Source organism: Myxococcales bacterium (genome assembly GCA_022184915.1).
Classification (GTDB): domain Bacteria; phylum Myxococcota_A; class Polyangia; order Fen-1088; family Fen-1088; genus JAGTJU01.
On sequence record JAGTJU010000002.1, the window covers coordinates 686,345 to 917,030 of the forward strand.

The 230,686-nt window shown below is 66.8% G+C and carries 178 protein-coding genes, 1 pseudogene and 1 riboswitch (2 of these 180 cut by a window edge); of the genes and pseudogenes, 81 read left to right on the top strand and 98 right to left on the bottom strand.

What is annotated here, in order from left to right:
- A protein-coding gene (locus KA712_10565) for an energy-coupling factor ABC transporter ATP-binding protein (GenBank protein ID MCG5053390.1) crosses the window boundary here: on the top strand, positions 1-397 show its final stretch. The gene continues 905 nt to the left of window position 1, outside the view; the window shows 397 of its 1,302 coding nt (coding positions 906-1,302); the start codon falls outside the window, past its left edge; its stop codon occupies positions 395-397.
- An 88-nt stretch (positions 398-485) separates the two neighbouring features.
- Positions 486-1,892 (top strand): cation diffusion facilitator family transporter, encoded by a 1,407-nt coding sequence (locus tag KA712_10570; GenBank protein ID MCG5053391.1) that lies wholly within the window; start codon positions 486-488, stop codon positions 1,890-1,892.
- Between the two features lies 1 nt (position 1,893).
- Here the strand turns inward: KA712_10570 and KA712_10575 are convergent, their stop codons facing one another.
- Complete coding sequence (locus KA712_10575; GenBank protein ID MCG5053392.1) at positions 1,894-2,349, bottom strand: transcriptional repressor; 456 nt, start codon at positions 2,347-2,349, stop codon at positions 1,894-1,896.
- Positions 2,350-2,614: 265 nt separating this feature from the next.
- On the opposite strand from KA712_10575, the gene KA712_10580 reads away from it, so the two are divergent.
- Positions 2,615-3,367 (top strand): metallophosphoesterase, encoded by a 753-nt coding sequence (locus KA712_10580; protein ID MCG5053393.1) that lies wholly within the window; start codon positions 2,615-2,617, stop codon positions 3,365-3,367.
- 18 nt (positions 3,368-3,385) lie between these two features.
- Here KA712_10580 and KA712_10585 read toward each other — a convergent pair whose 3' ends face one another.
- Entirely contained in the window at positions 3,386-4,090 is a 705-nt protein-coding gene (locus KA712_10585) for a peptidylprolyl isomerase (protein MCG5053394.1), read from the bottom strand.
- Positions 4,091-4,219: 129 nt separating this feature from the next.
- Between KA712_10585 and KA712_10590 the strand changes: the two genes are divergently transcribed.
- Positions 4,220-6,076 carry a hypothetical protein gene (locus KA712_10590; protein ID MCG5053395.1) on the top strand — a complete coding sequence of 619 codons (1,857 nt, stop codon included), beginning with the start codon at positions 4,220-4,222 and terminating at the stop codon, positions 6,074-6,076.
- A 6-nt stretch (positions 6,077-6,082) separates the two neighbouring features.
- Here the strand turns inward: KA712_10590 and KA712_10595 are convergent, their stop codons facing one another.
- Complete coding sequence (locus KA712_10595; protein ID MCG5053396.1) at positions 6,083-8,575, bottom strand: U32 family peptidase; 2,493 nt, start codon at positions 8,573-8,575, stop codon at positions 6,083-6,085.
- A 26-nt stretch (positions 8,576-8,601) separates the two neighbouring features.
- Positions 8,602-8,952, bottom strand: coding sequence for a hypothetical protein (locus KA712_10600; protein MCG5053397.1), 351 nt, complete (start codon positions 8,950-8,952; stop codon positions 8,602-8,604).
- Positions 8,953-9,168: 216 nt separating this feature from the next.
- Between KA712_10600 and KA712_10605 the strand changes: the two genes are divergently transcribed.
- Positions 9,169-10,131, top strand: coding sequence for a mechanosensitive ion channel family protein (locus tag KA712_10605; protein MCG5053398.1), 963 nt, complete (start codon positions 9,169-9,171; stop codon positions 10,129-10,131).
- Here the strand turns inward: KA712_10605 and KA712_10610 are convergent.
- From KA712_10610 to KA712_10650, 9 genes are read right to left on the bottom strand one after another with little or no spacing between them, the layout of a single operon-like run.
- Positions 10,118-10,681 (bottom strand): NAD(P)H-dependent oxidoreductase, encoded by a 564-nt coding sequence (locus KA712_10610; GenBank protein MCG5053399.1) that lies wholly within the window; start codon positions 10,679-10,681, stop codon positions 10,118-10,120. The genes KA712_10605 and KA712_10610 overlap by 14 nt on opposite strands.
- Positions 10,682-10,693: 12 nt before the next feature.
- Positions 10,694-12,025 (bottom strand): YihY family inner membrane protein, encoded by a 1,332-nt coding sequence (locus tag KA712_10615; GenBank protein MCG5053400.1) that lies wholly within the window; start codon positions 12,023-12,025, stop codon positions 10,694-10,696.
- 9 nt (positions 12,026-12,034) lie between these two features.
- Positions 12,035-16,702: a translocation/assembly module TamB domain-containing protein gene (locus tag KA712_10620; protein ID MCG5053401.1), complete on the bottom strand. Its 4,668-nt coding sequence runs from the start codon at positions 16,700-16,702 to the stop codon at positions 12,035-12,037.
- The gene (locus KA712_10625) at positions 16,699-18,774 is read right to left on the bottom strand and encodes a BamA/TamA family outer membrane protein (protein MCG5053402.1); all 2,076 of its coding nucleotides are present in this window, start codon (positions 18,772-18,774) and stop codon (positions 16,699-16,701) included. The genes KA712_10620 and KA712_10625 overlap by 4 nt, the downstream gene beginning before the upstream one ends.
- Complete coding sequence (locus KA712_10630) at positions 18,761-19,480, bottom strand: methyltransferase (protein MCG5053403.1); 720 nt, start codon at positions 19,478-19,480, stop codon at positions 18,761-18,763. The genes KA712_10625 and KA712_10630 overlap by 14 nt, the downstream gene beginning before the upstream one ends.
- Positions 19,477-20,601 carry a type III polyketide synthase gene (locus KA712_10635; protein ID MCG5053404.1) on the bottom strand — a complete coding sequence of 375 codons (1,125 nt, stop codon included), beginning with the start codon at positions 20,599-20,601 and terminating at the stop codon, positions 19,477-19,479. Before KA712_10635 ends, KA712_10630 begins: the two co-directional genes overlap by 4 nt.
- Positions 20,598-21,767 carry an NAD(P)/FAD-dependent oxidoreductase gene (locus KA712_10640; protein ID MCG5053405.1) on the bottom strand — a complete coding sequence of 390 codons (1,170 nt, stop codon included), beginning with the start codon at positions 21,765-21,767 and terminating at the stop codon, positions 20,598-20,600. The genes KA712_10635 and KA712_10640 overlap by 4 nt, the downstream gene beginning before the upstream one ends.
- The gene (locus KA712_10645; GenBank protein MCG5053406.1) at positions 21,764-22,048 is read right to left on the bottom strand and encodes an acyl carrier protein; all 285 of its coding nucleotides are present in this window, start codon (positions 22,046-22,048) and stop codon (positions 21,764-21,766) included. Before KA712_10645 ends, KA712_10640 begins: the two co-directional genes overlap by 4 nt.
- Positions 22,045-23,349 carry a beta-ketoacyl-[acyl-carrier-protein] synthase family protein gene (locus KA712_10650; protein ID MCG5053407.1) on the bottom strand — a complete coding sequence of 435 codons (1,305 nt, stop codon included), beginning with the start codon at positions 23,347-23,349 and terminating at the stop codon, positions 22,045-22,047. Before KA712_10650 ends, KA712_10645 begins: the two co-directional genes overlap by 4 nt.
- A 113-nt stretch (positions 23,350-23,462) precedes the next feature.
- Here KA712_10650 and KA712_10655 point away from each other — a divergent pair, with 113 nt between their 5' ends.
- From KA712_10655 to KA712_10670, 4 genes are all read left to right on the top strand, one after another.
- Positions 23,463-25,256 (top strand): glycoside hydrolase family 15 protein, encoded by a 1,794-nt coding sequence (locus KA712_10655; GenBank protein MCG5053408.1) that lies wholly within the window; start codon positions 23,463-23,465, stop codon positions 25,254-25,256.
- Positions 25,257-25,352: 96 nt separating this feature from the next.
- Complete coding sequence (locus tag KA712_10660) at positions 25,353-26,603, top strand: hypothetical protein (protein ID MCG5053409.1); 1,251 nt, start codon at positions 25,353-25,355, stop codon at positions 26,601-26,603.
- A 56-nt stretch (positions 26,604-26,659) separates the two neighbouring features.
- Complete coding sequence (locus KA712_10665; protein ID MCG5053410.1) at positions 26,660-27,451, top strand: methyltransferase domain-containing protein; 792 nt, start codon at positions 26,660-26,662, stop codon at positions 27,449-27,451.
- A 43-nt stretch (positions 27,452-27,494) separates the two neighbouring features.
- Entirely contained in the window at positions 27,495-28,598 is a 1,104-nt protein-coding gene (locus KA712_10670) for a quinone-dependent dihydroorotate dehydrogenase (protein ID MCG5053411.1), read from the top strand.
- Here KA712_10670 and KA712_10675 read toward each other — a convergent pair.
- Entirely contained in the window at positions 28,595-30,343 is a 1,749-nt protein-coding gene (locus KA712_10675) for a hypothetical protein (GenBank protein ID MCG5053412.1), read from the bottom strand. The genes KA712_10670 and KA712_10675 overlap by 4 nt on opposite strands.
- A 372-nt stretch (positions 30,344-30,715) precedes the next feature.
- Between KA712_10675 and KA712_10680 the strand changes: the two genes are divergently transcribed.
- The 3 genes from KA712_10680 (at position 30,716) to KA712_10690 (ending at position 34,704) form a co-directional block, all read left to right on the top strand.
- Complete coding sequence (locus KA712_10680) at positions 30,716-31,354, top strand: hypothetical protein (protein ID MCG5053413.1); 639 nt, start codon at positions 30,716-30,718, stop codon at positions 31,352-31,354.
- A 126-nt stretch (positions 31,355-31,480) separates the two neighbouring features.
- Positions 31,481-33,337 (top strand): DUF1588 domain-containing protein, encoded by a 1,857-nt coding sequence (locus KA712_10685; protein ID MCG5053414.1) that lies wholly within the window; start codon positions 31,481-31,483, stop codon positions 33,335-33,337.
- Positions 33,338-33,378: 41 nt separating this feature from the next.
- Positions 33,379-34,704 (top strand): DUF1552 domain-containing protein, encoded by a 1,326-nt coding sequence (locus KA712_10690; GenBank protein MCG5053415.1) that lies wholly within the window; start codon positions 33,379-33,381, stop codon positions 34,702-34,704.
- A 100-nt stretch (positions 34,705-34,804) separates the two neighbouring features.
- Here KA712_10690 and KA712_10695 read toward each other — a convergent pair whose 3' ends face one another.
- Together KA712_10695 and KA712_10700 are read right to left on the bottom strand one after the other, a co-directional pair.
- Entirely contained in the window at positions 34,805-35,305 is a 501-nt protein-coding gene (locus KA712_10695) for a YchJ family protein (GenBank protein MCG5053416.1), read from the bottom strand.
- 36 nt (positions 35,306-35,341) lie between these two features.
- Positions 35,342-36,814, bottom strand: a complete 1,473-nt coding sequence (locus KA712_10700; protein MCG5053417.1) for a hypothetical protein — start codon at positions 36,812-36,814, stop codon at positions 35,342-35,344.
- Between the two features lie 224 nt (positions 36,815-37,038).
- Between KA712_10700 and KA712_10705 the strand changes: the two genes are divergently transcribed.
- The 4 genes from KA712_10705 (at position 37,039) to KA712_10720 (ending at position 43,208) form a co-directional block, all read left to right on the top strand.
- Positions 37,039-38,619, top strand: a complete 1,581-nt coding sequence (locus KA712_10705) for a DJ-1/PfpI family protein (GenBank protein ID MCG5053418.1) — start codon at positions 37,039-37,041, stop codon at positions 38,617-38,619.
- 87 nt (positions 38,620-38,706) lie between these two features.
- On the top strand, positions 38,707-41,184 hold the full coding sequence (locus tag KA712_10710; GenBank protein ID MCG5053419.1) for a protein kinase: 2,478 nt from the start codon (positions 38,707-38,709) through the stop codon (positions 41,182-41,184).
- Between the two features lie 3 nt (positions 41,185-41,187).
- Complete coding sequence (locus KA712_10715; protein MCG5053420.1) at positions 41,188-41,889, top strand: hypothetical protein; 702 nt, start codon at positions 41,188-41,190, stop codon at positions 41,887-41,889.
- A complete protein-coding gene (locus tag KA712_10720) occupies positions 41,886-43,208 on the top strand; it encodes a right-handed parallel beta-helix repeat-containing protein (GenBank protein ID MCG5053421.1) in 1,323 nt (440 codons plus the stop codon). Before KA712_10715 ends, KA712_10720 begins: the two co-directional genes overlap by 4 nt.
- Positions 43,209-43,506: 298 nt before the next feature.
- Here the strand turns inward: KA712_10720 and KA712_10725 are convergent, their stop codons facing one another.
- Entirely contained in the window at positions 43,507-44,841 is a 1,335-nt protein-coding gene (locus KA712_10725) for an ATP-binding cassette domain-containing protein (GenBank protein MCG5053422.1), read from the bottom strand.
- A 19-nt stretch (positions 44,842-44,860) separates the two neighbouring features.
- Positions 44,861-46,345, bottom strand: a complete 1,485-nt coding sequence (gene ilvC, locus KA712_10730; GenBank protein ID MCG5053423.1) for a ketol-acid reductoisomerase — start codon at positions 46,343-46,345, stop codon at positions 44,861-44,863.
- A 153-nt stretch (positions 46,346-46,498) separates the two neighbouring features.
- On the opposite strand from ilvC, the gene ilvY reads away from it, so the two are divergent.
- Entirely contained in the window at positions 46,499-47,398 is a 900-nt protein-coding gene (gene ilvY / locus KA712_10735; GenBank protein MCG5053424.1) for an HTH-type transcriptional activator IlvY, read from the top strand.
- A gap of 67 nt (positions 47,399-47,465) precedes the next feature.
- Here ilvY and KA712_10740 read toward each other — a convergent pair whose 3' ends face one another.
- Positions 47,466-48,518 carry a LacI family transcriptional regulator gene (locus tag KA712_10740; GenBank protein MCG5053425.1) on the bottom strand — a complete coding sequence of 351 codons (1,053 nt, stop codon included), beginning with the start codon at positions 48,516-48,518 and terminating at the stop codon, positions 47,466-47,468.
- Between the two features lie 111 nt (positions 48,519-48,629).
- Between KA712_10740 and KA712_10745 the strand changes: the two genes are divergently transcribed.
- The 4 genes from KA712_10745 to KA712_10760 are packed head-to-tail and all read left to right on the top strand — an operon-like array spanning position 48,630 to position 54,453.
- Positions 48,630-50,315 carry a ribulokinase gene (locus tag KA712_10745; protein ID MCG5053426.1) on the top strand — a complete coding sequence of 562 codons (1,686 nt, stop codon included), beginning with the start codon at positions 48,630-48,632 and terminating at the stop codon, positions 50,313-50,315.
- A gap of 46 nt (positions 50,316-50,361) precedes the next feature.
- Positions 50,362-51,861 carry an L-arabinose isomerase gene (gene araA, locus KA712_10750; protein ID MCG5053427.1) on the top strand — a complete coding sequence of 500 codons (1,500 nt, stop codon included), beginning with the start codon at positions 50,362-50,364 and terminating at the stop codon, positions 51,859-51,861.
- A 39-nt stretch (positions 51,862-51,900) separates the two neighbouring features.
- On the top strand, positions 51,901-52,608 hold the full coding sequence (gene araD / locus KA712_10755) for an L-ribulose-5-phosphate 4-epimerase AraD (GenBank protein MCG5053428.1): 708 nt from the start codon (positions 51,901-51,903) through the stop codon (positions 52,606-52,608).
- A gap of 30 nt (positions 52,609-52,638) precedes the next feature.
- Positions 52,639-54,453 (top strand): sodium:solute symporter, encoded by a 1,815-nt coding sequence (locus tag KA712_10760; protein ID MCG5053429.1) that lies wholly within the window; start codon positions 52,639-52,641, stop codon positions 54,451-54,453.
- A gap of 30 nt (positions 54,454-54,483) precedes the next feature.
- On the opposite strand, the gene KA712_10765 is transcribed toward KA712_10760, so the two are convergent.
- The 4 genes from KA712_10765 to KA712_10780 all read right to left on the bottom strand — a co-directional run bounded on the left by KA712_10765 (position 54,484) and on the right by KA712_10780 (position 59,202).
- A complete protein-coding gene (locus KA712_10765; GenBank protein MCG5053430.1) occupies positions 54,484-56,535 on the bottom strand; it encodes an AMP-binding protein in 2,052 nt (683 codons plus the stop codon).
- A 61-nt stretch (positions 56,536-56,596) separates the two neighbouring features.
- Entirely contained in the window at positions 56,597-57,178 is a 582-nt protein-coding gene (locus tag KA712_10770) for a BON domain-containing protein (GenBank protein ID MCG5053431.1), read from the bottom strand.
- Between the two features lie 118 nt (positions 57,179-57,296).
- A complete protein-coding gene (locus KA712_10775) occupies positions 57,297-57,899 on the bottom strand; it encodes a histidine phosphatase family protein (GenBank protein MCG5053432.1) in 603 nt (200 codons plus the stop codon).
- A 34-nt stretch (positions 57,900-57,933) separates the two neighbouring features.
- A complete protein-coding gene (locus tag KA712_10780; GenBank protein ID MCG5053433.1) occupies positions 57,934-59,202 on the bottom strand; it encodes an MFS transporter in 1,269 nt (422 codons plus the stop codon).
- Between the two features lie 186 nt (positions 59,203-59,388).
- On the opposite strand from KA712_10780, the gene KA712_10785 reads away from it, so the two are divergent.
- The 4 genes from KA712_10785 to KA712_10800 all read left to right on the top strand — a co-directional run bounded on the left by KA712_10785 (position 59,389) and on the right by KA712_10800 (position 63,640).
- Positions 59,389-61,950 carry a hypothetical protein gene (locus KA712_10785; protein MCG5053434.1) on the top strand — a complete coding sequence of 854 codons (2,562 nt, stop codon included), beginning with the start codon at positions 59,389-59,391 and terminating at the stop codon, positions 61,948-61,950.
- Positions 61,951-62,029: 79 nt separating this feature from the next.
- A complete protein-coding gene (locus KA712_10790) occupies positions 62,030-62,284 on the top strand; it encodes a hypothetical protein (protein ID MCG5053435.1) in 255 nt (84 codons plus the stop codon).
- On the top strand, positions 62,281-62,547 hold the full coding sequence (locus KA712_10795; GenBank protein MCG5053436.1) for a hypothetical protein: 267 nt from the start codon (positions 62,281-62,283) through the stop codon (positions 62,545-62,547). Before KA712_10790 ends, KA712_10795 begins: the two co-directional genes overlap by 4 nt.
- 61 nt (positions 62,548-62,608) lie before the next feature.
- Positions 62,609-63,640, top strand: coding sequence for an aldo/keto reductase (locus KA712_10800; protein MCG5053437.1), 1,032 nt, complete (start codon positions 62,609-62,611; stop codon positions 63,638-63,640).
- A gap of 68 nt (positions 63,641-63,708) precedes the next feature.
- On the opposite strand, the gene KA712_10805 is transcribed toward KA712_10800, so the two are convergent.
- Together KA712_10805 and purU are read right to left on the bottom strand one after the other, a co-directional pair.
- On the bottom strand, positions 63,709-65,883 hold the full coding sequence (locus KA712_10805) for a M3 family metallopeptidase (protein ID MCG5053438.1): 2,175 nt from the start codon (positions 65,881-65,883) through the stop codon (positions 63,709-63,711).
- Positions 65,880-66,761 carry a formyltetrahydrofolate deformylase gene (purU, locus tag KA712_10810; GenBank protein ID MCG5053439.1) on the bottom strand — a complete coding sequence of 294 codons (882 nt, stop codon included), beginning with the start codon at positions 66,759-66,761 and terminating at the stop codon, positions 65,880-65,882. Before purU ends, KA712_10805 begins: the two co-directional genes overlap by 4 nt.
- A 140-nt stretch (positions 66,762-66,901) precedes the next feature.
- On the opposite strand from purU, the gene nhaA reads away from it, so the two are divergent.
- The 15 genes from nhaA to KA712_10885 all read left to right on the top strand — a co-directional run bounded on the left by nhaA (position 66,902) and on the right by KA712_10885 (position 84,128).
- Positions 66,902-68,278, top strand: a complete 1,377-nt coding sequence (nhaA, locus tag KA712_10815; protein MCG5053440.1) for a Na+/H+ antiporter NhaA — start codon at positions 66,902-66,904, stop codon at positions 68,276-68,278.
- Positions 68,279-68,554: 276 nt separating this feature from the next.
- Positions 68,555-69,823 (top strand): hypothetical protein, encoded by a 1,269-nt coding sequence (locus KA712_10820; protein ID MCG5053441.1) that lies wholly within the window; start codon positions 68,555-68,557, stop codon positions 69,821-69,823.
- A gap of 118 nt (positions 69,824-69,941) precedes the next feature.
- Positions 69,942-71,804 (top strand): hypothetical protein, encoded by a 1,863-nt coding sequence (locus tag KA712_10825; protein MCG5053442.1) that lies wholly within the window; start codon positions 69,942-69,944, stop codon positions 71,802-71,804.
- Positions 71,801-74,911 carry a tetratricopeptide repeat protein gene (locus tag KA712_10830; protein MCG5053443.1) on the top strand — a complete coding sequence of 1,037 codons (3,111 nt, stop codon included), beginning with the start codon at positions 71,801-71,803 and terminating at the stop codon, positions 74,909-74,911. The genes KA712_10825 and KA712_10830 overlap by 4 nt, the downstream gene beginning before the upstream one ends.
- Before the next feature lie 10 nt (positions 74,912-74,921).
- Complete coding sequence (locus KA712_10835) at positions 74,922-76,019, top strand: tetratricopeptide repeat protein (protein MCG5053444.1); 1,098 nt, start codon at positions 74,922-74,924, stop codon at positions 76,017-76,019.
- Positions 76,016-76,429: a hypothetical protein gene (locus KA712_10840; protein ID MCG5053445.1), complete on the top strand. Its 414-nt coding sequence runs from the start codon at positions 76,016-76,018 to the stop codon at positions 76,427-76,429. The genes KA712_10835 and KA712_10840 overlap by 4 nt, the downstream gene beginning before the upstream one ends.
- Positions 76,429-77,805 (top strand): AgmX/PglI C-terminal domain-containing protein, encoded by a 1,377-nt coding sequence (locus KA712_10845; GenBank protein MCG5053446.1) that lies wholly within the window; start codon positions 76,429-76,431, stop codon positions 77,803-77,805. The genes KA712_10840 and KA712_10845 overlap by 1 nt, the downstream gene beginning before the upstream one ends.
- Entirely contained in the window at positions 77,805-78,632 is an 828-nt protein-coding gene (locus tag KA712_10850) for a hypothetical protein (protein ID MCG5053447.1), read from the top strand. The genes KA712_10845 and KA712_10850 overlap by 1 nt, the downstream gene beginning before the upstream one ends.
- Positions 78,629-79,234: a hypothetical protein gene (locus KA712_10855; GenBank protein ID MCG5053448.1), complete on the top strand. Its 606-nt coding sequence runs from the start codon at positions 78,629-78,631 to the stop codon at positions 79,232-79,234. The genes KA712_10850 and KA712_10855 overlap by 4 nt, the downstream gene beginning before the upstream one ends.
- 31 nt (positions 79,235-79,265) lie before the next feature.
- Positions 79,266-80,279, top strand: a complete 1,014-nt coding sequence (locus tag KA712_10860; GenBank protein MCG5053449.1) for a GTP-binding protein — start codon at positions 79,266-79,268, stop codon at positions 80,277-80,279.
- Between the two features lie 8 nt (positions 80,280-80,287).
- A complete protein-coding gene (locus KA712_10865; GenBank protein ID MCG5053450.1) occupies positions 80,288-81,253 on the top strand; it encodes a rhomboid family intramembrane serine protease in 966 nt (321 codons plus the stop codon).
- Positions 81,254-81,384: 131 nt separating this feature from the next.
- The gene (locus KA712_10870; GenBank protein ID MCG5053451.1) at positions 81,385-81,840 is read left to right on the top strand and encodes a hypothetical protein; all 456 of its coding nucleotides are present in this window, start codon (positions 81,385-81,387) and stop codon (positions 81,838-81,840) included.
- On the top strand, positions 81,837-82,676 hold the full coding sequence (locus KA712_10875; protein ID MCG5053452.1) for an SH3 domain-containing protein: 840 nt from the start codon (positions 81,837-81,839) through the stop codon (positions 82,674-82,676). Before KA712_10870 ends, KA712_10875 begins: the two co-directional genes overlap by 4 nt.
- Positions 82,677-82,758: 82 nt before the next feature.
- Positions 82,759-82,914: a DUF4266 domain-containing protein gene (locus KA712_10880; protein MCG5053453.1), complete on the top strand. Its 156-nt coding sequence runs from the start codon at positions 82,759-82,761 to the stop codon at positions 82,912-82,914.
- Entirely contained in the window at positions 82,905-84,128 is a 1,224-nt protein-coding gene (locus KA712_10885) for a DUF3570 domain-containing protein (GenBank protein MCG5053454.1), read from the top strand. The genes KA712_10880 and KA712_10885 overlap by 10 nt, the downstream gene beginning before the upstream one ends.
- Positions 84,129-84,136: 8 nt before the next feature.
- On the opposite strand, the gene KA712_10890 is transcribed toward KA712_10885, so the two are convergent.
- The 6 genes from KA712_10890 to KA712_10915 form a co-directional block, all read right to left on the bottom strand.
- Positions 84,137-84,670: a hypothetical protein gene (locus KA712_10890; GenBank protein ID MCG5053455.1), complete on the bottom strand. Its 534-nt coding sequence runs from the start codon at positions 84,668-84,670 to the stop codon at positions 84,137-84,139.
- A 32-nt stretch (positions 84,671-84,702) separates the two neighbouring features.
- Positions 84,703-87,405 (bottom strand): excinuclease ABC subunit UvrC, encoded by a 2,703-nt coding sequence (uvrC, locus tag KA712_10895; protein MCG5053456.1) that lies wholly within the window; start codon positions 87,403-87,405, stop codon positions 84,703-84,705.
- Positions 87,406-87,571: 166 nt separating this feature from the next.
- Positions 87,572-88,147 carry a TlpA family protein disulfide reductase gene (locus KA712_10900; GenBank protein MCG5053457.1) on the bottom strand — a complete coding sequence of 192 codons (576 nt, stop codon included), beginning with the start codon at positions 88,145-88,147 and terminating at the stop codon, positions 87,572-87,574.
- Positions 88,148-88,166: 19 nt separating this feature from the next.
- A complete protein-coding gene (locus KA712_10905; protein ID MCG5053458.1) occupies positions 88,167-89,321 on the bottom strand; it encodes an aldo/keto reductase in 1,155 nt (384 codons plus the stop codon).
- Positions 89,322-89,323: 2 nt separating this feature from the next.
- Complete coding sequence (locus KA712_10910; GenBank protein ID MCG5053459.1) at positions 89,324-91,039, bottom strand: right-handed parallel beta-helix repeat-containing protein; 1,716 nt, start codon at positions 91,037-91,039, stop codon at positions 89,324-89,326.
- Between the two features lie 87 nt (positions 91,040-91,126).
- Entirely contained in the window at positions 91,127-92,602 is a 1,476-nt protein-coding gene (locus KA712_10915) for an alpha-amylase (protein ID MCG5053460.1), read from the bottom strand.
- 116 nt (positions 92,603-92,718) lie between these two features.
- On the opposite strand from KA712_10915, the gene zwf reads away from it, so the two are divergent.
- The 3 genes from zwf to KA712_10930 all read left to right on the top strand — a co-directional run bounded on the left by zwf (position 92,719) and on the right by KA712_10930 (position 95,665).
- Positions 92,719-94,254: a glucose-6-phosphate dehydrogenase gene (gene zwf / locus KA712_10920; protein MCG5053461.1), complete on the top strand. Its 1,536-nt coding sequence runs from the start codon at positions 92,719-92,721 to the stop codon at positions 94,252-94,254.
- 153 nt (positions 94,255-94,407) lie between these two features.
- Positions 94,408-94,650: a hypothetical protein gene (locus tag KA712_10925; GenBank protein MCG5053462.1), complete on the top strand. Its 243-nt coding sequence runs from the start codon at positions 94,408-94,410 to the stop codon at positions 94,648-94,650.
- A 133-nt stretch (positions 94,651-94,783) separates the two neighbouring features.
- Complete coding sequence (locus tag KA712_10930; protein MCG5053463.1) at positions 94,784-95,665, top strand: hypothetical protein; 882 nt, start codon at positions 94,784-94,786, stop codon at positions 95,663-95,665.
- Here the strand turns inward: KA712_10930 and KA712_10935 are convergent.
- The 6 genes from KA712_10935 to KA712_10960 form a co-directional block, all read right to left on the bottom strand.
- Complete coding sequence (locus KA712_10935; protein ID MCG5053464.1) at positions 95,650-96,444, bottom strand: DUF1275 domain-containing protein; 795 nt, start codon at positions 96,442-96,444, stop codon at positions 95,650-95,652. The genes KA712_10930 and KA712_10935 overlap by 16 nt on opposite strands.
- Before the next feature lie 81 nt (positions 96,445-96,525).
- Complete coding sequence (locus KA712_10940; GenBank protein ID MCG5053465.1) at positions 96,526-98,391, bottom strand: hypothetical protein; 1,866 nt, start codon at positions 98,389-98,391, stop codon at positions 96,526-96,528.
- Between the two features lie 133 nt (positions 98,392-98,524).
- A complete protein-coding gene (locus KA712_10945; GenBank protein ID MCG5053466.1) occupies positions 98,525-99,427 on the bottom strand; it encodes a DUF72 domain-containing protein in 903 nt (300 codons plus the stop codon).
- Between the two features lie 42 nt (positions 99,428-99,469).
- Positions 99,470-100,867, bottom strand: coding sequence for a hypothetical protein (locus KA712_10950; protein ID MCG5053467.1), 1,398 nt, complete (start codon positions 100,865-100,867; stop codon positions 99,470-99,472).
- Between the two features lie 73 nt (positions 100,868-100,940).
- The gene (locus KA712_10955) at positions 100,941-102,380 is read right to left on the bottom strand and encodes a DUF1552 domain-containing protein (protein ID MCG5053468.1); all 1,440 of its coding nucleotides are present in this window, start codon (positions 102,378-102,380) and stop codon (positions 100,941-100,943) included.
- 21 nt (positions 102,381-102,401) lie between these two features.
- Positions 102,402-104,051, bottom strand: a complete 1,650-nt coding sequence (locus KA712_10960) for a DUF1592 domain-containing protein (protein ID MCG5053469.1) — start codon at positions 104,049-104,051, stop codon at positions 102,402-102,404.
- A 378-nt stretch (positions 104,052-104,429) separates the two neighbouring features.
- Between KA712_10960 and KA712_10965 the strand changes: the two genes are divergently transcribed.
- Entirely contained in the window at positions 104,430-105,107 is a 678-nt protein-coding gene (locus KA712_10965; protein MCG5053470.1) for a DUF2490 domain-containing protein, read from the top strand.
- An 11-nt stretch (positions 105,108-105,118) separates the two neighbouring features.
- On the opposite strand, the gene xth is transcribed toward KA712_10965, so the two are convergent.
- The 3 genes from xth to KA712_10980 all read right to left on the bottom strand — a co-directional run bounded on the left by xth (position 105,119) and on the right by KA712_10980 (position 107,783).
- The gene (gene xth, locus KA712_10970) at positions 105,119-105,934 is read right to left on the bottom strand and encodes an exodeoxyribonuclease III (protein MCG5053471.1); all 816 of its coding nucleotides are present in this window, start codon (positions 105,932-105,934) and stop codon (positions 105,119-105,121) included.
- An 81-nt stretch (positions 105,935-106,015) separates the two neighbouring features.
- Positions 106,016-107,137, bottom strand: a complete 1,122-nt coding sequence (locus tag KA712_10975) for a LamG domain-containing protein (protein MCG5053472.1) — start codon at positions 107,135-107,137, stop codon at positions 106,016-106,018.
- A gap of 145 nt (positions 107,138-107,282) precedes the next feature.
- Positions 107,283-107,783, bottom strand: coding sequence for a hypothetical protein (locus KA712_10980; protein MCG5053473.1), 501 nt, complete (start codon positions 107,781-107,783; stop codon positions 107,283-107,285).
- Positions 107,784-107,861: 78 nt separating this feature from the next.
- On the opposite strand from KA712_10980, the gene rsgA reads away from it, so the two are divergent.
- Positions 107,862-108,911: a ribosome small subunit-dependent GTPase A gene (gene rsgA, locus KA712_10985; GenBank protein MCG5053474.1), complete on the top strand. Its 1,050-nt coding sequence runs from the start codon at positions 107,862-107,864 to the stop codon at positions 108,909-108,911.
- 12 nt (positions 108,912-108,923) lie between these two features.
- Here rsgA and KA712_10990 read toward each other — a convergent pair whose 3' ends face one another.
- The 4 genes from KA712_10990 to KA712_11005 all read right to left on the bottom strand — a co-directional run bounded on the left by KA712_10990 (position 108,924) and on the right by KA712_11005 (position 116,788).
- Entirely contained in the window at positions 108,924-110,621 is a 1,698-nt protein-coding gene (locus KA712_10990) for a CehA/McbA family metallohydrolase (GenBank protein ID MCG5053475.1), read from the bottom strand.
- A gap of 123 nt (positions 110,622-110,744) precedes the next feature.
- On the bottom strand, positions 110,745-113,705 hold the full coding sequence (locus tag KA712_10995) for a hypothetical protein (GenBank protein MCG5053476.1): 2,961 nt from the start codon (positions 113,703-113,705) through the stop codon (positions 110,745-110,747).
- A 59-nt stretch (positions 113,706-113,764) separates the two neighbouring features.
- Positions 113,765-114,631 (bottom strand): HEAT repeat domain-containing protein, encoded by an 867-nt coding sequence (locus KA712_11000; GenBank protein ID MCG5053477.1) that lies wholly within the window; start codon positions 114,629-114,631, stop codon positions 113,765-113,767.
- Positions 114,632-114,634: 3 nt separating this feature from the next.
- The gene (locus KA712_11005; protein ID MCG5053478.1) at positions 114,635-116,788 is read right to left on the bottom strand and encodes a hypothetical protein; all 2,154 of its coding nucleotides are present in this window, start codon (positions 116,786-116,788) and stop codon (positions 114,635-114,637) included.
- A gap of 289 nt (positions 116,789-117,077) precedes the next feature.
- Between KA712_11005 and KA712_11010 the strand changes: the two genes are divergently transcribed.
- Genes KA712_11010 through KA712_11020 form a run of 3 tightly spaced genes read left to right on the top strand, consistent with a single transcriptional unit; the run spans position 117,078 to position 121,630 of the window.
- Positions 117,078-118,520, top strand: coding sequence for a serine/threonine protein kinase (locus KA712_11010; protein MCG5053479.1), 1,443 nt, complete (start codon positions 117,078-117,080; stop codon positions 118,518-118,520).
- 48 nt (positions 118,521-118,568) lie between these two features.
- Positions 118,569-119,282, top strand: a complete 714-nt coding sequence (locus tag KA712_11015) for a hypothetical protein (GenBank protein MCG5053480.1) — start codon at positions 118,569-118,571, stop codon at positions 119,280-119,282.
- Positions 119,279-121,630: an RCC1 repeat-containing protein gene (locus KA712_11020; protein MCG5053481.1), complete on the top strand. Its 2,352-nt coding sequence runs from the start codon at positions 119,279-119,281 to the stop codon at positions 121,628-121,630. Before KA712_11015 ends, KA712_11020 begins: the two co-directional genes overlap by 4 nt.
- Positions 121,631-121,636: 6 nt before the next feature.
- On the opposite strand, the gene KA712_11025 is transcribed toward KA712_11020, so the two are convergent.
- A complete protein-coding gene (locus KA712_11025; protein ID MCG5053482.1) occupies positions 121,637-121,918 on the bottom strand; it encodes a hypothetical protein in 282 nt (93 codons plus the stop codon).
- 69 nt (positions 121,919-121,987) lie between these two features.
- Here KA712_11025 and KA712_11030 point away from each other — a divergent pair, with 69 nt between their 5' ends.
- The 8 genes from KA712_11030 to KA712_11065 all read left to right on the top strand — a co-directional run bounded on the left by KA712_11030 (position 121,988) and on the right by KA712_11065 (position 130,585).
- On the top strand, positions 121,988-123,391 hold the full coding sequence (locus KA712_11030; GenBank protein MCG5053483.1) for a sigma 54-interacting transcriptional regulator: 1,404 nt from the start codon (positions 121,988-121,990) through the stop codon (positions 123,389-123,391).
- Positions 123,392-123,402: 11 nt separating this feature from the next.
- Positions 123,403-124,608, top strand: a complete 1,206-nt coding sequence (locus KA712_11035) for a GGDEF domain-containing protein (GenBank protein MCG5053484.1) — start codon at positions 123,403-123,405, stop codon at positions 124,606-124,608.
- A 122-nt stretch (positions 124,609-124,730) separates the two neighbouring features.
- Positions 124,731-125,429 carry a hypothetical protein gene (locus KA712_11040; GenBank protein ID MCG5053485.1) on the top strand — a complete coding sequence of 233 codons (699 nt, stop codon included), beginning with the start codon at positions 124,731-124,733 and terminating at the stop codon, positions 125,427-125,429.
- 71 nt (positions 125,430-125,500) lie between these two features.
- Complete coding sequence (locus KA712_11045; GenBank protein ID MCG5053486.1) at positions 125,501-126,457, top strand: MBL fold metallo-hydrolase; 957 nt, start codon at positions 125,501-125,503, stop codon at positions 126,455-126,457.
- A 112-nt stretch (positions 126,458-126,569) separates the two neighbouring features.
- On the top strand, positions 126,570-129,020 hold the full coding sequence (locus KA712_11050; protein ID MCG5053487.1) for a glycosyltransferase family 39 protein: 2,451 nt from the start codon (positions 126,570-126,572) through the stop codon (positions 129,018-129,020).
- 25 nt (positions 129,021-129,045) lie between these two features.
- Positions 129,046-129,465, top strand: a complete 420-nt coding sequence (locus KA712_11055) for a TIGR02266 family protein (GenBank protein ID MCG5053488.1) — start codon at positions 129,046-129,048, stop codon at positions 129,463-129,465.
- A 66-nt stretch (positions 129,466-129,531) separates the two neighbouring features.
- A complete protein-coding gene (locus tag KA712_11060; protein MCG5053489.1) occupies positions 129,532-129,828 on the top strand; it encodes a hypothetical protein in 297 nt (98 codons plus the stop codon).
- Entirely contained in the window at positions 129,812-130,585 is a 774-nt protein-coding gene (locus tag KA712_11065; protein ID MCG5053490.1) for a CPBP family intramembrane metalloprotease, read from the top strand. The genes KA712_11060 and KA712_11065 overlap by 17 nt, the downstream gene beginning before the upstream one ends.
- 5 nt (positions 130,586-130,590) lie before the next feature.
- Here the strand turns inward: KA712_11065 and KA712_11070 are convergent, their stop codons facing one another.
- Both KA712_11070 and KA712_11075 read right to left on the bottom strand, forming a co-directional pair.
- Positions 130,591-131,568, bottom strand: coding sequence for a sigma 54-interacting transcriptional regulator (locus KA712_11070; GenBank protein MCG5053491.1), 978 nt, complete (start codon positions 131,566-131,568; stop codon positions 130,591-130,593).
- A 4-nt stretch (positions 131,569-131,572) separates the two neighbouring features.
- Positions 131,573-132,004 carry a (deoxy)nucleoside triphosphate pyrophosphohydrolase gene (locus KA712_11075; GenBank protein MCG5053492.1) on the bottom strand — a complete coding sequence of 144 codons (432 nt, stop codon included), beginning with the start codon at positions 132,002-132,004 and terminating at the stop codon, positions 131,573-131,575.
- 107 nt (positions 132,005-132,111) lie between these two features.
- Between KA712_11075 and KA712_11080 the strand changes: the two genes are divergently transcribed.
- Positions 132,112-132,546, top strand: coding sequence for a rhodanese-like domain-containing protein (locus KA712_11080; protein MCG5053493.1), 435 nt, complete (start codon positions 132,112-132,114; stop codon positions 132,544-132,546).
- A gap of 54 nt (positions 132,547-132,600) precedes the next feature.
- Here KA712_11080 and KA712_11085 read toward each other — a convergent pair whose 3' ends face one another.
- From KA712_11085 to KA712_11095, 3 genes are all read right to left on the bottom strand, one after another.
- On the bottom strand, positions 132,601-134,463 hold the full coding sequence (locus tag KA712_11085) for an FHA domain-containing protein (GenBank protein ID MCG5053494.1): 1,863 nt from the start codon (positions 134,461-134,463) through the stop codon (positions 132,601-132,603).
- A 186-nt stretch (positions 134,464-134,649) separates the two neighbouring features.
- A complete protein-coding gene (locus KA712_11090) occupies positions 134,650-135,591 on the bottom strand; it encodes a DUF1517 domain-containing protein (GenBank protein MCG5053495.1) in 942 nt (313 codons plus the stop codon).
- Between the two features lie 113 nt (positions 135,592-135,704).
- On the bottom strand, positions 135,705-137,012 hold the full coding sequence (locus KA712_11095; GenBank protein MCG5053496.1) for a cyclic nucleotide-binding domain-containing protein: 1,308 nt from the start codon (positions 137,010-137,012) through the stop codon (positions 135,705-135,707).
- Positions 137,013-137,145: 133 nt separating this feature from the next.
- Between KA712_11095 and KA712_11100 the strand changes: the two genes are divergently transcribed.
- Together KA712_11100 and KA712_11105 are read left to right on the top strand one after the other, a co-directional pair.
- Complete coding sequence (locus KA712_11100) at positions 137,146-137,745, top strand: hypothetical protein (GenBank protein MCG5053497.1); 600 nt, start codon at positions 137,146-137,148, stop codon at positions 137,743-137,745.
- Positions 137,746-137,851: 106 nt separating this feature from the next.
- Positions 137,852-138,898 carry an HD domain-containing protein gene (locus KA712_11105; protein MCG5053498.1) on the top strand — a complete coding sequence of 349 codons (1,047 nt, stop codon included), beginning with the start codon at positions 137,852-137,854 and terminating at the stop codon, positions 138,896-138,898.
- 37 nt (positions 138,899-138,935) lie between these two features.
- Here KA712_11105 and KA712_11110 read toward each other — a convergent pair whose 3' ends face one another.
- The 6 genes from KA712_11110 to KA712_11135 all read right to left on the bottom strand — a co-directional run bounded on the left by KA712_11110 (position 138,936) and on the right by KA712_11135 (position 143,790).
- Positions 138,936-139,091, bottom strand: coding sequence for a hypothetical protein (locus tag KA712_11110; protein MCG5053499.1), 156 nt, complete (start codon positions 139,089-139,091; stop codon positions 138,936-138,938).
- A gap of 48 nt (positions 139,092-139,139) precedes the next feature.
- The gene (locus tag KA712_11115) at positions 139,140-139,688 is read right to left on the bottom strand and encodes a hypothetical protein (protein MCG5053500.1); all 549 of its coding nucleotides are present in this window, start codon (positions 139,686-139,688) and stop codon (positions 139,140-139,142) included.
- Positions 139,685-140,500: an RNA methyltransferase gene (locus KA712_11120; protein ID MCG5053501.1), complete on the bottom strand. Its 816-nt coding sequence runs from the start codon at positions 140,498-140,500 to the stop codon at positions 139,685-139,687. The genes KA712_11115 and KA712_11120 overlap by 4 nt, the downstream gene beginning before the upstream one ends.
- Positions 140,501-140,513: 13 nt before the next feature.
- Complete coding sequence (locus KA712_11125) at positions 140,514-142,547, bottom strand: bifunctional 3-deoxy-7-phosphoheptulonate synthase/chorismate mutase (GenBank protein MCG5053502.1); 2,034 nt, start codon at positions 142,545-142,547, stop codon at positions 140,514-140,516.
- 22 nt (positions 142,548-142,569) lie between these two features.
- Positions 142,570-143,433 (bottom strand): prephenate dehydratase, encoded by an 864-nt coding sequence (pheA, locus tag KA712_11130; GenBank protein ID MCG5053503.1) that lies wholly within the window; start codon positions 143,431-143,433, stop codon positions 142,570-142,572.
- Positions 143,434-143,517: 84 nt separating this feature from the next.
- The gene (locus KA712_11135) at positions 143,518-143,790 is read right to left on the bottom strand and encodes a winged helix-turn-helix domain-containing protein (GenBank protein MCG5053504.1); all 273 of its coding nucleotides are present in this window, start codon (positions 143,788-143,790) and stop codon (positions 143,518-143,520) included.
- A gap of 661 nt (positions 143,791-144,451) precedes the next feature.
- Between KA712_11135 and gltB the strand changes: the two genes are divergently transcribed.
- The 4 genes from gltB to KA712_11155 all read left to right on the top strand — a co-directional run bounded on the left by gltB (position 144,452) and on the right by KA712_11155 (position 152,769).
- A complete protein-coding gene (gltB, locus tag KA712_11140) occupies positions 144,452-149,056 on the top strand; it encodes a glutamate synthase large subunit (GenBank protein MCG5053505.1) in 4,605 nt (1,534 codons plus the stop codon).
- Between the two features lie 71 nt (positions 149,057-149,127).
- A complete protein-coding gene (locus KA712_11145) occupies positions 149,128-150,609 on the top strand; it encodes a glutamate synthase subunit beta (GenBank protein ID MCG5053506.1) in 1,482 nt (493 codons plus the stop codon).
- 187 nt (positions 150,610-150,796) lie between these two features.
- Positions 150,797-151,528 (top strand): pyridoxine 5'-phosphate synthase, encoded by a 732-nt coding sequence (locus KA712_11150; GenBank protein ID MCG5053507.1) that lies wholly within the window; start codon positions 150,797-150,799, stop codon positions 151,526-151,528.
- Between the two features lie 62 nt (positions 151,529-151,590).
- Complete coding sequence (locus tag KA712_11155) at positions 151,591-152,769, top strand: LamG domain-containing protein (GenBank protein ID MCG5053508.1); 1,179 nt, start codon at positions 151,591-151,593, stop codon at positions 152,767-152,769.
- Positions 152,770-152,807: 38 nt separating this feature from the next.
- On the opposite strand, the gene thrC is transcribed toward KA712_11155, so the two are convergent.
- Entirely contained in the window at positions 152,808-154,142 is a 1,335-nt protein-coding gene (gene thrC / locus KA712_11160) for a threonine synthase (protein MCG5053509.1), read from the bottom strand.
- A 218-nt stretch (positions 154,143-154,360) separates the two neighbouring features.
- On the opposite strand from thrC, the gene KA712_11165 reads away from it, so the two are divergent.
- Positions 154,361-156,955: an aspartate kinase gene (locus KA712_11165; GenBank protein MCG5053510.1), complete on the top strand. Its 2,595-nt coding sequence runs from the start codon at positions 154,361-154,363 to the stop codon at positions 156,953-156,955.
- 79 nt (positions 156,956-157,034) lie between these two features.
- On the opposite strand, the gene KA712_11170 is transcribed toward KA712_11165, so the two are convergent.
- Positions 157,035-157,907: a cyclic nucleotide-binding domain-containing protein gene (locus KA712_11170; protein ID MCG5053511.1), complete on the bottom strand. Its 873-nt coding sequence runs from the start codon at positions 157,905-157,907 to the stop codon at positions 157,035-157,037.
- A gap of 349 nt (positions 157,908-158,256) precedes the next feature.
- Between KA712_11170 and KA712_11175 the strand changes: the two genes are divergently transcribed.
- From KA712_11175 to KA712_11185, 3 genes are all read left to right on the top strand, one after another.
- Positions 158,257-159,531 carry an FAD-dependent oxidoreductase gene (locus KA712_11175; GenBank protein ID MCG5053512.1) on the top strand — a complete coding sequence of 425 codons (1,275 nt, stop codon included), beginning with the start codon at positions 158,257-158,259 and terminating at the stop codon, positions 159,529-159,531.
- Positions 159,528-160,256, top strand: coding sequence for a glycosyltransferase family 2 protein (locus tag KA712_11180; protein ID MCG5053513.1), 729 nt, complete (start codon positions 159,528-159,530; stop codon positions 160,254-160,256). The genes KA712_11175 and KA712_11180 overlap by 4 nt, the downstream gene beginning before the upstream one ends.
- A gap of 185 nt (positions 160,257-160,441) precedes the next feature.
- On the top strand, positions 160,442-161,386 hold the full coding sequence (locus KA712_11185) for a hypothetical protein (GenBank protein ID MCG5053514.1): 945 nt from the start codon (positions 160,442-160,444) through the stop codon (positions 161,384-161,386).
- A 60-nt stretch (positions 161,387-161,446) separates the two neighbouring features.
- Here KA712_11185 and KA712_11190 read toward each other — a convergent pair whose 3' ends face one another.
- A complete protein-coding gene (locus KA712_11190) occupies positions 161,447-162,652 on the bottom strand; it encodes an alanine--glyoxylate aminotransferase family protein (GenBank protein MCG5053515.1) in 1,206 nt (401 codons plus the stop codon).
- A gap of 113 nt (positions 162,653-162,765) precedes the next feature.
- On the opposite strand from KA712_11190, the gene KA712_11195 reads away from it, so the two are divergent.
- Complete coding sequence (locus tag KA712_11195; protein MCG5053516.1) at positions 162,766-164,406, top strand: alkaline phosphatase family protein; 1,641 nt, start codon at positions 162,766-162,768, stop codon at positions 164,404-164,406.
- Here the strand turns inward: KA712_11195 and KA712_11200 are convergent, their stop codons facing one another.
- The 8 genes from KA712_11200 to KA712_11235 all read right to left on the bottom strand — a co-directional run bounded on the left by KA712_11200 (position 164,407) and on the right by KA712_11235 (position 170,992).
- Positions 164,407-165,531, bottom strand: a complete 1,125-nt coding sequence (locus KA712_11200; GenBank protein ID MCG5053517.1) for a serine/threonine protein kinase — start codon at positions 165,529-165,531, stop codon at positions 164,407-164,409.
- Between the two features lie 29 nt (positions 165,532-165,560).
- Positions 165,561-166,985 (bottom strand): replicative DNA helicase, encoded by a 1,425-nt coding sequence (gene dnaB / locus KA712_11205; protein MCG5053518.1) that lies wholly within the window; start codon positions 166,983-166,985, stop codon positions 165,561-165,563.
- A 228-nt stretch (positions 166,986-167,213) separates the two neighbouring features.
- Positions 167,214-167,663 carry a 50S ribosomal protein L9 gene (gene rplI / locus KA712_11210; GenBank protein ID MCG5053519.1) on the bottom strand — a complete coding sequence of 150 codons (450 nt, stop codon included), beginning with the start codon at positions 167,661-167,663 and terminating at the stop codon, positions 167,214-167,216.
- A 31-nt stretch (positions 167,664-167,694) separates the two neighbouring features.
- Positions 167,695-167,943, bottom strand: a complete 249-nt coding sequence (gene rpsR / locus KA712_11215) for a 30S ribosomal protein S18 (protein ID MCG5053520.1) — start codon at positions 167,941-167,943, stop codon at positions 167,695-167,697.
- Between the two features lie 8 nt (positions 167,944-167,951).
- On the bottom strand, positions 167,952-168,473 hold the full coding sequence (gene rpsF / locus KA712_11220) for a 30S ribosomal protein S6 (GenBank protein ID MCG5053521.1): 522 nt from the start codon (positions 168,471-168,473) through the stop codon (positions 167,952-167,954).
- 142 nt (positions 168,474-168,615) lie between these two features.
- Positions 168,616-169,197 (bottom strand): aminoacyl-tRNA hydrolase, encoded by a 582-nt coding sequence (gene pth / locus KA712_11225; GenBank protein MCG5053522.1) that lies wholly within the window; start codon positions 169,195-169,197, stop codon positions 168,616-168,618.
- Positions 169,198-169,305: 108 nt separating this feature from the next.
- Positions 169,306-169,965 (bottom strand): 50S ribosomal protein L25, encoded by a 660-nt coding sequence (locus KA712_11230; protein ID MCG5053523.1) that lies wholly within the window; start codon positions 169,963-169,965, stop codon positions 169,306-169,308.
- 88 nt (positions 169,966-170,053) lie between these two features.
- Positions 170,054-170,992 carry a ribose-phosphate pyrophosphokinase gene (locus KA712_11235; GenBank protein ID MCG5053524.1) on the bottom strand — a complete coding sequence of 313 codons (939 nt, stop codon included), beginning with the start codon at positions 170,990-170,992 and terminating at the stop codon, positions 170,054-170,056.
- Positions 170,993-171,220: 228 nt separating this feature from the next.
- Between KA712_11235 and KA712_11240 the strand changes: the two genes are divergently transcribed.
- Entirely contained in the window at positions 171,221-171,982 is a 762-nt protein-coding gene (locus KA712_11240) for a prolipoprotein diacylglyceryl transferase (GenBank protein MCG5053525.1), read from the top strand.
- Between the two features lie 17 nt (positions 171,983-171,999).
- On the opposite strand, the gene KA712_11245 is transcribed toward KA712_11240, so the two are convergent.
- The 5 genes and pseudogenes from KA712_11245 to KA712_11265 form a co-directional block, all read right to left on the bottom strand.
- The gene (locus tag KA712_11245) at positions 172,000-173,181 is read right to left on the bottom strand and encodes a homogentisate 1,2-dioxygenase (GenBank protein MCG5053526.1); all 1,182 of its coding nucleotides are present in this window, start codon (positions 173,179-173,181) and stop codon (positions 172,000-172,002) included.
- Positions 173,182-173,201: 20 nt separating this feature from the next.
- A pseudogene (locus KA712_11250) lies at positions 173,202-174,366 on the bottom strand (VOC family protein).
- 104 nt (positions 174,367-174,470) lie between these two features.
- Positions 174,471-175,262 carry an ABC transporter ATP-binding protein gene (locus KA712_11255; protein MCG5053527.1) on the bottom strand — a complete coding sequence of 264 codons (792 nt, stop codon included), beginning with the start codon at positions 175,260-175,262 and terminating at the stop codon, positions 174,471-174,473.
- A 3-nt stretch (positions 175,263-175,265) separates the two neighbouring features.
- Positions 175,266-175,901, bottom strand: a complete 636-nt coding sequence (locus KA712_11260; GenBank protein ID MCG5053528.1) for a hypothetical protein — start codon at positions 175,899-175,901, stop codon at positions 175,266-175,268.
- A gap of 648 nt (positions 175,902-176,549) precedes the next feature.
- Positions 176,550-177,215 carry a TonB-dependent receptor gene (locus KA712_11265; GenBank protein ID MCG5053529.1) on the bottom strand — a complete coding sequence of 222 codons (666 nt, stop codon included), beginning with the start codon at positions 177,213-177,215 and terminating at the stop codon, positions 176,550-176,552.
- A gap of 176 nt (positions 177,216-177,391) precedes the next feature.
- Between KA712_11265 and KA712_11270 the strand changes: the two genes are divergently transcribed.
- Positions 177,392-177,766, top strand: coding sequence for a hypothetical protein (locus tag KA712_11270; protein MCG5053530.1), 375 nt, complete (start codon positions 177,392-177,394; stop codon positions 177,764-177,766).
- 966 nt (positions 177,767-178,732) lie between these two features.
- Positions 178,733-178,973, bottom strand: a riboswitch (cobalamin riboswitch).
- Positions 178,974-179,040: 67 nt separating this feature from the next.
- On the opposite strand, the gene KA712_11275 is transcribed toward KA712_11270, so the two are convergent.
- The 4 genes from KA712_11275 to KA712_11290 are packed head-to-tail and all read right to left on the bottom strand — an operon-like array spanning position 179,041 to position 182,509.
- Entirely contained in the window at positions 179,041-180,072 is a 1,032-nt protein-coding gene (locus KA712_11275; protein ID MCG5053531.1) for an ABC transporter substrate-binding protein, read from the bottom strand.
- Positions 180,065-181,102, bottom strand: coding sequence for an iron ABC transporter permease (locus KA712_11280; protein MCG5053532.1), 1,038 nt, complete (start codon positions 181,100-181,102; stop codon positions 180,065-180,067). Before KA712_11280 ends, KA712_11275 begins: the two co-directional genes overlap by 8 nt.
- A 22-nt stretch (positions 181,103-181,124) precedes the next feature.
- Entirely contained in the window at positions 181,125-182,210 is a 1,086-nt protein-coding gene (locus tag KA712_11285) for a SprT-like domain-containing protein (GenBank protein MCG5053533.1), read from the bottom strand.
- A 2-nt stretch (positions 182,211-182,212) separates the two neighbouring features.
- Positions 182,213-182,509, bottom strand: coding sequence for a TMEM165/GDT1 family protein (locus KA712_11290; GenBank protein ID MCG5053534.1), 297 nt, complete (start codon positions 182,507-182,509; stop codon positions 182,213-182,215).
- Between the two features lie 325 nt (positions 182,510-182,834).
- Here KA712_11290 and KA712_11295 point away from each other — a divergent pair, with 325 nt between their 5' ends.
- Positions 182,835-184,562: a DUF1592 domain-containing protein gene (locus KA712_11295; protein ID MCG5053535.1), complete on the top strand. Its 1,728-nt coding sequence runs from the start codon at positions 182,835-182,837 to the stop codon at positions 184,560-184,562.
- Between the two features lie 52 nt (positions 184,563-184,614).
- Positions 184,615-185,913 (top strand): DUF1552 domain-containing protein, encoded by a 1,299-nt coding sequence (locus KA712_11300; protein ID MCG5053536.1) that lies wholly within the window; start codon positions 184,615-184,617, stop codon positions 185,911-185,913.
- A 14-nt stretch (positions 185,914-185,927) separates the two neighbouring features.
- Here KA712_11300 and KA712_11305 read toward each other — a convergent pair whose 3' ends face one another.
- The 3 genes from KA712_11305 to KA712_11315 form a co-directional block, all read right to left on the bottom strand.
- Positions 185,928-187,412: a tetratricopeptide repeat protein gene (locus KA712_11305; GenBank protein ID MCG5053537.1), complete on the bottom strand. Its 1,485-nt coding sequence runs from the start codon at positions 187,410-187,412 to the stop codon at positions 185,928-185,930.
- An 89-nt stretch (positions 187,413-187,501) separates the two neighbouring features.
- The gene (locus KA712_11310; GenBank protein ID MCG5053538.1) at positions 187,502-187,681 is read right to left on the bottom strand and encodes a DUF1328 domain-containing protein; all 180 of its coding nucleotides are present in this window, start codon (positions 187,679-187,681) and stop codon (positions 187,502-187,504) included.
- Between the two features lie 72 nt (positions 187,682-187,753).
- Positions 187,754-188,647 (bottom strand): hypothetical protein, encoded by an 894-nt coding sequence (locus KA712_11315; protein ID MCG5053539.1) that lies wholly within the window; start codon positions 188,645-188,647, stop codon positions 187,754-187,756.
- Between the two features lie 115 nt (positions 188,648-188,762).
- Here KA712_11315 and lon point away from each other — a divergent pair, with 115 nt between their 5' ends.
- Positions 188,763-191,243 carry an endopeptidase La gene (gene lon / locus KA712_11320; protein MCG5053540.1) on the top strand — a complete coding sequence of 827 codons (2,481 nt, stop codon included), beginning with the start codon at positions 188,763-188,765 and terminating at the stop codon, positions 191,241-191,243.
- A gap of 113 nt (positions 191,244-191,356) precedes the next feature.
- Here the strand turns inward: lon and ttcA are convergent, their stop codons facing one another.
- Positions 191,357-192,256, bottom strand: coding sequence for a tRNA 2-thiocytidine(32) synthetase TtcA (ttcA, locus tag KA712_11325; protein ID MCG5053541.1), 900 nt, complete (start codon positions 192,254-192,256; stop codon positions 191,357-191,359).
- A 117-nt stretch (positions 192,257-192,373) separates the two neighbouring features.
- Here ttcA and msrA point away from each other — a divergent pair, with 117 nt between their 5' ends.
- From msrA to KA712_11340, 3 genes are all read left to right on the top strand, one after another.
- Positions 192,374-193,012 carry a peptide-methionine (S)-S-oxide reductase MsrA gene (msrA, locus tag KA712_11330; GenBank protein ID MCG5053542.1) on the top strand — a complete coding sequence of 213 codons (639 nt, stop codon included), beginning with the start codon at positions 192,374-192,376 and terminating at the stop codon, positions 193,010-193,012.
- A 36-nt stretch (positions 193,013-193,048) separates the two neighbouring features.
- The gene (locus KA712_11335) at positions 193,049-194,287 is read left to right on the top strand and encodes a TonB family protein (protein MCG5053543.1); all 1,239 of its coding nucleotides are present in this window, start codon (positions 193,049-193,051) and stop codon (positions 194,285-194,287) included.
- A 165-nt stretch (positions 194,288-194,452) separates the two neighbouring features.
- Entirely contained in the window at positions 194,453-195,673 is a 1,221-nt protein-coding gene (locus tag KA712_11340) for a TonB family protein (protein MCG5053544.1), read from the top strand.
- Positions 195,674-195,730: 57 nt separating this feature from the next.
- Here KA712_11340 and KA712_11345 read toward each other — a convergent pair whose 3' ends face one another.
- Genes KA712_11345 through dacB form a run of 5 tightly spaced genes read right to left on the bottom strand, consistent with a single transcriptional unit; the run spans position 195,731 to position 203,405 of the window.
- Positions 195,731-197,041 carry a bifunctional ornithine acetyltransferase/N-acetylglutamate synthase gene (locus tag KA712_11345; GenBank protein ID MCG5053545.1) on the bottom strand — a complete coding sequence of 437 codons (1,311 nt, stop codon included), beginning with the start codon at positions 197,039-197,041 and terminating at the stop codon, positions 195,731-195,733.
- Positions 197,042-197,097: 56 nt separating this feature from the next.
- A complete protein-coding gene (gcvP, locus tag KA712_11350) occupies positions 197,098-200,004 on the bottom strand; it encodes an aminomethyl-transferring glycine dehydrogenase (GenBank protein MCG5053546.1) in 2,907 nt (968 codons plus the stop codon).
- Between the two features lie 40 nt (positions 200,005-200,044).
- The gene (gene gcvH, locus KA712_11355) at positions 200,045-200,440 is read right to left on the bottom strand and encodes a glycine cleavage system protein GcvH (protein ID MCG5053547.1); all 396 of its coding nucleotides are present in this window, start codon (positions 200,438-200,440) and stop codon (positions 200,045-200,047) included.
- A 56-nt stretch (positions 200,441-200,496) separates the two neighbouring features.
- Positions 200,497-201,642 carry a glycine cleavage system aminomethyltransferase GcvT gene (gene gcvT, locus KA712_11360; GenBank protein MCG5053548.1) on the bottom strand — a complete coding sequence of 382 codons (1,146 nt, stop codon included), beginning with the start codon at positions 201,640-201,642 and terminating at the stop codon, positions 200,497-200,499.
- 35 nt (positions 201,643-201,677) lie between these two features.
- Positions 201,678-203,405: a D-alanyl-D-alanine carboxypeptidase/D-alanyl-D-alanine-endopeptidase gene (gene dacB / locus KA712_11365; protein MCG5053549.1), complete on the bottom strand. Its 1,728-nt coding sequence runs from the start codon at positions 203,403-203,405 to the stop codon at positions 201,678-201,680.
- 184 nt (positions 203,406-203,589) lie between these two features.
- Between dacB and KA712_11370 the strand changes: the two genes are divergently transcribed.
- Positions 203,590-204,849, top strand: coding sequence for a replication-associated recombination protein A (locus KA712_11370; GenBank protein MCG5053550.1), 1,260 nt, complete (start codon positions 203,590-203,592; stop codon positions 204,847-204,849).
- Between the two features lie 120 nt (positions 204,850-204,969).
- Here the strand turns inward: KA712_11370 and KA712_11375 are convergent, their stop codons facing one another.
- The 9 genes from KA712_11375 to fni all read right to left on the bottom strand — a co-directional run bounded on the left by KA712_11375 (position 204,970) and on the right by fni (position 217,891).
- On the bottom strand, positions 204,970-207,834 hold the full coding sequence (locus KA712_11375) for a thrombospondin type 3 repeat-containing protein (GenBank protein MCG5053551.1): 2,865 nt from the start codon (positions 207,832-207,834) through the stop codon (positions 204,970-204,972).
- 5 nt (positions 207,835-207,839) lie between these two features.
- A complete protein-coding gene (locus tag KA712_11380; protein ID MCG5053552.1) occupies positions 207,840-209,960 on the bottom strand; it encodes a hypothetical protein in 2,121 nt (706 codons plus the stop codon).
- 234 nt (positions 209,961-210,194) lie between these two features.
- Entirely contained in the window at positions 210,195-211,235 is a 1,041-nt protein-coding gene (locus tag KA712_11385) for a LamG domain-containing protein (GenBank protein ID MCG5053553.1), read from the bottom strand.
- A 204-nt stretch (positions 211,236-211,439) separates the two neighbouring features.
- Entirely contained in the window at positions 211,440-212,453 is a 1,014-nt protein-coding gene (hpnC, locus tag KA712_11390) for a squalene synthase HpnC (protein MCG5053554.1), read from the bottom strand.
- Positions 212,450-213,700, bottom strand: a complete 1,251-nt coding sequence (locus KA712_11395) for a hydroxymethylglutaryl-CoA reductase, degradative (GenBank protein ID MCG5053555.1) — start codon at positions 213,698-213,700, stop codon at positions 212,450-212,452. The genes hpnC and KA712_11395 overlap by 4 nt, the downstream gene beginning before the upstream one ends.
- Before the next feature lie 3 nt (positions 213,701-213,703).
- Entirely contained in the window at positions 213,704-214,702 is a 999-nt protein-coding gene (locus KA712_11400; GenBank protein MCG5053556.1) for a hypothetical protein, read from the bottom strand.
- On the bottom strand, positions 214,699-215,751 hold the full coding sequence (gene mvaD, locus KA712_11405; protein ID MCG5053557.1) for a diphosphomevalonate decarboxylase: 1,053 nt from the start codon (positions 215,749-215,751) through the stop codon (positions 214,699-214,701). The genes KA712_11400 and mvaD overlap by 4 nt, the downstream gene beginning before the upstream one ends.
- A gap of 22 nt (positions 215,752-215,773) precedes the next feature.
- A complete protein-coding gene (gene mvk / locus KA712_11410; protein ID MCG5053558.1) occupies positions 215,774-216,703 on the bottom strand; it encodes a mevalonate kinase in 930 nt (309 codons plus the stop codon).
- Between the two features lie 57 nt (positions 216,704-216,760).
- The gene (fni, locus tag KA712_11415) at positions 216,761-217,891 is read right to left on the bottom strand and encodes a type 2 isopentenyl-diphosphate Delta-isomerase (protein MCG5053559.1); all 1,131 of its coding nucleotides are present in this window, start codon (positions 217,889-217,891) and stop codon (positions 216,761-216,763) included.
- Between the two features lie 82 nt (positions 217,892-217,973).
- On the opposite strand from fni, the gene rmuC reads away from it, so the two are divergent.
- Genes rmuC through KA712_11430 form a run of 3 tightly spaced genes read left to right on the top strand, consistent with a single transcriptional unit; the run spans position 217,974 to position 222,014 of the window.
- Positions 217,974-219,479, top strand: coding sequence for a DNA recombination protein RmuC (gene rmuC / locus KA712_11420; GenBank protein ID MCG5053560.1), 1,506 nt, complete (start codon positions 217,974-217,976; stop codon positions 219,477-219,479).
- 19 nt (positions 219,480-219,498) lie between these two features.
- Positions 219,499-220,227, top strand: a complete 729-nt coding sequence (locus tag KA712_11425; protein MCG5053561.1) for a phospholipase D family protein — start codon at positions 219,499-219,501, stop codon at positions 220,225-220,227.
- Positions 220,224-222,014: a serine/threonine protein kinase gene (locus KA712_11430; protein ID MCG5053562.1), complete on the top strand. Its 1,791-nt coding sequence runs from the start codon at positions 220,224-220,226 to the stop codon at positions 222,012-222,014. The genes KA712_11425 and KA712_11430 overlap by 4 nt, the downstream gene beginning before the upstream one ends.
- A 69-nt stretch (positions 222,015-222,083) precedes the next feature.
- Here the strand turns inward: KA712_11430 and KA712_11435 are convergent, their stop codons facing one another.
- Complete coding sequence (locus KA712_11435; GenBank protein ID MCG5053563.1) at positions 222,084-224,099, bottom strand: PEGA domain-containing protein; 2,016 nt, start codon at positions 224,097-224,099, stop codon at positions 222,084-222,086.
- 52 nt (positions 224,100-224,151) lie between these two features.
- Positions 224,152-225,303 carry a VWA domain-containing protein gene (locus KA712_11440; protein ID MCG5053564.1) on the bottom strand — a complete coding sequence of 384 codons (1,152 nt, stop codon included), beginning with the start codon at positions 225,301-225,303 and terminating at the stop codon, positions 224,152-224,154.
- Between the two features lie 320 nt (positions 225,304-225,623).
- Between KA712_11440 and KA712_11445 the strand changes: the two genes are divergently transcribed.
- Positions 225,624-228,977, top strand: a complete 3,354-nt coding sequence (locus tag KA712_11445) for a beta-propeller domain-containing protein (protein MCG5053565.1) — start codon at positions 225,624-225,626, stop codon at positions 228,975-228,977.
- Positions 228,978-229,036: 59 nt separating this feature from the next.
- Here the strand turns inward: KA712_11445 and KA712_11450 are convergent, their stop codons facing one another.
- Positions 229,037-229,951: a polysaccharide deacetylase family protein gene (locus KA712_11450; protein MCG5053566.1), complete on the bottom strand. Its 915-nt coding sequence runs from the start codon at positions 229,949-229,951 to the stop codon at positions 229,037-229,039.
- Between the two features lie 132 nt (positions 229,952-230,083).
- Positions 230,084-230,686, bottom strand: the 3' portion of a protein-coding gene (locus tag KA712_11455; protein ID MCG5053567.1) for a hypothetical protein. Its footprint extends 1,041 nt past the window's final position; the window shows 603 of its 1,644 coding nt (coding positions 1,042-1,644); the start codon falls outside the window, past its right edge — the gene reads right to left on this strand; its stop codon occupies positions 230,084-230,086.

Consider the following 230,686-nt stretch of genomic DNA (forward strand, 5'->3'; position numbering starts at 1 on the left):
ACGCGGCATCGAAGGCGAGCCGGCGTCCGCGCGGGTGCGACGGGCCCTGGACGAGGTGGGGCTCGCGACCTTCGCAACGCGGCCCATCGCGACGCTGAGCTTCGGCGAACGGAAGCGTCTGGCGTTGGCGGGGGCCCTGGTGACCGACCCGGACGTTTTGCTTTGCGACGAGCCCACGATGGGGCTCGACGCCGCCGCAAGCCGCCTCGTCATCGATGCCGTGATGAAGGCCGGCCGGCGGCGCGCGATGACGGTGCTCTGGGCCACGCATGACCTCGACGTTCTGCCTGCGCGCATCGGCGAAGCGATGCTGCTGCGGGCGGGTCAACTGGCGTTCGTGGGCGCCCGGGACGAGGCTCTGGACCCAAAGCGCCGCGCGGCAGCGGGCCTCGTATGACACAAGTTCATAGCGACTGCGAACCGTTGCGCGTGTCTCTTGCAATGAGATTGCTTGAAGTTTAGTCTCCCGCAGGCTTTCACAAACCATGTCGACCGCGTCTTTGCCTCCTCCGTCTGCCTCGCTATCCCCGGTGCGGGGCTGGCTCAAGCGTTGGTCGGGCGCCCTGGTGTCTGGCCTGTGCCTCGTTCATTGCCTGGGGATGGGGCTGCTGGCGCCGTTTTTGCCAGCCGCAGTATCGGCGCTGGCTTTGAGCCCCAAGATGGAAGGGGCCCTGTGGGCCGTGTCGATGGGGGTGGCGTTACTCATCCTGAGGTGGCCCCGTCCCCGGGCGCCGCTGCCGTTTTGGCTGGGATGGCTGGGTGTGGCAGCGCTGGGCCTCTGGGGCTTGTGGGCCGCGAGCGAGCGCCTCACCCAGGCAAGCCTCGCCAGCGTGGCGGCGCTTCAGATTTGGGTGACCTTACGCCGGCTGCGCACGGGCCATGGGCACAAAGCCACCTGCGCCCACGACCATGGCCCGCGCCACGCACACGGGCACGGCGAGGCGCATGGGCACGGACACGCGCACGCCGCAGGCGCTCACGCTCACGACCACGGGCTTCACGTGCACGGGCTCGATCCCCTCGAGGTGCGTGAGTCGCGCACGATGGCAGTGGTGTTGCTGGCCACGGTCACCATGCTGGGCGAATTGCTGGTGGGGGCGTGGACGGGTTCGTTGGCCCTGGTGGCGGACGGCTGGCACATGGCCACGCACGTGGGCGCGCTGACCTTGGCGTGGGCGGCCTACGGCGTCACGCGCAAGCTCGCCGGCTCTCGCCATTTTGCCTTCGGCGCCGACAAGATCCTGGCCCTCACGGGGTACACGAATGCGCTGGGGTTGGCGGTGGTGGCCGTCTTCATGTTGGGCGAAGCCTGGGATCGCTTCGTCAACCCCGTGCCCATTCGCTTCATGGAAGCCATGCCGGCGGCCGTCGTGGGGTTGGTGGTCAATCTGGCGAGTGCCCGCTTGCTTCACCCCGGCGAGCTCGACCACGGCCACGATCACAACCTTCGCGCGGCCTACATGCACGTGCTGGCCGATGCCCTCACGAGCGTGCTGGCCGTGGCGGCGTTGCTCGGGGGCCGGTACGCGGGACTCGTGTGGCTCGACCAGCTGAGCGCCGCCGTGGGGGCCGTGGTCATCTTGCTCTGGGCGTACGGGCTGGTGCGGGCGGCGGGGCGTGAACTCCTGGACGTTCATGCCGAGCCCGCGTTGAACGACGAGATCCGCGCGGCGCTCGAAGCGGTGCCCGGGGTGGCGGTCGAGGACCTGCGCGTCTGGCCCCTGGGCCGAGGACGCCGAGCCTGCAACGTGACGGTGATCGCCGCGGGGCAGGGCGATCCGTTGCCTTTGCGGGCGCGTGTCGAGGCCGTCTGCCCCTTCGACCACCTCGTGGTGGAGGTGCGCCCGCCCCGTGAGCGGCAGGAGGCGCGCGCGCCGGCCGTGGTGGCGTGAGCTAGCGTGCCCCGGCCTGGGGCCGACACGTGTCACACAGACCCTGCACCTGCACCACCACGGAATCGGAGGCCAGCGCCTTGGGCGTTCCCTTGACCCGCTTGAGCGCGATCGCACCCTCGGGCAGGCAGGACACGTGACCGCAGTCCGTGCAGAGGAAATGCGGGTGCTGTTCGCGGTGGCTCTGCTTGCCATCGCCCCTCAACTCGAAGCGCCACACGTGGTCCCCGAGGTCCGTGCGCACCACCAGGCCCGCCTGCGCCAGGTCGTTGAGGTTGCGGAAAATCGTGGCGTGGTCGAAGCCCGCGTCCTCGAGCTGCGCCGAGACCTCGGCATGGGTCAGCGGCCGTTCGGCGTCGGAGAGGGCGCGGTACACTGCGATGCGCGCCCCCGTGCTGCGCAGGCCGAGGGAGTGAAACAGCGACTTGAGGGATTGCGCGTCTGTGGTGGTGGCCATGAATCTCTTCAACGGTACTGGTTCGCGCTCTCAAATGCAAATGCAATGCGTTTCCTGTCCGCAGCCGCCGCTTGCCTCGTTCATTGGGCCGTCCGTGCCGCTCTGGCTCGGGACGTTGAGCATCAACTTCACCTAAGCTCTGCCGCTGAGGCGAACGCCAGCCTGCCGACGGCTTCGGGCAGCTCCCCAGCCACTGAGATCCGGGGGCATTCGGCCGCTCCAGAATTGCCGTTTCCCTCTGAGGGCGCGGGGTAATATGGGGCTCTTGCGCCTGCGCGTTTTCAGCGATCTGCACCTCGAGTTCGGCCCCTTCGTGCCGCCGGCCGTGGAGGCTGACGTGGTGGTTCTGGCAGGCGATACCCACCTTGGCACGAAGGGGGTGGCCTGGGCGCGGCAGGCGTTTGCCGACGTGCCGGTGATCTACGTGCTCGGCAATCACGAGTACTACGGACATGCCATCCCGCGGCTGGTGGATCAGCTGCGCCACGAGGCGGCCGGCTCGAACGTGCACGTGCTCGAACGGGATGTGCTTACGATCGAGGGCGTGCGCTTCGCCGGAGCCACGCTCTGGACGGACATGGCGCTCGGGGGCGATCTCCGCCTGGGCATGGACGCCGCCGGCGCCCACATGAGTGACTTTCGCATGATTCGGGTGTCACCGCGCTACCGGCGCCTCGAGCCCGCGGACGCGGTCGGTTTTCATCAACGTACGCGTGCCTGGCTCGAAGAGGTGCTCACCGAGCCGCCCCGCGTGCACGTGGTGGTCACGCACCACGCCCCCTTGCCGGCGTCGCTGGATCCGGCGCACGCGGGGGCGCCCGCGCGAGCGGCCTATGCCTCGAACCTGCGGGCGCTCATCGAGCGCACGCAGCCCTCGTTGTGGGTCCATGGGCACGTGCATCACGCGCGCGACCATCACGTGGGCGCGACGCGCATCCTGTGTAACCCCCGTGGCTATCCCCGGGAGCGTTACGAGGGGTTTCGGCCTGACCTCGTCGTGGAGGTGCCGTCTCTCTGAAAAGGCGCGCCGCGCTCGTCAGCGGGGTTTTTTGGGCTTGCGCTTGCCCTTGCGGTCGATGGTGATCTTGACCACGGCCACCGGCTCCGTGGGGCGATCGTTGGGGTCCCGCTTGACCCGTGCGATGGCGCGCACCACGGCCACGGGCTGGCAGGCGCCAAACACCGTGTAGCCGCCGTCGAGGTGGCTGGCTTCGGCTTCGGTGATGAAGAACTGCGCGCTGTTGGTGTTGGGGCCGCGGTTGGCCATGCCCATCATGCCACCCCGCTTGAACGAGAGCTTGGGCGAAGACTCGTTCGGAATGCGGTACCCGGCTTCGCCGGCGCCGTTGCCGGACGCGTCGCCCGTTTGCACCATGAACCCCGGGATGACGCGATGGAACGGCAGCCCGTCGTAGTAGGGTTTTTTCACCCAGGCGCGGCCGCGCGGATCGCGAAAGGCCCGCAGGCCACGGGCGAGACCCACGAAGTTCGCCACGGTGATCGGCGATTCGTCCTCGAAAAGCTGGCAGGTGAGCACGCCTTTGGTGGTCTCGATCGTGGCGGTCAGGGTGCCCTCGGCGGGCAGACCCTGTGTGGCCTCGGCCAGGCTAAACGCGCCGCCGTGGGGATCGCCCTCGGCGGCGGCGGGCGCGGTGACAAAAACGGTCCCAAGGGCGAACACACCCAGGAAGGGGCAGGACCGCAGGAGGGAGCCGCTGAGGAACGCACGTGCGCAGGACATGCGCGTCTTTTAACATTTTCGCCGCCGACGCGGTGAACGCCTGGGGCGCGGCCGGGGCCCCGGGGCCCCTCCACGCGAGAATTACGCAACTGTCACACTCCTGAAAAACGGTTTGAGTAGCGTCGCCTCATGCCCGCCCGCTTTGATGCCGACTTGGTCACCCGCCTTCACCGAGAGGTGGGGGACCTCAAGCGCGATGCCCTCAGCCTCGAGGCCGCGTCGGCCGCGACCCTGGATGTCATTCCCGCAGAGCACCGCGAAAGCGGCCGGAACCTGCTTCACTACCTGGCCCTTCGTCGCCACGACATCCGCCAGCTGCAGATCGAGCTCAGCCACCTTGGGCTGAGTTCCCTTGGGCGTCTCGAGGCTCACGTCATGGCCGGGCTTTCGTCGGTCTCGGCCACCCTGTCGCGGCTGGCCCCCTCGCGGCTGCCCACGAGCCCGCCCGCGGCTCCCGAAAACTTTCAAGACGGGGATGCCCGGCTTCGCAACAACGCGCTGGCCTTATTCGGTCCGCAGCAACGCGAGTACGCGGTGCGGGTCATGGTCACGTTGCCGAGCGCCGCCGGCACGGACTACGAGCTGGTGCGGGAACTCGTGCGGGCGGGGATGGACGTGGCGCGCATCAACACGGCCCACGACGACGAGGCCACCTGGGCGGCCATGGTGGTGAACATCCGCAAGGCCGCGCAGGACGTGGGGCGTAGCTGCCGCATCCTGGTCGACCTGGCGGGCCCCAAGCTGCGGACGGGCACTTTGGCCCCCGGCCCGCGCGTGCTGCGGGTGGCGGTGAGCCGTGACGAGCGCGGCCAGGTGACACGGCCCACCACGGTGGCTCTCGTCCCGAACCGCGCGCCGGCCCCCTCCGAGGGAGAGCCTACGCTTCCGGTGGCCTCGCTTTTGTTGTCCGAAGCGCAGCCGGGGGACTTCCTCACGTTCACCGATCTCGCGGGCCGCAGCCGGGAGCTGCGCCTCGTCGAGGTGTCGCTGCACGGGGCCCGCGCGGTGGCTTACCAGGGCTTTTATCTGGAGCCCGGCATGCCCCTCGAGCTCCAGCGCAACGGCAAGACGATCGCCATGGGCGTGGTGGGCGACATCCCCGCGCGCGTCGCCAGCATCTTGCTTCAGCAAGGGGAAATGCTGGTGCTGACGGGTCCGGATGTCCCCGGGGAAGGCGCGGTGCAGAACGAAGGCGTGCGCACCCCCGCCCACGTGCCCTGTTCGCTGCCCGAGGTGATGGCGGACGTCGTGCCAGGCGAACGCATCTTCTTCGACGACGGAAAGATCGCGGGGATCGTGCGGCAGGCCTCGGCCACGCAGCTCGGCATCGAGATCCTGCGCACCCGGCCCGGCGGAGGAAAGCTCGGCCCGGACAAGGGCATCAACTTGCCCGACACGCGCATCAACCTGCCGGCGCTCACGGAGGAAGACAAGAGCGCTCTTCCTTTCGTCATCCAGCACGCCGACATCGTGGGGATGTCTTTCGTGCGCGGCGCCGACGACATCCTTGCGCTGCACGAGGAGCTGGCACGCCGGCACGCAGGGCACCTGGGGATCGTGCTCAAGATCGAGACGAAGCAGGGCTTCGAGAACCTGCCGGAGATCTTGCTCACGGGGCTACGGCGGCCGCCGATCGGCGTGATGGTGGCCCGGGGCGACTTGGGGGTCGAGCTGGGCTTCGAGCGCATGGCCGAGGTCCAAGAGCAGATCCTGTGGCTGTGCGAGGCCGCCCACGTGCCCGTGGTGTGGGCCACGCAGGTGCTCGAGACCCTCAACAAAAAGGGCATGCCCACCCGGGGCGAGGTAACGGACGCCGCGATGAGCGCCCGGGCGGAGTGCGTGATGTTGAACAAGGGGCCGCACGTGGTGAAAACGGTGCAGTTCCTGGGAGACATCCTGCTGCGGATGCAGGATCACCATCACAAAAAAACGGCGATGCTGCGCAAACTGAAGGTATCGGAAGGGCGCTGGGCTCACGATGGGTGAGCGCGTTCAGAGCACCCGCAGCGAGCCGCTCACCACGCCATAGCCACCCGTGGCCTTCAGCGTCTGGCTCAAGGTCTTCCGGGCGGCGAGGGCCGTCAGGTCTCCGGCGCGCAACGCACGGTAGGTGCGCACGATCGCGGTGGTGTGCTCCGGGCTCTCGCGCACCAACTCGACCCGAAACCGCCGCACGCCCGCCTGCGCGAGCGCGGGAAGCCAGGCGGCCGCGCTCTGTGGGGCGGCGTGAAACACGGTGTTGCGACACCCAACGTCCGCTTCCACGGGATGCTCCATCCCGGCGCGATCCCGCAGCGTCAGCTGGTGGCGCTCGCAAGGCCGGCCACAGGTGCGGTGATCCCGTCCCTCGGAGAGCAGCGCCGCGAACACACAGTGTTCCATGTGGAAGAGCGGCATGGGGTGATGCACCACCACCTCCGCGTGAGCCGCGTACGTGCCCGTACACAATGCCTGCAGCTGACGCGCATCGAGATCGAAGGAAGGCGTGAAGGCCGAAAGCCCGGCGCGCAAGACCCGTGCGGCCGCCAGGCGGTTCGTGACGTTCAACGAAAAGTCGCCGACGTATGCGGGGGCCCCGTCGCTCGGCTCCAGCTCGGCGAGCGCGCCCCAGCCGCGTATGAGCACGCCATCGGGACGAAGCCCTCGCAGGTAGCGATCGATTTTCTCCTCCCCGGGTTTGCGGATGCGAGGAGGGGCCACGCCCACGAAGCGCGCCCCGTCGGCGCGCAGCTGGCGCAGCGCCTCGCCCGTGCCCGTGAGCTCGAGAAAGTCGAGGTACACCCCGTCGGCGCCTGCGGTCAGGGCGGCCTGCGCTTGGGGCAAGGTGCGGCACAGCACGAAGAGGCCCGATGCGGCGGCTGCAGGGGTGGGAGCCTCTTCGGTGGGCGCAGGCCGGGCCGAGGCGCTCGCCACGGGCCAGGTGCGATGTCTACGGGCCAGCAGGTTTTCGACGAGCGCGCGCCGGGCCCGGTTGAGTGACGAGAAGGGCAGCATCACGCCCGGCGGCCAGTCGACGGTGAGGCTGTCGAGCTGAAAGGGTGAATCGCCGAGACGCTCCAGCTGGGTTTTGATCGCGTCGAAGGACAGCGGGCGCTCGTGGGCGGGCACGAGGGGCGTATCGCCTTTGACGCTGGCCGAGAGTCCGGAGTCAGTGGTGGCCTCGAAGACCGGCAGTTGCCCCACGTGGCCGCGAAGCCGTAGGTGAAGGCCTGTCCGTGGCGCGGCTTTGACCTCCGCTTCGATATCCTTGTGCGTGCGGGGGGCATCGCTGCGAAACACCCTGCGGCCCGCCACGGAGGGCGCTCCGTCGAGGCGGACGTCGGGACCTAGCCAGACCAAGACGTCGGCCTCGGCGTGGGCGGACTCTACCTCGCGGCCCGCCACGAAAAGGCCCCAGATGCGGCCTCCGCGTTCGCCAGCGCCCGCGCGGCCCCCCTCGACGAGCAGACCATCGCCGCGCTGAAGGTCGCGATGGCTGCGCAGCGCGAGCAGCGTTTTTCCGTGCTGCCGGACAAGGCCGCTTGCGACCCCCACCGCCACGCCCCGGTGTTCACAGTGTCGCCCCTCGACCAGGCTCTGGTGATCGACGCCCGCGAGGAAGCCCGGGCCCGAGCCCCGCGAATAGGTGGAGGCGGCCAGATCCCGCAGACGCGTGAGGGCGGGACGAGGCACGGGGCGATCGACAGCCGCGTCGATCGCCGCCCGGTAAAGGCGGGTCGTGGCGGCCACATAGTCGGGACCCTTGAGGCGCCCTTCTATCTTGAAGCAGCTGATCCCGGCTTCGATGAGTGCGGGGACGAAGGCGCTGGCCTCGAGATCTTGGGGCGACAGCAGGTAGGCCTTGTCGCCGAGGGGCTGCAGCTTGCCGTCCACGAGCAGATCGTAGGGTAAGCGGCAGGCCTGGGCGCAGGCGCCGCGGTTGGCGCTGCGGCCTCCCAGGGCTTCGCTGGTAAGACACTGCCCGGAGTACGCCACACACAGAGCGCCGTGAACGAAGACCTCCAGCTCGACCTCGGTCTCTGCGCGGATGGCCGCAATGTCATCGAGCGAGAGCTCGCGCGCCAACACCACACGCCGCGCGCCCAAGGCCTGCGCCCACTTGACCGAGCCGGCGTCGGTGCAGGTCATTTGGGTCGAGGCGTGAAGGGGCAGCTGAGGGGCGATGGCCTGGCATAGCTCGGCAACGCCCATATCCTGCACGATGACGGCGTCCACGCCCGCCGCGGCGCAGGCGCTGATCACCCCTTCCATCTCTGCCAGCTCGTGGTCGAACACGAGGGTGTTCAACGTCACGTACCCCTTCGTGTCGTGCGCGTGCACGTGGCGCATCAGCGCGGGCAGCTCGCTCACGTCGAAGTTGTGGGCGCGTGCCCGGGCGTTGAACGCCTGCAGCCCGAAGTAGACGGCGTCGGCGCCTGCGCGCAGAGCCGCCTCGAGGCAGGCTCGATCTCCAGCGGGGGCCAACACGTCCGGGCGGCGTGGCACGGCCCCACTCTAGCAGGTTCGTCCGCCTAGAGACCTCGCCGGTGGGGGCTGCGCAGGCTGTCCTCCGAGGTCGAGAGGCTGGCCCAGACCACCACGTCGTCGCCGGGCTCGACGATGACGTTGAAGTAGAGGGTTTCCTCGGCCCTGAGGAGCTCGTACATGGGGTCGAAGTCAGTGGCGGGCATGGCCAGCGCCAGGGTGCCGGCTTCCCGGTTCAAAAAGCCCACCCGCTCGGAAGGGCGTGTGAAGAAGTCGATCACGACGTGCTTGATGTGGGGCAGATCGGGATCTTCGATCTCCAGATCCACCGTGCGCACGGCGCCTTCGCGGTGGCCCCGGCAGATCCCCACCTTGTAACTGAGAACGGAAGCAGACATCGTGAGTCTCCTGGTGTTGACGTCGTGGGCGCCCCGCGCCCCTGTCAGTTCAGGCTGCAAAGGCGAAGCCAGGAATCTGCGGGGATTTCCTGCTAGGACCGAGGTGAATCGGGAAAATTCTGCGCGCGAAGGCCCCGCGGCCTCGCAGAATTTTCAGCCAAAACACACGCGGGGTTCGGGTCACGGCGCCTGGGCCCGCAGGAGGGACGAGCTGAGATGAACGGACGATTCGACCTGGGCCTTTGGCTGGACCTGGCCTTTTGGAAGCGCATTCTGGAGACGACCGTGCAATGGGCGCTTTCGGTCCTGCCGTCGGTGCTCCTGGTTCTCGTGGGCGGCTTTGTGGCTCTGCGCGGGGTACGCTTCATCCTGGGTCGGGTCGAGGCGCAGATGCGTCGTCATGGCAGCGGGGCAGCGGACTCCGGGTTCACGCGGCGGGCCAACACCATCCTGGGCGTCCTGAACTCGGCGCTGAAAGTGACGGTGTGGGCGATGGTGCTGATGCTCATTCTGGTACAGGTGGGCATCAATGTGGCGCCGCTCATCGCCGGCGCCGGCGTGGTGGGCCTGGCTGTGGGGTTCGGGGCGCAGGAGCTGGTGAGAGACGTGATTTCCGGGTTTTTCATCCTGCTCGAGAATCACGTGCGCACGGGCGACGTGGCCATCATCAACGGCACGGGAGGCCTGGTGGAGACGATCGGTTTGCGTACGATGCAGCTGCGCGACCTGTCGGGCGTGGTGCACGTCTTCCAGAACGGCAAGATAGAGACCCTGGCCAACATGACCAAGGAATGGTCCGCCATGGTCTTCGACGTGGGCGTGGCCTACAAGGAGGACACGGATGAGGTGGTGGACACCATGAAAGAGGTCGCCGAGGCGTTGCGCGCGGACGAGGCGTACGCGGCCAAGATCCTGGAGCCGATCGAGATCTTCGGGGTGGATTCGTTTGCGGACAGCGCCGTGGTGATCAAGGCCCGGCTGAAGACGCAGCCCATCGAACAGTGGGCGGTGGGGCGAGAGTACCGCCGGCGGCTCAAGAAGGCGTTTGACGCCAAGGGCATCGAGATTCCTTTCCCGCAGCGCACGCTCCACATTCCCGCACCGGAGGCTCTCTTCGGCCCGGGCCTCGCGCGGGGCGGGGCCCCGGAGCCGGGGGCGCCGTCGGTCACGGGCGCTTGACGAGCTCGACAAAGCCGACGAAGCCGGAGACGAACTCGCGGACCCGGCTCTCGAGGGCGGCGTCGACCAGGTTCAGATCTTCGTCGAAGGCCTTGCCGGCACCCGACACGAAGAGCCGCGGGCCGTTCCACAGGTTGACCCCGAGCGCGCGCAACGTGGGCAGCAGGGCCGTTTGGGCCGAGATGGTGCCGCCGCCCCCCGGGGTCGCCCCCGTGAGCGCGAGCGGCTTGCCCCCGAAGACCCGACCCGCCGCACCCGCGGGGCGTGACAGCCAGTCCAAGGTGTTCTTGAGAAGAGGCGTGAAGCTGGCGTTGTATTCAGGGGTCACGAGCAAAAGACCGTCCGCGGCCACGATCCGCTCCTGGAGCGCCGTGACGGCCGGGGGCACGCCCGTGTCCGTCTCGGCGTCGCCGTGATAAAGGGGAATTTCACCCAGCGCCGCGTCTTCCATGCGAACGCCGTCGGGGGCCAGACGGGCGCATGCCTTGAGCAGGGCCTTGTTGTACGAGCGCGCGCGGGCGCTTCCCACGATGCCGATGAGGGTCGTCACGGGTCACGCAGCTTAGCAGGCGCCCGGGTCGGGGGGCGCGGCCGTCGCCTGGGCCACGCTGATGTCGAGCAGGCTGCGGCGGGCGTGCTCGGCCCGGGTGAGCCGCGCCTCCACGGGCGACCACAGCGGCGAGTCTGCCAATCGGGCCTCGCAGCGCCGCACCTTCGGGTCGAAGAGCAGGTCGTCGAGCGCGGCAAGGGAGAGATCGCCGAGGTGCTTCTTGAGAACGTATTCGGTCCCTTCCTTTTGCTCTTGCCCCGTGTCTTCGATGAGACCTCGGTCGGTCAAGATCTCGAGGGCGCCGCGACACAGGGGCATGGGCACCCCGGCTGCCGTCGCGATTGACTCGGTGGTGAGGACACGGCCATGCCGGAAGTGCTCCCAGATCGCCACGACCACCCGGGCGATGACCTTCAGGGTCGGAGGGCCGGGTTCGGGTTCGGGATCGAGGGACAGCCGCGTGACCTCCCCGCGGGCGCGGCCGTAGGCGGCCCCGAAGAGCACGATGTTCCAGCTCAGGTAGATCCAGATCATGAGGAGCGGCAAGGCGCTCATGGCGCCGTAGATGGCGCTGTAGTTGCTTGAGGCCCGCGTGGTCCAAAGAAAGCCGGCCTTGGCCACGTTCCAAACAACCGAGGTCACTACGGCCGAAACCGCGGCGTTTTTCCAGGGCACGTGCGTATCCGGCACCATCACGTAGACGGCGAAGAACATGAGCGAGATGGAGGCAGGACCCACCAAAGAGAGCAAGAGGCCGGCGATGGTGTGTCCCATCCACGCGCTCACGATGTCGTTGATGATGGTGGTCGAAAAGGTGATCGAGAGCGCCACGATCGGGGGACCCAGCGTCAGGATGCACCAGTAGATCGCCATGCGGACGTACAGGGGGCGTCGCAGCCGCACGTTCCACACGCGGTTGAGCGCCTGTTCGATGTTGGTGAGCAAGCCCCCTGCCGAATAGAACAGCACCAAGAGGCCCACACCCGCGATGGCGCCGCTGTTCACCTGGGTGACGAAGCCTTCGAGCCAATCGGCCACGCGATCGGCGTTGGGGATGGCCAACTGGTCGAAGATGAAGCCCTCGAGCGGCTCCTGGAGCGCTTGAAAGCCACCGAAGGCCTTGAAGAGGGCGAAGGCCACGGCGAGTAGGGGCACGAGCGACAGCAACGTGTGATAAGTGAGGGCGGCCGCGCGGCGGGAGATCTCGTCGTTTTGGATCGAGCGGGCGACCTGAAACACGATGAACACCTCGCGTTTGACGAAGGCCAAGCCGCGGTGGTTGGCGCTCACCTTGAGCCAGCGCATCAAGCGATCCAGGAGGCGATCTAAAATGTTGGTTGCCATGTCGTCTCGTCAGTAGCGCCGCTGCCAGATGAGGTCGGCCGAGCCAGAGCCTGCGTCTCCGTACTCACCCTCGAAGCTCCAGCGGTTTGTGATTTGGTATTCCAGGTGAACGGCGTTGACGTTCTCGTAGCGCCAGGGGTCTGCGGCCAGTCTGCGGACGTACCCCACGTAAAAATCATCCGTGATGTACGAGCCGGCTTCAATCGCGGTGGCGCTGATGGATAGCACGTCGATCGGCAGATTCTTGAGCGCCGTCTTCTGAAGCTGGGCCGCCAGCAGCCCTCCCACCACCGAGGCCGCCTGGGCGGCCCGGTCGGGCGACGCGGCGCCGCCCTGGGCGGGGTTGAGGCGGCCGGTGATGATGAGGGTCATGATCTCGGATTGCCCCAGCTCGGGTTCGGAACGAAACGCCAGCTCCAGGTCCTCCGGGGTGCCCTCGAGCGAGACGGAGATCCGATAGTCCTGGTTGGCCGTCTTGACGGCGTGCTCGAAGGTCACGTCGAGCCGAGGCTGATCCACGGGGCCCGTGAAGCGGATCGTGTTGTCACCCTCTTGGACATCGAAGCGCTTGCCGAACACGGACGCGTAGCCCCGGCGCAAGCGCACGGTGCCAAACACCTTCGTCTCACCATCGGCCACGATCTGGAAATCGTCGTCGAGTCCCAGCTCGATGTTACCTTCGGGGGCGTACACCCAGAGGTTGCGCGGCGCCTTGACGTGCACGATCACCGGCATGCGCGCGGGGCGGATGGGCTCCTCGGTGGGGCGCGCCTCGCGGTTTTCGTCGGCCGTGGGTGTGGGGGGCGGCTCCTGCCGGTTTTGGGCAGACAGCTTGCGCGCTTCCTCCTCGTCGAGGGGCTGCCCGTCACGCATGAGCACCACGTCGGCAGGGCGCTCGAGGGGCTGCAGGGGCTTGGGTGTTTTGCCTTCCAAATACGTCTTCGCCTCGGAGATGGTGAGCGGGTCGATGACGAACCCCGTGGCGTCCAGTTGTCCGCGGGCCTCGGCGCGCAAGGAGAGCTCTCCCAGCTTGCGTTGGGGGGTCTGCAGGGGAAACCGGTCCAGCGCCACGTTGCCCTCGACCGCCAGTCCGTCCCCACCGCGCCGGCGCGCCTCGAACGTCACCACCCCGTCCCCGGCGCCGCTGCGGAAGCGCAGGGGATCGAGCCGCAACATGTCCTCCGTGGCGTCGAGCTTCATACCGATACCGTCGAAGCGACCCACCTCGACCACGTCGACGGCGCCCTGGCTCAGCTCGAGCCGCCCCGCGAAGTCTGGGCGATCCAGCGTGCCCTCGAACGCAAGGCGGCCCTCGAGCGTGCCCTCGAGCCCGCGGATTGTCTGAGAGAGCCCGTCGAAGGCCGTCAACGAAAAGCGCCGCGCCTGCACCTCGAGGGCGAGGGGAATCTGCGCGGGGTCGAAGCCGGGCGCCGTCGCCTGGGGCCAGGTGAGCCTCTCGAGGGCGCGTGCCGACACCTCGAGAACGCCACCTGCCGCGGCGTCGATGACCAGTCTGAGGCGCGGGCGGGCCTCTTCGTAGGCAAGCACCAGGTCGGCGTTCCCCAAGCCGCCCGCGCCGGACCGCATGTCGCGCGCGAGGATCTCGAGCTCGGCCTTTGGGGCTTGCAGTGTGCCGTGCGCGTCGAGCCGGGCCCGTAGGCGTCCCGTGAGTGCAGGGGCGCCGGAGCGTGAGGGCACAAGGTGCTGCACGCGCAGGGGTCCGAGCTCGGCCTTCACGGAAAACGGGCTCCGCTGCCAGGCCTCGCTCGCCCACGGCTCTTGCAGCGGGGCGGACATCCACGCGTCGAGAGCGAGCAGCTTGCGCCGTTCGTTCCCCTCACCCTGCTGCGAGACCTCAGCCTTGGCCTCGAGGCGTTCGGGCGCGAGGGCCACGGCGAGCACCGCATCCGTGGAGGGCCATGCGCTCGTGTGCGCGCCGGCGATCGCGAGCTTGATGTCGCCCTGGGGGGCCCTCATCGGTCCCGCGACGTCGGCGTCGAGGTCCACGAGCCCCCCCAGGTCCAAAGGCCCGTTTTGTGGCGCGATCTGCCGCATCACCTCCGCCACCCGTGCGAGGTCCAGCTGGTGAATGGCCGCGATGAGGTGAAGCGGTCCCTGGGTGAGGTCTGCCTGCAGCCTCGACGCGTTTCCTCGCCCCAGATCGGTCACATGCGCGCGGGTCTCGAGGGCGAGGTGGACGCTGCGGGCGAGGGGCGTGTCCGAGAGGGAGACCGTGGCGTTGAGTGGTTTTTGGGGGCCGTCCCTGAGCCTGATGAGCAGGTCGCCGACTTTCATTTTTGCGAGCGCGAGGTTCTGCACATTCACATCGAGGCTGAGGGTGGGCGTGCCCGCGCGTCCGTGCAGATCCAGGTCCAGGTCCAGGCGTCCCTGGGGCGCGCCCGGCAGGCTCACGCCGACCTCAGCGAGGGCTGCAGACAAGGAGGGTACCTGGGCTTCGAGGCGGACGTCGGTCGAGGCCGCGAGGGGCCAAGGCCAGGAGGCGGGCACATCGAAGCTGCCCGCGAGGCGAGCGCCTGCCCCCTCGACCTCGAGCGCGCCGCGGGCGCGCCGCTGCGCATGGGTTACGCCGAGTGAGCCGGTCAACGGGCCGTAGACCCCGAAGCGTGCGCCCTGCATCTGCAGCACGAGGCGTCCGCGGGGGCGGGGCCAATGCCCTTGGGCCCGAAGCCCCAGCGACACCGTGCCCGAGGCCCCAACGTCGGGCCCGAGCCACGGTGCGAGCGCCGCGAGCTCAAACGCGTTGACGCTCACCTCGGCGTTCACGAACGGCCCCGCGAGGTGAAGCTCGTCCACGGCGATCCGCTGGGCGCCGGCAAGAAGCGCGAGGCCCTCGACGTGCAGGGCCTCGCCAAAGGCAATCACCGCGGGATGCGCGCTCGTCCAGGTGGTGCCTGGCAGGCGCAACATGAAAGTGTCGAGGCGAACGCTTTCGCCGGGCCTTTGCCACGTGAGGTCCAACGCGAGCTGCGCGTTCACGGGCGTTGCGACGCGGGCCTTCACGCTCAGCCCCTGCGCGTCCCGCGGCGCGAGGTCGAGACGGATGCCGGAAAACACGCGCCCGCCCACCGCGAGCCGCCGGGCCGAGGCGTGCAGCGCGGGCGTCCACAGCGAAAACGGCCCGGCATCGCCGCCGTCGAGGCGCAGATCCCGCACGTCGAGATCTTGGAATCTCAGCCGGGAAAAGCGCCCCTCGAGCTCTGTGCGCAGGCGCGCGGGGGTGCCAGATACCACGAGGCGCAGACGTCCCTGCCCCGCAAGAGGCGGGGCCCTCCGACCCGCGAGCGCCGCCAGACGCGCAACCTGCTCCAGACTGCGCAGCTCGAGCTCGAGCGCCAGCGCTCCCGAGGGTGCAGACGCGCCCACAGCTTCGACATGCCCGTGGGCGCGCAGGTCGAGCCCCGGCAACGTCGCGGTGAGCTCCTGCACTTCGATGCGGCCGTCCTCTGCCGTGGCGTTCAAACGCACCGGGCCCGTAGGCTGACCCGCCACGCGGCCCGGGGCGAGCGTCAGCGCAAGCTTCGCCTGCAGGTGAGCGAGATCCTTGCCGTGCCCCTCGGCCGCGACACGCCCTTCGAGCTGCGTCGGAACCGCCCCGCGCACGATCTGTGACAGGTCCAACGGCCCGGCCGTGACGGTGACACGGGCCCGCGGCCCCGCGGTCGAGCCCGTGCCCGTGAGCGCGACACGGCCGCCAGGCGTGTGCAGCTGCACGTCGGCGTCGACCTCGACGCCCCCCGCGGCGTGTTCCGTGGGCGCGGCCTCGACCGTGCCCGTGAGCGTCAGCGGTGTGAGGAGGGGGCTTTGAGGCACGAAGGCCCGCGCCACCGCGGACCCCCACGTCACGCGCGCGAGCTCTAGCCGTGCGCGAGGGCGCTCGAGGTCCGGGACGAACGTGCCCTTCACCGCGAGGCCGCTGTCTGCAAGCGTCACCTCCAGCGCCAGGTCGTGGGGGGCGTTCCGCAAGGACCCGTTCGTTTGCGCGCGGGCCGTCGACGCCTCGAGGGTCAACGGCGCCGCGAGGGGCTCCTTCACCTGGGCTGCGGCACGGAGCGCGAACGCGAGCGGGCCCCCGGGCCAGGTGAGGTCGGCGCGGCCGCGTACATCCAGGGCCGTCATACGCACCCGGGAAGGTGAGGCGTGGGGGTGCAAGGAGAGCAGGCGCCCGTCTTCGATCCGGAAGCTCTTCACCTGCACCCGCAGGGGGTCCTGCGCGGAGCCCTCAGGTGAAGCTTCCGAAGGCGTTTGTGGCTTCTGGGCCTTTGGGGCAAACACCTCGGCGAGGTTCGTGCCCTCTTCGTCGAAGCGCAACGTGAGGCGTGGCTTTTCGAGCGCGAGTTCCGCAAGGTGAACCTCTCCTGCCAAAAGAGGACCAAGCCGGGGGTGTACGATGACGCGTGCGATATGCGCGACCTCTTGCCCGTGGGCCTCGGTGAGGCGCACGTTCTCGAAGACGAAGCGCAGGCCTTCACGGTGGATGTGTCCGATGTCCACCGCACCGGCGATCGTTTCGTTGAAGCGGGACAAGACCCACGGGCGCAGACGGTTGAGGCCGAAGTCGGAGAGCGCCACCACGAGCCCTGCGCCGATCAGCAAGGCAAGACCCCCAAGGCCGATGAGCGGCACCTTCCACCAAAGCCCTCGAGAGCGGCCCTTCAAAACGCCTCCCCGATCGAAAGGTGAAACTGGCAGAGCCCATCCCGCAGCAAGACCTCACCCGGGCCGGCGCTGCCTCCCCCGAAGCCGAAGCAACTCGTGTTCTCGACGAAGCGGGGCACACCGCCGGGCAAAGTGGCCGCCAGGTCCACGTCCCGCTGGGCGCCGGGAAAGCGCCGCGCGAGATCCAGGCGAATCGCCCCCACCGGTGTCAAAAAGCGGACCCCGAAGCCCACGGCATGAAAGAGGCTGTCGAAGACGTTCGAGGCCCACGAGTCGCGCGTCACGGCCCCCACGTCGTAAAAGGCCGCGAGCAGGGTCGAGCTGCCCACGCCGAGCCGGCTCTCGAGGTTGCCCACCGCCAGGCCGTTGCCTCCCACCGAGAGCGTTTGCAGCGCCTGCGGGCTGCGCTCGGCGTTGGTCGGCAGCACGGCCGCAAGCGGCGAGAGACGCCGGTACCCAAAGCCACGCATCGACATGCCTCCGCCGGCGTAGAGGCGCTGCAGGATGGGCGTATCGTCCGCGTCACCGGACGCTGGCAGCAGTGAGCCTGCCTGCGCACGGGCCGCCAGCGTGAGCGGACCGAAGGACACGTAGCCGCGCACGTCAGCCAACACGCGCAGATACGTGTACGTGCCCGCCAGGGGGCCGCCGGCTTCTTGAAGTGCGAAGTCCAGATACACGCCTCGCCGGGGTGCAAGCGGGTCGTCACGGCGATCGAAGGTGAGCCGCTGGGTGAGATAAGAAAGCCACAACACGCAGCGGTCGCGTCCTTCCGGGCAGCCGAGGATTGTGCCTGCGAAGAGGGGCGGGATTTCGCTCAGCGTTTCGAGCTGCGTGACGTCCAGGGTGTACCCCAACGTCAGCCGCAGATCCGAGCGCAGCTGCCAAATGACCTCGGGACCGGCCCGCGTGGACAGCGCGGTGAACGCTTCCTGCATCTGCCGCTCGGCCTCGGCGCGCAGGGCCAGTTTCCAGGCGGGTGCCCCAAAAAGACGCGGCTGTTCGAAGTCTGCGTTCACGCGGGCGATGGGACCATTGCGCGCGGCGGGGTCTGCGGTGCCGCCCACGTTGGCAAAGATGTCGGGCAGGAACGCCCAGCCCACGAGGGCCCGCAAGCGCAGCAGTCTCAGGCCGCCGCGAAAGTTCGCATCGGACCAGGAGGCGAGCAGGCGCACTTCGTTGCGCACCTGATCGAAGCCCGCACCGCCGCCCAAACGCAGATGGTGAAACGGGGCCGTGGCGGTGCGGACCCTCAAGGGCAGGCGCCCCGTCTTGGGGTCAGGGGCTCCCGCCTCCACTTCGGCCCGCGAAAACACGCCCATCGCAAATACGCGTTTTTGCGCTTCGTCCAGCGCTTCCGGCGTGACGAGCGCGCCTTCAGGCGCGGCCAAACGCACCTGCTCGCGGATCCATGAGCCGGTGATCGGCCCCCGAAGCTGCTCGAGCTCGATGTCACCAAAGTGATAGACCGGTCCCGGGCGCAGCCACACGCGGGCGTCCACGTGGTTGCGGTCGAGGTGCACCAGGGCTAGCCCGTTCACCGAGGCCTGGGCGTGGCCCAACCGGCGCAGGCGCTCCTCGAGTTGCTCTTTCGTTTCCGCCCATCGCGCCTCGACGAAGGGTTTGCCTTCCGCGAGGGGCAGGCGTTTCACCAGCTTCTTGCGCGCCTCGATGTCCAGCGCGTCCGTGCCCTCGATGACCAGCGGCAGGGTGGTGGCGCGGGGCCCTTCGTCCACGTGTACCTTCAGCTCCACGGTGGCCGAGGCGTCCCGCGCCGTCTTGGGAGACACCTGCGTAGCTGTGACCTTGGCGTGATAAAAGCCGCGGCTCGCGTAGAGCCGCTCGATCCGTTTCCGATCCTTCTGCCAGGTTACAGGATCGAAATGCTTGGCCGTGGCAAAGGGCCACCAGCCGGTGGACTCGGTGACGATCTTCTCTTCGATGGTCCCGTCGGATATCGCGTCATTGCCCTCGATGGCCAGCGATGTGATGAGCGGGCCGCGTGCGGGCCGCTCGGCATGGCTGCAGCCCCAGGCCAAGAGCAGCAGCGCCGAGGCATTACGGAGCGCCACCCGGCGACACCAAAAAAACGCGGCCCGGAAAGAGCGTGCCCACCTGGGTCTGGGAGGGCAGTCCGGCGTGCGCAGCGATGGTGCGCAGCTCTTCGGGGAGGAACCCCTTGCGGATGGACAGGCGGCCGTCGTGGTAGGCGAAGCTCTTCCGAAACAGCGCCGCAGCCAGTACGGTGTACGAAGCATAGGCGAAGCGGGACCGGTGCAAGTCGTTGACCAAGAGGCGCCTGCGGCAGGCTTTCTGCATCGTCACGAGCACCTCGCCCACCTCGTTGGGGGCCACGTGATGGAGCACGTGATTGCAGAACACGTAGTCGGGCCGCAGCGATGCGAGCTCTGTGAGCGGCACGTCCGCCACCTGCACGCCGGGAGCCCGCTCGAGCCGCCCGCGCGCGGCGGCAAGCGCACGCGCATCGCTGTCGACCCCCGTGAGCGCGAGAGAAAGTCCGCGGCGCTGCGCCTCGGCGGCGAGCCACGCGAGCACGTCGCCGCCGCCACACCCCACCTCGACCACGTGCGCCGCGTGGCCCGGCGTCGCGACGTCATCGAGCACGTAGCGGACGAGCAGCGCTTTCATCCGTGACAGCGTGGCGTTGATGAACGCCAGATCCCGGTAGGTGCGGCTGAGCGTCTCCGCGTCGCAGTGCGGATCGTCCATCAGCTCGGGCACGAAGAGGCGCTCCGCAAAGTTTGGCCCGAAGATCACGAGATCGCTCCCGGGTGATGCAGCAGCGCTGACTCGAGCGTGAGACCCGGCCCAAAACCGCAGGCGTACACGAAGCCCGGTTCGCGCCGGCGGCGGATCTGGTCGAGCAGGAAAAAGATCGTGGAGGAGCTCATGTTGCCGTGACCCGCGAGAACATCGCGCGACACCTGCACGTGTCGTTCGTCGAGACCGAGGGCCTTGCACGCCTTTTCGAGGATCGCAGGCCCACCGGGATGAATGGCCCAGTGGGCGATTTCGTCCCGGGACACTTGCCGTTCATCGAGCAGGGCGGCGAACGCGCTTGGCAGATGCTTGTGCAACAAAAACGGCACCCGGGGAGACAGCGTCATGTCGAACCCGTGGTCACCAATGTGCCAGGTCATGTCCTCTTCGCCACCCGGCAGGAGGAAAGACGCTTCGCCACAGAGCGAAAGCGGCTGGCGACCAAGCGGCCCGTGCGCGTGGCCTCCGACCAGCGCCGCCGCCACGCCATCGGCGAACAAGCTGTTCGCCACAAGGGTGTCGGGGTCGGGACGAAAGTGCACGTGCAGCGTGCAAAGCTCCACGTGCACCACCAAAACGAGCGCGCTGGGATCGGCCTGGCAGAGTGCGCGCGCCAGCTTGAGTGTGGAAAAGCCCGCGTAGCATCCCATGAAGCCCACGTGGGTGCGCGCCACGCGCGGTGAAAGGCCCAACGCGCGGACCAGGTGAATGTCGAAACCTGGTGCCGAAAACCCCGTGCAGCTGGCAGTGACGAGGTGGGTGACCCGTGAACGCCAGGCGGTGTCCCCTTCGACCAACCGGGACGCCGCGGCCAGCGACAGTTCGTTCGCCGCCTCCACGAAAAGGCGGTTGCGCTGGCCCGTGCCCGGCTCGGGGCGGAAGTTGGTCGCGCGACCAAAAAAAGTACGGGCTTCGGCAGGGCAGCTGTAGTCCGCGAGCACCGTGTGACGTTGGGCGATGCCCGAGGCGTCGAGCAATCGCGCCAGGAAGGAAAGCGCCTCGGGCTCTTCCGCGAACACCTGCTGCGCCACCGTTTGGGCCTGCGCCCGTGTGCACACGTGCGGCGGAACGGCGGTGGCCACGTCCAGCAGGTGAACGGCAGGGCGAGACGACGTCATACCCACGCCTCCTGGCCTGTTGTCGCGACGGGCGCGGGCAGCCGGGTGGCGCGCGCGACCCAGACGGCGAGGCGAGGCGCGTGGGCAAGGGCGCGCAAAGCCACGGCGGCAAAGAGCGGCTTCTGGAAGGCGCTGTGCAGCAGCATGGCCCTTCGTTGCACCGCCCGCGCCAGCGGCCGGGCGAAAGCGGCATGGCGCGCGGCCGCAGCGGCCGGCTCTGGTGATTCGTAGAGGCAGCGCGCCGCGAGGGCCCCCGAGGCAAGAGCAAAGGAAATGCCCGTACCTGTAAACGAAGGCAACACCGCAAACTGATCTCCCACGGCGAGCAGGCCGGGGGCCAGAGGGCGGGCCGGCGCGCAGTGGCCGTAGGGTAGATTCGCCACGGTGGCCGGGCGGGCCCAGTCTGCCGTGGCTTCGTCGAGGAGGAGCGACAAGAGGGGCAGCTCGGGCGCCAGCGCTTGGAGCAAGCTCAGATCGCGCAGGCCGAAGCGGCGGCCCACGTGGGCTCTCACGAGCAGGCTCACCGTCGCGGCATCGTTCCCCGTCCGGGCGATGCCCCCGTAGCCACCCTCGAAAAAGAACAACCCCATGGTGTGGTCGAGCGTGGCACGCACACGTGGCGACAGGCGGGAAAAATCCATCTTGTAGCCGACCAACGTCTCGTCGCCGGTGCCGGCGCGCGGGTTGAATGCAGAGAGCGCGTGTTTGCCGGTCGCCAAAACAAGCCCCGTGGTGTGCAGGTCGCCTTGGTTCGTGCGTAGCTGAAACCCAGGGCGAGTGAGCGCGATGTCCCGCACGGTCACGCCGCGTTCGATGTGTGCGCCCGCGCGTCCTGCCTCCTCCAGAAGCCATCCATCGAGCTTCGCCCGCGCCACGCTGCGGGCCTCGAAAGGCAAGGCCACCTCCACCTGGCGCCCCGCTGCCATCAAAACCACCCGCGTCAGCGAGACTGCTTCGGCGCGGGCCCAGGGAAAGCCCACGCGATCCAGCCGCTGCACGGCTTCGGGAGAGAGAAACTCGCCGCACACCTTGACCCCCGCTTCGGTCGTGCGCTCGAGCAGCCGAATGCTTCGCCCTCGCCTCGCCAAAAGCAGGGCCGCGAGCGCCCCGGCAGGGCCCCCGCCCACCACCACGGTGGGCGTTACGCCCGGCACGTCGGGCGTCACGGTGCCGCAGACCCCGCCACCGGTCGGGCGGCACTGGCGTGCTGGGTGAGCACGAAATTCACCACGTCGCCCACGGTCTTGAAGCCAGCCGCAGCGTCTTGGGGGATGCTGACGTCCATGGCCTCCTCCAGCTCGAAGAGAAGTTCGAGCGCCGCGAATGAATCGAGCCCCAGCCCTTCCCGCAGCAAAGTGTCTTCGGAGACGACTTGGTCGGACGCGCTCTGTTCGGTCACCTTTTCGAGGGCGCGCTTCATTTCGTCGATGATGCGATCTTTGGTCATGTTTGTCCGCTCGCTTGCGAGGCATCGTTTCTGGACGCCCCAACCGGTACCTTCGTGTTTGATGCGTGGCCAAAGACAAGTGCCACGTTGATGTTGCCGAAACCAAAGGCGTTGGAGAGCGCATACTCGCCGTCGTTCCGCCGGCTTTCGCCGCGGACCACGTCGACCGGGCAATCGGCCGCAGGGGCTTCGCAGTTGGCGCTCGGCGGGATCCGCCCCTGCGCCAAGCTCAAGCTGGTCACGATGGCCTCGAACGCGCCTGCTGCGCCCAGTGCATGACCGGTCACGGGCTTCACCGAGGAGATGGGTACGGCGGCGCCCCGCGCGCCGAACACCAGGTGCATCGCGCGGCTCTCGGCTGCGTCGTTTTCGCGCGTGCCCGTACCGTGAGCATTGACGTAGCCGACGTGCTCGGGTGATACGCCCGCGTCGCGCAGCGCGCGTTTCATCGCCGAAGCCGCGTCTTGGCCGTCGGGCCGAACGGATACGGGGTGATGGGCCCCTAGCGATTGTCCGAAACCACACAGCCGTGCGTAGATGGGCGCGCCGCGGGCCCGCGCGTGACCTTCTTCTTCCAGAACCAAGGCGCCGGCGCCTTCGCCGAGCACGAAGCCATCCCGGCGCTCATCGAAAGGTTTCGCTGCCGTTTCAGGCGCACCTGCTCCTTTGGCAAGGACACCCAAGAGTGAAAAGGCCGTTACGGTGAACCGCGTGAGCGGGGCCTCTGCACCGCCCGCCAGCATCAGGTCCGCTTCGTCGTTTTCGATGGCCCGCATCGCAAGCCCCACAGCGTGAGCCCCCGAGGTGCAGGCGCTGCTCACGACGAAACCAGGGCCCGCGAACCCAAAAGGAAGCGCAACCTCGTTCACGAGGGCCGTGGCCGAGATACGCGGAACGCTGTGCGGGTGCAGGCGCGCGTCCATGTTGCGCATCAGCTTCCACATCTGTTCTTCCTGAAACATCAGCCCACCGAGCCCCGAGCCAAAGATCACGCCGGCACGCTCACGATCCAAGGCGGCGGACGCGCGGGCGAGTCCGGCGTCGTTCATGGCCTGGCGGGCTGCTACGGCCGCAAAGCGTGTGACCCGGTCTGTCTTTCGGACGCCCCACGTCTGGCAAGCCGCTTCCAGCGCGTCATCAGGAACGCGCGCCAGGAATGGAACGGGGCAGGGGGCCCCCTCGAGGTCGTCGAGACGCTCGATCGCCGGGCGCCCCGTTACGATGTTGTGCCAGAACGACGGTACGTCCTGCCCCGCCGCGCTCACGACGCCAAGCCCGGTGACGACAACGCGCCTTCCCATGAAGGGTGCTCTTAGCACGCAGCTGCCTTCACCGCCCCGTACCGATGTACGACGTCACGTCGATCGTCTGTCAGACTCTCAAGACGCCAACGCGTGGGCCTGGGGGGGAAGACATGGGATTGCGGATTGAAGACTACGCGCTCATCGGTGACTGTCAGAGCGCGGCTTTGGTGGGGATCGATGGTTCGATCGACTGGTTGTGCTTCCCGCGTTTTGATGCGGGGGCTTGCTTCGCGGCGCTCTTGGGCACGGCCGAGAACGGCCGCTGGCGGGTGGCACCTTCCGCACCCGTGAGGAAGGTTTCGCGCCGCTATCGCGACAGCAGCCTCGTGCTCGAGACCACGTTCGAAACGGACGAGGGCACCGTCACGGTGATCGATTTCATGCCTCCGCGGGATCGCGAGCCCAACCTCGTCAGGATGATCCGGGGCGACCGGGGCGCGGTCGACATGCACATGGAGCTGGTGATTCGCTTCGACTACGGTCAAGTCGTGCCGTGGGTCCGAAGGGTTGAGGGCGGCATCCGGGCGGTGGGGGGACCCGATACGCTGTACTGCCTCGGCGACGTGCCGATGGTGGGAGAAGATTTGCACACGGTCAGCACGTTTCGCGTGCAGGCGGGCGAGACGAAATGCCTGTCACTCGTTTATGCACCCACCCACGAACCCTGCGAGCCGCGGCCCGATCCGCACACGAGCCTCGACGAGGCCGAGAGCTTCTGGGCCGAGTGGACGGGCCGGTGCACGTACCAGGGGCCCTGGCGCGAAGCCGTGATCCGCTCGCTCATCACACTCAAGGCGATGACGTACGCCCCGAGCGGCGGGTTGGTCGCCTCCGTCACCAGCAGCTTGCCCGAGCAGATCGGTGGCTCGCGCAACTGGGACTATCGCTACTGCTGGCTTCGCGACGCCACGTTCACACTCTACGCGCTCATCAGTGGGGGCTATGTCGATGAAGCGGCCGCCTGGCGCAAGTGGCTGATCAATGCAGTCGCGGGCAGCCCGGACAAGATTCAGATCATGTACGGGGTGGCGGGCGAGCGGCGCCTGTCCGAGCACGAGCTGCCGTGGCTGGCGGGCTACCGGGGCTCGGTGCCGGTGCGGATGGGCAACGCGGCTCACGAGCAGCATCAGCTCGACGTCTACGGCGAGGTCATGGATGCGCTTCATCTCGCGCGTCGGGCTGGCATCAGTCCCGACGAGAACGCGTGGCGTGTGCAAAGGGGCCTCATCGACTTTCTCGAGCGTGATTGGCGAAAGCCCGACGAAGGCATTTGGGAGGTGCGGGGGCCGCGCCGGCAGTTCACACATTCGAAGGTCATGGCCTGGGTGGCCTTCGATCGGGCCATCAAGGCCGTGGAGCGTTCGGGCCAAAAGGGTCCCAGCGAGCGCTGGAAGGTGACGCGGGCCGAGATCCGTGCGCAGGTGCTCGAGGAAGGCTTCAACAGCACCCTTAACACCTTTACGCAGTTTTACGGTGGGCATGAGGCGGACGCGAGCTTGTTGATGATTCCCCTCGTGGGCTTTTTACCGGCCTCCGATCCGCGGATGGTGGGTACGGTGGCTTATATCCAGAAGCATCTCGACCGCAACGGCTTCGTGGCCAGGTACGACGCGGGGCCGGAGATCGACGGCATGCCCGCGGGTGAGGGCGCGTTTTTGCTTTGTTCTTTCTGGTTGGCAGACAACCTCGTGCTGCAAGGGCGGCACGACGAGGCGCAAGCCCTCTTCGAAAAGTTGTTGGCGTTGCGCAACGACGTGGGACTGCTTGCAGAGGAGTACGACGTTCACCAAGGCCACTTCCTTGGCAACTTCCCCCAGGCTTTTTCTCACGTGGGGCTCATCAACACGGCGCTCAACCTGGCCAACCATGGTCCGGCCCGGGAGCGGGCGGAAGCGTCCCCGTAAACGCGCGGGCCGCATGCCCCCACGTCCCCGACGCAGGTTGGCGGCAAATCACCGGAAGAGCAGCCCACGAGGGCACGGTCAGGCATACTGGCCTTCGTGGATCCTCAGTCTCCTTCGCCCTCGTCGTCCTCCGCACCCACGCCGCGCAAGCGTTTGGGGCTTGCTTCGCCCTTGTCGGCTCTGTTGGGCCTCATCCTGGGCGCCACGGGCGGCTTCGTGGTCTTCGCGGACCTTCGCGCGCTGGGTGTGCCTTCCGGGCAAGCGCTGGGCGCGGGGGGCGTTTCGTGGCTGGTGTTGCCGCTCGTATGGCACGTGTTCGCCGAACGCAAGCGCACCACCGACCTGAAGCTGCCGTGGCGGGCGCGCACGCGCCTCGTGCTCCGCTCTGTGGGCGTCAACGCCTTGGTGCTGCTCGTGGCTTTCGCGAGCCTTGGGCCCCAGGGCGTGTGGGCGAACGCCCGCGCGGCGTTTCCCCCCACGTTTGGCCCCGCCACGCCCCCGGGCACCGCGCCCGACGCACCGGTAGCCCCGCCGCCTGCGCCTGTCGCCGATGCGCCCGAAGCCCACGAACTCGAGACCTTCGTACCCTCCGACGCGACGTGGGTCGTGGGCATCGCCGGCTCGGCGGCCTTGCAGCAGCTCGTGTCGCCCACGGCAGGGGACACGGAAGAAAAGCTCGCGGCCATGCACAAGTGCCACATCCAACTCGAGCGCGCCCAGGTGTTGATCGCGGGCAGGGGGGCATCGCGCCTGGCGGTCGCGCGTGCCCCCGGGCTCTCCGATGAAGGCAATCTCTACTGCCTGGTGGGGGCTCTTGGCAGTGAGCATTTCCAGCTGAAATTCGAGCCCCAGGGCAGCGTGTCCCGCTTCACGGTCACGGGCCTCGTGCCGAGTGAGACGCTCACGTTCACAAACGTGGGGCAAGACACCGTTTTCATGGTGGCTGACGATTGGAGCGAGGCCGTCGAGCAGCGCAGGAGCAAACAGAGCGCGCGTGTGGACCAGGGCCCGCTCGGGCAGCCTTTGGCCCGGGTGGATCGCCACGCGGCGCTGTGGGCGGTCAGCGTGACGCGCACGCCACAAGGCCCCTGGGACTTGTCGGCGCAGGCGCGCTTCGAGGGCCCCCGCTTCAACCTGCAGGCCACCTCGGTCCCTCCCGCAGGGCCGGGCGAGATGGCTGAAGCTCGGCTCACCGTGCCGCTGGCATTCGCGCGCGCGCTTCCCGATGGCGCCCTCACGTCGGGGGCGGTGGGCTTGGTGCAGGCCGTGGCTGCCACGGGAGCGGCCCTGCCTGTGCCCCCGCAGGCGGCTCCTGCCCAGAACTCGGTGCGTCCCTCGCCCGAGTGAAAGCTCACGCGGGAGGCCCTTTTCCGTGGCCGCCCCTTTCGCTATCGTGCGCGGCGATGTCCCTCGCCTTCGCGTGTCGCTTGCCTGTCGTGCTCTGCTTAGCGGTGTTGTCGGCCTGCGCCGGCCCTCGCCGGAACCTCACGCAGCTTGCCGAGCCCGAGGGCCCGGCCCCCGACTATGCCGCTCTCGTGGCGGCCGCTGATCGCACGGAGGCCGATCGCAAGCTGGACGAAGAGCGTCGTCCCGTGGAGCTGCTTGCGTTCGTGGGTGTTCGCACCGGGTGGCGTGTGGCGGAGCTTGGGGCTGGATCGGGCTACACCACGGAGCTCCTGGCGCGCGCGGTGGGACCTACGGGGCGTGTTTATGCCCAAAACCCTGCCATCGTGGTCGACAAGTACGTGAAGGACCTGTGGCCCGAGCGGCTGGCCAGGCCCATCAACGCTGCCGTGGTGCGCGTGGATCAGGAATTTGATACGCCGCTTCCCGAAGAGGCGCGCAAGCTCGACGCCGTGGTGATGAATTTATTTTATCACGACCTTTACTGGTTCGGGACGGACCGCAAAGCCATGAACGAGGCCATCTTCAGCGCGCTCAAGCCCGGAGGTGTTTTCGTGATCATCGATCACAGCGCGGCCCGGGGCGCGGGCACCACCGAGGTCAAGCGCCTGCATCGCGTCGAGGAAGCGGTGGTCATCGAGGACGTGAAGGCGGCGGGCTTTACGCTGGTGGACGAGGGCCAGTTCCTCCGCAACCCGGACGACGCGCGGGACTGGATGGTCTTTACCGAGGGCAAGCGGGGCCATACCGACAGGTTCGTCTTGAAGTTCGCGCGGCCTCTGGTCCGCTGACGCGACCCTGGCCGGGGGCCAGCTGCTACTATGCGGGCGCTTCATGTACCGCCTCTTCTTCAATGTGGTCCTGCGTCGTTTGCCCACGGAGACCGTTCACCACTTGGCGTTCGGTGCCTTGCGGGTCTTGATGGGTTTTCCCGTGCTGGGTTGGCTGCTCCGCCGTGCCCTGATGCCCACCGATCCGGCGCTGCGTGTACGGACTTTGGGTCTCACGTTTCCGAGCCCCATCGGCCTGGCGGCCGGGTTCGATAAAGACGCTCTGGGGCCCGATGCCCTGGCGGCGCTGGGCTTCGGCTTCGTGGAGGTGGGCACGCTTACGGGGCAGGCACAATCCGGAAACCCCCAGCCCCGGCTCTTCCGGTTGCCGGCTGACCGTGCGCTCGTCAACCGCATGGGCTTCAACAACGGGGGGGCCCTCGCCGCGCGGGAGCGTTTGGTCCGTCCGCATCGGGGCATCGTGGGGGGCAACATCGGCAAAACGAAGGTGGTGCCCGAAGACGAGGCCGCGGGCGATTACGTCGTCAGCGCCAGCGCGTTGGCCGAGGTGGTCGACTATCTCGTGGTGAACGTGAGCTCACCGAACACGCCGGGGCTTCGCAACCTTCAGGCGGTGGAAAAGCTCGCGCCTCTTTTGCGCGCCGTTCGTGAGGGCCTGGACCGGGCCCATCCGCGCCGACGGGTGCCGTTGCTGGTGAAGATCGCCCCCGATCTCGCCGACACCGACGTGGATGCCGTGGCCGACATGGCGCTCGCACTGGGGCTCGACGGCATCATCGCCACCAACACCACCATCTCGCGCACGGGGCTCGCAACGCCGGCCTCCGACGTCGAGGCGATCGGGGCAGGGGGCCTTTCGGGTGCGCCCGTGAAGGCCCGCGCGCTCGAGGTGTTGCGTCGCCTTGCCGCCCGCGTGGGGGATCGCCTGGTGTTGGTGGCCGTAGGCGGTATCGAGTCCGTGGATGACGTATGGGCGCGCCTCGAGGCGGGGGCTCGCCTGGTGCAGCTTTACACGGGCTTCGTCTACGAGGGTCCCTTGCTGCCTGCGCGCCTCAACCGTCAGCTGGCCAAACGCTTGCGTGAGGCTGGGCTCGATTCGGTGGAGGCGCTGTCACGCCGCGGGGTGAACGCGGAGCTTCCAGGCTAGTTCGCGGGGATGACTGAGGAGAGTTCGATGTGGGCGACCTCGTTGGTCGGCAGGACGAATCGCAGCGTGGTGGAGCTTTCGCCGAAAAACACGTCGCCGGTTGCGCACACACTTGGGGGGCTGGTCTCGTTGGGGGGGCGGGTGCCGTTCACATCCTTTTCGCCATCGAGCTGTCTGTTCGTGCTGACACATTCGTACTCCCGAATCCCTCCGCCGCTCGTGAAGAAAAAGATCGCTCCCACCGATGGCTTGCCGAGCTCGGGGTTGTGCCAGTCACGCCACTCGAACAAAGCCACACGGTGAGACACGCCCTTCCCGCGACGGGTGATGAGGGGGGTGCCGCGACCACAAAGGCCGTAGCCAACATCTAATTGATTCACATAAAAGACCTTGCCCGTGGCCGATTCACGGCAAAAAGCCCAGGCGTCGTCTTTGTTCGCCAAGGTTTCCACGCCTTCAAGCAGCGGCACTTGGTGAAAGGCTTCGGGAGTCTCCCCCGGGCGTGGCTTCGGTAGCTGCACGGGCCCTGTGGGGTGGTCGATCCGCAAGCGGCGGATCTTCTTTTGGCCTTTTTCCGGCCAATAGACAAACGCATCGTCGTAGGCGATTTGGTCAGAGGTCAGTGGACCCAGCGACACGAAGCACTGGCCCGTGACGTCCATGGCTTGCGCGAACGTTGCGGGAGTGTTGTCGTGCCAAATGAGCGTTCTGCCGCCCACGAGGCCGAGAACGCTGGGGCCGAAATCGCCCTGCTTCAAGCGCGTGACGGTCCCCGTGTCGGAAACGCGCCAGATCCCGCCGCGATCGCCGCCATCCCTGTCTTTCCCGATGACGAAGACATTGCCATCGAGCACGTGGATCCCAGACAAGAAGACACCGCCTAGCGTGGCTACCGTTTCCAGCTGAGCGTTTCGCAAACGAAAGACGCTGTTGTCGCCGGAGATGTTGCTCGAGGCGATATATACGCGGTCGGAGTTGGCGCTCGCCTGCGGAACGAAGAGCTGGCCCCCGGCGGGAGCGTTTTGGGCTTCGCGTACCGCGGGCGCGCCGTTCAACGGCAGCCTGTAAAGATCACGTCGAGAAAGAACATAAGCGTCTTTCGCATTGGCGCCCAGACTCGCAACCGCTCCTGCCACGCGGAAGAGCTCTTTGGCTTCCCCTGCCGAGGAGATCAGGTAAACGACGTCGGAGTAAACGCTGGGTGCGAACGAAACGATGTTTCTCGTCGACACGACGACTCCGGCCTGGGTTGGCGATAGCTCGAAAATTCTCACACCGACGTGGTCTGGCAGAGGCGCAGCCTTCCAGATGACCTGGGGAGGTTGGCTTCCGTCTTTGGGCGCGGAGACGACCTCGGCCGCCGTGAAGTTCAGCCAGTACAGGCGATCACCGAACGCCGTGAGACGGGACGGAAGGTAGTCCAAGGTCAAGACATCCTCGGCTCCGCAGATGGTTTGGGAACAGGAAGTGCTTTCGTAGGCGTCCCACCAACATCCGGTGCGCGGTGACACCGCTGGTTCACCACCTGCCTGCCCAGCTTGGCCACTTGCTTGACTCCCGCCGCCTCCAGGCAGGCCCCCGGCGCCCCCCGCGGGCGAGGGCAGCGCGCCGGGGGCGCCCGCTCCCGCGTCCTCCGCCGATGGGGCATTCGGTGCCCTGGTGGGCGCGCCCTCGCTACAGCCCGTCGCCCACACGAGGAGCAAGCACGAAAAACCGTGCGTTTTCTGGATTTCAGAGTTGGTCATGTTCTTCCCCAGCCGGTGTTTCGTGCCGGGCCTACGCCAGCACGCATGACCTGTGGTGGCTTCGTTCGATACGGGTCAATCTTTCGAGATGCCCAAGGGCCGGCACGGCGGCCCCCAGCGCGCCGGGGCTCCTCCCTCGGGCGCCCGTCTCACTCCGGCGTGGACTGAACGCGCGGACCTCTCCTGCTGACTTCCCCCACCAGCGCGATGCACGGCTCACGACGGCGCTGAAAAGTCTTCATCCCATGTAATTCCTGCCGTTTATCCAGGATCTCCTGCCTGTGGTCCAGGATTCTCTTGGCGCAGGGCGCTCCTCGGCTGTCTCATGGAGGGCGGTCGCGGACTGCCGCGCCCAAAAAGGAGCTGTTCCTCATGTCACAGGCACTGCGTTACCTCTCGTTGTGTGTCGTTGGCCTTGCGCTCGCCCTCGTGAGCGGGCTTGTCCTCCCCGGCTGTGGGGGAACCACTTTCGTCGATGACGACGGCGCGCCCCGCGGGGGCCAGGGAGGAGGCGGTGGTACGGGCGGGGGTAGCGGGGGCGGGGGAGGCACCGGTGGTGGCGGCGGCACCGGCGGGGGAGGCACCGGTGGTGGCGGCGGCACCGGCGGAGGAGGCACAGGTGGCGGTGGCAGCGTCGACGTTCAGGCGCGAGAGGTCACTAACTGCGAGGCCTGGAAGACCGTGGGCGAGGTGGAGGAGAAGCTCTTCAAGAAGAAGTGCTCGAACGGTTGTCACGGGCGAAATTCACCCGATGGCGACTTCACCTTCATGCAAGGGCAGTCCTGGGGCCCTGGCTTCGTGGGCAAGGCCTCCACGAAAGGGTGCGCCGGTGAGGCGATCATCGACAAAGCATCTCCAGAACAAAGCTTGCTGTATCGCCTGGTCCTGGATTCGCCATCGTGTCTCGATGCGGCAGCCAAAAAGCCGAACCGCATGCCCCTCGGCACCCCCCTTCTCGAGGCCGAAAAGGGCTGTGTGCTTGGGTACATCAAGGCCGTGTCTGCTGATTAGGGCCGCCCTGAAACAATCCGGGCCCCAGCCGCCACTCAAGCTAGGTTCGACCTTTTCACGCGCGCCGCACGGCTCTCCCTGTGCGGGGCATTCATTGTGCCCTCCGCCACGGAGTTACCGTTTCCCATGCGCCATCTCGCCGTTCTCGTGGCCATCGCCTCGTCGCTCTCGCTGCCCTTGATGGGCTGTGCAGGCACCGTGTCCGACGACCCCGACCGCGATAACGAGACACCCCGCGGCGGGGGCCCCGGCGGCGGGGGAAGCGTTGGGGGCATGGGTGGCGGTATGGGGACCGCAGGGGCCGGTGGCAACGAGTTGGGAGAAGGCGGCGCTCAGGGCGGCGCCCCGAACGTGGGGGGGGCGACGGGACAACCCCAAGCCCCCCATGATGACCTGGCCGCAAAAACGGGCTTTGTCTGTGACCCGAAGAAGGCGCCCGCGGGTCGGCCCCGGCTGTGGCTGCTGTCGGACAAGCAGTACGCGAACACCTTGGCGACACTCTTCAAAAACCAGCGGCTGCAGCCGGGCAACGGCGGCCTTCCCACCGGTTTTTTGAACGGCGTGCCTCTGCCGTTCACGTTCAAGAACTCGGCAGATCGCTTCAGTACGCGGGCGCTTTCGTACACCCTGGCAGAGGATGAACTGCGGGATGCCATGCAGGCGGCGACAACGCTTGCCCCCCGCATCGTGGACGATTGGGCGAAGCGTACGTGCCTGAAGCAGGCGAATGCAGATGCGGCCATGTGCCTCGGCGAGAGGGTCAAGTTCGCGGCTCCGATTCTGTTCGGGCGTCCGCCGACCCTTGAGGAAGAGACTCACTTCGTCCAGCTGGGCGTATCGCTCTCCGCAGACCTGGGGCTCAAGGGAGCCGTCGCGACGGTCCTGCGTGCCATGTTGATGGCGCCTCAGTTTTTGTACCGAACGGAGCTTGGCGAGCCGACAGGTGACGGAGCCAGTCGACGCTTGACGAATTACGAAGTGGCATCGGCCGTCGCGTACGGGCTGACCGATGCTCCGCCCGACCGGGAGTTATGGGAAGCCGCTGCCGCGGGCGCACTCACGGACCCGGTGGTCATCAAGGGCCACGTGGCCAGATTGGCGGCCGGGCTTTCCAAGCGGGGCCCGGTGGCAGCCTTTTTCCGGCAGTACTACCAGTATCCCCAGACCTCCCGCATTCAGCGCCCCGACAAGGGATACAACGCGCTGATGATGATCTACGACACCGACGCCTTCATCGGTGCCATGCTGGACAGGCACGGAGAGAACGGCTTCCTTTCCGCGTTGTTGACATCGCCTCTGGTGTTCGCAACCAAGTGGACCGCCTCCCTTTACGGTTTGACGACGACCCCGGCGGAACGTATCGCCCTCGAAACGACGCCGTCACCTCGATTTGGCATCTTGACCCAGCCGAGCTGGCTCTCCTCGTTTGCGCAGGTCGAGCGGACCGACCCCATTCGACGTGGGCGCTTCATTCGCGAAAGCATGTTGTGCCAACACATCCCTGAAGTTCAGATCGAAGACCTACCCACCATCCCTGAAGATCCAGGTCGCACGCAGAGAGAAAAGCTGGAGATTCATCGCTCGGGCGTAGGCTGCGCTTCGTGCCACTCGCTGATGGACCCCATGGGCTTGGTCTTCGAGGGCTTCGGATACATCGGCGAAAATCGGGCGATGGAGGCGGGTCGCCCGGTCGACACCACGGGAGAGCTCGTGGGAAGCGCTGACCAGGACGGCCCCGTAAGCGGGCCTGCCGACCTCACCGCGCGCCTTGCCGCTTCGGTGACCGCGCGGGAGTGCTTCGTCAGCCACAACTTCGAGTACTGGATGGGGCGCCCCGCCTCTCCAGGAGACGAATGTACCTTGCAGGCAGCGGACACCGCGTTCGCTCAAGAGCAAAGCTACGTGAAACTCTTGCAGGCCCTGTTTTCGTCAGATTCGTTCCTGCTTCGGCGTCCCTGGGAAGAGTCAGGGGAAAGTCCCTGACCGCCTGCACGGCTCCTGGTCATGCCACGAGAGGATTTGTGATGAAGTTTTCGCGACGTAAATTGCTCAATCGTTTGGGGCTGACCGCCACGGCGCCGCTTTTGGCTGGTCTCGGGAACCGGATCATCGGCGAGGCCCTCGGGGCGCCCTCGAACGATCGCTGCGCCATCATCGTGGTTGTCGGCGAATGCTTCCCGCTGTCGCAACCCTACGGTCTCGTGCCTGCAGGCATCGAACCCGGTGGCAAAGATAAGTGGGACCCGAAAGACCAAGTCATCGACGCGCTGCCGAGTATGTTCGGAGGCCTTCAGCCGTTCGCGTCACGCACGGTCGTGGTGGATGGGTTGAGGATGAACGTCGGCACCGGCACGCTGCACGGCACCGGTTTCGGCTGCTTGACTGGGTTTCGTCCCGAGGGTCTCACGCCCGAAGGCGGTGGCACGCCGGTGAGCGTGAGCCTGGATCAGTTCGTGGCAGAGGAGATCGGCAAAGCGACCCCGCTCAAGTCGGTCCATTTTGGATTCGAGGGCGGGATGGCGGAGACCAGCGCTACGACGTTTTCGGCCGGATACCAACGTGCAATCCCCCACATCGGCTCGCCCCGGCTTCTGCACGGCAGGCTCTTCGCCGGAGCGGGGGGAGATGCTCAGACGCTCAAAGCTCAGGGGCCGCTGCTCGATTCCATGCGCACCCAGATCAAGTCGCTGCAAGCGGAGCTCGCCGGCTTCGAGAAACAGCGCCTCGACGTTTACCTGGCCGCGGTCGACGACTTCGATCGCCGGCAAGCGAGACTCCGTGAGCTGAGCTCACAATCCGGTTGTGAAGCTCCGTTGCCGGCCGAGGCTCTGGGCAACGCCGTCCAGCGGCTCGATGCCATGTTCGACATGGCGACGCTTGCCGTGAAGTGTGGGATCACGAATGTGGTTGGGGTGGCGGTGGGCTCCGGCTTTGGTCACGATGACCTGCAAGCCTTTGCCGGGGTCCTGGCCGATCCGACCTTTGGCGGGCATAGCAAGCCAGACGTGTATTTTCCCGGCATGAATGCCATCGTGTCTTACCTCAGCGGCAAGGTGGCCGGACTCATCCAGGGCGGCGGCCGGGCCGAGCGCACCACCGCGATGTTCGTGGCCGCAAGTGGATCGGCCGATGGGAATCACCATTCGAACGTCGAGCGGGTACCGGCGGTCGTATACGATGGCACGGGCACACTGAAGACGGGTTCGCGGTATCTCCGGTTCGCCAAGAACACCCGCTCCGTCGTCGATTTCTACAGCAGCGTGGCCCACGCGATGGGACGTCCCACAGCCGATTTCGGCAAGGGCAGCCTACACAAGGTCGAGGGGCCCATTGCGTCGCTGATGGCCTGACGGCCAGGGCGCGCGGGGTGGCCTTTGCTAGGGCCTTCGTGCATCAGCTTCACCCTCGTGTGACGGAGGCATCTGTGCGTAGGGAGCGAAGGCCTCTTGCTCACCCGCCGCAACAACGTTTGTACTTCTTGCCGCTGCCACAGGGACAAGGCGCGTTGCGCCCTGTGCGTGCAGTGAGGGACCCGGTCGCGGCTGTCTCCGGCTCTTCGTGGGTGTAGACCCAGCGCCCCTCGACACGGCGAAACAAAGATCGCTCACGCATCACCGATCGAGTGCCATCCAGATCGAAGGTGGCTCGAAAGACGACGACCCCTGTGTTGTCTTCGCGGCTCCCCCCTTCGGTGCTCAGCACCTCGAGCCCGTGCCAGCGGGTACGTGCCGCGAACTGGCTGATACCCCGGCGGTCGGGGTGCCGCCCGTCCGGCGGGTGATGGGTTGCCACGAGATAGTCCACGTTCTTTCGCGCGAAGGCGGTGTAGCGGGAGCGCATCAGCTCTTCGGCCGTGTCCGGGTGAGCTCCGCCGTCGACAAAGCGACCGCAACAGAGCTCGAACGATCGGCCGGTGCCGCAAGGGCAGCTGGGGGATTCTGCGAGGGTCAACGCTGTGTCTCGGGGAAACGCAGGGTACGCACGCCTTCAGCGCGTCTTCGGGGACGCTGCATGGGCGCGGTAGGCACCCAGGATGACCATCAGAACCAAGGCGAGGGCCATGGTGAACATCACAGGTCTCAGGGGATAACCAGACAGCCACTGGGACGGGTCTGACGACTCCCAGAACGCTCTCGGCAGCCACCTGTCGAGACCGCATTGCATGATGCCAATGCGCGCACCAACACTCGACACCGCAATCGAGGTGCCCAGGAGCAGGGTGCCGCATACCGAAAAGCTCACCCAGGTCCAGCGTGAGCCGTGCTGTAGGATCCTGAAAACCAGCCGTGACACGAAAGACAGCAGCAGCGGAAGCACCGGCAAGAGGTACCGTGGTCCGAATTGGCAATCGCCGATGGTGGAGATGTTCAAGAGGTAAAGCAGCTGGATCGCCACCATAGCGAAAAGCAAGCGAGCCGGCTTTCTGACGTCTGGCTCCGTGCGTGCGCGCACCAGCGCCTGCACGAGCGCGAAAACGCCGAGAAGAGTGACCGGCGCATAAAGCCACAAAGAGACTTGGCCCAGCCCCAAGTAGGACCAGAGGTTGGATGAAAAGCGATCAGAAAGAAGTGTGAAGGCTCCCTGGGCGGCGTTCCCGGCGCCGGTCTGGCTAAAGCCCCAGAAGGTGTCCTGATACCCTCCGGCGACGTTGGCCTGAAGAAACGGAGAGCCGAAGTAGTGCCAGTTGAAGACTGCCAAGGGGAGCCCTCCCAAGGCCGCCCCCCCCAAGACCGTTAACCAGTAGCGGTTATGAACCAGCGCAACGGCCAGGAGGGTGAGGGCCATCAAGCTCGGAAGCATCGAAAAAAACGGGATGGAGCCAATCGTGAGCCCAAATGCAAGCCACGTTCGTTTGTGTTGATCGCGACGCCCCACGAGATACTGGAAAAGCGCGAGTGTCAGCAGAGCCGTGGCGATCACGTCGTGGTGGGCAACGCCGGCATAAGCGAAAAGGTGTGTGCCAAATCCCAAGGAGATGGCGGCGAACAACGAAAACAGGGTTTTGAGCGCCACCTGGGACGAGTCACAAGGAAGCAAAAAGAGTTGGCTGATCAGAAAGACGAGGGCGACTGTGAGGGCTGCGAGGCTCGAACTCGAAAGCCAGGTCACCCACGCAGAGGTCACGACGTAGTCTCGCTCGTAATTCATGCCAAAAGCCCGGATCGCGAAGTAGGCGACGCCGCTCACCGTGAATTGTCCGGGCTGTTTTGCGGCGATAAGTCGTTCTCCCTTGCCGTCGCTGAGGGTAAACACGTCGCCTCGGGGCTGGAGCAACGGGTGACGGCTGTGTCCCAGCGTGTAGGTTCGGTGCTCGACCAGCGACTCGGCCCCCATCTGCTGCAGATTGAACGCTTCGAGATCTGCCGAGCGAATGAAGGCGCCATAGACCAACCACGAGGCCAAGAAGAGCAAGGTCGCAGGTTTTTTGTGCAGAGTCGTCAGGCCGCGTGGAAGACGCATGTGTCCCGGTCCTTCAATTTGCCTTTGCCGGAACCATGCTGCACTCCGGCTCGAGGGCAAGAGGCAGCAGTATACTGCGCGGCGCAAGAGGTCAAGGGGCTACGCGTCCGCACGCAGGACTCTGAAGCTGCCTCGATCCTCTCCTCCGGAAGTTGCATCGCATGCAATCATTCGTTTCAGACGTTTGCATGGCCGAGCCCATGGCCTTCGGGAAGAGTGGGGGCATGAGCAAGAATGCACCCAAAAAGAAGATCCTGATGATTGCCGCCAACCCGGCTGTGTCCCCTACCACGGGATGGCCCGTGGGCTTTTGGTGGGCTGAGCTGACGCACCCCTACTGGGCGTTCGTGGAAGCCGGCTGTGAGGTCGAGATCCGCAGCCCAAGCGGCGGCAGGCTCGAGGCCGATGGCTACTCCGACCCGGAGGATGAAAGCGGCTACTCGGCGCACGACGTGCTCTCGCTCGGCTTCAAGACGTCCAAGGTACATCGTGCGTTGCTTCACGAGACGAAGAGCATCAAGGACGTCGACGTGACGGGTTACGACGCCGTGCTGGTGACAGGCGGACAATCTCCCATGGTGACGTTCAGAGGCAATACCGAGCTTGCGCAGCTTGTCGCGCGATTCTACGAGGCGGGCAAGGTGACCGCGCTCGTCTGCCACGGCACATGCCTACTTCTCGAGACCAGGCTTTCCACTGGTGAACTTCTGGTGAAGGGAAAAACCTGGACGGGCTTCGCCAACAGCGAAGAGGCGTTTGCGGACGCCATCGTGGGACAGCGGATTCAACCGTTTTGGATCGAGGACGAGGCACGGGCGCTTCCGGGTACACGGTTCGAGGTGGCGCCGCCCTTCGCCCCCTTTGCGATTCGGGACGGACATCTCATCACCGATCAGCAACAGAACTCAGGGCGCGTGGTGGCCGAGCTCGTGCTGGAAGCGCTTGCCGGCGAGTCCGCGGGTGAGCGGCCGGTGACCAAGGGAAGCGGGATCCGCATCGCCCGCTACGTGCACCCCTACTTCAACGCCAACGCGTGGCTGGTGATGAACGATACCCACGCCGTGCTCATCGACACGGCAAGCAACGGCAACGACGACGGCGCGAAGCTGGCGTCGTTCGTGGCAAGCTTTGGGCGGCAGCTGCAGGCGGTGATGCTCTCGCACGGTCATCCCGATGTGTTTCTTGGCATCAAGGCGCTGCGTGAGCGCTTTCCTGAAGCCCCGCTCTTGGTGGCCAGGCCCGAGATCGTGGACGACATCGTGGGTATGGCCAAGACGATGGAGCAGTACGGATTGCTCACCTCGCCCGATCTCTCGGCTGACCGTTTCGACTATCGCGCGGCGGTCAAGGTCATGCCGGCGGACGGGCTCGTGCTTGCGGGCACGCCCTCGGTGAGCTTTCGGACGTGGGTGACCCCTGCGCCGTCGGAGTTCACCCGTCTCACCTGCGTGTGGATGCCGGAGCTCGATACGCTCTTCGCCTCGGACCTCGCCTACAACCACGTGCATGCGTGGGCGGGTATGGGCGTGGATCGCGCGGCTCTCGACGCGTGGCTCGGGTTCCTGGACGGTGTCATCACCGCGCATCCGGGCGCGGCCGTCCAGGTTTTGACCGGTCACGGGCCCACGGCCGATGGCAACGTGCTCTTGGCTCAGCGGGCGTACCTCGGCGATCTTGTGAAGGCGCTCGATGCGGGCCTGCGCGGTGAGGCCCTGGAGGAGGCGCTCAAAAAGCGCTATCCCGGGCACCGCGGAGCGGAGTTCCAGCTGCACATGACCGCGACGAACCCGGCGTTCGGCGGATAGGTCGAGCGAGCGGGGCGGACGAAACACGCGGGGGTTCGGCAAGACGGCGACTTCGCCCCTGTTTTCCATTAACCTCGGGGCCCGAACATGGCCTCGCAACCCCAGCCCCGCCGAACTGCCCCCTTGCGCGCCGGGTTTCCGCGTGCGCTCGGCGCGCAGTACACGCTGGTGGGGGAGCTGGCACAGGGGGGCATGGCCGAGGTGTTCCTGGCCTTGGCCGGCGGCATCGGTGCCCGGCGGGTCTGCGCGATCAAAACCGTGCGGTATCTGCCGGGTGACCGAGACGCCGAACTGCTTTCGAAGCGGTTCCTCGAGGAAGCAGGGGCGGTCATGCGTCTTGCGCACGAGAATCTCGTGTACGTCTTCGACGCGGGGCTGGTGGAGCGGCAGCTCTATCTCGCCATGGAGTTTCTCGAGGGCAAGAGCGTGGCCGACGTGCTGGCCCGTTCCCAGGGCGCGGAACAAGCGCTCCCTCCCGAGCTTGCGTTGCACGTCGCCATGCAGACGCTGCAGGGCCTGGCCCATGCGCACCAGCACGGGCTCGTTCATCGGGACGTGACGCCCTCGAACATCATGGTCACCAGCGCAGGAGCGGTGAAGCTCCTCGATTTTGGCCTCGCCCGCCAGGTCGATGACACGCGACAGACGGGGCTTTCCCTGAAGCTGGGCAAACCTGGCTATGTGGCTCCCGAACATCTTTACGGCGCACCCACGGATCACCGGGCCGATCTCTTTTCGGTGGCCGTGGTCCTATGGGAGCTGTTGGCGGGGCGACGTTTGTTCGATGAGGGGCGACCTCGGTCGTGGGCCTTCGTGTCTCCGTCCCTTTATGGTGGCCCGGCGGAGCTCGACGAGTCCTTGAGGATCGCCTTGTCCGAGGATCCCCTGGACAGGTTCAGCTCTGCCGACGAGTTTGCGCAAGAGCTCTCGCGCTTTGTCGCTCCCGCCGATCACCGCAAAGCCCTCACGGCGTGGCTCGGTGTCGCTTTCGGCGCGCAGATCGCATTGGATCGCCGTCAACGCGAGGCCCTGGTGGACGCGGCCCGTTTCGCCACGCCCGAGGATACGGTCGACGTCAACGCGGCAGGCCCGATGAACCGGCCCGCTGACTACGTGGGGACGTTGCTCGGTGGCCGCTATCGCGTGCAGAGGCTCCTGGCAACGGGTTCGATGGGCGCGGTCTACGAGGGTGAGCATGAGGGCATCGGGCGCAAGGTGGCGGTGAAGATTCCGTTCTTGCAGGGCAGTCCCGAGCTGAAGGCGCGCTTCGTCCGCGAGGCTCGTGCCACCAACAAAATCGATGATCCTCACGTCGTGCAGATCACCGACGCCGGCGAGACACCGCAGGGTGATGCGTTCGTCGTGATGGACCTCCTCGAAGGCAGAACGCTCGAGGCCCTCAACGCCGAAAAGGGCTGCTGGTCCCCCGAAGAGGCCGTGGCGATCGCGGTCCAGATCGCACGGGGTCTCGAGGCCGCACACGAAGCTGGCATCGTGCATCGCGATCTCAAGCCCTCGAACGTCATGGTCCTGGAAGGCCGCCAGGGCACGTTGGTCAAGATCCTGGACTTCGGGGTGGCGAAGCTCATGCAGCCCGAAGCCAATCTCCCTATCGACGGCCTGACCCGGCCGGAGACCGCGCTCGGAACCCCAAGCTACATGGCCCCCGAACAGGTCGTGGAGGGCCGGGCGGTGGATCCGCGCGCGGACATTTACGCCGCGGCCGTGATCCTGTACGAAATGCTCGAGGGGCGTTTGCCGCACGAGGCCTCCGATACGCCCACTCTGTGCTGGGCCAAAGCGCATACGCCGCCCGCAGCTCTGGTTGCGCCGGGCGCATCGCCGGTCTTGCGAAGTTTGGTGATGGAGGCGCTGGCGATCGACCCCCGCGCACGGCCAAGCTCTTCGTCCGCGTGGCGGTCGCGCCTCGAGGCCCTTCGGCCCGAAAGAAGGCGAACCAGCAGCACCCTGCCCGTGGCGGCGGCGCAAGAGCCAAGGCGAAAACGTACCGTGGTGCTGATCCTCGTTCTGGCGGGGCTCGCCGCGATGGGGCTTTGGTGGGCACGGGGCGGCGCGGGCGCACATCGTCCGCAGCCGCGCGCGACGGTCTTGCCCCCGGCTGCGCCCGCTCCCGTGCCTCCCGAGGTTCTGGCCGTTCCGCCGGCCGCCCCCGTCGCGGGCCCTGCCGCCATCAATGCCGAGGTGGCGGCCCCGTCCCGCCCGAGCCCCGGACCTACGCCCGTGCCTGCGCCCGAAAAGCCTCCGGCCGTGCGCGAAGCCCCGGACGTGCAGGCCACGGTGACCTCACCGCACGAGGCCCCGAAAGCCGACGCGCCCCTCCTGGACGCGGCGGAGCGGGCCTTGCTGGTGGGTGATTACATTCAGGCGAACCGGTGGGCTCTCGAGGCGGTGGCGGCGGGCAAGAGCGCGCAGGCCTATGGTTTGTTGGCGCGGGTGCACCTGGCGCAAGAAGAAGCGCAGGCCGCGCGTGCCGTGGTAGAGGAGGGGCTCAGCCGCTACCCTTCGGACCGGTTGCTCTTGAAACTGTCGGAAAGGTTGAAATAGCACGTGAAGGCGAAGCGTCTCGGTATCCTGATCCTGATCGCGTCTCCCTTCGCGGCCCCGTGGCCGTGTCGGGCGGACGCTCCCGTGGCGACCTTTTCGGTGTTGCCGTCGCCCGAGGTGGCGGTGGCGGATCACAGACTCGACGTCGTGGGCATCGTCACGGCGGCGCTGGAGGCTTCCGGGTGCCGGGCCAGCGGGGTGGCCGCGGTTGGCGAGGCCTTCGTCATGAGGGCGGAGGCTGCCGTGACGAACGACGTGCCTGCGATCTGTGCGATCAGGATGCGGGTGATGGACGCCGCCGGCGCTGTCACGTACGCGGTTCCTCGTACCGTGGAAGACGCCATCTGCTCGCTCCCCTGGTTGCAGGGGGAGCTCGAGCGCCACACCAAGATCGCGTGCGAGCTGGCCACCGCGGTGGTGACGAAGAAGGCGCTGTCGGTTCCCCCACCGCCGGCCGCACCCGCGGCCTCGCTGTCTGTGTCTGCCGACGCCAAGCCTCCCTCGCGGGGCAAGCTCTACACGGGTGCGGCGCTGCTCGGCGGGGGTGTGCTCGTGGGCGCGCTGGGGGCAAGTCTATGGGCGATTGATGGCGAGAGCCTGGGACCCAATCGGCAAGCCGATACCTCGGGAGGCGCTCTCCTCACCGTGGCGGGTGTGGCGGCCATCGCGGGCGGAGCGTACCTGCTATGGGAGGCACTGAAATGACTTGCACACGCGTCTTGGGGCTGACGATGGTGGCCTGCGTGTGGCTCGCTTCGAGCTGCGAGACACAGACCGTTTGTGACCTCGGGGGGCCCCTGTGCACCGAGAAGGTCGTGCCGCCCGTCGTGGCAGATGGCGCGGTGGATGCCAGCGAGCCCGATGCTTTCCCCAGCGAGGCGGGCATCGACGCCGAGGAGCCCGTCGACACGCGCCCGGGCTGCACACCGAGCATGGAATGCGCGGACCCAGACCGGCCCGTTTGCAACCAAGGTATGTGCACGAAGTGTAAATCGAATGCGGCGTGCAAAGAGCGGGGTGATGCGCAACCGCTCTGTGACGAGATGACGGGCCGGTGTGTGGCGTGCCTCGGCCACGGGAGCTGCCCGGAGGAGGCCCCGGCATGCGTGCAGGGCGCGTGTGTGGCCTGCACCAGCCCAGGAGCGGACGCCAATGTCTGCTCCGGCCGCAATGGGCAAAAGCCAGTCTGCGGCGATCAAGGACGCTGTGTCGAATGTGTGGCCAACGGGGATTGCAAGGCGAGCAACAAGCCCATCTGCGAGGCCAGTTCGTGCCGGCCGTGTCGCACCGACCCCGAATGCCCCGTAGAGCCGGGGGTGTGCATGTCTCACGAAGACGGGCGTTGTGCCAGCCCGGCCGAGTCCGTCTACGTCGAAAACGTTGCGGCCAAGTGTATGAATGCGGCCCAAGCGGGGACGCTCGCAACGCCGTACTGTGGGCTTCAGGAAGGCCTCACGGCGGCGGCGGGGGCCGGCAAGGCCTTGGTGGTCCTCCGCGGGCCCAAGGCCGTTTTTGGCGCTGTCTACGCCGGGCCCGCAAAGCTATCGCTGGTGGGGCAGGGGGGGGCCTTGGTGGCACCTGGGGCCGCCACGGGACTCACGGTCAGCGGTGGACAGCTCTACGTTCGCGGCGTGACGGTCAAGGGTGGTACAGAGGCGGGGGTGTCCGTCACGGGAGCGAACACGAGGCTGTCACTCGAGCAAAGTGCGATCGTGGACAACGCCGGGGGGGGGATTTTGGTGGAGAACGCCCAGCTGGTACTGAAGAACAGCGTGGTGGCACGCAATGGACCGGGGTTTTCGGGGGCGGCCGCTTGGGGCGGCATGCTGCTGACTCAGCCGGCGGCGGGCTCGCGCATCGAGCGTTCAACCGTTCTCGAGAACAAGGCGCCCGGGATTCTGTGTTCGACCCGCATCGAAGGCATCGATGTCTTCGTGAGCGGGAACAGCACGATCGGAATCTCTCCGGTCTGTGGTTTCGACTCGTGTTCCGCTCCGGGGCCGATGTGTGGCTCCAGCCTGTGATTTCCGAATCTGCCGCCTAGGAAGTTCACCTCGGCGTGACGTTGAAGATCCGCTGCCAGAGGCTGCGGCGCAGCGTTGCCCTGTGGATCGCGGGTTGCTTCAGCGTACGAATGACGTCTGTTCCAGCGCTTTTGGGATCGCGATCGCCCCAAAGCCCTAGCCACGTCGCCGGTCGACGGGGGGATCTTCTCGAGGTGCGAGCGAAAGCGCGGGCCTTGTCGGACACGGGGCCTGGCACCGGGGACCTCGACGGAGATGTCGACCTCCCGTTCCGTCTTCGGCACCGGGTATAGCCGCTTCACCGCGCGCGCAGCGCCAGGACCGCGCCACCCACCCGCTTGTGCCAGAAGAGGCGTTCATCGTCGCGATGGGTGACCATGAGGACGGTGCTCTTGGCTTGGGTGCCGAGCGACGCGATCAGCTCCAGCGCGCGCTCGCGGGCGGCGGGGTCAAGGCCCGCCGTGGGCTCATCCATGACCACCAGCGGAGGCACCTTGATGACCGCGCGGCCAATCAGCACCAGCCGCTGCTGCCCGAAGGACAACGCGCGAAAGGCCGCCGTGGGCGCAAGCCCCAGCCCAAGCCACTCGAGCCACGCGTGGGCGCGGGCGCGATGGCTGGGTTCAGCCTGACAGTAAAGGCCGATGCTGTCGTGGAGGCCGCTCATCAGCACCTCTTCCACGCTGCCGCCCACGCGGTAATCGCGGTGCAGGCGCGCCGAAACCATACCCACGTTCTTTTTGAGATCCCAGACCGTCTCACCACTGCCGCGCCGCCGGCCAAAGAGAGTGAGATCGTTGCTGTAGCCCTGAGGGTGATCTCCCGTGATGAGCTCGAGCAAGGTGGACTTGCCAGAGCCGTTCGGGCCTTCAATCAAGGTGTGCTGGCCCTGCGCCACGCTGAAGTCGAGGCCCTCGAAGATGACGTCATCGCCGTATTGCACGCGTCCGCGCACAAGGCGCACCAGCGGCACGTCGGGCGGCAACGGCGGGTAAAAGCTGCCGAGCTCGACGGGCGGTGGTGCGTGCACTGATCGCAGCGGCGCGGCCTGTGCCAGAAACGCGGCCGCCGTGCCGCGAAAGGTGATCTCCCGATGCGCCAGTACGATCACCTCACGCACCGCTTCGGCGGGGAAAGGCGGCTCACCGGCGCGGAAGGTGGCCACCACCAACACGTGGTGGCGGGCCGCCACCTGCACGATGGCGCGCGCCAGCTCCTGGCGAGACGCCACGTCGAGCCCCTCGAAGGGCTCATCGAGCACCATGAGCGGCGGCGCGTGCAGCACGGCCTGCAGAAGCAGCACCTTGCGCGCCTCGCCCGTGGAAAGCGCGGTATAGCCGCGATCCCACAGCGGACCCAGGCGAAACGCCTCGCAGAGCGGGTGGGCGCGCCCCGCGTCGCCGAGCAGCTCGGACACCTTGCTGCTGGTGTCCACACCCTGCTGGAAGTTGCTCTCGGAGGCAGCCAGCTGGGCCTCGTAGAAGGCCTGCTGGCTCTCCGCCGAAAGCAACTCCGCGCCCAACACTTCGGCGGCCAGGGCGCGGGCAGCGTAGGACTTGCCCGCGCCGTTGGCGCCGGTGAGGAGGGTGAGGCCCGGTTCGGACCACGAAAGCGTGAGCGACGCAACGGTCATGGCCGCTCGCAACGAAGGCTCAGCCGCCGACCGCGATCTGCTTCATGGCCGTCATGTAGCCACGCAGCGTTTTGCCGATCGTCTCCACAGGGTGGTTCTCGATGGCCTGGTTGATGGTGAGCAGACGGCGGTTGTCCACCTGCTGGCTGCCGGGCGCAAAGGGCTTGCCGATGACATCGGTCGACTGTCTGGCCATGAACTCCTTGAGCAGAGGCACGGCGGCGTGGCTGAACAGGTAACAGCCATACTCGGCCGTGTCGCTGATGACCTTGTTCATCTCGTAGAGCTTCTTGCGCGCGATCAGGTTGGCGATGAGGGGCGTCTCGTGAAGCGACTCGTAGTAAGCCGACTCGGGCTTCATGCCCACGGCCACCATGCACTCGAAGGCCAGCTCCACGCCGGCCTTGATCATGGCCACCATCAGCACGGCGTTGTCGAAGTACTCTTGCTCGCTGATCTTCGTGGCACCTGCGGCCGTTTGCTCGAACGCGGTGTCGTTCGTGGCCGCGCGCCAGCCCAGCAGGTTTGCGTCGCCGTTGTCCCAGTCGCGCATCATGGTCTCGCTGAACACGCCCGTGATGATGTCGTCCTGGTGCTTTTGGAAGAGCGGACGCATCAGGGTGCGCAGCTCCTCGGCCAGCTCGAACGCCTTCACCTTCGCCGGATTGCTCAGGCGATCCATCATCAACGTGATGCCGCCCTGCTTGAGCGCCTCGGTGACGGTCTCCCAGCCGTACTGCACGAGCTTGCTGGCGTAGCCAGGCTCGATGCCCTGGGCCACCATGCGGTCGAAGCACAAAATGGAGCCTGTTTGCAGCATGCCGCAGAGGATGGTCTGCTCGCCCATGAGGTCGCTCTTGACCTCGGCCACGAAGCTCGACTCGAGCACACCGGCACGGTCGCCGCCCGTGGCTGCTGCGTAGGCCTTGGCGATCTCCAGCCCGTCGCCGTTCGGATCGTTTTCCTTGTGCACCGCGATCAGCGTGGGCACGCCGAAGCCGCGCTTGTACTCCTCGCGCACCTCGGTGCCGGGGCACTTGGGCGCCACCATGACCACGGTGAGGTCTTTACGAATCTGCTGCCCCTCTTCCACGATGTTGAACCCGTGGCTGTAGGCGAGGCAGGCGCCCTTTTTCATGAGGGGCATGACCTTGGACACCACGTCGGCGTGTTGCTTGTCGGGCGCCAGGTTGCACACCAGATCGGCGGTGGGGATGAGCTGCTCGTAGGTGCCCACCTTGAAGCCATTGTTGGTGGCGTTCTGGTAGCTCACGCGCTTTTGTTCGATGGCGTCCGCGCGCAGGGCGTAGGTCACGTCCAGCCCCGAATCGCGCATGTTGAGGCCCTGGTTCAACCCCTGGGCGCCGCAGCCGACGATCACCACCTTCTTGCCGCGGAGCTTTTCCACGCCATTGAATTCGCTGCGGTCCATGAACCGGCATCGGCCCAGCTGGTCGAGCTTGCCGGCCATCGTGAGGGTATTGAAATAGTTCTGACGGGACATGAGGGCTCCTCGCGTGCCTTCGCCTCGGGCGAAGCGGGTGGTGAAAACGGCGCCCCACGGGCGCTCGCCCCCACGGTATAGATCGCCGGCCGCGGGCCTCCAAGGTTGCAAGTGCACCTATTATCGGTAGTCTCTATTGCGTAAACCGCAATTATGTCTGCGCTCTCTACTCAAGAACTCAATGCTTTCCTGCGGTTGGCAGACAGTCTTCACTTCGCCCGCGCCGCTGATGCGCTGCATATGAGCCCGTCCGCGCTCACCCGATGCATCCAGCGCATCGAGAGCGAGCTCGGGCAGACGCTGCTCCACCGCACGAAGCGCACCGTCACATTGACCCGTGCGGGCGAGATCTTCCGCGTCCATGCGCGCGCGCAGCTGGCGGCTCATGCGCGCTTGATGGAAGAGCTGGCGGCCGAGAGCCGTGCGCCCACCGGTGAGCTGCGTATGGCCTGTACGGTGACGGCGTGCCACTCGGTGCTTCCGAAGCTGCTCGCACGTTGCCGCGCCCGGTACCCCGGCATTCACCTGCAGCTCAGCACTTCAGATGCCTCGCGCTGTTTGCAGCGGCTCGAAAATGACGAAGTGGACGTGGCCGTCGTGCCCGAGCCCGACCGTCCCGCCGACGAGCTCCGCTTCGTGCGGCTCGCGTTCACGGAGCTTTCCTTCATCGCCCCCGCCGCCGACAAAGACCTGGCCCGGCGCGCGCGGCAAGGCGGCAGCGCCTGGGACGGTCTGCCGGTGATCCTGCCCCGGCGGGGGCTCGAGCGCGAGCGCCTGGACGCGTGGCTCGCGGCCCAGGGCGCGCGTCCCGATGTCTACGCCGAAGTGGAAGGCAACGAGGCCATCTTGGCCATGGTGGCGTTGGGATGCGGCGTGGGTGTGGTCCCCGAGCTCGTGCGCAAGGATAGCCCCCTGCGCGGGCGCATCGAGCTCGTGGAGGTGAAGCAGCCGCCCGCTGGTTACCACGTCTCGTTGTGCGCCAAGGGGCGTACGCTTGCCCGCCGCACGGCGGCCGCGCTGTGGGAGCTTGCCCCGGCCACATCGTCGTTGTGAGGCGGGGGACTCGCTGCCCTGCGGTCGGGTCGAGGAAGGTGTGGCCAAGGGGCAGGCCCGCAGCCCCTCAGCGGCGGCCTGGTGCGGTGGGGCCGGGCTGCCAGGTCGGGCCGATGAGGGTCGACCGCGGGTAGGTTGGCAGGGCAGGTTCCCCGCTGTGGATCATGGACACCACCATGTCCAGGGCCGCTTCGCCGGCCATGTCGTTGTGTTGGTTCATGCCTGCCCAGTCGGGATGGCTGGGTCGTCGCTCGAGCTGCACGAGGGCAATGTCGTGCGGGACCACGAGGCCCCTCTCTGCCACCCACCGACCCACCTCGTGATACAGCGTGAAGAGACAATCGGGCCTGTAGCGTTTCATCCAGGCGAAAAAGGCGGAGCGATCCGCGCGCGCGGCCGCCACCTCGAAGAAGGGCGGGATTCTGCGTGTCTTCGGAAGTTTTTTCTGTCCCTGGCGGAACCCCGCGCTGAAGCGTCCCTCCACCAAGTCGTCGATCACCTGGTCCAGCACCAACGCCGGTCGGCGGTAGCCGAGCGCAAGCGCTTCATCCATCGCGCGCACGGACAGAATGTAGTGATCGACGCTGGCGAAGGGCAGCACGGGTGAGATCGTGCGCACGCCCGTGACGACCGAGGGGAACCGTTCAAGGACCGGCGTGAACGCCGCGGGAATGCGGTTGTCGCCCATGATGCCCACCAGGATGAGTCCCTGAACGCCGCGGGACGCGAGCATGGAACACCAACGATCCGAGCCAAGGTTGGGTTCATGCAGCCAGAACCTGTCGAGGCCGTAGCCCAGAGTCCGCGCGCGCCGTTCGATGCCCTCGACATACCGCGGGATGGTGGGATGGGTGGTGAAGGCATCTTTTTGACGGTGGCCGTTGACGAGGCCAATCAGCAAACGGCAGCGGTTCTTGGGGCCCGCCCGCATGCGTGCCATCAGGGCTCCCACCACGGGGTTGCGGGCATACCCCAGGCGTGTGGCCGCGGCCTTCACCCGGGCCCGGGTGGGGGCGCTGATTTGCGGATCGTTGCGCAAGGCCAGCGAGACGGCCGTGCGAGACAGCCCCGTCGCTGACGCGACATCGCGAAGACTGACAGGACGCTGGGGGGCACTCATGGAACGGCGTGGTGCGCCGCCCATAGCCTGACAGAACCTCTTCTTCGCTGCACTTAACTGTTAAGTGTTTCCAGCCTTTTGTGAGCGTCGCGCTCTCCCTATCTTCGGGGGGTGTCTTCCTTCGCTCTCGGACTCGACTTCGGAACGGGTGCCGCACGGGCTGTCATTGCGCGCGTGGCCGACGGCGAAGTGGTCGGCATGGGGAGCCTGGCGTATCCCTCCGGCGAGGGGGGCGTGCTGCTGGACGCTCGCAACGTGCTCTTGGCCCGTCAGAACCCTGCTGACTACTTGATCGCGCTCACTGCGGCGGTGCGCGGGGCTATCAATCAAGCCCGTGAGAGCGCGCGCGACTTCGATCCGGCGGCCATCGTGGGCGTGGGTGTGGACACCACGGGCTCCTCGCCTCTGCCGGTGGATGCAAAGAACCGGGCCCTTGGCACCCAGGCGGGCTTCGAGAAGGACCTCGACGCGCAGTGCTGGCTGTGGAAGGACCATACGTCCATCGAAGAGGCCGAAGCGCTGACCGCCAGGGCCCGCGCCCTCCGTCCCGATTACCTGGCGTGGGTGGGCGATACCTATTCGTCCGAGTGGTGGTGGGCCAAGATCTGGCATTGCCTTGCAACGAACCGCAAGGTGTTTGGGGCGGCGAAGAGTTGGGTGGAGCTTGCGGACTGGATCCCCTCCCAGCTCTGTGGCATCGAGGACCCCCACCAGATCCGCCGCGGCTTGTGCCCCGCAGGTCACAAGGCCCTGTTTTCGCGACGCTGGGGGGGCTTGCCCGACGCCGCGTTTCTCGAGGTGCTCGACCCTGCCTTGGCGCAGCTTCGGCCCCGCCTGTTCGACGACGCGGTGGATGTGCACGTCGCGGCGGGCGCGCTCTCGGCTGCCTGGGCTGAACGCCTGGGCTTGCGCCCCGGCATCCCCGTGGGCGTTGGCATCTTCGACGTCCACGCCGGCGCCCTTGGGTGCGGCGTCCGGCCGGGGGTGCTCGTCAAGGCCATCGGCACCTCGACCTGCGACTGCACGGTGATGCCCCTTGCGGCCATGCGCGCGATCCCCGGGGTCTGCGGGGTGGCCGATTCATCCATCCTGCCGGGCATGGCGGGCATCGAAGCGGGGCAATCTGCGGTGGGCGATCTCTTCGGTTGGTGGGTCGACACCGTGCTTGGTGAAGCCGGGCATGGTGCCTTGACCCGCGACGCAGCGGCCTCGGGGCCGGGCGCCTCCGGGCTTTTGGCCCTCGATTGGAACAACGGGAACCGAACGGTGCTCGTGGATACGCGGCTGACAGGTCTGCTCGTGGGGCAGACGTTGCAAACGACGAAGGCCGAGATCTATCGCGCGCTCATTGAATCCTCGGCGTTCGGCGCTCGGACCATTCTCGAACGTCTGACGGCCTACGGCGTGCCTGTGGAGACCATCGTCTGCTGCGGAGGCATCGCGCAGAAAAATGCATTGCTGATGCAGATCTATGCGGACGTTACCGGACGGCCGCACGCGGTGGCGGGTGTGGATGAGGCCTGTGCTTTCGGTGCCGCCCTCATTGGGGCCACCCTGGCGGAGCCAGCGGCCACGCGGGACATCACGCGCACGCAAGCCGCGATGGTCCCCGCTGTCAAACAGGTCTACGAGCCCCGTGCGGATGCGTCCCAGATCTATGAGAGTCTGTTTGGGCTCTACACGGACCTTCACGACGGTTTTGGGCGCGCGAACCACGCCAAGCCCCTTGCGCACGTCATGAAAGACTTGATGGCGCTCCGCGACCGCGTGCGCCACGTCGCAAAGAGTGACGTCTGATGCCGCCTTCGAAGATGACCGCACACCGCAGACAGGAGATCACGGGATGACGCGCACGACGGAACGATCGGAAGTTTGGCTTCTGACAGGAACGCAGCACCTTTACGGCGAGGCCATCTTCGCCACGGTGGACGCTCATGCAAAGGCCATAGCGCAACGCTTGACGGATGATCCTCTCAGCACCATGACCGTGGTGGCCAAGCCCTGCCTGAAAACGGCCGAGGAGATTCTGGCCGCGTGCCGCGCTGCCAGCACCGATCCCCTCTGCAAGGGCGTGATCTGCTGGATGCACACGTTCTCTCCCGCGAAGATGTGGATCGCAGGGCTCAAGGCGCTGTCCGTGCCCCTGTGCCATCTGCACACGCAGGCCCACCAGGCCATTCCGTGGGACTCCATCGACATGGATTTCATGAACCTCAACCAGGCGGCCCACGGGGATCGGGAATTCGGGTTCATGTGCACGCGGCTCGGGCTCGAGCGCAAGGTCGTGGTGGGCCACGTGGAGGCGCCCGCGACGAGGCAAGCCGTGGCGGCCTGGATGCGCGCCGTCGGAGCCTGGGACGCCATGAAGTCGCTGAAGCTCTGTCGCTTTGGCGACAACATGCGCAGCGTGGCGGTCACCGACGGCGACAAGGTCGAAGCCCAGATGCACCTGGGCTTGACGGTCGACGGCTACGGCGTGGGCGATCTGGTGAGGGTTATCGAGGGTGTCTCGGATGCCGAGGCCGAGGCCCTGGTGCGGCTTTACGAAGACCAATACGATCTGGCGCCCGAACTGCGGAAGGGGGGCGGGAAAGCACAGAACCTTCTCGACGCTGCCCGCATCGAGCTTGGCCTGCGCGCCTTCCTCGACGACGGTGGCTACAAAGCGTTCACGACCACGTTCGAGGACCTGCACGGGCTCAAACAACTTCCGGGTCTCGCCGTGCAACGTCTCATGCACGATGGCTATGGGTTCGGGGCCGAGGGCGATTGGAAGACGTCTGCGTTGGTTCGTACGCTCAAGGTGTTGGGGCAGGGCGAGCCGGGCGGCACGTCCTTCATGGAGGACTACACCTATCACATGACCGCCGACGACACGCGGGTGCTCGGGGCGCATATGCTGGAGGTCTGCCCCTCTCTTTCCCGGGCTCGTCCGCGGTGTGAAGCGCACCCGCTCGGCATCGGCGGCAAGGCCGATCCCGTGCGGCTGGTCTTCGACGGAGATGAAGGGCCCGCCTGGACGGTGTCGCTGGTCGACCTCGGCCACCGCTTCCGCATGGTGGCCGCCGCCGTCGACTGCGTGGCACCTTTGCAGGCCATGCCGCGGCTTCCCGTGGGACGCGTGTGCTGGAAGCCGAGACCTTCACTCGAGCTTTCGGCGGCTGCGTGGATCTACGCGGGGGCAGGCCATCACAGCGTTCTGACGCGAACCGTGACGGCCGAACGCCTCGCAGACTGGGCGTCCATGGCCAACGTGGAGCTGGTCACGATCGACGAGTCCACCAATGTCTCGACGCTGCGTCAGATGCTGAAACTGAGCGACGCTGCTTACCGGGCCTCGTGAAGCGACGGGCGCCACCTTCCACCTCGAAATGCCACTGCCATGTCTGATAAAACTTTTGAAGAGCTGCGGACGGATGCGCTGCACGCCAACCTGGCGCTCAACGCGACCGGTCTCGTGGATCTGACCTTCGGCAACGTCAGCGTCTTCGACCCCGAAGCGGGCGTGTTCGCCATCAAGCCAAGCGGTGTTCCTTACGAGGCCCTGAGCCCCGCTTCGATGGTGGTCATCGCCATGGACGGCACACGGGTGTGGGGTGCGCTGCGTCCGTCATCGGACACGCCAACGCACCGTAGGCTCTACGAAGCGTTCGCCGGGAACGGCGTGCGCAGTGTCATCCATACCCATTCGAGGAATGCCGTGGCCTTTGCCCAGGCAGGGCGCGAGATTCCCTGCCTCGGCACGACCCACAGCGACTACTTTCACGGCGCGGTCCCCCTCACACGCGCCTTGACGGCGGCCGAGGTGCAAGGCGACTACGAGTGGGCCACGGGCGACGTCATCGTCGAGCGCTTGCGGGGCGTGGATCCCCTCTCGTTTCCGGCGGCGCTGGTGCGGCACCACGGGCCCTTTGTCTGGGGTCCGAGCTCTATCAAGGCCGTGGATACGGCAAGAGCTCTCGAAGTCATCGCCGACATGGCGTGGCGGTCGCTGTTGCTAAACCCCGCTGCTCCTCCGACGCCGGAGGTGCTCCTGGATAAACATTTCCTTCGAAAGCATGGACGTGGCGCCTATTACGGACAATCCTGAGAGCCTGGGCGCGTCGTGGTAGGGCCGGCCGTGCAAGTCTCGCAAGTGTCATTGGCATCGATAGAGGGCGTGCTGGCAGCGTTCGCCCCTCGCGGGGTGACCTCCCTTGCGGCTGCGTCGCGGTCCCTGTCCCTGTCGCTTGATGGGGCGGCACCGCGGGGAGCCGCACCCCTGGCAACACTGGACTTTGCGCTCATCGGCGCCTACTTCCTGGTCATCGTGGCCATCGTCCTATGGTCGTCCCGCCGGGTGAACGACACGGCGGACTACTTCCTGGCGGGGCGCCACATCGGCTGGTTCGTCGTGGGGGCTTCGCTCTTTGCTTCCAACGTGGGCTCGGAACACATCGTGGGCCTCGCCGGCAATGGCGCCACGTCGGGCCTGGCCATGGCGCACTGGGAGCTGCACGCCTGGGTCATGATCGTGTTGGCCTGGGTTTTTGTACCGTTTTACTACCGGTCCGGCGTCTTCACGATGCCCGAGTTTCTCGAGCGCCGGTTCAACGCCAGGGTGCGCTGGGTCTTGTCGATCGTGTCGCTCGTGGCCTACGTGTTCACCAAGGTGGCGGTCACCGTCTACGCAGGAGCGCTCGTGTTTCGTTCGCTTCTGCCCGATACCTTCGGCAGCCCGGACAATGCCTTTTGGGTGGGGGCCATCGCCACGGTCGTTTTGACGGGTGTTTACACTGTCTTTGGTGGTCTTCGTGCCGTGGTCTACACGGAGGTGGCGCAGACCTTCTTGTTGTTGCTGGGCTCCGCCGTCATCACATCTTTCGGGCTCGAGGCCCTGGGAGGGTGGGGCGAACTCAAAACTCTGGCGCGGAACAACGCCGCCGATTTTGCGCTGTGGAGGCCTCTTTCGGATCCCCAGTTCCCGTGGCTGGGTGTGCTCATTGCCTCTCCGGTCATCGGCATTTGGTATTGGTGCACGGACCAGTACATCATTCAACGCACGCTGGCGGCCAAAGACCTTACGAACGCGCGGCGCGGTGCCATCTTCGGTGGCTTTTTGAAACTGTGGCCGGTCTTCATCTTCCTCGTCCCGGGCCTGATTGGATGGGCCTTGCATCGAAAGGGCCTGATGGTCATCCCGAACCGACCGGGCGGGGGCGGTCTGGACGGCGACATGGTCTTCCCGACGCTGGTCACCACGCTTTTGCCCACCGGGCTGCGGGGCCTGGTGGTGGCGGGCCTCGTGTCCGCGCTGATGTCGTCACTGGCGTCGCTGTTCAACTCCTGCGCGACGCTGTTTACGGTCGACATTTACGAAAAGCTGCGCCCCAAAAGCAGCGAACGCAAGCGGGTCCAGGTGGGCCGCATCGCAACGGTGGTCGTCGTGACCTTCGGGCTGGTCTGGATCCCCGTGATGCACAAAATGGCCGGCGGCGGCCTATATCAGTACCTGCAGGGTGTGCAGGCGTATCTGGCGCCGCCCATCGCCACGGTGTTTTTGCTCGGGCTGTTTTTCCCCCGGGTCAACACCCGCGGGGCTTTTTGGGGGTTGGTCCTTGGGTTTTGTGTGGGCATGGGCAAGTTGACCCTGGAAGCCATCCACAGCACCAGCCCGTTCGCGCAGGGTTCGTGGTGGGCGTTCGCAGCGACCTTTAGCTTCCTTTATTTTTCGGGCGTTCTTCTGGTGTTGAGCGCGGCGATCGTCATCGGTCTTTCCTTGACGGCGCCGGCCCAGCCACTCGAGGCCATTACCGGGCTGACCTTCGGATCCCGCACCGCCGCTGACCGGGCTGCGGTGCGGGCCAGTTGGTCGGCGGCCGACCTCGTGGGGACCGCCGTGGTCCTGGGCTTGGTGGTCGCGATGTACCTCTATTTTTCGTTTTGGCTTGGCTGAGCGCAGGCCCGCAGCGGCAGAGTGCAGCATTTACCCCCGGGGCGTCGAGGCGTATCGGGCCCGCAGCTCCCGGCGCATGATCTTGTTCGAGGCGGTCACGGGCAGCGCTTCGACGAGCACGAGCTCCGCGATCCGAAACAGAGGGTTCAGCTCGGCCTTGAGCGCGTCTTGCAGTTTGGGCTTCAGCAGCTCGGGGCTCTGCTCCGGCGCGGCCACGGCGTAGATCACGAGCAGGCTTGGCCCGCCGCCCGCAGGAGATACGGCCACGGCGGCTGTGCGGCCCACGCCAGGCACCCCGTCGAGCACACGCTCGATCTCTGCCGAGCTCACCTTGATGCCGCCCAGGTTCATGGTGTCGTCCACGCGGCCGTGGGCGCGATAAGCACCACCCGGCAGGGCTTCGAGCTGATCGCCGTGCCGCCGCAGGGGCTCGCCCCCCGGTCCGCGCGGCGTGCCCGCGAAGTAGATCTCGTGGTGGTCGCGGTTGAGCAAACGATCGGAAGCGCCCAGGAGCGGGGGCACGAGGTACACCTCGCCGTTCGTCGTTTCGCGCTCCTCTTCGTCGAGCAGAACGAAGCGCGTGCCCAGGGCGGGCATGGTGAAAGTCGCAGGGGCCGCTGGCAGGGCGACCGTGCCCGTGATGTACCCGCCGCCGATCTCGGTGCCGCCGCAGTACTCGATGACGGGGCGATAGTGCGCCAGCATCATGAGGTAAAGATAGTCTTCGGGGTTCGAGGCTTCTCCCGTGCTGCCGAAACACCGCAACGCGGACCAGTCGAAGCCGATCATGCGATCGTCTGCGCGCCAGGCCTTCACGATCGAGGGGACCAGGCCCAAAACGTTGACCCTGGCGTCCTGCACGAAGCGGCCGAAGTCCCGCCCCGTGGGCGCGTCGGCATAAAGCGCCATCGTGGCGCGGTTGAGGAGCGTGGCGAAGATGAGCCAGGGGCCCATCATCCACCCGAGATTCGTGGGCCAGGCCACCACGGAGCCGGGCCTGACGTCGAGGTGATACGCGGCGTCGGCCGCCGCTTTGAGGGGCGTGACGTGGGTCCAGGGGATGGCCTTGGGCTCGCCCGTGGTGCCCGAGGAAAACAGGATGTTGAGGGGCGCCGCCGCGGCCGCCGGTTCCACGACGAGCTTCGTGGGGGCGGGCGCCAGAGCAAGGAATGCGTCCCAGGTCATATCGTCTGGCCGAAGCGTCAGGCCTTGGGCTGCCAACACCACGGTGGGCGGTGGGTTGGCGTGCGTGACCTTTTCGTAAAGCGCCAACGGCTTGCCGGCGCGAAGCACATGTCCCACGGTGAACAGCGCCTTTGCCTCGGCGATCCGAAGCCGGGTGGCGACCTCGCCAGGCGCCATCGAATCTGCGATCGATACGACGGCCATACCCGCCGACACGATGCCGAGGTAAATGCCGACGCTCTCGACGTTCATGGGCATGTCGATCGCGATGGCGTCGCCCGGGCGGAAGCCCCACGCCCGCAATGCCTGCGCCACCTGCGCCGTGAGCGCTTCGAGCGCGCCGTAGCTCAGCACCGTTTCCGGTTCGCCCGGAGCGCCGGCGACGATCGCGGGCGTTTCGGGCGGGGCCTGGAAGCAACTGGCCACGATGTTCAAGGTGGCTTCGGGCAGCCAGCGCGCCGCCTCGGGGTTTTGCCCGGGCGCCAACACCGGTCCTCGTCGCACGAAGACGATACCCAGGCGATCGATGACCTCGTTCCAAAAAGCCGCGGGCTCCGCGATCGACCATCGCCACAGCGCGAGTACATCGGAAAAACCGTGGGCCTTCATCAGGGCGGCGATGGGGGCCGCGGTGAGAGCGTCGTCGTCGGGCAGCCAGGCCGGTGCGGGACCGTCCTCCTCGGCCCGGTCTGCGTAGACCCAGGCGAAAAGTTGCCTGTGCACGGCGAAGGGCACCTCGGGGGTCAACTTCTCGCGGATCAGCTCCTGCCAGCACCCCGCGGCGCCCCGCTCTGCGCGGCACGCGATGAGCGCGGGGACCCACGCAGCTGCGATGTCGGGCGCGAGCCCGCAGGCCACCAAGTCTGCTTCACGAAGCTCGTGCACACGCGGGGACATTCCCTTCGAGTTTACGCCGATCCCGCACGCCTTCGCCACGCGCGGGATCGGAGCTCACCCGTCAGCGGGACGTCTTGACGCGGATGACGTTGTTCACCTTGCGAACACCCTCGACGCTGCGGGCCACATCACCCGCCCGCTGCTTGATGTCCTCACTCGGCGCCGTCCCCGTGAGCGTCACCACGCCGTCGTTCTCGGTATCCACGCTGATGTCGGAGCCCTCGAGTCTGTCGTCGCCGATGAGCGACGCCTTCAACTTGGTCGTGATCCAGGCGTCGCTCGCCTCGGCCGTGAGGCCCGAGTCCTGCTTGGCCTCCCGGGCTTCCTGCTTGGCTTCACGGGCCTCCTCGCGGCCTTCCCGCTTGGCCTCGCGGGCCTCCTTTTGGGCCTCTCGCTTGGCCTCGCGGGCCTCTTGCTTTGTCTCCCGCGCGCCCTGTTTCATGTCCTGGCCTGCTTGCCGTGTCCCCTGCTCGATCTCTTGGCCGGCTTGTCGGCCCTCTTGCCGAGCTTCCCGGCCCGCGCGCTCCATGTCGCGTTCGGCGCCTTCGAGAGGGCTCTGCGCGGCCACCGGGCCTGCCACCACCAGGAGCCCCAACGCCGAGGTGGCGGTCAGAGCTTTGCACCATGTCCAGCCTGTTCGCATGCTTCATATCCTCCGGCCGCCAAGGAACAGCAAGCGTCGTGCCGCGCAGAACCGGTGACGTGGTCCGGGCCTCTTGGGAGGATGGAGAGAGTGCAGGGTGACGCCCCCGGGGGCTGCGTCACGCAGCCGAAACGGGAGACGCTTCGAGCAGGCGGGCCGGGCTGAAGTGATGACCTTCGACGTGCAGCTCGTACACCGCGGCGTTCGGCACGGGAGGAATGATCTGCCCCGTCACCGCGGCCAACAGCACGCGCAAGGCGCCCCCGTGCGAGACGATGAGCGCAGGGGCCTCGCCAAACGGCGAGGTCGCCACGTCGAGCAGCGCGGCCCGTACCCGGGCCACGACCAGAGCGTGAGGTTCGGCGCCCGGGGGCGTGACGTGTTTGTCGTCCTGGTAGTCGGCCCATTCCTTGGGGTAGCGAAGGGCCACTTCGCTGCGGGTGAGTCCCTCGAAGACACCGAAGCTGCGCTCGCGCAGCCGGTGATCCACGTGCACCTCGGGAACGCCCAGCCGCTGCGCGACGATCTCGGCCGTCTCGCGTGCCCGTGCCAGGTCGCTGGCCATGATGCGCGCGATGCCAAGCCCATCCAAACGGTCTGCCAGGCCGCGCGCTTGGGCCCGACCTTGCGCGTTGAGGGCGATGTCGGTGTGCCCCTGCCAACGCATCTCGCGGTTCCAGTCGGTTTCGCCGTGACGGGTCAAGTAAAGCGTACGTCGCATGTGCCTCGCGCGAGCTGCTGGGAGCCTCTGAAGTTTAGCAGCCCGGTGGGCGTGGGGGCGGAGGTTCGGCCTCGGGCGTCGCGTTCGCCGCCTCCACGGAGCGGGGCAGGATCGCGATGAACAGGAGCGCTGGCAAAATGAAGGCCGCAGTGATCAAAAAAAACAAGCTCCAGCCGAGCTCGCGCGCCAGGAACCCCGACCAGGCGCCCAGCGCGCGTCCGCCCACGCTCGACACGCTGGTCAAGAGCGCGTACTGCGTGGCGCTGTAGCGGGAGGCGGCGAGGGTCATCAAAAAGGCCACGAACGCCGCCGAGCCCATGCCTCCCGCGAAGCTGTCGAACCCCACCGCGATGAACAGCATCGGGAAGCTCTTGCCGGTATGGGCAAGCACCGCATAGAGCACGTTGGTGAGCGCGGCCAATCCTCCCAGCACGAAGAGCGGGCGCCGCAGGCCCCACTTGGCCACCACGGCACCCCCGAGGAACGAGCCGGCGATCGCCGCGAGCGAGCCGAAGAACTTGTTCACCGTACCCACCTCGGCCTGAGAAAAGCCCACCGTACGGATGAGGAAGGGCGTGATCATCGTCGTGGCGATCGTATCGCCCACCCGGAAGGAAATGACGAACGCCAGCGCGATGAGGGCGCCCTTGCGGCGGAAAAAATCGATGAAGGGTTCCACCACGGCCTCGGTGAGCGTGCGGGGGGCGGCCTTCATCTCGGGTTCAGGCACCCGCCAGGTGAACCAAAGGCCGAGCGCCATGAGCGCGGCGAACGCAAAGTACAGCCATCGCCAGGTCACGGTGTCGGCCAGGATGAGCGCCAGCGCGCCGGTGACGTTGAGGGCCACACGATACCCGGTGACGAAGGTCGCCGTGCCGGCCGCGCGTTCGGAAGGGGCCAAGAGATCGGTGCGATGCGCGTCCACCACCACGTCGAAGCTGGCCGAAACGAATGAAAGGCCGAGCGCAAGCGCCGCCACGATCGCCAGATTGCCTTGCACTCCCAAAAGGCCCAGCGCAAAGACGAAGGCCGCGATGAGGGCCTGGAACGCCAGCATCCAGCCGCGCCGACGGCCAAAGCCCGGCAGGCTGTAGCGGTCGAGCAGGGGCGCCCAGAGGAACTTCAGATTGTATGGCACGCCCACGAGCGTGAAGAGGCCGATGGTGGAGACATCCACCTTTTCGACCGTCAGCCACGTTTGCAGGCTGCCCTGGCTGAGCAAAAAGGGCAGCCCCGCGGCGAACCCGATCGGCGTGAGCCATCCCACCCGCCTGGATCGGAACACGGAGAAGAAGCTCGCCATGGCCGGCACTATAGGGGCGGCGGGGGCTCGGGGCGACAAATGCGTGGGCCCTCCCGCAAAGCCCGGCAAGGCCCCGCGCCCATCGGGGGCGATCGAGACAACTTGCTTGCAACTTTTTGCGCTGCGAGACGATAAGCTCGCCCGAGAGGGAAAAAGCCGCTGCTGCCGTGCGGGCGGCCGATCGCCATGCAACTCGTCATCGCCGAAAAGCCGTCCGTCGCCCGGGACATCGCCCGTGTGCTCGGGGTGCGCCCTGCGGGCCGTCACAGCTTCACCGGTGGGGAGTGGGTGATCACCTGGTGTGTGGGGCACCTGGTCGAACTGGAAGAGCCCGCGGCCTACGACGCCCGGTGGAAATCGTGGCGGCTCGAGGCTCTGCCCATGTTGCCTCCGCGCTTCAAGCTGCGCGCGGCGGCGGGTACGCGTGATCAGTTCACGGCCGTGGCGCGTCTGCTCGTGGATCGGCGCTTTGCGGGCGTGGTCAACGCCTGCGACGCGGGACGTGAAGGCGAGCTGATTTTCCGTTACGTCTACGAGCTCGCGGGCAGCGGCCTGCCCATCCGGCGCCTGTGGATTTCGTCGATGACCGACGAGGCCATTCGTGCGGGCTTTGCATCCTTGAAACCCGGCACCCACTACGACCCCCTGGCCGCCGCCGCGCGGTGCCGGTCCGAGGCCGATTGGCTCGTGGGGTTGAACGCCACGCGGGCGGTGACGGTGCGTTACCGGCAGGCCGGGGGTGACGCCCTCTATTCCATAGGCCGCGTGCAAACACCCACCCTGGCGATTTTGGTCGAGCGTGAGCGGGCCATCCGCAGCTTCACACCGAAGGACTATTGGGAAATCGTTGGCACGTTCACGCCTGCATCGGGGCCTGCGTTCCGGGCCACCTGGACCCTGCTTGCGCCGCCCGCGCCCCGCCACGTGCGCTTTGGCAACGAAGGCGTCGTGCACACCGTGGTGGCGCGCCTGGCCGCGCACGCCGCGGCGGAAGCGCCCGGGGGGCCCGTGGTGGAGACCCTCGAGCAGAAAAAAACGCGCGAGCCCCCGCCGCTGCTCTTCGATCTCACGTCACTGCAGCGCACCGCGAACCGCCGCTTCGGTCTGTCGGCGTCCCGCACCCTGGAGGTGGCCCAGGCGCTTTACGAACGGCACAAGGTGCTCACGTACCCGCGTACGGATGCGCGGCACCTCTCGCAGGATCTGGTGGGTGAGTTGCCCAAACTCTTTGCCGGACTGGCGCAGATCCCGGACTACACCCCGTTTGCACGCCCTCTTTGCGAGCGGCCCCCCGCACCGCCCCGGCGGGTGTTCGACGACAAGAAGGTGCACGATCACCACGCGATCATACCCACGGGCAAGGCCGTCGATCTCGCTCGTCTCGACCGGGATGAAAAACGCCTCTTCGATCTGGTGGTACGTCGGTTTTTGGGCGCCTTTTACCCGGATGCCGAGTTCGCCAACACCGAAGCCGTGATCCGCGTGGGCCCCGCGGCCGTGCACGCGGGTCCGGTCACCGCGGCGTCGGGGAAGGCACGGGCGCCGTCGGTATCGTCGGCCAGGCGCAACCCGCCGCCTGCCGCCCCCCAGCCAGCACGCGCCCTGGGGGGTGAGGACGAGGCCGAGCAGGGCTTCGTCGAGAGTCTACCGCCCCCGCCCGATCGCTTCGTGGCCCGCGGACGGGTGCGCCTTTTGCCCGGGTGGCAGGTGGTCGCGGGCTTCGGAGAGCCTGCGGCCGGCCGTGGCCATGAAAAGGAAAAGGAAAAGGAAAAGGAAAAAGAAAAAGAAAAGGAAGAGGAGGGGAACCCCGAGGCCACCTTGCCGGTCCTCGCCGAAGGGCAAAGGCTCGCGGGCAGCTTCGCCTCCGTGGCGAAGCAAACGAAACCTCCCCCGCGACACACGGAAGGCACCTTGCTCGCCGCCATGGAGACGGCGGGACGGCAGATCGAGGACGAAGAGCTGCGCGCCGCCATGAAGGAGGCGGGGCTGGGGACACCCGCCACACGGGCCAGCATCATCGAGACGCTGGTCAAGCGGGGGTTCGTGTGCCGCGAAGGCAAACAGATCCTCCCCACCGACACGGGTATGGCGTTGGTTGCGGCCTTGCCCGTGCCGAGCCTCGCTTCACCCGAACTGACCGGTTCCTGGGAAGCGCGGCTGTCTCGGGTGGCCCGCGCCGAGGAGGCCCGCGAGGCGTTCATGCACGACATTGCCGCCTACGTTCGCCAGGTGGTAGAGGCGGTCCGGCGGTCTCCGGTGGACCCGGCCATGATGTCGGCGGAGGCCCCGCGGCGCCGAGAGCCCGCGCTCCGGCCGACCGCTCAAACCTCGCCCCGTGCGCCCGCCGGGGCACCCTCCGTACCCCCGACGAGTGCCCGGCGTCTCCCCCGGCCCCGCAAGGTCGCCCCGAAGGCCCCGGCGCCGCGCGAAGCGAGCCCGACGGAAGGGGAGGCGCCCGTCCCGTGCCCCCGGTGCCGCGAGGGTACCCTCGTGCGCGGCCACCGGGGATGGGGGTGTAGCCGGTGGAAGCAGGGCTGCACCTTCGTGGTCTGGTTTGCCTTCGAAGGCAAGACCTTGACGGAGAGCCAGTTCAAGGATCTCGTCACGAAGGGCAAAACCCGCAAGCTCTCGTGGCCTGGACCCCAGGGGCAGGAGCGGGCGGGGCGCTTGGTCCTGGACGTGAACGCGCCGCGCGAGACGGGCGCGGCTCGCTTCGAGGCGGCCGCGCCCGGCGCCACCCGGTCGTGACACCCGTCCGTGACGCGGCTCGTAAGTCTAGTTTTTCCCGTGAAGCCCTTGCCTACATGTGCTGTACTGTCCTCCGTCGATGTCGCTCGCTCTTGTCCGCCTGACCGACGAACCTGCGGGGCCCGTGATGGCCTCCCGGCGCCGCCGTGTGGAAAAGCTGCGCTGGCAGCTGCGCGTGTCCCGCCGGGCTGTGGCGGCGATGCGGCAGGAGTGGGAGGCGCTGTCTGAAGGTCTGCCTGGCCCGGTCCTGGATCGCCGTGCGGTGGCGGGTTTCGTGACGGGCGCCCTGGCGGCTCTAACGGTCATCGCCTGGCTGACGGGGGTGCTCGGGTGAGCGTGCGAGATCCCTTGCACGCGGCGCACCGGCAGATGCATGACCTGCGGGTGCTGGCGAGCGAGATTGACCGTGAGCTCGAGGGCCTCACCCAAGCGCGAGGGGAGCTGGATGCCCGCATCCGGCGCACGCGGCGGCAGCGTGCCCTCACGCCCGGGCGTCGCTTTTGGCGGGGGTTCGGCTTGGGGCTCTTGGCCGTTGGCGGGGTATGGGTGGCAAGCGCGGCCTTGGCAAGGGCCGCCCTGGGCGCGTTTGGCCCGTGAAGTCTTGAAGCATGACCGGTTCCGCGCAAAGCTCCCCTCTACATTCCGGGAGGATCGAGAGATGAGTGACGCGGATCCGAAGCTGGCGAGGCGAAAATTCGTGGGCACGGCGGTCGTGGCCGGTACGACTCTCTGGGGAGCGGCGGCGCACGCCGACAAAGCACCTCGCACAAACCCGGCGGGCATTCCGCTGCGCCCCCTCGGTAAATTGGGCGTGCCCGTCTCGGTGATGGGTCTCGGCGGCTGGCACATTGGCGCCATCAAGGAGAAGACGCAGGCCATCGAGCTCATGCACGCGGCCCTCGACGAGGGGCTCACGTTCTGGGACAACGCCTGGGACTACCACGGCGGTCGCAGTGAAGAGCTCATGGGCGAGGCGCTGGCGGCGCCCGGCAAGCGCGATCAGGTCTTCCTGATGACCAAGAACTGCGAGCGCGACTACGCAGGTTCGATGCAGCACCTCGAAGACAGCTTGCGGCGCCTGCGCACCGACCACATCGATTTGTGGCAGTTCCACGAGATCAACTACGACAACGATCCGCAGTGGCTGCTCGAGCGCGGCGGTCTCAAGGCGGCCCTGGACGCGAAGAAGGCGGGCAAGGTCCGTTTCATCGGCTTTACCGGGCACAAGCACCCTGACATCCATCTTGCGGCCCTGCGTTTGAAGTTCCCCTGGGATGCCGTGCAGATGCCGATCAACATCCTGGACACCCACTACCGCAGCTTTCAAAAGCACGTGGTGCCCGTGGCCCGCAAGCAGGGCGTGGGGGTGATCGGCATGAAGAGCCTCGGCGGCGGGGCGCCAGAAGGGAACTTCCTCATGCGCGGACGCACGGGGCTCACGGCCGAGCAGTGTCTGCGCTATGCGCTGGGCGTGGACGTGAGCACGCTCGTGGTGGGCATCATGAGTCTCGAGCAGCTCAAGGCCAACGCCGCCGTGGCACGCGACTTTTCGCCGCTGCCGCCGGCCGAACGCGACACCTTGCTGCGTCAGCTGCGGGACGAAGCCTCCGACGGCCGATATGAGCTCTTCAAGTCCACCCACCTGTTCGACGGGGCCCACCACCGCAAGCAACACGGCTTCCCGGTGTGAGTTTCGTCCGGCGCACGCTCGGCTTCTCTGCACGACGTGACGAGAGAAGCCGGCGGCGCGCGGGGGCGTCAGGCCGAAAGGCCGTAGGACCGCAAGAGGGCCTTGGCGTCGGGATCGCGGCCCCGGAAGGCGCGGAAGACGTCGGCCGGCGCCTTTCCGCCCCCGAGCGCAAGCACGGTCTCGCGGAAGCGGCGCCCCACCTCGGCGAGTTTGGGCAGGTCGTCGAGGCCCACCTCCTCGAAGGCTGCGAAGGCATCGGCGGCCAAAACCTCGGCCCACTTGTAGCTATAGTATCCGGCTGCGTAGCCTCCGGCGAAGATGTGCCCGAAGGAACAAAGGAAGCGATCTTCGGGTAGCGGGGGCACGATCGTGTTGTCGGCCGCCACCTGGGCCGCCGTGGCGAGCACACCGGTCGTGCCCTTCGGCGGGGACGCGTGGTGCAGGCTCATGTCGAGCGTGGCGAAGTAGACCTGGCGCAGGAACTGGCTGCCCGCGCGGTAGTTGCGGGCCGCGACGATGCGCGTGAAGAGATCCGCCGGCAGGGGCACACCCGTCTCGTAGTGCCGGGCGAAACCCATCACGGTGGGCTGGTGGTAGCACCAGTTCTCCATGAACTGGCTTGGCAGCTCCACCGCATCCCACTCCACGTTGTTGATGCCCGCAGCATCCAGGTAGTCGACCCGGGTCAGCATGTGCTGCAGCCCATGACCGAACTCGTGAAAGAGGGTCTCGACCTCACTAAAGGTCATGAGTGAAGGCTTGCCGTCCACGGGAGGCGTCTGGTTGCAGGTGAGGTAGGCGATGGGCAACCGCAGGCGCCCGTCGGTGCGGCGCCTGCGATCGAGGCATACGTCCATCCAAGCCCCGCCGCGCTTTTCCGCGGGGCGGCTGTACGGGTCGAGAAAAAACGCCGCGATGGGCGCGTCGTTTTCGTCCTTGACGCGAAAGAAGCGGACATCGGGATGCCACACCGGCGTCTCTCCGTCGGCGGCCTCGATGTGCACGCCGAAGAGGCGCTCGGCCACGCCGAAGAGACCCTCGAGCACGGCAGGCAAGGTGAAGAACGGGCGGACCTCTTCGTCCGTGAAGGCGTAGAGCTCCTCGCGTTGGCGCTCGGCCCAGTAGGCGATATCCCACAACGCCAGCTCGAGGCCCCCTTCGCCGCTCTTTGCGCGCGCGAACTCCACCAGCTGTTCGTATTCCTTGCGTGCCGCAGGACGCGCCGTGGCCCGCAGATCGTTTAACATTTTCGAGACCGCGTCGGCCGTTTTGGCCATCTTGCGCGAGAGGCTGAGCGCCGCAAAGTCCGTGAAGCCGAGCAAGCGCGCCTTCTCGTGGCGAAGCTCGAGGATACGCACGATGAGCGGCTGGTTGTCGAGGTCTCCCGCCGAGGCCCGCGTGACTTGGGCGCGGTAGAGCGTCTCCCGCAGATCGCGGCGGCGTGCATGCTCCATGAACGGGATGTAGACGGGCATGTCGAGGGTGACCCGCCAGGGGCCGTTTTCGGCTGTGGCGGTCTTCATCGCGCTGGCCTTCGGCCCCAAAGGCTCGGCTTCGGCCGCCGCCCGTGCGTTCTGGGCGGCCGCCGCCAACCACGACGGGGGCAGCCCCTCCACCTCGTCGTTGCGGGTCAACACCAAAAAGAAGGCCTTCGTGGCATCCAGTACGTTGTTCTGGAACTTCGTGGAGAGCTCGGCCAGCTCCATCTCGATCTTCGTGAATCGTTCGCGCTCTTCACCCAAAAGCCCGATGCCGGCCAGCTCGGCGGCTTGAATGGTGCTGGTGACGATGCGGCGCTGTGCTTCGTCGAGGCTGCTCCATGCCGCGCCGTCGCGCAGGTTGCAAAACGCCTTGTAGACGGGCTCGCTTTGACCTAGCCGCAAGCCGGCCCCGATGACCTCGGACTGAATCGTTTGCTCCGCCTCGCGAAGAGCCGGAGAGTTTTTCACCCCCAAGAGGTGGTGCACCAGGCGCCAGGCGTAGGTGAGCGGCTCGGCGAGATCGGTGAGCGGCTCGACCATGCCGTCCCAGTCGGCGGGGCAGTTGGCCTCGAGCGCGGCGAGCGCCTGGTTTTGCTGCGCGATGAGCGCGCGCACGGTGGGCACGATGCCTTCGGCGCTGAGCACATCGAAGCGCGGAGGCTGGTTGACTGTGGCGAGAGGGCTGGTTTCGGTCTGGGTTTCGTTCAACGTCGGCTCCTGTCCCTGTGGGTCTTTGCGATCTTCGAAAGGGGCCCGCTTCATCCGAAGACGATGGTTCGATTCTCGTTGATGAGCACGCGGCGATCCAAATGCAGCTTCACCGCGCGCGTCAGCACCCGGCGCTCGAGCTCGCGCCCTTTTTGTACCAGTTGTTCCACGTCATCCCTGTGGGTGACCCGGGTCACGTCTTGTTCGATGATGGGGCCCTGGTCGAGCTCTTCGGTCACGTAGTGAGCGGTGGCGCCGATCAACTTCACGCCGCGTTCCTTGGCCTGGTGGTAGGGCCGGGCGCCCACGAAGGCGGGCAAAAACGAGTGGTGGATGTTGATGATGCGCCCGGGCCAGTTCCTCACGAACGCCGGCGAAAGAACTTGCATGTACCGCGCGAGGACCACCAACTCGACCTTCAAGTCGGCCAGGAGCTCCCGCTGGCGGGCCTCCGCTTGGTCTTTCGTGTCAGCACTGATGGCGATGTGGTGAAACGGGATGCCGAAGTGCCCCGCCACGGCGTCCATCTCCGGATGGTTCGATACCACCGCCGCCAGCTCACCGCCGAGCTCACCCAGCTGGTCGGCGAGCAGCAGATCGTAAAGACAGTGCGGTGTGCGCGACGCGAAGACGGCCACGCGCGGACGGCTGTCGGAGAAGGTCAGATCCCACCGCAGGTCGAAGCGCGTGCCGACGTGGGTCAAGGCCTCACGAATCTGCTGCCGGTCCAGGCGAAAGTTTCCGATCTCCCAGCGCAGCCGCATGAAGAACATGTCGGACTCCGTCTCTGCGTGCTGGTCGGCGTCGACGATGTTGCCATCGTGCTTGAAGACGAAGTCGGAGAGGGCCGCCACGATGCCTGTGCGGTCACGGCAGGCAACGAGCAACGTGGCGGTAACGGCTGACGGCGCGGGGGCGGCGGGCGAAGTCATGAGAAGCGCAAAATTCTAGCAGCCAGGGGCGCCCCGCGGTTCGGTGGGTGGGCCGAAGGCCTGGTCAAGCGCCTCGATTCCCCCTAGAACCTCCCCGACCTCTCACGGCAGATGTGCCCGGATGGGTCGAGGAGGATCATGTGACCAGTTCCCATCCCCAGGCCGGCGCGCACCGACCCATCGAAAGGGTGCTTCGGCCCCTGCGGCACTTCGCGGCCCACAAGCTCTCGGGTGCGGGCCTGCTCATCCTGGCGGCGCTGGCGGCGGTGCTGTGGGCCAACTCCCCGGCCGGAGACCTCTACAGGCACCTGCTGCACACGAAGCTCGGGGTGTCCGTAGACGGGTGGTCGCTGTCCAAGGACGTGGGGCACTGGATCAACGACGGCCTGATGGGCATCTTCTTTTTTCTCGTGGGGCTCGAGATCAAACGCGAGCTCCTCACGGGCGAGTTGTCGTCGCCCCGCAAGGCTGCCTTGCCCGCCGTGGCCGCCCTGGGGGGCATGCTGATTCCGGCTTTGCTCTACGCCTCGGTGAATGGTAGCGGCCCCGGGGCGAGCGGCTGGGGCATTCCGATGGCCACGGACATCGCGTTCTCACTGGGCCTGCTCGCGCTGCTCGGCGACCGTGTGCCCGGGTCCCTCAAGGTGTTCCTGACGGCCTTGGCGATCGTCGACGACATCGGCGCCGTACTGGTGATCGCGGTGTTTTATACGGCCGACGTCAATTCGACCAGCTTGCTCTTCGGGCTGGGCGTGTTCGGCCTTTCGATCATTGCCAACCGCCTTCACGTGAGGTCCCCGGTCTTTTATTTCATCCTCGGCACTTTGGTCTGGCTCGCTTTTTTGAAGTCGGGTGTTCACGCCACGGTGGCGGCGCTGCTCATGGCCTTCACGATTCCTGCCCGCACCGTCATCGAAGGCCCTGCCTTCGTGGCCACGCTTCGTCAGCGGCTCGACGCTTTGGCGGGCGCCTCGCTCGGGACGAAGGTCGATCCCGCAGCGCAGGCCGATCTGGTCGAGGACATCGAAGTGCTGGTGGAAAAAGCCCAGGCGCCGCTGCGCCACCTCGAACACTACCTCGTGGGGCCGGTGACGTTTCTGGTTCTGCCGATCTTCGCGCTTGCGAACGCCGGCGTGTCTCTGGGTGGCATGCCCGCGGGCGCGCTCTTCGACCGTGTGACAGTGGGTGTGGTGGTGGGTCTGGTGGTGGGCAAACCCCTGGGTGTCCTGTGCTTCTCCTTCATCGCGGTGAAGCTAAGGCTGGCCGATCTGCCCGAACAGGTCGGCTGGGCACACGTGACGGGCGTGGGCTGTTTGGCCGGGGTTGGCTTCACGATGGCCCTGTTCATCGGGCAGCTGGCGTTCGGGCAGGGGCCCGCCGTCGAGCTGGCAAAGCTTGGCATCATGGCTGCGTCCGTGTTGGCGGGTGTCCTCGGGCTCTCGGCCCTGTGGCTCGTGAGCCGGCGCGCCGCCGGTCCGGGGCAGCCTGCGACCGTACGAGACGCGTCGAGTCAATGATTCCGCCTGGGCTGGCTCTGGTTCCGAGGTAGAGGAATGTAAGGCTACATACGACATTTGGCGTGCGGAGAGACGCGGTTGGTGCCGTCCGGATGCGAGGTTCGTCACTTTTCTCCGCTTTCTTTCAAGGTTTTCCCATGTAAGCTGTCGGAGTCGTGTCAGCGACTGCCTACCTTCCTTAGCGCCGTGAGGAGTTCCGTGAGCGTGATCTTCGTCAATCCTAAGAGCTTGTTTGGGCCATCGGCCCTGGGCCGTTTGTCGGTGGCTCTGTGCCTCGTGGCTAGCTCCCTTTGGGTGAGCAGCCTGGCCGGATGTGGCCCCTCGGGCTACGACTCCGAGCGGCCCCCGAACCCCTTCGATCCCAGGGGCGGCAACTCCGGCTCGGCGGGCGGCGGCCAAGGCGGCGCGGGGGCGCGCGACGGAGGCGTGGTGGACGCCGATCCCTTCGTCATCGACTTTCCCGATGCGCTCGTGAAGACCGATGCCCCGAGCACGGGCGAGGAGAAGAAAGACGCGCTCGAGGCCTGCGGAGGATCGGTCTTCCAGCTTGCGCGGAACCCGCCCGAGGTCATGCTGGTTCTCGATCGCTCGGGCTCCATGCGCCGGACGACCGAAGGCGGCACGCCGGGACGGGATGGCGTGCCGGCCAACGCCACCGACCGATGGACGTACACGGCCAGCGCGGTGAACAGCGTGGTCATGTCCACCGAGAACGACATTCGCTGGGGCATGAAGATGTACCCCTCGTGCATGCCGGGTACGCAGTCGGGCAGCATTTACCCCTGTGCTCCCAACCCCTGCTCGATCGAGGGCGGCTACACGTCGGCGGACCTCGGGCGTCATGCCTCGATCTCGGGCGCGATCGCGGGGGCTAGGCCCTCGTTGAACTTCGGAGCGACCCCCACGGGTCACGCTGTCAAGGACGCTGTCGAGCGGCTGCTCGCCACCCAGAGCCCAGCCGACAAGTTCCTGTTGTTGGCGACGGACGGCGCGCCCAACTGCATGAGCCTGCCGAACCCGTCGAACAATCCCACGTGGCCGGCCGGCGATGACGGGGACCCCGCGCAGGTCCAGTTCGCCGTGGCCGCCGTCAAGGCTGCAAAAGACGCAGGGATTCCCGTGTTCGTGCTCGGCATTGCGGTGTCCGGAGCCACGGAAAACGACTCGGTCAAGCGGGCACACGCCGCTCTCAACCAGCTGGCCGAGGCCGGCGGGCGGGCCCGCAACGACGCCACGACGAAGTATTACCCGGCCACGAACGAGGCTGCCCTCAAGGAGGCGCTGGCCGAGATTGCGGCGGCCACCGTGTCTTGCACCTTGCCGCTGACGGAGCCCCCGCCAGCCAACGCCCAGGCCCGCGTCGATGTCGATGGCACGCAGGTCACCGAGGGCGCGACCGACGGATGGGTTTTCGGTGAAGGCAAAAAGAGCATCATCCTGGGTGGCGAGCTCTGCGCGAAGCTCAAGCGAGGCGAGCTCAAAAAGACCATCGTGAGCTTCGGCTGCCCGGGCCAGGGGCCTCCTCCTCCGCCTCCCATCCTTTAGTCTTCCAGACCTTCGGGGTATGGCGCGCCCGCGACCTCACCCCTGCGTGGCATCGGAGCGGGCTACGGGCGGGCCTAGCCGCCCCTTGCGGTCTGACGGCTCAAGTTGCGGACTCTCCATGCCGAACTCGAAGCCCATGTCGTGCGTGGCCGGGGCCCTTCGGCGTGCCCGATGGGCAGGGTTTGCCCTGACCTGGGCGGCCCTCAGTGCAGGGGCGCGCCCTGCAGCCGCGCAGGCGGCGCCAGCGGAGGAGAGTGATGAACCGCTGGGGGCCTATCTGGACGCGCTCGTCCAGGCCGGGCGCATGCCGGGTGAGCCTGCCACCACCGAGCGCTTGCGCCAGGTCCTCGAGGAGGCCGAGGCGCTCTTCGCCCGCGGCGACGCGCGGCCGGCCACAGCGGTGCTTTTTGGTGTGGTGGAATCGCGGCGCTTCGAGCCTCTTCGCGACACGCCGAGCTACCAAAACGCCGAGTTCCTGCTCGGGCGGGCCCTGGCGCGAGGGCGCGCGTTTCGCGGGGCCGAACGGTACCTCGGTCGGGTCGTTGCGCGTGGGACCTCGCAGCCCTATTTCGTGCCGGCCTACCGCGCGATGGTCGACCTGGCGCTGGAGACGGCGCGCTTTGCGGCCGTGGCGGCTCGCTTGGACGCCCTGGCGCCCCCGGACACCCTGCCCGAAGACAGCCGGGATGAACGTGCTTACCTGTCCGGGCGTGCGGTTTGGGGGGATGGGCCGCGCGCCGACGCCGCCTTCGCCTCGGTCAGCCCCCGCTCCCGTTTGTTCCCGGCGGCGCTCTACTTTCGGGGCTTGATTGCGGTGAGGCAAGGGGAGCTCGACGGGGCCCGCAAAGCCTTCTGTCGCATCGCCGATCAGCGCGCACGCGACCGGCTCACCTTCAATGTGGATCACCGGTTCTTTCGCTTGAAAGACATGGCCCGCCTGGCGCTGGGCCGGATTGCGCACGAGCGGGGGCGCTACGACGAAGCGTACCTTCACTACTTTGCGATCCCGGAAGAGTCCGAGCGGCTCAACGCGGCGCTCTTCGAGGCGTCGTGGTCGATGCTGCAAAAGGGGCAGTTCGTGGCAGCCCGGGCCTTCGCCGAGCAGTTCGATCGCCTGTTCCCCCGCTCGCCGTTGCGGCCGGAGGTGGCTCTGCTTCGCGCCAACCTGGCCGTGAAGACCTGCCAGTTCGATGGAGCCCGCACCGAGGCCACGGCCCTGGTGAGTCGCTATCAGCCTCTTTCGGCCCTGGCGAGCCGCGTGCGTACGGATGAAGCGGCCCGCAGGCACTTGTTGTTACGGCTCATGGACGGACAGGCGGGACAGGGTGATGACCTCGAGGGTCAACTGGTCCAGGTGCTCGCGCTCGACGATGACTTCCGCGAGCGGCTCGCGATGCTGTCCGAACTCGAGGTCGATCGCGCCGAAGCGCTGGTTTCGGTAGAGACCTGGCGGGCCCTGGGGGCGCTGGCCGAGACCGCGCGCACGCGTCAGCCGCCCACCGCTTCGGTTGAGGCGGTCGTGGTGCTCGAGGACACGCAGCGTCTGCTTGCGCAAGCCCCCCCTGACCCGGACCTCGTCAGCCGCCTCACGGCCCTCGCCCGCGACGCGTCTTCACTTGCGTACCCGATGGCCGAAGCGGGCCCCTATGCCTCTGAGGCTCGCAAAGCCCGCGACACGCTGACCGCCCTCGACGAGCTTCGGGCCCAGACTCTACACAGCTTGCGTGAGAGCCTGCGTGTGGCGGTGGCCGACGCCGATGAGCGTCTTCGCAACATCCTGGCCAAGACCCGCCTCGTCCACATCGATGCCGTGGTGGGCAAAAAAAAGAAGCTCGAGCTCGAGATCGCGGGACTCGCCGAGGGGCGCCTTCCCGCCGCGCTGTTTTACAAGATGCAGGCCGAAGGGACGTTGGCGGACGACGAGATCTACTGGCCGTTCGAGGGCGAAGAGTGGGCCGACGAGTACGAAAACTATCGATGACCCACCCGCTGTGCTGGGCGGGCGCCTGCCTCGGGGTCTGGGGGGGCCTCTTCGGGGGCGCTCACCTGCCAGCGTGGGCGGCCCGTGCTGGTGGCGAGGACCCCGCGGAGGAGGCCCCGGTGCAAGACGGAGAGGGGCCCCGCCTTCCCGTGTCTCCCGAAATCGAGTCCTTGATCGCGCGCAAGAGCCGACAAGCCGCGGCGGCCCGCAAAGAGGGCATCGATTTGCTCGAGTCGTACCTTCAAGACGCACGCGATTCGAACGAGACCGCCGAGGTGCTCTACAAGCTTGCGGAACTGAGATGGGAAGAGGCGCAAGTGACGTACCTCGATGCCATGGGTCGGTACGAAGCTGCGGTGGAGGCCTGCCGGGCCACCCGAGCGGCCTGCAAGGACGTGCCGCGCCGCAGGCCGCGCCTGGATCTGGCACGCGCCCAGGGCACCTACCGCCAGCTCATCGAAGCCTTTCCCGGCTTTCGCAAGATCGACACCGTGCTTTACCTCTATGCCTTCTCGTTGCGTGAGCAGGGACGAAACGACCTGGCGGTGGGGCACTTCCAAAAAATTCTGCGCGACTTTCCGGCGTCTCGTTTCCGGGCTGACGCGTGGATGGCCCTCGGAGAGTATCGTTTTTACGAGCGCCGCGATTACGCCGGGGCGCTCCGCGCTTACGACAACGTGGCCAAGTTCCCGGCATCGCCGCTCCATGGCCTGGGGCTGTTCAAGAGCGCATGGTGCCATTGGAAGCTCGGCCAGTCGGCCGCGGCGGCCCAGCGCTTCAAGGAGGTGCTTGATCTCACCGCGTCTGCAAAGGGCAAGGGCGGGCGGGCGGAAAAGAGGGCGGCCGAGCTCCAGGACCAGGCGCTCGAGTACTTGGTGGAATTGTTCATCGAAGACGACACCAAGAGCGCACGGGACGCCTTCGACTTTCTCGTTCAGATCGGCGGAAAGGCCTACTCGCGCCGCGTGCTCCAACGGCTCGCCGATACGGTCTTTGATCAAACAAGGTACGAGCGGGCGGCTGAAGCCTACCTCTTCATGCTGGAGCTCGATCCGCTGGGCGGGGAGGCCCCCGACCATCAGATCCGGGTGGTGGAGTGTTTCCAGCAGCTCGGCCAGGGCGAGCGTGCGGCGCTCGAGATGCGCCGCCTGGCCACCGCATACGGACCGCTTTCCCCGTGGGCGCGCGCCAACGCCGATCGTCCGAATACGCTTGCCCGCACCCGCGCCGAGGCCTTCGTGCGCGAGCACGTCAAGGCGCTGCACGCCGCGGCTCAGCGCAACGAGAAGGAAAGCCGGGTCGTGGACGCGGCTTTGTACGCCCAGTCGGCCGAGGGGTATGGCTTTTATCTCGAACAGTTTCCCGACGCACGGGACGCGAACGAGCTGCGCTACTACCGGGCCGACATTCTTTTCTTCAAGCTCGCGCGTTACCGGGAAGCGGGAGACTCGTACTTGGCGGTGGGCCAATCGAAGCCCGTGGGGCCTTTGCACAAAGAGGCTCTCTTGCAGGCGATGAGCGCCTTCGAGAGGCTTCGCCCCCCCGCACCGAAGAGCCTGCAAGACAAGCAGAAGCGAAAAGTGACGGAGGAAGACCGCAAGTTTGCGGCCGCTGCGGACCTTTACGCCGAGATTCTCCCGGACGACAAAGACATCATCACCGTCATCTACAAAAACGGTCAGTTCTTCTACGACTACGGTGACTACGACGAGGCGACCAAGCGCTTTGGCCTCATCGTCGAAAAGCATCCCAAGGACCCGAACGCGGGCGCCGCGGGAGATCGCCTGCTCGAGTGTCTCGCCGAGGCCAAGGACTACGACAACGTCGAGCTATGGGCCCGCAGACTCAAGGAGACGGAGGCGTTCTCATCGCGCGAGGAGCAGGCGCGCCTCGATACGCTGATCTTCGGGGCGCTCAACAAAAAGGCCGAGGCGCTCAGCCAGACCGAGGCGTTCGATGAGGCCGCCCTTGCGTTCGCGAAGGCCGCGAACGAGTTTCCGGGGCAAGAGGGTGCGGCCGTGGCGTCGTTCAACGCAGGGGCGGCACACGAGCGTGCCGGGCACCCCGAAGCCGCCGTGGCCGCTTACGAGGACGTCGCAAAGCGCTTCCCGAAATCCCCCAGGGCGCCCGAGTCGCTGTTCGTCGCGGCCAAGCTGGAGGAAAGCATCGCCGGCTACGCCAACGCGGCGGCTCTTTACGAGCAGCTGGTCAAGACGTACCCCCGTGATGCAAGACATGCCGAAGCCCTTCGCAACGCGGGGCTGTTGCGGCAAACGCTCGGGCAGTACGAGCGGGCGGCTGCCCACTACGCCAGCTACGAACAAACCCATCGGGGCACGCCGGCCGCGGGTGACGTGGCGTTCGCGCGCGCCAGCTTGTTCGAGGACAAAAAGGACGCCAAACAGGCCGCGCGGGCCTTCGAGGACTTCGTCACCCGCCACCCCCGCGATCCGCGTGTCGTGGAGGCGTTGATGCGGCAGGGGCGCGCGCTTTCCGCAACCCGTGACGATCGCGGCGCCCGCGCGGCGTTCGAAGAGGCGCTGGCGGCCTACCGGCGTCGCAAGCAGCTCGCGTCCGACTCTCCGTTCGCGGCGGAGGCGCGCTACCTGCAAGCGGACCTTCTGTTTCGTGAGTACGAAGCGGTGAGGATCGAAGGGGGGCCGCGGCAGCTGACGAAGGCGCTCGAGCGCAAGGCGGCCCTGCTCGACGAAGCCCGTGGCGTGTTCATGGAGGTGCTGGCCTTCAAGGTGCCCGCGTGGGCCACCGCCTCGCTTTATCGCATAGGCCAGGGTTACGCGCTCTTCGCCCGCGCCCTGCGTGACGCGAAGGTGCCTGCGAGCCTGTCGGCCGCCGAACGAGAGGTCTACCGCGAGGAACTCGACAAATACGTCGTGGTCGTGGAAGACAAGGCGCTTGCGGCCTTTCGCACCGGCTACGCCAAGGCGCTCGAGCTCGGGATCTACAACCGCCACACGAAGGCGCTGCGCGAAGCCCTTTCAGAGCTCGACGCCACCGCGTTTCCCCCGGAAGCGGAGGTCCGCACGGGCGCCCGGCCCGGCGAGCCGCTGGCGGCCCCCCTCGTCATGCAGGAGCTGCGGCGTGACTAGGGGGGTGCACATGGCCGTGGGGCTCGTGGCCGCATGGGGGCTCTCGAGCGGGCTCGTCGCGTGCCGCAGCGGCGCACCCGCGCGTACGCCGTCCGGGCTACAAAAGGTCCGCGTGCCCGAGGCAACGCCCGAAGCGCAACAGGCCTTCGAGGAAGGCCTGCGCCACCTGGCCCTCGGCCCCCAACACCACGAAGCGGCGCGTACGGCGCTCACCCGGGCGGTGACGCTCGACCCTGACCTCTACGAGGCCTGGCACGATCTGGGTGTGATCGAGATGCGGCGGGGACGCTGGCAAGCTTCGGTGGATGCGTTCGCGCACGCGTTGAAGGTGCAGCCTGCGTCGCGCAGCTCGCTGCTGGGCCTGGGCCACGCGCTGATGAAGCTCTCGCGAGGCGATCGCGCGCACAAAACCTTTGAACGATGGCTGGCAGAGATGCCCGAGGATCGGGAGGTGCGGTTCGCTTACATTGCAGCCCTGCGAGAAGGCGGCGAGGGCCTGCGCGCGCTCGAGCAGGTGCGTGCCCTTCTTGCCAAGAACAGCAAAGACGCCGAGGCCTTCAACGCGCTGGGGCTAGTGTACCGCAAACTGGGCCGGCCCCGCCTGGCCGAGACCGCGTTCAAGCGCGCGCTCGAACTCGACCCGAAAGCGGCGTTCGTGTGGAACAACCTGGGACTCTTGGCACTCGACCGCGGTGACGATCCGGGCGCCTTTGCCGCCTTTGCGCGGGCCACGGAGCTCGACACGACCTACGTGGTGTCCTGGGTGAATCAGGCTGTGGTGTATCTCGACAGTGGCGCCTACGACAAGGCGTTCGCGGCGCTCGAACGGGCCGTGGCCACCCAACCCGACGACGCGGACCTTCAGGTGGCGTTGGGTGTGGCTCTGCGTGGACTTGGGCGCTTCGACGAAGCGGCGGTGGCGTACGGACGGGCGCTGGACCTACATCCAGACTTCCCTCCGGCGCTCTATAATCTGGGTGTCCTCTACATGGACCACAAAGAGGATCCCCAAAAGGCGAAAGAGGCGCTCTTGCTGTTCGCGAAGGTCGCACCCGACAAGGATCCGAAACGAGACGACGTGAAGTTTCGTCTGAGGACGCTGCGATGACGGTGACCTCGAGCCTTCGGAGATCGTGCCTCCGTCTGTTCGTGGCGGCCGCCCTGGCGTCGATGCTGGGCGGGAGCCTCACCATGGGGAGCGTCTCTGCCTGGGCCAAAGCGCCCAAGTCCGACAAGCCGGTGCGCCGCCGCGCGGTCGAAGCTAGCCCGCCTGCGGGCGTGCATGAGGAGCAGGTACCGGCCGAGGCCAACGCAGAGGCCAAGGCAGACGGGGGCAAGGTCGAGGGCAAAAAGGCCAAGGTGCTCACCTTCGGCGCGATGGACGTGGAGGGAAAAATGCGTACCCCGCAGCTCCTGTTCTTCTTGAACCGGGTCAAAGCCGAGCTCGACTCGACGACCGTGCTCGAGAAATCTTTCATGAAAGAACTCGACGCCACCGCCAAGGAAAAGGGGCTGTGATGCACGCCCAGCGCCTTCAGATCGTGTGTTCGTGGCAGCGTCGCCTGTTGGGTTACCACCTGCTCGGCCGACGAGAGAGCTTCACGATCGGGCCGTCGAAGCGGGCGCTTTTCCAAACGCCGCGTTTACCGAGTGGGCCCCGCAAGCTGGCCTTGTGCACGCCCGCTCGCGGGGGACGCGTCTCGCTCCGCTTGCGTGCCGGGCTTTCCGGTTACGTCGAGCGGCCAGGGCAGGAGCGCCAGCGGATCGCGGACGTGCTCGCAAGCGCGCCCCGCGGCTCCTGGCCCCATCGCGACGTGGTCGTGGTGCCCTTGGGTGTAGGCGACACGGCGGTGATCGAAATTGAAGGCGCGTTCGGCCTGCGCTTTGCGCTTTCGTGGGTCGATCCCCCGCCGCGGGTCGGACGGCCTTCGCCGCGCGAAGGCAGCCCCTTCTTCTACCGCGTTCTGGGCGTGACCTCGACGCTGTTGGCGATGCTGGTCGGAGCGCTGATGTTCGTGGGGCCCGAGGCGGCACGTGACGAGCTCATCACCCCGGACCGTTTCGCGAAGGTGGTTGAACCGGAGCTACTGAAACCGAAGACGCTCGAGGCGCGCGATAGGGTGAAGCAACGGGGAGACAAAAAGAAGCGAGACAAAGAGGCCGCACAGTCCAAGCGGGCGCAGGAGGAGGAGGGTAAGCTGGGACGGCAAGACGCTCGAGCGGAGACGGCCATGCCCCAGGGGCAAAAGGACATCCTGCACGAAAAGGTGGCCAACACCGGGGTGCTTGCCGCATTGGCCAAGGCCAAAGCCGCGGGCTCGGGGCTGGGTAAGCTGCTCGAACAAGACGACACGCGAGACCTCGAACAGGCCGTGACGGGCTTGGCGGGCACGCAGCTGGCAGTGGGTGAGGGGGCGGGGGGCTTGGGCGTGGCGGGAACGGGCCTCGGCGGCGGGGGCACTGGGTTTGGGCGGATCCAGGGCACGGGCAATCTTGACGTGGGCGCGGGGCGCGGGCGGGGACGCAAAGGGCCGGGGCTCGGCAGCGGGAAAGAAAAGACTGTCTCCATCGGGCTCAGCACGGGTGCCCCTGATGCCGACGGTGGCCTTACGAAGGAGCAGATCAACCGCGTCGTGGCCGCGCACAAGGCAGCGCTGAAGTATTGCTACGAAAAGGAGCTGCAGCGAAAGCCACACCTCGAGGGCAAGATCGAACTTTACTGGGTGATTCGCACGAGCGGAGAGGTCGAGAGGGTCAAGGTGGCGGTGAGCACCCTCGGCGATGCGGACGTCGAGTCTTGTATGCAGCGTCAGGTCAAGAACTGGCGCTTTCCCAAGGCCACCGCGCCCACGATCGTGCAGCGTTACCCGTTTTTGTTCAAAGGAGGCTCCTGATGCGCGTGCGCCCTGGTTGGCTGTATGCCCTTGCCTCCCTGGGACTGTCGTGTTCCACGAACACCCCCCGCTACTTCGTGCCCGAGGCGCCCCTGCTCGCGGGTGCAGAGGGTATGGCCTCGGTCTCGGTGGCCGTACAGATTCCCTTCCGGCGTCCCACCGACGAGGAACGGACGACACTCGAGGCCAAGAGTAGAACGCTCGGGTTCGGCGCACCCTTCGTGAGCCGGCGCCACGTGGACGTCTCGATCCAGTACACGATCACCAACGTGTCGGGCCAAGCGGGGTGGGCGCGCGTGTTCGTCAACGGCGCCAACGAGTACACGAGCTACGATCTCGGCGCGATAGAAGCCCAGCTCGCGACCTTGATGGTACCCGAGGATGCTCGGCCTACCCTGTGGTCCCTCATCGAGGGGACGAAGCTGCCCTTGGTGGCAGGCGCCACGTATACGGGTCAGGTGCGCGAAGACGAGTTCGTCGAAGCGGCGCGTGACCTGGACGCGATCGGCCGCTTCATGGCCCCTTACCTCACGGTGCTCCTCAACGACTCGCGCGCGAATCCCGCGGGCATGGAGCTGGTGCCTGCCAACGTCGATCTTCCTCAGCTCCAAACCGTGATCGTCACGTTCGCCGCCTCGGTGCCGATGCGTCTCGACTTCCTCGTGCGTGTGCGCGACCAGGCGGGGCTGCTGGCCGAGGGCAACGAGCCCCGCTTCATGCCAACCCCCACGCCCTTCGTGCCCCTCATCGAGGGCGCCGTGCCGGTAAACATGATGCCAGGCATGCCGGGAATGACGATGCCTCCGGGCGACGGGGGCGGTCCATGAAATGGCCCGTCCTCCTGGCGGTGGCGCTCGCGCTCGCGTGCCACCGCGTTCCTTCGGTGCGGGCGCAGATCACCGAGGAGCCCGCCCGCCCGCGGCCCGATCCGCGTAAGTTCGCTCGCGGACTCTTCGTGGACGCGGAGCTGGGCACGTTCGTGCCGCTCGGCAAGGCCGATGCCCTCGGCTCGGGCGTGGGGCTGGGTGGCCGCATCGGCTACGACCTCGGGCGCTTTTTCGCTGTTCAGGCGCATGTCTTCGGCTCCACGCACCGAACGGATTTTGGTGCGGCGCCACAGTCGGGGCAGCTGCTGCAGATTTATCAGCTCACGGGTGAGGTGAAGCTCACGCTGCCTCTTCGACAGTGGTCGCTTTTCGTGTTCGGGGGCGGCGGGATCGCACAGCTGTCCACGAACCTGATCGGAACCACGGGGCTGACGGCGCCCGACGACACCTCGTCTTTGGTTCTCATGGGGGGCGCGGGTCTCGACTATCACCCCTTGACCCGTCACTTCAGCGTGGGCGTTCTTGGGGCGTTTTCCAAGCTGCGTGTGCTCGAGGCTCCGGGTGGAATCTGGTCCACGGCTTACCTGCGGTACACCTTCTGAACGGCGCGACCTGGGCGGCCACGGCAGCGGCATGCTAACAGAACGAGCGCTGCGGCCTCCGCCGGGCCTGCGCTTCGTCATGACCACCCCCGTACCCTTCATCGTCCTTACTGGGTTTCTCGGAGCCGGGAAGACCACTCTTTTGAATCGTGTACTGGCGGCTCAGCATCTAAAGCGGGTGGCGGTCATCGTCAACGAGCTCGGGCGCATCGACATCGATGGCAAGCTGCTCAAGAGCCGCTCGGGCGACGTCGTCGAGCTGGTGGGCGGGTGCGTGTGTCACGAGATCACCACGCAAGAAGAGTTGTGGGGGGGCCTTGCCGAGGTCGTGGAGCGGTCGCGGCCCGACATCATCGTGCTCGAGACCACGGGGATCGCCGAGCCTCGTCCGATTCTGCAGGGACTCGACGCCCTGCCCGCAGACGAGCGTCGTGTGCAGCCGGCGGGCGTCGTGACCGTGGTCGACGCCGTGATGGGGCTTGGCCAGCTGTCCGCTTACGAAGAAGCCCGGCAGCAAGTGCTCGACGCCGATCGTATTTTGCTTTCCAAATTGGATCGAGCGCGTGCCGATGAATTGCCTCGCTTGCACGCGCACCTGGCTCATCTGAATTTGCAGGCGGAGCGCGCGGGATTTCCGGATACGCCCGAGGGAACGGCCGAACTCGTGCCCTGGCTGCTGCAGGTGGGGAGCCCCCGGGCCCTCACGTCGCGCGGAGAGGGGCACCATCACCATCACCACAGCCGACAGCTCATCGCCGCCAGCTTCGTGGACGAAGCGCCGTTGCTTGCTGAGCCGCTGCTCGCGCTGGTCACACAATGGAACCCGGTGAGGGTCAAGGGGTTCGTGCACGTGGAAGGCGACGAGCGGCGTGCGTTTCTCGAACGAGCCGGGGATCAAACGTCGCTGCGCTTCGAAGACCCGTGGGGCAACCGCCCTCGCAAAACAGAGCTCGTGTTCATCGGCGAGGGGCTGGATCCGGCGGCGGTGCGCCGGCAACTGTGGGCGTGTCGCGCGGTGAGCCCGGCCGCGCAAGGCGGCGGTTAGGTCCCACGATGGACACCCCTGTCGGCGAAGCCCCCCCCGACGCCATCGTTCGTCGCGCCGCGCGGCGCGAGGCGGTGGAGGCGTGGGCGCTGGTGTTGGCTTCACAGTCCATCCCTCACGCCATCGTTCGTACGTTCGCGGACTTACCCGAAGGGGCCGGGCCGTCGGAGTCCCCACGATCCTCCTTGACCCAGGGCGAGGTTTCGTTCGCTTTGGTTGTACCCGTGGCGCAGCTGCGCCGGGCGGCCGTCGCATTGGCGAAGACCGAGTCCGAAGACGCGGAGCGCGCCTCGACGCCGGATGTGCAGCCCCCCGATCGCGGGCGCCCCTTGGCCCCCGCGCTGGTGTGCGTGGCTCTGGCCCTGTTTTTCCTTCTCACGGGGCCCCGTGCGGGTAACTCGTTTTGGTTCAGTCACGGCAGCGCCGAGGCCACGGCCATCCTCTCGGGCGCTCTCGAGCGTGCGGTGACGGGCATGACCTTGCACGCGGATGCCATGCACTTGGCGGGCAACGTCATCGCCATGCTGGTGTTCTTGAGCGCGGTGGCGCGGTGGCTCGGCGGGGGACTGTCGGTGTTGCTCATGGTCGTGGCGGGTTTTCTGGGAAACGTCACCACGGCCTACATTTACGTGAATCATCACGATTCGGTGGGAGCGTCCACGGCGACCTTCGCCGCGCTTGGCTTGCTGGGCGGCTTGCAGGCTCGGCACCGGGTGCGGCACGGATGGTGGCACCGCAACAGGCGCTTCGGGCGGGCGCTGCCCGCGTTGGCGGCGTGCCTTGGCCTCTTCGCCATGCTGGGCGTGGGGGAGAGCGCGCAGGTGGACGTGGTGGCCCACCTTGCAGGGCTTGGCTGGGGTCTTCCCTTCGGCGCGGCGGGCGCCTGGCTGCCTCCCGTGTCGCGGCCCCTCAACATCGCGCTGGGGCTTTGCGCTGCCGCCGTCGTGGGCCTGTGCTGGGCCTTGGCCTTCTGAGGGCGCCGTCACGGGTCTGACGCGCAGGTCGACAGCTGCGAAACCGCACGTACAAGTGACCACACACCACGTGGGCGTGCGTTCGCCCGTGTTGGCGGAGGCGCCGAACTTGCGCGTACAATGGGGTGGGCATGAGGCGGCTATCTGTCGGTTTCCCCAAAGCGCGTGGCTGCGCGATCGCCTGTGGTCTCATGCTGGGCTTGGGGTGCGGGACCGTGGATCTCGGACCCACGCCGGCCGAGGTGAACACCTGCCGTCCGAGCCAAACGTTTTTTCATCAGCGTGTATGGCCGGAGCTATTGGCACAAGCGCGGGGCGGCAAGACCTGCGGTGATGCCCGCTGCCACGATGCGGGCAGTGGACGCACGTTGATCGTCGTGGCGCCCACGAGTACGCCCACGTTGCCGTTGCCCGAAGACTGGCTCGCGCTTTACCGTTCGGCCACGGCGCAGCTGCAGTGCACAGACGTGGCCCAATCGCCGCTGCTCATGAAGATCGATGGACGGCAGGCGCACGTGGGCGGCAAGTTGGTCGAGCCCGGGGGGGCGGAGCGCACGCTCCTGCAGATGTGGGTGGAAGCTCCATGAAGCGGGCATTGTGGGCCTGGGCGCTGGCGTCGCTGTCGAGCCTTGAAAGCGCGTCCGCACGCGCGGACGAGGCGGTGTCCGCGCACGTGTCCCCGCAAGACGAGGAGGCCCCCTGGGGTGTGGTGCGGGTGCTTGCCGAACTTGCGGAGGTGAAGACGGGGCCCGGCTTTGCTTACCGTACGATCTATGTGGCGCCGCGGGGCGATACCCTCACCGCGGTGGCGCGTGCGAACCGCGACTACTGGTACCGCGTGCGCCTGCCTGATGGCACGTATGGCTGGATCTTGGGAGACCAAGTGCTTGCGCTCAACGTGGATCCCACGAGTGGATCACCTCCCGGTTTTTTGTCTCGCGTGGCGGCCGCTGTCTTTGCGCCTCCGGCGCTGTGGGTGGGCGACGTGGGGCTGTCGTTCTCGGCGGGGATGTTGGGAGGCGAGGGCATGGTGATGTTTCGTCCTGCCGTGCTTTTGGCGCCCCACCTGGCGCTGGAAGGCTTCGTCGGCGAAACCGTGGGTGAGCAACTCGACGTGCTCTACTACGGGCTGGCGGCGAACCTCTATGTGTGGCCGCACTTTCCCGTGACGCCCTTTTTCAGCCTCGGCGGGGGAGGCACGTGGGGGCGCACGAAGCTGGATCAGCAGGCGGTGCAGGCGCAGGGGCCAAGCGTGAGGGCACGCAAGGGACATCAGCAGGCGGCCTGCGTGGGCGGCGGGATCCTCATCTCGCTCAAAAAGCGCATCACTTTGCGCTTCGACTTTCGCAACTACGTGGTCTTCGATCCCAACAAGACCGAAGAGCTCAAGGAGTACTCGGGTGGACTGGCCGTGTTCTTTTAAACGCCTCCGACGAAGCGCCCTTCTCGTCTGCCTGATCGCGGGGGCGAGCCTTTTGCCCGGATGTGGAGGTTCACGCGCATGGTTGGTGAAGCCCCACCAGCGCGAGCACCTGGCAGATCGCATCATGCGCCCCGAGGCGGAGGCGCAAGAAGCCGCCGCGGACCAGCACGTATGGTCCACGCGCGAGGGCGCCGTGGGGGGCAGCGGCACGGTGGGAGGAGGCTGCGGGTGCAACTGAGACTTTGCCCTCGGGTGGCAGCATGCCTGGCGCTCCTTGGCGTGAGCTGGCTCGCGGCGCAGCCGTCGGCGTCTCACGCCGATGTGCAAGGCGCCTCTCGCCTCACCCTGTTCCGCGAGCCGGCAAGCCAATCGGAGGGCATCACCGTCATTCATCCGCAAACCGATGTGAGCGCCACGTTGGGGGGCGCGTCCCTGGCTGCGGGGTACGAGGTGGACATCGTCAGCGGTGCCACACCGCGCGTGTTCGGCGGCGTCGACGCGGTGAGCGCCGCCACGCGCTTTTCGGATCTGCGCCAGACCGTGAAGAGCTCGCTCGGTTGGAACGTCTCGGACGTGGGACTCTTGGCCGGCTACTCCTACGGATGGGAAAGCGATTACCTCTCACACACGTTGCAGGTGGCGGCGCGTGGAGACTTCCTCGAAAAGAACTTCACGTTGGGGCTCGCGTATACGCGCAACTTCGACACCGTCTGCGATGCCAACAACGGCTTGGCCCAGGGGGTTTTGGCGTTGCGTGCGCTGGGGTCGTCTGCGCGCTGCTTCGAGGGCGGGCAGACCGAGACGGTCAAGCGCGACCTCGACATCCACACGCTCGAGCCCTCGCTCACCTGGACCGCCACTCCCCGCTTGCTTTTGCAGCTCGGCGTCAGCTTGCAGCTGCTCGAGGGATTCCAATCGAACCCCTACCGCCAGGTCCTGGTGGGCAGTCAGGGGCGGACACCACAGGAGCGTGTGCCCGCGCAACGCCAGCGCTACGCGCTCTTCGGGCGGGCCCACTATGCGCTCCCCGCCTTGCGGGCCGCGGTTGCGTTGCACGGGCGTGCCTACCGCGATTCCTGGGACCTTTTGGCCGCCACGGCTGACCTCTGGATTCACAAGTACCTCATGGAAGGCTTGCTCTTGGGTCTGCATGGCCGCTACCACCGTCAGACGGGGGCGGTCTTCTACCGGAGTGCAGCCGACTACGAGCGCCTGGGCCCCGCGGGCTCGTATTGGACGGGCGACCGTGAGTTGTCTCCCTTTGGCACGCTCTCGAGTGGTCTCAAGCTGACGTACATACGTTCCCGCCAACAGCGGCCCGAGGCTTGGCTCGACACGCTCGAGGTCAGCATGAAGTTCGAAGGGATGTTCTATCAGCTCGAGGAAGGCGCCCCGAACCGAGACCGCACCAAAGCGCTGGTGGCACAGCTGGGCGTGCTCGCCCGGTTTTGAGCCCGCGCTCAGCCCCCGTCGCCCGCGCCCGCGTCCACCGCGAGGGCCGACAGGCCACCCTTCACGGTGCCGTTGCACGTGATTGGCAAGTTGCCGAGGGCCACGGAGGCGGTGCCCACCAGGTTCACGTTGCCCGTCGGAGGCGTGACCGTCAGCGTGCCGGCGTTCACGGCGAAGGTGCCGCTCGTGCCTTGAAACGTGAACGTGCAGCTCTGCCCAGGAACCGGGGATGCCACACCGTTCTTTACGTTCATCGCCACCAGGCAGCCAGAAAGCGCGGCGTCCGAGAACGACAACACCAAGTCAGAGCCACTGCCTTCCTTGATCGTGACGTTCCCGGATACGGTGGTTGCCGGAGGCGAGAAGCCCTGGCACGTCACGTCCACGGCGCCCTGGTTGATGACCCAAGCGCCCAGGAAGGGCGAAAGATCTTGTTTTTTCTCGTCATCGCTGCCACAGGCGGGCACAGCGGCAGACAGGCAAACGGCCCCGAGGGCCGCCGACCAAAAACGAAATGCCGATCGCGGGTACAGCTGGATCATGCCGCCAGAGTAGCGCTGGACCCCGGGCCTTGTCACTTCCCCGGCGGGGTGGGCCCTTCGTCCTCGTCGGCCTCCTCGTCAGGCGCGAGGCCAGAGTCGGACGCCTCACCTTCCCCTTCTCCTTCGACTTCAAGGGGACCCTCGAACGCGAGGGCGTCCTCGGCGGCGAACGCGCTTTCGAGGGCGTCGTCATCGGCCTCCTCGGCCGGGCTTGGGAAAGACCCCTCGGCGACGTGGTCGCGGGGCTCGCTGCCCTCGGGCCCGGCGAGCGCCTCGGCCAGGGGCAGACGTGCAAAGTGTTCGAACACCGCCTGCGCGGCTGCACGGCTCATGCCCGGGACGTCGGTCAAGGCCTCGAGCGAAGCGTCGCGGATCTTCTTGAGGCTGCCGAAATGGCGCAGCAGCGCGCGCTGCCGAGTGGCGCCGATGCCCGGAACGTCAGACAGGGACGAACGCAGGGTGCGACGTTTGCGCTGGGCGCGGTGGAACGTGACGGCGAAACGATGGGACTCGTCGCGCAGCTGTTGCAGGACGAACATCTCGGCGCTGTTGGGCCGGATCGGAATCGGATCCTTGGCGTGGGGGAGAAACACACGGTCGGGGCGTCGGCTGTCGTCGTCGCCTTCCCCCGAGATGCTGGCGCGCCCCCGGCGAGGTCTCGCGCGGGGCGCGGCTGATGTCGACGTCGCCTCGTCGGTGCGGGCCTTGGCGAGGCCCACGATCACGAGGCCCCCGCCTGCCGAGGTGTCGATCCCCACGTCGCGGGCGGCCGCCAGGGCCATCCCCAGCTGGCCCTTGCCGCCATCCACCACCAGCAGATCGGGCAAGCGCCAGGAGGATTCCTGCTCGCCCGCCTCCGCCGCTTCGCGGGCCCGCCGGAACCGGCGCGAGAGCACTTCGTACATCGATGCGAAGTCGTCGTTGCCGGCGGCGCCGGCTGCATGCTTGATCTTGAACGTGCGGTAGCGCGATTTGTCCGGTTTACCGTCGATGAATACGACCATCGAGGCCACCGCGTCCGTGCCCTGGACGTGCGAGATGTCGTAGCACTCGATGGCCCGGGGCAGCTGGGGCAAGCGCAGGCGCCTTTGCAAAAGGGCCATCGTCTCCTCGGCGTCCTTTTGGGCGTTGCGCCGGCTGGCGAAAGCCGCCGCCGCATTTTTCTGCGCGAGCGAGACGAGATCGGCCTTGGGCCCCCGCTGGGGCACGTGCAGGGTGACCCTGCGTCCGCCCCCGCCTCGCGCCAGCTCCGTGAGCCACTCACTCTTGAGCTCGGCGTCTTCGATCGAAAAAGGCAAGAGCACTTCGGAGGGGGGCGCCGGGTTCAAATCGTAGTAGAGACCGAGGAAGGTGGACAAAAGCTCGGCATCCGGAAACTCCTGCCCTGCGAACGAGAAGTTGCGTGCCCCCGACATCTGACCGCCGCGGATCGAGATCACCGCGATCTCGAGGGCCAGACCCTCGCGGTAATAACCCACGACGTCTTGATCGGCAAAATCACCCGAGACGACGCGCTGTTCTTGCAGCGTGTTCTCGAGTGCCCGAATCTGGTCCCGTACGGTGGCGGCCGCCTCGAAGTTCAGGCTCTTTGCCGCCGCCATCATGCGGGTCCGCAGCCGCTCCATCAGCTCGTCTTTTTTGCCATCGAGAAACAGGCGCACGTCGCGCACCTGCTCGGCGTACTCGTCGCGATCCACCGGCAAGACACAGGGAGCCGGGCAGCGTTTGATCTGATGCTGGAGGCAAGGGCGCCGGCGCGTCTGCAGCACGTGATCCGTGCAGGTCCGCAGCTGAAAGTGTCGGTTCACCACCCGCAGGGCGTACCGACACGATGAAGCCGAATGGTAGGGGCCAAAGTAGTGGGCGCCGTCATCCCGCAGCTGCCGGACCACCTCCAGGCGCGGCCAGGGCGCGGCCGGGTCGAGGCGCAGCACGAGGTAGTTCTTGTCGTCGCGCAGGTTCACGTTGAAGCGCGGCTTGTGCTTCTTGATGAGCGTGTTCTCGAGCAGCAGCGCTTCTTTTTCGTTGGTGGTGATCACCGTCTCGATGTCACCCACGATGCGCCCGAGCAGCGGAACGAAGTCGCGCACGTCGCCGGTGTTCGGCTGGAAGTACTGCCGCACCCGGTTGCGCAGGTTTCCCGCTTTGCCGATGTACAGGATCTTGCCTGCGTGATCCTTCATCACGTAAACCCCGGGCAGGGCGGGCAGGCGGGCGAGGATCTCGTCGAGCGAGCGCCCCCCCTCCTCGGCGGTGGCTTCGCGCAAGGTGGGGCCTTCGGGTGTTTCGGGAGGAGCTTCGGACACGCGTCTCCCCTGAGGTATATCGGATCGCAGTCCCGGAAGCCGCTCTCGGACGCGCGTCAGGGCGCGCGCTTCGCGAGGCGCAGCTCGATCGTCTGAGCCTGCTCGGCCGTGATCACGCGGTGGGCGGTCTCGTACCCCTCGGCTGTCGCGCTGAGCTCGTGCCGGGTGCTCCCGCGCGGCAGGCGCAGGGGGTTCGAGGGGGCAGGGGCTCCGTCCACGAAGAGGCGGGCCGCCCGCGGCACGAGACGTACGTCGATCAGCACGCCCTCGCCCGTTTCCACGGGCTTCCAGGTGGGGACACGTGCGACGGCCGGTGGAGGAGCCGGCGTGGCGGTTTGCCTTTGGGCGGTTTGCCCTTCGACGGCTTGCTTGAGGGCGCGGGTGACCATGCCGAAGAGGGCAATTCCTCCCAGCGCGGCCAGAGCCCATACCACCCAGGGTGTCGAAGACGGGCGGCGCGCGCGCGGCTTGGGTCGGGGCGCCCGCGGGATCGGGAGCTCGGGTGCGGCCGTGCCGGGAACGACGGCCGGGCGGTCCAGGCTGAGCTCGACCTGGGGATCCTCGGGAGGGGCGAAGGGGTCGTGTGACATCGTGTTCACCGCCCGCGGGTGGGCTCTTGCAACGTTCCCACGAACGTTTCGATTTCGGCCCGCGTGGCTTCGCCGTAAAGCGCCCCCACGAGCTTTCCGCCGGCCCCGAAAGCGAAGAGGGCGGGGATCGAGCCCTCCCACTGCGGATCCACGCTCTCGATGAAGGCGTCGGCGTTTTCGAAACGGGCGATGGCGCGCGTCAGTTGGCCCCTGGCACGCCCATCGATGACCCGCCCGACCCGCACGGCGCTGCGGGCGCTCGGATCGTCGAGGGACACGGATAAAAGTGCGATGCCGCGTGCGGGGAGACGGTCGGCGAGATCGGCCATGAGCGGCAGTTCCTCGACGCAGGGTGAACACCAGGTGGCCCAGACGTGGAGCAGAGTGAGCGTGTGGGGCGAGCGGCGGATGCGCTCGTGAATCTCGCCCACGGAGAGGATCTGGGCGGGCCCCTCGGCCCGCAACGGGTCGGCCTGCCCCGGCGCGGCAAATGCGGGACCGGAGCCTGCCGGGCGCGCCTTGACCGCCGGGGCGCAGCCCACGAGCAGCCCCAAAGCCGCCGTGCACCAAAGGCGAAGCATCGCCCCTAGTTTCGCCTGCTCAGCTCTGGTTGTCGAGCAGGCGGTGCGCTTCGGGCAGGATACCGAGCAGGGTGTCGGCGAGCGGCGCTGCCGACAGCGCGGCCCGGAGCGCCGGGGCGTCACAGCCCACCGCCTTGTTGCCCGGAAACCAGGGGTCATCCTTGCCAAGCATGTTGTAGCGGGAGCGGGCATAAGGAAGCAGGTCGAACGCCTTGACCAAGCCGAAGAGCCACACAATCTTGCGGACGTTGACACCGCCCGGCAGCTCTTCCCACTCCGGAACGCCCGCGAGGTAATCGCCCCCGAACGCATCGCCCAGGGCCCGGACCCACTGGTCCTGGAGGCGAGCCACCACGGGGGCCACCACCTTGGCGGCGTCGTCGAGGTGCGGGAGCACTGCCACGTGCGCGTCGAAGTCCTGGGGCTTGGACGCGCCGATCGACAGGGTATGCACGCGCGGATCCGACAGGCAGAAAAGATCGTTGAACTGCATCGGCGCCAGCGGGGCGCACAGCGTCTGCCAAAGCGGTCGAGGCGTATGCAAGTGCCCCCCCTTGTCCGAGGGGCTGATGATGAACACACCCATGTCCTGCGCGGCGGCGGCAGCCAGCGCGGGCTCGTTTTCTTGAAAGATGAAGTACCAGTGCAGGTTCACATAGTCGAAGCGACCGCTCTCGATTGCCTGCGTGATCACACGGCACGAAGCGTGGGTGGAAAAGCCGATGTGACCAATGCGCCCCTGGGCGCGGAAGCGTTCGGCCACCTCGTGGCAGCCGCCGGGACGCAAGGTCCACTCCACCGTCTTGGTGTCGTTGAGGCCGTGAAACGCGAACAAATCGATCCGCGCTACGCCCAGGCGCGCGAACGACTCCTCGAGGTGGCGTTCGAACTCGGCCGGATCGGCTCTTGGTGCCACTTTCGTTTGCAAAATGATCTCGTCACGAGGCAGCGACTGCAGCGCAGCGCCCACCTGGGCCTCGCTGGTGCCGTAGCCCCGTGCAGTCTCGAAGTGAGTGATGCCGAGCGCAAAGGCTCTCTGCAAGGTGGAGAGAAGGTTGGCCTGGCTCTTCTTTCCCACCGGCGTGTTCGCCACCCACGACTCCTGAAAGCGCATGCCCCCGCAGGAAAAGACGGGCATGGCGAGGCCGGTCCGGCCGAAGGTTCGATAGCGCATGGTCAGCCGCCGTGGTTGTCGCGAAGCACGGCTTGGCCCTGGGCGGGCGCCAGCAACGCCTGCGCTCGCCTCGCATCGTTGCCGGCAAGCAGCAAATGGCCTTGCACTTCTTCGGCGCAGACGAACAGATCGGTGCCCGGGGAAGCCTGGCTATCACGAATGGTGGCGTTTTTGCCCTGGGTCAGGAAAATCGCGGCCCCTGCGGCCTGGGCTTGGCGGCCGCTGAACTGGCTGATGCTGATGTCCTCGAAGGCCCGCACGTGCAGCGCCTCCGTGAAGTACTCGGGGACGCCGCTTTCCCAGGACACGTCGAAGGCGCGAATCGCGAGATCTTTGACGTTCTCACAGTGGAGGGCTGGGATGTCGTGTTTGAAGATCGATTGGGCCTTGTCGCGCGTGGCGCGCAGGTCGAAGTTGCCGCCGTAGTCGGCTTGCAGGGCCCCCTTGCGGATGTGCAGCTCGACGTCCTCGAAGCTGAGGTTTTCGATGACGCTGTCGGGGCTGCCGTAAACGATCATGCCGGCTTCGCCCACTGCCCGAATGTTGCGAAAGCGCAGGTTGCGTATGCGGCCCGGCGTTTGGGCTTCTGGGTCCCACAGCAGCGCCGAGACGTGAATGGGCTCTCCGTTGCCCCACCATCGCCCGGAGTAGTGCTGGGTTTCGATGATGATGTTCGAGAACGAAACGTTCTCGACGTCGAAGGCGCTGCGCACGAACACGGCCAGGCCCCGGTTGGCCGCCCGGATGACGAGGTTGTCGAAGCTGCAGTCGCGGATATGGCCGTCCTTGAAGCCCACGCGCACGCCCGCGGACCGGCTCGTCAAGGTGCAGGCGGACACGATCACGTCGCGGCTTCCGAACACCGCGAGGCAGTCGTCGCCGGTGTCGATGTCGCATCCGATGATGCGCACGCGTTCGCAGCGGGTAAGGTCGATGCCATCATCGTTGGGAATGCGGTTGCCGTTTTTGCGGCTGTTGATGTCCACCCCGTGCACGCGCACGTTCACGCAGCGCTCGAAGTGAACGGTCCAGGTAGGCGAGTTCTGGATGGTGACGCCCTCGAGCAGGGCGTTGCGGCAGTCGATGAAGCGTACGAGGTTCCCAGGCCGATCGTCGCCCCGTGCGAAGGGGCCGTGAACGAAGCCCTCGGGCCCCACCTTCATGAACTGCTCCCCTTGTCGGGTAAAGCGTGCGTCGAAGTCCTTGCCTGCGTACGTGAGGTCTTCGCGCACGAAGGCGCGTGCGCTGCCGTCGATGGTGCCCCTCCCGACGATGGCCACGTCCTCCGCTTGCCGGGCGGTGACGAGGCCCGCGCGGTTCGATTCGTGTCCACTCGCGCCGGCCTCCTCCTGAGGGTAATCCTCGAGCCGGGTGGTGGCCGCGAGCACGCTGCCGGCGTCGAGGTGCAAGGTGGTGCGGCTGCCGATACGAAGGGGCCGGGTCAGGTAAACGCCCGCCGGAACGAAGACGGTGCCCCCGCCCTGCTGGGCGGCTTGGTCCAGGGCGGCTTGCAGCGCGTCCGTGTCGTCGGCCACGCCGTCTCCGCGGGCGCCAAGGCGTCGCACGTCGAGCCAGCCCACGCCCTGGGGCCCGTGGGCGCAGCCCAGCACACCCGTGGCCGCTAGCCATCCCACGCCGCTTCGCTGCAAAAAAGCCCGGCGGCCGGGCACGGGGACGATGGATCTGGGGGCGGGCGCGGGGGCGGGCGGAGAGGACATGCCTCGTCACCATAGACGGCCGTGCGAAAGCCCGTCAACGGCTCGGGGCCTGTCTTCGCGGCGTGCGGGGCCGGGACGCAAGATCGCTCAGAGCGACAAGCCACAGAACACCCGGGCTTGCCGGGGTCCGATCGAGACCGGCAGGCCCTTTTGGGCCAGCGCGAGCCCGCCGTGAACCTGCACCTCGGTGCCAAACGGGTCCGAAAAGCGGAGCTCGTCGGGCAGACCCGTCTCGGCGGCAAACCGCACGCGTCCGCGGGAGGGGTGGTCCCCGTGGTTGAGCACGATCACCGTGGGCACGTTGCCGACCCACCAGGCCCAGGCCACGAGCGCCCCGTGCCCGTCGTCTGGGGCCGTGGGCTCGACGCTCAGCGGGGAAAAGCGGCCCCGCTGCAAGGGAAGGGAGGCCGACAGCACCAGCAGCCGCCGGTGAAAATCTGCGAGCTCTTCGTCGCGGGGCTCCGTGGGCTCGCGGATGAGCTGCACCGGCACCCGCACGCGCTTGCCTTCGAGTTGACCGTCTTGCATCAAGCGCACACCCGGTAGGGTGGCCGCCGCAACCGCGGCCCCGCGCACGCGCGCGGCCCCGAAGGTGGCGATGGCCCTCGGTTCATCGTGGTTTTCCACAAAGCGTACGCCATGCCGAAGAAAGCTGTTTTGACCCAGAAAATGAACCCGCACGCTCTCGGCGTCGCCGTGGACGAGGCGATCGTAGAAGGTCTTGTCGTAGGCGTAGTCGAACCCGAGCTCCACCAGGCGCCCCTCGGTGCCCCAGTAAGCCTCCGCCATGAACACAAAGGTCGGGTACCGCTGCTTCACGCGCCCGATGGCCTCTTCCCAGAACTCTGTCGCGGGCCTTGGCGTGTTGCCCAACGCCCACCCCCAGGTGCGTTCGAAGACATCGTTCAGCAACAACATGGCCATGTCGCAGCGGACCCCCTCGGCCACCTGCGCAATTCCCATCAAGATGTCGATCAACGCCTCACGCGTGTCGGGCCGAAACACGTTGAGCTGCACCGTATCGGCCCACGCGGCGAAGTTCGGATCCTTGCCGTGCGCCAGAATCACGCCGCGGTCCGTGCGAAAGTAGGCTTCCGGGGCGCGGACGAGGTCGTGGGTGGTGCCCCCCATGAAGCGCTCGGGATGGGTCAGGGTCCAGGGATGGTCGAGCGCCAGGTGGTTGGGAACGAAGTCGACGATGAGCGAGCGACCCATGGCGCCGAGCTGAGCGCCCAGATCGGCCAGCGCGTGGGGCGGACCCAAAGCGGGATCCAGAACGTATCCGCCGATCGCGTAGGGCGAGCCCCCCACGTCGGCCGCCGTCCAGCCCGGCAAGACCCGGTCGAACTCTGTCGTCAGACCGTGGCTGCCGAGCGCCTGTTGCCGAGAGCCCGGTGTGCGGCTCCAAACGCCCATGGCCCAAACGGTGTCGAAGCCCGCCACCGTTTCCTTGACCAGGTGGTCGGGCAGGGTCCCCAGCGTGAGCGGCCGTCCGTGACGGGCCGAGAGGCGACGAAGCCACAGTCGGGCGTTCAGCTCGATGAGCAGCGGGTGGCGGCGCATGGGCCGCGCACTCTAGCGTGGCCCGTGGCGTTCGGTAAGGGCGCCGGGCGCCCCGAACGACCGGAAAGCCAAGCGGGGGTTTGCCGCCTGCGACATGGCTCCGTAGACTGCGCCGCATGCCGGTCAAAGACAGTTGTGCGATCGTGATCTTCGGAGCCTCGGGCGACCTGACGAAGCGCAAGCTCGTGCCGGCCCTGTTCGAGCTTCATTGCCAGGGGCTCCTGCCCGAGGGGTTCGCCGTGCTGGGCGTAGGCCGCACCGCCTACTCCGACGAGGCGTTTCGAGAGGCGCAGCGCGAGGCGTTGGAGGCCTTCAGCAAAACCGTGGACGCCACACCCGAGCAGCGCGAGCAGTTCATCAACAAGCTCTTCTACGAAAGCATCGACACCAGCCGCCGCGAAGATTACGCCGCCATCCGCAGGCGGCTCACGGAGCTCGACAAGAGCCAGGGCACGAGCGGCAACTATCTCTTTTACCTGTCGACCCCCCCGGCGCTGGCGGCCCCCATCGTGAGCGGCCTGGGGGCCGAGCACCTTCAGATCCCGGCGCACGAAGGCTGCTGGCGGCGTCTCATCGTGGAAAAGCCCTTCGGCATCGACCTCAAGAGCGCCACGGACCTGAACCACATGCTTCAGGCGGTGTTCAAGGAAGACCAGATCTTCCGGATCGACCACTACCTCGGCAAAGAGACCGTGCAGAACCTGCTGGTGTTCCGCTTCGCGAACGGCATCTTCGAGCCCTTGTGGAACCGCAACTACGTCGACTATGTCGAGATCACAGCGGCGGAAAACATCGGCGTGGAAGATCGCGGGGGCTACTACGAAGGCAGCGGTGCCCTGCGGGACATGGTGCAGAATCACATGTTGCAGGTGGTGGGCATGACGGCGATGGAGGCGCCGTCGTCTTTCGACGCACGCGCCGTGCGGAACGAAACGCTCAAGGTGTTTCAGTCCCTGCGCCCCATCACGCCCGAAAACGTTCAGCACCACACGATCCGCGGCCAATACATCGCCTCGAAAATTCGCGGGCGTGACGTGTCTGGTTACCGACAGGAAAAAGGCGTCGACGCCGAATCGCGCACCGAGACCTACGCGGCCGTGCGGTTTCACATCGACAACTGGCGCTGGGGTGGCGTGCCGTTCGTGGTGCGAACCGGAAAGCGCTTGCCCACGCGGGTCTCGGAGGTGGTGGTTCATTTCAAGCCCACGCCGCATCGGATCTTCGGTTCCCTCGGCACAGGGGAGAACATCACGAACTCGCTCATCATCCGCATCCAGCCGGATGAGGGCGTGGTCCTCAAATTCGGCCTGAAACGTCCCGGGGCGGGCTTCGAGGCGCGCAGCGTGGCCATGGATTTTCACTACTCGGACCTCAGTGACGTGCGGTTGCCCGATGCCTACGAGCGGCTCCTGCTCGACTGCCTGCACGGCGACGCCACCTTGTTCACGCGGGGCGACGCCGTGGAAGCCTGCTGGGCCTTCGTCGACCCGATCCTGGAGGGCTGGCGCAGCAACCCCGAATCCAAGATCTACGGCTACCCCGGCGGCACGTGGGGCCCACCCGAGGCCGACCGCCTGCTGGGCGCGGATGGCCGCACCTGGCGTCAGCCCTGCAAAAACCTTTCGGAGAACACCGACTACTGCGAACTGTAGGGTCTTGTGTGCGGGCCTTCCGAGCGAATTTATGCGTCTAATTTATGCGTCTTCGGGGGCCCCCGGGCATCAAAGGTGAACGCAACGGGTGGTCTCGGCCCACGCCGCCCGTGTCCATGGCATAGTGGGAATCACATCGACGAAGGAGACCGCATGAAGACGATTCGCGTAGTGGGAGCCCTCATGGCGTTGCTTTCCGGTCCGGCCCTGCTCGGCACCGCCTCGGCCGCCGCCTGTGACGGAAAAGAAGGGAAAAAGTCGGTCGTGGGCTCGTTGGCGTGCGACGGCAAAGAGGGCAAAAAGTCGCTCTCGTTGGCGTGCGACGGCAAAGAGGGCAAAAAGTCGCTCTCGTTGGCGTGCGACGGTAAAGAGGGCAAAAAGTCCGTTCTCTCGTAAAGGGGGGGGACGAACGCGCCCGGGCGGTGTCCCGTGCGAGGCGGAGGACCTCCGGGCCTCCGCCGGGATGCGGCGAGAGCTTGTAAACTCTCCCGTGGTGCACAGGTGGCCGACTTCGTTTAATCTGCGGCGCATGACGCACCGGCCTTCGTGTTCGTGGGTTCGTTTCTGGGTGATGGGTGGAACGCTCGTCGTCGGCGCATGTGACGACGAGAGTTCTCGGGTTTTTCGAGAGGACGGTTCGGCGGCCTCAGGAGACGCCTTCCTGGTTCCTTTGGACGCCCCGGGCGCTTCCGACGCAGAAGATCGCGACGCTCCCGAGGAAACGCCGAGCCTTCCCGACGCCGGAAGCTTCGATGCGGGTGGGGAGGGCGGCTTCGAGGCTGGGGTGCTTAACCTCGAGCAGGGGTGGATGCTGCACAACTGGCGGCTCACCGACGACAACACGGGCCTGGCGAGGTACCAGTTCGAGAACGATGGCCTGGTCGCGATCCAAACGGCTAACCCCGACCCTTCGGCTTACGTCAATCTGCAGACCTACGCGAGCGTGGTCATTCGGGGCACGTTCAGCATCCAGACCACGAGCGACGACGACCTCGTGGGTTTCGTGTTTGGTTGGCAGGATCCCGAGCGGTTTTACTTGTTCGATTGGAAACAAGCGACCCAGGTTTACAACCCGTGCGGTTCTGCCCAGGTCGGGGCCTCTTTGAAGCTGTTTGCGGGCAACGGGGCGCCCGACAAGTGTGAAGACTTCTGGAACTCGTCCGGGAGCCCGCGGGCGACGGTGCTGGTGAACCGCAGCGAAAATCCCGCAGGCTGGAAGGACAACGGAACCTATCAGTTCACGCTGACCTGGAAGCCTGGCGACATTCGCATCGAAGTGCGCGAGGGGGAGAACGTGGTGGTGAGCCTCGTCTCGAACGACGCGACCTTCACCTCGGGCAAGTTTGGCTTCTACAACTACTCCCAGCAGGCCGTGCGCTACGAGGGCTTCGAGGTTCAGCCGGCGCCCTGAGTCTCTTCGGGTACGGGCGGCTGTCGGCGGGCTCGAAAGCCAATCGACCGGTCGAACGAGACCAGCAGCACCAGCACGATGATGGGCAGGAGCATCGACGCGTAGCCGTAGCGGAGGTACCCGATGGGGCCCACCACGGCGCCCGCGAGAAACGACACGAAAATGGCTGTATGCAAGCGCAACATGTTGAGCTCGGGAACATGGCGGTATTGCAGCAGGGTGTGCCAAAGGCCCCGGGAGCCAGGTGCGCGCCGTGCGCTCCACGCCCATCGCAGGGCTCGCACGGTTTCGATGCCCATGTCCGTCACGATGCCGGTCAGATGCGTGGTGCGGACCACCGCGCCCGAAAGGTTGGTGACCATCGCGTTTTGCATGCCCATGGCGGCGCAGAGCAGGGCTGTCGTGACCAGGGTCAAAAAGGGCAAACCTTTGGGCTCGGCGAGCCCCAGTCCCGTGACTGCCAAAAGCGTGAGCACCTCGCCTTCGAGCGTTCCGGAATAGGGGCTCTTGTCGCGGACCCGGGCGCGCTCGGCCAGGGCCGCTGCGAATACGGCGCCCAGGAAAAAGCTGAGGACCAGGACGAGGGCAGCCAAGGCGCCCTCGCGGTTCCCCTGGGCCAGGTCGTCGCCCACGCGCGCGACACTGCCCGTCACGTGGGAGGTGTAGGAGCCCACGATGAAAAACCCGCTGGCGTTGACCGTGCCTGCCACGAAGGGCAAGACGTGTGCCAGCACCTTCGATTCGAGCGCTTTGCGGTTCTTGCGGAAATAGCGGCGCACGGACCACGGAAGATTAACCGGGTTCGAGCGCCGGCCCAAGAGAGGGCACGGACTCTCGCTGCGTCAGTGTGACGCTTGGGGCTAACGGACGAGTGAAAAGACGTTGTCCGCAGCGCCTGCCAGCGGTGTGATTTCGTATCCGGGTCCTGCGCTCGAACCGTTGACCGGAAACGTTCCGTTTTGCTTGCAGACATGCCCATTCAGGGTCGAGTCGTAGCTATACGTGAAGTAAGTGGTCACCGCTTTCGAGGTAGCCTTCGCACGCTGGAACACGGTCACGTCGAGGCCACAGTCGTGGCCGACGTAGTGGGCGAACGCGCCCTCGTTGGCGGTCTTCTTCGTGACCTGAAGCCGCTGGGTGCATTCGCTGTCGGTGTAGCGAGACAGGAACTGAGCGTCGGGAGTCTCGGTCAGGCAGTGAAACTTGTCGTCGGAGCCGAGCGCCATCCAGCACGGGACTTTCGCGTCCTGGTCCTGGAACCCGAGGTGCCATCGGTAGCTGGAAGAAACGGCCACGTAGCGATGCTCGATCGTGCCTTTCGTTGCGACCTTGATGTCGGCCCTTGGCAGGTCGACGAGAGCGAGTGGGGGGAAGGACGTTGGAGCGAAGCGTCGGCCTGAACGAGCAAAGCAGCGCTGCGTGCCGTCGTTTCCGCGCACGGACACGTAGAGGACGGTGTTTGTCGTTTGGCCGGGGACGCGTTCGTAAATCTGGTAAGCGGTTGCTGCCGTCGAGGTGGGAACGAACAGGTGCTGCGCGTCGCCCAACAGCACGGCAGTCTCCGAGGGTTGCTTGCACTTGTCGTCGAGGAAAAAGGGGCCAGGCGCTCGCACGACGGGAAGGCAATGTGCCTCGGCGTCGCTCGACTCCCGCCAATCGCAGGGGGTGTCTCCGATCGCCGCCGGGAAGTACCAGCCCTCGACTGCTTCGGACCCGTCTTCACCAACTGTCTTGGCCACCTTGAGGTTGACCCGTACCGCTTCGTTCGTCCTCTCGCCCTTCACGAAGTCAGAAGGGGGACGTTTAGCCCCTCGCGGATAGACGAAGACCTGCTTGTTTGTAATGGTTTCGGCCTCGCACGAGGCCCCATCGCGTTGCAACCGATAATTTTGCCCTTTCGAAAGAGGGATTCCCAAGTCGAAGACGGGTGCGGGCGCGGCGAAGGCGACCTCGGTGGGCGAGGGTGAGAGCAACGGCTGGCTGTCGACCCACCACGTAATCAGCTTGGCCGTGGGGCAGTATGCGCGCGTGCCGAACGCCACGGGTTGCTGGCAGCCCGCGTCTGCGAAAGCTTCACCGAGGGCCGAGGCTTGCGCGTTCTCGGGCAGGCAGCGCCAGGATCCATCTTCGGCGGTTCGAAAGGTGCAGTACGTGGAAAGCTTGGTGTCGAACAGCGGCAGCGGGTTGCTTCCGCCGTAGGAACGATAGTTCGGGTCGATGAGGCCCCCCCGGATGGTCGCGAGCGGCGCCTTGATGTCTCCCCCAGTCACGAAGCTTGCTTGGAGTCGGGTACCCCCGTCGTAAAGCCAGCGTACCGACGCCGTCCCCGAAGTCCCGCCGGCGGGGCTCGCTCCGCCCTGGTTCAAGGAACCTCCCGTTCCCCCGGTGGCGGCCATGGCTCCTCCGGCGCCCGGGGGCATCGCTCCTCCGGAGCCTTCTGTGCGGCCTCCTGCGCCTCCAGGGCCTTCCAGGCCGCCGTTCCCTCCGCTCGCGGCTGGCGAGCCCGCCGCTCCCCCGAGGCTGCCTCCGATGCCCGAGCTTCCCGCTTCACCGCCCCCACCAGCGCTTCCGTCCGGCCCGGAAGGCTCCGTTCCGTCGTCCGCCCGATCCGCGCTCGAGCCGCACGCCGTCAGAGTGAGCCCCAGGAGGCCAAGCGCCGTGAGGGCGCATTTCAACCCCGCGTTCGCGCGGCCCTGCTTGCCGTACCGGTCCGTAATCCTGCTCATTTTTGAGTCCACTAGGATAGTGTCCCGGGAAGGCGAAAAGTTACACCGCAATCTGCGAATGATTGCGTGGGCCACAGCGAGGCGCGCCCGCCTTGCTGCGTCGGTGGGCGAAGGGTATCGAAACCCGCGGGCTTCAGAGCAAAGAGAGCTGGCGAGCGCGGACGACGCCGGTCGTGAGACCCCGCCCCTGGGCGAGCGCGGCGGCGCGGTCCAGAAGTTCGGGGGCCAGACGATCGTCGGGCTGGTGCACGAACCAGTACGCGGTGTGAAGGCCGGCGCTGCGCCAGGCCATGAGCCTGTCGAGCCAGACGGCCGTTCGCGCTTCGTCGCTGGGATGGAGCGCGTTGCCCACGAAGCGCACGAAGGCCGTAGGCGTGGTGAGCGTGGCGTGGCAGACGTCACGGCGTCCCGCCACGTCCGTGATCACGGTACCGGCGTTGGGACTTTTGCCCAAGGCGCGCAGCGCGAGCGGTTGAAGCTGCTGGCCGACGAACCAATCGGGGTGGCGAAACTCGACCGCCAGCGGGCCCGGGAAGCCGGCCACGAAGCGGGCCAGGGCGGCGGCATGGCGCGGCGCAAAGGTGGGGGGCAGCTGCAGGAGATAAGGCCCAAGCCTGGGGCCAAGACCGCTCATGAGCGCGTGAAACGCAAACGCACGTGGAAGAGCCTCCTCTCGCAGGCCGAGGTCGTGCGTGATGGGGCGTGGGAACTTGGGGCAAAAGCGGAAGCTGGGGGGCGTATCCTTCACCCACGAGGCGATGGTGGCCTCATTGGGCTCGCGGTAGAACGTCGCGTTCAGCTCGATCGCGGGCAGACGCTCGGCGTAGCGTTCCAAAAAGCGGGCGGGCGGCGTGCCCGCAGGGTAAAGCGATCCGAGCCAATCCCGACGTGCCCACGCGGGCGCCCCCATGCGCAACCAGGGGGCGTCTTCTGGCGGAGGAGGCGTGGCCGAGGCCAGGCAGCGGGTGGTGGCCGGCGCGTCGGTTGGCAACGCGAAGGAGACGCCGTCGAGATCGCTTCGTTTGCCGAAGTCCAAGGTACGTCCGGGCCCACAGAAACCGTGCGAGGCGCGGGCGCCTCAGGGGCAAGGCATACGGAGGAACCCGATCCGGCTCGATTTGCGGTCGACGTAGGCCACCGCATATTCGGTGCCGGTGTGAACGACGACCGGGAAACGACCGTTTTGCACCCTGAGGGGTGAAATGCCGATGGGCCCGCGCAGCGCCACGCCCGCGGGGGTGTACTGTTGCCCGATGACCTGGGCGCCGTCGGGGAAGGCGTGGAAGGCAACGAGCGCGTTGGTGCCGTCGAAGCCCAGCGTGGGCCAGGACGATAGGCCCACGCTGTCGAACACGCTGAAGGCCGTCCGCACCGATGTGGCGTTCCCCGCGACGAAGGCCGCCCAGATCCGCTCCTGCCCGCCGCGGCTATCCTCCCAGGTGACGAGCCATTCGGAGCCAAGCCACGCGGCCTGCGGGTTGGTGGCAGGACCCGGGATGCCGGTCCTCAACTTGGCTTCTTGGACCAAGCTCAAGTTGCCGTCGAGCAGCGCGAGGCTCAGCTCCGAGGGGCCTTCGCCCGTCACGTAAGCCACGGCCAGGTGGGTTCCGTTCGTGCTCAGGAAAGGGAAGCGCGTGGACAGCCCGGCGACGTCGAAGAGCTTGGGGGGCGGGGTGGCCAGCGCGTCGGCCGCGGCATCCACCGCGAAGACCTTGATCCACTCGCGCTTCGTCGCATCGTTCGGATCCGAGTCACGGAAGGTGACGAAGGTCTTTCCGAGTGCGCTCAGCACGTAGGGGCGCCGCTCGATGGGCCGGGTTTCTGCCATCAGCTTGACCGTGCCCGTGGGGGCAAAGGTGGCGTCGAGCAGGCGCGCGTTGACGAGCCAGGAGGCGCACTCCGGACCGTCTTTACCTTGCACAATTTGGGTGCAGTCTTCCCACGTCACCAGGTATCCCCCGGCGTGAGGGGCAATCTCGGGATTCTTCGCCCGAATGGTGCCGGCCCCCACCTGCACATCGGCGATACCCTCGGGCAGGCCTTCGGCGCTGAGGCGCCGAAGATAGATGCCAGGGGCATCCTCGCGGGCGTCACCCCAGAGCACCGTGAAGCGGTTGTCGCCCCAGAGCAACGCGGGCGCCACCGAAGCGCCCACGCCCAGCGTTTGAGGCTGCCCGGGCGTGCACGCGCTCAGCAGCACGTCGGCGCCCCCGGCGTCCGGGGCAGGCGGGGCGCCCAGGTCGGGGCCGCTGTCCGGAGCGGTGGGGAGGGCATCGGTCAGGGCGTCAGCCGGGGAGCCGGCGTCGGCGGGGGCATCGGGAGCGGCGCTGTCGGCAAGAGGCGCGTCGGCGGCGGCATCCTTCGGGCCACCGCCCTCACCGTCGTCGCTACAGGCAAAGAGCGAGACCATGAGCACGCCGCCCGCCAGCCCCAAAAGCCCCCGCATCGCAGAACGCCGAAACCAAAAGTCGTGCATCGTGGCCCGTAGGCTAACGCGCTTCTCGCGGCGGGACAAGACGGCGAGCCGCCCCCCGTAGGCGGCGGCCCGGTCAGCCCATCTCGATCTCGGGGAAGCCCATCGTGGCGGCCCGATCCGCGTGGCCGAGCTTCGTGATGTTCACGCCCACGGCCTTGACCGCCGAGAACATCACCCGGGGCGCGATCTCGCCCCTACCGCGCACGTGCACGCCGCTGCGAATGGCGCCACCGGCCTTGCCTACCAGGAGCAAGGGATGGTCTTCCCAGTTGTGGTCACCCGCGTCCGCGTGCTCGGAGGTGCCGAAGATCAGCGTGCGATCCAGCACGTTGCCGTCCCCTTCCGGGATGGCCTTGAGCTTGCGGCTCAGATCCGCGAGGTGCTTCATGATGAAGCGCACGATGCGGGCGTGCTCCTCCGTCTGCGACTTGCCGTGGGTGATGTCCTCATGGTGCTGCCCGCTCGAGTCCACCTCCCAGTAAATCGACTGCGACTGATTGGCCGACCATTCGTAGGAGAACACCCGTGTCAGGTCGCAGGCGATGGCCACCGCGAGCAAATCCGACATCAAGGTGGCCTTCGCGGCCTTCTCCTCTTTCGTGGACCCGTCGCCGAAGTTACGGGTGCCAGGCGCGTCGGGGGCTGCGCACGAAACCGACGTGGGCATTTGCTCCCTGATTTGGAGTGCATCTTCGATCGCGCGCAGGCCCGCCAGGTGTTGTTCGAGCCTTTGTTTATCGGCACTGCCGAGCTTCTTGACGAGATCGTCCGCGTCGCTGCGAACGGCGTCGAGCATGCTCTTTTTGGCCTTGAGCGTGGCGTCGAGCAGCTTGTCGGCGGGGGCGTTCGGGGTGCCGGGCATCGGCAGACCCCCACCTGCAAAGAGGCGATCGTAGAGCGCCTGAGGGGAAGGCTCGTGACGGTTATAGGCCGTGCCGCCCCGGTTCCAGGAGCTGTTGCTCGCGTAGGGCCCTTTGCGGCAGATCCCCACGGGGATGAGGTTGAACTTGGTTTTGCCTTTCCACGCCTCGGCCACGAGGGCATCGAGTGAAGGCTCGGGCATCGCCTGGCCGCGGTAGGTCCCCACGCAGCTGCCCTGGCAGACCGTCAGGTCGTGACTGTTCGAAAGCGCGATGCCGCGGGCCGGAATGTGCCCCGGGCTGGTCTCGATGTGCGACAGACCCGTGACGACGCTGACGTATTGCTGGAGGTCGGCAAAGTCCTTGAGGGAGTCGGACAGGGGGAAGTTGGGCCCGGTTTGTGCGGGGACCCAGGACTTGTAGTTGATGCCACCGCCCCAGTGGAAGACCCCGAAGCGCATGGGCAGCGCGGCGTTGTCGGCTGCCCAGGCGTTGCCGTTGCCGTTGAGCATGCCCTCGAGGGTAGGCAGGGCCAAAGACACGCCCACCCCGGCGAGGGAGCCTCGGAGGAACGTGCGGCGGTCGAGGCGCTGGGGGGCCACACTGCGGATGATCGAAGGCTTTTTGATCTTCACGTGCTCGTCCTTCTTCACGTTGCTGAACCTGGGTGGTGCCTACTCTTGCGCCATGAAGCGGAACGCAGGCGACAAAACCACCTCCCGCGCGAGTCGCTTGAAGCTGTGGTTCGCGGTCTTGAACTTCTCACTCGCGACGTCCACGGCGCCCTCTTGCTTGTCCCCGATCTCCTGGCCTGTCGCGAAGGTGAGGAGCTGCTTCGTCAAACACGTGAGCGTGCGCGGTTGCTCTCTCAAGAACTTCGCCAGATCCCGAGGGTTCTGAACGGCTACCGTGTCGATCTCCCCCGACGTGTCGATCGCCATTCCGGCCTCTTCGCTGCGCACGCGGCCCATGCCGTCCAGGCCCTCGAACGTGAGGCCCACCGGGTCGAAGAGCGCGTGACACCCGCTGCAGTTCGGGTTGTCGCGGTGCTCTGCGAGCCGTTCGCGCAGGGGTAAGCTGGGATCGGCATTTTTGAACGAGGTGTCTAGCCCTTGAGGGGGGGCGGGGACTTCGTCGCACAGGATTTGCTCCCGCACGAACACGCCGCGTTTGGTGGGTGAGGTCCGCTGTGAGTAGGCGTTGGCGGCCATCACTGCGCCCGACGTGAGCAGCCCCGTTTGCGCCGCACCGAGCTCGCGCGTCTCGAATCCGTCGCTTCCGCCCGAGAGTCCGTAGGCGGTCGCCACCTTCCGGTTGATGATGGTCGTGGTGCCGGTAAGTACGTCGAGCGCGTCGCCGTCGCGCTCGAAGACGAGATCTTCGAGGACCCTCCGGAACTCTTCGCGGTAGGCAGCCAAGAGGTCAGCCGTCCACTCCGGAAACACCTCGGGGTCTTTGGCTGCGGCGGTGAGCTGCGACACCTTCCAGTTTTCCTCGAAGAACTTGGTGACGAACGCGCGCGCCCGTGGATCGTCGAGCATGCGATCCACCTGGGCGCCGATGTCTGCGTTCGAGACCAACTTGCCGGTCTCGGCGGCGTTGAGCAGCGCTTCGTCGGGGCCCGTGTTCCAGAGAAAGAAGGACATACGGCTCGCCAATTCGAGGCTGCTCAGCTTGCGAAGGCCGGTTTGTGCGTCCGCTTCGCCCTGGAAGGGCACGTAAAGGAAGTGCGGTGACTGCAGCAAGCCCGCAAGGACCACCTTGAATGCCACCGTCAGGGATTCGGCGTCGGTGCCCACGGCCGCCATCACGGCCGTGTAGCGGCTGACCTCTGCCTCGGTCAAGGGGCGCCGCCAGAGCCTGCGGCCGAGGGCCGTCACCGCTTTGCCCACGCAGGCGTCGTTGGCCGCCTTGGGCGTACAGGCCGCCAGTGCGGGGATGGAGCTCTTGCGGCTCCAGATCTGTTCGGCGAGGTCCATCGCGGCTTCTTGGTACTGCTCGACCCCGCGTTCCGAGGTGCCCACCGCCGCCGCGCCCAAAGACAGGAAGGGGCGGTTGGTCTCGTCGGCTTCGATGGGTTTGTCGAGCTTGACCTCCGGCCCGAACACGTCGGCCAGAGTGTTGTCGTATTGCGTCCGCGTGAGACGCAGCATGTGGGCCGCAGGCGGCGTAAACGGCTTGTCGTTGACGACCACAGTGGTGCCGCCGCTTCCCCCGCCTCCTCCGGCGCCCGGCGGCATCACGACCACGCCGGTTCCGTCGTCGTCCCCGGATCCGTTGTCGCTCCCGCTAGGCCCTTCATCACCGGGGTCCTGAGAGGACACGCGGCCGGAGCACGCCGAGGCGAGCACGCCCACGAACAACAGCGAGAGGCGGCCGGCGCCGAAGCGCGACCCGCGCGCGCCCCGAGTAGCTTGGCGCGTCAGAGCCGGGCAATGAGGGAGGCTGGTGCGTCTCAACGGGAACTCCTGGCTGAGGTTCGGCCCTACGGGCCCATCGGCTCAGTCCTCAAATGCAACTACCAGACCAAACCGGAAACGCGGCGGAGCCCCGGCGTTCACCGCGTCTGCGCCTGCAACCCCGTTGGCTGTGGCCTACGAATGTTGGCTTCCGCCAACAGTCTGCCTGTACGCCGCGGCCTTCCGCGCGCGCGGCCCCAGACCTGGCTGCAAAGACCTTCCGGACTGTTACCCTCAGGCCCGGTGAAGACCCGAGCCCTCCTTCTCGTTTGTTTTTTTGGCAGCGCCGCCGTGCGTTCCGCCCGCGCCGAGACCCAAACCGAACACCAGATCTGGGTGGCCAGCATCGCCCAGGCCCGGCTGCGTCCCGGAAGCCGGGTGCTGGGTTGGTTCGATCTGCACGATCGCCGACGGGACGGTGCGACCGTACTCATCGTGCGCCCGGGGGTGGGCTACCAAGTGGCCGAGCGTGTCAGCCTCCACGTGGGTTACGCGTGGATTCCCACCTTCGTCGACGAAGGGGCGAACCGCCACGAGCATCGCAGCTGGCAGCAGCTGCTTTGGACGCTTCCTGCCCCTGCAGGTTGGAGTTTTTCCCTGAGGCCGCGTCTCGAGCAGCGGGTCTCCCTTGGCAGCGACGACCTTGGCCACAGGGCACGGCTCTTTGTGAGGGGGGCATGGGCACCTTGGGCCGAAAGCCCCCTTCTGCTGGCAGTTTGGGACGAGCTGTTTTTCCAGTTCAACGACACGAGCTGGGGCGCCCAGCGAGGCTTCGACCAAAACCGCGTCTTCGTCGGTCTCGGCGCTCCGGCCCTCCCTGGGATGCGCGTGGAGGTGGGGTACCTCCACGTGTATCTGCAGCGCGAGCCCGACGATCAAGTGAACCACAACTTGGCGGTCAACGTGTTCCTTGCCTACTGAGAGGCTGCCGGTCACTCCACGACGTGGGGATCCACCTCGATGCCCACGGGGCAATGGTCCGAGCCCATCACGTCCGCGCTGATGAACGCCCGTCGCACGAACGCGTGCGCCTCGGGTGAGGCCAGCACGTAGTCGATGCGCCAGCCCACGTTGCGTGCGCGGGCACCCAGCCGCTGGCTCCACCAGGAGTAATGCCCTCCTTCGGCGTTGAGGGCGCGGAACGTGTCGACCCATCCCGCCCGCACCCAGCGCGCGAACGCCTCGCGCTCTTCGGGCAAAAAGCCGCTGGTCTGGTGGTTGGTCTTGGGGCGCGCCAGATCGAGTTCGGTGTGGGCAGTGTTGTAGTCGCCCATGACGAACACGTGGTGCCCCGCGCGGCGAAGCTGCTCCACGAAAGCCAGGGCGGCCTCGTAGAACGCCAGCTTGTAGGGGACGCGGCTGTTGTCGCGGTCCTTGCCGCTGCCCTTCGGAAAGTACGCGTTGGCAACCACGAGCCGACCGAAGCGCATCCACTGAAAGCGCCCCTCCACGTCGAAGGCGGCGTGCGCGAGTCCCGCGCCCACCTCGTCGGGGGCCCTGCGTGCCAGCATCCCCACACCGCTATACCCGGGCCGTTCGGCGGGCGTGTAGTGCGTGTGCCATTGCGGCAGAGAAACGAGCGCTTCGGGCAGCTGATGGGGGAACGCGCGGACCTCTTGAAGACCCACGATGTGGTGGGGGCCTCCTTGCAGCCAAGGCACGAAGCCCTTGCCCACGCAGGCGCGCAGGCCGTTGACGTTCCACGAACAGATGTTCCAGGGCGCGACTTGGCGTCGGGAGGAGGGCATGAAGGGCGGCGTATACGCCGACGCCCCGCCGGCCGGCAAGCGCGGCCCTTCGGATGCAGCCAGGCACCGCTGCGGCGCGCCTCAGGGTCCGGGCGCGGAGAGGTCGGCGACTTCTTTCGCCGAAAGCGCACGTGCGTAAAGCCGCACCTCGTCGATGAGGCCCTCGAAGCGGTTCGAGAGGCCTTCGCCCGCGAGCGGCGGTGTGCCACAGAAGGTAAGGGGCCCCACCTGAGGCGTAAACCCGGGGCCCGCGTCGCTCTTCACTGCCGCCTCGGCACCGTTGACGTAGAGCCTGAGCGTGTTGCCCTCGAACGTGACGGCCAGGTGTGCCCACCTATCGTCAGGTAGAGGGGCTCCCACGAAGAACCGGCCCACGTCGCTGATGAACCCGGGCCGGCCCGCGGCCAGACCCAGCCAAAACGCCTCGCGCTCGGAGGACTGCCCGCGCCGGGCAATGACGGTGGAGCGTCCTCCGCTTCTCGTACGCTGGGGCATGACCCAGGCGCTCACGGTGAGGGCGCTTTGCACGCTTGTCAGGCCCCCGGCTGGCGCGGCGGCGCCCCCGCACACGAAGGCTTTCCGGATGCGTCCCGGGGCTCGCGTGGGAAGCGAATCGCCTTGCACCAAGGCATGGCAGGCGAGCGGACCGGCGTCGTCGAGGCGCGGGCCGTCTTGTTCGTCCATGGCCCAATGGCCGAGCAGTCCGACGGGGAGGGGGGGATTGGGGGCGTCGGGCTCTTCGGACGGGCCGTCACCAGGCGAATCCGGGCCGCTCCCTGGGTCGGCGGGGGGAGGGGCCGCGTCGGGCATGGGCATGGGCATGTCGGGCATGGGCATGTCGGGCATGGGCATGTCGGGCATGGGGTTGGGCGCCGGTACGGTAGGGGTCAGGTCAGTGGCGCTGGCATCGGGAGGCACGGCGGTCGCATTCGTAGGGATGGGCTCGTTGATAGGGGCGGCGTCGGAGGATGCCCTGGGGGGACCGGCGTCGGGTGCCGCGTCCACGGCGTTGCCGGAGGGGCCGCGGGGAAGTTCCCCCCCAAACCCGGTCACCCGGGTGTCCGGGCCGCAGGAGGGGGTGAGGGTCCACAGGAGCAGGCAGCCCACGAACCAATAAGGCCCTCCGCTGAAGTGTCGGTCGGGGTCGTGGTTAGGGTCGAGACGAAGCGCTCGGCCCTTCGAGGAGGGGCGTCGTGGGTTCATGGGTCAAGCCTTTGCGCGGTGTCGAACGGCGCTTACAACGACACTCAGGTGGCATACCTTGACCCGTTTTTATGCCGCGCAAAGACTGTCCCTGCGATGCATGGACGTTCGTCAGGGCTAGCTGGACTGGGGAGCTCACGATGGCTCAGGGCCCGATCAAGCCGATGCCGAAGTTGAGGCCATCTTGGTTGCGCCTGACCCCGATGAGACGGGCAGCGCTTGGGTCCGTGAAGGGCAAGACGGTGCTTCCGTCGTAGTAGCCCCCGAGATCTCCGGGACCGATGACCCCATTGTCGTCGAGATCGACACCCACGAAGACGCTGTACGCGTCGGCGGGCGCTAGCTCCTTGATGCGGTAGGAAATGGTGGAGGACGCCGCAGGCGCACGGGTTTCGGCGCTTTCATCGAAGATCCCCAGTGACCCGGGGCGGCCCGCGTTGAGCCCCAGCACCACGCGGGCTCCCTCTGGAAGGGGCGGCGCCACGGTGACGGTGCCGGTCACGGTGACGTAGCCGGTGAGGGCGGGCGTTCGGGGCGACAGGGTGACCTTGGTCTCCTGAGAGGCGTCTTCACCGCCACAGGCGGCGGCCAACGAAAGCCCCCCGAGGAGCACGAATCGCGCGAAGGCAACGAGGGAGGAGCGCATTCCGGCAGCATACCGGGGGCCCGGGCCCGATTCCCGCATCGAACCTCGCGAAAGTGCCCTGCTATAGTGGCCTGCTTCGTGAGCGTGCTCGATCAGCTCGGTTGGGGGCCGTTTTTCTCGGCTCAACTGCCAAATCTGAATCTCCCCGGACCCTCCGCCCCGGGGGAGGCGTCGGCCCGTACGGTCGCGGCCCGGGTCGTGGAAGAGCAGAAGCGCTATCACTTCGTGACGACGGCGCTGGGCACCCGCCTCGCGCGCATCGCAGGCAAGCTGAGGCATGCCGCCCGCAGCCGCGCCGACCTGCCCGCCGTGGGAGACTTCGTGCTGGTCGAGGAGCGCGCTTCGGACAACACGGCCACGATCACGCACGTGCTCGAGCGACGAACGAAGCTGTCGCGCAAGGAACCGGGCACGGATGACGAGCAGGTGCTGGCCGCCAACGTCGACGTGGCCTTGGTGGTGCACGGGCTCGACGTCGAGCCCAACCACCGCAGGCTCGAACGCTTCCTGGCCACGGCCGCGCGCGGCGGCGTCAAGCCGATCGTGGTGCTGAGCAAGGCTGACCTGTGCGCGCCCACCGCCGTCGCGGAGGCCACGGCCGAGGTGCAGCAGCTGGCGCCCGGCACGACCGTCATGGCGCTCTCCGCCCGGCAGGGGCAGGGGCTTTCGGCCCTGTGGGATCACATGGGCCCCGGCACAACGGCTGTCGTGGTGGGCCCGTCGGGGGCGGGCAAGTCCACCTTGGTGAACCACCTTGCAGGTGCGGAGCTGGGGGCGGTCAGCGAGGTGCGGGAGTCCGACGCGAAGGGCAGGCACACGACCACCGCGCGCACCCTGTTCACGCTGCGCGACGGTACCTTGCTCATCGACACCCCGGGCATCCGCGAGATCGAGCCTTGGGATGCCGCCCCGGGTCTCGACGACGTGTTCGCGGACGTGGCGGGCGTGGCCACGGCCTGCCGCTTTCGCGATTGCACGCATGAACGCGAGCCCGGCTGCGCCGTACGGGAGGCGGTGGCCGAGGGGCGGCTCGTCGCCGAGCGGTACCAATCGTTTCAGAAGCTGCAGGCGGAGGCACGGGCTCAACGTGAGCGGCAATCCCCCTGGCTCAAGCCCAGACGCCCGTAAAGCACGACAGACCTAGATCTTGATCGGCGTCGTCGCGCGAGGGCCCTTGAAGAGACCATCGCCGTCCCGGTCCACGAAAAGCGGGCTCGTGACGGCGAACGCCGGCGTGCCCGGTGCTTGCCCGGGTCGGGGCGCACAGCGCGAAAGTCCGTACTGAACCACCGCATCCTCTTCTCCCGTGAGGTGCGGAGGCAGGGGGACCTGGCTGTCGGTTTCTACCGTGACGAACGCGTCCTGCCTATCGAGGGTGAGCGCTTCGTCGGTCGTGAAGTCGAGTGCTCGTCCCGCGCGGGCGAGATTCCAGGTTTTGACGGGGGTCCCGTTCACGAGCAAGCGAACCGTGTCCACGGGAACCCAGTTCGGCGCTTGCACGCGCACGCGCACGGGAACGGTGTCGTCCGTGTGCGTGACCAGCTGACCTTCCGAAGCCGTCCCGCTGCGCAAGGTAACAAAGGGCGCGGTGGAGGCAATCGTTCGGCGCGCGCGCAGGGCCTCGGCCAGTCGGGTCGGCATCGGGCTGTCGCTATCGCCATCGCCCAACCGCACCCAGGTGCGCGGGTATCCAGGCACCATGGCGGACACGTAGTGGCTGTCGGAGCCGCCGACGGGCGCGGAGATGGCGTTGTACGAGAGCAAGGCCAGCCAGGTGTCCGTGGCGTCGCGCATACGGGTGCCGCAGGTCTGCCAGCCGTTCAAGACCTCGAAGGCATCGTAGCTTTGCGGACAGGGCGGCGGGGCTCCAAAATCCTTGCGGGCCCAGCCGCCGCAAAAGCCCTCGTCCATGTAGGCCTGCCATCCGAGCCGCGGGTGGTTCGCGACCACCACGGGGCGCCCCTCGAGCGCTCTTAGGTCCTGAAAAAAAACCTCGAGGGGAAAGGGGCGAACGACGGGAGCGCCGCGGCCCGGCTTTCCGGGGTCGAGGGGCAAGGGAAACACCCCGAAGTGAGAGTTGGGCCCCGCTTGTTCGTTCCCTGTCACGACCTGGATCGGGTGTTGGCCTTTCCACAGCTTGGCGACGACGGGAGCGAGATCCACCAGCACGCCGTGGTTGGTCGAGACAAGCACGTCGAGGCCGTTGACCGCCGCCACCTTGAGCTGTTGCTCGGCATTGGCGTGGGCATCGGGAGACTCGGGGGCGTTGTGCACATGCACATCTGCCGAAACGTATCCGGTGGTGTCCACCGTGCGAACGAGCGTGGCGTCGAGGGTGACGCGGCCCTTGCCTTCCCGCAGATCGACCGTGTAGGTGGCCGTGTCGTACGTGGCGCCGCGGCTGACGATAACCTCGTAGATGCCGGGGACGAGCTCGCTCTGCACGGGCGTTTGTCCTCCCACGTCCAAGTGCGACCAGGGGGCGCCTACGGGAATCGTGGCCTCCCCCCGCCAGACCGCCATGCCGTGCCGAAACGCCAACAGCCCCGCCTCGGGGTCGAGCTCCACCGCCGAACGTCCCTGGGCCCACCCCGGCAAATCGGCAAAGTTGCCGAACGCCACCATCTGCTTGTCCGCACCCCGGAAGCTGACGAGCCCAGGCATGAGCGTGCGCGTGGTGCCGTCGAAGATGCGCACATGCAGCCGCGTGCCGCTGGCCTGCGCGGAGGCAAAAGGCCCGGAGGTCTTGGCGGCGGAGGGCCAGTAGGCCCATGTCGCCGCGGAAGCCACCAACAGGCCACTGCCAAGGAGTGCATAGAGCAGACGACGTCGGGGCATGTGGGGGCAAAGGTCGTAAAGGCGCCCAGAATGCCATCGCATCCAGCGCCTTCGCCAAGGTTCTGCCCTGAGCGGGGGCGCTCCGCAAGCGGCCAACGAGAACGCCTTGGTGACAACTCGTTGTCAGCGCAGCGGCTTGGCGGCTTTGTCGCGCGAAAGTGACACGGAGGCGCCGGTCAGCGCATCGACGCTCACCGCCACATCCAGCTCCCGGCCGCTGATCGAGCCGTGACAGCCGCCACAAACCGCATCGAAGAGCTGGCGAGGCACGCCGGGGGTGATCACCTCGCCCGCGCCCATCTGGTGCTCCTCGCGCATCGTGAACACGGGTTGGCCGTCGCCATCGACGAGCTCGAGAATCAGCGGCTTTCCTGCGGGCAGCTCGACCTTGAGGGAACGATCGCTCTCGAGGGCCGCGCTGCCGAGCAGCTTGCGATCCGTGTAGACCCGCTGGGATCCCAGAAGGGCCGCGGGATCCGGGGCGGCCGAGGGGGGCGGAAGCACTTCGTAGACCCTCAACGCACGCGCTTTGTCGAAGGGAGCCAGGTTGCGCCCCCGACGCAGGTTTGCGTCGAGCAAGGTGGCGAGCATGGGCACGTCCGGAAGGTGCATGACGCCTTGGGGCGACTGGGGGTCGTGATAGCCCCCGAACACCAGCTGCGGAACGTTGCGGAAGAGGTGGCGCCCGGCGCGCGCGTAGCCTAGGGCGGCTTCCACCAGACTCTGCGTCTCACCCGACAAGAGCAGCCTCCGGGTGCGCGTGATGGGATCGACGGCCACGAGATCGTAGCGGGGAACGTCCATGGCGGGGGTGCGAACGTTCGCGGCGAAAGACGCGAGGATCTCGCCGTTGGGCGTGGGATGGGGCGAGCGATAAACACCGCTTCCTCCGTCCCGCCCTGTTGCGCTCGGATCGGCAAGCTCGAGCGCGCGAAGGAAGGTGACCTCACTTCGTCCCTCCTCGAAGGTGCCTATCGAGCGGTTGAAGATCCCCAGCGCGCCCCCGCTTCCCCGGGCGTTCGTGTTCGAGAGAATCAGCAGGAAGTTGCGGTCGAGATCTTCGCGGATCTCGGTGGCCTGATCGAAGCCCACCGAGGGGAACACCTGGCCGAAGGTGTCGTCGGAGTCCTTGCGCTGGGCGAGCAGCGGATGGTAGTCGCTGAGGTCCCAGTTGATACGCCGGCCCGCCAACTGATAGAGTTCGGGTGTGGCCTTTTCCGTGGTGAAGGCGATCTGGCCGTTGCCCATGAACGACGGGGCAAGCTCTGCATTCGAAAGCGTGGTCATGCGTTCGATGGTGCCGAAGTTCAAGTCCGGGCCCACGCGGTAAAGATCGGCGTTCGGGAGCAGCCGTTTCAGGGTCAAGGTGCCCGCACGGGTCGACGCGAACACCAGGGCCCCGTTGGGAGCGAAGAGCGGATCGAAGTTGTGAACCCGCACATCCCCCAGCTTGCGGCCCGCGTCGGTCGTGAGCCGCGCACAGGTACCCGCCCCCACGTCGAGCAGCCACAGGTCGAGGCCTTCGTCTGCGCCCGCCCGCACGGCGAAGACGAGCTTGGTGGCATCGTAACTCCACTCGGGACCTCGTACGTCGAGATCCGCACGACCGGCGAGCCCCGCGCACGTTTGAAGGCCGCTTCTCGTGTTCTCGATCGCCTCGATGCGGCCCCCCGGACCGATGAGAGCGTCGGCCAGCTTGAGATCGGCGCCGCCTCGCCACGTGTCGAACTCCACGGGTGAGTCCCCGTCGGCCGGACGGGCCACGAAGGCGAGTGGAATGCGATCGCCAGGGCGCAGGGCCGACACGGAGGTCGCATGATCGCGTCGTTCCAGCCGGTGCCACTCGGCGAGCGTGCACAGGGCGCTTGCCGTGGTGGGATCGTAGGGCGTGGGGCAGGGATCTGTCGAGTCTTCGCTCGGGCTTTCGAGCAAGGCACCGCCGCGATGAGCGATCCCACCGCGCGAAAGAAAGAGGTTCTTCCGCACGAGCCGGGACATCCGCACGTCGGGGGTCTCGAGGGCCATGAACTCGCGGAGCGAGGTCTCGTAATTGCGTCGTACCGCAAAGCTCGACACGAAACCGAGGGCCCCCGGGCGCAAGCGGAAGTCGTTGAAGCCGTTGGGGCTGTGGCAGCCCTCGAGCGAGCAGCCGCGGCGAATCAGCACGGGCATCACGCGCTCGGCGAAAAACGTCTCACCGGCGGACCGGGACGCCACCGCGGGCGGCTCGCTTTGAACGGCCGTCGCGAAGGCCCGCAGGCGGGTCCAGCCCTCGTCGCTCGTGGAGCTGAAAAAGGCCCCACCTGTGTGGCTCACGCCCCCCGCCCGTGGATCGAGGGGCCGCTGCAAGAGCTCACTCTGCTCCACGGCCACACCAGCTGGCGATACGAAGCTCGCGACCCGGAGGAAATTGAAGTCCCTCTCGGCGTCGGTGTCGCCACAGGTGACGTAGAAGTCCGACTGGGCAGAGCCATGGCAGGTCGAGAAGGCACAGGACTCGCGGAGCAAGGGCGCAACGTTGGCCACGTAGGCCTGGTAGGCGGCGCTGGACCGGTTGACCGGGGGGCGTGTTTCGTCGGCAGGAACGGTGGTGTTGCATCCTCCGGCGCCCCGCGGCCGCTCGCGTCCCTCGGGCAGCCCCGTGCGGGTGGCGCCGTTGGCCAGCCACCGCTTGATGAGCTCGAACGCGTCCGAGTTGCGAACGAGGGGCTTGCCACCCGCGTGACGAATTTCGCTGGTGTAAAGCTGTCCGGCGTAAGGAATGAACGTGGACTCTTCCGGTATCGACTTGAGCAGGAGCAGCGGCTCGGGGAACGCCCCGTAGGTGCGCAGGACGTCCGGCCGGCGCACGGCTGCCTCGTACGACGACAGATCCAGGTTGCCGAGGGCCGCGCCCGTGGTGGGGTCGACCTTGTGGCAAGGCGACGTGTTGCCCACGCAGAACCCGTCGAAGATGGGCTGGATCTGCGTGTCGTAGAAGCGGTTCTCGGGAACCTTTGCGCGCTCGCAGCCGAAGGCCGTGCCCGCGAGGACCAGCACGAAGAGGGCGCGCGCAAGCCGCATGCTCGAGGTCACGTCGCTCATGGTATTCGGGAGGAGCTTCGCTTGGCTGAAGGTACCCGTTGACCTTGCGCAGGGGAACGTCAGGGGGCGAGCTTGCCAAGGGCCGCGTTGGCGAGCGACCGTACGAAAGGATCGGGATCCGACGAAGCGCTTCTCTGCAAAGCGGGGCCCGCGGTCACCGCCGGGGCGCGGATCTCACCCAACGCCCAGGCCGCCTTCTTGCGCACGACGGGGCTGGGATCGTTGCCGAGCAGGTGAACGAGTGTGCTCACCACGTCGTTGGCCACGGGGCTCGAAGCGGCGGCGGTACGGGTCGAGGCCACCGTCTCGATGGCGGCCACGCGGACCTCGAGCGCGGCGTCACCGAGCCCACTCACGGCGGCTCCGGGATCCTGGAAGCCGCGCAGTTGTCGCATCGCTTCGAGCGCGGCGGCGCGTACGGGCGCCTCGGCCGCGTCCCGCGCCGTCACGAGCGCGCCCAGGCCGTCCAGATCGCCGATGGCGCCGAGCGCGTGGGCCATGGCAGCCCGGGCTTCGGCGTCGAAGATCGGGTTGTTCAAGGCGGCACCGAGCGGCGTGATGCTTTTCCACGCCCGCATCTCCCCAAGCACGTCGGCCGCGTTGCGGGCACGCCGAGAGTCGGGTTGCGACAGGCGCGTCACCATCTCCAAAGACAGTTCGGGGCGCAGCCCACGGCGGGCAAGCCACCAAGCGGCCACGCGGCGCACCCGGGCGTCTTCGTGGTCCACGAGGGGGCGCACGAGCTGCAGACAGGCGTGACACACCAGCACCTCAGCCCGCTCGAGCTCGGCCTCGATCGCCTCCACGGAGCCCGAACGGATCGCGCCGGCGATCGTGCCGGCCGTGGCGCCCCGGCCCGCCTGGGCGGGCGCCGCACGCAGGAGAAGCAGGGTCAGGAACACTCCCAAGAAGCCGGTACGTGCCATGGCTCAGTTGTTTCCCTTCTTGTTTTCGCGGAAGAAGAACTGCCCGCCCATGTCGATGTTCAAGATGAGCCGGTAGTACTCGTCTGGGGTCAGCTCTATCCCCCCCACGTCGGCGGGATGCACGGCGCCCGCAAAGGCCCGCACCTCGGGCGCCACCGCGGGAAAGCGCTGGGGAGGGTTCAGCTTCTGGATGATCTGCGAGTCGCGCGCGGACCCCGGAGCCATGTGCGCGCGGTAGTCGCCCAGGATCTCCACCACGTTTTCGCCGAGCTCCATGCCGAGCCCTGCCACGGAGACGTAGGAAGCGGGAAACTCCGTGCCCGCGGAGCGCTCACCCACGGCGATCGCCACCTTGTGGCCCCGCAGGTCGAAGGTCACCGTTTGCATCGTCCCCAAAGTCTTGTCGACGATGGTGTAGGTCGGGTTGCCGGGTTTGGCCGGGTCGCCGTCGTGGCAGGCGATGCACTTGGCATCGAAGACGGGCTGCAGAGCCAGATCCCACGGCACCCCGCGGATCTTCTCGTAGCTGAAGTCCATCGACACCCGTTCGCTTCGCGGGACGTCGAGGTCCACGGCGCCCTTTTGCACGGCTTCGATGGTGCCGGGCTTGATGACGGTCGTTTTGGCGCGGTCTTCGTGACAGCCGCCGCAGAACCTCTGCTCCCCGGGGCGCCCGCTGATCCAGATGTCCTCGCTGAAGACAGACATGGCGAACTTGTCCACGAGCTGCTGATGCAAAGGCACGTTCGCAGGCACCTTGGCCGCATAAGAGCCGTCGGCCTGAACCGGGATCTCGGCATAGAGGGATTGTCCGTCGAACTCGGTGAGGCCGAACATGTTGGGAAAGCCCTCCTCCGAAGAGAACCCTTCGAGCAGCCGCACCTTCACCACGGACCCGGGGGCGAGCGTCTTGAGCGATGATTCGTAGACGTTGAGGGCGCCCAACACGAAGCTCTTTTCGGTTTGGTCCACGGGGCTGCTTGCGGGGGTAGGTTCGACCCGCGGCTTGAGGGGCCGCGCCGAAACGTCCCACTGGTTCGAATCGTCCCACACGGGGAAGCGTTTGCCCGTTTTGCCGTCGAAGACGTAAAGGCCAAAGTTGGCGTTGGTCTTCGCCGCCGCGAGCACTTCAGACTGGACGGGCCCATCCGCCCAGGACACGAGGAACTTGAGATCGGCAGGGTTACCGATGGGCTCGGCGTCGTAGTAGCGACCCACATCGGGGAAGGATCGCTCTCGATCGCCGGGAACGAGCGGGGTCAGATCGATCAGCTTCGAGCTCTTTTCGTCGTCGTTGAGATCGACCAGCACCAGCTTTCCTGACTGCAAGGTGCGCTCGCGTGAAGTCGCGACCGCCACGACCCGGGAGGTCTTTTTTCCGGCGGCCGTGGTGTAGCTCGTGACGAACCGGGGCTTGATGTAACTGTTGGTGATGCCGGCGCCTTCTCCGCCGAAGGCTTCCCGCATACCCGTCATGTCCGGGTTCATCAGGCGCAAGTGCCCATCGTTGAGCCGCCCCAGGTGCCGCCACTCGGTGTACATCACCTGGCCGTCGTCGAGCAGCGTGGGCGTCACCCGGTGTGAAACGTTGCGGGGCCCCAGAACCTCCGCCGTGCCGTCGGCGTTGATGACGCCCATCTGCGAGGTCGTGGCACGCTCGTATTCGTCGCGGAACTGGGCGGCTCCTTGTTCGACCACCTTGCTCGTGGTGAACAGGATCTTCTGGCCCGGAATGAACACCGGGTACACGTAGTGGTGAGGACCCTCGGTGATCTGACGGGGGTTGGTGCCGTCCGTGCCGATGAGAAACAGGTGGTAGGTGGCGGCGTTCGCGAGGCGCGCGGACAGAACGATCGTCCGGGCGTCGAAGGACAGATCCCAGGCCATGATGTCGGCCCCGGCGAAGAGGGGATCCGCGGTGAGGTTCGTGAGCGTGCCGTCGGCGGCCGGAGGCGCCAGCTTGACCAGGCGCCCCCCGGGCTTGTAGTCGGTGTAGTCGAAGACGTTGCCCACCCCGTCGCGCGCGGCCCGCTGCAAAAACACGATGGCGTCCACGTCCTGGGGCAAGCCTGACGCCGCCGCGCTGCCGTCATCGCTGCTCGATGACCGGCAGCCTCCGGCCTCTGCCAGGACCAACAGGGCTCCGAGTGTCTTCACGACCCATCTCGTTTGGCTCGTCCGCATGGCTCTCCTGTTTGCAAGAACGTCACCATGGTAAGCGATCGTGCCTTTTTCTCGGCGAAGTTCTCATAGGCCAGCAAAACCATTCATCCTTCTTCCGCGACGGCCTGCAGGTGCAGGTGGGAGGACTCAACGCGCAAAGCCCCCGACACCGGGCCTGAGTTGCGTCACTCACTGCGAGTGACGCCCGGCCCAAGGTTCGACCGGGCCTCCTGGGCCGGTGCAATCCGTGGCACACTCGATCTTGCGTTCACCTGGAACCCTCTTGCCCTCGAACGTCGACGCCCCTCGCCGCCTTGGCCGCTATCGTCTGCGCGAGCGCCTCGCCGTGGGGGGCATGGCCGAGGTCTACAAGGCGGTGGCCGAGGGGCTTTCAGGCTTCGAGAAAACCGTGGTGGTCAAGCGGCTCTTGCCGCAACACCGGCGCGACCAAGAGCTCCTCACCATGTTCGTGGACGAAGCGCGCCTCCTGGGCCGCCTGCGCCACCCGAACATCGCCGAGGTGTATGACATCGCTTGCGAAGGCGACGAGTACTTCTTCGCGCTCGCGTTCATCGACGGCGTCGACCTGCGCGCCTTGCTCGACGACAACGAAGGCGCGCCCCTGCCCCTCGAAGAGGCGCTGTGGATCGTGCGGGAAGTGGCACGGGCCCTCGCTTACGCCCACGACCTCTGCGACGAAGACGGTCGGCCCCTTGGCATCGTGCACCGGGACGTCACGCCCTCGAACGTGCTCGTCGAAACCTCGGGGGCCGTGAAGCTGGTGGACTTCGGTGTGGCGAAGTGGCGGGCCCAGCGCAGCGAAACGAGGCACGGCGTGCTCAAGGGCAAGGTGAACTACATGTCCCCGCAGCAGTGCCGTGGTGAGCCGCTCGATCATCGCAGCGATGTGTTTGCGCTCGGCGTGATGCTCTACGAGCTCACCGTGGGGGACAAGCCTTTTGCGGCTCCCTCCGATTTCGAGACTCTCAAGGCGATAGCCGAGGGTCGCTTCGCCTTGCCTTCTGAGCGGCGCCCGGGCTACCCGGCGCCGCTCGAAGCGATCGTGCGGGGCGCTTTGGCGCTGGCTCCGCAGGAGCGTACGCCCGACATGCACGTGCTGGCAGGGCAGCTGACTTCCCTCATACCCGACGACGGTTTTGCGCGGGGGGCCGCGGGGCTGGCGCTGCGGGCCGGCCGGATGCGCGAGGCCCGCGCCGCAAAGGGCGCGCCTTGCCCAGGCCCCGCCCCCCACATGGCTCTTCGCCCGGTCACCGAGACCTTGCCGGCGCTTCCGGCCCACGCCCCCAAGACCGCGACCGAGAGCCTATCGGGGGGGAGGAGGCGCTGGCCCTGGCTCTTGTTCCCGGTGGGGATGTTCGTTGGGTCGGCTTGGCTGTGGTCGAAGGGCCCTTCTCCCGCGCCGCCCCAGCCGGCGCTCTCCGGGCCTCGGGCCGTCGAGGCGAAGCCGTCATCGAGGCGCCCGCCGGGGATCCCGGCCGTCCCGGCGGCAGCCGCGAACGCACCGCCGCCTCGGCAAGGCGCCTCTGCCCCGCATCTGGCTCCTCCGGCGCCCCGCAAGGCGCGACGCGTGCCGCGGGCCGTGCCGCCGCCAGACCCCGTGGCCCCGCCCGCCTCGGCCCTTCCGCCCGCCCCCCAGGCGCAAGAGCCTGCCGCCAGGCCCAAAAGCCCCGCCGTGTGGGATCCCGATTCCCCGCTTCCCCCCTGACTCCTGTGACCGGCGCAATCGGACGAGGGCCGGGTTATCATCGAGGTGTTGAACGTTGCTGGATCGGGCAAGGGCCGCGGGCGTCGGGGGTCGAGCGGCTTTGGCGCAGGGCTGTTGATGCTCTCGTGGGTGCGCCCGCCTTCGGCTTTGGCAGACCCGTCGCCGGCGCCGCCCGCACAGGCACAGGCGCTTTACGAGGAAGGCCTTGCCCACTATGAGGCCCAGCGCTTCGAGGAGGCCCGCACGGCGCTTGCGCGTAGCCACGGCCTCGATCCCCAGCCGCAGACCTTGTTCGCCTGGGCCCAGGCGGCCCGGCTGAGCGGGCGCTGCGCGGAGGCGCGCCTTCTCTTCGAGCGCTTCATCGATGCGGGAGCGCCCGAGCGCCAGGCGGCCGCTGCCCGCCTGGCGATGCGTCGCTGCGAGCCGGCCGCCCCGCTGCCCCCCCTGACGGCCCCGCCGCGTGTCTCTTTGCCAGCCTGGTATCGAGACGCCTGGGCCGGTGTGGCTCTCGGGACTGGGGTCCTGTCTGCGGTGGGCGGGGCTGCCCTGCTGGTTTCGGCCCACGGCCTTTCGGGGCGTGCCGAGGGCGCGGCCACTTTGGGTGAGGCGCAGCAGATGCGAGGGGAGGCGGAGCGGCGGTGGTCCTGGGGGGTGGGCTTGGCTGCGGTGGGGGCCGCGGCGCTGACCCTGGGGGCGACTCGCTACGTGTGGATCTCGGGGGGGCGCGACGGTGCGGTGCTCGCGCTGGGAGGCCCGTTGTGAGCCGAGGGGCCCTGTGGGGCGCGCCGCTCGCCTTCCTGGTGACGCTCGTGTCCTGCCTCGAGCCCCCGCGCTACGTGTGCCAGTCAGACTTCGCGTGTCGGGTGGGTGCGCGCCAGGGCACCTGTGAGCCCAATGGGCTTTGTAGCTTCGCGGACTCTTCCTGCAACCAAACCACTGGCCGTCGCTACGCCCGTACCGACGATGGCTCGGGGGCTGCCGGCACGTGCGTGCCCGTGGTCTGTGCGAGGGATCGCGTGGTGCAAGTCGCGGCGGGGCGCGGTCACGCCTGTCTCGTGCGGCAAAGCGGGGGCGTGGAGTGCTGGGGCCGCAACGACCACGGGCAGCTCGGCGACGGCACCACCATCACCCGCTCTGCGCCCGTGTTGGTGGCGGGTGTGAGCAACGTCAGGGCCGTGGCGGCGGGCGACGGACACACCTGCGCGCTGCAGGCCGAGGGCCAGGTCCTGTGCTGGGGCGACAACGCCTTCGGCCAGCTGGGCGATGGCACCCTCTTCGAACGACTCACCCCGGCCCCCGTGGCGGCGCTTCCGTTCGCCCGAGCCGTGGCGACCGGCGCCGGGAGCACGTGTGCTCTGTCCCGAGACGGTCTTGTCTCCTGCTGGGGCGCCAACGACGAGGGCCAGGTCGGAGCCCGCGGGGATCCGATCGTGCGCACGCCCCGGCCGGTCCCAGGGCTCGACACCATCGCAGAGCTGGCCTTCCACGCTCGCCACGTGTGCGCACGGAGCCAAGCCGGACGAGTTTTCTGCTGGGGCGCCAACCCCTTCGGCCAACTCGGCGATGGGGGCAGTGGTCCCCGCGACGGCCCCGTGGCCGTGCGGGGGCTGTCGAACGCACGGGCGCTCGCGGTCGGCAATCTGCACACCTGCGCGCTTCGGGGGGATGCCGACGAGAGCGTGGTGTGCTGGGGCGCGAACGGGGCAGGGCAGCTGGGTGACGGCACCACGATCGCCCGGGCCGAACCGGTCCCGGTGCGGGGGCTCACGCGGATCACCGCCCTGTCTGCGGGCGGCGCGCACGCCTGCGCGCGCACCCGCGACGCGTTCGCCGTGTGCTGGGGTTCGAACACCAACGGCCAGCTGGGAGATGGCACCACCACCGCGGCCACCTCACCGGTACGAGTGGTGGATGTGCAGGGGGCCGTGGCGATCGCCTCGGGGGAGGGCGTGGGATGTGCCGTTCGTGACGACGGCTCGGTGCTCTGTTGGGGCGACGATCGCGATGGCACCTTGGGCGCGGGGCGCCCCATCGTGCGTCCCACGCCGGTGCCCGTCTTGGGGCTTTCGGCCGCGCGCGCTTTGGCCCTCGGCCACGATCACAGCTGCGTGGTCGCGGCAGGCGGTGCCGTCTCCTGCTGGGGGGCGGGCTCGTTCGGGCGTCTGGGGCACGGCCTGGCGGTGGACAGCCCCGCGCCCGTGATGGCCGCACCGCTGCCGCCGGCCCTCCAGGTCGCGGCGGGTGGGGCCTTCACCTGCGCGCAGGGCGAGTCCGGGATCTGGTGCTGGGGTCGCAACGAACACGGACAGGTCGGCGATGGCTCTCGTCAGGACAGCTGGCGTCCGGCGCAAAGCTGGTTCGCGCCCTCGCAGGCTCTGGCGCTCGGCAGGGAACACGCCTGTGGCCTCGATGAATCGGGCGCCGTGTGGTGCTGGGGCCGGGGCGACGCCGGGCAGCTCGATGGCCAGCCCCAGGAGGCCCGCGTCGAGGCCCTGCGGGTGCCGGGGGTGCCCGCCGCGCGCGCCCTTGCGGCCGGGGATGCGCACACCTGCGCCCTGACGGCCCGCGGGGATGTGACCTGCTGGGGGGCGGGTCAGGAGGGCCAGCTTGGCCGTGCCAGCACGGCCTTCGGTGCTCCGGCGCAGGTGCCCCTGCCGCAACCTGCGTGGGAGGTGGTCGCAGGCGGAGCCCACGTGTGCGCCCGTCTCGAGGGGGGCGCCGTGTGGTGCTGGGGACGGGGCAAGGAAGGGCAACTCGGCACCGGCCGTGCAGAGAACGAACCCTTGCCGCGGGCCGTGCCCAATCTTGCCGCCACGGCCTTGGCCGCCGGCGCCCGGCACAGCTGCGCGCGCCTGCGCGACGGGTCCACGTGGTGCTGGGGAGACAACCGCGTCGGCCAGCTGGGTGATGGCACCACCCGGACCGCCCACGTGCCGGTGCGGACACAGGCCCCACCGCTCACCGCGCTCGCGGCGGGGGGCGGGCATACCTGCGGTCTTTCCGGCAAGGGCCAAGTCACCTGCTGGGGCAACGACGCAAGGGGGCAGCTTGGTACGGGCGTGCCTCTATTTCGAGCCACCGCTGTTCCCGTGGCGCTCGTGTGCCGCTGAGGGCCCCTACTTACAGGTGACTTTGTCAGGCCGGATGCGCGGGCATTTGACGGCCTCGCTGACCCCGGACGTGAGCAACGAGCACGCGCTGCTTTGGGCCTCTCGTTCGGCTTGCTCCGCCTCGTCGGCTCGCGCCTTGGCGCACTTCTGCCGACCTTGAAAGCTGATGCAGACCTCGCACTCCACGCCTTGCTTCGTCGACAGCTCGAGCACCACGGCCGTGCCGAGCCCGGCGAAGATGATGGCAGGAACGATCGCGCGCTTGATGCCCATAGGGCGGTTCAGCATAGCACCGGCGGTCCTCGCCGCGTCCCGCAGGAGGGCCGCGACCTTCCTCTGGTTTATGATGAGCTTCGCATGCCGTCTGGCCCCGAACGCACGCTGACAGCGCAGGTCGATGCGGCCCTGGCGTCCGGGTCGGCAAGCGTTCCGCTTCTGCTCTTGGCGGCGCGGGCCGGGCAGGGGGAGGTACGGCCGGAGGATCGGCTCATGGTGCTCGGTCGGTCTCTGGAACTTGGCCGCACATCGGGCGCGGGGCCCGCGGTGCTTCCCGGAGCGTGGGCGCTCGAGGACCCGATGGCCTCGTCGAAACACGCGCGGCTCGTCAGGGGAGACGAAGGGTTCACGCTCGAAGATCTCGGCAGCAAAAACGGCACGTTCGTCAACGGCACACGGCTCACGGGGGCAGCGGCCCTCGCGGACGGCGACCTCGTTCAGCTCGGCGGGCACTTTTTCGTGTTTCGCATGGCCACGCAGGAGCAGCTCGACGCCGTGCGCGCCGAGCTGGCCCTGCCGCTGGGTCCCGTGGCCACGGTGAGCCCCCGTATGGCGCTGCAAAGCGCGCGGCTGAGCAAGCTCGCCGCCTCCGACGCCGAGGTTCTGCTCGTGGGGGAGACCGGCGTTGGCAAGGAGATCTACGCCCGTGCGCTCCATGCGTCCTCGGGACGGAAGGGGCGCTTCGTGGCGCTCAACTGCGCGGCGATACCGCGCGAGTTGATGGAGAGCGAGCTCTTCGGCTTTCGCGCGGGCGCGCATTCGACCGCCAGCGGGGCCAAGACAGGGCTCGTCGAAGAGGCCGAAGGCGGCACCCTCTTCCTCGACGAGATCGGGGACATGGCCCGCGACGCGCAGACGAAGCTGCTGCGCTTCCTGCAAGACCGTACGCTCACGCCGCTCGGGGGCACCCGCGCGCGCACGCTCGATGTGAGGGTTGTGGCGGCCACGAACCGCCACGTCATGCCCGGGGCCACCGATGGTTTGCGGGACGATCTCCTGGGCCGTCTCGGCGCCGCCCCCCTGTGGCTCCCCCCGTTGCGCGAGCGGCGAGAGGACCTCGGCGCGCTCATCGCACACTTTTTGGCGCAAGAACGCAGAAAGCGCGGTGGGGCGCCCCGGGGGGTGGAGGCCCGCGCGCTCGCGGCGCTGGCCGGCGCCTACCTTCCTCTGAACGTGCGACAGCTCGAAAAGATCGTCACGGCGGCCGTGGCGTTGGCCCATGGCCAGGCGCTCATCGATCGCGCGCACCTTCCCGACAGCTTGCCTTCTGCGCCTCCGGTGCCCTTGCCTTCGGAACGCCCTCTCGGCGAGCCGCGCGTGGGCCGCAAGCCGCCCCAGCCTCCTCCTGAGCCCCGCGACGTGGCTCGTCTTCTGGCGCAGCACCAAGGCAACGTGGCCGAGGTGGCGCGGGCGCTCGGCCGCCAGCGCGCGGCCGTGTGGCGGTGGATCAAGCAGTTTGGCCTCGACCCCGAAGATCATCGCTAAACGGCCGCTGTGTGCGGCCTTGTCCCCTCAACCTCCTCCGGGCCTCCGTCGATGAGAGTGCCCAAGGTGGGCACGTTCACCCGAAAGAGGCGTCGTTGACGGGGCGCGACAGAGTGGGGCTGTTCGGCCGCGGCAAAACGCCCGTCGTGGCCGAGGAGGCTCGGGTCTTGAGCCCCACGGACATGGGGCTCGACACGCTCGGCGCGCTGCTGCGCACGCTCGGCGAGTACCCCTTCGATCAGGCGCGTGTGACGGCAGCCGCGTTCGCCCGCTTGGCGGACCAATGGGCCCGTCACATCACCACGGGCACGCCCCCGCCTTCCGGCAATCCGGCCGCAGGGAGCGCGGACAGCCGGAGGGATTGGGCGGGTGTTCGTCACTTCGTGCGCGAGTACTGCGCCGAAGCCACGGAACACACCCGCGGCGTGCTGGGAGATTTGCGCCAGGTGATCTGGGTGTTCATCCAGAACCTCAGTCATCAGCTGCGGATGGACGAGGCCACCGACGGGCGCTTGCAGATGCAGCTCGAGCGGCTCGAGCAGCTGGCCTTGGGCTCCGAGCCCTCGACCTTGAAAAAAGAGGTGCTGTCCACGGTCGTTGAGCTGTCACGCATGATGGAAGAGCGTCGTCAGGAGCACCGCAAGCGTATGGCGGACCTGGGGGCCCAGGTGAGGACCCTGGGGCAAGAGCTCGACGTCACGAAACGCAACAGTGAAGTGGATGCCCTCACGCAGCTCTTCAACCGAAGGGCCTTCGATGACTACGTCGAACGCACCCTCGAGCTGCAACGGGCGTTCGGCCAGCAGGCTTGCCTGCTGATGATCGACGTCGACAACTTCAAGACGGTGAACGACACGCTGGGGCACGGCGCGGGGGACGAGGTCCTGCGGAAGGTCGCCGACACGGTTACGCGTCTTTTCATTCGCAAGAGCGACTTCGTGGCGCGCTTCGGGGGCGACGAGATCGCGGTCGTCTTGCGGGAAACGGCGCTTGCGGACGCGCGCGCCCTGGCGGGACGCCTGCTCGTGGCGTTGCGCACGGTGCGCATCGAGCGCGAGGGCGTTTGCCTCGAGGTGCGCGGCTCCGTGGGGGTGGCCCCTGCGACGCTCAACGACACCCCCTCCCTGTGGCTCGAACGTGCCGATCGTGCCCTGTACGAGGCGAAGCGCGCGGGCCGCGACCAGGTGAGCATCGCCGACGATCAAAGCGCGGCGTGAGCCCTTCGCCCCGGCTGGCGCTCAATCGCGTTCCGGCGTACTGTAGGCACCCTGCGCGCCGGAGGGGGGGCACGGGGTTTCCCGAGCCGGCGCCGCTGCGATAGAGCGGAGGTTCGGCGAACATGAAGGGCATTGCGCACGCGCTTGGGGGTGTTTGTCTGGTTTCGGCCTGGGTGATCGCGGGCTGCGGCGGCGATGACGGCCTGGGTGGTGCGCTCGACGCCAATGTGCCCGGCGCTGGTCAAGACGCGGGCGTCGAGGCCGAGGTGCTGGGGCCGGGTGCGGGGCGAGGGCGAGGCGGACCTTTGCTCGAAAGCACCGACGGTGGTGTGCTCGCGGAAGCCGACGCCTCTGCGGATGCCGGGGGGGAGCCGATGCCCGGTGCGGCTCCCGATGCCGCTACCGTCAATGCCGACGCCATGGCCCCAAGCTGCAACCGCAAGGTGTGCGAAGAGATTCACACCCGCTACCTGACGGCGTTTGCGAAGGCGCAAGCGTGTCGGACGTTGGCCAAGGAACAGTGCAAGGACCAGGCGGAGAGCGACCTCAAATGTGGCGCGCTCGCCTGGGTCAACGACGGTGCCTCCCTGGATCCCCTCCGGAAGGATTGGGTTGCGGCAGACTGCGACATGTGCAAATGGGAATGCCGACCCGTCATCAAGCCCGTCTCCGGCGAGGGCTACTGCGCGAAGAACACCTCCACCATGTCGGCCTACACCGTGGCACCGGTGATCCTCGACCCACCGGTGATCCTCGACCCACCGCCGATCATCAACCTGAATGATGGCACCTGCGCGCGGAAGTTGCTTCTTGCGCCTTGACGAGCAAGACGTGTCACGGCTTGGGTCTCGGCCGCCATGCGCTCGCTGGGTGCGGCGGGCCGCGTGGAGCCATGCCGCCTAGCCTGGTGAACGACGACCCCCACAAGCGCGAGCAACGGCTCCTCGAGCGCATCAAGGAGCTGGATCTCGCGCATCGAAACCGCCTGCGCGCCACGGGCGTGGGTCAAGCCCTCTCGCTGCGCTACCTGCGCCAGCTTGCTCAGCGGCTCGTGACGCCCCCGAAGACCGTGCGGGCCGGGCGCGTCGATGCGCCTGCGCCGGGCGAGATGTCGCTCGCGCCCGTGGGCCACGCTTGCGTTCAGATCGTCACCTCCCGTGCGCGGGTGCTCACCGATCCGTTGCTCACGGAGTTCGTCTTCGGCTTGCGTCGGGCCATCATGCCCGCTCTCACCGGTCCTGACCGCGACGACGTCACGTGCATCCTGCTCTCGCACGGGCATCGCGACCACCTTCACCCCCCGAGCCTGCGTCGCCTACCCAAGACGAGCTTGGTGGTGGCACCGCCCGGATTCGAGACGACCCTCGCGCGGCTCGGTTTTCCTCAGGTCGTGACCCTCGCGCCCGAAGAAAGCTGTCAGCACGGCGACCTCACCCTCACCGCGGTGGCCGCGCGGCACGAAGGGGGCGGCCGGGGTGCGGGTGCAAACGGCTACGTCGTGCAGGGCCCGGAGGTGGCCGTTTTCTTCGCGGGCGACACGGGATATTTTTCGGGCTTCCAGGAGATCGGCCGGCGCTTCCGGCCGGACGCGGTGCTCCTGCCCATCGGGGGCTATGCCCCGCTTCCCTTGCGCGCTACGCACATGTCGCCGCTCGACGCCGCCTACGCCCTCGAGGACCTGCAAGCGCGGCTGCTGGTGCCCATCGCCTTCGGCGTGTTGCCGCTCGGCTACGAACCCCTTGACGAGCCCCCGCGGTGGCTGCGCGCCGCCTGCGAAGCGCGCGGGCTCACGGAGCGGCTCGCGCTGCTCGCTCCCGGAGAGCGTGTGACGTTGCGCCGGCCCACCTGAGCGCCGCATCGGCCACGCCCAAGTATCGAAAAAGCTTCTGGGGGCTCCCGGGTCCACCTGCCTTTACGGACCCGGGCCGGTCCGTTAGAGTCCGAGCGCTTCCCCTTCCACCATGCGATCGACCGAACGGCTTGCCCGTATTCCCAGTTTGGTTTGGGCGACCCTCTTCGCGGCTGCCCTCGTTCTGCCAGGGCTCGGGAGCTTCGGGTTCTGGGACCCCTGGGAGCTGAACCTCGCCGAGCGTGCCCGCGAGATGCTCGACACGGGCCACGCGTTCGACGTGACCGCCAACGGGCGCTACGCCCCGCAGCCTCCGCTCGACCTGGCGCTGAGCGCTCTCGGCATGAAGGTGTTCGGGGCCAGCGAGTGGGGGGGGCGTCTTCTGCAGGGCCTCCTGGCCATCGCCAACCTCTTGGCCGTTTACTGGGCGGGGGTAGGGCTTCTGCGCCGCCGGGCCGCCCTGCTGTCGGTGATCGTTCTCGGCACGATGCCGCTCTTCTTCTTGCAGGCGCGTCAGCTGACGTCCGATATGGGGCTTTCGTTTTCGCTGGCGCTCTCCCTGGGAGGGCTCGGCCGTTTCGCCTGGCCGCCCACGGGGCAGCGGCGCTGGCGAGATTTCGCCGTGGCGTGCGTGGGCTTGGTCCTGGGACACATCGCGGGGGGCGGCCTGTTGGGCATCGCCCTGCCGTGCCTCACCCTTGCAGGAACGCTCTTGGCGACGTGGTCCCTCGTGCCTATCGACCCCAAGGCGCATCCGGCGGCGGGCCCGGGTGAACCGCTGATGGCAGCGCTCACGGCCCCGGGTGTGGGCGTCGACGTGCCTGCGGGCTCGGCCTTGGGCACAGGGCTCTTTGTCCGGGGCACCCGGGGCCGATGGCCCTTGCTCGTGCTCTTTGCCCTTGGCCTCGTGGTTCTGTGGCTTGCTTTGGGGTCAAACGTCGCGGGCCAGTACAACGCCTGGCTGGGCGGCACCCCTCGGGGAGGAACCCCTTCCCAGCTCTTCGTCTACTTCATTCGACAGGTCGGCTTTGGCACCTTCCCGTGGAGCGCGCTGGCTGTGTTCGCCCTCGGACGAGCCCTGGTGCGTGCCTCAGGCGCCGACGCGGAAGCCGGCGTGCCTCCCGTTCATGAGCAGGGGGACGTCGGCGATCGGCGCGCGCGGCTTGCGTTCGTGGAGGCGTACTGGTTGGTGGGGGCTGGCTTCGGCTTTGCGCTTTCGACCGTCCACGTGCTGATGGTGGGCGATGCGCGCTTCGCGGTGTTGGCGCCCATTGCGCTCGCGCTTGGCGGGTTCCTCGACGAAGCCCTCGAGGCCGAGCGCCCCCAGCCTGTGCTGGGGCTCCTTGCTGCCACGGGCATCATGATTTTGGCGCGCGACTTCAAGTTGGTGCCTGAAGACCTTTTCTCGGTGCACCTGCTCGAGACGCTCAAATGGCCGCCCACCATGCGGGTCGGTCTGGCACCCTTGCTATTGGGGTTGGTCGTAGCGGTGGGTGTCTACCTCGGACTGGCAACGCGAACGCGCGCGCTCGCGGGCTTTCGCCCTCCGGCGCCTCAACGTCCGGAAGGCAACGGCCGGTCATGGCGTTACGAGGCGGCCCGGCTTTACGCTTGGGGGCAGGCCCTCATCATTCGGGTCGGGCGCTACGGCATTCACATCGCGCTTGGGGCTGCGGTGATCTTCGCGTTGGGCGTGTGCCAGATGCTGATCCCCAGACTCTCTCATCACTTTTCGTTCAAGCCCGTTTTCGAGTCTTTGGTGCATGTCTCCAAACCCGGAGATCCCTTCGGCCGCTACCGCGTTCAAGGGCACGGCATCCAGTTTTACACCGCCCGCCAGATCGAAGAGATCCCCTCTCAGGATCGGCTCATCTCCTTCTTCAAATCGAATCGGCGTGCATTCTGCCTGGTGAACACCGACGACCTGGCTGCGCTCGATGCCGCCTTCAAGACGGCCGCCGTGCCCTACGTCGTGCTGGACGCGTCTTCGAGCCGCTTCCTTTTGCTCTCGAACCAGACGGAGCCGGGCCAAGAGGACCAAAACCCGCTCAAGCGGAACGTGTGGATGGCCCCGCGGCCGCCGGTGCCGATCTCCGAGCCCGGCGCGGCGGCCGTGACGTACCAGTGGCCCGACGAGCGGCCTCCGTGGACCTACCCGGTGAAGATGAGCACCGTATTCCAGGATGCGGTCGAGCTCATCGGGGCCGACTTTCCGTCGTCCGTGCGCCGGCCTGCCAAGATCCCCTTGACGCTTTATCTTCGTGTACGGCGCCGGCCCGCTCCGGGCTTCAAGGTCTTCGTGCACGTGGACGTGCCCGGGCATCCACGCCTCATTGGCGATCACGAGCCGCTCGCGGGTGCTTTCCCCACCTCGTTCTGGCTTCCCGGAGAGTACATCCGCGATCGCACCGAAATCGATGCGCCCCTCATGACCACCGTGGCAGGCACGTATACGGTGTACATCGGCTTCTGGCCGGGCGGCGAGGGACAAAGGTGGCGGATCACCTCGGGCCCCAACGATGGCGCCGATCGCGCCACCCTGGGTACCATCCAGATTCGATGAACCGACGAACCCCGGACCTCTTCGCATGAAGAAAGAACGGCGACGTGTCACCGGGCCGGCGAAGAAAGAGCGACGCGTTGGCCAGCGGCGCGCCCACCCGCGTGTGCCGGTCAAGATCGAGGTCGACTACCGCAGCGACGATAACTTTCTCTTCGCCTACATCACGGACCTGTCCGCGATGGGCATCTTCGTGAAGACCACCGAGCCGCACCCCCCCGGCGCGCGCCTGACGCTCCGCTTTAAGCCTCTTGGTGCCCCCGAATTCGTGGTCGATGGCCAAGTGGTCTGGATCAACCCGGTGCGCCCGGGAGATCCCAACAGCATCAACCCCGGCATGGGCATTCAGTTCGTGGATCTGGATCCCGACACCCAACGTCGGCTCACTCGTCTCGTGAGGACGTTCGCCTATCTCGACGACGAGGATTCCACCCTTGGAAACTCCTGACGCTGCAGCCCCCATGAGGCATGTGAGAAAATTTGACAGGCCGCTTTTGTCGCGGAGACTCGATCCATGAGGCGTTCCCTTGGCTCGACGAACCCGGCGCCGCGTCGGCCCCGTGGGCCGGCTTCCGCCACTGACCCTCTGCCCGCCCCGTCGCGGCTGAGCGTCCGGATCCGCGCGGTGGCGGCCCTGCGCCGCACCCGGCACGCGATCGAAGAGATCGAAGTCCAGCTGGACGGCATCCTCGACCATCTGCACGGGCGCCGGCCCCTCGACCATTCGGCGCCCGATCGCTTGCGCGCGTCGGCCAACGAGGCCCGCGCCGCCATGGCCAGCCTCTCCGATTTCGGTGACCTCTACGGCTGAGCGTGAGGCCACGCCGCGCAGCGCTGTGCGCGAGGCCTTTGTCACCTATGCCGTGGCAACCGCCTTGGCTTCAGGCCTGTTTTGGGCCGGCCAGGTGGTTCCGTTCATCGGGAACAACCTGCACGGCTTCATCGCCGTGCTCTTTCTCTACGCCCCCACGGTGGCCGCACGGGTCACGCAGGTACCGTTTGATTACGCGCAGGAAGGGGCGCTCACGTTCGAGCGCTGGCGCCCGCAGCTCGGCGCCTTGGCGTTTGCGCTTCTCTTCACGTGGCCTCCGTTCGTCGGGGGCTTCTTTTGGCTCTACGGAAACGCTTGCCAACCCGAGGTTCCGGCCTGGGCCGCCTGGTGGTGGCAGACCTTTGCCCCCATCTGCCCGCGGTGGCTCGGCAGCCTCTCGCCGCCTTGGCGCCTGCCCCCTGATTTCGCTTTGCTTGCGCTCACGCAGGTTCTGGTGGTCGCGCTGCCCGAGGAGCTGTTTTTTCGCGGGTACCTGTGGTCGCGCTTGTCCTCGCGCTGGCCGGGCACCCGCCGGCTGCTGGGTGCCCCTCTCGGTTTTGCCTGGCTGGTCACCAGCCTGCTTTTCGCCCTCGGACACGTGGCGGTGGATCTCGATCCAGGTCGCATGGCGGTGATCTTCCCTGCGCTGGTGTTTGGGTGGATGAGGGCACGCTCGGGCTCAATCGTGCCGGGCGTGGTCTTCCACGCCTCGTGCAACCTGCTCTCCGACGTGCTCTACGAGACTTACTTCCGCTGACAGCTCTAGCCGTGCGTCTCCCTCAGCGCCAGGGCGACCTCGTCAGGGCCGAGACGGCGATCGGTGCGGTACAGCAGGAGCGAGCGCTCGAGCACGGCCTCCAGCTCGCGGAAGTTTCCGGGCCAGCTGTGCTGCTGGAGCGCTTCGATGGCGCCCTTCGTGAGCTCGATGGATCGACGCTGCTCTTCCACGTTCGCCCGGCGCATGTCTTCGGGGCCCCTGAGCGTCAGAGGCACCCCCGTTTGCTCCAGGATGCGGTTACCCATCCACACCGCCGCGGCGGCGATGTCGTCCAGGCGCTCTCTCAGAGGCGGCAACCACAGGACGATCCGGGCCAGGCGGTAATAGAGATCATGCCGAAACCGCCCCGCTGCCACCTCGGCGCGCAAGTCTTTGTCCGACAGCGCCAGTGCGCTCACCCGAACCCGACACTCCTGCGCTGACCCGCCCGGCGCCGCACGACGGATCACGCGGCCCGTCTTCAGGATACGCAGCAGCTCGTTCTGCACCCTCGGGCTGAGCTCGGCCGCCTCTTCGATGAGCAAGGTGCCCTCGTTGGCCTCTTCCGCCAGCCCCGGCTGCTCTCCTTCGCCACAGAGCCGGCTGAGTGCTGCCTCTTCCGGATATCCTCCCAGGTCCACCCGCACGGTGCGCCCGTGCGGGGCCACCAGGTGGGACAACGCTCGCGCCAAGCCACCTTTGCCGGTCCCTGGCTCGCCCAAGATCAGCAAGTTGGTGCGATAGGGGCGGTCCGAGAGCCTTTCGAGGACGTCCAACACGTGGCTCATGGCAGGGTGAGCCGACGCGACCCGAATCAGGGTGGCGATCCAGCGCGCGGCCGCGGGCTCCAGTGACGCCAGGCGCGGTGACGCGGTATCGGTGATCGGCGCCAGGGGCGCTGAGTCAGGGGTGCGGGCGCGCGACGCGCCGGATTTTTTTCCGGTGGTGGAGCTGCGGGGCGGGGATGAAGTCTTCGCAGACATGCGTTCAGCTCCGCTTGACGCCCAACAACAGGTCGGTCGTTGCCTGATCCGCGGCAGGGAAGGGATACCGCTCGAACTCGTCCGAGCGCACCCATCGAAAATCGGCCACGCGCAGCGTCTGCAGAGCGGGCTCGGCTTCACCCGTGGCAGAAGGCTCGAAGCGGGCGTCGTAAAGGATGAGGTCCACGCCGTACCCTTCGTACTGGTGGGTACGCTTGGCGATGGGCTTGTGCACCTCGATCCGCGCGCCCAGTCGCTCGAGGAGCTCTCGCCGCAGGGCCTCCTCGTCGGTCTCTCCGGCTTCCACTCGGCCGCCCGGGAACTCCCAAAGTCCGGCCAGAACAGCCGTCTTTCGGCGCTGCGTGATGAGGTACTTGTCGCCCTTGGCGATCACGGCCGCAACCACCCGAATGCGCGGTGTTCCTGAGGTCGTCATGAGGACGCGCATGTTAACCACGACGACGCTGTTTCGGGAACCCCCCAGCGCGGGGAGACCGGGCGCAAAGATCTGTCCTCACGGAACGACCGTGCTACATAGGGGGCATGCCCAAGCGCGTGACTCCCCCCGAAGCAGCCGAGCTGATGAAGCAGGGTTGGCGCTACCTCGACGTGCGGTCGGTGCCCGAATTCGAGGCCGGCCACCCCGAAGGCGCCTTGAACGTGCCGTTGCTGCACATGCAGAACGGACGCCTGATTGGCAATCCAGACTTCCAAAGCGTGGTCGAGGGTCTCTTCGCGAAGGACGACCCTCTGGTCGTAGGGTGCAAGATGGGCGGCCGTTCACTTCAGGCTGCCACGCTGATGGAGGCCGCAGGCTTCACGCAGATCGTGGACGTGCGCGGTGGTTTTGCCGGTGAACGCGACCCCTACGGACGCGTGACGGTGCCGGGTTGGGCTGACTCTGGTCTGCCCGTATCCACCGCCTCTCCCGAAGGCTCGGCCTATGCCGAGCTCGCCGCCAAGGTCAAAGCGCCCTGAAGGGCCGCACGGAGCGAACGAAAAAGAGGTGCCGTCCGTGCGGGGCGCCTGCCGTCATTCCGGCAGGCTGATGCCGTTGCGTTCACAAAGAGAGCGGACGAGCTGCTTGTTTTTGTCGTCGAGGCGTTCGTACGCTTTGACGGCACCGGCTTGGTCTCGCAGCGAGCACGAGCAGACGGCGATGATTTGATACGCCCGCACCAGCCCTGGCTTGAGCCTGAGCGCTTTGCGAGAGGAGGCGATGGCGGCGGCGTACTGCCCCTTGAGCCACGCGTCTTGCGCCTCCTTGATGTATTCGTCGGCGTCGCCGGGCGGGAGCGGGTCTTCGGTGAGCGCCACCGGAGCGTTGGCCCGCGGGGCGGGCCGCGGGGGAGGCGGCGCTTTGGGGGCTGCGGCCAGGCGCGCCGGCCGTTCCGCCTCCCGTGGCTTGTCTTGGGGAGCAGGCCGGGCCGCCGCGACTGGGGCTGGAGCCGCCGCGCATGCCGCAACGAGGGCCGTGGCCGCGGGCTGTCCCGGCACGAGCTTGAGCACCTTCTCCGCTTCCTTGCGGGCGTCGGTGCAGCGCCCCGCGGCCTTGTGTCCCTCTGCCACGTTCAACCGCGCGGCGACGAAGGTTTGCTGAGCCTGCTCGACCAGGCGCGTGGCGTCCCCGGCGAAGCGGCTATCGGCGGCTATGGCGGCGGCGATCTTGCGAGCGGGTTCGATGCGCCCGGCCTCGGCCTCCACCTCCAGCCGCGCCAGAGCCGCTTCGGCGGCCCTCTCAACGGCAATCTGCTTTTTCAGGGCAACGCCCTCCGGCCCCGCCTGAACGGCGGGAGGCAGTTGACCCAGCGTGGCTTGTGCTTGGTCCCACTGGCCCTGCGCGATCATGGCACTCACGCTTTCGAGTGTTGGGCCTTGGGGCTGAGGCACGGGCGCGGCCGGCGGCGGTTCGGGCTCGGGCGCCGCGGGCGGAGCAGGCGGAGGCGTTGGGGTCTCGGGCGCCGCGGGTTCGGGGCGTGTCTGCGCCACGGGGGGAGGGGCGGGGGCCTCGTCACCTCCGGACATCGCGAACACGACGATGGCCAACACGACCGATGCCACCGCGGCGCTGATGACGAGAGGCTTTTTGGAACCCCGTAGGCCCGGGAGGCTGGCTGCTCCGAAGACGTCCTCACCCACCAAGAACTTGAGCCGCACGTGGCCAAGCTCGATCACGTCGCCGCTGTCGAGGACCATGCGTTCTTGCGGGGCGCCGTTGACGCGCACGCCGTTTGCGCTCTCGAGATCCACCACCACGTACCGCTCTCCGTCTCGGATCACCTTGGCATGATGGCGCGAGATCGACTTGTGGTTGAGGATGATGTCGTTTTCCGGTGTGCGTCCGATGACCAGGGACGCACGGTCCAGCGCGAACTCGGCGCCCGAGAGCTGCGTCGACATGACGACCAAGCGCCCAGGAGGCGGAGCGTTCAGCCCGAAATCCAGCCCCTGGTCTGCCAGCGTGCGGACGGGGATCGTGGGCGCACCTTCGATGATGTCCCCTTGCATCCCCAACGCGGGCGACGGAGAGGGCGATGAAGCGCGGGGCGGCGGTGTCTCGCTGCCGACCCGGGCACGGTTCACAGCGGGAGCCGCGGCTCGCCCGTCGGCGGCTTTGAGGCCCAGCTTGTAGTCGCCAATGGCGATCTGGTCTCCGTCCTTGAGGGCGGTCCTCTGTTTGACGGGCTCACCGTTGAGCCTGATCCCGTTGTAGCTCGCCAGGTCTTCAACGAAGAGCGTGCCGTCTTGCCGAACGAAACGCGCGTGATGACGCGAGATATTCTGCTCGGTAAGCCGGACGGTGTTTCCCTCCTGTCGGCCGACAGTGATCTCGTCTCGGATGAGTGGGACGACGACGGATTTTCCCTCGTCGTCCTCGATGATGAGTTTGTGCATCGAACCCTTGTTGGAACGCCGCTCGGGTGTCTGCCGACTTTAGCCGTCGAGCGTTCGGTCGGTCAAGCCGACTGGCCTCCGAAACTCGTGTGTTTTGAGGCCGTTGGGCGGCGCTCGGGGGCGAAGCCGCCCGGGGCGGCGTCCCTCCTGCTGCGCCCCCCTCCCGCAGTGCGGCGGTGGCTGGGCCTAGAGTCCGCGCAGGTTCGGGTAGGTCGTGAGCAGGTCGTTCTCGGTGAGCGCGTCGCTGGGGTCGGCGGGAGTCCATACCACCTCGAGGCCCAAGAGCTCCCGGGGCGAAACGCCGCCGAGCGCGCTCAAAAGGGGTTCGAGCTGCACGTGTTCGTCCACGGAACCGAACTCCGCAAGAGGCTCGCGCGTGGCCACCACCAGGGTCACCACGATGTACTCCAACACGGCTTCGCTGTCTGCGAGGGTTTCGCTTGCCTTGCGGACGCCGCCATCGGCCGCGCGCACCCTTTCGACGTCGAAGCGGGACCGTTCGGCCAAAGACAGTCCGTTCATCTTGGTCTCCGCCTTCGCGAGCGGCATGGGTCCGTCGGCGCTCGTCTGCACGTAGCGGATCGAGTCCTTCTCCCGAATCAGCTCGAGCGCCGTTTGGGACAGCAGGGCGGCGAGGCCCGTTTCGGTGCCCGTATCACCCTGCTCTGCAAAGTGAGCCAGCCGATTTTGCAGGCCGCGTGCGGAGCGACCGAGGCCCAGCTGAACCTTGTATAGGTAGGCGCGGTCGGGGCGGAAGTCCGCAGCCGATTCATCGGGGTCATCACCCGGGTGGTATCCGCTTTCGCGCCGGCTGGCGTTGCGGAGGGCCCGGTACGCATAGAACCCGGCCAGACCCAACATGCCGACCATGAGAAGGCTGCCCATGCCCATGCCCCCTCCCAAACCGCCGAAACCCCAGCCGAAGCCTGGCACCACGAAGACGTTTGGTCCCGTGTTGTACCCAGGCCTGTACCCGGGACTGGGGCTGCGGCTCGGTGACGTGGAGGGCGAACGAAAGCCTCCTCGGCCACTGAAGCTGCCTCCCGAACGCCGGGCGAACGCATCGAGAGGTGCTGCCAAAAGCAGGAGCAACATCGAAAAGGCCACGGTCCAACGCCAGGTACGCATAACGAGGATAACCCTAGCAGGGGGGGGGCGTAGCCTCCAGCGCAACCGGACAGCCCCGGTACGGTTGTCAGCGGCGGGCCAAGTGCCGGAACGTCAAGGGATCGGTGCGCTCGTCACGGCCCGGGTGGGGGGCCCGCGAGATCGCCTGAACGACCCAGCAACACGGATTGGGCCGCCGCCCTTTGATTCGCGAGCGTGGCGAAATGCGCGAGGAGGGTGGGCACCCCTTCCACGATCGCGAGGAAGTCGTCTTTGGGCAGGAACAAGGCGGTTGTCGGCGCGACGGCCGTCACGGCGGCAGACGTAGGCCCGCCGCCCAAAAGGGACATCTCGCCAAAAACGTCACCGCTGTGCAGGCGCGCCAAGGGCACGTGGGCTCCCCCTGCGTCGGAGGCAACCTCGACCTGCCCCATCAGCACGATGTAGAGCCCCATGCCGGGGTGGCCCTCGGCCACAATGAGCGCGCCTGGCTCGTACTCGACGCCTTGAAAACGCGTGAGCAGCTGCGCGCGTTGCTCGGCAGTGAAGGGCGCGAAGAGGGGGGAAGACGCCACGAGGTTTTTCAGCAGCCGCTCCCGCGTGAACCGCTCGAGCACCTTCGCCACCGAGGGCTCCTGCCGGGCCAGGTACGTGAGGGTCTCGCTGCCCACCACGAACACGTCCAGGAAGGTTGCGGCCACCAACGACGCCGACCGGGGCTCGGCCGAGACCAGGGCCATTTCGCCGACGAGAGTGCCTTCCCCCACCCGTGCCAACTCCCGGGGGGGGCCGCCCTCTACCTGCGTAAACACGAGCGCCTCACCGCTCGTGATGAAACAGAGGCTGTCGCCCGGATCGCCTTGTCGCATCAGCAAAGCCGAGGGCGCGAGCCGGCGAAGCTCCCCCGCCCGGTACACCGCCTCCAAGTTGGCCGGGTCCAGCTCCGAAAGGAGGGGAAGCGGTGCCACCTGCGAGGCAGGTTCGGCGACGGCTGACAGGTCGCAAGCTCGCGCGAAGGCCGTCTGGGCGGCTTCGTCGAGGCTGTCCGGAACCGGTCCGGTGGGCACGGGGGTGGCCGGGTCGGGCGGAGCCGGCCGGGTGGCGGTCTTCGAGAGCGCGGCAGAACTTGCGGCGTAGCGTTCCACCCAGGCGCGCTCCCGAGCGGGGTCCGCGGCGCCGAGGGCGGCGAGGCTCTTCAGCGCCGCCAAAGCCCAGAGGGGAAGGCCCGCCGCCGAGCAGCGGTCGACGAGAAGGCCCAGCAAAAAAAGGGCGTGGTCGCGGTGCCCTGCTTTTGCGTAGATTTCGGAGAGGCGCAGCCGCACCGACAAAGCCGAAGGCGCCGCTTGCAGGATGTCCCCGCAGGTCGCGAGCGCCAAAGCCCAACGTCCCTCCCCAAGGCAAGTCCCCAGCTCTTCGTCCGCTCGTGCCAAGTCGCGTGCCATCCCGCCAGGGTATCTCATCCCGGTGCAGGCACGAAACCCGCCGCGGCGGCCGAGAGATCCCCGTGCCTGTGCACTTCACTTGTCGGAGGACCCTTGTAAGTCTGCGTTGCGGGTTGGTAAAACTACGAAACTCATGGATAAAGAATCGGAGAGAGCGTTCGTGGAGGCGTTCACACAGGCGCTGGTCTCCTTGCCGTTCGACATGAAGGTGTTGGTGGAGGCCGTTGTCGACCCCGATCTCACCGAAGCCGTTCGGGAGGTGGCCGCGGCGGCGCTCATCCACTCGTTCACGCCGAAAGATCGTCACGTCGAGCCTTACCTGCGCCACACGGAAGACGTGGTCTTCCTCAGGCTGGCTCTCCAGCGGGTGCGCGGCGAAGGTTCGGAGGCCTCGAAGGGCTTCGAGGCGCATTGGGCCGAGTCCTTCACCAACCTGGACGAGGAACTGCGCGCGTACCGCGAGGTGTTCGGCGAAGACATCGTCGACTGGCTCGACGCGCGCTGGCCGCTCCTGCGCAAAGGGGTGCTCGAGAAAAAGCACCCCCTCCAGTACGTGCGGGACGAAGCCCTGGGCCAAACGCTTTACGACCATGCCAGCGACTTCGCCACGGAATACCCGGTGACGGAGCGATCGTTGGGAGGGCGAGTCCGCGCGCTGTGCCATTTCGTGGAGCATCTGCAACGCAAGCACGAGCAGGACAAGCTCATGATCCACTCGGTGCCTCAGTCCTGAGGGCCGCCGAAGGCCCGCGTCCCCTCAGGGGGCGCTTTCCGGTGCGGGCGTTTGCCCCGCATGGTATGCAAGGCGCCCCTTTTTCTTGAGCCCGAGTCCATTCGAGATGTCGCACGTTCCCGCGTCTGGCCACCCTTACGGCAACGAGCCCGAGGATCTCTTGCGCCTGGCCTGTCAGGTGGCGCAGACCGGGGTGAGCCTGCCCGATGAGGTGGCCCTGGCCGCCCGCGCCGTGGCTCCCGAAGTGAGCCGGGTCAGGCCCGAGAAAGTCAGGGGCGCGCTCGCGTCATTGTTGCTCGCGCCGCATCCCTCTGCGGGGCTTCAATGGCTGCACCGTTGTGGCGCCCTGGAGCTGGTGATGCCGGAGCTGGCGGCCACCGTCGATTTTTCGCAAGAAGCGGGCCGGCGGCATAAAGATGTTTGGGAGCATACGAAGCAAGTCGTGCTCCAAAGCGCCGCCGACCCGATCGTGCGTTGGGCGGCCTTGCTGCACGACATTGGGAAGGTGCCCACGCGCGTCATGCACCCCAATGGCAAGGTCACTTTTCACCGCCATGCCGAGGTGGGCGCTCGCATGTTCGACAAGATCTCGCGGCGGCTCGAGTTCGACCGGGACACGCGCCAGGAGATCCGCTTTCTGATCTACAACCACCTGCGGGCCAACGCGTACAGCAAAGGGTGGACGGATGCGGCCGTGCGGCGCTTCGACAAAGAGATGGGCCCGCGGCTCGAGCGGCTGATTCAGCTCTCTTTGGCCGACGTCACCTCCCGGCGTCCGGGGCGCCGTCAGGAGGCAGCCCTGAACGTGGAGGAGCTCATGCGCAGGATCCTGGAGATTCGCGCGCTGGATGCCCAAATGCCCCCATTGCCGCCAGGGCTCGGCAACGCGATCATGCAGGCGTTTGCGTTGCCGCCGTCACGGCAAGTGGGCGAGCTTCGCGCCCTCTGCGAAAAGGCGGTCGACGCCGGGCAGCTCGAGGAGCGGCAAGAGCCGTCCTACTACGTGGCATACCTCGTTGCGCAGGGCTTCGGAGCGGGGCGCACGGCCGAGGCCACGGCGCCCACTGGTCTTGCATCGACCTGCGGCCCAGAAGAGGGCGAGCACGGGCCCCACGCCGCCGAGGTTCACGAGCCTCCTCACCGCCACGACTGAGCGGCGATCGAAGGTGTGAGCCCCTCGAGGGATGGCGTTAGTCCCACTTGTCGACGCCGCCTTCGAGCGGCTCGTCATTTTCCCAGTGCCTGCGGTTTCGGCGCGCCAGGCGCACCTCCCGGATCTGCCGGCTGAGGTAGAGCGCCGAGCCTGCCACGGCGATGGCCAACACCACGATGATACCGGTCGACATGAAGACGCTTATACCGTGACCCGGGCCCAACAGGCCGGCAAACGTGCCTCACCAGCTGCGTAGGTAACGTAGGCCCTGAGGAGAGGGGCGCACCAGGTAGCCCATGGCTGCGGCGATCTCATGGAGATCGGTGCGGCTCAGGAAGTCTGGAAACGCCCGCTCGACTCCCGGTGGCGCGTAGGCCACGGCCGCCTCGAAGAGAGGGATCGGAGCCTCACCCAAACGTTGGCACGCGTCGTAGACGGCGCCCAGGACGGCGATCCCATCGCAAGGATCTTCGCAGGCCTGCCACTGCCAGGCGATGGCGGCAAGGGCCTGCTTTAGCGGCGCCACGCTCTTCGTCTGCAAGGCGATCGAGGCACAACGCTCCGCAAACGACACCAGCGTATGGGCGCTATACGGATCCGCAGCTTCGCTAAAGAGGCGCCGCTCCTCGGCGCTGCCCAGGGCCTGATAGTGCTGGACGGCGGCGGTCACCCGTACGTCGCGCGCGGAAGGCAAGTCTTCCTCGTCGCGGTACCAATCGAAGTCCTCCCCGGCGAGCGGGGCCAAGATGTCGGCGGGCCGAACGCCCGGGGGCTGGCGGGGCGTCGTCACGGCGCGCGTCTCCTGTCACGTTGGGGGGCCACTTGTGTGAAATGATACAGGCAGATCGCCGCGGCGGTGGCTACGTTCAAGGAATCGGCGGCCCCCATCGGAATAGTCAGGAGATCGTCACACGCTGCGCGCAGGGCGGGTGAGAGCCCGGGACCTTCCGCACCGAACACCACGATGCTCGCCTCGTGCGGGGCATACCCTGCCAAGACCTTTGCCCCCTCGGGTTCGACGACGGTGCCCACCAACCGGGCGCCCGCGCTTTGTTTGAGGGCGAGCAAGTCGTCGGGCCAGGTCGTGAGCCTTCGTATCGGAACCTTGAAGGTGTTGCCCATCGCGACACGGATGGCCTTGCGGTAGTAGGGATCGGCTGCGCGGGGTGATAGCAACACACCCTGGGCACCGAAAGCGGCCGCATGCCTCACGATCGCGCCCACGTTGTCCACGTCGACCAGATCCTCGAGGGCCACCAGCAGACCCGCTTCGAGGGCCTGTCCGGGCCCCCGAGGGCGCCGGCCCACCGCCAGGCAGCCGCGGTGCACGTGCAGCCCCGCCACGTCGTCCATCACCGCCTGGGGCACGAGGTAAACGGGAATGTCGGGCCGCAGCGCCTCACGTCCGCTCACCGCCGCGAGGCTGCGCAGACGGGGTGCGGTGACCAGTATCGACTCGACGAAAAGCCCGCTTGCCAGGAGCTGGCGCACCACGGTCTCGCTCTCTGCAATGAACTTTCCCGAGTCCTCCCGGAGGCGGTTCTCCTTGAGTTCGCGGTAGTCGGCCAGGCGCGGATCGTGTGCGTCCTCGATCACGATCACGGGAAAACCCCGCTCAGGGTTTCACGAGCGCCACCGCCGACACGAGCGCCCCGAATTCTTCGGGGTTCAAGCTTTGCTCGCCCCCCACCTTCGCGTGCTCGGGATCGGGGTGCATCATGAGCATCAGGCCATGAGCGCCGCAGGCCCGGGCTGCCTTCGCCATGGGCAAAACGTGTGAGCGCTTGCCCGTGCCCTGGCTTGGGTCGACCAGCACGGGCAAGTGCGTGCGCTCGCGCAGGACCACCACGGCCGAAAGATCCAACGTGTTGCGGGTGGTGCTCTCGAAGGTTCTGATGCCCCGTTCGCACAAAATGACCTGACCGTTGCCGTGCGAGATGACGTACTCCGCGGATGCGAGCCACTCGTCGATGGTGCTCGACAAGCCGCGCTTGAGCACGACCGGACGGTCAACCTTGGCGAGCTCCGCGAGCAGGGCGAAGTTTTGCATGTTCCGCGCGCCCACGAGCAAGAGGTCGGCCTTCTCGGCGGCGAGCCGCACCTCCTCGGGAGACGTCACCTCCGTCATGATGGGCAGGTTGAAGGCCTTGCCCGCGGCCGCCAAGTGGTCGAGCCCTTCCGCGCCAAGCCCCTCGAAGGCCCCGGGCTCGCTCGTCGCGGCGAAGACATTGCCTCGCAGGATGTGAGCGCCCGCTGCGTGGACGCTGGCCGCGGCCGCATCGATCTGCGCCCGGCTCTCGACGTAGGCGGGGCCCGCCACCACGGTGAAGCCCTCGCCGCCGATGAGAAGGTCGGCCACGCGAATCACGGTGTCGCTCGGGCGAACGGTACGATCGGACAGCCTCTCTCGCGGGCCCTTGAGCTCGTCGCGCGGCTCCACGGCCACCTTGAGCGCGGCGGCCTGCGGATCGGAGGGCGTTGCCTTCGAGGGGTAGCACCCCAAGATCTTGAGGTACAGAGCCTGGGCACGCAGGCTGTCGAGCGCGGCCGCCACGTGCGTCATTTCCACGTGACCCTCGAAGTCGATGAAGAACATGTACTCCCAGGGCCGGTTTCGGCGCGGGCGCGATTCGAGCTTGGTCAGGCTCACCCCGAAATCGGAGAGCACCTGCAGGCACTTGAGCAGGGCCCCGTGTTCGTGGCGGGTGGTGAGGATCAGGCTGGTCTTGCAGGGAACGCGCGGATCCACCCGCAGGGGCTCGCGTGCGAGCGCCACGAAGCGGCACAAGATCTCCTCTTGATTGCCTACCGCATGCCGCAGGATCGAAAGTCCGTGGGCCGCCGCTCCCTCCGGGGCTGCGATGACGGCCTGGCTGGGATCCAGGCTGCGGGCGACGAGCTCGAGCGCTTCGGCCGAATCCCGCGTGGTCACGGCACGGGCGCGCGGTAAGCCCTTGATGAAGGCAGAACACTGCTCGAGCACGTTGGGGTGACCGTAGATGCGCTCGAGGGCCGAGGGCGGCACGTCGGCCATCGCGGCCAGGCAGTGATCGATCTTGTACGTCTCTTCGCCCACGATGTGCAGCTCGTGTTCCCGGAGCAGGTCGTAGACGGGATTCATGCTGCCCGCGAAGGTGTTCTCGATCGGCAGCAGCAGCAGATCCACATCACCGGACGCGAGCCGCTCCACGGCGGCTTCGAGGGTCTCGCACGTCTCGTAGTGTCCCACGAGGCCCCGCCCTGAGAGATACTGCTCGGCGGCCAGGTGATCGTAGCTGTAGGTCCCACCCAGCAAAGCCACGCGGCACGCACGCCCGGCGTCGGCGTCGCCCCCCGAGATCGTGGTGGCCTGCACAGCCACCGAATGCGCGATGATGTCGGCGAAGATCTTGCGCACCAGCGCGCCGGAGACGCCCAGCGCCCGCGCCCGCTCTTCGACCTTCGAGAGCACCTCGCGTTCGCGCGCGGGGTCTCGAATCGTATCCTGGCGACCCGACTTGGCCTTGACGATGAGGCCGACGGTCTCGAGCCGCGCGGCGATGAGGCGCACGATGTCCCCGTCGATGTGGTCGAGCTGCGTGCGCAGCGCCTTGAGCGGGTGGGGCGCCGGCACGCCGGTCCCCGGGCCTTGAGGGTCATCCTTCGACATCGGCCCGGAATGTATCAGACGTTCATACGACGAGCGTAGGGTAAGACCCCAAAACGCGGATGGACTCGGAGCCCTCGGCCAGGCGCGCGAGGGCCCGAGCCACGGCCGCATCTGCCTCGGCGCCCGCGAAATCCAGGTAGAATGAATACTCCCAGGGGCGCCCTTCGATCGGCCGGGACTCGATCTTCGTGAGGTCGACGCCCTCGCGGGCGAACGCAGAGAGGGCGTCGTAGAGCCCCCCGGGGCGGTTGGCGATGCGCAGCACGATCGACGTCTTCTGTCCGGGCTTGGTCCCGGTCAGCGTGAAGTCGCCGCGCCGCTCGGGCGCGGTCAGTACGAAGAAGCGAGTGAAGTTCTGGGCGTGGCTTTCGATGCCAGGAACCAGGATGTTGGCCCCGTAGACCTCGGCAGCCGTGGCCCCGGCGATCGCAGCCTGCGAGGGGTCACGGGCCTCCATGATCATCTTCACGCTGCCTGCAGTGTCGTAGCCGCCGGGGTCGACCTGCAGCGCGGGATGGGCCTTCAGAAATCTTTCACATTGCGCCAATGCCACGGGGTGCGAGTACACCCGGCGGACCTCGTCGAGCCGGGTTCCCGGGCGGGCAATGAGGTTGTGGACGATACGCAATACGAGCTCGGCCACGATCACCAGGTCGTGCTCCACCAGCAGGTCGTAGTTCTTGATCACGGAGCCCGCGAGGGTGTTTTCGATCGGCACCACAGCCGTATCCGCTTGTCCTCGGGTCACCGCCTCGAACATTTCCTCGAAGGTACGGCGCGGTTCTATCGCGACGTCATGACCAAAAGCCCCCCGGGCGGCCTCGTGCGAGAACGCACCGGGCTCGCCCTGGAAGGCGACGCGGAGGGATGAATGAGGGCCCGTCATGGCACACCACTGAGAATACAACGCACTTTCCCCGATGCGAGCCCTGGATCCCCCCGGCCGGTTCTCGCGGCGGGAGGACGGGGTTCAGCTCGGCGAACGCATCTTGTAGCCCACGTGCCGGACCGTTTCGATGAGGTCGGCCCCTGGACCCAGCTTGGCGCGCAGGCGGCGGATGTGAATGTCCACCGTGCGGGTGTTGCCCGTGTACCGGTACCCCCACACCCGCGAAAGCAGCTGTTCGCGGGTGAAGACGCGCCCGGCGCCGGTGGCGAGGAACTTGAGCAGCTGAAACTCCTGGCGCGGCAGCTTGAGCGGGCGTCCCCGGTAGTTCACCTCGACGGCCACCGTGTCGATCATGAGGTCCCCCAGTTTGATGCGTCCGGCGGCGCGGAAGGAGGACAACCGCCAATCCAACTGACGGACCCGGGCGTAGAGCTCGGGGCCCACGATGGGCGAAAGCACGAAGTCGTCGATGCCGAGCTCCGGGTCGAGGCCAGGCAGCCGCGACACCTCGATGCACAACAAAACAGGCACGTCGGCCACCGCGCTCGTTTGGCGCACGTGTTTGACCGCCGCCCGTCCGATCTCGAGGTGTGCGCCGGCGTCGATCACGACGACGGAGGGCCGCACCTGCTCGATGTCGTCGGGCAGTTCGTCCAGGTCGAAGCCCACCGGGACAACATCACACCCCAGCTCGCGGAGGGCGGCTGCCGGGGAGTGCTCTTCTTTGTAAGCGTCACTGGGCTTGGAGGTAACGACGACCGCTCGCATGTGAGAAACATCGCAAAGTTGATTCCGAAATCAAGCGTGATTTCAGGGATAAACGAGATTTCTTTGTTTCACTTTGAAACATGCCATGATCGTGTAAACGGAATGTTGCCAGTGAGTATCGAATTAGAAAAATCGCCGACGGTCCCTGTAACCCGATTTACAGGTGAGATTTGTAGGTGCTAGTTTGTGCAGTTCCAACCACCCTATCCGCGGACCGCCACGCGGCCTGCGACGCCCAAAAAACCAGATGAACCGATCTCCCGAAAAGCAAGGCCTGTACGACCCACAAAATGAACACGATGCCTGCGGTGTTGGCTTCGTGGTGGACATGCACGCGCGCAAGACCCACAAAATCGTCGAGAACGCCTGCGAGATTCTGGCAAACCTCGGCCACCGGGGCGCTTGCGGCTGTGAGGAAAATACGGGCGACGGCGCTGGCATCCTTCTTCAGGTTCCCGACCGCTTTTTGCGGGCCGAAGCCGAGGCTGTGGGCATCACGTTGCCTCCCGAGGGCGAGTACGGCGTGGGCATGGTGTTCTTGCCCGTCGACGCGGCCGAGCGCGATCTTTGCGAGCGGTTCATCGAGCAGGCCGTTGGCACCGAACACCAGCACTTCCTGGGCTGGCGGGTCGTTCCCACCGACAACTCGATGATCGGCGACACGGCCAAGGCGGCCGAGCCGAAGATGCGGCAGTTCTTCATTGGCAAGGGCAGCGACGTGGGTCGGCAAGAGGCCTTCGAGCGCAAGCTCTTCCTCATCCGCAAGACCGCCGAGAAGCTGGTGCGCGAGAGCCACCTCATTCACCGCGAGATCTTCTACATCTGCAGCCTCTCGTCCAAGACCCTGGTCTACAAGGGCATGCTGACGTCGGACCAACTGCCGGCGTACTACCCGGACTTGCGCTCGCCGCTCATGGAGAGCGCGCTGGCCCTCGTGCACTCGCGCTTTTCCACCAACACGTTCCCCAGCTGGGCGCGCGCCCATCCTTACCGCGTGGTGGCTCACAACGGCGAGATCAACACGCTGCGCGGGAACGTGAACTGGATGCGGGCCCGCGAAAGCGTGCTCGAGTCTCCGCTGTTCGGGGACGACGTGCAAAAGCTTCACCCCGTCATCGACGAGAGCGGCAGCGATTCGGGCATGCTCGACAACGCCCTCGAGCTGTTGTGGATGGGCGGCCGGCCCTTGTCCCACGCCGTCATGATGATGGTGCCCGAGCCCTGGCGGGGCCACGAGGCGATGGAGCAGCAGAAGAAAGACTTTTACCGCTTCCACAGCTGCATGATGGAGCCGTGGGACGGCCCCGCGGCCATCTGTTTCACCGACGGTTCGATGATTGGCTCGGTGCTCGACCGCAACGGTCTGCGCCCCTTGCGCTACTACGTCACGAAGGACGGCCTCGTGGTGATGGCTTCCGAGGCCGGGGTCATCCCCGCCATCAAGCCCGAAGAGGTCGTTCAAAAGGGCCGCATCCAGCCAGGACGCATGTTCCTCGTCGATACGAAGGAGCACCGGATCATCCCGGACGAGGAGATCAAGCAGAAGTACGCCTTCGAGAAGCCCTACGGCCAGTGGCTTGAAGACAACTTGGTGTCGCTGCCGGCATTGCCGCCGGGAGCGCCGGCGATCGAACCCGACCATGAGACGGTCGAGATGCGTCAGGAGGTCTTCGGCTACACCACGGAAAGCCTCAAGCTGCTCCAGCCCATGGCGGAGATAGCCGCCGAGGCGATGGGCTCCATGGGTACCGACACCCCGCTTGCCGTGCTGTCGAACAAGCCTCGCCCGCTTTACGACTACTTCAAGCAGCTCTTCGCGCAGGTCACGAATCCTCCGGTGGATGCCATTCGTGAAGAGATCATCATGGACATCGGTACGTCCATCGGTGCCGAGCGCAATTTGTTCGATCCCCAGCCGTCGTCGGCCCGTCAGATCGAACTCGACAGCGCCATCCTGCTCAACCGGGAACTCGAGACCCTCCGTGCGCTCGACGGGTCAAAGACATCCCGAGGCTTCAAGTCCGCCACGCTGTCGATGGTCTATACGGTCGCGGGCGGCGGGAAGGGTCTGGAACGGGCCCTCGAGGCCTTGTGCCTGGAGGCCGAGAAGGCCGTGGTGGACGGACACGACATCATCATCCTCTCCGACCGCAAGCACGACGAAACGCGTGCGCCCATCCCGGCCCTGCTCGCCGTGGGCGCCGTTCACCATCACCTGCTGCGCAAGGGAACCCGCACGCGCACTTCGCTGGTGGTGGAGAGCGGTGAGCCTCGCGAGGTTCACCACTTCTGTCTGCTCATCGGCTACGGTGCGAGCGCAATCAACCCGTATCTCGCCTTCGAGAGCATGCACGACATGGCCCGCGTGGGCCGCCTGAAGACCGACCCGGCCAAGGCCGAGAAAAACTTCGTCAAGGCCGTGAACAAGGGCGTGACGAAGGTGCTCTCGAAAATGGGTATCAGCACCGTGCAGAGCTACCACGGCGCCCAGGTGTTCGAGGCCATTGGACTCTCGTCGGACCTCATCGAAAAGTACTTCGCCGGCACCGCTTCGCGCGTGGGCGGCATTGGTATCGACGTCGTGGCCGAGGAGGTGCGGCGTCGTCACGAGAGGGCCTTCGTGCCCGGCCGTAAGGTGGTTCGTCTGGGGCTGGCGCCCGGCGGCGAGTACCAATGGCGGAAGGATGGTGAGTACCACCTCACGAATCCTCAGACGATCCACAAGCTTCAGTACGCTGTGCGCACCGGCAACTACCAGGCATACAAGGAATACGCGGGCATGATCAACGATCAGTCCCGCACCTTGTGCACGCTGCGCGGGCTGATGAAGTTCCGCTCACACCGAAAGCCCGTGCCCCTCGACGAGGTGGACTCGGTCGAGACGATCTTGAAGCGCTTCAAGACGGGCGCGATGTCTTACGGCTCGATCTCGAAGGAGGCCCACGAGGCTCTGGCAGTGGCCATGAACCGCATTGGCGGGCGGAGCAACACGGGCGAGGGCGGTGAAGACCCCGAACGTTACAAGCCCCTGCCGAATGGCGACTCGAAGCGCAGCGCGATCAAGCAAGTGGCGTCGGGTCGCTTTGGCGTCACCAGCGCCTATCTGGTGAACTCCGACGAGATCCAGATCAAGATGGCCCAGGGAGCCAAGCCGGGAGAGGGCGGCCAGCTTCCCGGAACGAAGGTCTACCCCTGGATCGCGAAGGTCCGTCACTCGACGCCGGGCGTGGGGCTCATCTCCCCGCCCCCCCATCACGACATTTATTCGATCGAGGATCTCGCGCAGCTCATCCACGATCTCAAGTGCGCGAACAACCGCGCGCGCATCAGCGTCAAGTTGGTGGCCGAGGTCGGTGTGGGCACGGTGGCGGCGGGCGTGGCGAAGGCGAAGGCCGACGTCGTGCTGGTCAGTGGTTTCGACGGGGGCACGGGCGCGTCGCCTCTGACCTCGATCAAGCACGCGGGCGTGCCCTGGGAGTTGGGCCTGGCCGAGACCCACCAGACCTTGGTGCTCAACAACCTGCGCAGCCGCATCTACGTCGAGACCGACGGCCAGATGAAGACCGGCCGGGACGTGGTCATCGCCACGTTGCTCGGCGCCGAGGAGTTCGGGTTCGCCACCACGCCCCTCGTGGCACTGGGTTGCATCATGATGCGTGTCTGCCACCTCAACACCTGCCCGGTGGGGGTAGCCACGCAGGATCCGCGTCTGCGGGCACGCTTCGCGGGCGATCCTGAGCACGTGGTGAACTTCATGAAGTTCGTCGCCATGGAGGCCCGGGAAATCATGGCCGAGCTTGGCTTCCGGACGGTGGACGAGATGGTGGGTCACACCGAGTGCCTCGAGACCAAGGAGGCGGTCGATCACTGGAAGGCCAAGGGCGTGGATCTCTCCGCGATCCTCCACCAGCCCGACGTAAACGGCAAGGTCGAGCGCTATCGCACGATGGCTCAAGACCACGGGCTCGATAAGGAGTTCGACGACACCACGCTCATCCCTGCCTGCCAAAGCGCGATCGATACCGGCGCCAAGGTGAAGGTGGAGCTCTCCGTGCGGAACGTGAACCGGACCGTGGGCACACGCCTTGGCTCGGAGATCACGCGCAATTACGGAGCCGAGGGGTTGGCCGAAGATACGGTGCACGTGAAGTTCCGCGGCAGCGCGGGACAGAGCTTTTCGGCTTTCGTCCCGAAGGGGGTGACCTTCGAGCTCGAAGGCGATGCCAATGACTACGTGGGCAAGGGCCTCTCCGGGGGTAAGCTGATCGTGTACCCGCCCCGTGAGTCGACCTTCGTGCCCGAAGAGAACGTCATCGTGGGGAACGTGGCGTTTTATGGCGCCACAACGGGCGAAGCCTACATCCGCGGGATGGCGGGCGAGCGCTTCTGCGTCCGAAACAGTGGCGTCAACGCCGTCGTGGAGGGTGTAGGAGACCACGGTTGCGAGTACATGACCGGCGGACGGGTGGTGATCCTGGGGCCTACGGGGCGAAACTTCGCGGCGGGAATGTCGGGAGGCATCGCCTACATCCTCGACGAGAGCCGCACGTTCGCGAGCCGCTGCAACAAAGAGATGGTAGCGGTCGAACCCGTGGAAGACCCCGAGGAGCTCGAGGCCATCCAGCGCATGATTGCTCGGCATCACCAGTTCACCGGCAGCGAACGCGCGCGCGCTTTGCTGTCGGGCTGGCAAGAGTGGCGCAAGCTCTTCGTGCGCGTCATTCCCAGCGACTTCCGACGCATGCTTGAAGCCCAGAAGGAGATGTTGCAAAAAGGCTTGTCTCCCGAAGATGCCGAGATGGCAGCGTTCGAGAAGAATGCAAACAGCGGGGCTCAGGCGCAGGGCAAGTGAGGTCCTTGCGCCACTAGGCAGGTGTTTCGGGCGGCAAACAGTCAACCATTGGCCGAAGACGAACGACGAACATGGGCAAGCCAACAGGCTTCTTGGAATACGAACGACAGGCTCCAGGCTGGGACGACCCCAAGGAGCGCGTCAAGCACTGGAACGAGTTTCACGAACACCAGGCTGAGCCGGTGCTTCAGGAGCAGGGGGCCCGCTGCATGGACTGCGGTGTGCCCTTCTGCCACACGGGGCAAATCATCGCGGGGATGACCGCGGGATGTCCGCTCAACAACCTGATCCCCGAGTGGAACGACCTGGTTTACCGCGGGCAATGGCGGGAGGCGCTCGACCGCCTTCACAAAACGAACAACTTCCCCGAGTTCACGGGACGGGTATGTCCCGCGCCTTGCGAAGGCTCATGCGTGCTGGGCATCAACGCCCCGCCCGTGTCCATCAAGAGCATCGAGTGCGCCATCGTCGATCATGGCTTCGAGGCGGGGTTCATCAAGGCGGAGCCGCCGGAAAAGCGCACGGGGAAGAAGGTGGCTGTGATCGGCTCCGGTCCCGCGGGGCTTGCCTGCGCTGCCGAGCTGAACAAGGCGGGACACACGGTCACCGTGTTCGAGCGGGCCGACCGGATCGGTGGCCTATTGATGTACGGGATTCCCTCGATGAAGCTGGAAAAGCGCCTCGTGGAACGCCGGATCAAGCTCCTGGAAGAGGAGGGCGTCACGTTCCTCACGAACACCTGGGTCGGGCAAAACTATCCCACCGAGATGCTCAAGCGCGAGTTCGATGCCATCGTCCTCTGCGGCGGGGCCACGCAGGCGCGCGACCTCCAGGTCGAGGGCCGGCAGCTCAGGGGCGTGCACCTGGCCATGGATTTTCTGTCCAGGAACACCAAGAGCCTGCTCGACAGCCGGCTTGAGGACGGCCACTACATTTCGGCCAAGGACAAGCACGTGGTGGTCATCGGCGGCGGTGACACCGGCACCGACTGCGTAGGGACCTCCATCCGCCACGGCTGCAAGAGCCTGGTTCAGCTCGAAATCCTGGCGCGCCCGCCGGAAGAGCGCGCCCTCGATAACCCCTGGCCGCAGTGGCCGCGGGTCTACAAGATGGACTACGGTCAGGAAGAGGCCTCTGCCTTGTGGGGGCAGGATCCCCGGCAGTACGCCGTCAGCACCCAGCGGCTCGTGGGCGATGCCGAGGGCAACGTGAAAGAGATCCACGTGGTGGGTCTCCGTCAGGTTCCCGGCGTGGGCCGCCCGCGCTTCGAAGAAGTGCCGGGCACCGAGCGGGTGATCAAGGCGGACCTGGTGCTGCTGGCCATGGGCTTTTTGGGCCCGGAGAAGCCTGGTTTGCTCACCGAGCTGGCCGTCGACCTCGACGAGCGGGGCAACGTGTTGGCAGGCGAGGACTATGCCACCTCCGTTCCGGGCGTGTTCTCGGCGGGTGACATGCGGCGGGGTCAGTCCCTCGTGGTGTGGGCGATTGCCGAAGGCCGTCAGGCGGCCCGCAGCGTCGACAAGCACTTGATGGGCCAGACGGTTCTGGTCTAGGCCCTCGCACGGGGCGTGGTTTTCCTTGGACCACGCCCTGTCGTCTGGGCTGGGGCTGCACGAGGCGGGGGATGTCTCGGAGGCTCGATGCGGTCATCACGGTGAGTGGCTCGTGGGCTCGCCGGCCTGACGCAGACGGCGCGACTCTCGTATTCGTCTGGTAGAGTCCGCTTTGCCCTGGGGCGACATGACCAAGTTCAGCGTGAACCTCAACAAGTTTGCCCTGCTGCGCAATTCGCGGGGAAACAACAACCCCGATGTGCTCGGGATTGCCCGTCGCTGCGTGGCCCGCGGCGTTCACGGGATTACGGTTCACCCCCGGCCCGACGAGCGCCACACGCGCTTTTCCGACGTCACCGAACTGGCGGCCTACCTGAAGACGGAGCCCCAGGTCGAGTTTAACGTGGAGGGCTACCCCACGGCGGACTTTTTGGCCCTCGTGGAGAGGGCGAAGCCCCACCAGTGCACCCTGGTTCCGGATGCGCCGGGTCAGCTCACGTCTGACCACGGCTGGGATGCGGTTCGTCATCAAGCCTTGCTGGCCGAGGTGGTGACGCGTCTTCAGGGCCACGGGATCCGGGTCAGCCTCTTTCTCGATCCCGACCTCGAGCAGGTCGAAGCGGCGGCGCGCACGGGGGTGGCCCGCATCGAGCTATATACCGAGCCCTACGCCCGGGCCTTTGGCACGGAAGCCCAACCCGCCGTCTTGGAGCGATTCGCGGGGGCGGCTGCGCGGGCCCACCAGCTTGGCTTGGGGGTCAACGCGGGCCACGACCTGAACCAGCAAAATTTAGGGCCCTTCTTGGCCTCCGTGCCCTCAGTCCTCGAGGTGTCGATCGGCCATGCCGTGGTCTGCGAAGCCCTTGATGCGGGCCTCGAGCCCACGCTCGACCGCTATCTCGCGATCATAAATAAATGACCTCCAACGGCGCCGAAGGACGACTGAGACAGGTGAGCTCTTCATTGTCGAGATTTCCTTGTGTGTGGTTGGCCTGGGGATGCCTGGTTGCCTGTGCCGCAGGACCCTCGTCCGGGGCGGACGACACGGACGACGTGGCAGGACAAGCGGGGCAACAGGCTGGCAGGGGCGGCGGTGAAGGAGGGGCTCTCGGGGGCTCTGGAGGAAGCGCGGGAGGCCTCGGCGGCAAGGGGGGTGAAACCGGTGGCACGGCAGGCGGAGCTGGGGGCAAGGCAGGTGAAAGCGGCGGCAAGGGAGGCGAAACCGGGGGCAAAGGGGGCGAAGCCGGCGGCCAAGCCGGTCAAGGCCCGAGCCTCGGTGGGGGAGGTTCGGGCGGCGGCTCTGGGGGAAATTCAGGGGCCGGGGGCGCTCTGGGTGGTACGGGCGGCGCGGCCATGGCGGGCGGGAGCGGTGGGGGCCCCGTGGCCCTGCCGGGTCAAGCCGACGTGGTGGCACTTTACACCTTCAGCGAGGGCCAGGGCCGTGTGGCCAAGGACACCTCGGGCTTCGGCGAAGCGCTCGATCTGGCGTTCAAGGACAACGAGGGCTCCATATCCTGGGTCGCCGACGGGCTGAAGTTCACGTCGCCCAACACCAAAAAGGGGCCGATCGCCTACTCGGCGACATCAGGGGGAGCCTGGAAAACCGCGGCGAAGATCACGTCGGCCTTGAAGGCCGCGAATCAAATGACCATCGAGCTGTGGGGCTATGCCACCTCGTCCGCGCAGGACGGTCCTGCGCGCATTCTGTCGTTCGCCCGCGAGAACCATCACCGCAACTTCACCTTGCTACACGGCCGGCGAAAGTGCAGCGATGCGGCCAACGGCAACGAGTTTCAAATTCGGGTGAAGATCAACGCCGAGGACGACAATGGTTGCCCCGAGGTGGCATTCCCCAGTTCCGTGGTGGTTCCCTCGACGATGGCGCACGTGGCCTACGTACAAACGATGGGCGGAGATCAAGTCCTCTACCTCAACGGCGAGCAGGTGGGGGCGGCGAAGCTCTCCAAGGCGTCTGACTTCTCCCACTGGTTCGACGACGTGCCGTTGGGGCTGGGTAACGAGCCGAAGTTTGGTGATGCCGTGGGTGTCGACGGCGGGCACGAGCGCGAGTGGAACGGCGTCCTCTCCACGGTGGCGATCTACAAGCGCGCGCTTTCACCCGCCGAGGTCAAGGCCCGCTTCGACGCCGGGCCCCGGTAGCGCGCGCGGCGCCCCGAGGCCGGTTGTCCAGCGGGGGCTCAGGCGTCGAGGATGCGCCGGACCGCGTCGCGAACGGCGCCGTACTCGTTCGGCAGCTCGATGGGCTGGTTCGCGTATTTCGGGTCGGGCACCGAGGCCAGTTTGCGGTCGTGGTAGGCCACCTTGAAGTCCGTGAACTTGAGCCCGTTGGCCGTGCTGATGACCACCACGGTCTGATCTTTCGTCACGAGCTGCCGCGCCACGAGCTTTTCGAGCGCCGCCAGGGCCACGCCCGTGTGAGGGCAGCAGAACATGCCCGTTCGGTCGGCCCGCGCTGCCGCGTCCGCCAGCTCGGCCTCCGTGGCCTGTTCCACCACGCCGTCGAACTGCCGAAGGGCGCGGATGGCCTTGTCCCGGCTCACGGGATTGCCGATCTGGATGGCCGAGGCCAGGGTGGATTGCGGCACCATGGAGGAAAAGCTCTCGAAGCCCTTCAGGTAGGACTGGTAAAGCGGATTGGCGTGCGCGGCCTGGGCCACGCAAATGCGAGGCATTTTGTTGATGAGCCCGAGGTCGCGCATGAGGTTGAATCCCGCGCCGAGCGCGCTCACGTTGCCGAGGTTGCCACCCGGGATGATCACCCAGTCCGGCACGCGCCACTCGAACTGCTGGCAGATCTCGATGCCCACGGTCTTCTGACCTTCGAGCCGCAGCGAGTTCATGCTGTTGGCCAGGTACACCCCTTCTTCGGCTGCCAGGCGCTGCACCACGGCCATGCAGTCGTCGAAGTTGCCGTCGAGGGCGAGCACCTTGGCGCCGTTGGCGAGCGGCTGCACGAGCTGGGCGGTGGAGATCTTGCCGTGGGGCAAGATCACGAGCGAACGCACCCCGGCGGCCGCGCAGTACGCCGCCAGCGCGGCCGACGTGTCCCCGGTGGACGCGCACGCGACGGCCGAAACGTTTTTGCCGTCCGCCATCATCTGCTTGACCACGGACACCAGGACCGTCATGCCGAGATCCTTGAACGAGCCCGTGTGCGAGTTGCCGCAGAGCTTGATCCACAGATCCTCCACGCCGATCTGACCGCCATAGCGCTGCGCCCAGAAGAGGTTCGAGCCGCCTTCGTACATCGACACGATGTTCTCGTCCCGAATCCCGGGGTGGACCCACTCGCGTTTGCCCCACACGCCCGAGCCGTGCGGCCACTCGGTGCCGAGGTAGCGGTCCTCGAACAGCTTCATCCACTGATAGGCCGAGTTCTGCCGCAGGGCCTCCATGTCGTGCCTCACCTCGAGCAGGTCGTTGCAGGTGGGGCAGCGGTAGATCACTTCGTCGAGCGCCCATTCCCCGGCACAGCCGGAGATGCACTTGAACACGGCGCGGAATGGCTTCATGGCCGGCAATTTACCTTAAAATCGCGTGAAGCAAGGACCCGCCCGTCGGTTTCCGATGCCGAATGCTTGCACAACGGGGCAGGGAATCGTCAGCCCTGTTGTCATTGGCCTCGACCGCGTGGCCTCCGGGAAACAGCTCTGCGCCGGGGCTCGCGCACCGGGGCAAAACCAAGTACTGTACGGCCCCCGACCGCCCTGGTGGCGGCGTGCGTTCTTCCATGCCACGTCAACCGAAAAGCCAAGCTCCCGAGGTCTACAAATTCGGCGGCGCCTCCCTGGGCGACGCTTCCGCGTACAAACACGCGGCCACCATCGTGAAGGCGGCCCCGGGGCCGGTGGCGGTGGTGTGCTCGGCACCGGCAGGCGTCACTGACGCCTTGCTGGCGGTCGCGCGCGCGGCCCACGAGGGGGACAAAACGGCCGTGGACGCGGCCAACGCCGCCCTGGCCGCCAAGTTCCGGGACATCGTCAAAGGGGCCTTGTCGGATGCGGCGGCCCGCAAGCGCGTGCAGGCCTTGGTGGACGCGTCGCTCGAAGAGCTGTCGTCCCTGGCTACCGGGCTTTTGGTGCTGCGCGAACTCACGCCGCGCACCAGCGACCTCGTGGTCTCACGCGGCGAACGCCTCTCCGCCCGCCTCTTCGAGGCCGTGCTGCGGGCCGCGGGCGTCAAGGCCGAGTACGTCGAAGCTACCGAGGTGGTGGTGACCCACGGTCCCTTCGGTGGGGCCGCGCCCGACCTGGACGCTTCCGACACAGAGGTCCGCCGCCGCCTGCTGCCCTTGCTTCGGGCGGGTGTGGTGGCCGTGGTGCCAGGCTTTTTGGGCGCGCTCATCGACGACGCGGGCCAGCTGACGGGGACCGTGACGCTGGGCCGGGGCGGCTCGGACCTGACCGCCACGTTGCTGGCCCGGGGCCTCGAGGCCGCGCGCGTTTCGTTGTGGAAGGACGTGCCGGGCTTACTCACCGCCGACCCGCGCGTGGTGCCGGACGCGCGCGTGGTGCCGCAACTCAATGTGCGCGAGGCCGCCGAGCTGGCTTACTACGGCGCCAAGGTGCTGCACCCGCGTGCGCTCATCCCGGTGTCTGGCCAAGACATCCCCGTGCACGTCAGGCCCTTTGCCGAGCCTTCGTCGCTCGGCACCGAGATCTCGAGCCGGCACACCCTCGATGGCTACCCCGTCAAGGCCTTGTCGGCTGCCGCCGGTCAGGCGCTGGTCACGGTGGCGGGGCGGGGTCTTTTGGGTGTGCCCGGGGTGGCGGCCCGGACGTTTGCGACCCTCTCGCAGCATGGCCTCTCGGTGTCGCTGATCTCGCAGTCGTCGTCGGAGCAGACCATTTGCTTCACGGTCCCGGAAGGCGAAGCCAAGGCGGCCCAAAAGTGTCTGCAGCACGCCTTCGCGCAGGAGATCGCGAGCCGTTACGTGGACGGCATCCAGATCCAACCCGGCATGGCCACGATCGCCGTGGTGGGGCTGGGGATGGCCGGCAAGCCCGGTATCGCGGCCCGGGTCTTCGGGGCCCTCGCGGGCTCGGGCATCAACATCGTGGCCATCGCCCAGGGCTCGTCCGAGCTGAACATCTCGTTCGTGGTGTCCCAGGCGCAATGTGCGGACGCGCAGAAGAGCATTCACGAGGCCTTCCAGCTGGCGAAGATCGGCGGCGGGGCCCTGCGGGAGCACGACCACGTGGACGTGGTGCTGCTGGGCTTCGGCCAGATTGGCCGCACGCTGGCCGGTCTCATCTCGCAAAACGGCAACCACGGCAAGACCGGCAAAATTGGCAAAGCCGCCAAGTCCAAGGCCAGCATCATGGCGGGAATCGATACCAGCCGCTTGCGTTTGGTGGCTGCGGTGGATCGCACGGGCTTCGTCTTCGACGCCGAAGGCTTGCCGGCCGCGCAGGTGGCGGAGCTCGCACAGCAGAAGAGCGAGGGGGGAACGTTCGCCAAGGCGCCGGGAGGGCACAAGGCGACACCCCTTCAGGCCGTCCAGCACTTCGCCAAGCACGCGCTCTCGAGGCCCGTGATCGTGGATGTCACGGCCCACGATACGTCCGCCGTGTTGATGGCGGCCGCCGAGGCGGGCATGGACGTGGTGCTGGCGAACAAGCGTCCCTTGTCGGCGAGCCGAAAGGACGATCACACGCTCCGCGAGGCGCTGGCCAAGCGGGGGCGGCAGCTGCGCTTCGAGGCCACGGTGGGCGCCGGTCTGCCCATTCTCGACACCTATCGCAAGCTCGTGGAGTCGGGCGACAAGGTGCAACGGATCGAGGGCTGTGTGTCCGGCACGCTCGGGTATCTGCTCACCGAGGTGGGGCATGGCGAACCGTTTTCGGCGGCGGTCAAGGAAGCCATGGCGCTTGGCTACACGGAGCCGGACCCGCGCGATGATTTGTCGGGCGCGGACGTGGGCCGCAAGGCCCTGATCTTGGGCCGCTTGTTGGGGTTCACCGGAGAGCCCGAGGACGTCGCGGTGGAGAGCCTCGTGCCCGGAGAAGCCCGCAAGCTGTCGAAAGACGCGTTTTTGGCCAAGCTCGAGACCTGGGACGCCGAATGGGCGAAGCGGGTCGAGGCCGCCCGCAAAGACGACGCGGTTCTGCGCTACGTGGCCACCGTAACGGCCAAGAAGATCGAGGTGGGGCTTCGGAAGGTCAAGCGGGGCACGCCGTTCGCATCGCTCGAGGGCACGGACAATCAGATTGCCTTCACCACGGCCCGCTACCGTAGCCCGCTGGTCATCACGGGGGCAGGGGCCGGGCTCGAGGTCACCGCGGGCGGTGTGCTCAACGACATCATGGATCTGCTCGGCGGCTGAACCCGCGGCAAACGTTTACCAGGGACACAGGGCGAACCACGGGGGCCTCTGCGCGCCGGCACGAAGCCGGAACCCGTGGTTACACCACGATGTCCAGCAGCTGCAGGCGCGTGAGATAGCCTTCGAGTACGGCCACCGTATCGACGGGCAAGAGGTCGAGCTCCAAGGTCACCTGTCCCTGGGAGGCACGGAGAATCGTTCCTGAAATGGCTATCTCTTCCCCGCCGAGCTCGGCGATGCCAGAGACCCATTCGCCCTGATGGGCCGTGACGGTGTGGTCGGGCCATGCCACCGTCACGTGCGTGCGGGACAGCTCCACCACCGGGCTGCGGCCTGCGTCGAGCCGAAGACAGGCAGGGTGGGAGGAGGGGGGCGCCACCCGATAATTGACCCTTCTGTTTTTGACGATCAGCCGCTCGAGGGTCTCGAACACGGGAGTCGACACGGGCGTTTCCTGCGTTTCCAGGACGAGGTCGCGAAGTGACTTGAGCGCCTTTTGCGTCGCCACGAGATTGGCCCGCATGTCCGACAGCCGACGCTGATCGTTTCCAACCTTTTCGGCTGCCGCCGTCAGGAGCTTTTTGAGGAGGCGGATGCCGATCGCGGGCTGTTCGACGAACAAGGCCTCGACGTCACGCTGCCGGAACTGCCACACCTCGGAGCCCGCCGCCACGATGGCGCGCGCGGACCGTGCCGCTCCGAGGACGCCGCCGAGTTCGCCTATCACCGCAGGCGGTCGGAGCTTGAGCGGCGCTTCCCCTGGCATCTCGAGGGTGACCTCACCGCGCGTGAGCAGGTAGAAGGCCTCGGACGTTTCACCCTCCTCGAACAGCACCCCCCCTTTTCCGGGCAGGGTCTCCTGAAACCTCGCCGCCAGTTCGGCTAGCTCATCTTGCGCAAAGTCTTGAAACAGAGGGATCGTCGTGAGCTGGTCGAGACGCGGTGCCGACATCCTTCCGATTGTACACGAGTCGCAAAAAGCGCGCGGTCTGCGCGCGACGAAGCCTCTCGACCGCCCGGTCGGCCAGCATTTTCCACCCCGACCGGACAGGGCCCGGCGGGTGGGAACGCGAGGGGAAATGCTCGTTCTGGCAGTCTCGAGGCCTCATGAAGCGCGCGCCTCGGTCCGGGTCCACGAAGTCGCGTGAGGCGCGCGCTTGGCCCGTTGCGGCGGAAGCTCGTTCCTTTACGACCAGCCCTCAGGCGCGCTTCGGCTTTGACGCCCTTTGGTCGACCGTGGTAGGCAAGCGCCTCCCTTGGCGCCTGAAACGCAAAAAAAAGTTGTCATCCTCGGCGGAGGCTTGACTGGCATCTCCACGGCTCTGCACCTGCGGTTGCCGTGGGTCCTCTTCGAGAAAGAAGCGCGGCTCGGCGGGCACGCCCGCACCGACGAAAAGCAAGGCTATCGCTTCGACAAAACCGGTCACTGGCTGCATCTGCGAGATCCAAAGGTCAAGCAACTCGTGGCCGAGGCGCTACCGGGACAAATGGAAGACGTCGCCCGCAAGGCGCGCGTTTTTTCGAACGGTGTGCTCACGCGTTATCCCTTCCAGGCCAACCTGCACGGTCTTCCACCCGACGTGGTGAAGGAGTGCTTGATGGGCGTCATCGAGGCCAAGCTGGGGGGCGAGATTGCCGGGGAGCCCCGGAACTTCGAGGAGTACTGCCTGCGGCACTTTGGCGCGGGAATCTCGAAGCATTTCATGATCCCCTACAACGAGCGGCTTTGGGGCGTCTCCCCGCGTGAGATCACGGCCGCGTGGTGTTCGCGGTTCGTGCCTTTGCCCAATCTCGAACAGATCGTGGCGGGCGCCGTGGGCGCGGGGCCGGCAGAGATGGGCTACAATGTGGGCTTCGTCTATCCAAAGCAGGGCGGCATCGAGACCTTCACGAAAGCCCTCATCGGCCGCATCGATCCTGCGCGGGTGAACACCGGCGTGAGCCCCGATCTGATCGATTATGAAAAGCGCGAGGTGCAGGTGGGCGGCGAGCGCCTCCCGTATCACGCCCTGGTGGCGTCGATTCCCTTGCCCGAGCTCTTGCGGCGCATGCCGAATCTGCCCCCGGCGATCGAGGCGCACGCCGCGAACCTTCGTTGCACCACACTCCAGTATCTCAACGTGGCCACGCGCCGACCCACCCCCGCGGATTGGCACTGGATTTACGTGCCCGAGAAGAAGTACCCCTTTTACCGGGCCGGCATCTTCACGAACGCCATGAAGAGCATGGCCCCCGAAGGCGGATCGTCGCTCTATGTCGAGCTGGCGGACCGAAGCCCTATCAGCGACCTGGACGCGGTCACCCGCGAGGTGGCCCAGGGGTTGGTGGAAGCGGGGGCGTTGGCGTCACCCGACGATCTTCTCTTCGCCGAGCCCAAAGAGCTGAAGTACGCGTACGTGGTGTTCGACGACAACTACTACCCGGCCACCACGGCCATCTTCCGCTTCCTGGAATCGCATGACATCTATCCCCGCGGCCGCTACGGGGCGTGGACCTACAACGCCATGGAAGATTGCGTGATCGCGGGCCGCGAAGTCGCCGCCACCATCGAAGCTGCCCACGGAGAGCCCCAATGAGCGAGAACCCCGTTTCCTCAGCCCCCCACGTTTCGATCGTCATCCCCGTGTACAACGAAGAAGGCATCCTGCGCGGGTCTGTGCTGGAGCTGCGCGAGAAGCTTGCGCCCTTTGGATTCACCTACGAGATCATCCTGAGCGAGAACGGCTCGCGCGACCGCACGATCGAAATCGGCAAGGGCATCGAGGCCGAACACCCGGATGTGCGCCTGCTCTCGCTCGGGCAACCGAACTACGGGCTGGCGATGAAGTCGGGCATCATGAACGCGCGCGGCACCATCGTGATCTGTGACGAGATCGATCTGCTCGACGAAGAGTTCTACGCGCGGGCGTTGGCCTTGTTGGAGCGCACCGACACGGAGCTGGTGGTCGGCTCGAAGGCGATGGTGGGCTCGAACGATCAACGTCCGCTGTTTCGTCGAACGGCCACCCGCGTGTACAACGGCATGCTGCGCGCCGTGTGCCAGTACAAGGGCACCGACACCCATGGCCTCAAGGCCTTCAAGCGCGACGCGCTCTTGCCCACGGTCGAGCGCTGTGTGCTGGACAAGGACGTGTTCGCCAGCGAGTTCGTGATCCGTGCCCACCGCGAAGGCAAGAAGGTGGTGGAGATCCCGTTCGCCGTGCGGGAAAAGCGCCCGCCCAGCATCCGCCTGCTCAAGCGCGTGCCCCACGTGCTGAGGAGCGTGGCCAAGCTCGCGGTCACCGTGCGCCAGAACGGTTAGGTCAGGGCGCCGGGGGGCCTTGTGCCTCTGCGTTGAACGGTCCGGGAAGGGTGATGGTACACGCCGTCGTGCGCCATGCTGGGGGATCTCATCGGCTTCAGATGGCGACGAACCCGCCGACCGCCGATAGTGCCCTAATGGTGCATCATCGCGCTTCGTTGACTCGAGGGCCCGGGCGGATTCGTATGCGTTCACGGGCAAGTGTGCTTCCGGCTCTGGTGTGGGCAACCGCTTGCGCGGCCCTGCTGCTCGGGGCCTGCGACGACGATGCGGGCTCGGCCTCGCGAGGCGATGGCGGCCCGGGGGACGCGGGGCTCGGGGCGGGCACCGGGGCCCGTGGGGGCATCGGGGCCCCGTCCGGCGGGGCCGGTGGCAACAGCGGGACGGGCGGCAGCGCCGTCCCGGGCGCCGGAGGCGTGGGCGGTATCGCGGCCTCGTGTGCGTCGGGTACCGCCCAGTGCAGCGACGGGATGGACAACGATGCAGACGGCCGGATCGATCAGGCCGACGGCGAGTGCGTAAGCCCTTGTGACAATGACGAGGGCAGCTTTGCTACCGGCATCTCGGGTGACAACATCGACGCCTGCAAACAAGACTGCTTCTTCGACGGTGATTCGGGCCAGGGCAACGACGGCTGCGAATGGAACCTCAAGTGCGACGCCAAGAATCCAGGGGCCGCGTCGTGCCCTTACGACCCCTCGTTCAAAAACTGTCCAAGCGCCCAGTCCGAAAAGTGCCTCAAAAACTGTCGTCGGGTCACCCCGAACGGCTGTGACTGCTTCGGCTGCTGCGCGTTCCCTACCCCGAACGCCACTGTGACGGTGATGCTTGTCAACACCTGCACGCAGGACAAACTGGGCGATCCGGCGGCGTGTCCTCCCTGCACCCAGCAGACCGCTTGCGTCAACACCTGCGAGCCTTGCGAGGTTTGCATCGGCAAACCCACACTCGATCCTGGCTGTGCGATGCCTCCGGGCGGGGCGGGCGGCAGCGGCGGCGCCAGTCCTCCCCCGGCCCCCGTGTGCGAGGAGGGTATCGTGTCCTGCGGGCCTGGAGGCCAGGTGGCCGACGGGGCTTGCCCGGCAAGCACCTATTGCATCACGGGCTGCTGCGTTTTTCCTCTGCTCTAGGGCGCGGGAAGCGTCCCCGCGTGCCGGCACCTACCGGCACGCGTGCGGGCGCAGGAGGGGTCAGGACAGGTCGTCGAAAGAAACGAGGGAGGTCTGCCGAAGCGCCCCTGCGGCCGCGGCGACGCCGGCGCCGCGATCCACCTTCGCATTCTGCTCGCTCATCAAAACCTCGAGAGCGCTCAGAAGCAAAAAGATGTTCCTCTCCGTGGACGAGGAGCCCATGAGCCCCACACGCCAGGCGCGCCCCTTGAAGGGGCCGAGACCCGCGCCGATCTCGATCCCGAAGCGCTCGAGCAGGCCCTTGCGGACGCGGAGGTCGTCGATGCCTTCGGGCACCCTCACGCAGTTGAGCGTGTAGAGGCTACTCGAGGGGATGTACGACAATCCCAGCGCCTCGAGACCGGCGCGCAGGGAGAGGTAGTGGCGTTTGTGGCGGGCATACCGCTCGAGCAGCCCCTCCTCGAACACCACGCGCAGCGCTTCGTGGAGCGCGTAGCTCATGTTGATCGGCGCCGTGTGATGGTAGGCGCGATCCGCACCCCAGTAGTTGCGGATCATCGACATGTCCAGGTACCAGTTCGCGACCTTCGTCTTCCGTGCGTCCATGGCCTTCACGGCGGCCGCGCTGAAGGTCACCGGTGCCAGCCCCGGGGGGCACGACAGGCATTTCTGGGTACCGCTATAGCAGGCATCGATTTTCCAGTCGTCCACCCGTAGCTCCATGCCAGAAAGCGAAGTGACGGCGTCGACCACGAGCAGCGCGCCGGCTTCGTGAACCAGCCGAGAGATCGTTTCAAGGGGTTGGTGGGCTCCGGTGGACGTCTCGGCGTGCACAATCCCCAGCAGCTTGGCGTGGGGGTACGACTGCAGCGCCGCTTCGACGAGCTCGACGGGGATCGTGTCTCCCCAAGGCACCTCGAGGGTGTGCACGCGCGCGCCATAGCGTTCGGTGACGTCCTTCATGCGCGCCCCGAACACGCCGTTGACGCAGATGATGGCCTCGTCACCGGGCTCGATGAGGTTGGCGATGCAGGCTTCCATGCCGGCGCTGCCCGTTCCCGGGACCGCCAACGTGAGCGCGTTCTGTGTATGGAACAGCCTCTGCAGCATGGTGCGCACTTCGTCCATGAGCCGCAGGTACTCGGGATCCAAGTGGCCGACCGTGGGGGCCGACATCGCTCGTAGAACGCGTGCGGGCACGTCGGAGGGGCCGGGGCCCATCAGGACGCGCTGGGAGGGCTGAAAGGGGGCGGGAATGGTGCTCATGACGACAGCGAGCGTACCAGCGTCGGCGGTCGCGGGAAAGCCGTGCGGTCGCGGGAGGACCGGCTGTCCTCCGATCATGGCCTCGAGGAAGCGACCGGTGTACAACCGGGGGCATGCCTTCCCGGTCGAACCCCGCACGCGCCCCTTCGCCGTGGCTGCCGATCGTCTCTGCGATCGTGTTTTCGCTGGCCGCGTCGCCCGCCCTGGCGGCACCCCGGCCCAAGCTCGTTGTCGTATTGGTGGTGGACCAGATGAGGGCGGACTACGTCGAGCGTTTCGGCTCTGCGTGGCGCGGGGGGCTCCACCGGCTGTTTACCGAGGGCGCGTACTTTCGAAACGCCGCGTTTCCGTACTTGCAAACGATCACCTGCGCAGGACACGCGACCATCAGCACCGGCGCCTACCCCTACCGTCACGGCATGGTCCAGAATGCCTGGTACGACCGCAGCGCGGGCAAGTTGATTTCGTGTACGAACGACCCCACACAGCCCCTTCTGTCCTACGGCTCCCCCGTGTCGGGCGGAGACAGCCCCGCTTTTTTGCAGGTGCCCACATTGGCCGACGAGATGCGAGCGCAGCTGTCTCCTGCAGCGAAGGTGGTCACCACGTCCCTCAAGGCGCGCAGCGCGATCATGCTGGCGGGTCACGCGGCCGTTGCCACCACATGGGCCGACGCCGGTGTCTTCGTTACCTCGAGGTCCTACACCGACGCTCCCGTTCCGGCGGTGGCAAACTTCCTCGGCAAGAACCCAATCGCCTGGGACCGCCTACCTGTGTGGAACTTGCTGCTGCCTCCGCGTCGCTATTGGTTCGCCGACGACGCCCCCGGCGAGGCCGCCCCACACGGCTGGACGCGGGGGTTCCCACATGCCCTCGTGGGTGCAAACGCGCTCGACTCGCTCACGAACTGGGTGCGCAGCCCGTTCGCCGACGCTTACCTCGCCGACCTGGCGCTGGCCCTCGTCAAGGACCTGCAGCTCGGGCGAGGTCCGGCGGCCGATTACCTGGGCATCAGCTTTTCGGTGCTGGACCTCGTTGGGCACGCGTACGGGCCCCGCAGCTTCGAGGTGCAGGACGTGTTGCTTCGCCTGGATCAAACGCTCGGCACATTCCTGACCGGACTGGATCGCTTGGTGGGGAAGAACGAGTACGTCGTGGCGTTGACGTCGGACCACGGTGTGGCGGCCATTCCGGAGCAACTCGAGGCGCTCGGGGTGCCGGCGGGCCGTATTCCCGTGGACCGACTGAAAGCCGGGCTAGAAGCCGCTCTGGATCGCGAGCTCGGTGCGGGAAGCCACCTGGCGGCGGTCGTTTACACCGACATCTACTTTGCGGCCGGCGTCTACGAGAAGCTGCTGGCGACGCCGGGGGCGCTTGCACGGGTGCGTGCGGCCGTCCTGGGCGTACCGGGCGTGAGCGAGGCCTTTTTCGGCGCCGAGCTGGCCGACGTGGCGCCCTACGAGCCCGCCGCCCGGCGGGCGGCTGCGCTGTCTTATTTTCCAGGGCGCAGTGGCGACATGGTTTTGGTGCCCGCGCCCAACCACATCACCGTGGCCCATGGAACCACGCATGGCAGTCACAACGACTACGACCAGCGTGTGCCGCTGGTGTTCGCCGGGGCGGGCGTCGCGCGGGGGCAGTTTAGCCGCCGTGTAAGCCCGGCAGATCTCGCTCCCACGTTGGGCCAGATGGTGGGTGTGACCTTGCCGCGTCCTGATGGCGCCGTATTGCCCGAGGTCGTGCCCGCGCGCTGATCAGCGCATGAAGATCCAACTCGCAGCCACCGCCAACGTGGCGCCGATGACGAGGCCCATACCCACGAGCGCCAACAGCCGCCGGGTGTTGGCCGGGCCCAGGGCAGGTCCCGGGAGTGGGGGCGGGCCGGGCGGTTGCGTGCGTTCGGCCAAGTGGGCCAGGGCCACGATCGTGTTATCGGCCGTGGCGGAGCGGATGGTGCGGGTGACCCGCGGCAGATCGCCGTCGAGGCGCACGGCCATCTGAGACAGGGCCATCGCGGCCTCGTCGAGGCTAGGCCGGGGCGCTCGCTCTTTGTCCATCATGCGGACGATGAAAAGCCTGAGCTCTTCATCCACGCTCGCGACGAACTCGCGCGGGTCGGGAACAGGGGCCGTGAGGTGGGCGCGCATGACGTCCACGTATCGCTGTACCTCGGTGCCTGCTCGGCAGCGGAACGGCGGTTTGCCTGTGAGAAGGTGAAAAAGGCTGCATCCCAGAGAGTAAACGTCGGCCCGCTCGTCGACGTCGTCGCCCCGGGCTTGTTCGGGGGCAATGTAATCGGCCGTGCCCACCACCATGCCCTTGCCCGTGAGGCTCTTGTCGGCGGCGTGAGATTTCGCCAGGCTGAAGTCCGTGACCTTGACCGCGCCTCGACCCGAGATGCCCAGGTTGGCAGGTTTCACGTCGCGGTGAATGATGCCCGCCCGCGCCGCCTCGGCCAGTGCCGCCGCGGCTTGCGCCCCGATGGTGGCCACGACCCCGCTGTCGAGCGGCCCGCGATCATCGAGCAGACGCTGGGTGTCGCCCCCTTCGAGCAACTCCATCGCAAAGTAAGGTCGGTCCGTGCCGTCGATGTGCCCCGACTCGAACACCGTGATGAGGTTCGGATGCGTCAGTTTCGCCAGAGCCCGCGCCTCGCGAAGGAACCTCTCCTTGACGGTCTGATTCTGAAGGTGCTTGGGTCCCAGCGTCTTGAGGGCCGTGCGCCGGCCGAGCTGGTCGTCTATGGCCAGGAAGACCTCGCCCATCGATCCCCGACCGAGCAGCTTTTCGATGCGATAGCGCCCGACCTTTTGGCCGGGGGCCAGCGTGCCGCCTGCCGCGGGCGGCGGAGCGCCAAGAGCGGGGATGGGCCTTTCCAAGCGGGTCTCCTCGGGTGAAGACGACGAGCTCACTCGAACGGCGCCTCGTTCTCGTCCGCGTAGTTCTCGAACTTGGTGAACTCGCGGATGAAGGTCATGGGAACCGTCCCCGTGGCGCCGTTTCGGTGCTTGGCCACGATGAGCTCCGCCTTGCCGCGGTTCTCGGTGTCGTCCGGGTTGAAGACCTCTTCGCGGTGGATGAAGCAGATCATGTCTGCGTCCTGCTCGATCGCGCCCGACTCGCGGAGGTCCGACATCTGCGGCCGTTTGTCTTCGCGCTTTTCCAACCCCCGGTTCAACTGGGAGCAGGCGATGACGGGGATCTTCAGGTCCTTGGCCAAGGACTTGAGGCCTCGGGAGATCTCGGCAATCTCGCGCTCACGGTTGTCGTCCTTTTTGCTCGAGCCGCGACACAGCTGGAGGTAGTCGATGACGATGAGCCCGAGCTGCCGGGGGATGCGTCCATTTGCGTCCGGTTTCGGGGGCGGGAAATGGCGCAGGTCTCCTCGAAAACGACGCGCCTTGGCACGAACGTCCAGAATGCTCGGGGCCGCGGAGTCGTCGATCATGATGGGCGCAGCCGCGAGCCGGCCCCCGGCGGGGTAGATCTTGTTCTTCCAGTCGGCGTACTCGATGAAGCCGCGCCGGATCCGGCTCTGGTCGATCCGGGCCTCGCTGGCCAACATACGCTCCATCAGTTCGTACTTCGACATTTCGAGCGAAAAGATGAGCACCGGGACGTTGTGGTGAAGCGCCGCGTTGACGCAGACGTTTACGACCCAAGACGTCTTGCCGACGCCCGGCCGCGCCGCAACGATGATGAGGTTTTCTGGCTGCAGCCCTGCCGACAAGGCGTCGAATTTTTTGAAGCCGGTGGGAACGCCGTTGACGTCCTTGCGCTCTGCCGCGCGGGCTTCGATGTTTTCGAGCACTTCGGTCATGTGGTCGCCCACGACCGCGTAGCTTTCCTTGCGGTTCTGCTGGGCCACCTCGAAGACCAAAGACTCGGCCTGGTCCAGGAACTCTTCGTAGTCACCGAACTCGCCGAACGCGCGCGACTGGATCTCGGCACAGGCGCCGATGAGGCGCCGCAGCGTGGCTTTCTCCTTCACGATGCGCACGTACTGCGCCACGTTCTCCGCAGTCGGCACCGAGTTGGCGAGGTTGATCAGGTAAGCCGGCCCTCCCTCGACCCGCGCGAGGGCCCCGCGGGTCTTCAGCTCGTCGCCGAGCGAGATGATGTCGATGGCCTGGCGCCGTTTGTCGATGGTGAACATCGCGTCGAAGATTTCGCGATGTACGGGTAGGAAGAAGTCGTCTGCGGTGAGGCTGGTGGCGACCTCGTCGAAGCAGCTGGGCTTGAGCAGCACGCTGCCGAGTGCCGACCGCTCGGCGTCGGCGTTGTTCGGGGGCGCGCGGTGGCTGACGATGGGGGCGGGGGCCAATTCGGACATGGGCGAAAGACGACTTTGAGCGCGGGAGAAGATCGCGGCCGGCCGGTCCTGGCAGCCCAAGCCTCCTGGCTCGGATCCGGTGACGGCAGACGCAGCCGAACGAAAACGGCGAGAAGAGCTTACGCCCTCCTCGCCGTCGTGCTGCCGGTGTTTTGCGTCCAGGCCGAGATTCCGACCAGGCGCTCACCTTCCGGAGGTGTTCGCCTCCGTTGTGCTTTTCGCCTGGGTTCAGGCGTCTTGCTTCACCACCCACACCTTGACGGTGGCGGTGATGTTGCGACCGAGTTTCACAGGGACCTCAGTCAGGCCGAGCCGCTTGATAGGCTCGTCGAGTACGATGCGCTTGGCGTCGACCGCCACGCCCTGCTTTTGAATGGCTTCGGCGATGTCGCGGCTCGTGACCGAGCCGTAGAGACGGTCGCCTTCGCCGACGGCGCGGGCGATAGTGACGGCGGTGGCCGACAGCTTCGCGGCGGCCGCGTCGAGGTCCTTGAGCAACTTGGCATTACGAGCCGCGATCACGCGGCGCTCGTGCTCGATCTTCTTGACGGCGCCCGCCGTCGCCGGCATGGCGAGTCCGCGGGGCAGCAAATAGTTGCGGGCGTAGCCGGGGCGGATGACCACCACGTCACCTGCATTGCCGAGGTTCTCGACGTCTTCTCGGAGAATGACTTGCATGTTCTGCCTCTTGTCCGAAGGGGTGTTCGATTTAGGTCGACGAGGCGCCGTAAGGCATGAGGGCAATCATGCGGGCGCGACGAATCGCCAGGGCCACTTCGCGCTGACGCTTGGCCGTGAGGCCCGTGAGCCGGCGCGGAATCAGCTTGCCGCGTTCGGTGACGAACTGGCGAAGCAACTCGACGTCCTTGTAGTCGACCCTGTACGCCGGGTCCGTGTAGATCGGGTGCCGTGAGCGTTGGGGACGGGCTTCCGTCTCTTGATCGAAGCTGCGATCCATCGACATGCTTATTTCTCCTCGCCTTCGGCGCTTGCAGAGACGCGCGCACCAATCACGTCGTCATCATCGTCATCGTCATCGTGGGAAGCGGCCGACGAACGGTGACCCACGGCCAGATCTTCTTCGTCGGGTCCGGGCACGGAGGCGCTGGCGAAGGACTCGTCCGTGACGCTGGCTTCCTTGCTGCCCGGCTCGACGTTCTCGGCGATCTTGACGGTGTAAAAGCGGATGACCGAGTCGGCGATCTTCAGGTTGCGCTCGACCTCGTCCACCAGGCCGGACTTGCCGAGGTAGTGCCAGAACAGGTAGGTGCCCTTGAGGTGCTTTTGCACCTCGAAGGCCAGGCGACGCTTGCCCCAGTTCTCGACCTTGAGAAGCTGGCCACCATTGCCTTCGATGACCCCGCGCACCTTCTTGTTCACCTCCGAAATCGTGGTTTCGTTGGCGTCGGGACGCAGGATATAGATCGTTTCGTACTCACGCAGCCGCCCAGGTATGTCGCGGCTCGAGAGCAGTCTTTCTGCTGCCATGTGTGATTCCTCGTGGAAAGAAGCCCGGAGGCAAGCTCCGAGCAAGGACGGAAAGGCCGGTAAGCTAGGGGATCGCGGTCGTTCTGTCTTGGCTTTTTCGTGATTTTTTCACCCTCGCGGGCTGCCAGGGATGACGCAGCGCCTATTCGACCGGCCCGAGGGCGCGTCCGTTGAAGCGGTTCATGGCGGCCGTGATGCCCAGCTCCACCACCGCTTCCACCGCATCCGCTGCCAGGTCCACGAAGGCGGGAAGCTGCTTGCGCTCGTCAGACGAGAAGCGAGACAGCAGGTAGTCGGCTGGATCTCGCCCGGGCGGCGGACGGCCCACGCCGGCCCGCACGCGGGGAAAGTCCTTGGTGCCGAGGTGAGAGATGAGAGACTTGAGGCCGTTGTGGCCGCCGGGGCCCCCTCCGGACGCCAGCTTGAGGCGGGCGAAGGGTACGTCGAGCTCGTCGTGGACCACCAGCACACGCTCGGGCGGGATCTTCCAGAATCCGGCCATACGTCCCACGGATTGGCCGGACAGATTCATGTATTCCATGGGCCTCAAGAACACGATCCGCTGGCCGCAGAGCTCGGCGTCCGTGGTCTCCCCCCCGAACTTCGTCTTCGCCGCGGGGGCGCGCGCACGGTCTCGGAGGGCCGTTTCGACCATGAAGCCCAGATTGTGTCGCGTGTCTTCGTACTTCGGCCCTGGATTTCCGAGGCCTACCACCAGCCACATGCACGTGCCTCCCGAAATGCCGAAGGGCCGCTGGCGAAGGTTCGCGAGCGGCCCCGAGGACAAAGCAAGGTGGCCCCGCAGGACCGTCCTTCGCCCTGACGGCTTGGTTTACTTCTTGTCTTCCTTTTTGGCGTCCTTCGCGGGCGCAGCGGCAGCGGCAGCGGCGGGCGTGGCGGCTGCGGTCTCGGCGACGGCCTCCGGCGTGTCGCGGTGGCTCATGACCGAGGCGATGGCATCCTCGGCGTGAAGCAGGGGACGCAGCCCCTGGACCAGCTTGAGGTCCCGCACGTGAACGACGGCGCCGATGCCGAGCTCGGTCACGTCCACCTCGATGCGGGCCGGAATGGCGCCTGGCTTGGCAGCCAAACGCAGCTCGTGAACGCTCTGGTGAAGGGTGCCGCCCAGCACCACGCCTTGAGGCGTGCCCTTGAGCACGATGGGAACGGTCACGCGGACTTCTTCGTCGAGGTCGATGCGGATGAAATCCACGTGCTCGATGCGGCGAGAGAGGGGGCTAATCTGCGCGTCGCGCACCATGACGGTCAACGGGCCTTGCGCGTGGCCGCCCACGTTGAGAGAGAACACGGTGTTGCGCCGACGTTCCTTGTCCATCGCCTTGACGATCGCGTTCGGATCGATCGAGAGGGCCAGCGGAGGCTCTTTGCGTCCGTACAGAATGGCGGGCACCTTGCCAGAGGAGCGGGTGCGGCGGGCCGAGCCCTTGCCCGTGGTCGTACGTACGTCTGCGTCGATTTGTGCGAAGTCCATGATCTTGACCTTTTTCGTTCTGCTTGCGGCCGGTGCCGCCGTCAATTGCGGACAGAGCCGCTGTTACCCTAGCGGCCCTTGCCGCGACCTATATGAAAAGCGAGCTGATCGAATCTCCCGTGTGGATGCGCTTGACCGCCTCGCTGAGGAGGGGGGCGATCGACAGGACCTTGATCTTGGGATTCTCCACCACCTCGCTGCGGTGGGGAATGCTGTCGGTGACGATGACCTGGTCGATGGGCGAGGCCACGATGCGCTCGAGCGCCGGCCCGGAGAGCAGGCCGTGGGTACAACAAGCGTGCACCGACCGCGCGCCCTGGTCCTTGATGGCTTTGGCGGCAGCGCACAAGGTCCCCGCGGTATCGATCAGGTCGTCGACAATGATGGCGTCGCGATCTTTCACGTCGCCGATGATGTTGACGACCTCGGCCACGTTGGCCGCCGGCCGACGTTTATCGATGATGGCAAGACCACAGTTGAGGCGCTTGGAGAACGCACGCGCGCGCTCGACGCCGCCGGCGTCTGGCGAGACGATCACCGCCTGAGCCCCGAAGTGCGTCTTGAGGTACTCCATCTGCACGGGCATCGCGTACAAGTGGTCGACGGGAATGTTGAAGAAGCCTTGGATCTGGCCTGCATGGAGGTCCATGGCCAGCACACGTGTCACGCCGGCGGCCGTGAGCACGTCGGCGGCAAGCCGGGCCGAGATCGGCGTTCGCGGTTTGGTCTTCCGGTCCTGGCGCGCGTAGCCGAAATAAGGAATGACGCCGATGATCGAGCCAGCCGAGGCGCGTCGTAGCGCGTCGATCATGACCAGCAGTTCCATCAGGTTGTCGTTGACCGGGGTGCACGTGGGTTGAACCACGAAGCAATTCACTCCCCGGACGTTCTCCTTGATCTCGACGTAAACCTCACCGTCTGCGAAGCGGGTCACCTCGGCGCGGCCCATCGGAACCTCGAGCTGCCTGCAGATCGCCTCCGTCAGCGCCCGGTGGGCGTTTCCGGAAAAAATGGTGAGAGCTTTCAGCAAGGTTTGACTCCGCAGGCTCGAACGACGGCGGCGGGGGGCCGCCAGGAAGGCGCGAATACTGCCACCGGGGTTGGTAGGTGTCAATCATGATGCAACGTGTCTTCTGGCCCGAAGTCGAGGCCCGCCGGGAGGTTAGGCGTCTGCGCGGCGCGCGTGCGGGAAAAAGGCGGTTTGCAAAGGGCGCGTCCCGCTGTAGGAGTTAAGCCCCAGCTTCCGAGGCGATTCATGATTCCCTACTTCCAGCAACCGCGGCTACACCTTGGTCCTCTCACCGTCCACGCCTTCGGAGCCCTCGTGGCCACCGGCGTCCTGGTCGGGACCGAGGTCCTGAAGCGGCGGGCTCGGAAAGATGGCCTCGACCCTCTCTTGGCGGTTCGCTTCCTGACCTGGGTGCTGGTGGGAGGCTTCATCGGCGCGCACCTCGTGGATCGCTTCGTTTACTTTCCGCGCGAGACCTTCGCCGATCCGATTTCGATCCTGAAGATATGGCAGGGCCTTTCCTCGTTCGGCGGGTTTCTTGGGGCCATCGTGGGCGCGACGGCCTTCATCAAGAAGGGGTATCTCGGCGCCAAAACGTGGTCGTATCTGGACGTGGTGGCTTACGCCTTCCCGGTGGGCTGGGTGTTTGGGCGCACGGGCTGCTTCGTGGCCTTCGATCACCCCGGTTCACCCACCGACTTCTTTTTGGGCATGGCCGAAGCGCCGGGCGGCCCCGTCATCCACAACCTGGGTCTGGAGGAGGCCATCTACACCTTCTTCCTGATGCTCACCTTCTTTGCGCTCGGTCGGAAGCCGCGGTTTCCCGGGTTCTTCGTGGGCATGCTGGCAGTACTCTACGCCCCGGTCCGGTTTGCGCTCGATTTCATGCGCAAGGTGGACGTGCGCTACTTCAACCTGACCCCCGGTCAGTGGGGCTCGATCGCGCTTCTGATCGTGGGCATCTACATTCTGAAACGGCAATCGCGTTTGGCGAACGCCCGGGCCTGACAGCCTCCCCCGGAGTCTCAGGAGGCGGGCCCCTCGCGCGGGGGCGCGAAGCTATCGTGGTAGCCGGCGTCTTCCACGCCAAGGGCTGTGGTGCTCGCGTGAAGGGGCGCGAAGGTGTCGAGCATCACGGCGAGTTCGTTGGTGTGCGTGCTGCCCAGGCTGCCCTCGTAGGCCCCTGGATGCGGGCCGTGTGGGATCCCGGCAGGGTGGTGGGAAAGGCTTCCAGGGCCGACGCCCTTGCGCGAAGTGAAGTTGCCGTCGCAGTAAAAGATCACCTCGTCACAGTCGACGGAGCTGTGTGGGTAGGGACAAGGGATGGCCTGCGGGTGGAAATCGACGGGGCGGGGAACAAAGCTGCACACCAGGGCTCCGCGGGTCGCAAAGGTGCCGTGCCACGTGGGCGGCAGGTGCACGAGTCCGACCCGCGGCTGGAAGGACCGTATCGGAAACACGAACGGATAGACGCTGCCGTCCCAGCCCACCACGTCGAGCGGTGTGTGTGCGCTGGTAAACACGTCGAAGCGTCCCTGTCGCTTCACCACCACGTCCCGGAGCCCCTCGTCGTTCGGGCCCTCGAAGCGCGGGGCGCGGAAGTCGCGATGACAGTACGGCGCGTCCATGCGGAGCTGCCCGTGCTCGTTGCGCCACTGCGCCGGCAGGTCGAGCCCGCCGCGGCACTCGATCTCGAGCCAGTGCTGTTCGATGCCCCTGTCGGGGATGAAGCGATGAATCACGCCCCGGGGGATGACCACGTAGTCTCCCGCCGAGAACGTGAGATCGCCGAGCGTCGTTCGCAGGAGTCCGCTGCCCCGAAAAATGAAGAAGAGGTCGTCGCCGTCCCCGTTCGCGAAGTAAGCGGGATCGGCCTTGTCGGGAAACAGGGTGGCGATGCTGACGTCATCGTTCCACAGCAACACGTGCCGCGCGCCGAGGGCGCTCCCTCGTCGTTCAGCAAGTCCCGGGGTGCGGTAATGGCGACGTCGCAAGGGTCTAACGGGTGCGGGTTGAGGGGCTCCGAAGCCATACTTGGCCCCACCGGGGACCGCGGTGTGGGGAGCGTGCAGGTGGTAGCTCATCGTGTAGGGCCCGTCGAAGCCCCGCCGCGTGAGGCACTGCTCGAACAAGAGCTGCCCCGCCTCGTCCCTCGCGGCCACGTGGTGTTTGGGGGGCAACAGCCCTTCGGCGCGGCGTTCGATCATGAGCCCAGTATATGACGGCTTCAGGAGATCCTGCGCGTGAGCCTCTGCTCGCGTTCGATGCTCTCGAAGAGCGCGCGGAAGTTTCCGGCGCCAAAGCCGCGAGAGCCTTTCCGCGAAATGATCTCGAAGAAAAACGGTCCGGCGTCCCGGTCTTGGAAAAACGCCGCGGCTTCCTTCAAAAAAATCTGAAGCAAGTACTGCTCCGGGCCCTCGCCGTCGACCAAGATCTCGAGCGCCTTCAGGGTGAGGAGGTCTTCGTCGATCCCGATGCCGAGCCGTGTGAGCCGCTCGGGGAGCAGGTCGTAGTAGCTGGCGGGCGTGGGCATGAACGCGACGCCGTTGCTTCGCAGGCCGCGCACGGTGTTCACGATGTCGCCCACCGAGAGGGCTGCGTGTTGCACGCCGTCGCCGCGGTGATCCTCGGCGGAAAACGTTAATCTGCGATTGTTTGAAGAAGGGGCGCAGGGGCTCGTTGCAAGCGAACTTGAGTCCAGAGTGCGGGTCCCACATGACCACCGACTTGAGCCCGGACCCGTGCGCGCCGTTTCGCGCCACGTCCTCGGTGTGAAACTTCACGTCCCAGAAGCGTTGCCAGCCCATGACGTGTTCCATCCACAGGAGCGCTGGGCTCATCGTTTGAAAGTTGCTGGTCACGTGGTCGATGGCCCCAAAGCCGAACCGGTTGGTGCCGCCCTGGGGAGCGTCGTGCATGACGAACCCCGGAAAGAGTGACCGGAACCCGCGCCGTTCGATGAAGCGAAAGGTGGTGTCTCCGAAGGGGGAGGTGATGGAAAACATGGCGAGTGTGCCGCCCTCGTCCGTGAAGCGCTCGATGTCGGAAATGATTGTGCCGCCTCGCGCTTCGATGAGGGAAAACGTGCGGGCAAGGTCCTCCACGGCAAAGGTCAATGTGCCCACACCTTCCGGGTGTTTGCGCAAATACCGAAAGGCGCGCCCGCCTTCGCCGGCGGGTGCACAAACGAGGATCGTGGCCCGGCCTGCCTGAAACAGGGCGGCGTTTTGGTGCCCGCGTGCCACCAGGTCGGCACCCGCCACGCCGAGCTCGGTGAAGTCGAGTTGGTCGCGCAGAAAACGCCTTACCCGCTCGAGATCGTGAACGTAGTAGGTGAGCGCCTCGAGTCTCGTGATGCCGAGCGATCGCTCCGCCCGTGCCTCGTAGCTCATGGCGGTCCTTTCGTACGCGGGTCCTCGGGAGCCGATATCTCGGCTCCTCAGCTCCGTGACTTACAAGTATATGGTGGCCGCAGGCCGAAGGCCGGGCAAGCGAATCAATCGGAAGCCAGGGGAGCAAAGCCCCAGGCGCCCCCCGGCACGACGTCCACGCGATAGACTTCGCGCACCAGCGCGGGTGTGAGTACCTCAGGGACAGGGCCGTAGGCGAGGCGCTTGCCTTCGTGCAGTACTGCCACGCGGGCCGCCACGGCTTTCACTTCGGCCAGGGGGTGCAGGACCACCAAGAGGCTGCGCCCCTCGGCCGCCAGGCGGGTGAACAAATCCAGGAGCTCGAGCACATGGGCAAGGTCCAGTCCTGCCGTGGGCTCGTCGAGGAGCAGCACGGGGGCCTCGGTCGCGAGGCCGCGCGCGATCAATACCCGGTGTTTTTCGCCGTGCGACAGGGAGGTAAAGGCCCGCGGGGCGAGCGTCTTCACGTCGGTGGCCACGAGCGCGTCGTCGATGGCGGCAAGGTCGGCCCGCGAGAGTCCACTGAGTGCTGCGCGATGAGCGAGCCGTCCCTGCGCGACCACGTCAAACACCGGCAGGGGCGCGTCGAGCGCGCTTTGTTGCGGCACGTAGGCCACGTGCCGCGCGCGGGCGCGGCGATCCAGCGCGTCGAGGGCTCGTCCCTTCACGAGCACCTGTCCCGAAAAGGGCAGCACGCCCGCGAGAGCCTTGAGCAAGGTGGTCTTGCCCGAGCCGTTCGGTCCAATGAGCGCCGTGACGACGCCCGCATCGACCTCGAGATCGACGTGGTCGAGCACACGGCGCGGCCCCCGATCGACACACAGCCCCCGCGCTTGAAGCGCCGGCGTCGGCGGGGGGGCCGTGCGGGGCGGGAGCATCGTTTAGTACCAGGCGATCTGCCGCGGGGGCAGCGCGAGGCTTGGGCTCGTGACGATCGCCGCCAAGGGCGTGAGGGCCGACGCCGCATCCACGGCGAAGACCCGCACCTGCGGGGTGCTCGCGGAACCGTCGGCGACGTAAAGACGGCTCGTTTCGGGATCGAAGAGCAGGCCGCCGAAGACGAAGCTCTCGCCTGCGGTGGCAGCGGACGACGCGGTTTGCGAAAGTACGCTCGCCGTCCACAGTTGGTCCGTGGCGGGTCCGCCGAAGTCACCGTTCGTGACTGCGAAGAACCGGTCGGCGTCGCGCGCGGCCAACGAAGTCTGCGCCACGCTGCGGTTGCCGAACAGCCGAGCAGCGACGATGAGCGAGGTTCCCGTGCGCGCGTCCACGCGGGCTACGCCTGCGAAGTCGACGCTCTGCAGCCCGTCCGAGAAGGCGCCGCCGCAGGCGATCATGAGTGTTTCGGGTCCCACCACCACCATCTCGCCACAGTTTTTCAGGGTGGGCAGCGAGATCACGGACGTGACCTGGTTCGTAGTTGGATCCACCACGGCGATGCGCCCGGGGCCCGCGGACGCAAAATCCTGGCTGAGGTGGTTCAAGCTGACGTAGAGCTTGCCTCCCAGCGCGATCACGCGATCGGGGCGGGGGAAAAAAAGCGTTGCTCGTGGTGGTGGTGGTCAGGTCGATGCGGGCCACGGGCGTGCCGAGTTGTGCATCGATCACCAGCAGATCGCTACCGCCTGCAAAGGGGTTTTCGGCAGTGGCTGCGGTGGGGCTGGATTCGTAGCGGGTGACGTAGGTAGGGCCTCCGGCCACGGTGACCACGTCGTGAGGGTTGGCAGCAAAGCCGGTTCCCACTTTGACCTGACGGCGCGGCGTACAGGTGACCGGGTCCAAATAAGTGAGGGTGGCCGCGCCTCGGTCGATGAGCACGACCTCGCCGTTGGCAGCGGGCTGCGAGGGCAACGTCACATCCCCCGACAACGCAAGGTTCAGCGTGGCCGAAACGCTACCGGAGTGGAGGCAGTCCCCCTTCGTCAGGCCTCCGTTCCTGTCGAGCAGCGACACACTCGTGCTTTGGTAATCGCTGTGCACCACCACGAAGCCTTGGGGGACGAGGGCGGGTGCGGTGTCTGGCGACGCGGCATCGCCGCCCGCGTCGTTCAGGGGAGCCGCGTCGTCGAGCGGCACGAAGGCGATGTCCTCCTCACAGGCGGACAGCCCGCATGCGAGCGTGAGCGCGAGCGTCCAACGCACCGAAAGCAAATCACGTGATCGACTCAATTGATCTCTCCTTGGGACGAAGCGGCCGGTAGCCGCGTGGGGGGGCTGGTCCATTCCAGCGTGAAAAACAGAGAGCGGCCCGGCAAAGGAAAGCCGGCGAGATCCAGGGCGGGGGTATTTGTGAGGTTCACCGCGCTGGCCACGAGACGAACACCGGAGTCGTCGTGGGCCAAAGAGGCGCCGGCGCCGAAGAGCAGGCGCTTGGGAACCCGGACCACGTTCGCGGGGTCGCGGTAGTTGCCCGCCGTGAAGTCGACATCGGCATAGACGCCGCACCGAAGAGCAAAAGGGAGCCGCAGCTCGCGCAGCTCGGGGCGTAGGTACGCGCGGGCCTGGGGCCGAAACGGCAGCTGTTTGCCCACCCGCGCGGCCGCGTCCGAGCTGTCCACGGCCCGCGTGAGGGTGACCTGCGCAGCCATACGCAAGTGGGGGCCGAAGCGGAGGCTCGCTGCCGTTTCGAGGCCTTGAATGCGCGCTGCGCCCACGTTGGCAGCACGGGCCTGGCCCCGGGCGTTCTGCTGGAACTGAATGAGGTCCTCGGCCCAGGCAACGAAGAACGCTGTATCGGTGTCGATCGCTAGCCGGCGCCGCTCGAAGTGCAGCCGCACGCCCACGTCGGCGTTGGTCCCCGTTTCCGGTCTCAGGAGGGGGTTGGGCTGCAGATAACCCGTGTTGCCGTAACGCTCGGTGGTCGAGGGGGGCGCGGACGTAGCGGCCTACGTTGGCGCGCAAGCTCACGTGGTCCGTGGGGTGCTGCACGGCGGAGAGGCGCAGCACGGGCAACACCGTGAGGGCGGGTGCGGTCGTCGCGGTGGTGGTCGTAAACGTGTCGCGATAGGTGAAGACGTCGCGGGAGGCTTCGATCCGTGCCGAGGGCGCTACTTCGAGACGGGCGCTCGGGAACCAGACGCTGGGTTCGAGACCTGCGGCCACGAAGGTGCGCGTGCCGGGGGCACCGGTGGGCACGCGCTTGAAGGCGTCCTGGGGCACGAAGCGCTCGTGCCTGCTGTCCAGCACGGCACGCACACGCAGCCGAGCGCCCACGGGTTTCATGACCCGCACCGTGCCACCCGCGGCCACGTGGCTGTCGCTCGTCAAGGTGGGCGCGGGCGCGAGCTCGCCCAGCTTGTCCGAGAAGCTCTGCCACATGTGCAACACGTACACGTTGGCGCGCAGGTGGCTGGCGTCGCCGAGCTCGCCGCGGCTTTCGTAGGCCACCTGGGCGGTCTGCCGATGAGACGAAAGGCGGGTGTGCTGCCCGGGAAAGGCGGCGAGCCCGGGAATGCCCTGGCGCCGATGGTCGAACGACGCCGAGACCGTGACCGACCGCGCCCCGGGCAGGGGCAAAGCCACGCGCAACAAACCATCCCGCTGCGCCAGGTCATTGTTGAGGCGGGTGCTCCGGATGTCGTCGCTGGGGTCGAAACTCGTGAACCGGTCGTCGGCGTAGCTGAAGTTGCCTTGCCAGCCCAGGCTCGACAGCGCCGCGAACACCGAGGCACGGCGATGCACATAGGCCCCCGACAGCGCCAAGCTTCGTGTGCCCCACGAGCCCACGCCCGCCGCCCCCGAGATGCGGCTTTCGCGCGGGGTCTGGGTGCGGACGGCCATGATGCCGCCCACGCCCGAAGCCCCAAACTCGAGCGGGCTCACGTTTTTGAAGATTTCAAGCCGCTCGAGGCCCCATACGGGAATGAACCCAAGGTCCACGCCGCCCCCCGTGGCGAGGTTGAGCGGGATGTCGTCCACGTACACTTGCACCTGGCTGGGCGTAGAGCCCCGCACGGAGAGCGTCGCCAGGGCGCCTTGCCCCCCGTAGCGGGTCACGGCGACACCGGGCAGTTCCGCCACCAGCTGTTCCACCGTCTCTGCGCTGCGCGCGGTGCGATCGGAGTTCACCACGGCCACCGAGGCCGCTTCGTCGACCCGGCTCTCGAAGGCGGCCGGAGCGGCGACCACGGTTTCGTAAGTGGGTGCGCTCCCGCCAGGCTCGGCGCGTGCCACGCCCGGCGCTGCCAGCAGCACCCAAACAAACAGCCGTGTTATAGGAGCAACCCGCGCGTCCTTCGCACGCTGGCTGCAACGTTCCTTCGACATGAAAAACCCCCGCCGGCAACGAAGGGGCGGGGGCAGACGGATGGCGAACCCTCCGTGCGCACCCGTCTTCTCCGAGACGGCATCGAGCGTCGTGCTTGCAGGCAGGTCTCCTGGCTGAGGGGTGACACGCGCAGCGTGCCGTGGCTCTCCAACCTTCCCAAACGCAGAGGCGTTCAGTGGTCGTTCCGGTTGCCCGGGGAAAAACCGTTGCCCTTTCACAGTGGCGGGACCGCGCCGGATTCTCACCGGCTTCCCTTTTAAGAAACGACCCGACCGTGCCGAAGCGCGGCTGGAACCCGTTTCCACCTGCAAGACCTATTCAGTTTTCAAACAGGGCCGGAACGTACAGCCGGACCGTGAGACAAGTCAAGCCGGCTGTGGGGGGCCGGGTCAGGGCGGCGAAAGCGCGTCGCCCTGTAACGCGGGCCGGCTCGCGAGCGCTGCGGCGAGCGCCTCCGCGGCGTCGAGCACGCTCAACCCCGGATCTGTCAACAGAGGGGCTGGCAGTTCGATGAAGCGGTCTGGGTGCATGCAGGCGCCGAGGCCTGCAAGCCCGGGGTGATGGCACAAAGTTGCGCGCATGCCCGCCTGGGTGACCACCACGTGAGGATCGAGCGCCAAAAGATCCTCGTGGGTGTAGGCAGGCCATCCTGCGAAGGCGATCGCCGCTCTGTCTTCGAGGCCGGCAAGGCTGAGCACGTCGTGCAAGCTCGAGCCCACCGTCCCTCCGTACATCTTGCCGCCGTGGATGCCCACGTAGAGGGCCCCCAGGCGATGTCGCCGCTCGACCTGTCCCAAAGTGGCCACGCGGTTGTCGATCCGCGCCTGCAGCGCCGCGCCCCGGGCCGGAACGGCCAGGAGCTGGGCGAGCGTGTTCACGTTGGACCGCAGGGTCGTCAGGCCCTCCATGGGCCCGAGGTCGAAGACCGCCACGCCGGCCCGTCGCAGGCGCTCGACGTGGCCTCGGCTGGCCATACCGTTCACGATGAACAGGTCCGGATGCAGCGCGAGCAGCCCTTCGAGGTCTTCGAGGGCCGCCAGGTGCGGGTGGTTTGCATAGCGGTGGGCCTCCGGTAGCTGGCTCGCGTAGGGTGAAAACGCGGCGATGCGCCCAGGCTCGAGCAGCTCCAGCAGCAGACGGTCCGCCACGATGTTGCCGCTCACGATCCGCTCGTACGGCTGCGCGGAGATCAGGGTTCCGCTGGCGTCGCGGAGGCCCCGGCACGGGGGGGTCGGGCAGGACGTGTCAGGCATGGGCAGGAGCCCCTCCGTTGCGGGGGCCTCGGCGGGGGGCGCGGCGCCTGGCGCGAACGCCAGACCCGCGAAGGCCGCGACGCCGCTTGCGAGCAGCAGACCCAGCACGTTGAGACCATCGAGGCGCCGGTGGACGCCGCGGAAGAGGCGGGGCAAGGGCTCACCCATGGAAGATCCCCCGTCGTCCTCTCAGCAAGAGCACGAGAAACACGGGTGCCCCGATGAGGCCCGTCACCACGCCCAGGGGCACTTCACTGCGCGCAGGCAACACGCGACAAAGCACGTCACACGCCGCCACGAAGGTCCCGCCCGCCAGGGCTGCGGCGGGCACGAGCCGTCTGTGCTTCACCCCTGCAAACGGCCGCAGAGCGTGCGGCACGACCAGGCCCACGAAACCCACCGTACCGGCCACCGCCACGGCCGCGCCCGTCATGACCGCCGTCCACACCACGATCCAGCGGCGCAGCGAAGCGACCTCCACGCCGAGCGTGGCGGCCTCGTCCGCCCCCGACAGCATGGCGTCGAGCGAGCGGCCCCAGAACCACGCGGCGGAGGTGCCCGCCAGGACGAAAGGCACGGCGATCAAGATGGTCCGGGGGCCCACACCGCTCACGTCCCCCAAGGTGAAGGCCATCATGGCGCGGGCCAGCTCCCAGCGCTCCTGGGCGAGCGAAGCCAAAAACGCGCCTGCGCTGATGAACAGCGACGACAGCAAAAAGCCCGTGAGCAGCAGCACCACGAGATCGGTATCGCTCCGGCTGACGAGCAACAGGATCAACAGCGCCAGCCACGCCCCGGCGATGCAGCCGAGGGGTAGTCCCAGCTCCGGGGGCAGGAGGCCGCCCGCGAAGGTACTGGACGCCAGCAGCGCCACACGCCCGCCCAGCGCCGCTCCCGCCGTGGTGCCCAGCACCGAGGGGCTCGCGAGAGGGTTGCGGAACAGCCCCTGCACCATCACGCCGCCCACGGCCAAAGCAACGCCCGAGACGAACGCAGCGCAGAAGCGCCACGCCCGCAGAGTGAGCAGGGTTTGCCGGAGACCTTCGTCTCCCAAGCTGGTGCGCCCAAACACGAGCGAAGCCAGCGCCGTGAGCACGGTCAACGCACCCAGCACGCCGTAGAGACACGTGGGGGAGAGCAGCCCCCCCTCGCGACGCGGAGGGCCCGCTGTCTCGGCATTCGCCATGAGGCTCGTCACGCGAGGCGCATCCCCGGGCGCTTCAGCCGCCGCTCGTCAGAAGATGCCCGCGGTCCTTGGTCTCGGCCGTAACCGGCCGCGACAGCACGATCTCCTGCCCCGCGCGGTGCCCGCTGAGGTAGGCCTCGTTGACGTGAACCGAGGCCGCGGCACTCGACACCCGGCGGGGGTAGCGCCGGTGGTAGTAGGCCGAGAGCTGGGGGTCGCCTTTCCACACCAGGCCCTCCTGGCGGGTCTCCACCACGCCGGAATTGAGCTTGAGGGAAAAGCCGCGCATGACGCCCAGGACGAACAGGCGCCGGTCGGCATCGGAGCGAATGCCGTGCGCGCGCTTGTGCTGTTTCCACAGCCGCTCGGCCGTTTGAGTGAGGAAGTCATGCACCCAGGCCGCCACGTCGAGGTTGCTGGGCGTTCCGCACAGCTCCAGGATCCACGAGTCCTTGCCCTGTTCCACGACGAAGTAAGGCACCCAGATCGGCAGCACGAAGAAAAAACGCTCGAGCAGGTTGGCCAGGGCCTTCTCCGCGGCCGTGCGCCGTGCCTTCGGCACACCCACGTGGCGAAACGAATAGCCTTCACGCGCGGCCGCCGCCGCAGACTCCACGTTGTGCTTGAGCATCAGCCGCTGCGCTTGCTTCATGGCCACTTCGGCCTCGTGAAGGTTGGGGCTTTCGGCCAGCGCGAGCAGCTTGGCGATCCGTCGCAGGATGGGGCTCTCTTCGCCGGGGCCGCCCGGTGGTTGCCCCGCGGCCGTGGCGTCGAACCCGTGCTGGGCACAGACCTGCTGGAAGGTGGGCCCGTGCGGGGGCTCGGTGGTGGCGCCCAGAGCTTCGTGCGCATACTGGTGCGCCATTTCGTGCTTCAGCACCTCTTTGACTTGCGTCCAGGGGGCGCCCGCTACGAAGTCGCGCGAGAAGGACAGGCTGCGGTCCTCCAGGTTCCAACTGCCGAGGCGGCTGCCGCCGTCGTGAAGCCCAAGGACCGGGCGCCGCAAGGCATTGCGAAAGTGCTGGTAGTTCACCGTGTCCCAGGCGTGGGCGAGCGCATGCAGCAAAGCGCGTTCAAGCTCTGCGTTGAGCTGGCCTGCGTGCGCGCGGCTGCCCGGCATCGTCAGCCCTCCCCAGCTTTGCCCGCGCCGCTCGCCGTCGCGAGGTACACGATGCCCAGCACCACGAAGACCACGCCGGCCGCGCGTTTGAGCCACACCGGCGAAACCACCCGCCCCACGGCCGCCCCGGCCAGGACAGCGAGGGCCGACGTGGCGACCAGGGCCGTTGCCGAGCCCGCGAAGATCGTCCACCGCGACGTGCCCCCCGCCGCCAGCGAGAAGGTCGCGAGCTGGGTCTTGTCGCCGAGCTCGGCGATGAACACCGTCGCGAACGCCGTGAGCAGCGCTTTCCAGTCCATGGGCGCCGAGCATGGCACACCCGGGCGTCCCGGGGGAGGTGCCTGTGGAGGACCCGGTGGGGCCGTTGCGAGGGAGGTTTCGCCCGGTACGGCCAGCCGTTTTCGCTGTCGCGAAGCGTCGAAGGAGGTGCGATCCCCTGGGTTTTGGGCCAAGAGCGCAGAATGCTTGAAACGTTCGCCGCGGACGCGCAACCTAACTCACGTGCGTCTCGACTCGTCGTCCGCGAAAGTTAGTTCCAGTCCCGGTCGAAACCTTGGGCCACGTCCCGCTCGGGCGCCCGCAGGCCCGCGGGGGCGCGGCCAGGCGCGGGCCTCCGGGAGCCTGGTGTTGTGTCTCGCCCTCGGGACGGCCTGCTCAGGCGGCGTCACGTCGTCGGACGAGCCCGACACGGGCGACGGAGGGGGCGGGGGGGGCGGAGGTGCCAACCAGCCGGGCTCGGGCGGCGTGGGGGGAAGCCCCGGGAGCGGAGCCGGCAACGGCGGCGGCGAGCCCTCGCAACCCCCACCCGAGCCGGTTTTCGACGGCATGCAAGGGCTGGACTGTGACCCCAGCGTCCCGGTGGGCGGCGCCCCACGGGTGTGGCGTCTCACGGCCTCGCAGCTCCGGAACTCGATGGAAAAGCTCCTCGGGGGCACGGTCGCGTTGCCAGCCGATTTCCTCAAGGCACCGGCCACCACCGGGTACCTGAACTCGGCTTTCGACCTTCGGCTCCGCGAAGCGGATGCCAGCGTTTTGCAGCGGTCCGTGAGCGACGCCGTCGCGGCCGCGGTCTCGGCCCGGTTCGGCACTTTGTTCCCCTGCGGCGAAGGCAAGGTGAACGATGCAGCCTGCACCGAGTCCTTCGTAAAAGATTTCGGTCTGCAGGCATTCCGCCGGCCCTTGGAGGCCGCCGAGGTGACCCGCTACAAGCAGCTTTACGCCGCGGGGGTTGCGGCCGGCGTGAAGCTGGGCGTACGCGCCGTGGCCGAGGCCATGCTTCAGTCTCCGAACTTTCTGTTCCGCTCCGAACTCGGCAGTGGCAGCAACGGGCGGACCCGCCTCACGAACTACGAGATCGCAACGGCGATGGCGTACCAGCTGACGGAAGGCCCACCCGACGCCGAGTTGCTCGCATCAGCCGAGAGCGGGGCGCTGGCGATGGACGACGAGGTGGTCAAGCAGGCGCGGCGCTTGTTGGCCTCCGATGGCGCGCCGGGCGCACTGTCGCAGTACTTCCTGCAGTTTCTCGAGTACGGAAACCTCGACGCCGCAAACCGAGACCCAGAATTGTTCCCCGTATGGGAAAGCGTGCGGGGCGATCTGGCCCGCGAGACGCAGCTCTTCATTGATGACGTTTTGTGGAAGGGCGACGGCAAGCTCGCGACGCTGCTCACGGCCAACTACACCTTCATGAACGCCAACGTGGCCAAGCTCTACGGCGCCAACGTGTCGGGCAGTGCCTTCTCGAAGCAAACCGTGGATTCCACCCAACGTGCAGGCCTGCTGACGCAACCTGGCCTCATGGCTCACCTTGCGGTCTTCGAGCGCACGTCGCCCGTGAACCGTGGCCGTTGGATACGAGAGCGTGTGCTGTGTCAGCTGGTACCAGAGCCGCTCATGAACGTGGACCTTTCCATCCCGGACCTGCCCGCGGGCCTCACGCGGCGGCAGCAGCTGGAAGAAAAAACCAAGCCGGACGCCTGCAAGGACTGCCACTCGATGATGAATCCGGTGGGCTTCGGCTTCGAGTCCCTCGACGCCATTGGCCGCTACCGCGACAAAGAAGAGAACGGCACGCCCGTCGACGCGAGCGGCACTCTCTCCGGCACACGTGACGCCAACGGCGATTTCAACGGCCCGGTCGCGCTCGTCAAGAAGCTCGCCGCCAGCTCTCAGGTGCGTGAGTGCATGGCGGTGCAGATGGCACGGTACCACTTTGGGCGCTTCGAGTCCGATGCTGACGGGTGCGCGCTCAAAGCGGCTTTCGATAAGTTCGCCGCTTCGGATTTCGACATCCGGGAGCTGGCCGTGGCCTTGGTGACCTCCGAATCGTTCCTGTACCGACGGAAGTGAAGCTCGGGTCGTTCCTCAACCTTTCTTCGATCGATCGCCACAAGGACCTTCCATGCTGAGCCCCTCTCGTAGAGACCTATTGCGCGCCGCCGGTGTCGGTGCCGCCGTGGCCACTTTCAGCCGCCGCCTGGCGCACGCCGCCGCGCCAGCTCCCATGCGCCTCGTGATCTACTGGACCGCCAACGGTGCAAATCAGAAAAAGTTCTGGCCGAGTGCTGGAACCACGTCCAGCATGATTCTCGAGCCGCTGGGCGAACTCAAAAACGACATTACCGTAGTCAAGAACGTCACCTTCGCGGGCACGGGTGACCACAAGACGGGCATGCCGTTTTCGATGACGGGGTACACCACGAATCCGCCCACGTCGATCTCGATAGACCAGGCCGCCGCGAAAGCCACCGGCAAGCCGGCTCTGGTGCTGGGCGGACAAGCGAAGGAGCAGAACTACCGCGGTTGGTTCAGCTTCGACACCAGCGGTTCTCCCGTGATGCCCACGGCGAACCCCACGACGGCCTTCACGCAGGTGTTTGGTACGCCAAAGCCGGGCGGCGGCACCGGTACGCCGCCGCCTCCCCCTGCGGGCGGGTACGATGCGGCCCTGCAAAAGAAGATCTTCGAGGCCGCGCTCGGCGATGCTCAGGCGCTGAAGGCGAAGCTACCCTCCGCGGAAGTCGTCAAAATGGACCAGCAGATCGAGGCGCTCGATGGGCTGGCCAAGGCGCTCGATGGTCTCGACAACGGCGGGAACACGGGCACCCCCACGCAACCCTCGGCGGTGGAGTGTAAGGACCTCGACAGCTCCGGATGGGTGGAGACGAACGAGGACTACCGCACGCGCATCAAGCTGCACCTCGACCTCATCACCGCGTCCTTCGCATGCGACGCCCGGCGCGTGGCTTCTCTCATGTTGTCGCCCGGCGGGCATGACAGCATGGGAGGTCACCTGGGCTTCTTGGGGGTGGGGGGCGACATTCACAACAGCATTGCGCACAAGATCTACGACGATCCGGCAAACCACGACAAGATGGCCAACATCAAGCGCTGGGAGGTGGAGCAGTTCGCGTACCTGCTCAAGTCGCTGAAGGCCACCAAAGACGTCGACGGAAAGACCTTGCTCGACAACACGGTGGTTCTGTTCACGTCCGAGTGCACGGACGGCAACCATGGTCACACCAACATCCCCGTCATGGTCGCGGGCGGTGGCGGACGTCTCAACCTGGGCAAGGTTCTCGATGCCGGCGGCTCGTCGAAAAACTACGTGCAGCTGTTGCTGGGCTTGGCCCGAACCGCGGGCGCCAACCTGCCCAAGTTCGGCGACGCCACGGAATCCTGGACGCCTCTCGTGGGCTGACGCCGAGGGCTGAGTCAATTGCCTTCGACGGGCACCACGTCGAAGGCGATGGAGATACGGGGCTCCGGGAGCGGGACGGGAAGTGTTTGGTGGTGCAGGTACGAGGGGAAGAGCACCAACGTACCCACCACAGGCTCGAGGTCGAGCACTACGGGATCTTCGGGCCGGGGGCCTTCCGTGAAGCGGAGCCAACCCTGCTTCGCTGCCCGCCGCGGGGGCTCGTGCATTCCCGGAGGGAGCTCCACATGGAGCACGCCGCTCAGCCAGCTGTCCGGGTGGATGTGCGAACTCTGATGGCCCTCGCCGCGGAAGACCACGCCCCACGGGTTGAGCGCGACACGACCTGGCGGCGGGCCCCACGCTGCGCGCCCGTAGTGGGCGATCGCCTCGGCGAGGAGCGGCTCCAAGAGGGCCACCGGCCCACGGGGCGCGACGAGCAGAGAGCCGGAGTGCCATCCGCCCTGCGTGGCATGCCCGTAGGGCGAAAGCCGCAGCGTGCGGTGCTGGGCCACATGCTCGGCCAGGGCGGCGGCCAAGGCCCCGTCGATGAGAGGCGTAGCCCGGATCCAGCTGACGGCGAGGAGCCACGCCGGGTCGGGGGCCTGGTCAGGAGGTCGTGCTCCGCCCCGCACGGCTTGCAGGTAGAGATCCACGGCACCGGCGTGCGAGGGATGCAAAGCAAGCCGTTCCCGCGCGAGGGTGAGCGCCTCCTGTGCGTCCCCTTGCGCGAGCGCCAAAGCGCCGAGGGGCAGCCAGAGCTCGAAGGCTCCCGGTTTTTCCGCATGAGCGGCTCGTAATGTGGCCAAGGCCGCCCTGACGTCGCCCGCTGCGCTCAGCGCCTGCGCATACGCGGCCGTGATCCAGGGAACTCCACTCCCTGCGGCCTCTTTCAGCAGCGCCACGGCTGGCTGGGGGCCGAAGGCCCGGGCCTTGACCCCCGCCAAGTGCGCCAGATGAGTCGGACGTTCGTCGGAGGAGGCCAAGCGGCACGCTGTCTCCAGGGCTGCCTCCGCCCCTGCCAAGTCTGCCAGCCCCGCGCGCGCCACCCCGAGATCTCCCCAGGCGGAGGCCGGCGCGCCGGCGATCGCGACAGCGCGCTCCAGGGCGGCCAGCGCCGCAGGCACGTCGCCCGTGCGGTGGCGGGAGACTCCCACCCTATGCCAAAGGCCTGGGTCCGGAGCCGAGGCGCTGGCCAGGCGGGCCAAAGCGCGGGCGGCGTTGTCGAAATCGAGAGCGGACCAACACAGATCTGCGAGCGCCCGCAGCACGTCGGGATCCTCGTCTCCCGACTCGAACGCTTGCTGCAGGTGCCGCCGTGCCTCTTCGGTGTCCCCGCAGCGCAGCGCCACCCTGCCCAAAAGGCCATGCGCACGGCTTTGCCCGGACGCCACCGCCAGCACCTCGCGCACGAGCGTCTCCGCCTCCGGCAGGTCACCCGCAACCAGCGCGTCCCGGGCATCGTCCAGCGCCTCATCGATGATGCTCTGAAGGTCGTCCATGGCGATCTCGACACGACTTTAGCGCGATCTCGCCTCATAGGGCCCCCAGGCGTTTCGTTCGGCGTCAGGACGAGCCGGGAGCTTTGTCTCTAACGCTTATCGAGCGCTCTGCCTCCCGCAATGCCCGCGATCAGGGCCACGACCGCTACGAAGAGGAAACCAAAGAAGAAGATCTTCCCAATGGTGGCGGCGCCGGCCGCTACCCCTCCAAATCCAAAAACCCCTGCCACGAGGGCCACGATGAACATGATGATTGCCCACTTCAACAACGACCGTCTCCTTTGCTCATGGTCACAAGAATCAAGCAGGATTCGTTCCAAACCCTGGCAAGAGACAGAGCCTCACTTCGGAGGAGCAGCAGGTATGTGGCGGCTCACCAAGTCAGGGGCGCACGCCTCGACGCGTAGGTGCTTGGGTCCCAGTCTCGTTGCGAGCAGCCAACCCAAGCTTTCGTTGGTGCCGACCTGCAGCCAAGCCACAAGCGCGTCCCACCAGGTCACCTCGAGCTTCGCCGCGTACGAGGTGAAGCCTTGCAGGTCTTTGAACTGGTCCATACCCAACATCATGTAGGGATCGTCAACGAGTCCTGGGGGAATTGGCCGTGCCGCTTGATACGGATCGTGCGAAAATGCGACGATCTCGACGAGCAGACGGGCATGATAGCCACCGTCTTCTATCAAGGAACGCAGCGCGCAGGTTGCGGGGTGGTTGCCGGCCAGTAGGGCTTCGGCTTGGCGACGCATCTCCTCCATGCCGTTCGGGTGAGCCCGCAAGAGGACGAAGTCGTACACGGGATGACGATGAAACGTCTGCAACACGTGCTCGATGATGGTGTCGCGTGTCGAAAAGAGGCCAACGGGATCCATCATCGTGGCTGGCCCCGAAGCAAAGCGGCGCAGGTTGTGAAAGACCCAGGGGATGCCCTGGCTCTTGTAGAACACCTTCGTCTCCTCGGCCGCGCTCAGCATCATTTGGTCGCGTGCGGCCACGAGCAGCTGCGGGATCGTGGGTACAGCTTGGATGTGGCCCAGCGCCAAGAGCCTTTCGAGCCGACGCCGTACGAGGGAAGGCCAAAGATAGCCCAAGAGCAGGCCCGCGAGCTGCGTGAACTTGCGCAGCGTAAACCGCCAACCCCGCAGCACGTCTGCCAGCAAGCTCAATCGTGTACGGCCCCGCCATGAAGGTGGGGTGGCGTGTTGCCTGGCGGCCATGGTGACATCGTTCGAGTCGTTCATGACGGCGCTCGTTCGTGGGTTCTCAACCTACCATGTCGCACGAACTTGTGATCGGTTGTGGCGAGTTGAGACGAAGACATCTCGCCTTTTCGGGTTCTCTGTTATCGTGGAGCCCATGCCGAAGGACCTCCCTCGACGTAAGCCAGACGCCGAGGATTTGCCCACCGTTCTCCCCCTGCTACCAGTGCGGGACTTGGTCGTATTTCCCTACATGATCGCGCCGCTGCGGGTCTCGCGGCGGATGTCGCTCGATGCGGTCGAGGCGGCGTTGGCCAGCGACGATCGCCTCGTCTTCATCGTGGCCCAACGAGATGCCTCTGACGAAGAGCCGAACCCCGCAGCGCTCTATCGCACAGGCACCGTGGGTGTGATCATGCGTATGCGTCGGCTCTCCGACGACAGCTTGAAGATTCTGGTTCAGGGGCTGTCACGCGCCCGCATCCAGAGGTTCCTCGTCGAACAACCTTTCTTCCAGGTACGGCTTGATCACTACGAGGATCTGAGTGGAACCCGGTCCGTCGAAGTGGAAGCGGTCACGCGCTCGGTGCGCACCAACGTCGAGCGGATCGCGGAGCTTGGCAAGACCTTGCAGCCCGAGTTGGCGATGGTTCTCCAGAACGTGGAGGAGCCGGGCCGGATGGCTGACCTCGTGGCCTCGAACCTCACGCTGAAGCTCCCAGAGGCGCAAGCACTGCTCGAAAATGAAGACTCGGGCTCGCGGCTGATCAAGGTCAACGAGCTGCTCGAGCGCGAGATCGGCATCCTCGAGGTGCAGAACCGAATTCAGAACCGCGCAAAGGAGGAGATGACCAAGACGCAGCGAGATTACTTCCTGCGTGAGCAGCTTCGCCAAATCCGCAATGAGCTGGGTGATACAGACGCCTTCCGCGACGAGATCGAGGAGCTGCGAACGAAGATCGCCAAAAACGGACTCCCGGTCGAAGCGAAGACGGAGGCCGACAAACAGTTGCGCCGGCTCGAGCTGATGTCACCCGAAAGCGCCGAGTCGGCGGTGCTGCGGAACTATCTCGATTGGCTGGTTGAGCTGCCCTGGTCGGAGACGGAAGAAAGCAAAGTTGACCTTGCCGCCGCACGCAAGATCCTGGACGACGATCACTACGACCTCGAGCACATCAAAGAGCGCATTTTGGACTACCTCGCAGTGCACCGGCTGCGCAGCGGCGTGCACGGCCCCATCCTGTGCTTCCTTGGGCCCCCGGGTGTGGGAAAGACCTCGCTCGGGCGTTCGATCGCTCGCGCGCTCGGGCGTAAGTTCGTGCGGATCTCCTTGGGGGGCGTGAGAGACGAGGCCGAGATACGCGGTCACCGTCGCACTTACGTGGGGGCCATGCCGGGTCGCATCGTGCAAGGGATGAAGCAAGCGGGCTCCCGCAACCCCGTCTTTTTGCTCGACGAAATCGACAAGCTGGGCGCTGACTTTCGCGGCGATCCGTCATCGGCGCTGCTCGAGGTGCTCGACCCCGAGCAGAACCACACCTTTCGCGATCACTACCTGGGTGTGCCTTACGATCTCTCGAAGGTCATGTTCATCGCCACTGCAAACCTGGCCGACGGTATCCCGCCGGCCCTGCGCGACCGCATGGAGATCTTGCGCCTTGCGGGCTACAGCGAAGAAGAGAAGCTCGCGATCGCCGAGCGCTTCTTGGTGCCAAAGCAGATTACGGAATCGGGACTCTCCACCGACGAAGTGACGATCGGTCGCGATGTCTTGCGCAGGGTGGTCACGGAGTACACGCGCGAAGCGGGCTTACGAGAGCTCGAACGCTTGGTTGCGCAGCTCACGCGCAAGCTGGCCCGCCGGGTGGTGGAAGCCGAAGCTGATCCCGCTGCCAAGCGCAAATCGCGAAGCAAAGAGAGCCTGACGGTGCAATCCGGGGATCTGTCGACCTTCCTTGGACCGCCCCGGTACATCGCCGACGAGCAGATGGATGCCGACGAGGTGGGCATTGCGAATGGGCTCGCATGGACCCCCTACGGTGGAGAGGTCCTTCACGTCGAGGCACAGACCATGGCCGGCAAAGGCAGCCTCATCCTCACGGGCCAGCTTGGTGAGGTGATGAAGGAGTCAGCGCAAGCGGCGTTGTCGTATGCGCGGGCGCAGGCCCTGGCCTTGGGACACGGACACTCGTTCTTCGCCGAACGTGAGATTCATATCCACGTTCCCGCAGGCGGGGTTCCCAAGGATGGCCCTTCGGCGGGCATCACCATCGCCACCGTTCTCATCTCCATGTTGACGGGTATTCCGGTGCGCAAAGACGTTGCGATGACGGGTGAGCTCACCCTGCGCGGACGGGTGCTTCCGATAGGGGGGCCTGAAAGAAAAGCTCCTGGCCGCCGTCCGCCTCGGTCTTCGGACCGTCATCATTCCCGCGGGCAACGCCTCCGAGCTATCGGAGGTGCCCGAACACTTGATGGCGAAGCTCGAGGTCGTGCCCGTGCGAACCATGAAAGAGGTCGTGAGTGTGGCCCTGGCGCGCAAGATCGATACGGGCCTGGCTCCTCTCGATACCAACGGCAAGGCGGTCAGCCCCCGCAAGGCGAAGGCCGTCGCGGCAAAGCCGTCAAAGGCCGGTAAAGCGAAGCCCGTTCGCAACGGCAAGCCGAGCCGTCCCATCGCGCAGGCGCGTGGGGGGGGCCCGCGCAAGACCCTTGCGCGTCGGGGTGCCCCCGCGAACGCCTGAGGGCGGCTTAACGGGGCTCGCCGCCCGCGTCCGGGGAGGGGGCGTCTGCCACGCGTCGTGGCCGTAGGCGCGTAGGGGATACGAGCGACCCAGCCTCGTCGGGACTCGAAACGTGGTGGGGCTGCGCCGCCAGCGCACGGTCGAGTAAGTGAGCCGGATTCACGTTACCGATCGCCGCCAGCATACTGTGGCGCACGTTCGGATGCTGCGCCTCCATGCGGGAGAGCATCTCTTTCATCTGTCGCCGCTGCGCCTGGCTCTGGGAGCCACAGAGGTTACAGGGCAGAATGGGGAAGCCCTGTTCGCGCGCATAGACCTCCAGCGTGGCTTCCGCACAGAAGATCAAGGGCCGAATCACGATGTGAGCACTGTCGTTGCTCGTGAGATGGGCCGGCATGGCGGCCAGCTTTCCCGCGAAGAAGAGGTTGAGGAGCAAGGTCTCGAGGGCGTCGTCGCGGTGGTGACCGAGTGCGATCTTGGTACAGCCGAGCTCGTCGGCCGCGCGGTAAAGGATGCCCCGGCGCAGGCGCGAGCACAGGGAGCAGTAGGTCTTTCCCTCCGGGATCTTGTCCGTGACGACCGAATACGTGTCCTCCCTCAGGATGTGGTAGCGGGCGTTGGCCCTTTGCAGCCAGGCCTCGAGAGGCCGGCCGTCGTAGCCCGGATGGCCCTGGTCGAGGTGCACGGCGATGAGCTCGAAGCGCACGGGGGCCCGCTGGGCAAGCTTCGACAAGAGGGTGTAGAGGGCGTAGCTGTCTTTGCCACCGGACATCGCCACCATGATGCGATCCCCCTCACGAATGAGGTCGAAATCGGCGACGGCGCGGCCGAGCTCTCGCATCAGGGCTCGTTCCGTGGACGTTTCGCGGAGGGGGGCGGTCCGCCAAGGCGCGTCGAGGGAAGACATGGCGAGGGAGGGTAGCGGGCGCGTTCGACACTGGCCAGCCTGGGCTTGTGCCGCAGCGTCCGTGTAAGCGCAGGCGCGCACTTGCGCCCCGTGGGTCACCTCAGTACCTTCGCTACCATGGCATGGGTGTTGTCGAAGCTGGTGCTGCCCACATTGGAAACGGCGCTTCCTGGAAGGTCGACGCCGATGCCCGTGCCGGATCGGCACTACGTTTCGGGGGCGCCCCTCCGCACCCCGTTTCCGGGCGCCCAGCTGGCCCTGTTCGGGATGGGCTGCTTCTGGGGTGCCGAGCGGCGCTTCTGGCAAACTCTGGGCGTCACGTCGACACAGGTGGGGTACGCAGGGGGCCTCACGCCGAACCCCACCTATGAAGAGGTGTGTTCGGGCCTGACGGGCCATGCCGAGGTGGTTCGGGTGGTTTTCGACGAACGCGTCGTGACGTACGAAGGCCTCTTGAAGGTTTTCTGGGAAGGGCACGATCCCACCCAGGGCATGCGGCAGGGCCACGACGTTGGCACCCAATATCGCTCCGTGGTTTATACCTACGACCCCCAGCAGCTCGCGCTTGCGCAGGCCACGCGGGACCGCTACGAGAAGGCCTTGGCCGCACGAGGAAACGGACCGATCACGACCGAAATACGCGCGGCGCCCACCTTCTTCTACGCCGAACCCTACCATCAGCAGTATTTGGCGAAGAACCCCGACGGGTACTGTGGGCTTGGCGGTATGGGTGTGCCGTTGCCCGCGCTGGGCTGAGGCCGTTCACCGCGGCTGCCGTGGTACGATCCATACGTGGGTTCCGCTGCCGATCGAACACGCCGCTCGAGCGGGTGGCCCGCGCTGGGGGTGGCGAGCGGTGTAGCGTTTTTCTTCCATGTCGCGTTCGTGTTTTGGGGGATGGGGTGGCTCGCGGGGCTTCGCGGCGTCGACCCTGACGTCGAGCTCTCGGCGGGCGCCGCGGCCTGGTGGCGCGCCTTCGTGGCTGCCGCGCCGGAAGCCCCTTTCGAGGTGAGCCCGGAGGTGTCCGTCGTGGCCGCGTCCGAGGCGCTCCCGGACTTGGCGCGCACGCCTGCGGCGGATGACCGAAAGCGCGTCGAGGAATCCGCTCCCCGTGTGGCCGACGGACAGGATCCCCGGTCGCCGGCGCCCGACGGTGGTGAGGGTCTGGGGCAGAGCCACCCCGATGCCTGGCGGCACGACCGTCAACACCTGAATGCACAGCTTACGGATGGCGCCCCCCGTGTCCGGCCGGCGCGCACCCGGCGCGGCCGACGCCTGGCTTCTCCGCAAGCCGAGCGTCGCGAGCCTCGCAGCGGGGTGGGCGATGCACCCCAGACGGCGCACGAGGCGTTGGTGTTGGCCAAAGCGGACGAAATGACCGGATCCGGAGGGGACGGCCTGGCCATCGGGGCCGCCGTGGCCCTGCAAGAGCGATCCGGCACGAGCCAGCACAGTGGCCGGGGCCCGCTGGCGGCGGCTACGGGCGAGCGGCGCTTCGATACCGAACACGTCGGGGCCCCCGGCGATGTGGTGGACGTGCGCGCGGCCTCGCCCGAGCGGAGGCCGGGGCCCATCGACCTCGTGGCGGCCGGCTCGCCTGGACCCGCGCCGGCCGCCAGCCAGCGGGGGCCCTCCGACCACCCGGGGGCCGTTCCGCATGTGGCCACCGGGCAGGCCCCGTCACTCCACGGGTCTCCTGCGCCCGTCGCGCAGGGACCGGAGGTGAAGCTGTCGACCCGCGAGCTCGAGCGGGCGCGATACGAGCGCGAAATCAAACGCCGCGCGCAAGCGATGCTTCGTTTTCCCCGGCAGCTTGCCCTGGAACTGCAGCAGGGCGAAGCGATCGTGCGCTTTACCGTTGGCTCTGACGGGGCGCTTCACGGCGCCGTGACGGTGACCAAGTCGGCCGGGTTCCGTCAATTCGATGAAGAAGCCCGTTCGGCCGTGGAGCGTGCGGCGCCTTTCCCGCGGATGCCCGAAGCTCTCGTCGTGCACATGAGGGTTGCCTTCGAGAACCCCGTTTTGCGTTGAATCCGTAGGTGGGGACGTCTGCGACCTCGAACCGCCTCGCACATCCATCGGACCTGGCCGAAGCCAAGCCATAGGAATTGCCGCGGGATTCTGCGTTTTTTTCGTACGCGAAGGAGTTCGGGAGTGTCGAAAAGGAGGCTGCTAAAATAGCGGCTCCGAAGGCCCATGTCGTCAAAGGCCCACGCCTCCCAACGCGCTCGCGGCGCGCGCGGAAAGCGCCTTGGTTTCTGGGCGCTCATCGCTCTCGCCCTCCACCTCGAAGCCGGGGTGGCGTTGCTATTGTTTTCGTACTTTTTCGCCCCTCGCGAAGCCGACCTCGAAGCCGCGCGCAAGGGCGCCGAAGGTGAATCCGTCGAGATCGGGATGCTCGACGAGGACGCTGCCCGCGAGATTCTCGCCGAACTCGAACGCGCCGAAGAAGCCCGCCAGGAAGAGGAAACCAAGAAGGAGGTCGAGGCCAAAAAGGCGCCAGGGCAGGTGGTGGAGCTGCCAAAGCCTCGCAACCAAGAGCGTCCGAAAGACGCCAAGTTTGCCGCCGAGTACGATTCGACCGTCGCAAAAGAAACCAAGAAGTTCGGCGAGCTGAAGGCCGACTCGCGCATGAGCGCCGACGGTCAAGCCGCAGAGACCACGACGGCTTCACCGCCTTCCGAGGCGCAGCCTCAGGTGGCGCCCCAAGCTGGAACCAAAGCAGCCGCGTTGGCGATGCGCACGCCCGGCCCCCAAGGTGCGGACGCCCGTGCGCAGCGGCAAGGGCTTGGTCCTCGCAACCTCACGGGGCCGAATCCCGAGACAGAGGCCGGGCCCCCCGATGGGGACGGCCGGGAGCAGTCGACGGAGCGAACCCTTCCCGAGCAACCTCTCGGCGGAGGCACTCCGGGACGCGCAGGACAGTACGGCGCGCCCTCTCTCCTGCCCAGCCTCGACCAGGTGGCCCACGCCATCGGGAGCGGTACTCAAGACCATCTCGACGACGTGGACGACGGCGCGGAGACGGCACTCAATGCCAAGAAGTGGAAGTTCGCCTCGTTCTTCAACCGGGTCAAACGGCAGGTGCGTGATCACTGGCGCCCGGCGGAGGAATACCGCAAGCGCGATCCCACGTTCCGGATCTACGGGATGCGCGACCGCTTTACGCTCCTCAAGGTTGAACTGAAGTCTGATGGCAGCCTGGCTTCCGTTGGCCTCGACACGCCCTCGGGCATCGACTTCCTCGATGACGTGGCCGTTGAGGCTTTCAAGCAAGCCCAGCCGTTCCCGAACCCTCCTCGCCAGCTGGTGGAAGAAGGCTCGGGGCTCATCACCTTCCGCTTCGGTTTCTACTTCGAGATCGGGGGCGGGGGCGCTTCACCGCGCATGAAGGTGTTTCGCTACAACGATTACTGAGCGTGAGGTCGCCGGCTGCGGCTCCTGCTTGGTGCGCGGTTGCGTTACGCCGGCGCTTCAGCTCCGGTAATCCGCGTTTTCGGTGACGTACTCGTGGCTGAGATCGGCGCCCACGACCGTGACCTCTTCGGCGTCGGCCTCCGGCCAGGTCATGTCGATCTCCACACAGCGCTCGTGAGGCGGGAAGCAGAGCGGGGGATGAAAGTGCCCGTCGGGCGTGGGCTGCGAGCGATAGAGCTCGGCGTCCTCCAGATGAGCCCGTAGCTCGGCTTCCAGCTTGGTGGAGAGGGTGAAGCTGCCGTTTTCGAAGAGTGTGCGTCCACCCATGGCCACGCGGGCGTGGCCCGGATCGAGCGGCCAGCCCGACGCGCCAATCACCTTTCCTATCGCGCCCAGGAGGCGGCCGACGTTGGGATCGTTGCCGCAGATGGCGGTCTTCACCAGCGGCGAGTTCACCACGGCCTTGCCAATCCCACGGGCCCACTCTCGGTTGGCCACGCCGCGCACCCTCACACGAATCACGTGGTGCACACCCTCGCCGTTGCGTACCACGTCTTCAGCCAAGTGCGCGCAGACTGCGAACAGCGCTGCCTCGAACGCGCTTTCGTCGGGACAGGGCACGAGGCCCGAGGACATGAGCAGCACCATGTCGCTCGTGCTCGTGTCGCTGTCGATGCTGATGCAGTTGAAGGTGCGCTCCACGACCCGCGTCAGCAGGGCGCGCAGCCGCTCACGGGGAACCGCAAGGTCGGTCAAGATGAAGCCCAACATGGTGGCCAAGTTGGGTTCGATCATGCCGGCACCCTTGACGATCCCCGTGAGGCAACCGGCTCCAACGGCCGCCGTGCGGGCCTTGGGATAGAGGTCGGTGGTCATGATCGCGGCCGCCGCGCCCGCAAGAGATTCGGGTGAAAGCGCGTCTACCGCCCGGGGTGCGGCGGCAATCATGTCGGCCACCGGTAGCTTCCATCCAATGACGCCCGTCGACGCAGGCAGTACGGCCGTACCGGGCACGCCGAGCGCGTGGCCGACGGCGGCGCAGACGGCCTCGGCATCCGCCTGTCCCGAAGGTGCACCGACGTTCGATATCTTGTTGTTGATGACAACCGCGGACACGGCGGCTTCGTCGAGACGCCGACGACCGATCATCACGGGGGCGCCGGCTACAGCGTTGCGGGTAAAGACGGCCGCGAAATCGGGCGTCGGGCGCTCGGCCGCGAGTACGGTCAAGTTCATCTGCGCCGGCTTTGCCACTTCAGCCGGGGTGAAAGAAAAGCGGGTCGTACCCGCACGGAAGCCCAGGGGCATCCGGGCCTGTTGGCCGATGAAGGCGCGGTGCTCGTTCTCCGAGGCGAAGCTTTGGCTCATGGCGGCCTCAAGCGTGCCAAGGCGTGCACGTGTGTCAAGCCAAAGCGTCGCCCCCGTCAGGCAGACGCTGGCGCCGCGTCTCTCTCGAACCCCTCGTAGCTCTCGATCGGTGGGCACGCACACACGAAGTTTCGGTCACCGAACACGTTGTCCACTCGACCCACGGAGGGCCAGAACTTGCGGTCGCGCACCCAGGCCACGGGATAGGCAGCCTGGCTGCGGGAGTAGGGGCGTTCCCAGCTTTCCGTCAGGAGGACCTCGGCGGTGTGAGGGGCGTTCTTGAGAACGTTGTTGTCTCGCGGCTGCTTGCCACTTTCCACCTCCGCGATCTCGTTCCGGATCGCGATGAGCGCGTCGCAGAAGCGATCCAATTCGGCCAGAGACTCGCTCTCGGTGGGCTCGATCATCAGCGTGCCGGGAATGGGGAACGACATCGTGGGCGCGTGGAAGCCGTAGTCCATCAAGCGCTTGGCGACATCTTCCACCTCGACACCGGCGCTCTTTTTGAAGCCCCGCAGATCCACGATGCACTCGTGAGCCACGCGGCCTTGGCGCCCTCGATAAACCACGGGAAAGTAGGGCTGCAAGCGGTGTGCGATGTAGTTGGCGTTGAGAATGGCAATCTCGGTCGACCGCCTCAATCCTTCGGCGCCCATCATGGCGACGTAGGCCCAGGAAATGAGCAAGATGTCTGCGCTGCCCCAGGGCGCCGCCGAGATGGTGCCCAGGCTCTTCTCGCCGCCCATCGACACCACGGGGTGCGAGGGCAAAAACGGGGCGAGGTGGGCCGCGCACGCGATGGGACCCATGCCGGGTCCCCCACCCCCGTGGGGAATGCAGAAGGTCTTGTGCAGATTGATGTGGCACACGTCGGCGCCAAAGTCGGCAGGGCGCGCGAGCCCCACGAGGGCGTTCAAGTTCGCGCCGTCCATGTACACCTGCCCGCCGTGCTCATGGATCGTCGCACAGATGGACTTGATCTCTTCCTCGAACACCCCGTGCGTGGAGGGATACGTGATCATCAGTGCCGCCAGAACGTCTGTGTGCTTGGCCGCCTTCAGCGCCAAATCGGTGAGGTCCACGTTGCCCTGGTCGTCACACTTGACCACCACCACATCGTACCCCGCCATCACGGCTGAAGCCGGGTTGGTGCCGTGCGCCGAAGCCGGAATCAGACACACGTTCCTGTGCCCGTGCCCTCGCTCGGCGTGGTACGCGCGGACCACGAGCAACCCGGCCAGCTCGCCCTGCGAGCCCGCGTTCGGCTGCAGTGAGATCCCGGGGAAACCCGTGACCGCCGTGAGCGCCGCCTCGAGCTGCCGGAAGATTTCGTGGTACCCCGTGGCCTGTTCGGACGGAGCGAAGGGATGCAGCTTGCACCACGATGGCCACGTAATCGGCATCATCTCGGTGGTGGCGTTCAACTTCATCGTGCACGACCCCAGCGGAATCATCGCGTGCGTGAGCGAGAGGTCGCGGGATTCGAGGCGCCGGATGTAGCGCAACATCTCCGTCTCGGAGTGGTAGCTCGAGAACACGGGGTGAGTCAGGAAGGGGCTTTGCCGGCGAAGCGCTTCTGGAAGCTCGGGCAGCGCCGACGCGGGCTCGCCCAGCTCGGCGCCGAAAATGGCCGCCAGACGGGAAAGCTCTTCGAGCGTGGTCGTCTCATCGAGCGAGAGCCCGAGACGGGTGGCGGACAGGGGCCGCAGGTTGATGCGACGCCGCCGTGCTTCGTCGTGAAAGTGAGCGATCTGCTCGGGGCTGCCCTCGACGCGGAGGGTGTCGAAGACGGGTCCTTCCGCGACTGCGATGCCTTTGCGCAGGAGGGCGGCGCGCAGAGTTGCCGTGAGACGCGCCACGCGCGTGGCGATCCCCGTGAGCCCCTCGGGCCCGTGGTAGACCGCGTACATGCTGGCCATCACGGCCAGCAGGACCTGCGCCGTGCAGATGTTGCTGGTGGCCTTCTCCCGCCGAATGTGCTGCTCGCGGGTCTGCAGCGCCATCCGATACGCCCGCTTGCCCTGGGCATCTTTCGAGACGCCGATGAGACGCCCCGGCATCTTGCGCGTGTGCACCGCGCGGGTCGAGAAGAACGCCGCGTGCGGACCCCCGAAGCCCATGGGCACGCCGAAGCGCTGGGCGCTGCCGAGCGCCACGTCCGCTCCCAGCTCACCGGGGGGCGTAAGTAAGGTGAGTGCGAGCAAGTCGCACGCCATGGCCACGTGCGCCTTCGTCGCATGGGCACGTTCGATGAAGGCGCGGTGGTCCACGATGCGCCCGTCCGAGGCCGGATACTGCAAGAGCGCCCCGAAGACCCGGCCGTCGAAGGCGAACGTTTGCGGATTGGCGACCACCACGGAGATACCGCGAGGCTTCGCCCGGGTCTGCACCACGGCAATCGTCTGGGGATGACAACCCTCGTCGACGAAGAAGGTGTTCGCCCCTTCCACCTCGCAGACGTCGTAGAGCATCTGCATCGCTTCGCCTGCGGCCGTCGCTTCGTCGAGCAACGAAGCTCCGGCCACATCGAGGCCCGTCAGGTCCATGACCATCTGCTGGAAGTTCACCAGTGCCTCCATGCGGCCCTGGGAGATCTCGGCCTGGTAGGGCGTGTACTGCGTGTACCAGCCCGGGTTCTCCAGGATGTTGCGCTGGATCACCGGCGGCGTGAAGCAGTCGTGGTAGCCCGCGCCGATAAATGAACGAAACAGCTGGTTTTGGGACGCCAACGCTTCCAGCGTCGCAAGCGCTTCCGCCTCGCTCCGCGGCGGAGGCAAGTCCATGTCGCCCTCGCACCGGATCGCGGCCGGCACGGCTTCGCCCACCAAGGCTTGCAGGCTGCAAGCGCCGAGCGCGCGGAGCATCGTTTCCACCTCTGCCGGGCGGGGCCCGATGTGGCGGTCGGCGAAACGAGCCCCGGCGGCGTGGGCAGAAAAGGGGCCAGGCGAAACGGCGTTGGTCATGGGCGAAATTGTCAGCTGCGTATTGGATGCGGGAAGCGGCTCAGTCGGTGCTGTCTCTCACGAAGGTCTCGTACGCCTCCGCGGTCATCAGCTTTCCGGTCTCCGAGGCGCTGGCAACTTCGATCTGGACGAGCCAACCCTGGTCGTAAGGGTCTTCGTTGACGTACTCGGGCGAGTCGCTGAGCGGAGTGTTGACCTTGACGACGCGGCCCGTGAGGGGCGCGAAGAGGTCAGAGACGGCCTTGACCGACTCGACCGAGCCAAATACCTCGCCCTGGGTCACCATCTCGCCCTCGCGCGGTAGATCGACCTGGGTCACGTCGCCCAGCTGCTCGACCGCGAACTGCGTGATGCCCACCGTGGCCACGTTGCCTTCGATGCGGGCCCACTCGTGGTCTTCGGTGTACATCAGGTCGGAGGGATAGTTGTCACTCATGCTGGGATGGCTCCTTGTCGTTGTCGGCGCGAATTGAGGAATGGGGGCTCGGCAGCTTACCGTTTGGGGCGGCGGTAAAACGGCCCGTCGACGATCTCGGCGGCTGCCTGTTTGCCTCGGCAGTCTACGAAAACGGTGGAGCCGGCCAAGGCCTTGGCAGAGGGTACATACGTCAGGCCGATGTTTTTTCCCACCGTGGGTCCTACCCCTCCCGACGTCACTTCACCCAGGACATCCCCCGGTTGGCCGTCGTGCACATCCAGAACGGGATACCCGTGCCGAGGAATGCCGCGGTCCTTCATGACGAAGCCCACGAGCCGCTTTGCCACGCCCGAGGTCTTCTGCGCGGCCAAAGCGTCCGCGCCCACGAACGCTCCTTTGTTCAGCTTAACCACCCAGCCAAGTCCCGCTTCGAGAGGACTCGTGTCCTCGGTGAGATCATTGCCGTACAGGGGCAACCTCGCCTCGAGCCGCAAGGTGTCCCGCGCGCCGAGGCCTACGGGCCCGCCTCCGACGCGTTCCGCTTCGGCGACCAAGGTGCCAAAGAGCTCTGCCGCGTCGGCCGGGGCGCAGAAGATCTCCACACCGTCTTCGCCGGTGTATCCGGTGCGGGCCACCCACACGGGTTTTCCGGCGAGGTTGAGGTTTGTTCGAAACCCAAATGAAGGAAGCGTCGAGATCCCGGGCACGCCGAGCGCCCCCTCCAGAACCTCGATGGCTTTGGGGCCCTGGAACGCGATGAGCGCCGTGGCGTCGGAGGCATCCTCGAGGGTACAGAGGTCGCCGGTCACCTCCCGGAACCAAGCCAGGTCCTTGGCGATGTTGGCCGCGTTCACCACGGTGAGAAGGTGGTCCTCCGCGACGCGGTAAACGATGAGATCGTCGACGATGCCCCCTCGGGGGTTGCAGGCCACCGTGTAGAGGGCCTGGCCATCGCTCAGGCGGCCCACATCGTTGGTCACGAGGTTCTGCACGGCGTGCAGCGCGCGGGCTCCCCGGAAGTGGAACTCGCCCATGTGCGAAACGTCGAAGACGCCGACAGCCTGCCGGGTGTAGGCGTGCTCCGCCAGAATCCCGGCTTTGTAGTTGACGGGCAGCGCCCAGCCGCCGAAGTCGATGATCCGGGCCCCCAGGCGCTCGTGGGCCTCGAAAATGGGGGTCCTCTTGAGGGGGCTACCGGCACCGGCGTGAGAGTCAGACATGAACGGCGCCATACTGAGAGAAACGGGGCCGCTAATCAAGGGTCAGGGTAGGGCGCCGCCCTGGAGGCTTCCGCCACCGGGACCGGGGCGCTGGCGGGGTTCAGGTACCAGGCGAGCACGGTGGCGGCTTGGTCCTGAACCGCCCGCGCCAACGCGGTATCGGTCACCTCGTTCATGAGGATCGAGAACACCAAAGGCGCGCGGTTCGGCGAGCCCACGAGCCCCGAAAGGGCACTCGTTCCGAGCAGCGTCCCCGTTTTGCCCCTGACGTAGCGCTCGGCGGGGCTACCCGCCATGCGCTGGGCGAGGGTGCCGTCGATGCCGGCCAGGGGCAGCGAGGCCGCAAACTCGCCCGAAATACGGAAGTCCCGCAGGGCCGCTCTCAGCACCACCGCGATCTGTTCCGAGGAAAACCGGTTCGAGTCGTAAAGGCCCGCCGCGTTCTCCATGCGGTAGGTGCCGCGTTTGATTCCCAGGGCCTCGAGGTAGCGCGCGACGGCTTCGAGGCCCTTGTCCCAGCTCCCCGGGGCTTGTAACGCCTCGGCCCCCAGCGTACGGACGAGCTGCTCCGCGACGAAGTTGTTCGATCGCTTGTTCATCTCGTGCACCACCACGGCCAGCGGTTCCGAGACGTGGGTTGCCAACAAGCGCAGCCCCTCGGGCGTAGGCCCCACCTCGACTTTTCCCTGTAGGGTGATGCCTCGCCGAGCCAACATGACGAGCGCGGTGTGTCCCAGGTAAAGCGCGGGGTCCACCACCCTGCGGGAGAAGGTGCGAGGTGTTTGGTCGGTCGTGATGCGCCCGCCGATCTGAATGCGGGTTTTGCCGTCGGTGCCAGCGAGCGTTTCAATCACGGGCCACGCCGGCGCTCGGCTCGAGGACAGGATGCGGCCCGTGACCTCGAAGTGGTCGGAGGCTGGCTCGAGCAGGACCCGCGCGGCCTGGCCGGGCTTGGGCGCGGGCAGCACCGTGATCGCCACGGCATTTGCGTTCAACGAGGTGGCCGAAGACGGCGCCCTGTAGGCACCCGACTCGTCCTTTTGTTCGTAAGCCGGAGGCAGCACGCGGCTGTCGAAGAAGGTGGGATCCACCACCAAGTTGCCCTTGATGCGACGAATGCCGAGCGCCCACAGCTGATTGGCGAGCTCGGAGAGGTCAGCCGTTTCGAAGGTGGGATCGCCGCCGCCGCGGAAGTAAAGGTCCCCGGCCAGCTCTCCGCCCGCCTCGAGGTATCGGCCCGAGGTCCGCTGGGGACCGTACACCGCCGTTCGGAACCGGTACTCGGGGCCGAGCAGAGACAGCGCCGCCGAGGAGGTGACCAGCTTGACGTTCGAGGCCGCGTTGAGCTGGGCCTTGGGCTCGCGCGCATAGAGCACCCGGCCCGTTTCTTGATCCAGGACACTCACCGAGACCTTCGCGGCGCCCAGCGGGGCAGGGACCTGGCCGGGGCCACCGAAAAGAGCGTCGAGCTGGGCTCCCAGCCACTTGGCACGGGCCGCCCCGTCGGCCGGAGGGGACGGGAGAGGGGGCAGCGCCAGGGTTCGCGGCCCCAGCGCGGCGGCCAGCCGCTCCGCGGTCATCTCGGGGGCCGAAGGCGTGGCCGTCAGGGTTCCGTCGCTTGGCCGGGCCGGCGAGGCCAGGGGGGAGGCTGGTGCGGGCGTGGCCGGAGCCGCGGGCCGTTGCGGCGCCGCGCAGGCCAGCAGCGAAGCCCCAAAGAGCGCATGGCAGGCCAGTCGAAGACGCGTGGAAGGCGTGAGCCTCATGGTCTCAGCAAATTAACCGCAGGCCAGGGCCGCGGTCCAGGTTCGCTTCGCGTCGTCCGGACGGCGGGAGGCGAAGCGGAGCTCTCACGCCGCGAAAGCCGCCTATAATCGCGGGATCTTGTCGAACGATCTGTTTTCCCGCGCTGCCGAAAAGGACCGCAGAGGCCAACCTCTCGCAGAGCGCATGCGGCCGAGCCGCCTGTCGGAGGTGGTGGGACAGGCTCAGCTCCTGGGCCCTCACACGTGGCTCCGGCGCGCGATCGACAGCCGTCGCCTGACGTCCGTCATCCTGTGGGGCCCCCCTGGCGTGGGCAAGACCACCTTGGGACGCCTGATTGCCCGCGAAATCGAGGCCCACTTCGCCCCGCTCTCGGCGGTCATGTCGGGCGTCAAGGATCTGCGAGAGGCCATCGCAGAGGCGGAGCAACTTCGGAACCTGCGAGGGCGTCGCACGGTGCTCTTCGTCGATGAGATTCACCGCTTCAACAAGGCGCAACAAGACGCCCTGCTGCCTCACGTCGAATCAGGAACCGTCATTCTTGTGGGTGCCACCACCGAGAACCCGTCCTTCGAGGTCAACGCGGCGCTCTTGTCCCGCACCAAGGTGCTCGTCCTGCAACCGCTCAGCGCCGAGGATCTCGAAACCCTGCTTGCGCGAGCCCTCGCCGATCCCGTGCAAGGCCTGGGAGGGCAAAGCCTCGTCTGTCCTCCGGAGATCCGCAAGCTGATCGCCGCCGAGTCCCGCGGGGACGCGCGGCGTGCGCTGGCCACCCTCGAGGCCGCCGCTGCCGTGAACGCCCCCGATGCCGAGGGGCAACAGATCATCGACCGCCGGGCGGTAGAGGAGGCCCTGCAACGCAAGACTCTCCTTTACGATAAGGCGGGCGATGAGCACTACGCCGTCGTCAGCGCGTTCATCAAGAGCTTGCGGGGGAGCGATCCGGACGCGGCCACCTACTGGCTGGCCCGGATGATCGAAGCTGGGGAAGATCCTCTCTTCATCATGCGGCGGATGGTCATCTTTGCATCCGAGGATGTCGGCAATGCCGACCCCCGGGCCCTGTCCGTCGCCCTTGCAGCCATGGAGGCGGCGCGCTTCATCGGCTTCCCGGAGGCGGTGTATCCGCTGACCCAGGCGGCGCTCTACCTGGCGTTGGCGCCGAAGAGCCACAGTGCCCTCACCACCTACCGAGCCGCGCAAGCCGCCGTCGAAGCGCACGGACCTCTCCCCGTGCCCGCCCATCTGCGGAACGCCTCCTCGGGCATGGCCCGCGCCCTGGGCCACGGCCGCGACTACCGTTACCCCCATGATCACCCTGGCCATCACGTGGAGCAGTCGTATCTGCCCGAGGCCCTCAAGGACAGTTGCTTCTTTCGCCCCTCGGACCAGGGCGAAGAGCCCCAGCTGGCGGAGGCCTTTCGGAGGCGTTGCGAACGAGGCTGAGGACCTCGCAGGGCGCCTGCCTCGATACCGCGACCCCCGCTGCGTCTTCGAAACGAAGAGGGCCCGCCGTGGCGAGCCCTTCTTGTGTGTGGTGCCGCAGTGTTTGGCAGCCCCTGGGGGCTACTTCTTGCGGCGTCGCCCCAATCGGAAGGCTCCGATACCTGCCACCGTCAGTCCGAAGATAACGAGCGGCACGGCTGCCGGATTGCCCTGGTTGCCCGCCACGGAGTCAGGCTGCATGAAGCACCCGCCCTTGAAGTCGGGGTCACAGATGTCGCCCAAGCCGTCCTTGTCCTTGTTGCTCTGGCGGGCGTTCGTGAGCGTGGGGCAGTTGTCGCACTTGTTCACGATGGCGTCGAGGTCGAAGTCTTCACAGGCATCGCCCACGCCGTTGCCGTCCACGTCCGCCTGGTCCGGATTGTAAAGCCGTGGGCAGTTGTCCTCGAGACCAATGAAGCCATCCGGCTGGTCCTGACCAAGGCAATCCTTGTCGTCGTCGTCCGCATCGCCCGGCGTGGCCACGTTCGTGAAGCGAATGTAGTCCAGCTTGATGCAGTCTGGGTCGTCGAGGTTCTGCACGTCGCAGTCCGGAGTGGCCTCGGTCGACGGCGTGAACGTGAAGCCATCGAAGGTCTTGCCCGCGTACTCGGGCACTTTGCGGAGATCCACCGCGTAGGTATGGAACTTTCCGTCCCACACCAAGTAGGGCTTGCGCTCTGTATCCGAGTCCTGAACCGCGGGGTTGTCTGTGGGAATCCGAATCGTGGGGCCGTCCTTGAGTTGCACGATCGCAGTCGCCTTGGGCTGCTTTTGGGGATCGCGATCCCTCAAGGGAAGCGCCATGCGCACGAGCAAGGCGTTGTCCCCGTAGACCACGAATCTCTCTCCCTTGACGTTCGCCACCTCAGGCTCCCGTTCAGCGATGCGCCCGTCGATGCGGACGGGAAGCTGCTGGTTGTGGGTGGTGAACTGGAGAGTGCCGTCGGCCCCGGGCGTATTGATGTTCGCGTAGCTCAGGATGGCCGGCGAGTTGAGATCCTGCTTAGGTCCCGAGACCACCATGCTCAGCCCACCCGCGGGCGTGAAGGTTCTTTCGTCGTCAACCTTTTGCATGAACTCCCAGTAAGCGGAGTCGTCGTAGGCCTGGTCGAAGGTGGTCCGCATCCGTCCTCGGTAGCTCGTCAACATGTAAAAGTACTGCTCGTAGGCCCGGCGCCACCGCAGCATGTGCTCGAGCTGCTCTTCGTTGATCTTGTCCAATAGACCCGAATCGCATGAGGTTTGGTCGCACACGGACCCGTCCGGCTTTGTTTCGTCTTTTGCCACTTTGTCTTCGGGCTTGGTCACGACGACCCAGAGCTGCTTGATGTGGTGGGGCGCTGCCGTGAACTCTGGGTCGCGGGGAGGTGTTTGGCCGGGGGGAAGCCGGAGAAGGTCGTTGACAGAACGCTCGTGAGACTTGCCATCGCTGTAGACCTGAATGGCCTTGGCTCCGGTGCCGACGCCGAGCAACCGAGGTAGCCCCATGCGAGGCCCCGCCTGACCCTGAAACTTGCCCTCGACGGCCTCGGGTCCAATCATGTCGTCCACGCCCACCTCGTAGACCCGAATCTTTGCCTCAGTGACGGGGGCGAAGCCCATTAGCCACAGCTCGAGGGGGTTGAACACAGACAACCGCTGGCCCCGAAAGGGAGGCGAGCCTGCCTGGAAGGCGGCAGGGCCTCCGTTTGAGGCCGTTCCGTTTCCGTTCTCGAACCAGTTCGCACCGCCTCCCATGAGGGACCCGTCCATGTCCAGGAACGAGTTCCAGATGCGTGGACGCAGAACGTTGAAGTTCGGAGACCTGACGACCTGGGCGTTGGCGGGAGAAGTGCTCCACATCCCCGTGGCTCGATCGAACTGAGCGTAGGGCGGACGGACGCTGGCGACCAGGTTCGTCTTGTTGTCAGGGCAGACCGACAGCGCGGGCTCGCCAAAGGCGAGGGGGTTCTTCATGGGGTCGTCGATGACGCGGGTTCCAGAGACCTGGTTCAAATCCAGCAAAGGCCTTCCCCCAGTGGGCAGCTCGAGCACTGGATCCTTTACGGACCCTGTCGCGCCTCCATCTGGGGCTCCGCCATCAGGCGGAGTCCCGCCCGCGGGCGGGGAGCCTGCAAGCCGCTCTGGCACCGCGAAACCGTTATCAGGGTTAGGGGGGGAGCACTGGCTTCGTTGCATGCCGTCGAAGGCGAACCAGTTGTCTCCCTGAAGTTCGAGCTCCTCTCTCAGGTACGGGCCGAACATCTGAGAGGTGGCTTGCGCCAAGGCCTGATAGCCGTTGAAGTAGTCGTAGCAGAGTGAGTTTGTGTCGCAGAGGCGGTAGCGAACCTCGAAGCCTGGAACGCCGGCCGGGTCGGGAAGCGGCCACCATTTCAGCACCTCAGGAACTTGGCTTCCCCGGGGAGGCACGTACGTGCCGAAGTTAGTGGTGCTTCCCCCGGTCAGGTAACCCACCCAGGGAATGCCCGGCACACGCGACTTACGGTCGATACCGATGCCGCCGACATCGCTCACCCCACTGGCGCCGCCCTCGCGATAGAAGAACATGCGCACGACGGATCCCGCGCCGAACACGCTCGCGGCTTCGGAGTCCGCGTAGAAGAACACGACTTGATCCCACTCGGGAATCGGAGCGCCTGAGTCATTGAGGGTCTTCAGGAACTTATCAACCACCTTTTGGCGGTCAAAGTTGCAGTTCCAACGGAAGATGCCTTGGTCTCTCAGGGAGCCTGACCTGCAGCCGCTGCGGTCCAAAAGGTCAGGGGTGCCCGCGAGGATGAAGAGGTCGTCCTTGACGCAATCAACCTTCTTCGTGTCGGTACACTGAAGTGCTGCTGGAACCGCATGGGCCTGGGTTTGGCCCAGTAGCAGGCCCACCAACACGACCGCACTTTGGGTCTTGAACACTTTGCGAACCTGGGGAGCTGAAGAGCCGAAAACACGCATGGGAATTACTCACCGGGGAAGGGGTAAAAAGCCGGATCCTTGCGGCATGCATCGAACTGGTAGGTTTTGTCCTTCCCGTCCGAGTCCTGCCCGTCCGGAATTGCGATGGTTTGGCAGGTGCTATCGGCGGCTGCGTCCTTGCCCGTGAAGTCATCCGAAAAGTAGGCGGGCGTGGCGTACTGGCAGCGAGCCTTCGAGAAAGCCGCGCCTTCGGAGACGTTGCAGTCTCGAAGGCAGTATTCACCGCCGCTCTCGGCAAACTCGTTCCGTACAGGCATGCACCGAAACCCGGGCATCAGTTCGGCTCCGCAGCGGCTATCGAGGGGCATATCGATCTCCACGGGCGTCTTTCTGCCCTCAGCGTTCTCCACCTCGATGGTGACCTTCACCGTTTCCGCTTGCCTGAGGTTGGCGAGGCGGCTGTTACAGGTCAAGTAGCAGCCGCCGATGCCCGAGACCGGATCTCCCAGGCACCCGTAGAGCCGCTCGTTGCTCACTTCGACCAAGCGCGCCCCGTTGCTCTGAAGCTCCTGGCGCTTCGCCAGCCAAGCGGGGTCCACGATGCCCTCGACCCCGGCGCGGCCTCGATTGAGAACGAACCACTGCTCCACCCGGTCTCCTGGAACGTCCGGGGCATCTGGCCTGTCCTCCGCGACAACTGTTTGGCAGCTCGCCACGGTTGGCGCGCAGTAGGCACCCCAGCGCACGCGCTTGGGCTCGCAGGCGGGATCCGTTCTGATGCCTTGCAACCGGGAGCAAACCAGCCCCAGGCTTTGGCAAGGGTCATTGTCAGGAGTAGCCTCGGAACAACCGATCCGCGCGCCGGTGAGGGGCAGGTTCATCACCACGCCCTCTCTCGGCTCCGTGCGGGGGCTCAGGCGCGAGTCGTCAACTTTGGAGATGTTCCTGAACCCGGCACTTTCGATGAAGCCGTCAGTTACCTCTTGCCCGAAGTCCGTTACGTCGATGTTCCACCACCAGCGGATGGGCCGGTAGCCCAGAGGATCCCCTTTTGTTCGTCTCGGTTTTGCTCCGGCCGTGATGAAGTAGTCCAGGTAGAACGACTCGGATCGGGCGCGGAGCCGCGGGATGAAGATTTGGCCGATGGGTGCCACGACTTGGCGGCGTGCTGCCGTACCCTCGCCCAAGGTGAACTGGTCCGTGTCGAGCACGGTGAGGCGTTCGTCATCGACTCCGTCCGGATCCAGCGTCGTCTTGTAGAGCTCGTAGGTGTCCTTTCCTTCTGCTCCAGGCGTCGTTCTCCCCAAAGAAGGCCAGCCGTTCACCAGGTAGCAGTCAACACGCTTGCGTCGGTACCAAAGCTCCACCAAGGGCTGCGGGTTACGCCTTTGCGAGGTGTCGTAGGCATCAATGGTCGGAATCACCAGGGAGCGGGAATCCACCAGAGGACAGTTGATCACGTGCCCCGTCTGTTTCAGCTTGAAGTCTCCTTGCTCTCGGTCCCAACCCTTCTCGAGCGTCTCCCAGCTCTTGATCGCATCGGGCTCGTAGCCGGAGGGGGCAATGACGGTCACCACTTCCCAGAGGCCTGAGTAGTCTTGTTGTAGCAAGGCCTCGTTTCGATCGAAAATCACGTTTACGATGGGCCGCTGGTAATCAGGCACGTTTCGGTTGGGGTCGATCAGAAGATTCCGTTTCCTTACGGGATAAGCGAGGTCCCTCGGCGCATCGGCGGAAGGATTTGGATCTCGAACCCCCTTGCCACCCGGCATGGTGTAGTAGCCCGTCTTCGCTTCGAGGATCGGCGCCGAAAACATCGGGTTGCCCCTGGAATCGAAGAAAAAATACATCGGGTTGACCGGAGCTACCTTTGGTACCCGCACGTCTTCGTCCAGGCTGAGCCTCGAGCGCGTCTCCTCGTCCGGTGTGTCTCGGGCCGCCGCGGCCCATCCGAAGTCATAGAGCTGAACCGGCGCGCCATCCAGGAATGCTTCGCGCGCCTGGTAGGTTGGGATTTCTCCGGCGTCTTGGAAAAACGCCTGAAGATCTACGCCACCGAAGTCTCCGTCGACGAGGTCTTCGCCGCAGCCGGCAATGAGGAGGACCGAAAGAGCCGCCACAGCGGTGCTGTGAACCTTGCTCGGGAGACTAGGACTTCCGGACATGAATGACTCCGTAGAAGGGGAGGGTCTGAGCGGTGGTCGGGCGCACGGGGTGCGGAACGCGTAGCGCGCTTTTAACAGATAGGAATTTCGTAGGCAACCGGTTTGGCGGACCAAACCTCAAGGGTTTCAGCAGCCTAGGCTTTTGACACCAGGTCGGTGTCGTAAGGTCAAAAAAAAGCGACGCGCCCGTTCCGGGGCGCGTCGCTACGCACACGCATTCGCTCCAGCGTGCGTCTACTGAGCGTCAGTAGCGATTTGCTCGGGCGTGAGCACCACGGAGTAGAGTTTCACGTCGTCGATCGCACCGTGCCAGCCTTCCTTGACGAGGTCGATGTTTTGGTTGGCGCCGATGATGAGGTTCGTCGTGTCCTGTGCGATCGAGAAGAGGGCGCCGGAGGCGTCGCTTTCCTGACCGTCGATGTAAACTTTGTCCCCCAAAGCGCTGTCGTAGGTGACGGCAAGGTGATGGAACTTCTCGTCTTTGGGAACGACGTCCGGAGAGGTTGCACCCTGCAGGGTAACGCTCGCCGCCAGCTGTCCGTTCACTACGCCGAACCCGAAGCGTTCCACCGAGGTGCCGCTTTGGTGCCGACTGACCAGGAAGTTCCAGTCCTCGCCGGACGGGTCGAAACCGTCAACTCGCGCCCATAGAGTGATCGTGAAGGTATCTTGGATCGAATTGATGCTGACGGAGCTGGGAACCCGGACCCAGTAAGGGTTCGATGAATTGGGGTTGTCCAGGAAGAGCGCCTGGCCACGCTTGCCGCAGGTGAACGTGGCAGTTGCAGACGGAGCGTCGGCCACCGTGCCGCGCACGAACGTTCCGTTGTTCATGTTCGAGGAGCTATCCTTGGTGTCCCCGTCGAACTTCCAGTGCCCGATGAGACCTCCCGTCACGTTCAGACCCCCGCTGGTGGAGGGGCAGTTTCCGGTGCCTGGGTTGCCCGAGCCGCCCGAGCCGCCGGTGGTGCCGGGCGAACCACCCTTGCCGCCGCTCGCGCCGCCGGTGCCACCACTGGTGCCACCCTTGCCGGCCGAGCCGCCGCCTTTGCCGCCCTCTGTCGAGGAGCCGCCTTTGCCGCCCTCTGTCGAGGAGCCGCCTTTGCCACCCTCTGGCGAGGAGCCGCCTTTGCCACCGGACTTCGAGCCGCCGTTGCCGCCCCCGCCGGTATCTTCATCGTCATCTGTGCTGCTGGCGCCTCCGCAGGCGACGACACCGTAGCCGAACGCACAACCGAGGACTGCCACGAGACTGGCGTACTTACTGAGCTTCATTTGGTTCCCCCTGCGAAACGGGCGCGCGCGGTTCGCGGCGCTGTCAAGTTAACGTGACAGTCGATACTATCGAAACCTCCTACACCTGCAACAGGAAAGTCACCTTACATGTTCGCGGGATGTAAGCAAATGTCACCCCGCCATGGAGGCTCCATCCGACGCAGCGCTCGTCACATGATGGGGTCCGATTCGCCCAGGAGTCCTTTAAGTGAAGAACTTTCTTAGGGATTTTACGTCGAAGTCGAGGGCCCAATGTTTCGCGGCCCGGGCCAGGACGAGAGCCTGGTCACGCCGGCGCACCGCGGGGCGTCTCGAGAAGATGTCAAAGTCCGCGTCCTCGATCTTGTCCAGCAAAGCCATGCCCAAGAGCCAGATAAGTGACAACTCTAGCCTCAGGTCCGGGCCCACCATGCGCAACAGGGGGCGGCCCTTCTCGAAGTGGGTGCGCGCCCGTGCGACCTGGAAGCGCAGCAGGCTCCGAATGTTCGTGGTGGGCTTGAACGCCTTGAGCTCGAGTTCGCTCACGCCGAAAAAGTGCAGATCTTCGGCCGGGATGTAGATGTGGTCGCGGGCGGCGTCGGCCGCCACGTCTTGCCAAAAGTTCGCGAGCTGAAGCGCCGTTGAGATCTCGTCGGCGAAGCCAACGAGGTTGGGGTCCTGGTAGCCGAAGAGCGCCAACAACAGGCGCCCCACCGGTTCGGCCGAGAGCTTGGTGTAGCCTCGGAGGCTGTTGAAGCTGGCGTAGCGCCGCACCTCGAGGTCCATCCGAAACGCCGAGAGCAGGTCGTCGAAGGGGGGCAGGGGGAGGTTGCGCTTTTCAATCGTGTCTGCGAGGGCGATGAAGATCGGATGCCGGGCTTCGCCGTGAAAGCACCGGTCGAGCTCGTTCTGCCATCGGTCCAGCGCCTCCAGGCGTCTTCCGGCATACGCCGGCTCGTCGGCGAAGTCGTCGGCCGCCCGGGCAAAGGCATAGAGCGCCAGAAGATGGGGCCGAATGTCGGGAGGAACGAAGCGCGACGCGACCGGGTAGCTTTCGGTGTGCTCACGGGCAAAGCGCTCGCAGTAGGCGTAAGCGCTCTCCACGGTCCAGGCATCGAGGGGTGCGTCCAGCCACTTGGTGCTGGTGGCGGGCTTCGGTGGCGCACTCGAGGCCCCGGCGGCCGCGGCGCCAGCCTCCACCGCCGCCCGTGCGGCCCCCTTGAGCAGCTGCCGGATCACGGAGTGGCCTCCGCCGAAGGGGCCCGCAGCGGTGGGCGGGCGGTCTCCGTTTCGGCAGGCAGAGGTATTTCCGACGTGGCCCGCCGATGACAGGCCATGTGGCCTCGCTGAATGCCTTCCGTGGCGAGAGCACGCAGAGCCGCGAGGTTCGAGGCCATGCCAACCGCGCCGATGACAACGGCCAATGTGGTGGCGGAGTCGACACCCAGAAGCCGCTGTGCAAGCCTGGCCCCCGCGTGCACACCCAGCGTACCGCCCACCGTCCCCACGGCGAGCGGCATGACGAGCTCTCCTTGAAGATGGCCCTCGCCATCGGTCCACCACCGTGAGAGCGGCCGATAGCGTCCGCTGGCCGCTGCGAAGGCGTGAGCTCCCGCTTCCACGCCGCGCCAGTCGTTGCCCGTGGCGATCACCACGGCGTCCACACCGTTCATGATGCCTTTGTTGTGGGTGGCAGCCCGGTAGGCGTCGTCTTCGGCGAACCGCGAGGCGCTTGCGATCGCTTCGGCGGCGTCTTCACCCGCGGTGGCCTCCGTGGCGAGCGCCGCAAAAGGCACGCGGGCGCGCAAGCGAACGAGCCGTTTGTCGGAGAGATTCGTGAGGATGCGCAGCCCCGCTTTGCCGCCGCTCAGCGCCGCCAGTGTGGGCGCCATGCCTTCGGCCACGGTGTTGAGCAGGTTCGCCCCCATCGCATCCCGGCAGTCGATGTGAACGTGCACCACCACCCGGCCCACGTCGCCGCCCTGGTCGCGGGCGGGAAGCCGCACCTCGAGGTCGCGGGCTCCGCCTCCGCGCGCCACCATGCGAGGGATGAGCTCGTTGGCGTGCGCGAGCAGAGTGTCCTTGCGAGCAAGTATCTCGGCCTCTGCCTTGGTGGCGTGAGGGACCTCGAGCAGCTCGATCTGGGCGGTCATGATCGGATCGTCCGCCTCGCCGTGGAAGCCGCCCCCCGCGCGCACCATGCGGGCTGCGTTCGAGGCCGCCGCGATCACCGAGGGCTCCTCGACCGCCATGGGTACGGCGTAGTCTTCGCCGTTCACCCTGAAATTCAGCCCGAGGCCGAGCGGCAGGGCGTAGACGCCAATTGCGTTTTCCACCATACGGTCGGCCGTGGCGCGGTCGAGACCGCCTGCGTCCAGGACCTGGAAGGCGTCCTCGCCGAGGTCACCTCGGGCCGCAATCTCGTCGCGGCGGGCGGGCAGCGGCAGCTTGTAGAATCCAGGAATACGCGAGTCTCGGATGGCCATCGGTTACCTTTGATGCGCCACCTCGGAAATGCTCGCCATGCGGCGTCTGACGCCAAGGGGCTCAGGCCGAACGTCTAGCACCGAAAGCCCCTCGGGGCACTCGGAAGTGAAGGCCCGGGCAGCGTCGGCGCTGGGGAACAACGCAATGCCGAGGTCTCCGCCGCCCGCGCCTGAAGGCTTGGCGGTGCCGCCCAAGGCGCGTGCTACCCGGGCGGCAGCCTGAAAGGCGGGGGTGACGATGTCGAGCCGCGCCGAGTTGCCGAGCTCGAGCAGCGTTTCGCGGTACGCATCGGCGGCCTGGATGACGCCCGCCACGTTGCCTACCGACAGGGCCGAGACGAACCGACCCCCGAGCGTTTTCAGCTCGTCCATGAGCCATTTGTAGAGGGGCGGGGTGTCTTGCTTGAGCGCCATCACGGACTTGACCATGTGGACGGTGCTTGCCGGCTGGCCCGAATAGAACACGACCAGGCTCAGGTCAGCCGGTGTGGGGAGGGCTTCGCGGAGCACGGGGGCCTCTTCGGAGCGCTGGAAGTGGAGGAAGCCCCCGTACGTAGCCACGGCCACGTCGGCGCCCGAGCCGACGCCGTCTTGAGCGGCGCGGTGGGCGGCGTCCGCGACCTCGAACACCAGGTCCCGGTGCTCGGCCACGGCATGTCCTCCGTACTCGAAGACCGCGCCCACGGCCGCGACGGCGGCGGCCGCGCTCGAGCCCACGCCGATCTTGGCCTCGCCCCGCCGGAATTGACTGGTATCGACCAGCACGGAGCCCGCGGGCAGGGCCTCACCCACCTCTCCAAGGGCGTCCCGCGCACGCCGCACCGCTTGTTCCACCACGGCAGACGCCGCCTCGAGCCCGGGAATGAACTGAGCAACGGCGTTGCAGCTGACGGCGGTCAAAACGGCCGAACCGCCTTCGAGCACGCCGTATTCACCCACCACGAAGACCTTGCCGGGCGCCACCACCACGGGGGCGCCTCGCAGCGTGGTGCGGTCGTTCACGCGACCTCCGGGACAGCGGGCAGCACGCGGGCCGCTTCGCCCGGGCGAGCCACCAAGGTCTCGAGAACCCCGGGCACCTCCGCGAGCGCCGCCTGGACCTGGGCCGCGTCTTCGCTCCGGCAAAGCACCTTCACGTGGGGGCCTGCGTCGATGGTGAAGAAGGCCGCCGTGCCTCGCTGACGCAAGAGCTTGACGGCTTCGATGGCCCCGAGGGTCACGGGGTTCCAGTAAAGAATGCCGGGATCCGCCGCCATTGCGGCGGCATGCATGCGGAGGCAACTGCGTTCCGCGATGCGGCCGAGGGCGTCCAGATCGCGCCGTTCGAGGGCCGTGTGGGCGGCCCTCAAGTCTGCCGGAACGCTTGCGATCCAAGCCTCGTGAAAGGGCGAGGTCGAGCCGGTGTGTTGCATGGCCTCCGTCGAGCCCAGGGCCTTTTCCCCTCTGGCCGTGAGGGCGACGACGAGGCGGACCTCCCACGCGTCGGGCGGCAACAGGGGCCATGCAAACGCGTCCTCACCATCCTCGCGCAAGCCGGCGTCCATCTGGACGAAGCCGCCGAAGATGGAGCGCGCGGCAGAGCCCGAGCCCTGTCGGGCCAAGCGGGAGAGCGCAGGCGGATCCAGGTTTAGGCCAGCCGCGCGGCTGGCGGCGAGGGCCAACGCCGCAAATCCGCTTGCTGAAGAGGCGAGCCCTGCCGCTGTGGGGACGGTGTTTCGTGTGATCACTTCGGCAGGCGCCGTCAGATTGGCCCGGTTGCGGACCAGGTCGAGAAACCGGCTGGTACGTGCCGCAACGACGGGCTTGGCAGGCTCCCCGTTCAGCACGACCACGTCTTGGCCCGAGGTGGCAGGCAGAAAACGGACCGAGGTCGTGGTTCCCAGCTCCGCGAGGGTGAGGGACAGGCTGCCGGCGGCGGGCAAGTTCAAGGCGCCAGGCCGCTTGCCCCAGTATTTGACCAGCGCAATGTTGGTACCGGCCCAGGCGGTCACGCGGGAGGGAGGGGAATCGACCGAGGCCGCGCGGGGCGCGGACAGAACTCCTGGGGTCATTGACCCCAAGACATAGCGCTTTTCAGGGCGCTCCGCCTGCTCCGAGGGTCACGGCGAATCCAGTGAAGCCGCTCCTACGCCAAGCGGCCAGCACGTCGTGGGTGTGCCCGGGCGCCAGGGCGATTACGGCGCCCCCGCCCCCGGCTCCCGTAAGTTTGGCGCCAATGGCGCCGCTGGTGCGGGCGCTATGGACGAGGACTTCGAGCTCGGGCGATGACACCCGCAGCGCGGCCAGCAGTCCGTGGGCCACGTCGAACAAGCGGCCGAGGGTGTCCACATCGGCGAGAGCCAAGGCGTCGAGCCCCGCACGCGTGACGTCCCCGAGGGTGTCGATCACCCGGCGCGCCACGGGCGTACGATCGCAAAGCTGGCGCACCGACTGCACCAGCTGGCTCGTCTGCCGCTGCCGACCGGTCAGGCCGATGCAGAGCTCGAAGGCGTGACTCGTCGCAAGGGGCTTCCATCCCGCGGCCCGCGAAAACACGCCCAGGCCCCCCAGCGAGGCCGCCGCGGTGTCGATGCCGGAGGGGGTTTCGTGAAAGACCGATTCCGCCGCGAAGATTGCCTGCGCTTGGAGCTCGGCCGGGGCGCCCACGTAGGCTCCCACGGCGCGTGCGATCGCCACGGCGAAAGCGGCTGAGCTTCCGAGCCCCGCGGCGGCGGGAATCTGAGCGTCACACGTGACGTCGAGCTGCGTGGCCTCGAGCGTGCGGTAGATCGCTGCTACCGCGCGGCTCACCGGGCCGCTCGAGACGAGATCGGTCTCCACGTTCCAGGCCGGCACGCTCACGCGCCCCGTGCCTCGCGACACCACCGCTTGAACCCCCTGGGGAAGTCCCGCGGCCAACGCCGGCTGGCCAAACACCACGGCGTGCTCACCGAGCAGGATCACCTTGCCGTGGCCGAAGCCGGTTTCGAGGCGCTCAGTCAGATCATCGGGGGCGGGGCGCATGGGGGTCGGCATGGGTTACCAGGCGTGGCGTCGTGGCGCGAGGGGTCGCGGCAACTGTCACCTTGCCGGCGCGGCCAGCCACTGCGCAAGCTCCCCCGTGATCACCCGGGGCGCGTCTCTCAGTTTGGCCGCCGCATCGCGGCCCGTCAGCACGCACGCGGCGCGAATGCCGGCAATGAGGCCCTCGAGATAACGGCGGGCCCCTTCCGCGCCTCCCTCCTTGAGCGCGCGCAGGGCCGGTTGCGCGACGCCGACGACGTCGGCCCCGAGGGCCAGCGCCCGGGCTGCGTCGACGCCGCTGCGAATGCCTCCCGAGGCCACGAGCTGCGCCTTCAAGCCGAGGGTCCCCGCCCACCCGATGGCGGCGCCCGTGGGGATGCCCCAGTCCCAGAAGTCCTGGCCCACCCGGCGTTCGGCCGTCTCGGCGCCCGCGCGCTGGGCCTCAACGGCCACCCAGGACGTGCCACCTGCCCCCGCCACATCGATGGCGTCCACGCCGGTCCGGTCGAGGGCGCGCGCCACGGCAGGGCCCACGCCGCAGCCGGTTTCCTTGACCAGCAGGGGCAACGCAAGCTCCTGCCGCAGACGGGTGATCGTGGCGAGGCCGTCACGAAAATCGCGGTCACCTTCGGGTTGTGCGAGCTCTTGAGCGGGGTTGAGGTGAACGCAAAGCGCGTTCGCCCCCACCCGGTCGAGCGCCTCCTTCACCTGCTGGGTGCTCATGGCTCCCAACTGCACCACCCCAAAATTCGCCAGGAGGAAAACGTCCGGGGCCACGTCCCTCACCTGGTAGGTCCACGAAACCTCGGGCCGCACGACGAGTGCGCGCATGCTGCCGAGGCCGAAGGGCAGGCCGAGCCTCTCGGCCACCTGGGCGAGCGCTTTGTTGATGTCGGCAGCCTCCTCCGTGCCCCCCGTCATTCCAGTGAGCATCAGCGGGGCTGCGAGGGTGGTCCCTAGAAACGCGGTCGACAGGGAAACGTCCTCGACCCGCAGCTCGGGCAGGGCGTGATGCACGAGGTGCACCCCCTCGAGCAGCGTCGAGCGGGTGAACGCGGCGGCCCCCGAGGCGGTGATGGTCAGGTGGTCGGATTTTCGGGACGAAATGTCGGACACGGCGGATGAACCTAACTCAGTTCGGCGTCGGCCGGGCGGGGCCACACCCTGTTCGGTCCTTGGATGTGCCATGTCCCGGTTTTTGCGTCACGTGGGGAACGCCTCGTGCGTCTGACGCTTGACCGCACACTGAACATGTGGATACCCTGTGCTCATGTTCACCTCGGGGTGGGGCTGGTTCGCACTCTTGGCAGCCTCGGCGGCGCTGGGCGTCGTCGTGGGTTGGGTGGTCGGTGGCGCGCGGGCGCGTCTGCGGGCGCAAGCGGAGGGCGAGGCGCACTTCAGGGATCTCGAGACCGGCTTGCGCGGCCAGCTCCGCGAAGCCGAAGGGCAGGCCCGGGCCGCGGGTGCCACGGTAGATGAACTGCGCAAGCAGCTCGTGGACGAGCGCACGGCCGTGGACGACCTCGAATCCGAAGTGAGGGGCACCCACGCCGAAAGGGCGGCGCTCGTCGCACGGCTCGAGGAAAGCGAGCGCAACCTGAAGGCCCAGCGTGAATTGCTCGAACAGGCGGAGAAACGGCTCTCCAACGCCTTCTCGACCGTCGCGGCGGACGCCCTGCGGCTCAACAACGAAAGCTTCTTGACCCTGGCCGCCGAGAAGCTCTCGGCCGCGCAGCAAGCCTCCGCGCAGGACATGGGCCAACGGCAGCAGGCCATCGAGTCCCTGGTCAAGCCCGTGCAGGAATCGCTCAGCAAGGTCGACGCCAAGATTGCCCAGCTCGAGCAGGCGCGGGGCGAGGCCTATGGGCGGCTGACCGCACAGGTGGCGATGCTGGCGGACAGCCAGACGCAGCTACGCAACGAAACCACGAATCTGGTGCGGGCGCTCCGGGCGCCGGCGGTCCGGGGCCGCTGGGGCGAGGTTCAGCTCAAGCGGGTCGTGGAGATGGCAGGCATGCTCGAGCACTGCGACTTCGGTCAGCAGGTCACTCTCGGGGGCTCGGACGGGAAGCTGCGCCCGGACTTGCTGGTGCGCTTGCCTGGCCAAAGGCACGTGGTGGTGGACGCCAAGGTGCCGCTCGAGGCCTATCTCGACGCGGTCGCCGCCACGGATGACGACGAGCGGGCGCGGCGGCTGCGGGATCACGCGCAGCAAGTGCGGGCCCACCTTCAGAAGCTAGGCGCGAAGAACTATTGGGAACAGCTCGCCGGATCGCCCGAATTCGTGGTGCTGTTCCTGCCGGGTGAAGCCTTCTTCAGCGCGGCGCTCGAGGCGGCGCCCTCTCTGCTCGAGGAGGGTGTTGGGCATCGGGTGCTCATCGCCACGCCCACCACGCTCATCGCGCTCCTTCAGACCGTTCAAGTGGCCTGGAGGGAGGAACGCATTGCCGAAAACGCACAGAAGATCAGCGAGCAGGGGCGGGTGCTGCACAAGGCGGCGACCACGCTTTTCGAGCACTGGGCGAAGCTGGGCCGCGCGATCGACAGCGTCAACGGACACTTCAACGCTGCCGTGGGGTCGCTGGATAAACGAGTCATTCCAGCCGCACGGAAGTTGGAAGAGCTCGGCGCTGGCAGCTCGAAGGACGTGCCCGAACTTCTCCGCGTGGACGTGCGTCCCCGTCTCGTGGCTGTGGAGGAGTCTGCACCGCTGCCGCTCGAAGCGAATGCGGAGTCCGTCGAGTCTTTGCGCCTGACGTCGCTCGGTCCCCGCTGACGGGAGAAGGCCCACCGGCTTGACCGACTTCGTACGAGAGCCCCGATCGGTTGCGTTGGAGCTGGTGTCCGGCCGGGGCCACTACGAGCGCGTGGTGACGCGCCTTCTCTCGGCAAAGCGGAGCGTGTGGGTGGCCACGGCGAACCTCAAGGAATTGAGGGTCGAAGATCACCGCGCGCGTCCCGGGGTGAGCCGGACGCGCCAAAGGGGCTCGTACCGCTCGATCTTGGGCGTGTTCGACGAGCTTGCCGGCAAGGGGGTGGAACTTCGGCTGCTGCATGCGGGGCTGGCTTCGGGACCGTTTCGGCGCGAGCTGGCCCGGCTGCCGCGGTTGTCGGGTGGGGTTGGGTTGGGCACGCGGGCGTTGACCGGAAAACAAGCCCCCGCCCAGGCTCCGGCGCTGCACATGCGCCAGTGTCCGCGCGTTCACCTCAAGGTGGTCGTGGTGGACGGCGCGGAGGTCTACCTGGGCAGCGCCAACTTCACCGGCGCTGGTCTGGGGGCACGGGGAGAAGGGCGCCGCAACTTCGAGCTCGGGGTCATGAGCCGTGACGATCACCTGCTCGACGAAGTGCAGGCCCTCTTCGACCACATCTGGCGGGGAGACGCTTGCAAGGGCTGTCGTTTGCGGGCGGTCTGCCCGGCACCGCTCGACCAGGGCAAGTTCAGTGCGTCAAGGGAGAAGACGGCCTCGCATCGACGCACTGTACGGGGTAAAGTCAGCACCAAACCTAAGGTGGCCCCGTGACCGAACTTAAGACGGAATTTCTGGAACATCCGGGCGCTCCGCCGCCTCCCGCGCATGCAGCTTCGGGCAGTGGCAGTGTGCCGGGTCAGCCTCCTGAGCCCGCCCCTCCGGGGGCGTCAGGGACGAGCCGCTCGGGCGCGACCGGCAGCGGGGTCGATGTGCCTCTTGGAGGCGGGGGTACTCCGCCCTCGGGCACGCAAAGCGAGCTCGTGCCTGGCATGCGCCTCGGCCGCTACAAGATCATCCGGCGGCTGGGTGAAGGCGGCATGAGCGCCGTATTCGAGGCGGTGCACGTGGATATCCACAAGCCGGTGGCGATCAAGGTGCTGTCGAAGCAGCTCGCCCAGCAGGAAGACGCGCAAGTGCGTTTCCTGCGAGAAGCCGCCGCAGCTTCGCGGCTTCAGCACCCCCACGTGGTCGACGTGGCGGACTTCGGAACGGAGGAGGGGCGTTCCTTTCTGGTGATGGAGCTGATGCGGGGGGAGGACCTCGCCCAGCACATCCAGAGGGTGGGCCCGATGGCGGTCGATGCCTTGGCTGACGTCATGCTGCCGATCTGTGCGGGCGTGCAGGCGGCGCACGAGATGAAGATCGTGCACCGCGATCTCAAGCCGCAAAACATCTTCCTGTGTCGGACGGCCATGGGCGGCATCGTGCCCAAGGTGCTCGATTTCGGAATCTCGAAGGTGGTCGATGCCGAGACGGCGGCGCTGACCCACTCGGGCATGATGATGGGTACGCCCTACTACCTGTCGCCCGAGCAGATCATCCAAAACAGCGCCGACCATCGCAGTGACCAGTACGCGCTCGGAGTCATTCTTTACGAGTGCGCCACGGGCCGCCGCCCTCACGAGGCGGAAACGCTTTACGGCATCCTCAACAGCATCACGCAGGGCTCGTATCCTCGGCCCCGGGCGCTGGCGCCCGGTTTGCCTGAATCCTTCGAGACGCTCATTCTGAGGACCCTAGCCCAGGATGCGAGCCGTCGTTTTCCCTCCGTTCACGCCTTGGGAAAAGCCTTGTTGGCTTACGCCAGCGACCGGCAAAGGGTCATTTGGCAGGACTACTTTGCCACGGCCCCCGACCTGGAGCCCTTTGGGTTCGAGCCGCCACTGGTCTCCGCGCCCCAAGGTGGGCGGGGGACACCTGGCTCCACCGAGGTCTTGAGAGGAGGAGGCGCCGGCACCCCTGCCGCGACCCGCATGCTTCCGGAAGGTCTGGGCACGCCCTCTTCTGGCGGCTATCGGGCTTCCGGTCTGCGGACGGGCGCGCTGACGGGACCATTGGGAAGCTTCGGAGAAGACCTGGAGCTTCCCGCCGGAACGCGCCGGCGCGGGACGATGTGGGTCGCGATGGGCGGTGTCTCTGTGGTGGTTGCCGCGGGTTTGGCCTGGGTGCTGACGAGCGGTTCCCCAACCTCCAAAGTCTCGGCGACGCCGTCACCTGTGCGTGGGGCTGGCGCGGCAGCAGGTCCGGGGGCGGGCGCGCCTGAGCTGCCGCCGCCCGTGGCGACGAAGCCCGAGGTTGCTGACATCGCGGTGCCGCAGCCCGCGCCTCCTCCGGTGGCGCCGCGGGAGGTAACAGCGGAGGGGACCGAAGTGTCGGCCCGGACGGGCCGGCGTGACAAGTCCGAGCGCGCGGGCCGCGCGGAGCGAACGAAGAGCACCGCCGCCTCGAAGCCGGCCGCGCCGGTTGAGGATAAACCGACGCCGACGGCTCCCCCGCCAGCCGAGGCGCCCCGCGCCCGCTCTGTTGAGCGAAGCGGAAACGCTCCCATCCTTCCTTGACCACCGTCCTTGACCACCGTCCGGGAGCACCGTCCGGGAGCACCGTCCGGCCGTCCGGTGCTGGCCGCGTCACCTCGCGGGGTCCTTGAGGTTCGGGGCCCGTACCTTCGGGGCTGTGGCAGCGGAGGCATTTGGGGCCCGTACCTTCGGGGCCGCGCCTGCGGGGACAGGTGCGACCCGCGGTGCCGTTTTGGCGTCTACCTCCAGGGGGGCGAGGATGGCTGCCACGTCGAGCGTAGCTTCTCGAGGCACGACCCTTTCCACGTGGGGGCGAAACCCCGTGCGATGCAGCCGGAGGATCAGGGCTTGCCCTCGAAAGACGTTGACCTGGCGGGGGGTGGGCCCGATGCGCCGCTGGTTGATCTGCACCAGCGCGCCCGGTGGCTCTGACGTGACGATCAGCCGCGTCTGCTGATGCTTGAGCTTCGCGAACACGGACGCCGGTGTTGTGGCATCCGCTTGGGTTTCGAGGGCGAAGTCGTCGAAGTTTTGGCGAGAAAGGATGACGTTGGCGGGGCCGCAGGGCACGCTGACCTGCGCGAGCGGTGTGCGACCCAGGGAGCGTCCCGCCCACGTCACGGTGGCCCCACGAGGAAGGCTCGTGACCGTTGCCACGCAGCTATGGGTGGGAATGACGGACGAGGAGGATTCGTCCCGGGGCGGAGCCCCGGCGGCTCGGTGAGGTTGAGTGGTGGTCCTGGGCGCAGCGTCGTCCGCCTTCCGGGCCCCGTGGTGTGGGACCGTCCGGACCACGCTCGGCAGGGCAGCGCCCTTGCCCTGAGGCGGGCGCCCGCGGGCCATGTAACCAAGCCAGAATGCCGTTGCGGCCACGCCGAGGAACGGCCCCCAGCGCCGCACGGCTCCTTGCCAGCTTCGACGGAGCCCCACGGTGCCCGTCTCGCGCGCCTGAGCGCGGATCGTCGGTATGTCTGCGCCGGGGGGTGGCGCCGGGGCCTTGGGGGCTGGAGGGGGGCGGAGCTCGTTGGGGGGCGGCTGTGGCTCCGCCTCGGCGCGCGGCCTCATCAGGGTGGGGGGCGTCTCCGGAGGCGCGTCGACCGCTTCGGCTTGGGGCGCGGCCGGGGGAGCGAGGAAGAGGTGGCGAATGGCATCGGATGGGTTATCGAAGCCTGGGGTGGTGGGCTCGTCTTCCAGGCGCTGTGGGCTGGAACTTGGGGGTGGCGTGGAGAGTGCCCCGGCTGGTGTCTTTCGCGGGCTCGTCGCCGCGGCGAGGTCGTTTTGAATGGCCTCTCCAGGCCCTTCCGGCGCTGGGGTGGAGGGCGACGTCAGGGGGAGGGGTGGAGGGCTCGGCTGTGCCGGGTTGCGGCTCTTTTCCGAGGGGCTTACGGAGGGACCGTAGAAGAGTTGGGTGCGGCCCCGCTCAGGAGGTAGAGACGGGTCGCCGCCGTCGAGGTCGGGAAGAAAGCCGACACCTTGGGCGGGGCTCGGCTCGAGAGGGGGGGCGTTCGTGGGCTCCTCGAAGAGCGTGCACTCCACGAACGACGCCAGATCTGCCGGCTCGAGCTGTGAAAGAGGATTGGCGGGAAGCTGGTAGCTGGAGCCTGGCGTTCGCTGCTCGGCGAGTCCCAACTGTGCCGCGGCCGCTCCTTCCGGGAGGGCCCGCGGGAGCGGGCGAACGAGTGTCACGGGACTGGGAGTGACCTCCAGGCCCATGGCCCGGCGACGGGCCAGCAGCCGTTCGTGAAGGCGTTTGCTCTTCGGCGTGAGCTCGAGCAACTCGAGCACGACACGCACACGCCCAACGTTTGCGTCCTCCTCCGCTCCCAGCAATCGGCAGCGTCCCTCCATGACGGGTTGGAGGTTGCGCAGGGAAATGACCAAGCGTGCTTCGGTTCCCGGCTCACCGGGCACGTTGCCTGGAATGGCGAGCGCGCTCGATCCCACGAAAGGATGGAAGCGGCGAATGAACTCGGCTTCGTCGGTGCACCGGGTGGCGAGGTGGATGATCTTGCCGGCGGCCCGGGGCTCGCCCACGGCCGCGCGGCTGACCCCTTGCCTGGGGCTTGGGCGCCGCAGAAGAGGAGCGGACTGGCTCGCAGCCGCGCGCGTTCGAGTGTCCCGTTCCACGAGGGTGTCATCGGCCTGACACCCCCGATTCTGAAGGCGCGCGCTCGGCGGCCTAGAGGACGGGAATGACCACGCCCGGGCAGCCGAAGGTGATCTTCACGTTCTTGAACGTGCCTGCCTTGGCCTTATCGCAAAGCGCCCCGTTCAAAACGATGGAGCGTTGATTCGGGCCGTATTCCCAGCCATCGGTGTTCGAGCGGCTGATGCGCTTGCCGTCGATATCCACCGCCACGTCGTCTGCGGAGGGTGGCGTCTTCGAGAGGGGGAAGATGCACGAGCCAACCTGGCCTGCAATGGCCCCCAGGGCCGCTTTGAGCTCGGCTTCGGAGGTGACGCTGTAGTACTTCGTATCGGCGCCCACCCGCGGCTCTTTTCCCGCCTCGGCCATCTGGTTGAGGGTGTCGCCGGCGCGGCCACCTGGCCGTTGGGCAGCGATGCCCACGACGAATGTGTTAAAGCCCGCCTGAGCGGCGGCGGTGATGGAGGCCAGCGTCGCCGTGGTATCCAGGGCGTTGCGGGTGGGCTGACCATTGAGGCACGTGGGCTCGCCGTCGGTCGCGAGCAGGATGAACTTGGGATTGGGTGTCGTACGTCCCTGCAGGTATGCGGTCGCCGCCTTCATGGCCTCCGTGGTCGGCGTGCCGTTTTGGTTCGAGGGGCGGGACTGCGAGATGGTCCCCGCGATGGCAGTTCCGTTGTTTGCGGCCAAGTCATGCTCGACCCCGTCCCTCACCGTACAGCCGATGGTGGTGGGGAAGGTCTTGAGACCCCAGTGCACGCCGGCCTGCGTCTCCTGCAGCACCCCGCTGACGGCGCGGGTCAGCACGTCCCAGTGGGTTTCTCCCGTGTTGAGCTGGTCAGTGATCATCGACGTCGAACGGTCGAGCACGAGCAGCAACTCGGCCGGGAGGCGTTCGAGGGGCACCGTGTCGAACCCGCAGGTCTTTTCGTCGCCGCTTTGCGGGTCGCCATTGCCGTTGCCGTTGCCCGACGTCGGTGTCTCCTTCAAGCCGCCGGTTCCGGGAAGCTGGAACCCGGGGACGCCGCCACGGCCATCGCTGCCGTTGCCGCTTCCTGAGTCTTCCGTAGAGGCGCCGCAGGCCAGCAACGCGAGGCCGAATCCGACGCTCAGGGCGCCCCCGTAGAGGAGGGACTTGGTGTCGCAGGTCTTGGGCAGGAGGTGAAGGACTCGTTTCAGGCTCATGGCAACTCTCCTTGTTTCAAGCGGCGCGAGGAACGGAAGAACACTCGGGGCACGGGTTTAGGGAGCGGCTCGGCCCGGAGTCGTCAAAAAAATCGTGTGAAAAGATCACTCGCGCTGAAATGCTCGGCTCCACGCGACCACAGGAAGGTGCCGAGGGGTCGGCGATCGCCTCAGTTTTCCGAGACAGCAGCGGCGTCTCGCTGAAAAAACTGCGGCGCCACTCCGGAAGACGCCCGTGAAGTGGTTGTCCTTATTGCGATTCTTCTTGTCTTCACGTCGGCGTGCGTCTTGCAGAGGCCGTTGCGACCAGGAGGCCCGCCATGTTTCGCTTCACCTCGACCCCCAAACGACGTTTGCCCCTCCACCGCGCCTTGTTGGGCTGGATTGGGTTCTCGATGCTGCTCGCCGTCTCCGCTTGTGGTGGTGGCAAGGAACCGGGCGTGGGGCCCAACAGCCAGCCCGGGCAAACCGATTTCGTGACCGAGGAGCCTGAAGGGGGCGGTCCGTTTTTGCGAGGCGGAGAGACGGCCGCCGATGGCGCGACAGGCGCCCCCACGGCCGGGGCCCCTCCCACGGCCGCGCCCTCTGACGAAAGCGGAGCCCCGGCGGGCCGAGCCGGCGAGGTGGAAGAGGGCGACATCTACCGCATTTCCAACAATCACCTCTTTTACCTGAACACCTACCGAGGCTTTGTCATCTACGACGTCTCGAACCCCAGTACGCCGGCGCGTCTGTCTCGCTTGCCCGTGTTCGGGTATCCCGTGGAGATGTTCGTGGAGGGCAACACGGTCTATGCACTCCTGCGGGACGCCCTCTACCTGACCCAGGACAAAGGCGCTCTCAAGTTCAACCGCCATAACGTGTCCCAGCTCGTGGCCATCGACATCTCCGACCTGCGAAATCCGAAAGTCCTCGAGACGGTGGACATTACCGGTGAGTTGCGAGAAGGCGTTGCGCGCAAGGTTGAAAACACGATCTACGTCGTCTCGTCGATCCCGCAGTGGTATTCGTGGGGATGGAACTACGGCGGCGCTACACCGACACAAAAGGAGCAGGCCTCCGTGTATGCGTTCAACGTGGCCGATCCGAAAGACGTCAAGCTGGTTCAGCAGCTCAAGCTCTTCGAGGGGGGCAGCGTCGACTTTTTCGATCCCAAAACCGGAGTGTCGCTCTCGCGCAGCTTCCAGGATGTGGCGATCTCTGCGACCGCGAACGCCCTCATGGTGGTCGAGAACTGGAACGTGGCGAGCTCGGTCTCGCAACCGGAGGGCGGCAAGCCCCTCTCCTGTGGCAGCTACAGCAGCGACCAGCAAGCCATCGTCTCGATCGTGGACATCTCGGATCCTCTTGGTGTCATTCGGCTGCACAGCCGCTTCCAGGCGGCCGGCCACCTTCGCGATCAGTTCAAGATGACCTACGCCTTCGATGAACAGGCGAAAACGGGAACCTTCTTCGGTATCTTTGCGCGACAAGCCTGGTCAGATTCGAATTGCACGGGAAGCTCGTTCGTGCAGAACACGATCGAATCCTGGGACGTGACCAACGGCGATGCGCCTCGGAAGCTTTCGTCTTTGCCCTTTGGCAAGCCCAACGAAACCGTGCGGGGCAGCGCCTATGACCTGTCGCGGAAGGTGGCCTATGCCATCACCGCCATACAGGTCGATCCCCTCTACGTCATCGATCTTTCTGACCGGGCCAACCTCAAGATCGCCTCGGCGATCGACGGTCTCTCGGGGGACATGAACGTGTTTCGGCTCGTTGGAAACAACCAATTTCTCATGGGCATCGGACGAGACAACAGTGTTGCCTGCCAGGGATTTCAGGATACCTCCGGCTGGCAGGCGACGAACGTGGCCGTGAGCCTCATCGACGTACGCGATCTTGGCGCCATTCGCCTCGTCCAGCGCCGCTGTGTGGCCATCGACAACGCGGCCTGGGTGGGCTCTGACGTGAACTGGAACCTGGACCAAGCCCACAAGCTCATCGGCATGCACAGCGATGCAGAGGCCAACGTCGTCTCCGTGCCGGTGTACTACCACAAGAAGAGTCAGGAGAATGACTGGTGGTGGTACAACTTCGAGACGGCGGTGGGCCTGATGGCGTGGGACCTTACCAAATACGATCCCACCAAGGACCCCACGGCGCAGAACGTTCTTCAGAACTTCGGCACGGTCGTGCATCCGCACGGGGAGGTCCGGCGATCGATCGTCTTCACCCACCAGGCTGAGCGCCCCCGGCGCATGATGATCAACCTGTCAGATACCCACATTTCAGTGACTGACATTCAGGATCTGGCGAAACCGGTCCGCCTCTCCGACGTCGAGCTGGCGCCCTACCATGCGCAGATCTTCAAGTTCGGCGCCTACATCGTCGAGCACATTCAGGAGGCTCCCGCCCACGGCTGGGGGCCGACCCAGGGGGCCTCCGAGTTTCGTGTGAAGCTGGCCGGTGGCGATCTGGAAGTTACGGCCCCCGTCGCCTCGTTCCGCCTCGGACAGGTGACCCGGGTGCTCAAGCACGGGGAGAAGCTCGTGCTTTTCCGCACGATATGGCCTGCGTCGTCCAACCAGCCGAAATTCGATGGCGAGCCTGCCAACGAAGCCCTGGTCATGGACCTCTCGGATCCCACCAAACCCCGCCCCGCAGGCACCTTGCGCCTCCCCCAGAGTCTTCAGCCCCAGTACCGCTTTTGGTGCGGGGTGGGGGGCTACGGCGGAGGCTACTGGTTCGATCAGGCGAACAACTGGGTGGCGACCTCGACGGCGCTCGTTTTCCTTCAGTCCTCGTGGGACCCCGCGGCGCAAACCTCTCGTCTTTCCCTCGAGCTCATCGATCTCTCCCTGCCCGGTCAACCAAAGCTTCAACGAGTGGAGCTTCCCGGTACGTTGTGGGACGGGTTCTACGGCTTGACCGCCGACGCCGTCGACCCCACCGGGTTCTACCTCGCCTACCGCGTGGCGGGCGAAAAGACCCAGAGAAGCAACCGCGCGTTCGTCAAGTACAGGTACTTCGCGCAGCGCTTTGCTCCCACGAACGGCGTGTGGGCAGGCGGCCCTCCGGTCAACCTGCCCGGCACGCTGGTGCGCACCTGGGCGCATGCGGGCAGCGGGAGGCTTTTTCTCACGCATGATTCGCTGTACCGAGAGGTGCCGCTGCCCCCCGAGTCGGGTGCGACGGGCACGACGTGGAAGTTCGATAGCCGCTTACACCTGCTGCGCGCCACCACGGTGGGGGGAGCGGCGGCGGCGGAGCTCCTGGGGGTCCCACCCGTTCGTGGACCTGTATCTGCGAGACCTCGTGCCCGATGGTGGCAGGCTCTACGTGAACGCGTCTCCGGCGTTCTCGTACTACGGGGGACCGGTCGCGGGGGGCCCGGACGTCGCTGTTTCGCCCCCCGTGGGCAGGGCTTTGACGGTCGCCGACCCCAGCTGGGAAGAGCGCTCGGACCGGTTCCTGATCTTCGACCTGGCCAAGCTTTCCCTCGACAAGGTTTACGATCGGCCCACCGCCACGTACGGTGTGCAGATGATGGGAACTCATCAGGGCAAGCTGTTCCTGAACCTACCCGGCGATGGGGTGCTGGTGGTGGATGCCAGCAACCCGGCGGCACCGGTGGGTCAGCAGTTCCTGCGGACCCTGGGCTACGCTTCGCACATCGAGTTCGCGGGGGATAGCGCCTACGTGGCTGCTGGATACTTCGGCATCTACCAGATGAAGCTGACGGGGCCGTCCCTCATCGCGGCCGAGTGACGATACTGGGCAGCAGCAGTAGGTTGTTTGCCAGCTCCTCGGCGATGGGTTCGAGTCCGAGGGGCTCTGCGATTCGAGAGGGTAGGAGGCGCGCGGGCGAGACGACCTCGAGGGGTCGGGCCTCGCCCCGTTCGCCTTTCAGGCTTTCCCTGTGAATCCACGCGAGAATCGTGGGTAGAGCTCGCACGCCGGGCTTTCGGGTGTCGTGGAGCAGCAGCACGCCCCGTTCGTCCATGTCCGTGAGCCGGCGGGTCACGTAGCTGACGACCTCGTCCGGGTTGCGCACGCGCCAGTCCTGGGGGTCGATGGTCCAACCCACCGACACCAACTGGCGCTCCGCCAGGGCGCGATCGAGCTGCGGGCAGCTTGCGCCAAACGGGGGACGGAACAGCTTGGGGGCCTGCCCCAACACGCGGCGGAGGATGCGCTGGTTCAGGTCGATCTCCTCATCGATGAGGGCTGGCTCGCGACAAAGGTTCTTGTGGCGAACGGTATGGTTGGCGACGAGATGACCGCGCCTCACGATCTCGGCCAGCAAGGCGCGACGTGCCCGCGCTCCTGGCCCCTTGCCAATCAGCCTTCGCCCTGCGACGAAGAACGCGGCCTTGTAGCCGTAGCGATCCAGGGCTTGGAGCACCAAAGGGGTTGTGGTCAGTTCCGGCCCGTCGTCGAAGGTGAGCACCAGCTCGCGAGGGCCCGTGGGGGCCCTGAGATGACTTCGGCTTTGGGTGCGAACGTGTGCCGGCAAAAAGGGGGGCACAGGAGCACGCGAGGCGAGGGGCCAAGATGCGGGCGCGTGTGTGGGGCGTTCCGCCAAGCCCGTTGCGGACCGAACGGTGCCCCAAGACGGAATGAGCAACGCAAGGGCGCCCGTGCAGACGCCGAGAAAACGCACCATGATTGTAAGCCACGACTACCTCGTGACCCCAAGCTCACGCAAAAAACCTCACACGATCGGTGAGGTGTCTCACCTTTGGACCCTGGGGACGAGCAGGGCTCAGGGCGCGTTCTTCCGGGGTAGGCGCACGCCTCAGGGCGTGAGCCTTGCGACTTCGTTACCAAGGATGCGCCGGGCGATCGTGGCGGCGCAGCCATAGGTGCTGTCCACCCCGAACAAAGACAGGCTCTTCGAGAGCAAACTCTGGCGGCGGGAGTAGGGGGTATCGGAGGCGTAGTGAAGAAGCCCGAACTCGAAGGGCGTCAGCGTCGACAGATGCACGATCTCGTCCTTCGGGTGCCGCTTCGGGTAGACCATCTCGTAGATGGCCGAAAGATAGGGTCCCGCCTCCATTTCGAGGACGGTATAGCCCTCCTGATAGAACACGCTCATGTACTTGCGGTTCTGCAGGAACGAGCCTCGTACGGTGAGGGCCTTTTGTCCGTCGAGCACCGACGACTCCAGCACGTGCGGTTTGACGTCGGAGGCATCGAAGCAGTTGCGAAACAGGTAGCTGTTGGTCGAATGCTCGTCGTAAGCCACCCCCGAAATCATGACGTCGCCCACGCGACCGTTCAGGGTGGCAGCTTTGCCCATGATGTACACACCTCGGATTTCGCCCACGCCTTGAGCCAAGCGCGACAGGTGATGGTAGGCCGCCATGCCAAGCGGATAGTCGATGTTGATGATCACGGC

Bases quoted from the DNA above. Each gene is read 5' to 3' on its own strand.
- KA712_11075 (MCG5053492.1), bottom strand. From the start codon at position 132,004: ATGACGACCTCAGGAACACCGCGCATTCGGGTGGTTGCGGCCGTGATC.
- ilvY (MCG5053424.1), top strand. From the start codon at position 46,499: ATGTCTGCGCTCTCTACTCAAGAACTCAATGCTTTCCTGCGGTTGGCA.
- KA712_10615 (MCG5053400.1), bottom strand. From the start codon at position 12,025: ATGGCAACCAACATTTTAGATCGCCTCCTGGATCGCTTGATGCGCTGG.
- gcvT (MCG5053548.1), bottom strand. From the start codon at position 201,642: ATGTCTGACTCTCACGCCGGTGCCGGTAGCCCCCTCAAGAGGACCCCC.
- KA712_10835 (MCG5053444.1), top strand. From the start codon at position 74,922: ATGGCCGTGGGGCTCGTGGCCGCATGGGGGCTCTCGAGCGGGCTCGTC.
- KA712_11135 (MCG5053504.1), bottom strand. From the start codon at position 143,790: ATGATCGACACGGTGGCCGTCGAGGTGAACTACCGGGGACGCCCGCTC.
- KA712_11125 (MCG5053502.1), bottom strand. From the start codon at position 142,547: ATGTCGAAGGATGACCCTCAAGGCCCGGGGACCGGCGTGCCGGCGCCC.
- pth (MCG5053522.1), bottom strand. From the start codon at position 169,197: ATGTGGCTGGTGGTAGGCCTCGGAAATCCAGGGCCGAAGTACGAAGAC.
- gcvH (MCG5053547.1), bottom strand. From the start codon at position 200,440: ATGAGTGACAACTATCCCTCCGACCTGATGTACACCGAAGACCACGAG.
- KA712_11170 (MCG5053511.1), bottom strand. From the start codon at position 157,907: ATGTCGGCACCGCGTCTCGACCAGCTCACGACGATCCCTCTGTTTCAA.
- rmuC (MCG5053560.1), top strand. From the start codon at position 217,974: ATGTTCACCTCGGGGTGGGGCTGGTTCGCACTCTTGGCAGCCTCGGCG.
- KA712_11290 (MCG5053534.1), bottom strand. From the start codon at position 182,509: ATGGACTGGAAAGCGCTGCTCACGGCGTTCGCGACGGTGTTCATCGCC.
- KA712_10670 (MCG5053411.1), top strand. From the start codon at position 27,495: ATGTACCGCCTCTTCTTCAATGTGGTCCTGCGTCGTTTGCCCACGGAG.
- KA712_11440 (MCG5053564.1), bottom strand. From the start codon at position 225,303: ATGAGCCTGAAACGAGTCCTTCACCTCCTGCCCAAGACCTGCGACACC.
- KA712_11340 (MCG5053544.1), top strand. From the start codon at position 194,453: ATGTCGTCAAAGGCCCACGCCTCCCAACGCGCTCGCGGCGCGCGCGGA.
- dacB (MCG5053549.1), bottom strand. From the start codon at position 203,405: ATGAGGCTCACGCCTTCCACGCGTCTTCGACTGGCCTGCCATGCGCTC.
- rplI (MCG5053519.1), bottom strand. From the start codon at position 167,663: ATGCAAGTCATTCTCCGAGAAGACGTCGAGAACCTCGGCAATGCAGGT.
- KA712_11045 (MCG5053486.1), top strand. From the start codon at position 125,501: ATGCCGCCTAGCCTGGTGAACGACGACCCCCACAAGCGCGAGCAACGG.
- KA712_10790 (MCG5053435.1), top strand. From the start codon at position 62,030: ATGTCGCTCGCTCTTGTCCGCCTGACCGACGAACCTGCGGGGCCCGTG.
- KA712_10990 (MCG5053475.1), bottom strand. From the start codon at position 110,621: ATGCCCCGACGTCGTCTGCTCTATGCACTCCTTGGCAGTGGCCTGTTG.
- KA712_10950 (MCG5053467.1), bottom strand. From the start codon at position 100,867: ATGCACGACTTTTGGTTTCGGCGTTCTGCGATGCGGGGGCTTTTGGGG.
- KA712_10870 (MCG5053451.1), top strand. From the start codon at position 81,385: ATGAGGCGGCTATCTGTCGGTTTCCCCAAAGCGCGTGGCTGCGCGATC.
- KA712_10800 (MCG5053437.1), top strand. From the start codon at position 62,609: ATGAGTGACGCGGATCCGAAGCTGGCGAGGCGAAAATTCGTGGGCACG.
- KA712_10915 (MCG5053460.1), bottom strand. From the start codon at position 92,602: ATGCGCCGCCACCCGCTGCTCATCGAGCTGAACGCCCGACTGTGGCTT.
- KA712_11055 (MCG5053488.1), top strand. From the start codon at position 129,046: ATGAAGAAAGAACGGCGACGTGTCACCGGGCCGGCGAAGAAAGAGCGA.
- purU (MCG5053439.1), bottom strand. From the start codon at position 66,761: ATGACTTCGCCCGCCGCCCCCGCGCCGTCAGCCGTTACCGCCACGTTG.
- KA712_10775 (MCG5053432.1), bottom strand. From the start codon at position 57,899: ATGCGACGTACGCTTTACTTGACCCGTCACGGCGAAACCGACTGGAAC.
- KA712_10855 (MCG5053448.1), top strand. From the start codon at position 78,629: ATGAAATGGCCCGTCCTCCTGGCGGTGGCGCTCGCGCTCGCGTGCCAC.
- KA712_11060 (MCG5053489.1), top strand. From the start codon at position 129,532: ATGAGGCGTTCCCTTGGCTCGACGAACCCGGCGCCGCGTCGGCCCCGT.
- KA712_11080 (MCG5053493.1), top strand. From the start codon at position 132,112: ATGCCCAAGCGCGTGACTCCCCCCGAAGCAGCCGAGCTGATGAAGCAG.
- KA712_11165 (MCG5053510.1), top strand. From the start codon at position 154,361: ATGCCACGTCAACCGAAAAGCCAAGCTCCCGAGGTCTACAAATTCGGC.
- ttcA (MCG5053541.1), bottom strand. From the start codon at position 192,256: ATGTCTTCCCTCGACGCGCCTTGGCGGACCGCCCCCCTCCGCGAAACG.
- xth (MCG5053471.1), bottom strand. From the start codon at position 105,934: ATGCCCTCCTCCCGACGCCAAGTCGCGCCCTGGAACATCTGTTCGTGG.
- KA712_10900 (MCG5053457.1), bottom strand. From the start codon at position 88,147: ATGCTTCGCCTTTGGTGCACGGCGGCTTTGGGGCTGCTCGTGGGCTGC.
- KA712_10930 (MCG5053463.1), top strand. From the start codon at position 94,784: ATGACGCACCGGCCTTCGTGTTCGTGGGTTCGTTTCTGGGTGATGGGT.
- thrC (MCG5053509.1), bottom strand. From the start codon at position 154,142: ATGAAGCCATTCCGCGCCGTGTTCAAGTGCATCTCCGGCTGTGCCGGG.
- rpsR (MCG5053520.1), bottom strand. From the start codon at position 167,943: ATGGATCGCAGCTTCGATCAAGAGACGGAAGCCCGTCCCCAACGCTCA.
- KA712_10980 (MCG5053473.1), bottom strand. From the start codon at position 107,783: ATGCGCTCCTCCCTCGTTGCCTTCGCGCGATTCGTGCTCCTCGGGGGG.
- KA712_11100 (MCG5053497.1), top strand. From the start codon at position 137,146: ATGGATAAAGAATCGGAGAGAGCGTTCGTGGAGGCGTTCACACAGGCG.
- pheA (MCG5053503.1), bottom strand. From the start codon at position 143,433: ATGACGGGCCCTCATTCATCCCTCCGCGTCGCCTTCCAGGGCGAGCCC.
- KA712_10975 (MCG5053472.1), bottom strand. From the start codon at position 107,137: ATGAACCCACGACGCCCCTCCTCGAAGGGCCGAGCGCTTCGTCTCGAC.
- KA712_11230 (MCG5053523.1), bottom strand. From the start codon at position 169,965: ATGGACTTCGCACAAATCGACGCAGACGTACGTACGACCACGGGCAAG.
- KA712_11450 (MCG5053566.1), bottom strand. From the start codon at position 229,951: ATGGTGCGTTTTCTCGGCGTCTGCACGGGCGCCCTTGCGTTGCTCATT.
- KA712_10665 (MCG5053410.1), top strand. From the start codon at position 26,660: ATGTCCCTCGCCTTCGCGTGTCGCTTGCCTGTCGTGCTCTGCTTAGCG.
- KA712_11180 (MCG5053513.1), top strand. From the start codon at position 159,528: ATGAGCGAGAACCCCGTTTCCTCAGCCCCCCACGTTTCGATCGTCATC.
- araA (MCG5053427.1), top strand. From the start codon at position 50,362: ATGACGCGCACGACGGAACGATCGGAAGTTTGGCTTCTGACAGGAACG.
- KA712_11025 (MCG5053482.1), bottom strand. From the start codon at position 121,918: ATGCTGAACCGCCCTATGGGCATCAAGCGCGCGATCGTTCCTGCCATC.
- KA712_11370 (MCG5053550.1), top strand. From the start codon at position 203,590: ATGCGGCCGAGCCGCCTGTCGGAGGTGGTGGGACAGGCTCAGCTCCTG.
- rpsF (MCG5053521.1), bottom strand. From the start codon at position 168,473: ATGGCAGCAGAAAGACTGCTCTCGAGCCGCGACATACCTGGGCGGCTG.
- KA712_10780 (MCG5053433.1), bottom strand. From the start codon at position 59,202: ATGGCGAGCTTCTTCTCCGTGTTCCGATCCAGGCGGGTGGGATGGCTC.
- KA712_11105 (MCG5053498.1), top strand. From the start codon at position 137,852: ATGTCGCACGTTCCCGCGTCTGGCCACCCTTACGGCAACGAGCCCGAG.
- KA712_11380 (MCG5053552.1), bottom strand. From the start codon at position 209,960: ATGTCCGGAAGTCCTAGTCTCCCGAGCAAGGTTCACAGCACCGCTGTG.
- KA712_10805 (MCG5053438.1), bottom strand. From the start codon at position 65,883: ATGAAGCGGGCCCCTTTCGAAGATCGCAAAGACCCACAGGGACAGGAG.
- KA712_11375 (MCG5053551.1), bottom strand. From the start codon at position 207,834: ATGCGTGTTTTCGGCTCTTCAGCTCCCCAGGTTCGCAAAGTGTTCAAG.
- KA712_10605 (MCG5053398.1), top strand. From the start codon at position 9,169: ATGAACGGACGATTCGACCTGGGCCTTTGGCTGGACCTGGCCTTTTGG.
- KA712_11030 (MCG5053483.1), top strand. From the start codon at position 121,988: ATGCCGTCTGGCCCCGAACGCACGCTGACAGCGCAGGTCGATGCGGCC.
- KA712_11145 (MCG5053506.1), top strand. From the start codon at position 149,128: ATGGGCAAGCCAACAGGCTTCTTGGAATACGAACGACAGGCTCCAGGC.
- gcvP (MCG5053546.1), bottom strand. From the start codon at position 200,004: ATGACCAACGCCGTTTCGCCTGGCCCCTTTTCTGCCCACGCCGCCGGG.
- KA712_11385 (MCG5053553.1), bottom strand. From the start codon at position 211,235: ATGAAGCTCAGTAAGTACGCCAGTCTCGTGGCAGTCCTCGGTTGTGCG.
- KA712_11245 (MCG5053526.1), bottom strand. From the start codon at position 173,181: ATGATCGAACGCCGCGCCGAAGGGCTGTTGCCCCCCAAACACCACGTG.
- KA712_10575 (MCG5053392.1), bottom strand. From the start codon at position 2,349: ATGGCCACCACCACAGACGCGCAATCCCTCAAGTCGCTGTTTCACTCC.
- KA712_10590 (MCG5053395.1), top strand. From the start codon at position 4,220: ATGCCCGCCCGCTTTGATGCCGACTTGGTCACCCGCCTTCACCGAGAG.
- KA712_10865 (MCG5053450.1), top strand. From the start codon at position 80,288: ATGGACACCCCTGTCGGCGAAGCCCCCCCCGACGCCATCGTTCGTCGC.
- KA712_11345 (MCG5053545.1), bottom strand. From the start codon at position 197,041: ATGAGCCAAAGCTTCGCCTCGGAGAACGAGCACCGCGCCTTCATCGGC.
- KA712_10860 (MCG5053449.1), top strand. From the start codon at position 79,266: ATGCTAACAGAACGAGCGCTGCGGCCTCCGCCGGGCCTGCGCTTCGTC.
- KA712_11090 (MCG5053495.1), bottom strand. From the start codon at position 135,591: ATGCGTACCTGGCGTTGGACCGTGGCCTTTTCGATGTTGCTCCTGCTT.
- mvaD (MCG5053557.1), bottom strand. From the start codon at position 215,751: ATGACCCCAGGAGTTCTGTCCGCGCCCCGCGCGGCCTCGGTCGATTCC.
- KA712_11050 (MCG5053487.1), top strand. From the start codon at position 126,570: ATGCGATCGACCGAACGGCTTGCCCGTATTCCCAGTTTGGTTTGGGCG.
- KA712_10705 (MCG5053418.1), top strand. From the start codon at position 37,039: ATGAGCAAGAATGCACCCAAAAAGAAGATCCTGATGATTGCCGCCAAC.
- KA712_10925 (MCG5053462.1), top strand. From the start codon at position 94,408: ATGAAGACGATTCGCGTAGTGGGAGCCCTCATGGCGTTGCTTTCCGGT.
- fni (MCG5053559.1), bottom strand. From the start codon at position 217,891: ATGGCACATCCAAGGACCGAACAGGGTGTGGCCCCGCCCGGCCGACGC.
- KA712_10585 (MCG5053394.1), bottom strand. From the start codon at position 4,090: ATGTCCTGCGCACGTGCGTTCCTCAGCGGCTCCCTCCTGCGGTCCTGC.
- araD (MCG5053428.1), top strand. From the start codon at position 51,901: ATGTCTGATAAAACTTTTGAAGAGCTGCGGACGGATGCGCTGCACGCC.
- msrA (MCG5053542.1), top strand. From the start codon at position 192,374: ATGGCATGGGTGTTGTCGAAGCTGGTGCTGCCCACATTGGAAACGGCG.
- KA712_11315 (MCG5053539.1), bottom strand. From the start codon at position 188,647: ATGAACGACTCGAACGATGTCACCATGGCCGCCAGGCAACACGCCACC.
- KA712_11195 (MCG5053516.1), top strand. From the start codon at position 162,766: ATGCCTTCCCGGTCGAACCCCGCACGCGCCCCTTCGCCGTGGCTGCCG.
- KA712_10825 (MCG5053442.1), top strand. From the start codon at position 69,942: ATGCCGAACTCGAAGCCCATGTCGTGCGTGGCCGGGGCCCTTCGGCGT.
- KA712_11240 (MCG5053525.1), top strand. From the start codon at position 171,221: ATGATTCCCTACTTCCAGCAACCGCGGCTACACCTTGGTCCTCTCACC.
- KA712_11300 (MCG5053536.1), top strand. From the start codon at position 184,615: ATGCTGAGCCCCTCTCGTAGAGACCTATTGCGCGCCGCCGGTGTCGGT.
- KA712_10765 (MCG5053430.1), bottom strand. From the start codon at position 56,535: ATGTCCCCGCGTGTGCACGAGCTTCGTGAAGCAGACTTGGTGGCCTGC.
- KA712_10785 (MCG5053434.1), top strand. From the start codon at position 59,389: ATGCAACTCGTCATCGCCGAAAAGCCGTCCGTCGCCCGGGACATCGCC.
- KA712_11085 (MCG5053494.1), bottom strand. From the start codon at position 134,463: ATGCACAAACTCATCATCGAGGACGACGAGGGAAAATCCGTCGTCGTC.
- KA712_10680 (MCG5053413.1), top strand. From the start codon at position 30,716: ATGTCACAGGCACTGCGTTACCTCTCGTTGTGTGTCGTTGGCCTTGCG.
- KA712_10905 (MCG5053458.1), bottom strand. From the start codon at position 89,321: ATGCGCTATCGAACCTTCGGCCGGACCGGCCTCGCCATGCCCGTCTTT.
- KA712_11000 (MCG5053477.1), bottom strand. From the start codon at position 114,631: ATGGCACGTACCGGCTTCTTGGGAGTGTTCCTGACCCTGCTTCTCCTG.
- KA712_10655 (MCG5053408.1), top strand. From the start codon at position 23,463: ATGGGATTGCGGATTGAAGACTACGCGCTCATCGGTGACTGTCAGAGC.
- KA712_11040 (MCG5053485.1), top strand. From the start codon at position 124,731: ATGAAGGGCATTGCGCACGCGCTTGGGGGTGTTTGTCTGGTTTCGGCC.
- KA712_10570 (MCG5053391.1), top strand. From the start codon at position 486: ATGTCGACCGCGTCTTTGCCTCCTCCGTCTGCCTCGCTATCCCCGGTG.
- KA712_10725 (MCG5053422.1), bottom strand. From the start codon at position 44,841: ATGACCGTTGCGTCGCTCACGCTTTCGTGGTCCGAACCGGGCCTCACC.
- KA712_10840 (MCG5053445.1), top strand. From the start codon at position 76,016: ATGACGGTGACCTCGAGCCTTCGGAGATCGTGCCTCCGTCTGTTCGTG.
- KA712_10690 (MCG5053415.1), top strand. From the start codon at position 33,379: ATGAAGTTTTCGCGACGTAAATTGCTCAATCGTTTGGGGCTGACCGCC.
- KA712_11150 (MCG5053507.1), top strand. From the start codon at position 150,797: ATGACCAAGTTCAGCGTGAACCTCAACAAGTTTGCCCTGCTGCGCAAT.
- gltB (MCG5053505.1), top strand. From the start codon at position 144,452: ATGAACCGATCTCCCGAAAAGCAAGGCCTGTACGACCCACAAAATGAA.
- KA712_11285 (MCG5053533.1), bottom strand. From the start codon at position 182,210: ATGCCGGGCAGCCGCGCGCACGCAGGCCAGCTCAACGCAGAGCTTGAA.
- KA712_10645 (MCG5053406.1), bottom strand. From the start codon at position 22,048: ATGACCAAAGATCGCATCATCGACGAAATGAAGCGCGCCCTCGAAAAG.
- KA712_11190 (MCG5053515.1), bottom strand. From the start codon at position 162,652: ATGAGCACCATTCCCGCCCCCTTTCAGCCCTCCCAGCGCGTCCTGATG.
- KA712_10910 (MCG5053459.1), bottom strand. From the start codon at position 91,039: ATGTCCTCTCCGCCCGCCCCCGCGCCCGCCCCCAGATCCATCGTCCCC.
- KA712_10650 (MCG5053407.1), bottom strand. From the start codon at position 23,349: ATGGGAAGGCGCGTTGTCGTCACCGGGCTTGGCGTCGTGAGCGCGGCG.
- KA712_10995 (MCG5053476.1), bottom strand. From the start codon at position 113,705: ATGAGCGACGTGACCTCGAGCATGCGGCTTGCGCGCGCCCTCTTCGTG.
- KA712_10875 (MCG5053452.1), top strand. From the start codon at position 81,837: ATGAAGCGGGCATTGTGGGCCTGGGCGCTGGCGTCGCTGTCGAGCCTT.
- KA712_10710 (MCG5053419.1), top strand. From the start codon at position 38,707: ATGGCCTCGCAACCCCAGCCCCGCCGAACTGCCCCCTTGCGCGCCGGG.
- KA712_10720 (MCG5053421.1), top strand. From the start codon at position 41,886: ATGACTTGCACACGCGTCTTGGGGCTGACGATGGTGGCCTGCGTGTGG.
- KA712_11185 (MCG5053514.1), top strand. From the start codon at position 160,442: ATGCGTTCACGGGCAAGTGTGCTTCCGGCTCTGGTGTGGGCAACCGCT.
- KA712_11070 (MCG5053491.1), bottom strand. From the start codon at position 131,568: ATGTCTGCGAAGACTTCATCCCCGCCCCGCAGCTCCACCACCGGAAAA.
- KA712_10635 (MCG5053404.1), bottom strand. From the start codon at position 20,601: ATGACGTCGTCTCGCCCTGCCGTTCACCTGCTGGACGTGGCCACCGCC.
- KA712_10830 (MCG5053443.1), top strand. From the start codon at position 71,801: ATGACCCACCCGCTGTGCTGGGCGGGCGCCTGCCTCGGGGTCTGGGGG.
- KA712_10770 (MCG5053431.1), bottom strand. From the start codon at position 57,178: ATGCGAACAGGCTGGACATGGTGCAAAGCTCTGACCGCCACCTCGGCG.
- KA712_10845 (MCG5053446.1), top strand. From the start codon at position 76,429: ATGCACGCCCAGCGCCTTCAGATCGTGTGTTCGTGGCAGCGTCGCCTG.
- mvk (MCG5053558.1), bottom strand. From the start codon at position 216,703: ATGCGCCCCGCCCCCGATGATCTGACTGAGCGCCTCGAAACCGGCTTC.
- KA712_11275 (MCG5053531.1), bottom strand. From the start codon at position 180,072: ATGGGTGAGCCCTTGCCCCGCCTCTTCCGCGGCGTCCACCGGCGCCTC.
- KA712_11095 (MCG5053496.1), bottom strand. From the start codon at position 137,012: ATGGCACGCGACTTGGCACGAGCGGACGAAGAGCTGGGGACTTGCCTT.
- KA712_11305 (MCG5053537.1), bottom strand. From the start codon at position 187,412: ATGGACGACCTTCAGAGCATCATCGATGAGGCGCTGGACGATGCCCGG.
- zwf (MCG5053461.1), top strand. From the start codon at position 92,719: ATGCCGGTCAAAGACAGTTGTGCGATCGTGATCTTCGGAGCCTCGGGC.
- KA712_10685 (MCG5053414.1), top strand. From the start codon at position 31,481: ATGCGCCATCTCGCCGTTCTCGTGGCCATCGCCTCGTCGCTCTCGCTG.
- KA712_10940 (MCG5053465.1), bottom strand. From the start codon at position 98,391: ATGAGCAGGATTACGGACCGGTACGGCAAGCAGGGCCGCGCGAACGCG.
- KA712_10675 (MCG5053412.1), bottom strand. From the start codon at position 30,343: ATGACCAACTCTGAAATCCAGAAAACGCACGGTTTTTCGTGCTTGCTC.
- KA712_10850 (MCG5053447.1), top strand. From the start codon at position 77,805: ATGCGCGTGCGCCCTGGTTGGCTGTATGCCCTTGCCTCCCTGGGACTG.
- KA712_10890 (MCG5053455.1), bottom strand. From the start codon at position 84,670: ATGATCCAGCTGTACCCGCGATCGGCATTTCGTTTTTGGTCGGCGGCC.
- KA712_10600 (MCG5053397.1), bottom strand. From the start codon at position 8,952: ATGTCTGCTTCCGTTCTCAGTTACAAGGTGGGGATCTGCCGGGGCCAC.
- KA712_10740 (MCG5053425.1), bottom strand. From the start codon at position 48,518: ATGAGTGCCCCCCAGCGTCCTGTCAGTCTTCGCGATGTCGCGTCAGCG.
- dnaB (MCG5053518.1), bottom strand. From the start codon at position 166,985: ATGTCCGAATTGGCCCCCGCCCCCATCGTCAGCCACCGCGCGCCCCCG.
- ilvC (MCG5053423.1), bottom strand. From the start codon at position 46,345: ATGTCCCGTCAGAACTATTTCAATACCCTCACGATGGCCGGCAAGCTC.
- KA712_11445 (MCG5053565.1), top strand. From the start codon at position 225,624: ATGTTTCGCTTCACCTCGACCCCCAAACGACGTTTGCCCCTCCACCGC.
- lon (MCG5053540.1), top strand. From the start codon at position 188,763: ATGCCGAAGGACCTCCCTCGACGTAAGCCAGACGCCGAGGATTTGCCC.
- KA712_11255 (MCG5053527.1), bottom strand. From the start codon at position 175,262: ATGCTCCCGCCCCGCACGGCCCCCCCGCCGACGCCGGCGCTTCAAGCG.
- KA712_11395 (MCG5053555.1), bottom strand. From the start codon at position 213,700: ATGGCCATCCGAGACTCGCGTATTCCTGGATTCTACAAGCTGCCGCTG.
- KA712_11110 (MCG5053499.1), bottom strand. From the start codon at position 139,091: ATGTCGACCGGTATCATCGTGGTGTTGGCCATCGCCGTGGCAGGCTCG.
- uvrC (MCG5053456.1), bottom strand. From the start codon at position 87,405: ATGGGCTCTGGCCGCGCTGGGAGGAATTGCCCTCTTCGGCATGGTCAC.
- KA712_10700 (MCG5053417.1), bottom strand. From the start codon at position 36,814: ATGCGTCTTCCACGCGGCCTGACGACTCTGCACAAAAAACCTGCGACC.